At 70.7% G+C, this 227,790-nt stretch carries 209 protein-coding genes and 3 pseudogenes (2 of these 212 cut by a window edge); 130 read left to right on the top strand and 82 right to left on the bottom strand.

Annotated elements, in window-relative coordinates:
- Positions 1-355, top strand: partial view of a HelD family protein gene (locus OHA21_RS29665; protein WP_328460384.1) — the 3' portion only. The gene continues 1,964 nt to the left of window position 1, outside the view; only the last 355 of its 2,319 coding nucleotides appear in the window; its start codon lies off the left edge, out of view; the stop codon is at positions 353-355.
- Positions 356-376: 21 nt separating this feature from the next.
- Here the strand turns inward: OHA21_RS29665 and OHA21_RS29660 are convergent, their stop codons facing one another.
- Positions 377-1,075, bottom strand: a complete 699-nt coding sequence (locus OHA21_RS29660) for a hypothetical protein (RefSeq protein ID WP_328460382.1) — start codon at positions 1,073-1,075, stop codon at positions 377-379.
- Positions 1,076-1,141: 66 nt separating this feature from the next.
- On the opposite strand from OHA21_RS29660, the gene OHA21_RS29655 reads away from it, so the two are divergent.
- On the top strand, positions 1,142-1,987 hold the full coding sequence (locus OHA21_RS29655) for a GNAT family N-acetyltransferase (RefSeq protein WP_328460380.1): 846 nt from the start codon (positions 1,142-1,144) through the stop codon (positions 1,985-1,987).
- A gap of 47 nt (positions 1,988-2,034) precedes the next feature.
- Here the strand turns inward: OHA21_RS29655 and OHA21_RS29650 are convergent, their stop codons facing one another.
- Positions 2,035-2,964: a sigma-70 family RNA polymerase sigma factor gene (locus tag OHA21_RS29650; RefSeq protein WP_328460378.1), complete on the bottom strand. Its 930-nt coding sequence runs from the start codon at positions 2,962-2,964 to the stop codon at positions 2,035-2,037.
- Positions 2,965-3,166: 202 nt separating this feature from the next.
- Here OHA21_RS29650 and OHA21_RS29645 point away from each other — a divergent pair, with 202 nt between their 5' ends.
- On the top strand, positions 3,167-3,667 hold the full coding sequence (locus OHA21_RS29645) for a DUF456 domain-containing protein (RefSeq protein WP_328460376.1): 501 nt from the start codon (positions 3,167-3,169) through the stop codon (positions 3,665-3,667).
- Between the two features lie 30 nt (positions 3,668-3,697).
- Here OHA21_RS29645 and OHA21_RS29640 read toward each other — a convergent pair whose 3' ends face one another.
- Both OHA21_RS29640 and OHA21_RS29635 read right to left on the bottom strand, forming a co-directional pair.
- Positions 3,698-4,990, bottom strand: coding sequence for a D-alanyl-D-alanine carboxypeptidase family protein (locus OHA21_RS29640; RefSeq protein ID WP_442874912.1), 1,293 nt, complete (start codon positions 4,988-4,990; stop codon positions 3,698-3,700).
- Positions 4,987-5,418, bottom strand: coding sequence for a hypothetical protein (locus OHA21_RS29635; protein ID WP_328460374.1), 432 nt, complete (start codon positions 5,416-5,418; stop codon positions 4,987-4,989). Before OHA21_RS29635 ends, OHA21_RS29640 begins: the two co-directional genes overlap by 4 nt.
- A gap of 190 nt (positions 5,419-5,608) precedes the next feature.
- Here OHA21_RS29635 and OHA21_RS29630 point away from each other — a divergent pair, with 190 nt between their 5' ends.
- Positions 5,609-5,959: a histone-like nucleoid-structuring protein Lsr2 gene (locus OHA21_RS29630; protein ID WP_328460372.1), complete on the top strand. Its 351-nt coding sequence runs from the start codon at positions 5,609-5,611 to the stop codon at positions 5,957-5,959.
- Positions 5,960-6,095: 136 nt separating this feature from the next.
- Here OHA21_RS29630 and OHA21_RS29625 read toward each other — a convergent pair whose 3' ends face one another.
- The 4 genes from OHA21_RS29625 to OHA21_RS29610 form a co-directional block, all read right to left on the bottom strand.
- On the bottom strand, positions 6,096-6,974 hold the full coding sequence (locus tag OHA21_RS29625; RefSeq protein WP_328460370.1) for an LLM class flavin-dependent oxidoreductase: 879 nt from the start codon (positions 6,972-6,974) through the stop codon (positions 6,096-6,098).
- A 21-nt stretch (positions 6,975-6,995) separates the two neighbouring features.
- Entirely contained in the window at positions 6,996-7,454 is a 459-nt protein-coding gene (locus tag OHA21_RS29620) for a MarR family winged helix-turn-helix transcriptional regulator (protein WP_328460368.1), read from the bottom strand.
- A 56-nt stretch (positions 7,455-7,510) separates the two neighbouring features.
- Positions 7,511-8,653, bottom strand: coding sequence for a PP2C family protein-serine/threonine phosphatase (locus OHA21_RS29615; RefSeq protein WP_328460366.1), 1,143 nt, complete (start codon positions 8,651-8,653; stop codon positions 7,511-7,513).
- A gap of 97 nt (positions 8,654-8,750) precedes the next feature.
- The gene (locus OHA21_RS29610) at positions 8,751-9,149 is read right to left on the bottom strand and encodes an ATP-binding protein (protein ID WP_328460364.1); all 399 of its coding nucleotides are present in this window, start codon (positions 9,147-9,149) and stop codon (positions 8,751-8,753) included.
- Positions 9,150-9,281: 132 nt separating this feature from the next.
- On the opposite strand from OHA21_RS29610, the gene OHA21_RS29605 reads away from it, so the two are divergent.
- A complete protein-coding gene (locus OHA21_RS29605) occupies positions 9,282-11,096 on the top strand; it encodes a sigma-70 family RNA polymerase sigma factor (RefSeq protein ID WP_328460362.1) in 1,815 nt (604 codons plus the stop codon).
- 9 nt (positions 11,097-11,105) lie between these two features.
- The gene (gene fgd / locus OHA21_RS29600; RefSeq protein WP_328460360.1) at positions 11,106-12,104 is read left to right on the top strand and encodes a glucose-6-phosphate dehydrogenase (coenzyme-F420); all 999 of its coding nucleotides are present in this window, start codon (positions 11,106-11,108) and stop codon (positions 12,102-12,104) included.
- Positions 12,105-12,158: 54 nt separating this feature from the next.
- Here the strand turns inward: fgd and OHA21_RS29595 are convergent, their stop codons facing one another.
- Positions 12,159-13,232: a glycosyltransferase gene (locus OHA21_RS29595; protein WP_328460358.1), complete on the bottom strand. Its 1,074-nt coding sequence runs from the start codon at positions 13,230-13,232 to the stop codon at positions 12,159-12,161.
- A 227-nt stretch (positions 13,233-13,459) separates the two neighbouring features.
- On the opposite strand from OHA21_RS29595, the gene OHA21_RS29590 reads away from it, so the two are divergent.
- The 5 genes from OHA21_RS29590 (at position 13,460) to OHA21_RS29570 (ending at position 16,621) form a co-directional block, all read left to right on the top strand.
- Complete coding sequence (locus OHA21_RS29590; RefSeq protein ID WP_328460356.1) at positions 13,460-13,609, top strand: hypothetical protein; 150 nt, start codon at positions 13,460-13,462, stop codon at positions 13,607-13,609.
- Positions 13,606-14,262, top strand: a complete 657-nt coding sequence (locus tag OHA21_RS29585) for an HAD family hydrolase (protein WP_328460354.1) — start codon at positions 13,606-13,608, stop codon at positions 14,260-14,262. The genes OHA21_RS29590 and OHA21_RS29585 overlap by 4 nt, the downstream gene beginning before the upstream one ends.
- A 54-nt stretch (positions 14,263-14,316) precedes the next feature.
- Positions 14,317-15,972, top strand: coding sequence for a sodium:solute symporter family protein (locus tag OHA21_RS29580; protein ID WP_328460352.1), 1,656 nt, complete (start codon positions 14,317-14,319; stop codon positions 15,970-15,972).
- 11 nt (positions 15,973-15,983) lie between these two features.
- Positions 15,984-16,283 (top strand): hypothetical protein, encoded by a 300-nt coding sequence (locus OHA21_RS29575; protein WP_328460350.1) that lies wholly within the window; start codon positions 15,984-15,986, stop codon positions 16,281-16,283.
- An 86-nt stretch (positions 16,284-16,369) separates the two neighbouring features.
- Complete coding sequence (locus OHA21_RS29570) at positions 16,370-16,621, top strand: hypothetical protein (RefSeq protein ID WP_328460348.1); 252 nt, start codon at positions 16,370-16,372, stop codon at positions 16,619-16,621.
- Between the two features lie 3 nt (positions 16,622-16,624).
- Here the strand turns inward: OHA21_RS29570 and OHA21_RS29565 are convergent, their stop codons facing one another.
- On the bottom strand, positions 16,625-17,731 hold the full coding sequence (locus OHA21_RS29565) for a PQQ-dependent sugar dehydrogenase (RefSeq protein WP_328460346.1): 1,107 nt from the start codon (positions 17,729-17,731) through the stop codon (positions 16,625-16,627).
- A 139-nt stretch (positions 17,732-17,870) separates the two neighbouring features.
- Between OHA21_RS29565 and OHA21_RS29560 the strand changes: the two genes are divergently transcribed.
- The 3 genes from OHA21_RS29560 (at position 17,871) to OHA21_RS29550 (ending at position 21,896) form a co-directional block, all read left to right on the top strand.
- Entirely contained in the window at positions 17,871-19,370 is a 1,500-nt protein-coding gene (locus OHA21_RS29560; RefSeq protein ID WP_328460344.1) for an alpha/beta hydrolase, read from the top strand.
- Between the two features lie 77 nt (positions 19,371-19,447).
- Positions 19,448-21,241 (top strand): gamma-glutamyltransferase, encoded by a 1,794-nt coding sequence (gene ggt / locus OHA21_RS29555; RefSeq protein ID WP_328460342.1) that lies wholly within the window; start codon positions 19,448-19,450, stop codon positions 21,239-21,241.
- 70 nt (positions 21,242-21,311) lie between these two features.
- Positions 21,312-21,896, top strand: coding sequence for a hypothetical protein (locus OHA21_RS29550; RefSeq protein ID WP_328460341.1), 585 nt, complete (start codon positions 21,312-21,314; stop codon positions 21,894-21,896).
- 3 nt (positions 21,897-21,899) lie between these two features.
- Here OHA21_RS29550 and OHA21_RS29545 read toward each other — a convergent pair whose 3' ends face one another.
- The 5 genes from OHA21_RS29545 to OHA21_RS29525 all read right to left on the bottom strand — a co-directional run bounded on the left by OHA21_RS29545 (position 21,900) and on the right by OHA21_RS29525 (position 29,923).
- Entirely contained in the window at positions 21,900-24,161 is a 2,262-nt protein-coding gene (locus OHA21_RS29545; RefSeq protein WP_328460339.1) for a sensor histidine kinase, read from the bottom strand.
- Between the two features lie 444 nt (positions 24,162-24,605).
- The gene (trmB, locus tag OHA21_RS29540; RefSeq protein ID WP_328460337.1) at positions 24,606-25,280 is read right to left on the bottom strand and encodes a tRNA (guanosine(46)-N7)-methyltransferase TrmB; all 675 of its coding nucleotides are present in this window, start codon (positions 25,278-25,280) and stop codon (positions 24,606-24,608) included.
- A gap of 7 nt (positions 25,281-25,287) precedes the next feature.
- Positions 25,288-26,352, bottom strand: coding sequence for a TolB family protein (locus OHA21_RS29535; protein ID WP_328460335.1), 1,065 nt, complete (start codon positions 26,350-26,352; stop codon positions 25,288-25,290).
- A gap of 309 nt (positions 26,353-26,661) precedes the next feature.
- Entirely contained in the window at positions 26,662-27,585 is a 924-nt protein-coding gene (locus OHA21_RS29530) for a DMT family transporter (protein ID WP_328460333.1), read from the bottom strand.
- 1,723 nt (positions 27,586-29,308) lie between these two features.
- Positions 29,309-29,923: a hypothetical protein gene (locus tag OHA21_RS29525; RefSeq protein WP_328478607.1), complete on the bottom strand. Its 615-nt coding sequence runs from the start codon at positions 29,921-29,923 to the stop codon at positions 29,309-29,311.
- Between the two features lie 222 nt (positions 29,924-30,145).
- Here OHA21_RS29525 and OHA21_RS29520 point away from each other — a divergent pair, with 222 nt between their 5' ends.
- Complete coding sequence (locus tag OHA21_RS29520; protein ID WP_328460331.1) at positions 30,146-30,889, top strand: alpha/beta hydrolase; 744 nt, start codon at positions 30,146-30,148, stop codon at positions 30,887-30,889.
- Positions 30,890-30,895: 6 nt separating this feature from the next.
- Here the strand turns inward: OHA21_RS29520 and OHA21_RS29515 are convergent, their stop codons facing one another.
- The gene (locus OHA21_RS29515) at positions 30,896-31,798 is read right to left on the bottom strand and encodes a proteasome assembly chaperone family protein (RefSeq protein WP_328460329.1); all 903 of its coding nucleotides are present in this window, start codon (positions 31,796-31,798) and stop codon (positions 30,896-30,898) included.
- 148 nt (positions 31,799-31,946) lie between these two features.
- On the opposite strand from OHA21_RS29515, the gene OHA21_RS29510 reads away from it, so the two are divergent.
- The 5 genes from OHA21_RS29510 to OHA21_RS29490 are packed head-to-tail and all read left to right on the top strand — an operon-like array spanning position 31,947 to position 36,021.
- Entirely contained in the window at positions 31,947-32,621 is a 675-nt protein-coding gene (locus tag OHA21_RS29510) for an EcsC family protein (RefSeq protein ID WP_328460327.1), read from the top strand.
- Positions 32,622-32,652: 31 nt separating this feature from the next.
- Entirely contained in the window at positions 32,653-33,237 is a 585-nt protein-coding gene (locus OHA21_RS29505) for a fibronectin type III domain-containing protein (protein ID WP_328460325.1), read from the top strand.
- Positions 33,238-33,270: 33 nt separating this feature from the next.
- Positions 33,271-34,845, top strand: coding sequence for a Na+/H+ antiporter (locus tag OHA21_RS29500; RefSeq protein WP_328460323.1), 1,575 nt, complete (start codon positions 33,271-33,273; stop codon positions 34,843-34,845).
- Positions 34,842-35,105: a UBP-type zinc finger domain-containing protein gene (locus OHA21_RS29495; protein WP_328460321.1), complete on the top strand. Its 264-nt coding sequence runs from the start codon at positions 34,842-34,844 to the stop codon at positions 35,103-35,105. The genes OHA21_RS29500 and OHA21_RS29495 overlap by 4 nt, the downstream gene beginning before the upstream one ends.
- A 1-nt stretch (position 35,106) precedes the next feature.
- A complete protein-coding gene (locus tag OHA21_RS29490; protein WP_328460319.1) occupies positions 35,107-36,021 on the top strand; it encodes a ketopantoate reductase family protein in 915 nt (304 codons plus the stop codon).
- Between the two features lie 580 nt (positions 36,022-36,601).
- Here the strand turns inward: OHA21_RS29490 and OHA21_RS29485 are convergent.
- Both OHA21_RS29485 and OHA21_RS29480 read right to left on the bottom strand, forming a co-directional pair.
- A complete protein-coding gene (locus tag OHA21_RS29485; protein ID WP_328460317.1) occupies positions 36,602-37,876 on the bottom strand; it encodes a glycosyltransferase family 4 protein in 1,275 nt (424 codons plus the stop codon).
- A 64-nt stretch (positions 37,877-37,940) separates the two neighbouring features.
- Entirely contained in the window at positions 37,941-39,890 is a 1,950-nt protein-coding gene (locus OHA21_RS29480; protein WP_328460315.1) for an amylo-alpha-1,6-glucosidase, read from the bottom strand.
- A 204-nt stretch (positions 39,891-40,094) separates the two neighbouring features.
- On the opposite strand from OHA21_RS29480, the gene glgX reads away from it, so the two are divergent.
- The 8 genes from glgX (at position 40,095) to OHA21_RS29440 (ending at position 52,330) form a co-directional block, all read left to right on the top strand.
- Positions 40,095-42,206, top strand: a complete 2,112-nt coding sequence (glgX, locus tag OHA21_RS29475; protein WP_328478605.1) for a glycogen debranching protein GlgX — start codon at positions 40,095-40,097, stop codon at positions 42,204-42,206.
- Positions 42,206-44,473: a malto-oligosyltrehalose synthase gene (gene treY / locus OHA21_RS29470; protein ID WP_328460313.1), complete on the top strand. Its 2,268-nt coding sequence runs from the start codon at positions 42,206-42,208 to the stop codon at positions 44,471-44,473. Before glgX ends, treY begins: the two co-directional genes overlap by 1 nt.
- Positions 44,470-46,197, top strand: a complete 1,728-nt coding sequence (gene treZ / locus OHA21_RS29465) for a malto-oligosyltrehalose trehalohydrolase (RefSeq protein ID WP_328460311.1) — start codon at positions 44,470-44,472, stop codon at positions 46,195-46,197. The genes treY and treZ overlap by 4 nt, the downstream gene beginning before the upstream one ends.
- Positions 46,198-46,225: 28 nt before the next feature.
- The gene (yidD, locus tag OHA21_RS29460; protein ID WP_328460309.1) at positions 46,226-46,591 is read left to right on the top strand and encodes a membrane protein insertion efficiency factor YidD; all 366 of its coding nucleotides are present in this window, start codon (positions 46,226-46,228) and stop codon (positions 46,589-46,591) included.
- 47 nt (positions 46,592-46,638) lie between these two features.
- Positions 46,639-47,835, top strand: a complete 1,197-nt coding sequence (locus tag OHA21_RS29455) for a transporter substrate-binding domain-containing protein (protein ID WP_328460307.1) — start codon at positions 46,639-46,641, stop codon at positions 47,833-47,835.
- The gene (locus OHA21_RS29450) at positions 47,832-48,866 is read left to right on the top strand and encodes a hypothetical protein (protein ID WP_328460305.1); all 1,035 of its coding nucleotides are present in this window, start codon (positions 47,832-47,834) and stop codon (positions 48,864-48,866) included. Before OHA21_RS29455 ends, OHA21_RS29450 begins: the two co-directional genes overlap by 4 nt.
- Positions 48,867-48,947: 81 nt before the next feature.
- Positions 48,948-49,670: a PP2C family protein-serine/threonine phosphatase gene (locus tag OHA21_RS29445; RefSeq protein WP_328460303.1), complete on the top strand. Its 723-nt coding sequence runs from the start codon at positions 48,948-48,950 to the stop codon at positions 49,668-49,670.
- A gap of 194 nt (positions 49,671-49,864) precedes the next feature.
- Positions 49,865-52,330, top strand: a complete 2,466-nt coding sequence (locus tag OHA21_RS29440) for a putative bifunctional diguanylate cyclase/phosphodiesterase (RefSeq protein WP_328460301.1) — start codon at positions 49,865-49,867, stop codon at positions 52,328-52,330.
- A gap of 367 nt (positions 52,331-52,697) precedes the next feature.
- Here OHA21_RS29440 and hrpB read toward each other — a convergent pair whose 3' ends face one another.
- On the bottom strand, positions 52,698-55,211 hold the full coding sequence (gene hrpB, locus OHA21_RS29435; RefSeq protein WP_328478603.1) for an ATP-dependent helicase HrpB: 2,514 nt from the start codon (positions 55,209-55,211) through the stop codon (positions 52,698-52,700).
- A 211-nt stretch (positions 55,212-55,422) separates the two neighbouring features.
- Here hrpB and uraD point away from each other — a divergent pair, with 211 nt between their 5' ends.
- The 8 genes and pseudogenes from uraD to OHA21_RS29395 all read left to right on the top strand — a co-directional run bounded on the left by uraD (position 55,423) and on the right by OHA21_RS29395 (position 62,359).
- Positions 55,423-55,929: a 2-oxo-4-hydroxy-4-carboxy-5-ureidoimidazoline decarboxylase gene (gene uraD / locus OHA21_RS29430; RefSeq protein WP_328460299.1), complete on the top strand. Its 507-nt coding sequence runs from the start codon at positions 55,423-55,425 to the stop codon at positions 55,927-55,929.
- Entirely contained in the window at positions 55,919-56,281 is a 363-nt protein-coding gene (uraH, locus tag OHA21_RS29425) for a hydroxyisourate hydrolase (protein WP_328460297.1), read from the top strand. Before uraD ends, uraH begins: the two co-directional genes overlap by 11 nt.
- Positions 56,282-56,284: 3 nt before the next feature.
- Positions 56,285-57,145, top strand: coding sequence for a factor-independent urate hydroxylase (gene pucL / locus OHA21_RS29420; RefSeq protein ID WP_328460295.1), 861 nt, complete (start codon positions 56,285-56,287; stop codon positions 57,143-57,145).
- On the top strand, positions 57,142-58,485 hold the full coding sequence (locus OHA21_RS29415; protein WP_328460293.1) for an 8-oxoguanine deaminase: 1,344 nt from the start codon (positions 57,142-57,144) through the stop codon (positions 58,483-58,485). The genes pucL and OHA21_RS29415 overlap by 4 nt, the downstream gene beginning before the upstream one ends.
- A 117-nt stretch (positions 58,486-58,602) precedes the next feature.
- A pseudogene (gene aceB, locus OHA21_RS29410) lies at positions 58,603-60,153 on the top strand (malate synthase A); the annotation flags it as partial.
- Between the two features lie 17 nt (positions 60,154-60,170).
- Positions 60,171-61,307, top strand: a complete 1,137-nt coding sequence (locus OHA21_RS29405; RefSeq protein WP_328460291.1) for a DUF6986 family protein — start codon at positions 60,171-60,173, stop codon at positions 61,305-61,307.
- A gap of 49 nt (positions 61,308-61,356) precedes the next feature.
- Positions 61,357-62,016, top strand: a complete 660-nt coding sequence (locus OHA21_RS29400) for a hypothetical protein (RefSeq protein ID WP_328460288.1) — start codon at positions 61,357-61,359, stop codon at positions 62,014-62,016.
- A 55-nt stretch (positions 62,017-62,071) separates the two neighbouring features.
- Complete coding sequence (locus tag OHA21_RS29395; RefSeq protein WP_328460286.1) at positions 62,072-62,359, top strand: hypothetical protein; 288 nt, start codon at positions 62,072-62,074, stop codon at positions 62,357-62,359.
- 166 nt (positions 62,360-62,525) lie between these two features.
- Here the strand turns inward: OHA21_RS29395 and OHA21_RS29390 are convergent, their stop codons facing one another.
- On the bottom strand, positions 62,526-62,954 hold the full coding sequence (locus tag OHA21_RS29390) for a glutaredoxin domain-containing protein (protein ID WP_328460284.1): 429 nt from the start codon (positions 62,952-62,954) through the stop codon (positions 62,526-62,528).
- A gap of 159 nt (positions 62,955-63,113) precedes the next feature.
- Between OHA21_RS29390 and allB the strand changes: the two genes are divergently transcribed.
- From allB to OHA21_RS29365, 5 genes are read left to right on the top strand one after another with little or no spacing between them, the layout of a single operon-like run.
- A complete protein-coding gene (gene allB / locus OHA21_RS29385; protein WP_328460282.1) occupies positions 63,114-64,427 on the top strand; it encodes an allantoinase AllB in 1,314 nt (437 codons plus the stop codon).
- Complete coding sequence (gene alc, locus OHA21_RS29380; RefSeq protein ID WP_328460280.1) at positions 64,427-65,401, top strand: allantoicase; 975 nt, start codon at positions 64,427-64,429, stop codon at positions 65,399-65,401. The genes allB and alc overlap by 1 nt, the downstream gene beginning before the upstream one ends.
- The gene (locus OHA21_RS29375; protein ID WP_328460278.1) at positions 65,398-66,516 is read left to right on the top strand and encodes a phosphotransferase; all 1,119 of its coding nucleotides are present in this window, start codon (positions 65,398-65,400) and stop codon (positions 66,514-66,516) included. Before alc ends, OHA21_RS29375 begins: the two co-directional genes overlap by 4 nt.
- Before the next feature lie 21 nt (positions 66,517-66,537).
- Positions 66,538-67,647 carry a protein-L-isoaspartate O-methyltransferase family protein gene (locus tag OHA21_RS29370; protein WP_328460276.1) on the top strand — a complete coding sequence of 370 codons (1,110 nt, stop codon included), beginning with the start codon at positions 66,538-66,540 and terminating at the stop codon, positions 67,645-67,647.
- An 11-nt stretch (positions 67,648-67,658) separates the two neighbouring features.
- On the top strand, positions 67,659-68,300 hold the full coding sequence (locus tag OHA21_RS29365; RefSeq protein ID WP_328460274.1) for a GNAT family N-acetyltransferase: 642 nt from the start codon (positions 67,659-67,661) through the stop codon (positions 68,298-68,300).
- On the opposite strand, the gene OHA21_RS29360 is transcribed toward OHA21_RS29365, so the two are convergent.
- Complete coding sequence (locus OHA21_RS29360) at positions 68,249-69,832, bottom strand: phospholipase D family protein (RefSeq protein WP_328478601.1); 1,584 nt, start codon at positions 69,830-69,832, stop codon at positions 68,249-68,251. The two genes, OHA21_RS29365 and OHA21_RS29360, sit on opposite strands and share 52 nt — an antisense overlap.
- A gap of 99 nt (positions 69,833-69,931) precedes the next feature.
- Here OHA21_RS29360 and OHA21_RS29355 point away from each other — a divergent pair, with 99 nt between their 5' ends.
- A complete protein-coding gene (locus OHA21_RS29355; RefSeq protein WP_328460272.1) occupies positions 69,932-70,057 on the top strand; it encodes a hypothetical protein in 126 nt (41 codons plus the stop codon).
- A 304-nt stretch (positions 70,058-70,361) separates the two neighbouring features.
- Here OHA21_RS29355 and OHA21_RS29350 read toward each other — a convergent pair whose 3' ends face one another.
- The 11 genes from OHA21_RS29350 to OHA21_RS29300 form a co-directional block, all read right to left on the bottom strand.
- Positions 70,362-71,024, bottom strand: coding sequence for a class I SAM-dependent methyltransferase (locus OHA21_RS29350; protein WP_328460270.1), 663 nt, complete (start codon positions 71,022-71,024; stop codon positions 70,362-70,364).
- Positions 71,021-72,217 (bottom strand): aminopeptidase, encoded by a 1,197-nt coding sequence (locus tag OHA21_RS29345; protein WP_328460268.1) that lies wholly within the window; start codon positions 72,215-72,217, stop codon positions 71,021-71,023. Before OHA21_RS29345 ends, OHA21_RS29350 begins: the two co-directional genes overlap by 4 nt.
- A gap of 14 nt (positions 72,218-72,231) precedes the next feature.
- The gene (locus tag OHA21_RS29340; protein WP_328460266.1) at positions 72,232-73,179 is read right to left on the bottom strand and encodes a pirin family protein; all 948 of its coding nucleotides are present in this window, start codon (positions 73,177-73,179) and stop codon (positions 72,232-72,234) included.
- Positions 73,180-73,182: 3 nt separating this feature from the next.
- Positions 73,183-73,623 carry a MarR family winged helix-turn-helix transcriptional regulator gene (locus OHA21_RS29335; RefSeq protein WP_328460264.1) on the bottom strand — a complete coding sequence of 147 codons (441 nt, stop codon included), beginning with the start codon at positions 73,621-73,623 and terminating at the stop codon, positions 73,183-73,185.
- A 1,207-nt stretch (positions 73,624-74,830) separates the two neighbouring features.
- Positions 74,831-75,439, bottom strand: a complete 609-nt coding sequence (locus OHA21_RS29330; protein WP_328460262.1) for a Clp protease N-terminal domain-containing protein — start codon at positions 75,437-75,439, stop codon at positions 74,831-74,833.
- A 1-nt stretch (position 75,440) separates the two neighbouring features.
- Entirely contained in the window at positions 75,441-75,677 is a 237-nt protein-coding gene (locus tag OHA21_RS29325; RefSeq protein ID WP_328460260.1) for a helix-turn-helix domain-containing protein, read from the bottom strand.
- A gap of 100 nt (positions 75,678-75,777) precedes the next feature.
- Positions 75,778-75,987, bottom strand: coding sequence for a DUF3072 domain-containing protein (locus tag OHA21_RS29320; RefSeq protein WP_328460258.1), 210 nt, complete (start codon positions 75,985-75,987; stop codon positions 75,778-75,780).
- Between the two features lie 55 nt (positions 75,988-76,042).
- Positions 76,043-76,759 carry a VOC family protein gene (locus tag OHA21_RS29315; RefSeq protein ID WP_328460256.1) on the bottom strand — a complete coding sequence of 239 codons (717 nt, stop codon included), beginning with the start codon at positions 76,757-76,759 and terminating at the stop codon, positions 76,043-76,045.
- A gap of 144 nt (positions 76,760-76,903) precedes the next feature.
- The gene (locus OHA21_RS29310) at positions 76,904-78,136 is read right to left on the bottom strand and encodes a cation:proton antiporter (RefSeq protein WP_328460254.1); all 1,233 of its coding nucleotides are present in this window, start codon (positions 78,134-78,136) and stop codon (positions 76,904-76,906) included.
- A 4-nt stretch (positions 78,137-78,140) separates the two neighbouring features.
- Positions 78,141-78,806, bottom strand: coding sequence for an HAD family hydrolase (locus OHA21_RS29305; RefSeq protein ID WP_328460252.1), 666 nt, complete (start codon positions 78,804-78,806; stop codon positions 78,141-78,143).
- The gene (locus OHA21_RS29300) at positions 78,803-80,977 is read right to left on the bottom strand and encodes an ATP-binding SpoIIE family protein phosphatase (protein ID WP_328460250.1); all 2,175 of its coding nucleotides are present in this window, start codon (positions 80,975-80,977) and stop codon (positions 78,803-78,805) included. The genes OHA21_RS29305 and OHA21_RS29300 overlap by 4 nt, the downstream gene beginning before the upstream one ends.
- Before the next feature lie 459 nt (positions 80,978-81,436).
- On the opposite strand from OHA21_RS29300, the gene OHA21_RS29295 reads away from it, so the two are divergent.
- A complete protein-coding gene (locus OHA21_RS29295; protein WP_328460248.1) occupies positions 81,437-82,261 on the top strand; it encodes a cellulose binding domain-containing protein in 825 nt (274 codons plus the stop codon).
- A gap of 109 nt (positions 82,262-82,370) precedes the next feature.
- Positions 82,371-84,281 (top strand): mechanosensitive ion channel family protein, encoded by a 1,911-nt coding sequence (locus OHA21_RS29290; protein ID WP_328460246.1) that lies wholly within the window; start codon positions 82,371-82,373, stop codon positions 84,279-84,281.
- A gap of 182 nt (positions 84,282-84,463) precedes the next feature.
- On the opposite strand, the gene OHA21_RS29285 is transcribed toward OHA21_RS29290, so the two are convergent.
- Complete coding sequence (locus OHA21_RS29285) at positions 84,464-84,820, bottom strand: DUF6401 family natural product biosynthesis protein (protein WP_328460244.1); 357 nt, start codon at positions 84,818-84,820, stop codon at positions 84,464-84,466.
- A gap of 1,196 nt (positions 84,821-86,016) precedes the next feature.
- On the opposite strand from OHA21_RS29285, the gene OHA21_RS29280 reads away from it, so the two are divergent.
- On the top strand, positions 86,017-86,415 hold the full coding sequence (locus OHA21_RS29280; RefSeq protein ID WP_328478599.1) for a hypothetical protein: 399 nt from the start codon (positions 86,017-86,019) through the stop codon (positions 86,413-86,415).
- On the opposite strand, the gene OHA21_RS29275 is transcribed toward OHA21_RS29280, so the two are convergent.
- Positions 86,403-86,612, bottom strand: a complete 210-nt coding sequence (locus OHA21_RS29275; protein WP_328460242.1) for a hypothetical protein — start codon at positions 86,610-86,612, stop codon at positions 86,403-86,405. The genes OHA21_RS29280 and OHA21_RS29275 overlap by 13 nt on opposite strands.
- A gap of 121 nt (positions 86,613-86,733) precedes the next feature.
- Between OHA21_RS29275 and OHA21_RS29270 the strand changes: the two genes are divergently transcribed.
- The gene (locus OHA21_RS29270; protein WP_328460240.1) at positions 86,734-87,498 is read left to right on the top strand and encodes a hypothetical protein; all 765 of its coding nucleotides are present in this window, start codon (positions 86,734-86,736) and stop codon (positions 87,496-87,498) included.
- A gap of 509 nt (positions 87,499-88,007) precedes the next feature.
- On the opposite strand, the gene OHA21_RS29265 is transcribed toward OHA21_RS29270, so the two are convergent.
- Together OHA21_RS29265 and OHA21_RS29260 are read right to left on the bottom strand one after the other, a co-directional pair.
- Entirely contained in the window at positions 88,008-88,193 is a 186-nt protein-coding gene (locus tag OHA21_RS29265; RefSeq protein WP_328460238.1) for a hypothetical protein, read from the bottom strand.
- 71 nt (positions 88,194-88,264) lie between these two features.
- Positions 88,265-88,729 (bottom strand): SRPBCC family protein, encoded by a 465-nt coding sequence (locus OHA21_RS29260; protein ID WP_328460236.1) that lies wholly within the window; start codon positions 88,727-88,729, stop codon positions 88,265-88,267.
- Positions 88,730-88,818: 89 nt separating this feature from the next.
- Here OHA21_RS29260 and OHA21_RS29255 point away from each other — a divergent pair, with 89 nt between their 5' ends.
- Positions 88,819-90,399, top strand: coding sequence for a phytoene desaturase family protein (locus OHA21_RS29255; protein WP_328460234.1), 1,581 nt, complete (start codon positions 88,819-88,821; stop codon positions 90,397-90,399).
- Here OHA21_RS29255 and OHA21_RS29250 read toward each other — a convergent pair.
- On the bottom strand, positions 90,390-90,839 hold the full coding sequence (locus tag OHA21_RS29250) for an SRPBCC family protein (RefSeq protein WP_328460232.1): 450 nt from the start codon (positions 90,837-90,839) through the stop codon (positions 90,390-90,392). The two genes, OHA21_RS29255 and OHA21_RS29250, sit on opposite strands and share 10 nt — an antisense overlap.
- Before the next feature lie 90 nt (positions 90,840-90,929).
- On the opposite strand from OHA21_RS29250, the gene OHA21_RS29245 reads away from it, so the two are divergent.
- The 5 genes from OHA21_RS29245 (at position 90,930) to OHA21_RS29225 (ending at position 95,774) form a co-directional block, all read left to right on the top strand.
- Complete coding sequence (locus tag OHA21_RS29245; protein WP_328460230.1) at positions 90,930-92,123, top strand: glycosyltransferase; 1,194 nt, start codon at positions 90,930-90,932, stop codon at positions 92,121-92,123.
- Positions 92,124-92,217: 94 nt separating this feature from the next.
- On the top strand, positions 92,218-93,132 hold the full coding sequence (locus OHA21_RS29240) for an ABC transporter ATP-binding protein (protein ID WP_328460228.1): 915 nt from the start codon (positions 92,218-92,220) through the stop codon (positions 93,130-93,132).
- The gene (locus OHA21_RS29235; RefSeq protein ID WP_328460226.1) at positions 93,129-93,869 is read left to right on the top strand and encodes an ABC transporter permease; all 741 of its coding nucleotides are present in this window, start codon (positions 93,129-93,131) and stop codon (positions 93,867-93,869) included. The genes OHA21_RS29240 and OHA21_RS29235 overlap by 4 nt, the downstream gene beginning before the upstream one ends.
- 10 nt (positions 93,870-93,879) lie before the next feature.
- Positions 93,880-95,151, top strand: a complete 1,272-nt coding sequence (locus tag OHA21_RS29230; protein ID WP_328460224.1) for a sensor histidine kinase — start codon at positions 93,880-93,882, stop codon at positions 95,149-95,151.
- Positions 95,148-95,774 carry a response regulator transcription factor gene (locus tag OHA21_RS29225; RefSeq protein WP_328460222.1) on the top strand — a complete coding sequence of 209 codons (627 nt, stop codon included), beginning with the start codon at positions 95,148-95,150 and terminating at the stop codon, positions 95,772-95,774. Before OHA21_RS29230 ends, OHA21_RS29225 begins: the two co-directional genes overlap by 4 nt.
- Here OHA21_RS29225 and OHA21_RS29220 read toward each other — a convergent pair.
- Both OHA21_RS29220 and OHA21_RS29215 read right to left on the bottom strand, forming a co-directional pair.
- The gene (locus OHA21_RS29220; protein WP_328460220.1) at positions 95,761-96,165 is read right to left on the bottom strand and encodes a VOC family protein; all 405 of its coding nucleotides are present in this window, start codon (positions 96,163-96,165) and stop codon (positions 95,761-95,763) included. The two genes, OHA21_RS29225 and OHA21_RS29220, sit on opposite strands and share 14 nt — an antisense overlap.
- Positions 96,158-96,994 (bottom strand): AraC family transcriptional regulator, encoded by an 837-nt coding sequence (locus OHA21_RS29215; protein ID WP_328460218.1) that lies wholly within the window; start codon positions 96,992-96,994, stop codon positions 96,158-96,160. The genes OHA21_RS29220 and OHA21_RS29215 overlap by 8 nt, the downstream gene beginning before the upstream one ends.
- A gap of 38 nt (positions 96,995-97,032) precedes the next feature.
- On the opposite strand from OHA21_RS29215, the gene OHA21_RS29210 reads away from it, so the two are divergent.
- A complete protein-coding gene (locus OHA21_RS29210) occupies positions 97,033-98,151 on the top strand; it encodes an FAD-dependent monooxygenase (RefSeq protein ID WP_328460216.1) in 1,119 nt (372 codons plus the stop codon).
- A 28-nt stretch (positions 98,152-98,179) separates the two neighbouring features.
- On the opposite strand, the gene OHA21_RS29205 is transcribed toward OHA21_RS29210, so the two are convergent.
- Positions 98,180-98,683, bottom strand: a complete 504-nt coding sequence (locus tag OHA21_RS29205) for a hypothetical protein (protein WP_328460214.1) — start codon at positions 98,681-98,683, stop codon at positions 98,180-98,182.
- Between the two features lie 139 nt (positions 98,684-98,822).
- Here OHA21_RS29205 and OHA21_RS29200 point away from each other — a divergent pair, with 139 nt between their 5' ends.
- Entirely contained in the window at positions 98,823-99,518 is a 696-nt protein-coding gene (locus OHA21_RS29200) for a carboxypeptidase regulatory-like domain-containing protein (protein WP_328460212.1), read from the top strand.
- A 64-nt stretch (positions 99,519-99,582) separates the two neighbouring features.
- Here OHA21_RS29200 and OHA21_RS29195 read toward each other — a convergent pair whose 3' ends face one another.
- Complete coding sequence (locus OHA21_RS29195) at positions 99,583-100,638, bottom strand: class I SAM-dependent methyltransferase (RefSeq protein ID WP_328460210.1); 1,056 nt, start codon at positions 100,636-100,638, stop codon at positions 99,583-99,585.
- Positions 100,639-100,735: 97 nt separating this feature from the next.
- Here OHA21_RS29195 and OHA21_RS29190 point away from each other — a divergent pair, with 97 nt between their 5' ends.
- Positions 100,736-103,303, top strand: coding sequence for an ATP-binding protein (locus tag OHA21_RS29190; protein WP_328460209.1), 2,568 nt, complete (start codon positions 100,736-100,738; stop codon positions 103,301-103,303).
- A gap of 254 nt (positions 103,304-103,557) precedes the next feature.
- Entirely contained in the window at positions 103,558-104,232 is a 675-nt protein-coding gene (locus OHA21_RS29185) for an MBL fold metallo-hydrolase (RefSeq protein ID WP_328460207.1), read from the top strand.
- 462 nt (positions 104,233-104,694) lie between these two features.
- Here OHA21_RS29185 and OHA21_RS29180 read toward each other — a convergent pair whose 3' ends face one another.
- Genes OHA21_RS29180 through OHA21_RS29150 form a run of 7 tightly spaced genes read right to left on the bottom strand, consistent with a single transcriptional unit; the run spans position 104,695 to position 112,322 of the window.
- Positions 104,695-106,737, bottom strand: a complete 2,043-nt coding sequence (locus tag OHA21_RS29180) for a PQQ-dependent sugar dehydrogenase (protein ID WP_328460205.1) — start codon at positions 106,735-106,737, stop codon at positions 104,695-104,697.
- Positions 106,738-106,776: 39 nt separating this feature from the next.
- The gene (locus tag OHA21_RS29175; RefSeq protein ID WP_328460203.1) at positions 106,777-107,712 is read right to left on the bottom strand and encodes a LamG-like jellyroll fold domain-containing protein; all 936 of its coding nucleotides are present in this window, start codon (positions 107,710-107,712) and stop codon (positions 106,777-106,779) included.
- An 18-nt stretch (positions 107,713-107,730) separates the two neighbouring features.
- On the bottom strand, positions 107,731-108,459 hold the full coding sequence (locus tag OHA21_RS29170; RefSeq protein WP_328460201.1) for an ABC transporter ATP-binding protein: 729 nt from the start codon (positions 108,457-108,459) through the stop codon (positions 107,731-107,733).
- A 10-nt stretch (positions 108,460-108,469) separates the two neighbouring features.
- Complete coding sequence (locus OHA21_RS29165) at positions 108,470-109,198, bottom strand: ABC transporter ATP-binding protein (protein ID WP_328460199.1); 729 nt, start codon at positions 109,196-109,198, stop codon at positions 108,470-108,472.
- On the bottom strand, positions 109,195-110,229 hold the full coding sequence (locus OHA21_RS29160; RefSeq protein ID WP_328460197.1) for a branched-chain amino acid ABC transporter permease: 1,035 nt from the start codon (positions 110,227-110,229) through the stop codon (positions 109,195-109,197). Before OHA21_RS29160 ends, OHA21_RS29165 begins: the two co-directional genes overlap by 4 nt.
- Complete coding sequence (locus tag OHA21_RS29155; RefSeq protein WP_328460195.1) at positions 110,213-111,100, bottom strand: branched-chain amino acid ABC transporter permease; 888 nt, start codon at positions 111,098-111,100, stop codon at positions 110,213-110,215. Before OHA21_RS29155 ends, OHA21_RS29160 begins: the two co-directional genes overlap by 17 nt.
- A gap of 7 nt (positions 111,101-111,107) precedes the next feature.
- Positions 111,108-112,322: an amino acid ABC transporter substrate-binding protein gene (locus OHA21_RS29150; RefSeq protein ID WP_328460193.1), complete on the bottom strand. Its 1,215-nt coding sequence runs from the start codon at positions 112,320-112,322 to the stop codon at positions 111,108-111,110.
- 113 nt (positions 112,323-112,435) lie between these two features.
- On the opposite strand from OHA21_RS29150, the gene OHA21_RS29145 reads away from it, so the two are divergent.
- The 4 genes from OHA21_RS29145 to OHA21_RS29130 all read left to right on the top strand — a co-directional run bounded on the left by OHA21_RS29145 (position 112,436) and on the right by OHA21_RS29130 (position 117,007).
- The gene (locus OHA21_RS29145; RefSeq protein ID WP_328460191.1) at positions 112,436-113,470 is read left to right on the top strand and encodes a LacI family DNA-binding transcriptional regulator; all 1,035 of its coding nucleotides are present in this window, start codon (positions 112,436-112,438) and stop codon (positions 113,468-113,470) included.
- Between the two features lie 119 nt (positions 113,471-113,589).
- Complete coding sequence (locus tag OHA21_RS29140; protein ID WP_328460189.1) at positions 113,590-113,904, top strand: WXG100 family type VII secretion target; 315 nt, start codon at positions 113,590-113,592, stop codon at positions 113,902-113,904.
- Positions 113,901-116,369, top strand: a complete 2,469-nt coding sequence (locus OHA21_RS29135) for a hypothetical protein (protein ID WP_328460187.1) — start codon at positions 113,901-113,903, stop codon at positions 116,367-116,369. Before OHA21_RS29140 ends, OHA21_RS29135 begins: the two co-directional genes overlap by 4 nt.
- Positions 116,366-117,007 carry a hypothetical protein gene (locus OHA21_RS29130; RefSeq protein WP_328460185.1) on the top strand — a complete coding sequence of 214 codons (642 nt, stop codon included), beginning with the start codon at positions 116,366-116,368 and terminating at the stop codon, positions 117,005-117,007. The genes OHA21_RS29135 and OHA21_RS29130 overlap by 4 nt, the downstream gene beginning before the upstream one ends.
- Positions 117,008-117,568: 561 nt before the next feature.
- On the opposite strand, the gene OHA21_RS29125 is transcribed toward OHA21_RS29130, so the two are convergent.
- The gene (locus OHA21_RS29125; RefSeq protein ID WP_328460183.1) at positions 117,569-119,209 is read right to left on the bottom strand and encodes a RecQ family ATP-dependent DNA helicase; all 1,641 of its coding nucleotides are present in this window, start codon (positions 119,207-119,209) and stop codon (positions 117,569-117,571) included.
- Positions 119,206-120,156 carry a TIGR03557 family F420-dependent LLM class oxidoreductase gene (locus OHA21_RS29120; protein WP_328460181.1) on the bottom strand — a complete coding sequence of 317 codons (951 nt, stop codon included), beginning with the start codon at positions 120,154-120,156 and terminating at the stop codon, positions 119,206-119,208. Before OHA21_RS29120 ends, OHA21_RS29125 begins: the two co-directional genes overlap by 4 nt.
- Before the next feature lie 261 nt (positions 120,157-120,417).
- Between OHA21_RS29120 and OHA21_RS29115 the strand changes: the two genes are divergently transcribed.
- A complete protein-coding gene (locus OHA21_RS29115) occupies positions 120,418-121,995 on the top strand; it encodes a glycoside hydrolase family 3 protein (protein WP_328460179.1) in 1,578 nt (525 codons plus the stop codon).
- Position 121,996: 1 nt separating this feature from the next.
- On the opposite strand, the gene OHA21_RS29110 is transcribed toward OHA21_RS29115, so the two are convergent.
- Entirely contained in the window at positions 121,997-122,278 is a 282-nt protein-coding gene (locus tag OHA21_RS29110) for a GNAT family N-acetyltransferase (protein WP_328460177.1), read from the bottom strand.
- A 42-nt stretch (positions 122,279-122,320) separates the two neighbouring features.
- Between OHA21_RS29110 and OHA21_RS29105 the strand changes: the two genes are divergently transcribed.
- The 7 genes from OHA21_RS29105 (at position 122,321) to OHA21_RS29075 (ending at position 126,535) form a co-directional block, all read left to right on the top strand.
- The gene (locus OHA21_RS29105) at positions 122,321-122,650 is read left to right on the top strand and encodes a hypothetical protein (RefSeq protein ID WP_328460175.1); all 330 of its coding nucleotides are present in this window, start codon (positions 122,321-122,323) and stop codon (positions 122,648-122,650) included.
- Between the two features lie 40 nt (positions 122,651-122,690).
- Positions 122,691-123,515: a DUF1206 domain-containing protein gene (locus OHA21_RS29100; RefSeq protein ID WP_328460173.1), complete on the top strand. Its 825-nt coding sequence runs from the start codon at positions 122,691-122,693 to the stop codon at positions 123,513-123,515.
- A 122-nt stretch (positions 123,516-123,637) separates the two neighbouring features.
- Entirely contained in the window at positions 123,638-124,810 is a 1,173-nt protein-coding gene (locus OHA21_RS29095; RefSeq protein ID WP_442874911.1) for a mechanosensitive ion channel family protein, read from the top strand.
- An 89-nt stretch (positions 124,811-124,899) separates the two neighbouring features.
- Complete coding sequence (locus OHA21_RS29090; RefSeq protein ID WP_328460171.1) at positions 124,900-125,355, top strand: phage holin family protein; 456 nt, start codon at positions 124,900-124,902, stop codon at positions 125,353-125,355.
- Complete coding sequence (locus OHA21_RS29085; RefSeq protein WP_328460169.1) at positions 125,352-125,717, top strand: DUF3618 domain-containing protein; 366 nt, start codon at positions 125,352-125,354, stop codon at positions 125,715-125,717. Before OHA21_RS29090 ends, OHA21_RS29085 begins: the two co-directional genes overlap by 4 nt.
- On the top strand, positions 125,717-125,989 hold the full coding sequence (locus tag OHA21_RS29080) for a DUF4235 domain-containing protein (RefSeq protein ID WP_328460167.1): 273 nt from the start codon (positions 125,717-125,719) through the stop codon (positions 125,987-125,989). The genes OHA21_RS29085 and OHA21_RS29080 overlap by 1 nt, the downstream gene beginning before the upstream one ends.
- 342 nt (positions 125,990-126,331) lie before the next feature.
- Entirely contained in the window at positions 126,332-126,535 is a 204-nt protein-coding gene (locus tag OHA21_RS29075; protein WP_011905669.1) for a cold-shock protein, read from the top strand.
- 106 nt (positions 126,536-126,641) lie between these two features.
- Here OHA21_RS29075 and OHA21_RS29070 read toward each other — a convergent pair whose 3' ends face one another.
- Entirely contained in the window at positions 126,642-126,878 is a 237-nt protein-coding gene (locus OHA21_RS29070) for a hypothetical protein (RefSeq protein WP_328460165.1), read from the bottom strand.
- The gene (locus OHA21_RS29065; protein WP_328460163.1) at positions 126,872-127,849 is read right to left on the bottom strand and encodes an aldo/keto reductase; all 978 of its coding nucleotides are present in this window, start codon (positions 127,847-127,849) and stop codon (positions 126,872-126,874) included. Before OHA21_RS29065 ends, OHA21_RS29070 begins: the two co-directional genes overlap by 7 nt.
- A gap of 64 nt (positions 127,850-127,913) precedes the next feature.
- Here OHA21_RS29065 and OHA21_RS29060 point away from each other — a divergent pair, with 64 nt between their 5' ends.
- Both OHA21_RS29060 and OHA21_RS29055 read left to right on the top strand, forming a co-directional pair.
- On the top strand, positions 127,914-128,687 hold the full coding sequence (locus tag OHA21_RS29060; RefSeq protein ID WP_328460161.1) for a trans-aconitate 2-methyltransferase: 774 nt from the start codon (positions 127,914-127,916) through the stop codon (positions 128,685-128,687).
- A gap of 9 nt (positions 128,688-128,696) precedes the next feature.
- Positions 128,697-129,719, top strand: a complete 1,023-nt coding sequence (locus OHA21_RS29055; RefSeq protein WP_328460159.1) for an adenosine deaminase — start codon at positions 128,697-128,699, stop codon at positions 129,717-129,719.
- On the opposite strand, the gene OHA21_RS29050 is transcribed toward OHA21_RS29055, so the two are convergent.
- From OHA21_RS29050 to OHA21_RS29035, 4 genes are all read right to left on the bottom strand, one after another.
- Positions 129,710-129,856: a hypothetical protein gene (locus OHA21_RS29050; protein WP_328460157.1), complete on the bottom strand. Its 147-nt coding sequence runs from the start codon at positions 129,854-129,856 to the stop codon at positions 129,710-129,712. The genes OHA21_RS29055 and OHA21_RS29050 overlap by 10 nt on opposite strands.
- Positions 129,857-129,894: 38 nt before the next feature.
- Positions 129,895-132,048 (bottom strand): RICIN domain-containing protein, encoded by a 2,154-nt coding sequence (locus OHA21_RS29045; protein WP_328460155.1) that lies wholly within the window; start codon positions 132,046-132,048, stop codon positions 129,895-129,897.
- A gap of 461 nt (positions 132,049-132,509) precedes the next feature.
- A complete protein-coding gene (locus OHA21_RS29040) occupies positions 132,510-133,931 on the bottom strand; it encodes a HAMP domain-containing sensor histidine kinase (RefSeq protein ID WP_328460153.1) in 1,422 nt (473 codons plus the stop codon).
- 2 nt (positions 133,932-133,933) lie between these two features.
- Positions 133,934-134,623 carry a response regulator transcription factor gene (locus tag OHA21_RS29035; protein ID WP_328460151.1) on the bottom strand — a complete coding sequence of 230 codons (690 nt, stop codon included), beginning with the start codon at positions 134,621-134,623 and terminating at the stop codon, positions 133,934-133,936.
- Positions 134,624-134,719: 96 nt separating this feature from the next.
- On the opposite strand from OHA21_RS29035, the gene OHA21_RS29030 reads away from it, so the two are divergent.
- From OHA21_RS29030 to OHA21_RS29020, 3 genes are all read left to right on the top strand, one after another.
- Entirely contained in the window at positions 134,720-135,634 is a 915-nt protein-coding gene (locus OHA21_RS29030; RefSeq protein ID WP_328460149.1) for an ADP-ribosylglycohydrolase family protein, read from the top strand.
- 82 nt (positions 135,635-135,716) lie between these two features.
- Positions 135,717-137,714, top strand: a complete 1,998-nt coding sequence (thrS, locus tag OHA21_RS29025) for a threonine--tRNA ligase (RefSeq protein ID WP_328460147.1) — start codon at positions 135,717-135,719, stop codon at positions 137,712-137,714.
- A 106-nt stretch (positions 137,715-137,820) separates the two neighbouring features.
- Positions 137,821-138,273, top strand: a complete 453-nt coding sequence (locus tag OHA21_RS29020; RefSeq protein WP_328478595.1) for an HIT family protein — start codon at positions 137,821-137,823, stop codon at positions 138,271-138,273.
- Between the two features lie 26 nt (positions 138,274-138,299).
- On the opposite strand, the gene OHA21_RS29015 is transcribed toward OHA21_RS29020, so the two are convergent.
- The gene (locus OHA21_RS29015; RefSeq protein WP_328460145.1) at positions 138,300-140,462 is read right to left on the bottom strand and encodes an elongation factor G-like protein EF-G2; all 2,163 of its coding nucleotides are present in this window, start codon (positions 140,460-140,462) and stop codon (positions 138,300-138,302) included.
- A 216-nt stretch (positions 140,463-140,678) separates the two neighbouring features.
- Between OHA21_RS29015 and pgsA the strand changes: the two genes are divergently transcribed.
- The 4 genes from pgsA to OHA21_RS28995 are packed head-to-tail and all read left to right on the top strand — an operon-like array spanning position 140,679 to position 143,896.
- Positions 140,679-141,296 (top strand): phosphatidylinositol phosphate synthase, encoded by a 618-nt coding sequence (pgsA, locus tag OHA21_RS29010; protein WP_328460143.1) that lies wholly within the window; start codon positions 140,679-140,681, stop codon positions 141,294-141,296.
- Positions 141,293-142,159, top strand: a complete 867-nt coding sequence (locus OHA21_RS29005) for a phosphatidylinositol mannoside acyltransferase (RefSeq protein WP_328460141.1) — start codon at positions 141,293-141,295, stop codon at positions 142,157-142,159. The genes pgsA and OHA21_RS29005 overlap by 4 nt, the downstream gene beginning before the upstream one ends.
- Before the next feature lie 8 nt (positions 142,160-142,167).
- Positions 142,168-143,322, top strand: a complete 1,155-nt coding sequence (locus OHA21_RS29000; protein WP_328460139.1) for a glycosyltransferase family 4 protein — start codon at positions 142,168-142,170, stop codon at positions 143,320-143,322.
- A 25-nt stretch (positions 143,323-143,347) separates the two neighbouring features.
- The gene (locus OHA21_RS28995; RefSeq protein ID WP_328460137.1) at positions 143,348-143,896 is read left to right on the top strand and encodes a hypothetical protein; all 549 of its coding nucleotides are present in this window, start codon (positions 143,348-143,350) and stop codon (positions 143,894-143,896) included.
- A gap of 457 nt (positions 143,897-144,353) precedes the next feature.
- Here the strand turns inward: OHA21_RS28995 and pdxS are convergent, their stop codons facing one another.
- Together pdxS and fliQ are read right to left on the bottom strand one after the other, a co-directional pair.
- Positions 144,354-145,250: a pyridoxal 5'-phosphate synthase lyase subunit PdxS gene (pdxS, locus tag OHA21_RS28990; protein WP_328460135.1), complete on the bottom strand. Its 897-nt coding sequence runs from the start codon at positions 145,248-145,250 to the stop codon at positions 144,354-144,356.
- 205 nt (positions 145,251-145,455) lie between these two features.
- Positions 145,456-145,725 (bottom strand): flagellar biosynthesis protein FliQ, encoded by a 270-nt coding sequence (fliQ, locus tag OHA21_RS28985; RefSeq protein ID WP_328460133.1) that lies wholly within the window; start codon positions 145,723-145,725, stop codon positions 145,456-145,458.
- Positions 145,726-145,872: 147 nt separating this feature from the next.
- Here fliQ and pdxT point away from each other — a divergent pair, with 147 nt between their 5' ends.
- Both pdxT and OHA21_RS28975 read left to right on the top strand, forming a co-directional pair.
- Positions 145,873-146,478 (top strand): pyridoxal 5'-phosphate synthase glutaminase subunit PdxT, encoded by a 606-nt coding sequence (gene pdxT, locus OHA21_RS28980; protein ID WP_328460131.1) that lies wholly within the window; start codon positions 145,873-145,875, stop codon positions 146,476-146,478.
- Positions 146,479-146,493: 15 nt separating this feature from the next.
- Complete coding sequence (locus tag OHA21_RS28975; protein ID WP_328460129.1) at positions 146,494-147,246, top strand: YebC/PmpR family DNA-binding transcriptional regulator; 753 nt, start codon at positions 146,494-146,496, stop codon at positions 147,244-147,246.
- A 96-nt stretch (positions 147,247-147,342) separates the two neighbouring features.
- On the opposite strand, the gene OHA21_RS28970 is transcribed toward OHA21_RS28975, so the two are convergent.
- Positions 147,343-147,879: a hypothetical protein gene (locus tag OHA21_RS28970; RefSeq protein ID WP_328460127.1), complete on the bottom strand. Its 537-nt coding sequence runs from the start codon at positions 147,877-147,879 to the stop codon at positions 147,343-147,345.
- Between the two features lie 98 nt (positions 147,880-147,977).
- Between OHA21_RS28970 and ruvC the strand changes: the two genes are divergently transcribed.
- From ruvC to OHA21_RS28930, 8 genes are all read left to right on the top strand, one after another.
- Complete coding sequence (gene ruvC, locus OHA21_RS28965) at positions 147,978-148,505, top strand: crossover junction endodeoxyribonuclease RuvC (RefSeq protein ID WP_328478593.1); 528 nt, start codon at positions 147,978-147,980, stop codon at positions 148,503-148,505.
- Complete coding sequence (gene ruvA, locus OHA21_RS28960; protein ID WP_328460125.1) at positions 148,502-149,104, top strand: Holliday junction branch migration protein RuvA; 603 nt, start codon at positions 148,502-148,504, stop codon at positions 149,102-149,104. Before ruvC ends, ruvA begins: the two co-directional genes overlap by 4 nt.
- On the top strand, positions 149,101-150,147 hold the full coding sequence (gene ruvB / locus OHA21_RS28955) for a Holliday junction branch migration DNA helicase RuvB (protein ID WP_328460123.1): 1,047 nt from the start codon (positions 149,101-149,103) through the stop codon (positions 150,145-150,147). Before ruvA ends, ruvB begins: the two co-directional genes overlap by 4 nt.
- 146 nt (positions 150,148-150,293) lie before the next feature.
- Positions 150,294-150,674, top strand: a complete 381-nt coding sequence (yajC, locus tag OHA21_RS28950) for a preprotein translocase subunit YajC (RefSeq protein WP_328460121.1) — start codon at positions 150,294-150,296, stop codon at positions 150,672-150,674.
- Between the two features lie 159 nt (positions 150,675-150,833).
- A complete protein-coding gene (gene secD, locus OHA21_RS28945; RefSeq protein WP_328478591.1) occupies positions 150,834-152,726 on the top strand; it encodes a protein translocase subunit SecD in 1,893 nt (630 codons plus the stop codon).
- A gap of 1 nt (position 152,727) precedes the next feature.
- Positions 152,728-153,909, top strand: a complete 1,182-nt coding sequence (gene secF, locus OHA21_RS28940; RefSeq protein ID WP_328460119.1) for a protein translocase subunit SecF — start codon at positions 152,728-152,730, stop codon at positions 153,907-153,909.
- Positions 153,910-153,987: 78 nt separating this feature from the next.
- Positions 153,988-154,551: an adenine phosphoribosyltransferase gene (locus OHA21_RS28935; RefSeq protein ID WP_328460117.1), complete on the top strand. Its 564-nt coding sequence runs from the start codon at positions 153,988-153,990 to the stop codon at positions 154,549-154,551.
- A gap of 147 nt (positions 154,552-154,698) precedes the next feature.
- Entirely contained in the window at positions 154,699-157,155 is a 2,457-nt protein-coding gene (locus tag OHA21_RS28930; RefSeq protein WP_328460115.1) for a RelA/SpoT family protein, read from the top strand.
- A gap of 120 nt (positions 157,156-157,275) precedes the next feature.
- Here the strand turns inward: OHA21_RS28930 and OHA21_RS28925 are convergent, their stop codons facing one another.
- Together OHA21_RS28925 and OHA21_RS28920 are read right to left on the bottom strand one after the other, a co-directional pair.
- Positions 157,276-158,103, bottom strand: a complete 828-nt coding sequence (locus OHA21_RS28925; protein WP_328478589.1) for a peptidylprolyl isomerase — start codon at positions 158,101-158,103, stop codon at positions 157,276-157,278.
- A gap of 40 nt (positions 158,104-158,143) precedes the next feature.
- Positions 158,144-158,992 carry a peptidylprolyl isomerase gene (locus OHA21_RS28920; protein WP_328460113.1) on the bottom strand — a complete coding sequence of 283 codons (849 nt, stop codon included), beginning with the start codon at positions 158,990-158,992 and terminating at the stop codon, positions 158,144-158,146.
- 166 nt (positions 158,993-159,158) lie between these two features.
- Between OHA21_RS28920 and OHA21_RS28915 the strand changes: the two genes are divergently transcribed.
- From OHA21_RS28915 to OHA21_RS28905, 3 genes are read left to right on the top strand one after another with little or no spacing between them, the layout of a single operon-like run.
- Positions 159,159-159,854 (top strand): MBL fold metallo-hydrolase, encoded by a 696-nt coding sequence (locus tag OHA21_RS28915; protein ID WP_328460111.1) that lies wholly within the window; start codon positions 159,159-159,161, stop codon positions 159,852-159,854.
- A 16-nt stretch (positions 159,855-159,870) separates the two neighbouring features.
- Positions 159,871-161,181 (top strand): histidine--tRNA ligase, encoded by a 1,311-nt coding sequence (gene hisS / locus OHA21_RS28910; RefSeq protein WP_328460109.1) that lies wholly within the window; start codon positions 159,871-159,873, stop codon positions 161,179-161,181.
- A gap of 32 nt (positions 161,182-161,213) precedes the next feature.
- Positions 161,214-162,137, top strand: a complete 924-nt coding sequence (locus tag OHA21_RS28905; RefSeq protein ID WP_328460107.1) for an acyl-ACP desaturase — start codon at positions 161,214-161,216, stop codon at positions 162,135-162,137.
- 716 nt (positions 162,138-162,853) lie between these two features.
- Here OHA21_RS28905 and OHA21_RS28900 read toward each other — a convergent pair.
- Entirely contained in the window at positions 162,854-163,375 is a 522-nt protein-coding gene (locus tag OHA21_RS28900) for a PaaI family thioesterase (RefSeq protein WP_328460105.1), read from the bottom strand.
- A 56-nt stretch (positions 163,376-163,431) separates the two neighbouring features.
- Here OHA21_RS28900 and OHA21_RS28895 point away from each other — a divergent pair, with 56 nt between their 5' ends.
- The 7 genes from OHA21_RS28895 to OHA21_RS28865 all read left to right on the top strand — a co-directional run bounded on the left by OHA21_RS28895 (position 163,432) and on the right by OHA21_RS28865 (position 173,030).
- Complete coding sequence (locus OHA21_RS28895; protein ID WP_328460103.1) at positions 163,432-163,908, top strand: winged helix-turn-helix transcriptional regulator; 477 nt, start codon at positions 163,432-163,434, stop codon at positions 163,906-163,908.
- On the top strand, positions 163,905-165,482 hold the full coding sequence (locus OHA21_RS28890; RefSeq protein ID WP_328460101.1) for an MFS transporter: 1,578 nt from the start codon (positions 163,905-163,907) through the stop codon (positions 165,480-165,482). Before OHA21_RS28895 ends, OHA21_RS28890 begins: the two co-directional genes overlap by 4 nt.
- A gap of 56 nt (positions 165,483-165,538) precedes the next feature.
- Positions 165,539-166,312, top strand: a complete 774-nt coding sequence (locus tag OHA21_RS28885) for a cyanophycinase (RefSeq protein WP_328460099.1) — start codon at positions 165,539-165,541, stop codon at positions 166,310-166,312.
- Entirely contained in the window at positions 166,309-169,056 is a 2,748-nt protein-coding gene (cphA, locus tag OHA21_RS28880) for a cyanophycin synthetase (protein WP_328460097.1), read from the top strand. Before OHA21_RS28885 ends, cphA begins: the two co-directional genes overlap by 4 nt.
- Before the next feature lie 379 nt (positions 169,057-169,435).
- Positions 169,436-171,433, top strand: coding sequence for a serine/threonine-protein kinase (locus OHA21_RS28875; protein WP_328460095.1), 1,998 nt, complete (start codon positions 169,436-169,438; stop codon positions 171,431-171,433).
- 256 nt (positions 171,434-171,689) lie between these two features.
- Positions 171,690-171,941, top strand: coding sequence for a hypothetical protein (locus OHA21_RS28870; protein WP_328460093.1), 252 nt, complete (start codon positions 171,690-171,692; stop codon positions 171,939-171,941).
- Between the two features lie 186 nt (positions 171,942-172,127).
- The gene (locus tag OHA21_RS28865; protein WP_328460091.1) at positions 172,128-173,030 is read left to right on the top strand and encodes a sigma-70 family RNA polymerase sigma factor; all 903 of its coding nucleotides are present in this window, start codon (positions 172,128-172,130) and stop codon (positions 173,028-173,030) included.
- A 38-nt stretch (positions 173,031-173,068) separates the two neighbouring features.
- Here the strand turns inward: OHA21_RS28865 and OHA21_RS28860 are convergent, their stop codons facing one another.
- The 12 genes from OHA21_RS28860 to OHA21_RS28805 all read right to left on the bottom strand — a co-directional run bounded on the left by OHA21_RS28860 (position 173,069) and on the right by OHA21_RS28805 (position 186,243).
- Entirely contained in the window at positions 173,069-173,818 is a 750-nt protein-coding gene (locus tag OHA21_RS28860; protein WP_328460089.1) for an urease accessory protein UreD, read from the bottom strand.
- Entirely contained in the window at positions 173,818-174,531 is a 714-nt protein-coding gene (gene ureG, locus OHA21_RS28855; RefSeq protein ID WP_328460087.1) for an urease accessory protein UreG, read from the bottom strand. Before ureG ends, OHA21_RS28860 begins: the two co-directional genes overlap by 1 nt.
- On the bottom strand, positions 174,521-175,165 hold the full coding sequence (locus OHA21_RS28850) for an urease accessory protein UreF (RefSeq protein WP_328460085.1): 645 nt from the start codon (positions 175,163-175,165) through the stop codon (positions 174,521-174,523). Before OHA21_RS28850 ends, ureG begins: the two co-directional genes overlap by 11 nt.
- Positions 175,165-176,883, bottom strand: coding sequence for an urease subunit alpha (locus OHA21_RS28845; RefSeq protein WP_328460083.1), 1,719 nt, complete (start codon positions 176,881-176,883; stop codon positions 175,165-175,167). Before OHA21_RS28845 ends, OHA21_RS28850 begins: the two co-directional genes overlap by 1 nt.
- The gene (locus OHA21_RS28840) at positions 176,880-177,290 is read right to left on the bottom strand and encodes an urease subunit beta (protein ID WP_328460081.1); all 411 of its coding nucleotides are present in this window, start codon (positions 177,288-177,290) and stop codon (positions 176,880-176,882) included. Before OHA21_RS28840 ends, OHA21_RS28845 begins: the two co-directional genes overlap by 4 nt.
- Complete coding sequence (locus tag OHA21_RS28835) at positions 177,287-177,589, bottom strand: urease subunit gamma (RefSeq protein WP_328460079.1); 303 nt, start codon at positions 177,587-177,589, stop codon at positions 177,287-177,289. Before OHA21_RS28835 ends, OHA21_RS28840 begins: the two co-directional genes overlap by 4 nt.
- A gap of 80 nt (positions 177,590-177,669) precedes the next feature.
- The gene (locus tag OHA21_RS28830; RefSeq protein ID WP_328460077.1) at positions 177,670-178,242 is read right to left on the bottom strand and encodes a TetR family transcriptional regulator; all 573 of its coding nucleotides are present in this window, start codon (positions 178,240-178,242) and stop codon (positions 177,670-177,672) included.
- A 389-nt stretch (positions 178,243-178,631) separates the two neighbouring features.
- Positions 178,632-180,698 (bottom strand): acyltransferase family protein, encoded by a 2,067-nt coding sequence (locus tag OHA21_RS28825; protein ID WP_328460075.1) that lies wholly within the window; start codon positions 180,696-180,698, stop codon positions 178,632-178,634.
- Positions 180,699-180,918: 220 nt separating this feature from the next.
- Complete coding sequence (locus tag OHA21_RS28820; RefSeq protein ID WP_328460073.1) at positions 180,919-182,979, bottom strand: serine/threonine-protein kinase; 2,061 nt, start codon at positions 182,977-182,979, stop codon at positions 180,919-180,921.
- A 353-nt stretch (positions 182,980-183,332) separates the two neighbouring features.
- Complete coding sequence (locus OHA21_RS28815) at positions 183,333-183,713, bottom strand: RidA family protein (protein ID WP_328460071.1); 381 nt, start codon at positions 183,711-183,713, stop codon at positions 183,333-183,335.
- Entirely contained in the window at positions 183,713-184,927 is a 1,215-nt protein-coding gene (locus tag OHA21_RS28810) for an amidohydrolase/deacetylase family metallohydrolase (protein WP_328460069.1), read from the bottom strand. Before OHA21_RS28810 ends, OHA21_RS28815 begins: the two co-directional genes overlap by 1 nt.
- Positions 184,924-186,243, bottom strand: coding sequence for a helix-turn-helix domain-containing protein (locus tag OHA21_RS28805; RefSeq protein ID WP_328460067.1), 1,320 nt, complete (start codon positions 186,241-186,243; stop codon positions 184,924-184,926). Before OHA21_RS28805 ends, OHA21_RS28810 begins: the two co-directional genes overlap by 4 nt.
- A gap of 96 nt (positions 186,244-186,339) precedes the next feature.
- On the opposite strand from OHA21_RS28805, the gene OHA21_RS28800 reads away from it, so the two are divergent.
- A complete protein-coding gene (locus tag OHA21_RS28800; protein ID WP_328460065.1) occupies positions 186,340-187,968 on the top strand; it encodes a beta-N-acetylhexosaminidase in 1,629 nt (542 codons plus the stop codon).
- Positions 187,969-187,988: 20 nt separating this feature from the next.
- On the opposite strand, the gene OHA21_RS28795 is transcribed toward OHA21_RS28800, so the two are convergent.
- Positions 187,989-188,909: an aminoglycoside phosphotransferase family protein gene (locus OHA21_RS28795; protein ID WP_328460063.1), complete on the bottom strand. Its 921-nt coding sequence runs from the start codon at positions 188,907-188,909 to the stop codon at positions 187,989-187,991.
- 38 nt (positions 188,910-188,947) lie between these two features.
- Between OHA21_RS28795 and OHA21_RS28790 the strand changes: the two genes are divergently transcribed.
- From OHA21_RS28790 to OHA21_RS28700, 19 genes and pseudogenes are all read left to right on the top strand, one after another.
- Positions 188,948-190,138: an alanine racemase gene (locus OHA21_RS28790; protein ID WP_328460061.1), complete on the top strand. Its 1,191-nt coding sequence runs from the start codon at positions 188,948-188,950 to the stop codon at positions 190,136-190,138.
- A 65-nt stretch (positions 190,139-190,203) separates the two neighbouring features.
- The gene (locus OHA21_RS28785; RefSeq protein WP_328460059.1) at positions 190,204-190,548 is read left to right on the top strand and encodes a hypothetical protein; all 345 of its coding nucleotides are present in this window, start codon (positions 190,204-190,206) and stop codon (positions 190,546-190,548) included.
- Positions 190,549-191,832: 1,284 nt separating this feature from the next.
- The gene (locus OHA21_RS28780; RefSeq protein WP_328460057.1) at positions 191,833-192,327 is read left to right on the top strand and encodes a hypothetical protein; all 495 of its coding nucleotides are present in this window, start codon (positions 191,833-191,835) and stop codon (positions 192,325-192,327) included.
- Positions 192,328-192,420: 93 nt separating this feature from the next.
- On the top strand, positions 192,421-194,223 hold the full coding sequence (gene aspS, locus OHA21_RS28775) for an aspartate--tRNA ligase (protein ID WP_328460056.1): 1,803 nt from the start codon (positions 192,421-192,423) through the stop codon (positions 194,221-194,223).
- Between the two features lie 59 nt (positions 194,224-194,282).
- Positions 194,283-194,771: a GyrI-like domain-containing protein gene (locus OHA21_RS28770; RefSeq protein WP_328460054.1), complete on the top strand. Its 489-nt coding sequence runs from the start codon at positions 194,283-194,285 to the stop codon at positions 194,769-194,771.
- A gap of 346 nt (positions 194,772-195,117) precedes the next feature.
- Positions 195,118-195,693 (top strand): annotated as a pseudogene (locus OHA21_RS28765) (helix-turn-helix domain-containing protein); the annotation flags it as partial.
- A gap of 242 nt (positions 195,694-195,935) precedes the next feature.
- A complete protein-coding gene (locus OHA21_RS28760; protein ID WP_328460052.1) occupies positions 195,936-197,201 on the top strand; it encodes an MFS transporter in 1,266 nt (421 codons plus the stop codon).
- 17 nt (positions 197,202-197,218) lie between these two features.
- Entirely contained in the window at positions 197,219-197,437 is a 219-nt protein-coding gene (locus OHA21_RS28755; RefSeq protein WP_328460050.1) for a hypothetical protein, read from the top strand.
- Positions 197,438-197,535: 98 nt separating this feature from the next.
- Entirely contained in the window at positions 197,536-199,140 is a 1,605-nt protein-coding gene (locus tag OHA21_RS28750) for a replication-associated recombination protein A (protein ID WP_328460048.1), read from the top strand.
- 2,781 nt (positions 199,141-201,921) lie between these two features.
- Entirely contained in the window at positions 201,922-202,386 is a 465-nt protein-coding gene (locus OHA21_RS28745; protein WP_328460046.1) for a hypothetical protein, read from the top strand.
- A 504-nt stretch (positions 202,387-202,890) separates the two neighbouring features.
- A complete protein-coding gene (locus OHA21_RS28740; RefSeq protein WP_328460044.1) occupies positions 202,891-203,049 on the top strand; it encodes a hypothetical protein in 159 nt (52 codons plus the stop codon).
- Positions 203,050-203,135: 86 nt separating this feature from the next.
- Positions 203,136-203,900 (top strand): hypothetical protein, encoded by a 765-nt coding sequence (locus tag OHA21_RS28735; protein WP_328460042.1) that lies wholly within the window; start codon positions 203,136-203,138, stop codon positions 203,898-203,900.
- 79 nt (positions 203,901-203,979) lie between these two features.
- The gene (locus tag OHA21_RS28730) at positions 203,980-204,429 is read left to right on the top strand and encodes a DUF948 domain-containing protein (protein WP_328460040.1); all 450 of its coding nucleotides are present in this window, start codon (positions 203,980-203,982) and stop codon (positions 204,427-204,429) included.
- A 20-nt stretch (positions 204,430-204,449) separates the two neighbouring features.
- Positions 204,450-204,740, top strand: a complete 291-nt coding sequence (locus OHA21_RS28725; RefSeq protein WP_328460038.1) for a hypothetical protein — start codon at positions 204,450-204,452, stop codon at positions 204,738-204,740.
- Positions 204,737-207,418 (top strand): alanine--tRNA ligase, encoded by a 2,682-nt coding sequence (gene alaS, locus OHA21_RS28720; protein ID WP_328460036.1) that lies wholly within the window; start codon positions 204,737-204,739, stop codon positions 207,416-207,418. The genes OHA21_RS28725 and alaS overlap by 4 nt, the downstream gene beginning before the upstream one ends.
- A 131-nt stretch (positions 207,419-207,549) precedes the next feature.
- Positions 207,550-208,011: a Holliday junction resolvase RuvX gene (ruvX, locus tag OHA21_RS28715; RefSeq protein WP_328460034.1), complete on the top strand. Its 462-nt coding sequence runs from the start codon at positions 207,550-207,552 to the stop codon at positions 208,009-208,011.
- Positions 208,012-209,178 carry an endolytic transglycosylase MltG gene (gene mltG / locus OHA21_RS28710; protein ID WP_328460032.1) on the top strand — a complete coding sequence of 389 codons (1,167 nt, stop codon included), beginning with the start codon at positions 208,012-208,014 and terminating at the stop codon, positions 209,176-209,178. It abuts the gene before it with no gap.
- 267 nt (positions 209,179-209,445) lie between these two features.
- Positions 209,446-210,621 carry an endolytic transglycosylase MltG gene (gene mltG, locus OHA21_RS28705; protein ID WP_328460030.1) on the top strand — a complete coding sequence of 392 codons (1,176 nt, stop codon included), beginning with the start codon at positions 209,446-209,448 and terminating at the stop codon, positions 210,619-210,621.
- A 37-nt stretch (positions 210,622-210,658) separates the two neighbouring features.
- A complete protein-coding gene (locus OHA21_RS28700) occupies positions 210,659-211,540 on the top strand; it encodes a shikimate dehydrogenase (protein ID WP_328460028.1) in 882 nt (293 codons plus the stop codon).
- A 46-nt stretch (positions 211,541-211,586) separates the two neighbouring features.
- On the opposite strand, the gene OHA21_RS28695 is transcribed toward OHA21_RS28700, so the two are convergent.
- Entirely contained in the window at positions 211,587-212,081 is a 495-nt protein-coding gene (locus OHA21_RS28695) for a nuclear transport factor 2 family protein (RefSeq protein ID WP_328460026.1), read from the bottom strand.
- Between the two features lie 52 nt (positions 212,082-212,133).
- On the opposite strand from OHA21_RS28695, the gene OHA21_RS28690 reads away from it, so the two are divergent.
- From OHA21_RS28690 to OHA21_RS28675, 4 genes are all read left to right on the top strand, one after another.
- Entirely contained in the window at positions 212,134-212,643 is a 510-nt protein-coding gene (locus tag OHA21_RS28690) for a winged helix-turn-helix transcriptional regulator (RefSeq protein ID WP_328460024.1), read from the top strand.
- 48 nt (positions 212,644-212,691) lie between these two features.
- Positions 212,692-213,870 carry a chorismate synthase gene (gene aroC / locus OHA21_RS28685; protein WP_328460022.1) on the top strand — a complete coding sequence of 393 codons (1,179 nt, stop codon included), beginning with the start codon at positions 212,692-212,694 and terminating at the stop codon, positions 213,868-213,870.
- Positions 213,870-214,379 (top strand): shikimate kinase, encoded by a 510-nt coding sequence (locus tag OHA21_RS28680; RefSeq protein ID WP_328460020.1) that lies wholly within the window; start codon positions 213,870-213,872, stop codon positions 214,377-214,379. The genes aroC and OHA21_RS28680 overlap by 1 nt, the downstream gene beginning before the upstream one ends.
- Before the next feature lie 127 nt (positions 214,380-214,506).
- Positions 214,507-216,072 (top strand): GntP family permease, encoded by a 1,566-nt coding sequence (locus OHA21_RS28675; protein WP_328460018.1) that lies wholly within the window; start codon positions 214,507-214,509, stop codon positions 216,070-216,072.
- Positions 216,073-216,117: 45 nt separating this feature from the next.
- Here the strand turns inward: OHA21_RS28675 and OHA21_RS28670 are convergent, their stop codons facing one another.
- The 3 genes and pseudogenes from OHA21_RS28670 to OHA21_RS52815 all read right to left on the bottom strand — a co-directional run.
- Positions 216,118-216,246, bottom strand: coding sequence for a MetS family NSS transporter small subunit (locus OHA21_RS28670; RefSeq protein WP_328460016.1), 129 nt, complete (start codon positions 216,244-216,246; stop codon positions 216,118-216,120).
- Between the two features lies 1 nt (position 216,247).
- Complete coding sequence (locus OHA21_RS28665) at positions 216,248-216,964, bottom strand: hypothetical protein (protein ID WP_328478587.1); 717 nt, start codon at positions 216,962-216,964, stop codon at positions 216,248-216,250.
- Between the two features lie 66 nt (positions 216,965-217,030).
- Positions 217,031-217,592: pseudogene (locus OHA21_RS52815) on the bottom strand (hypothetical protein); the annotation flags it as partial.
- 107 nt (positions 217,593-217,699) lie between these two features.
- Between OHA21_RS52815 and aroB the strand changes: the two are divergent.
- From aroB to nusB, 4 genes are all read left to right on the top strand, one after another.
- Positions 217,700-218,773 carry a 3-dehydroquinate synthase gene (gene aroB / locus OHA21_RS28655; RefSeq protein ID WP_328478585.1) on the top strand — a complete coding sequence of 358 codons (1,074 nt, stop codon included), beginning with the start codon at positions 217,700-217,702 and terminating at the stop codon, positions 218,771-218,773.
- Positions 218,770-219,189, top strand: a complete 420-nt coding sequence (aroQ, locus tag OHA21_RS28650) for a type II 3-dehydroquinate dehydratase (RefSeq protein ID WP_328460012.1) — start codon at positions 218,770-218,772, stop codon at positions 219,187-219,189. Before aroB ends, aroQ begins: the two co-directional genes overlap by 4 nt.
- Positions 219,190-219,264: 75 nt before the next feature.
- Entirely contained in the window at positions 219,265-219,822 is a 558-nt protein-coding gene (efp, locus tag OHA21_RS28645; RefSeq protein ID WP_328460010.1) for an elongation factor P, read from the top strand.
- Complete coding sequence (gene nusB, locus OHA21_RS28640) at positions 219,822-220,256, top strand: transcription antitermination factor NusB (RefSeq protein WP_328460008.1); 435 nt, start codon at positions 219,822-219,824, stop codon at positions 220,254-220,256. Before efp ends, nusB begins: the two co-directional genes overlap by 1 nt.
- 571 nt (positions 220,257-220,827) lie before the next feature.
- On the opposite strand, the gene bldD is transcribed toward nusB, so the two are convergent.
- Positions 220,828-221,316: a transcriptional regulator BldD gene (gene bldD, locus OHA21_RS28635; RefSeq protein ID WP_014446326.1), complete on the bottom strand. Its 489-nt coding sequence runs from the start codon at positions 221,314-221,316 to the stop codon at positions 220,828-220,830.
- 313 nt (positions 221,317-221,629) lie between these two features.
- Here bldD and pyrR point away from each other — a divergent pair, with 313 nt between their 5' ends.
- The 5 genes in view from pyrR to carB are tightly spaced (at most 23 nt apart) and all read left to right on the top strand, a layout consistent with a single transcriptional unit that may run on beyond the window.
- Positions 221,630-222,190 (top strand): bifunctional pyr operon transcriptional regulator/uracil phosphoribosyltransferase PyrR, encoded by a 561-nt coding sequence (gene pyrR / locus OHA21_RS28630; protein ID WP_328460006.1) that lies wholly within the window; start codon positions 221,630-221,632, stop codon positions 222,188-222,190.
- On the top strand, positions 222,187-223,107 hold the full coding sequence (locus tag OHA21_RS28625) for an aspartate carbamoyltransferase catalytic subunit (protein ID WP_328460004.1): 921 nt from the start codon (positions 222,187-222,189) through the stop codon (positions 223,105-223,107). Before pyrR ends, OHA21_RS28625 begins: the two co-directional genes overlap by 4 nt.
- The gene (locus OHA21_RS28620) at positions 223,104-224,372 is read left to right on the top strand and encodes a dihydroorotase (RefSeq protein WP_328460002.1); all 1,269 of its coding nucleotides are present in this window, start codon (positions 223,104-223,106) and stop codon (positions 224,370-224,372) included. The genes OHA21_RS28625 and OHA21_RS28620 overlap by 4 nt, the downstream gene beginning before the upstream one ends.
- Positions 224,373-224,395: 23 nt before the next feature.
- On the top strand, positions 224,396-225,520 hold the full coding sequence (gene carA, locus OHA21_RS28615; RefSeq protein WP_328460000.1) for a glutamine-hydrolyzing carbamoyl-phosphate synthase small subunit: 1,125 nt from the start codon (positions 224,396-224,398) through the stop codon (positions 225,518-225,520).
- Between the two features lie 7 nt (positions 225,521-225,527).
- On the top strand, positions 225,528-227,790 hold the 5' portion of the coding sequence (gene carB / locus OHA21_RS28610; RefSeq protein WP_328459998.1) for a carbamoyl-phosphate synthase large subunit. It continues 1,061 nt past the right edge of the window; 2,263 of the gene's 3,324 nt are visible here — the first part of the coding sequence; it begins with the start codon at positions 225,528-225,530; its stop codon lies off the right edge, out of view.

Here is a 227,790-nt window from a genome sequence, read left to right as displayed (position 1 = left end):
GGCCGAGGAATTGATTGCGGATGTACGCAAGGAAGCCGCCCTGATCGAGGAGGGCCGGCTCGGTGTGCTGGTGCCGGAGCGGCTGGAGGAGTCACTCGGCGCCGAACTGGTGGCGGCGGTTCCCGGCGCGGCCGTGGGCGAGCAGCCCGACCTGCTCAACCACGTGGTGCTGATGACCGTCCGGCAGGCCAAGGGCCTGGAGTTCGACTCGGTCCTGGTGGTCGCCCCCGACGAGATCATCGCGGAGAGCCCGCGTGGCCTGTCCGACCTCTACGTCGCGGTCACCCGGGCCACCCGCAACCTCGGGGTCCTGCACACCGCCGACCTGCCGAAGGTGCTGTCCGCCCTGGCCTGAGCCGGATGCGCGCCACCCCGGTCACTCGTTGACCCAGTCGCCGGGGTGGCGCTGCCGGAAGTCGTCGAGCGCGTCCCCGGTGCGCGCCAGCACCGAGACCCAGGCGTCGTCCACGATGCGCACGATGACGTCGGCGCCGGCGTACCACTGGCCGTAGTCGTCGCCGATCCGGTATTGCGGGACGGCCGCCGGGGTGAGCCCCTCGACAAGTTGGTCCCGTTCGCTCGCGCTGTCCAGTTCGCGGCCGTCGGCCCGGTCGTCGCTCTCCGCGAGCTCGACGAAGATCATCTCGATCAGGCCGCTGGAGAGCCGGTCCACGAACGGCTCCCACTTCTCCGGCGCCTTCTCCGCCATGTCGAGCAGGATCAGCACCGGCGGGTCGTCGTCCGGCCCGGCCGGCACACCGTAGTGGGCGACACCCTGATGGTCGGCCCGGAACACCAGCATCTGGTTCTCCGCGTCGAACATCAGCTCGCCGGGCGCGAACAGGGTGCCGTACTGGCTGGTCAGGTCGGTGCGCCGGCCGAACAGCAGGTAGGCCTGGCGCAGCGCTCCCGGTATGCGGACGCCGAGCCGGTCCTCGGCGGCCTCGATCTCCGCGGCGGGCAGGCCGTCGTCCGGTCCCAGCGGGATGCGCCAGGCGGTGGTGAAGTCCCGGATGAACCGCCACGGGTCGAAGTCGTCCGCCCGGCTCAATGCGGTGGCTGCGTCGAAGGTCACGCCGTGACTCTAGGCGTTGGCCCGATCGAGCCCAGGCAGCCCGGTGGCCGCGGCTATCGTCGCGGTATGGGGGAATTTGCGGTCTCGACCGCGAGCGTGGACGACATGCGGCTGATCGCCCAGTGGGCGCGGGACGAGGACTGGCATCCGGGGGACGGGGACGAGAACGTCTTCTTCCCCACCGACCCGGGCGGCTTTCTCGTCGGGCGACTCGACGGGCAGCCGGTCAGCTCGATCGCGGCGGTCCGCTACGGGACCGGGCACGGGTTCATCGGGCTCTACCTGACCGTCCCGGAGTTCCGCGGCCGGGGCTACGGGTTCCGGACCTGGCAGGCCGGGATGGAGCGGCTCGCCGGGCGCAACATCGGGCTCGACGGTGTGGTCGCGCAGCAGGAGAACTACCGGAAGTCGGGGTTCCGGCCGGCCTGGACGACGACCCGTTTCGAGGGCGTGCTGGCCGGTGCGGAGACGGCCGCCGGCCTGCGGGTCGTGGAAGCGCGGGAGCTCCCGTTCACGCTGCTCACCGCGTACGATCGGCGGTTCTTCCCGGCCGGCCGCGATGCCTTCCTGGCGCTCTGGATCACCGGGTCCGGGCGGCACGGAGTGGCCGCGATCCGGGACGGCGCGGTGGTCGGTTTCGGGGTACGCCGGTCTGCCGGCGACGCCGACCGGATCGGCCCGCTGTTCGCCGACGACGCGGCGGCCGCCGAGGCGCTGCTGGCCGGGCTCAGCACCGAGTACGAGATGCCGGTCCTGATCGACGTGCCGGAGACCAGCCCGGACGCGGCGAAACTGCTCGAACGGCTCGGGCTGGCACCGATCTGGGACACCGCCCGGATGTACACGGCCGGCACGCCGGAGGAGGTCGACCTGTCCGGCGTCTTCGCCGTGACCAGCCTCGAGATGGGCTGACGCGAGCAGGGCCCGGACGGCTGTCCGGGCCCTGCTGGTCTGCTGCGTCAGGCAGCCGTGCTCGGCTGCTTGGCCGCGCCCCGGCCGATCGGGGTGTGGCCGTGCGCGTTCGTCATGGCGAGACGGCTGCGCATGTTGGTGTTGCTGGCGATGCTCGCGTAGTAGGTGGCACGCCGGCGCGCGGTGATGCTGTCCGGGTTCTCCGGCACCGGGGCCAGCTCCGGGTTGAGGTGGGTGTTCAGGCCGTCCTTGAGCAGCGAGAGCGCCTCGGCACGCAGCTGCGACACCCGCGACTCGGTGACGCCCAGGTCGGCGGCGATGTCCGCCATCGGGCGCTCGTGCAGGAAGTACTCGGTGACGACGGTCTGCAGGCGCTCCGGCAGCGAGCCGATCGCGTGGTGCAGGTAGCCGATCTGCTCACGGCGCAGCAGCATCTCCTCCGGGCCCGGGTCGCGCTCGGTGACCAGGTCGTCGGCGCTGCTCGTGGTAAAGCCCTGCAGCGAGAGCACGGTGGCACGCTGCACGTCGGTGTCGGTCTGGTGCAGGTCGGTCGTGGTGGTGCCGAGCGCCTGGGCCAGCTCCTCCGGCGTGGGCGTACGGCCCAGCGTGGTGGTGAGCTGCTGACGGGTCACGTCGGTGTTGCGGGCCTTGGACCGCACCGAGCGGGTCGCCCAGTCCAGCGCGCGCAGCTCGTCGAGGAGCGCGCCGCGGATCCGGGTGCCGGCGAAGCGGTGGAACGGGACGCCGCGGTTTGGGTCCCAGCCGCGGACCGCGGTGACCAGGGCGTGCAGGCCGGCGCTGGTCAGATCGTCGCGGTGGATGTGGTTCGGGATCCGGCTGAGCATGTCCCGCACCAGGTGGCCGACCAGCGGCATGTGCGTGCGGATCAGCTCCTCCTGCTCCGCGGCGGAGAGCACGGGCGTGGCGGTGGCGGTGTCGGCGGTGAGGTCGGCAGCGGTCGTCACGGTGCTGGTCATGTCGTTTCCCCCGGTTGTTGTCGGCGCCCGCTTGCGGTGGGCGTCGGCTGACAGGGAGAACTTTCCGGCGCGGAGGGTGCACGTTCCGGTCACGCACAGTTGCGTACCGGTTGCTTCCCGGCCCCGGTTACGGCGTTGGTGGTCCATCGGCGAGCGGCGGGGCCGGTTGAGGGTTCCGGCCCGGTGGTGCAGGGTGTGCCGCATGGATCTGACCGACACCGAAGGGCTGATCGCCCTGCTCGCCGGAGTGCTCATCGCGACCGGGGTGGTCGGCGTGATGCTGCCGGTGCTGCCCGGACTGCTGCTGACCTGGAGCGGGGTGCTGCTGTGGGCGCTGCTCGGCGGGGGCTCGGCCGGCGTACGGTGGCTGGTCCTGGTGATCGCCACGCTGATCGCCGGCGCCGGCATGGTGATCAAGTTCCTGTGGCCGGGCAAGCGGCTGAAGAGCACCGGCGTGCCGACGTCGGCGCTGATGGCCGGCGGAGTGCTCGGCCTGATCGGGTTCTTCGTGGTGCCCGTGGTCGGGCTGGTCCTGGGGTTCCTGCTCGGGATCTGGCTGGTCGAGCTGAACCGGGTGGGTCACGAACGGGCGTGGCCGTCGACCCGCGCCGCGTTCGCCGCGGTCGGGCTCTCGCTGCTGGTCGAGTTCGCGGCGGCGCTGGGCATCGCGGTGGCCTGGGTCTTCGGCCTGATCATCGCCTGATCAAGGCGCGCAGCCCGCGCCGGAAATGGATCAACGTGTGGTGCGGGCCAACCGGCGTTTGCGGCGCTGGGTGAGCAGCAGCAGGAGCGGCGCGGCGGTCAGCACGACCGCGACGGACAGCGCGGCCGCCACCGCGAGCCCGCGCGGCGCGGACGGCCGGGTGTTACCGGTCTGCGGCCCGCTCTGCGCCTCGGTGCGGTCCTCCTCGGCCGTGGTCGCCTTCGCCGAGGCGGCCGCCGCCACCTCTTCCGGCGTCACCAGCGTGCCGACCGACGTGCCCTGCGGCTGGGCGAAACCCCAGTCCAGCAGTTTGGCGCCCTGCTCCCAGCCGCGCAGCGGGCGGGCCTCCGCGCCGAGCAGGGTGACCACGAGCCGGCGGCCGTTGCGTTCGGCCGCGCCGACGTAGCTGTGCCGGGCCAGCGTGGTGAATCCGGTCTTGCCGCCGAGCGCGCCCGGGTAGTTGTAGATCAGCTTGTTCTCGTTCTGGAACTGGAAGCCGCCGACCTTGCGCTCCTTGGTCTTCTGCGCGGGCATCCGGGCGTTGCGGGTGAGCGCGTACTTGCGGAAGTCGGCGTTGTCGAAGCAGACCCGGGCGATCAGCGCCAGATCGTACGCACTGGTGAACTGGCCTCTGCCGTCCAAACCGGACGGCGTCACCGCGTGCGTCTGGTTGGCGCCGAGCGAGGCGGCCTTGGCGTTCATCGCGGCGACCGTCTTGGCGAGCCCGTCCTCGCCGCCGCCACCGGCCAGCCGGGCCAGCGCGTTCGCCGCGTCGTTGCCGGAGTTGAGCAGCAGGCCGAGCCAGAGCGTCGCGATCGAGTAGTTGCCGCCGAGGATCAGGCCGACCGCGGAACTGCCGGGCTCGATGTCCAGGTCCCCGCGGGTGACGGTGATCTTGCGGGCCGGGTCCAGCTGGTCGATGGCGGTGGCTGCCAGCAGCATCTTCTGCACGCTGGCCGGGGTCTGGTGGACGTGCGGCCCGCAGGCGCCCAGCACCTCGCCGGTGTCCAGGTCGGCGACCAGCCAGGTGGTGGCGGTGATCGCCGGCGGCCTCGGGCTGCCCGGCGCGGTGACCAGGCCGTGGGTGGCTAGCGCGTCGCCGCCGACCGCCATGTGCTCGGGGTTCTCCGCCGGGGGCACCGGGCGCGGCGGCCGGCTGGGCGCGGCGACCTTCGGTTTAGGACAGGGCACCTCGGCGGCCAGGACCGATGAGGCGGCCGGGACCGACGACGTGGCGGCCGGCGCGGGGGAGGCGGGCAGCGAGACCACGGGGACGGCGAACAGGGTTGCGGTCAGAGCCGCGAGGAGACGGCGCACGCTCACGGCCAGCGGGCCCCCGCCTCCAGCCGGCGGTCGAGCAGTTGCCCGAGTGGCATCGGCTCGCCGTCCCCACCACCCGCGCCCACGATCATCCGGGGCCGGCTGGGGGAGAGGTCGGCGCCGGCGAACCGGGCGCGCAGTGAGGCCGGGACGGTGAGGATGTAGTACTCCCCGTCCTCGCCGACGGCCACCGAACGGTCCGACTTCAGGTACCACCCGCGGACGGTGGTCTTGTAGGTGGAGCGGCCGTCGAGCGTACGAGCAGTCAGGGTGTGCGGCTCGAGCCCGCGCTCGGCGGCCCGGCGGACGAAGTCGTCGAGCAGGGCGGCGGCCCGGCGTGCCTCGGCGGCCCGGTCGGCCTCCAGCGCTGCGGCGCGGCCGGCCGCCGCCTGCTGTTGCTGCTCCCGCCAGGCGGCCTGCTCGTCCTGCATGGCGCCGACCCTAACGTGAACCCCGGGCCGGCGGCCAACCGGGCTTTGCCGCCAATCCCGCGCCAATTCCGGTGTCCCTATTCTGATAAGAGCCGGTGGAAACAATTGCCGGATCGCGTCGGGGAGTTGCGCAGCGCGGCGGTGGCGAGCCAGACTGGGCGCGGTTGATTAATTTTTCTCGGGAGTCGTTATGGCGCGGCAGGTAATCACCACCCTGATCGACGATCTGGACGGTAAGAAGGCGGATCGGACCGTTGAGTTCAGCCTCGACGGCGTCAGCTACACGATCGACCTTTCCGAGGCCAATGCCGGAAAGCTGCGTAAGGCTCTGGACCCGTACATCAACGCGGGCACCCGTCTGGGACGGACTGCCCCGGGGCGTATCGCGTCTCGTGGCGGCGCACCGGTCCGGACCGCGGGTTCGCGCGACGAGAACCGGCTGATCCGCGAGTGGGCGATCCGGAACGGGCACAAAATCTCCGAGCGGGGCCGCATTCCGCAGGAGGTCAGCAACGCCTACCGGGCGGCGCACGGTCGCTGAATCACCGTTGCTGCTGTGCCGGTGCCGCGCCACCGGCACAGCCGCCACCGGTTCAAGATCTCTGTGCGATACCGAGAGATAACTGTCGGTAAGAAATCCCTACCGTCCGAATTGGACGGGAAATGGTGCGATAAAACTAGCTCTGCAGCCGGGGCAGCTCTGCCGCCACCGCCTCGAGCACCTTCTCGTCGCCGGTGTACCAACTGGAGTTCCGCGGCCAGTGCGTGATGACGTCGGTGAAGCCCAGTTCCGCCGCCCGTCCGGTCGCGTCCACGAACGCATCCACGCTGGTCATCGAGTACAGCGGCGAAGTGTCCAGATTCAGATAACGGTCGACCGCGTCGAGAGGGCGTCCGGCGGCGGCCAGAACGGCGTCGAAACGGTCCTTCGTCTCGGCCACCGAACGCCACCACGCGTCCGCGCTGTCCACCTCGTGCGAACCGGTGGTGACCCAGCCGTCGCCGTACCGGGCGACCAGGCGCATCGCCCGCGGGCCGTTGGCGGCGACCACGAACGGCGGCCGCGGCTGCTGAATCGGGCCGGGGATGCTGCGGGCGTCCACCGCCGAGAACCACTCGCCGGACCAGGTGGTGGCCGGCGTACCCATGATCTTGTCGAACAGCTCGAGGAACTCGGCGAACCGGTCCACCCGCTGGCGTGGGGTGAGCTCCGGCCGGCCGAGCACCGCCGAGTCGAAGCCGATGCCGCCGGCGCCCAGCCCGAGGATCAGCCGGCCGGCCGAGATGTCGTCCAGCGCGAGCGCCTCGCGGGCGAAGTGCACCGGATGCCGGAAGTTCGGCGAGGCCACGTAGGTGCCGAGCCGGATTCGCGAGGTGACCATGGCGGCCGCGGTCAGCGTGGGCACCGCGTCGAACCACGGGCCGTCGACGAGGTCACGCCAGCCCAGATGGTCGTACGTCCAAGCGTGGTCGAAGCCGTACTCCTCGGCGAGCCGCCACCGGCGGCTCGACTCGGCCCAGCGCTGGTCGGGAAGGATCACGATGCCGATGCGCATCGCCGAAGCGTACCGGGCCGGTCAGGCGGTCCGGAGACCTTCCCGGGTGTCCGGGAAGCCGGCCGCGGTCCCGAACGCCTGCAGGGCCCGGACCAGTTCCTGCTGCGCCTCCGGCGGCATCCGGTCGAGCACCTCGGCGAGCGCCGCCCGCCGCCGGGCCCGCAGGTCGGCGAGCATCCGCCGGGCGGCCGGAGTGAGCAGCAGCCGCACCTCGCGGCGGTCACGGGGGTCGGCGACCCGGCGCAGCAGCCCGGTGGCCTCCAGCCGGTCGCAGAGCCGGCTGGCCGAGGAGGGCACCACGCCCAGCGTCTCGGCGAGGCGGCTCATGTTGGTGTGCCGGTTCGCGGCCACGATGGTGAGCACCCGCAGCTGCGCAGGGGGCACAGCGGGGTTCTGCGCCAGCCGCGCCTGCTCCAGGACGGCGACCAGCGACTCCACCGACGACTCGACGGTCGTGGCGACTTCGGTGGCACGTTCCATGCCGTTTCCCCGTAGTGAGAGTCGCGGACCCGTGAGCCTGTACCACTACCCCGGACTCAGCGCCGCCAATCCAGGCAGACCGTGACCGCGTCATCCTCCGGCTCGGCGCCGGCGTGATAGTCGCGCAGACTTCGCATCACGGTACCGACTGCTTCGGTCGCAGGTTGTAGCCGTGTCCGCCGAAGCGCGCTGAGCAGGGCAGATTCACCGAAGGTGCGACGGCCGGCGGGTGCCGCCTCGTGGACACCGTCGCTCACCACCAGCAGCCGGTCGCCCGGTTCCAGGTCGAACCGCTGGATCTCGTAGTGCGCCTCGCCGAACATGCCGAACGGCAGCTGCTGCTCCAGCGCGACCGGCGTGACCTCGCCGCCCCGGGCGATCAGGCAGCGCGGCGATCCGGCGTCGACCGCCGCCACCGCGCCGCCGACCAGGTCGATCTCGAGCAGCAGGGTGGAGGCGTGTGCGCCGCCGCTGTGCCGGGCGTGCACCGCGTCGGACGCGAGCTCGGCCTGCTCGACGATGTCGGCGCCGCACCGGCGGGCGTTGCGCATGGCGTTCACGGCGAGCGAGGTGAGCAGGGCCGCTTCCATGCCCTCGCCGTGGCCGTTGAGCACGGTGATGGTCAGCTTGTCGCCGTCGAGGGCCCAGTCGAAGTGGTCGCCGCGTACGTCGTACGCCGGCTCCAGTTGCCCGGCCACCAGGAACCGCTCGTCCGCGAGCGACCGTCCGGGCAGCATGTCCCACTGCAGCTCGGCGGCCATGGTGAGCCGGGCCCGCCGCTGGGCCCGCCGGTACCGGTCGGTGCTGGAGGCGGCCGCGCGCATCGCGGTGGCCAGCTCGTCGGCGTGGACCGCCAGTTCCTCGGTGAGCTCGGGTTCCGGGCGCGACGGCAACTCCAGGCGCAGCACGCCGACCCGTTCGCCCCAGCTGTTCAACGGCAGGTGCAGCCGGGTGGCGCCGGTGGCGGTGGCCTGGGTGTCCGGTCGCTGGCTGCCCAGGCAGCGCAGCACGGCCGGCTCGGTGGCCGGCCCCGGCTCGCCGAGCAGCGGGCAGAGTGAGGAGAGGGTCAGGTCGGGGACGAAGACTTCCACCCGGTCGGCCGCGTAGTGGCGGCGCAGGTGATCGGCGGCCACTTCGGGCAGCCGGTCGGGCGGCGCCGCCCGTAGCAGGGCGCCGAGTGGGACCGGGGTGTCGGACAACGTAACAACTCCTCTCCTCCGGTGGCAGGTATTTGTTATACGGCAAGCATTTTGGCGCCGGACAGGCCCATGGGCCGGTCCGGCGCGGGGCTGAACTTCAGGCGAACGACTTCTCGAAGTGGATGAGGCTTCCACTGCGCGGGCTCGACTGCATGCGTACGTTCTCGCCGAGCGCCTTGATCAGGAAGAGGCCGCGCCCCCGCTCGCTGTCCGCGGACGGTGACGTGGCGGTACTCGCACTCGGGTCGAAGCCGTCGCCCTCGTCGACCACGTCGATCGAGCAGCGGTCCTGACCCACATCGAGGTGCACCTCGAAGTTCTCTGCACCCGAGGCGTGCTTGACCACGTTGGCGCACGCCTCGGTAAGTGCGATCTCCAGATCGGCGCCGGCCTGCCGGTCCACCCGAAGGACCGACAGCGCGCAACGCAACAGCCGGCGGACGGCGGGGACGCTGTCCACCTCGCGGGGAAGGTTGAGCCGGACCGACATGCGCATGGCACTTCTGTGCCCGATCCACCGATCGGCTAATCGCCGCCCGGCGACAGCCTCCCCGATTCGTGTTATCCATGGTCGCCATGCCCGTCTCCCTTCCCAGGCGAGACGCGTATGCCCAGGAAAGGCGGAACCATGGCTCGACAGTCCGACACCGCGACGGTGATCGCCGCCCGCGCCGGCGACCCGGCCGCGGTGGACCGCCTGGTGGCCGACCACCTGCCGCTGGTCTACACGATCGTCGGCCGGGCCCTGGAAGGGCACGCCGACGTCGACGACGTGGTCCAGGAGGTGATGCTGCGGGTTCTGCGCAACCTGGGCGATCTGCGCGATCCCGAGTCGTTCCGGTCCTGGCTGGTCGCGATCACCGTGCGGCAGGTGCGGGAACGCTTCCGTGCCCGGCCGGCGGCGGTCCCGCTCGATCCGGAGCTGCGCGATCCGGGCGCCGACTTCACCGACCTGGCGATCACCCGCCTCGAGCTCTCCGGCCAGCGCCGGGAGACCGCCGAGGCGACCCGCTGGCTCGACGAGGAGTACCGCGAACTGCTCTCCCTCTGGTGGCTGGAGGCCTCCGGCGAACTCACCCGCGACGAGATCGTCGAGGCCACCGGGGTCGGCCGCCAGCACGCGGCGGTGCGGATCCAGCGGATGAAGGGGCAGCTCGAGACGGCGCGCGCGGTGGTTCGGGCACTGCACCGGACGCCCCGCTGTCCGGAGCTGATGCTCCTGCTTGACACGTGGGACGGACGGCCCGGCGCGCTCTGGCGCAAGCGCATCGCGCGGCACACCCGCGACTGCCGCGCCTGCGCGCCGGCCTGGGAGAACCTGGTCGCGGCCGAACGCCTGCTGGCGGGCATGGCACTGGTCCCGCTTCCGGCAACCCTTTCCGGTACGGCCAAAGCCGGCGCCGCCCCCACCGCAGTGACCGCGAAGGTCGCCGCGAAGGCGGGCGGTTCCCTGGCGCAGAAGGTGCTCGTCGGCGTGCTCGCCACCGGAGCCGTCGCGGGTGGCGGGGCGGCTGTCGTCGCGTACCGCGCCCCGGCGGAGCCGGTCAATGCTGCCGTCGTCGCCGCGCCGCAGGTCTCCCGCGCCTCGATCGCGCCCGCGCTCGCACCCACCCCGTCGTTGTCCCCGTCGGCCTCGCCCACCGTTTCTCCGGCCGCGAAGTCCCCGGCCGCGAAGCGGACGAGCGCGGCCCCCGCCGTCGTGGAGCGCTCGGCCAAGAAGGGCGCCGGGGTCTGGAAGTTCGCCGGGTCGAAGGGGGCGCTCAAGGACGTCGGCGCCTCCTGGTACTACAGCTGGGCGCCGAACGACGACGAGGTTCCCGGTCCGGCCGGTGTCGAGTTCGTGCCGATGATCTGGGGCAAGGCGAACGTGACCGACGCCACCCTGAAGCAGGCCAAGGCCGAAGGTGACGGCGTGCTGCTCGGCTTCAACGAGCCGGACCTGGCCGAGCAGTCGAACATGAGCGTCGAGGACGCCCTGTCCGCCTGGCCGCGCCTGGAATCGACCGGGATGAAGCTGGTCAGCCCGGCTGTCGCGTTCGGCGGGGACACGCCGGGCGGCTGGCTGGACCGCTTCATGACCGGGGCGTCGGAGAAGGGCCTGCGGGTCGACGCGATCGCCCTGCACTGGTACGGCTCCGACTTCAGCGCCGCCGCGGTGAACCAGTTCCTCGGCTACGTCGACGCCGTCCACAAGCGGTACGGCAAGCCGATCTGGGTCACCGAGTTCGGCCTGATCAATTTCGGTGGTGCGCCGAAGTACCCGAGCGACGCGCAGAAGGTCCGGTTCATCGAGGGCGCCACGGCCGGCCTGGAGAAGCGCTCGTTCGTCCAGCGGTACGCCTGGTTCGGGCTGCCGGCCGTCGGCGACAGCGTGGACTTCGGGCTCTACCGGGACGGCAGGACCCCGACCGAGGCGGGGAAGGCCTATCGCGCAGCGGGCTAGGCTGACTTCATGATTCGGTTCGGGTACAAGGCGTCGGCGGAACAGTTCGCGCCGGCTGAACTGCTCAGGTACGGCGTCCTCGCGGAGGAGCTGGGCTTCGACTCGGTGTTCGTCAGCGACCACCTGCAGCCGTGGCGGCACGACGGTGGCCATGCTCCGGCGGCGCTGCCGTGGCTGGGGGCGCTCGCCGCGCGTACCGAGAAGGTGTTGATCGGCACCAGCGTGCTGACCCCGACCTTCCGTTACCACCCGGCCGTGGTCGCCCAGGCCTTCGCCACTCTCGGCTGCCTCGCGCCGGGCCGCGCCGTCCTCGGCGTCGGCTCCGGCGAGTCGCTCAACGAGGTGCTGCTCGGCACGCAGTGGCCGGACGGCAAGGAGCGGTTCGCCCGCCTCAAGGAGGCGGTCCTGCTGATCAAGAAGCTCTGGGCCGAGGACCGGGTCAGCTACGAGGGCCAGTTCTACAAGACCGAGAACGCCACGATCTATGACAAGCCGGAGACTCCGGTGCCGATCTACATCGGCGCGTCCGGGCCGGCCGCGACCCGGCTTGCCGGGCGGATCGCCGACGGGTTCATCACGACCAGCGGCAAGGGGCACTCGCTCTACACCGACACGCTGCTCCCGGCGGTCACCGAGGGCGCGGAGAAGGCCGGCCGCAAGATCGACGACCTGGATCTGCTGATCGAGGTCAAGGTCTCCTTCGACGCGGACCTCGAGCAGGCGCGCAACGACACGCAGTACTGGGGTGCGCTGGCGCTGTCGCCGGAGGAGAAGACCGGCGTCGAGGACCCGGTCGAGATGCAGCGCCTCGCCGACGCCCTGCCGGTCGAGCGGACCGCCACCCGGTGGATCGTCTCGTCCGACCCGGCGGAGCACGCGGCGAAGGTCGTGGAGTACCTGGACATGGGCTTCAAGCACCTGGTGTTCCACGCGCCGGGGCCGGACCAGGAGCGCTTCCTGCGCCTGTACGCCGGCGAGATCCTGCCGCGGCTGCGCTCGCGCGGCTGACCGGCTGCGTCCGCGCGGCTTCGCTCGCTCGGCTTCGCTCGCTCGGCTGAGGGGTCAGACCGAGCGCAGGTGGCCGCTGCGGGGGCCGGCCGGGCCGGTGGCCTCGCCGTTGATCACGCGCAGGTTGGGCCGGCCCTGCGGGCGGGGGCGTACCGCTTCCCCGGCGGTGACCTCGACCCGGTTGTCGCGCCACCGCCGCCGGGCGAACGGCTCACCGTCCGGCCGGCGGGCCGTCACCGACCCGGCGAAGCGGCGGTCGGCGCTGAAGTCGGCGCGCCGCTCGCCGTGCCGCCGGTCGCCGCGCCTGCGGTCGATCGGGTCGGGGCGGCGCGGGTTCGGCGCGGGCCAGCTGCGGGCCGGGTCCTTCTCCGGAACGGCCGGCGAGGTGCGCGGCGCGTTGATCAGCGGGTCCGGCGAGCCGGTGAGGACGACGATGCTCTCCTCGGTGGTGGCGGCGGCGCGGCCGGTCCGGCCGGTGCGGCGCTCTTCGGCGTACTCGGCGACCAGGGCACGGACGGCCGGCACCAGGGGCGTGGCGGCCCGGGTGTACGCGCTGACCGGCAACTCGGCGACGTGCAGGCCGGCCGTGGTGGTCCGGACCGTGAGCAGCGGCTCGATCTCGGGACCGTCGCCGGGCGCCGGATCGGTGCCGGCCACCCGGGGCAGACCCAGCCGGCCGGCGGTGTCCCGCCAGAACGCCCGGTAACCGAAGCCCGGGTCGGTGGGACGGCTGCCGAAGAGCACGCTCATCACCCAGAGCAGCAGCAGATCGGCGCAGCGGGCGAACGGGCCGGGTCGCGGTCCGGCGGGCACACCGGGAGCGGTGAGATAGCGGGAGCCGTGCACCACATCGGCGCCGGCCCGCAGCGCAGCCACGAACCGGGGTACGTCAGCCGGGTCGCACGAGCCGTCGCCGGTCAGCGTGACGACCACGTCACCGGTGGCCTCGGCGACCCCGCACGCCAGCGCGTTGCCCAGACCGGTACGGGTCTGCCGGATCACCCGCGCAGCCCGGGGAAGGGCGCGGTTCGTGTCCTCGCCGGGGCCGACCACGACGACGACCTCGTGCACCGGCGGCAGGGCGGAGAGCAGCAGGGGCAGGGTGCCGGCCGTGCCCGCCGGGATCACGACGCTCACTGTGGGTGACGTCGGGCGGTCACCGGGCCGACTCGGTGAAACTGGCATCAGGAGTGACTCCACGGCTCGACGTCGGTGCGTTGTCAAGCTACCGGCCTGCACCCCTGCGGCAACCGGCCGGACGGTTGATGGTGATCATCTCAGCGGTCCGAACCGGGTCGTCATGATCGGTTGCGGTGGCCATGCGCTCACTGTGCGTACGCGGTAGGGTGATCGATGTGAAACTCGGTCTGCACCTCTCGAAATTCGCCTGGCCCGATGGGGCGCCGCGGCTCGGGCCCACCCTTGCCGGGATCGCGTCGGCCGCGGACGACGCCGGGCTCGACCGGTTCCGCGACGAGATCGTGCCCGCCCTGGAGGAGCTGTGAGCCGGATCAAGGCGGTCGTCTTCGACCTGGACGGGGTCATCATCGACACCGAGGAGGTCTGGGAGGAGGTCCGCCGGGGGTACGTCGCCGAGCACGGCCGCGAGTTCCTGCCGGACAGCCAGGACCGGATGATGGGGATGAGCACCGGGGAGTGGTCGGCGCATCTGGCTGACGAGGTGGGCGTTCCGCGTACGGCGCAGCAGGTCGCCGCCGACGTGCTGGGCCGGATGGCCGAGCGGTACCGGGAGGCGTTGCCGCTGATCCCGGGCTCGGTCGAGGTGGTCCGCGCGCTCGGCGCCCACTACCGGCTGGCGCTGGCCAGTTCGTCGGCGCGGATCCTGATCGACCAGGTGCTCGAGACCGCCGGGCTGACCGGCGAGTTCGAGGTGACCCTGTCCACCGAGGAGGTGCCGCGCGGCAAGCCGGCGCCGGACGTCTACCTCACCGCGGTGGACCGGCTCGGGCTCACCCCCGCCGACTGCGCGGCGATCGAGGACTCCAGCAACGGTCTGCGCTCGGCCGGCGCCGCCGGGCTGACCGTGATCGCCGTCCCGCACGGGGTCTACCCGGCCGCGCCGGACGCGCTGGCCCAGGCGAAACTCGTGGTCAGCGCCATCACGGAGGTGACTCCGGAGGCCATCGAGAAGCTCTAGTGTGAAAGATCTTCGATACGGGTATTCGCGGGCCGACTTCTCGGAGGTGGGCCCGTGGATGGACTCCGGCTCGACGTCAGCTTCGTCGACTACCTGATCCTCACCATCTATTTCGTCACGGTGCTGGGCGTCGGATTCGCCGCCCGGCGGGCGATCAAAAGCAGTTCCGACTTCTTCCTCTCCGGGCGCTCGATGCCCGCCTGGGTCACCGGTCTGGCCTTCATCTCGGCCAACCTGGGCGCCCTGGAGATCATCGGGATGTCCGCGAACGGCGCCCAGTACGGCATGATGACGGTCCACTACTTCTGGATCGGCGCCGTACCGGCGATGGTCTTTCTCGGCATCGTGATGATGCCGTTCTACTACGGCTCCAAGGTGCGCAGCGTCCCGGAGTTCCTGCGACTACGGTTCAACCGGCCCACCCACCTGTTCAACGCGGTCAGCTTCGCGGTGGCCCAGGTGCTGATCGCCGGCGTCAACCTGTACGCCCTGGCTCTGATCCTGCAGGCGCTGCTCGGCTGGCCGCTCTGGTCGTCGATCGTGGTCGGCGCGGTGATCGTGCTGGCGTACATCACGCTCGGTGGTCTGTCCTCGGCGATCTACAACGAGGTGCTGCAGTTCTTCGTGATCGTGGCCGGCCTGCTGCCGATCACCATCATCGGCCTGATCAAGGTCGGCGGCGTCGATGGCCTGTTCGAGAAGGTGCGCCAGTCCCCGCTCGGTGAAGCCGGCCTGCACACCTGGGCGGACACCGGTGGCACCGACAACCCGCTCGGCGCGAGCTGGATCGGCATCGTCTTCGGCCTCGGCTTCGTCCTCTCGTTCGGCTACTGGACGACGAACTTCGCCGAGGTGCAGCGGGCCCTGAGCGCCAAGGACATGAACGCGGCCCGGCGTACGTCGATCATCGGCGCCTTCCCGAAGCTGCTGGTCCCGGCGATCACCATCATCCCCGGCCTGATCGCCCTGGTGACCATCCAGGGGCTGGGCGCCGAGGAGGGCGACCTGATCTACAACAACGCCGTTCCGCTGCTGATGCGTGACCTGCTGCCGAACGGCGTGCTGGGCGTGGCGGTGACCGGTCTGGTGGCGTCCTTCATGGCCGGCATGGCGGCGAACGTGAGCGGCTTCAACACCGTCTTCACGTACGACATCTGGCAGACCTACATCCGACGGCACCGCAGCGACGGCTACTACCTGCGGGTGGGCCGGATCGCCACGATCGCCGGTATCGTCGTCGGCATCGGCACGGCGTTCATCGCGGCCGGTTTCGACAACATCATGAACTACATCCAGGCCCTGTTCTCGCTCTTCAACGCGCCGCTGTTCGCCACGTTCATCGTCGGCATGTTCTGGAAGCGGATGTCCGCGTGGGCCGGCTTCTGGTCGCTGCTGCTCGGCTTCCTCGCCTCGCTGACGCTCTACATCCTGCACCTGACCGAGACGCTGCACTTCAACTCGGACCTCGAGGAGAGCTTCTGGGGTGCGGGTCTCGCCTTCGTGACCGCGGTGGTGGTCGCGCTGATCGTCACGCCCTTCACCCCGGGCAAGTCGGACGACGAACTCCGCGGCCTGGTCTACGGCCTGGGCGGCCCGACCACCTCCGGCGAGGTGATCGTCGCCTCGGAGAAGGTCTGGTGGCGCAACCCGGTCCTGCTCGGCTTCATCGCCCTGGCGCTGGCCGTCCTGCTGTACATCCCCGTCTGGTGAGGAGAGGCCCGATGACTGACAAGAATGAGGAGAAGGTGGCCACCGCCGCCCGGCTCTTCGACGTCCGCAGTGTGATCGGTGGCCTGTTCATCCTCTACGGCGTGATCGTCACGCTGATCGGGATCTTCGACAGCCCGGCCGACATCGAGAAGGCGCAGGGCGTACGGATCAATCTGTGGATGGGCCTGGCGATGCTCGCGCTGGGCGCGTTCATGCTGCTCTGGCTCAAGCTCAACCCGCCGGCCCCGCCGCGCGATCCGGACGTGGAGGACGAGTTGCCGCCGGACGAGCGGGCGGCCCGCGAGTCCTGATGGCCGGGACGGTGCCGACCGGGTGCCGTTCCGTTGCACGCCCGCGAATCGTCAAGAGCACCACCCCGGCAACCGATAACCCGGGCATGGAACCCCTTGCCTCAGTCAGCAGCCTCGCCAGCTATGGCGGCCGCCGCGCCGCCGGCTGGCAGGTCCAACTACGAGTCGACTACGTCGTCAACCGGGTCATGGAGACCCACCGCGGTCAGTCCGAGGACATCGTGAAACAGGCCATCCAGGACCAGCTCCGCGTTTACGGGGTGGTGCCCAACAAACGACAGGTGGCGCAGTACGCCAGCGCCATCTCGTCGTTGCCCCAGCTGCCACCCCGCGGCTGATCGTCATCGCACCGGGAAACGCAGGATCCGGTCGTCACCATCGCGCGCGTCGCCGCGGCCGTCGGTGTTCGACGTGGTCAACCACAACGAACCGTCCGGCGCCACGGCGACCGTGCGCAGCCTCCCGTACTCACCGCTGAACTTCGCCTCGGTGCTTCCCCCGCCGAGCGGCACCCTCCACAGCCGTTCACCGCGCAGCGCGGCGACGTACAACGTGTCACCGGAGACGGCGGCCCCGCTCGGGGACGCCTCGTCGGTCGTCCACTGCACGATCGGGTTGACGTACCGGTCGTCGTCGCCGCGGCCCTCCACCTCGGGCCAGCCGTAGTTCTTGCCCTTCTCGATGACGTTCACCTCGTCCCAGGTGTTCTGGCCGAACTCGACGCCGTACATCCGGCCCTGCGCGTCCCAGGCCAGGCCCTGCACGTTGCGGTGGCCCAGGCTCCAGACCGGTGAGCCCGCCCACGGGTTGCCCGGCGCAGGCTCGCCGTCCGGCGTGAGCCGCAGGATCTTGCCGCTCGGGTCCGCGCGGTCCTGTGAGCGCGGCTCGTCGCCGGCGTCGCCGGTCCCGACGTAGAGCATCCGGTCCGGGCCGAACGCGATCCGCCCGCCGTTGTGCCGTGAGCCCTTCTCGATGCCGTCGAAGATCACTTCCGGCTCGCCGCCGCTCAGCTTGAACCGGACGATCCGGTTGTCGCCGGATGCGGTGAAGTAGGCGTACACCAGATCTGTCTCGGCGTGATCGGCCGCGACCGCCAGGCCCAGCAGGCCACCCTCGCCGCCGGCGTCCACACCGGCCACCCGGTACACCTCGCGCGGCTCGGCGCCCGGCTTGACCTGCAGGATCCGGCCGGTGTCGCGTTCCGCCGCCAGTGCGCTGCCGTCCGGCAGGAAGGCCAGGCCCCAGGGCACGTCCAGCCCGGACGCCACGGTCTGCGGATCGGTGAGGTCGGGCGTGCCGGTGGGCGCGGGGGCGCTCGCCGCTACTGACGCCGGTGCGGAGACGGTCGGCACCGGTTCCACGGTGGGCGGGGTCGCCGTGCCGTCGGAGGAGCAAGCGGTGAGGACGGCGACGCCGGTCGCCGCGAGAACCAGGCGGGCTGCGTTCATGACTCCAAAGGTGCCACGCCGCACCCTCCCGGGCCTTCTTCGTCTGCGTTAAATGTCGCTGTTTGCCGGATTCGGCGCAGTGATCCGGCCCAAGATGAGGGCCGCGCGGTGCGGTGGCCGCGCAGGGCGGAGTCGGGTTTTGCGAGCTTTGGCACGGCCGGTCACGGTCGCGATCCTCACCCTCACCACCCTTTTCGGGTACGCGCCACAGCCGGCCGGGGCCGAGCCGGGGATGGGCGTGCCGCCGCGCACCCGGTACGGCGGCACCGCGACCATCGCCTGGGAGCCCTGCGTCGAGGACGAGCAGGTGCAGTGCGGGACGATGCGCGTGCCGGCCGACTGGACCCGGCCGTACGGGCCGCAGATCGAGGTGGCCCTGGCCCGCCGCCCGGCCGCCGACCCGGCCCGCCGGCTCGGCGTCCTGATGGTCAACCCCGGCGGTCCGGGCGCCTCCGCGGTGAACATGGCCCTGGACACCGAGTTCTTCACCGCCGAGGTCACCGACCGGTTCGACATCGTCGGCCTCGACCCGCGCGGGGTGGGCCGCAGCTCACCGGTCCTCTGCGACCAGAAGCTGGTCGACACCAAGCCGTCGCCGTTGCCGGCCACCGAGGCCGAGTTCGGCCGGATCGCCGTCTTCAACCAGCGGCTGGCCGCCGACTGCGCGGCACGGTCCGGCCCGGCGTTCCACCACGCGGACACGGCCAGCGTGGTCCACGACATGGAGGCGCTGCGCGTAGCCCTCGGCGAACAGAAAATCAACTTCTACGGCGCCTCGTACGGCACGATGCTCGGCCAGCTCTACGGCGAGCTCTACCCCGCGCGGCTGCGCGGCCTGGTCCTGGACAGCGTGATGGACCACAGCGCCGGCGTCGACGCCTTCCTGACCCAGTCGGCCGAGGCCGCCCAGAACGCCTTCGAGCAGTTCGTCGCCTGGTGTGCGCGGGACGACAAGTGCGCGCTGCGGGGCCGCGACATCAAGGCGATCTGGGCCGCGCTGATGAAACGGGCCGAGGCCGGAACCCTGGCCGATCCGTACGACCCGCCGGCCCGCCTGCGCGTCTGGGACCTGATCTCGGCGGCGTTCAGCGCCTTCTACGACCCGCAGTGGTACTCCTTCGCGCACTACCTGAAGGAGGCGTACGAGCCGGCGCCGGCCGGGCCACGGGTGGGCAGCACACCGGTCGACCTCACCCCGCACAGCTTTCCGGCGGTGGTCTGTCAGGACTGGTCGCTGCCGATGGGTGGGTATGCCGGCTATCGGGCACGGTTGCGGGGGCTCGCCGTACGGGCACCGCAGATGCTCGCCTCCCCGCTGGCCCTGACCGCCGCGGCCGGCTGCCTGGGCTGGCCCACCCCGCCGGTCAACCCGCAGCGCCCGATCGCGAAGGCAGCCGGGCCGGTGCTGCTGGTCAACTCCCGGCACGACCCGGCCACCGCGTACGTCTGGGCCCGCCAGGTCGCCCAGCAACTGGGGCCGTCCGCCCGGCTGCTCACCTACCAGGGGTGGGGGCACGTCACCTACGACCACAGCGAGTGCGTGAGCGGGGCGGTGGATCGTTATCTGACCGACCTGAGCCTGCCCGCGGCCGGGGCGACCTGCCCGGCGATCGAGCCGGAACCGTACGGCGTCGGCTGAGCACCAGCGGTTGTGCCAGCCCTTCAACACGGGTAGGCAGGGAATTGACAACCGACACTGTCCGACCTGGAGGGCCGATGCGGTTCCTGCCCGCACTGACAGCGCTGTCACTGACCACCCTGGGGGTCGTGGCCGCGTCCCCACCCGCCACCGCGGGCGGGAACACGGCCCTCGGGCCGACCGCCACCGGATACGGCGGCGCGGTCGCCACCGTCGACGCCAACGCCACCGCCGTCGGCCTGGACGTGCTGCGGCGCGGTGGCAACGCGGTGGACGCCGCCATCGCGGCCGCCGCCACGCTCGGCGTCACCGAGCCGTTCTCGGCCGGGATCGGGGGCGGCGGCTTCTTCGTCTACTACGACGCCAAGCGCCGTGCGATCTCCACCATCGACGGGCGGGAGACCGCGCCGGCGTCGGCGACCGAGCGACTCTTCATCGATCCGGCCGACGGGTTGCCGTACGACTTCAACGAGGCCCGGGTCAGCGGGCTGTCGGTCGGCGCGCCCGGCACGCTCGCCACCTGGGAGTCCGCCGCCCGCAAGTGGGGCACCCGGTCGCTGGGCAGCCTGCTCCAGCCGGCCGCCCGGGTCGCCGAGCAGGGATTCGTCGTCGACGCGACGTTCAACCAGCAGATCGCCGCCATCGCGCCCGCGTTCGGCCAGTTCAGCTCGACCAGCGAGCTCTACCTGCCCGGCGGTGCTCCGCCCGCGGTCGGCACGATCCAGCGGAACCCGGACCTGGCCGCCACCTACCGGCTGATCGCGCGCAAGGGCACCGACGTCTTCTACCGCGGGGCGATCGGAGCGGACCTGATCGAGACCGTGCAGAACCCGCCGATCGCCGACGATCCGATCGGCGAGTGGGCGTACCCGATTCGGCCCGGCGCCCTGACCCGCGCCGACCTGGCCGGTTACCGGCTGCGCTACCCGGACCCGGTGCGTTCCGACTACCGCGGGCTGACGGTCTACGGCATGAACACGCCATCCAGCGGCGGCACCGCGGTCGGTGAGGCCCTCAACATCATCGAGAAGGGGCTGCCCACCTCGGCCGGGACCACCGAGAAGCTGCACTACTACCTCGAGGCGTCGGCCCTCGCCTTCGCCGACCGCAACCGCTACGTCGGCGCGGACACCCCGCAGCGGACCATCAAGCGACTGCTCTCCGATCGCTGGGCGAAGCAGCGGGCCTGTCAGATCGACCCGGGCAAGGCGCTCACCAAGCCGGTCCAGCCCGGTGACATCAACGCCACCGGCTGCACGCCGGCCGCCGTCGGCGGACCGACCGAGCAGGGGCAGAGCACGACCAACCTCACCGTCGCCGACAAGTGGGGCAACATCGTCGAGTACACCTTCACCATCGAGGCGACCGGTGGGAACGCGATGGTCGTACCGGGCCGTGGTTTCGTTCTCAACAACGAGCTGACCGACTTCAACTTCGCGCCGACCCAGGGCGACGCGCCCGACCCCAACCTGCCCGGCCCGAACAAGCGGCCGCGCAGTTCGATGTCGCCGACCATCGTGCTCAAGGACGGCAAGCCGTTCCTGGCGCTCGGCTCGCCGGGTGGCGCGACCATCATCACCACCGTGCTCCAGATGCTGGTCAACCGGGTCGACCTGGGCATGACGCTGCCGGAGGCGATGGCCGCGCCGCGGGCCTCGCAGCGCAACACCGCCGGCATCCAGGCCGAGCCGGCGTTCCGCGCCCAGTATGGGCCGGCGCTCACCGCGCTGGGCCACACCTTCGGTCCGGACGTGGCCGAGCTGGGGGCGGCCACCGCGATCGAATTCACCCGTGGCGGCGGCTTCATCGCCTCCTCCGAACCGGTCCGCCGCGGCGGCGGGGCGGCCGGGGTGGTTCGTCCGGCCCGCTGATCCTGTCGGACCCTCTTGCTAGCGTGTGCCCCCGTATCGATGTGTGCGGGGGCACACGGGGGAGGCGCTGATGCACGGATTCGAGGATTCCGACGGCATGTTTGCGCTGGCCTCCCGGCGCGTGATCCGTTTCGGCGTGGTGTTCGTGGTGGCCGTCGCCGTGGCGAACGCGCTGGGTCTGGCCGCTCTGTCCGCGGCCCGCACCGGCATCAATCAGAACGAGGTGGCCGCGTCGGCCTATTACGCGGTCGGCAGTTCCTTCCTCGGCCTGATCGGGCTGGTCTGCGTCTTCGGCCTCGTCGTCTGCACGATCGTCTGGATCATCAGTGCCCACCGGGTGACGCGCGCCGGGCCGGGTCTGGCCGGTTACAGCGGCGTCGTGCTCAGCCTCGCCCTGATCGTCCTCGCCTACCTGGCGCCGCAGTGGGCCTCGACGACCAACGGCGCGGTGCTCGCCGACACGGCGCTGCGCATCGGCGGCACGCTGGTGCTGATCGCCGGTGTGCTGATCACCCGGGCCCGCATCCACCGCGAGACCGGCCGCCCGACCGTCGCCGACCCACCTTCGCTGATCACCCAGGACGACTGGAACGGGACGTGGGACCCACTCGTGCAGCGGGAGATCGAGCGACGCCGCCGTGGGTCCGGCCCGTAACGATCAGCCGACGTCGAGCGGAAGCCGGATGAGCACGGTCGTCCCCGCATCCCCGCCGGTCAGCTCGATGCTGCCGTGATGGCGCTCCACCACCGCACGGCTCAGCGTCAAGCCCAGCCCGGAGCCTGGCAAGACCCGGTCATGGCCGCGGGCGGTCCGGTAAAGGCCGGTGAACATCTGCTCCCGCTCGATCCGCGGCACGTCAGCCGCGGCGTCCGAGACCGCCAGCTCGGCGGCGCGCCCGGTGCTGCGCAGCGTCACCTCGACGTGCCCGCCGTCCGGGCTGTACCGGACCGCGGTGCCGAGCAGGTTCTCCACGATGTGGCGCAGCCGGTCCCGGTCGCCGGGGACGATCAGCTCACCCGGCAGGTCGGCGTCGATCACCACGGGCGCGCCGTCGATCGCGACCCGGGTGCGGTCCACCACGTCGCGGACCACTGCGGCAAGATCCATCGGGGTACGGCGTACGTCCGCGTGCCCCGCGTCCAGCGCGGACAACTCGAGCAGCTCGTTGATGATGTCCCGCAGTTGCGTGGTGTTCCGCTCGATCACCTGGATCAGCCGCGGCCCGTCCCGGACCAGGGTCGCCTCGTCCGCCTCGCGCAGCAACTCGGTGTAGGCGCTGATCGACGTGAGCGGGGTGCGCAGCTCGTGCCCGATCAGCGCCAGGTACTCGTTCTTGCTCCGGGTCAGCTGCCGCTGCAGATCCTCCACCCGGCGCCGCTCCACGAACTGCCCGAGGTGCGCGGCGATCCCGGACATCAGCGCGACCAGCTCGTCCTCCGGATCCTCGACCGCGTCGGCGAACACGGTCAGCACCCCGATCGGGCCGGACCCGTCGTGCACCGGGATGGCCAGCGCGGTGTGCAGCCGCTCCGCCGCCATCGTCGGCGAGATCAGGCTCTGCGGGCGGCCCACGTCCCGGATCCAGAGCGGCTTGTCCACCTGCCAGGCCCGACCGGCGAGGCCCTGGCCGTACGGCAAGCTCTCCGGAACCACGATCCCGGTCGGCCAGCCCGGGGCGCTCCACCGCGCGGCCGGCCGGATCGTCCCGCCGTCGACCATCCACAACTCGGCGTGCACCCAGTCCAGGGTCGCCACCACGGCTTCCAGCACGCGCGGCCCGGCCGCCTCGATGCTCGGCGCCCCGGCCAGCGCGGTCGTCACGGCCAGCTCGCAGCTGCGGAACCGTTCGGCCCGCCGCTGCCGGGTGACGTCCTGCACGGCCTGCACCGCGCCGACCACCCGGCCGTCCAGCCCGTGGATCGGCTGGGCATCCATCAGGAAATGCCGGGTACGCCGGCTGCGGCCCTCCAGCGCCACCGGCTCGTCCCGGATCCGTTCGCCGCGCAGCGCCCGGTTCAACCCCAGATCGTCGCGGGTCAGCGGGGCGCCGGTCGGGTCGGTCAGCCCGGACGCCAGGTCGGTGCCGTCACCCCAGAGCCGCCGCATCCGCTCGTTGACGAACACGATCCGCCCGGTGGCGTCGCAGGCGGTCACCCCGTCGTGCAGGCTGTCCAGCACGGCGTCCAGGAACCGGTGCTGCTGCTCGAGCTCGTAGCGCGCCAGCTGCTCCCCGATCAGCAGCGTCGCCACCTCGGCAGCCTCGGCCACCGCGGTGATCTGATCCGGCGACCACTCCCGGGGCCGGTGGTCGTAGGCGCAGCACACCCCGAGCACCATCCCGAACCGGTCATGCACCGGATACCCCAGGTAGGCGCCACCGTCGGCGGCAAGCACCCCGTCCGGTACGCGCTCGTCGTTGCTCGCATCGTTGATGATCACCGCGACGCCGGTCCGGACCACCATGCCGCCGAGCGAGTTCTCCAGCCCGGTCTCGGCCACCACCTCCCAGTCGGCGGAGATCCCCCAACTGCCGTAGAGGCGCAGCCGGCTGCCCTCGACGAACTGGATGCAGGCGCTGGGCACCTGCGCGGCCCGGGCCACCAGCGCCGCCAGCTGGTCGGCGGAGCCGCTGGTCAGCACGCCGCGGTGCAACGTCGGGCCGGCCGCGGTGGCTTCAGCGAGCACTTCCCGGAAGATCCCGGCCCGGCGCGGCGTGTGTGCGCCGTCGGCCGGGCTGACCCGGGAGCCTCCAGCAGCTGCTCCGGCCGCCGTCGCAGCGGCCCCGGCGGCCTCGGCAGCGGCTGTCGCTGCGGTCGCGGTCATGGCGGCGGCCGCACTCATCGCCGCTGCCGCGCTGCTGGCGGCTGCGAGGTCGGTGGCCGCGGCATCAGGGGCGGCCGAAGCGCCGGTAGCAGCCACGTTCGGAGGGGGCGTAGCTCGCGCCTGATTCGCGGCGGACGCCGGTTTCGGCTGGTTCGTGGCGGCCGTCGGCGGAATGAAATGTCCGTCGACGGCCGTCCCCCCGTAAAGGTCGGCCGGGCGTGCGAATGCCGCGGCTTCCGCCGCAGGGATCCTTCCGGACCGCCCGGCGCCGTCGCCGGAGTCATCTCGCCGCATGGCCGACCTCCACTCCTCAGGGTAGTGGCGCGAAAGCCCTAAAAGCGGCAAATTGCCAGACCATCACCGCAGACGGAGCCGAGCCGCCAGCAACAAACGCACCCCAGCCGCCGACCGCCTCAAGCTGGGCCGGCGGCTGGCAGCGAACCCGGCCGCCGGCCACGTCGGGCCGTGCCGGCCGCTGCCGGCGTGCCCGGCTGGCGGCCGCGGGAACCGCGCTGGGCAGAGCGCGTAGGCGTACCCCGCTCAAACTCGCGCGTAGCGCAGATCTTTGATCGGCCGGCCTGCTGCCGTGCCGCGCCGCTCGAACTTGGTCTCCGGCCGGGCGTGCGGGGTCGCCGGCAGGCGGCGCAGGTGCGGATCAGCGTCGAGCGTCTCCGCCATCGCGTCCGCGTAGTGCGGCCAGTCGGTGGCGCAATGCAGCACGCCGCCCGGGCGCAGACGGTCGCGGAGCAGGGCCACGTTCGCCGGCTGGATCAGGCGGCGCTTGTGATGCCGGGCCTTCGGCCACGGGTCCGGGAAGAACACGTGCACCGCGTCCAGCGCTCCCGGCGCGATCCGATGCACGAGCTGGAGGGCGTCTCCGTGCGCTACGCGCACATTCGTCAGGCTTTGTTCGCCGGCGAGCGCGAGCAGGTTGCCGATGCCCGGCGTGTGCACTTCGACGCCGAGGAAGTCGCGGTCCGGCTCGGCAGCGGCCATCGAGGCCGTTGCGTCCCCCATTCCGAAACCGATTTCCAGTACGACCGGAGCCGCGCGCCCGAACAACTCGGTGAGATCCAGTGGACTCCGGTCACCATCAGTGATCATCAGGCCGAACCGTGGCCAGAGCGCCTCGTGCGCGTCGAAGTGACGGGCGCTCATCCGCCCGCGTCGCGGATGGAAGGTACGGATCGGGCGTGCCGCGGAAGTCTCACTCATCGCGGCCCTACGATACGGCGGGCTGCACGCTCGGCTGCGAACCGGACCGGAACGGGACCCGGACCCCGTTCGCCAGGCCGACCACGGTCACCCACGAGCCGCCCGCGTTCTGGCTGGTCACGACGGCGCGGGAGGCGTCCAGGTAGTCGAGTTCACGGTCCAGAGAGGTGCCCACCGTGCGCTTGGCCCCGGTCACCGTGTCGTACTCCACCAGGTGCACCGGCAGGTTCTCGGCCGCCGTCTCACCCTCCTGGTACGCGGTGAACGCCAACTTCGCCCCGTCCGCCCGCCAGCTCGGGATCACCGCGAAACCGCTGTTCTGGACGCCGCCACCCCCGTACGCGGCAACCGTCTTCTCCGCGCCCGACGTGATCGTCCCGATGCTCAGGCAGGCGTCATAAACGGACTCGCAGTCACCCCCACGGAACGCCACCCGCGTCCCGTCCGGTGACCAGGCCACGGCGTCGTCCGTACGCAGCCGTTCCGTCAACTGTGCGGAAGCGGTCCGGGCCCCCGCCACCTTCTCGGCCGGCATTGCCTTTTCGGCCGGCATCGCCTTCTCGGCCGGCATCGCCTTCTCGGCCGGCATCGCCGCGCGCCGGCACTCTCGCGGAAACAGCACCTCGACCTTGCCCTTTCCGGTTGCCGCGATCCGGTACACGCCCGGCCCGCCGGTGCAGGACAGCGAACCGAACGCGATCCACTTCCCGTCCGGCGACCAGGACGGACCGCCGGCCGGCCGGGTGCTGAGCCGTCGCTGACCGGTGCCGTCCGCCTTCATGATCCAGAGCTGGCCGCTCTTGAGGAAGGCGATCTGCCGCCCGTCCGGCGACCAGCGCGGACGGGCGTGCCCGCCGCCGGTGGTCAGCCGCTTCTCGCCGGCGCCCTTGCTGACGTGGACGTCGCCGCCACGCACGTACGCCACCAGGCTCGGCAGCTCAACCGAGGCTGCTCGCGCTTCGACCGTGGCTGCTTGCGCTTCGACCGTGGCCGCTTGCGCTACTGCCGGCTGCAGGAACGCACCACCACCCAGCGCCGCCGCCAGCGTCACCAATCCCGCGATCTTCTTCATGGCCGAACGCCCCCCGAGGTCCTGCCGTCGCCTTCCACCAGGAGAAATCGTCGCAACCGGCTTGCACCTAAGAACTTCCCCCACCGATACCAACGAGCTCGGCCCCCAGACGCCGCGGATCTACCGACGAGGCAGCGCCGGCCTCACTCGTGCGCCGGCGCTGCCTGACGGGCGTTGACGCAGCGCCGGCGCACAGCCGGATGATCAAAGCCCACAACAGGGCCTCAGCCGCATTGCCCTCCGACGCGAAATCAGGCTGCGGCTGCCCCGCCTGCAGCCGCAGCCGGCATTGCGAATATGACCCACTCGCTAGCCCGAAATGCGCCCTTCATCAGCACTCAGATAGAGCGAAGCCACAGCCCCGAGCAGCAGCAACCCACCAACGATCGTCGTCCCCGCGAGCGGCTCGCCGATCAACACCACGGCCAGCAGCGCCGCAACGAGCGGTTCCAGCAGAGTGACCACAACAGCAACGCTGCCCGAGGTACGCCGCAAACCCGAATAGAACAGCGCATAGGCCAACGCCGTGGTGATCGCCCCCGCATAGATCAACAGCGCAACCGGCGCCGCCTCCGGCGAGAAGGCGAGGCCTTCCACCACTGCAATCGGCGCCAGCACAATCGCACCGATCACGCACGACAGCGTCGTCAAAACCAACGGGGGTACGCCCTGAGCAGTGTGCCTGCCAACCGCAGCCGACGCGGCGTAGACGATGCCGGACGCAACAGCCGCGACCAGGCCCAGCCCGGCGGTAGCCGAACCCAGTTCGACCGTCGCCCCGGCGATCAGAACAAGGCCGACGATCGCCGCGACCGATGCCCCGAGAGTCGCGGCCCCAGGCCGCTGCCGGGTACGCACCGTTTCCCAAGCACTCAACAGCACCGGCGCGAGGCCGAGGCTCACCACAGTCGCCACGCTGACCCCGCCCAGCCGAACCGCGACGAAGTACAACGCCTGATAGGTGGCCAGCCCAACGCCGGCCGCCGCCGTAGCTACCGGCGCCGCCCGAAACGCGGCCACAATCCGCCGCCGATGCGGAATACCGATAACGAGAAGAACCACAGCCGCAATAGCAAGCCGATAAAAACCAATGGCAAGGGCACCCAGCCCGGTACGCCCAGCAACAACCTGGACGACGACACCGGTGGTACCCCACAGCACCCCGGCTGCAGAAAGTTGCAGAAGGCTCAGCCTTTTTCCAGCCGAGACAGTCGACACAAAGAAAATGGACACGCGCGCTCCGAAGAAGTGAGTCGTTTCAGACCGGCCGCGGAGCGCAGCCCATACTCACCGCCCGAGCAATGCCCGACCGGCACAAAAGCGCGCTCCGCTCAGGAGCGCGGCGGCGGCAGTACGCCAGGGAACGGACTCACCGCAGCAGATTAGCGACCAAGCCTTCAAGACCACCCCCACAAATCCCGAACTGTGGCCCACGCAACCCCACCCCCGAACGAGCCCAACCGACACACCCCCGCCACCCCCAACCCGACCCGATCGGACTTGCCCCGAGCTGCACCACCACGAAGAGATCGCCCTGATCTGGGCCGCCTCGACCGGGTCGGCCTCGATCGCGGCCACGCTGAGCAGCCGAGCCGAACGTGACCGAGCCGAACGTGACCGAGCCGAACGTGACTGAGTCGGACCGAGCGGAACGTGGCCGAGCCGGACCGGGCCGAACGGGGCCGAGCCGAATCGAGCGGAACGGGGCCGAGCCGGACCGCGCCGAACGGGGTGGAGCTGAGCTGGGGCCGGTCCAGAGCCGAGCCGAGCTGAGCCGAGTTAAGCCGAGGCGAAGGGCCGAGCACGGCTCCCGAACCAAGTGAGTCAGAGCGGCCGAGGCTGGCCAGGGACTGGCCTGAACTAATCCGCTCGCCGTAATCACGGACTCCCGCACCGTCGTGTTTCGGGTTGAGGGTGCGTTGTCGGTCAGCTGGGCTGGTCCGGCTGTCGCTCAGTGTCGTGATTTCCGGGTTGAGGGTGCGCTGTTGGTCAGCCGGTTGGTCCGGCTGCCGTTCAGCGTTGTGATTTCAGGGTTGAGGGTGCCCTGGCTGTCAGCCGGGTCGTCCGGCTGTCGCTCAGCGTCGTGTTCTTCGGATTGAAGGTGCGTTGGCCGTCAGCTGGTGCGGGTCGGCTGTTGTTCAACGTTGCGAGGTTGGTCAAGCCGGCGTGGGTGGTCGCGCGACAGCGGAAGCAGCCCTGGGGATGGGAGGGGCAACCGTGCAAGATCGCGGCACGGGAAGGGCTGGCGGCCGGGGAGCAAGCCTAGACGCAACGGGCCTGAGACACGGCGTTCCCCGACGTGGAATCACGTCGGGGAACGCACGTGGGCCCGGGCGGGGAGGATCCCTGGAGCCGGAAGGTGGTCAGAGTCGTAAGCCGTTGTCACGCGTCAGGATCGCCGTTGGGCATCGCCGGCGGGCGCGTGGCCAGGTCCGGATGGACTGACCTGCGTGGCGCTACAGAAGCCGATCACCGTGCAGCGGGGCGATCACCGCGCACCCAGCCGACCGATCACCGCACACCCAGCCGATCAACGCGCAGCTGGGCGATCACCGCACACACAGCCGATCAACGCGCAGCTGGGCGATCACCGCACACACAGCCGATCAACGCGCAGCTGGGCGATCACCGCACACACAGCCGATCAACGCGCAGCTGGGCGATCACCGCACACCCAGCCGATCAACGCGCAGCTGGGCGATCACCGTGCAGCCGGCCGATCGCTGCAAGCCCAGCTGACAATCGGGCAACTGGCCGATCGCCGCGCAGGCGGGCGATCATTGCTCAGTCGGCGATCACCGTGTAGCTGGCCGATTGCCGCGAGATCGGCGGGTCAGCGCAAGGTTGGCTGATCGCCGGTCGAGCGGGCCGATCGCTGTGGGGCGATCGGCTCCGGCTCGACGGGTGTGGGGTCAGTGGTGAGGGCTAGGCCGGGAGGGCGGCCGGCGGTGGGTGGTCAGGCGGCTGGGGTGGCGGTGGCGGCCCACATCGCGGTGAAGGCGGCGGCCTCGCCGGAGAGCCAGCTTTCGATGTCGGCGGGGCGGGCGGCTGGGTCGATGCGGTGGGTGACGCCGCGGCGCAGGTCGACGAGGACGGGCTCGGCGTTGGGGAGGATCTGGTCCATGTGGCGGGCCATCAGGTGCAGCATCGCGGTGGTGGCCTCGGCGCTAGGCGGGTCCTCGTCGAAGTGCAGGCGGACGGCTTCGCGGCGGCCGTCCTCGTAGCGCAGGCCGAAGTGGGGGTTGATCTTCACGGCCAGCGGGCCGACGGTGGCGATGGCGTCGCGGGTCTGGGCGAGGCTGACCTGCTCCGGGTCGCCGAGTGAGGACAGGTAGGTGCCGGCGCCGGTGCGAAGCGTTTCGTACAGCGGCTTCCACCGCTCCTTCACCAGGTTGGTCACGCCGGCGAGGTAGCTGCCGCCGGTGCGGAACGCGATGTCGGCCTTCAGCGCCTTCACCAGCTGGCCGTGCGGGTTGAAGCCGCTGCGGCGCTCCCGCTGGCGGCGCAGGCCGCCGACGAAGGTGGCCTTGGCGGGGCCGGTGCGAGACACGTACCGGGTGAAGCCGAGCATCGTCGCATACGGCGGGATCACGGGCACGGGGGTGGTCGAGATCGTGGACAGGGTGGACGTGGTCACGTCGGTCTCCTCACTCGCGCCGCGGACACAGCTGCGCTCGGAAGCGCCTGAAGATCCGCAGCTCAGGGCCCCTCTTTCGTACATACATTCTAATCGACAGGTACGACATTCCCAACTGGACGAAGGCGGCGGCCGTCGATGGCGGAGACTGTCGGAATGGCCTTGATCCGCTGCGACTTCAACTCCAAGGCACTCGAGCTGAGCACCTCCATGACGGTGCTGCTGCCCGACGGCGTGAGCGAACCGCCACCGGTGCTCTACCTCCTGCACGGGCTGACCGACGACCACACGGCGTGGACCAGGTACACGTCGGTGGAGCGATACGCGGCCGAGCGCGGGCTGGCGGTCGTGATGCCGCAGGTGCACCGCAGCTTCTACGCCAACGAGGCGTACGGGATGCGGTTCTGGGACTTTCTCTCCGCGGAGCTGCCGGAGACGGTCGGCCGGCTCTTCCGGGTGTCGGCGCGGCGCGAGGACACCTTCGTCGCGGGACTGTCGATGGGCGGCTACGGCGCGATCAAGTGGGCGCTGCGGGAGCCGGAGCGGTTCGCCGCCGCCGCTACGTTGTCCGGGGCGCTCGATCTCGCGTACATCCAGGAACACGACCTGCGACCGCACATGCGTGCCCTGGTTGCGCGGGTCTTCGCGGACCGGCACGTGGCCGGCGGCGACGAGGATCTGATGCATCTGGTCCGCGTGGCGGACCGTGCCTCGGCGCCGCAGCTGAGGTTGCGCTGCGGCACCGAGGATCACCTGCTGGCGCAGAACCGCCGTTTCGTGCAGGCGTGCGCGACGGCCGGCGTCGAGCTGGACGCGGAGTTCGGACCGGGCGGGCACGCCTGGGACTACTGGGACGAGCAGCTCCCGGCCGTGCTCGACTGGTTACCGATCAAGCGCTGAGAGCTTCTACTCGTCCCTGCTCTGCTCGGCGAGGAAGCGCTCGAGCTCGGCGCCGAGCTCCTCAGCGGTGGGCAGCGGCCCGTCCGTCTCGGCCAGCAGGTTGCCCTGGCGCCCGCGCAGGAACGCGTCGTACTGCGCCTCCAGCGAGGTGACCAGGCGCCCGGCCTGCTCGTCGTCGGCGATCTGCTTGTCGACCTCCTCGCGGACCAGCGCGGCGGCCTCCCGCAGCCCGCCGGTCGGCAGGGCCAGGCCGGTGCTCGCGGAGACCGAGTCGAGCAGCAGTTCGGCGGCGGCCGGGTAGCCGGTCTGGGCGAGATAGTGGGGTACGTGAGCCGCGTACCCGAGGGCGTCGTGGCCGGACTGCCCGAGCCGGAACTCGAGGAGGTTGCCGACGCTGGCCGGCACCTGCACGCGCTGCAGCCACGACTCGTGATCACCGAGGAGCCGCTTGTCGGTGGCGTGCGCGGTGACCCCGACCGGGCGGGTGTGCGGCACGGCCATCGGGATGGCGTTGAGGCCGACAGTGACCCGTACGCCGAGCTGGTCGATCAGTGCGGTGATCGCGGCGATGAACCGTTCCCACTGCAGATCCGGCTCCGGGCCGGCGAGCAGCAGGAACTGGTTGCCGAGTTGGTCACGCACCAGGTGCAGGGCCAGCCGAGGGTCCTCGTAGCTCTCGAAATGGTCGGCCACGAAGATCATCGGAGGGCGGCGGGACCGGTAGTCCAGGAGCTGATCCAGGTCGAAGGTGGCGATGACCTCGCTCTCCAGATGCTCCAGCAGGTGTTCCCGGGCGAGCTGGATCGCGCTGCCCGCGTCCACGAAACCGGTGAGCGCCTGGATGAGCACCGGGCCGTCCAGGTCCGGCAGATCACCGGACACCTCGTAGAGCCCGTGTGGATCAAGCACGCTGCGGACCTCCTTGAGAGCAGAGCGGGTTCTTGTGCCAACAGTGAACCCGCGACGTTCATTCCACCAACCGCGATGATCACCTATGTGCGCGCACCCGCCACAATGAGGTGCAGATCGGCTTCTTCGCCCCCCTCGGAGTGAGTCTGTGACGCAGCCCACCACCACACCCATCGCCATCGAGACCACCACCCCACCCGGCACCCTCTGGTCCCGGATGAAGTCCGACCCGCAGTACGCCCCCGAGCACCTGGCCCTGGAAGCGGTCCGCCGCCTCGGCCCGGAAGCCGCCCGCTGGGCCGAGCGGACGCGCGCCGAACGACCCGGGCTGAGCCCCGACGAACTGGCCGTCCTGGCCGTGAAGCACTTCACCACGCTGGCCCGGGTCTCCGGTGCGGTCTCCGGCGCGGCCGGCCTGCCCGGCGCGGTGCTCGACGTCGGCATCCTGGCCTGGACCCAGGCGCGGATGGTCCTGCACGTCGCCGCGGCGTACGGCGTCGACCCGACCGCCCCGGAACGGGCCACCGAGCTGCTGGTGCTGCAGCGGGTCCACAAGTACGGCGAGACCGCGCGGATCGCGCTCGGGGTCGCCGCCGGACGGGAGCGGGCGAGCCGGCTCTTCACCGGCGCTAGCGGTCGGCCGCTGACGCGCGTACTGATCACCATGGGTGTCCGGCTTGCCCAGATGGCCGGCGTGCGCGCCGCGCGCCGTGTCTTCGCCAAGATGGTGCCCGGCGCCGGCATGATCCTCGGCACCTGGGTCAACTCGGCGGCCACCAAGGAGCTGGCCCGGCGGGCCAGGATCCAGTACCGGAAGGGCTAAGCAACGCGGGCGGCGGTCCGATCTCCCTGACGTGCTGGGATATCGCAAGAGGTCGGCCGTCGCCCTGTCCGTCATCGCGCTGCCGCTGCTGCTCGCCGGTTGTGCCTCCGCGGCCGAGAAGGCCGAGGAGGCGGCGAGCGGTGGCCCCGAGTGGATCCTCGTGGAGGAGGGCAAGGCCACACCTTCGCCCACGGTCAAGTACGGCACCGCCTCGCCGACCCCGTCGGAGACGCTGCCCACACTGCCGGCCACCAGTTCGCCGACCAGCCGGCCCAGTGCCGGCTGCACGCCGGTGCAGAAGATCGGCGGCATCAACGGCCTGGGCGTCGAGCCGGGCAGCACCAGCGCCGTGGTGACCTGGTACCACCCGGGTGGCGGCAACATCGTCGACTACCGGGTGACCGCGATCAGCCAGGACCTGCGGTCCGGCGCGCAGAGCGAGGTCGGCTGGACCCAGGTGGCCCCGGCCACGTGCGGCGACGTGACGGCCACGGTCACCGGGCTGGAGCCGGGGACGGACTACGTCTTCTCGGTCGACGCGGTCATGAGCCGGGCGGGGCTGGACGGCATCACCACGCGTACTGTGGCTCGCTCGCAGGTGGTGAGCACCACCTGATGCATCGATCCGGGAGTCTTTAAGCTTCCCGGCATGGAAAGCATTATCGACACGGTCGTCCTGGTGGCGATCTCCGTCGTGGGCGCGGCGCTGGCCCGGCGACTGGGCTTCGTGGCACCGCTGGTGCTGTTGGTCGCCGGTCTGGGACTGTCGTACGTGCCGGGCTTTCCGGAGGCGCACCTCGAGCCGGAGCTCGTACTGATCGGGATTCTGCCCCCGCTGCTGTATGTGGCGGCGCTGCAGACCTCGGTGCCCGCGTTCCGCCTCGCTCTGCGGCCCATCCTGCTGCTCGCGGTGGGACTCGTGGTGCTGACGGCGTTCGTGGTCGGGTACCTCGTACACCTGCTGTTGCCTGCTGTGCCGCTGGCTGCGTGCGTCGCGCTGGGTGCGATCGTCGCGCCACCGGACGCGGTCTCCGCGACCGCGATCGCCCGCCGGGTCGGGCTGCCGCGCCGGGTCGTCACCATCCTGGAGGGCGAGAGTCTGCTCAACGACGCGACCGCGCTGGTGATGGTGCGGGTCGCGGCCGGTGCGCTGGCCGGCGCCGCGGTCGGGTTCGCCGAGATCGCCGGTGAGGTGGCGCTGAAGGCCGGCGGCGGCGTGCTGATCGGCCTGGCCTTTGCCGTGGTCGCGGCCTGGCTGCACCGCAAGATCGAGGATCCGCTGCTGGACGACGCGGTGGCGCTGCTCACCCCGTTCATCGTGGTGATCGTCGCCGAGGAGCTGCACACGTCCAGCGTCGTAGCCGTGGTGATCGCCGGCCTCTACCTGGGACACCGCATCCCTTACCTGCTCTCCGCCTCCTCGCGGCTGCAGACGGACGCGGTCTGGCGGCTGGTCACCTTCCTGCTGGAAGGCGTCGTCTTCCTGCTGGTCGGTCTCCAGTTGCGCAGCGTGGTGAACAGCATCGAGACCGACTGGGTCACCACGATGCAGGTGACCGCGGTGGTCTTCGGGGCGCTGATCGTGACGCGGTTCCTGTGGATGTACCCGGCCACCTACCTGGCCCGGCTCATCCCGCGGATCCGCAACCGCGAGGCCCGGCCGCCGGTGACCGTGCCGACGATCATCGCCTGGGCCGGGATGCGCGGCGTGGTCACCCTGGCGGCTGCGCAGACCCTGCCGCCGCCTGGGGTGGACGGCGTGCCCGACTATCCGCGTGAGCTGTTCGTCTTCGTCGCATTCGCGGTCATCGTGCTGACCTTGCTGCTGCAGGGCACCACGCTGCCCGCGCTGGCCCGCGGCCTGAAGGTGCGCGAGGACAGCAGCGCCGAGGACGCCCTGGCCGAGGCCGGGGTGCAACACTCGGCGAGCCGGGCCGCTCTGGAAGCCCTGGACGAGCACGCCGACGGCGCGCCCGCCTCGGTGGTGGAGCGGCTGCGCGGACTGGTCGAGAGCCGGTCCAACAACGCCTGGGAACGGCTCGGCAGCCAGGAGCGGGAAACACCGTCGGCGGCGTACGGTCGGTTGCGTCGCGAGATGATCAAAGCCGAGCGGCACGTCTTCAAGATCGCCCGGAACGAGGGGCGAATCCCCGAGGAAGTGCTGGTCCGCGCACAGCGCGAGCTCGACCTGGAAGAGTCCCAGCTGCAACGGAGTGACGATTGACCTGCCAGCACCTGAAGGAGTCGGTCGACCCGACGCCGATGACGACGTACGCCGAGGGCTGCCCGCAATGTGTGGCCGCCGGCTTCCACAACTGGGTGCACCTGCGCCTCTGCATGGGCTGCGGTCTGGTCGCCTGCTGTGACTCGTCGCCGCGCCGGCACATGTCCGCGCACCACGCCGACGAGGGGCATCCGGTGATGCGCTCCTTCGAACCGGGGGAGACCTGGCGCTGGTGCTACGACGACGAACAGCTGGGCTGAGATGCGGATCCTGGTCGTCGGGGCCGGCGCAACCGGCGGATACTTCGGCGGGCGGCTGCTGCAGGCCGGGCGGGACGTGACCTTCCTGGTCCGGCCGGCCCGCGCGGCCCTGCTTGCTGAGCGTGGTCTGCGGATCAAGGGTGAGGCCGTTCTGCAGCCGTCGACCGCGGTGAGCGGCACCTACGACCTGGTTCTGCTGGCGGTCAAGAGTTACTCGCTGGAGTCGGCGCTTGCCGATGTGGCTCCGGCGGTCGGTCCGCGCAGCGTGGTCATTCCCCTGCTCAACGGCATGCGGCACGTCGATGCGATGGTCGGGGCGTTCGGTGCGGAGCGGGCCTGGGGTGGCGTCTGCATGATTCATGCAACGTTGGACGACGCTGGGGACGTCATACAGATGACCGGGTTGCACCGGATCGCCTACGGGCCGCTCGACGGCGGTCCGGATGATCGTCTCGAGGGGGTGACTGCGGCGCTGACCGGCGCGGGTTTCGATTCGCGGCCGTCGACGGCGATTGTTCAGGAGATGTGGGAGAAGTGGGTTCTGCTGGCCACGTTGGGGTCGGCTACCACTCTGCTGCGGGCTTCGATGGGTGCGATCAATGCGGCACCAGGGGGCGCGGCCTTTGGGCAGGCGCTTGCTGCTGAAGCGGTCGCGGTGGCTACGGCGGCTGGTCACGCTCCGCGTGCCAAGGCTCTGGCGATGCTGGAGGGCGCGATCTCTACGACTGAGCCGACTACGTCATCCATGTACCGCGATCTTGTCCAGGGGCTTCCGGTGGAGGCTGACGCCATTGTCGGCGACATGGTCGCGGAGGCGGCCAAGCACGGGGTTGCGGTGCCGCTGCTCTCCGCGGCCTATACCGGTCTCGCGATTTACAGCGATTCTCGGTACGGGCATGGGGTCCCGCCGAACTAGCCCTGCTCTGCCTGTTCGGCGCGGGCGGCTGCCGGGTCCGGGTCTCAGCGCGGGTGCCGGGCTTATGTGGGTGGTTGCGCTCAAAGCGAGGAGCGCGTCCGGCTGGCGGTCAGGCACGTAGTCGGGGGCCTCGGTGTCTCCGTGTCGGCTGGGCGTGTCCGGCTGGCGGTCAGGCAGGTTATCCGGGGCTCATTCCATGCCTCAGTGTCGGCTGGGCGTGTCCGGCTGGCGGTCAGGCAGGTTATCCGGGGCTTATTCCATGTCTCAGTGTCGGCTGGGCGTGTCCGGCTGGCGGTCAGGCAGGTTATCCGGGCTCATTCCATGCCTCAGCGCCAGCTGAGCCTTTCCGGCCGGCGGTCAGGCACGTGATCGTGGCTGGTTCGGTGTTGCAGGGCCGTTTGAGCTGAGTCGCCGCGCTGACGGTGGGGCTGTTCGGAGGGCTTCGAGGAAGCGGCGCTGGGTTGGCTGGTGTGGGTGGCTGACGGTGAGGGCTGCTTCCGGGGCCGGCGGGGCCGGCGGGGCCGGGGGCGGCGGGGGCGGCGGGGGCGGCGGGGTCGGCGGGGCCGGGGGCGGCGCTGGGTCAGCCGGTGTGGGTGGCTGACGGGGAGGGTTGTTTTGAGGGCTGCGAAGCAGCCCTCAGCGGGGTTCGGGCGAGGAGGTGTTCGGCTTCGCGGGAGACGCGGCGGGCGTCGCAGGCTCGGGCGCGTTCGTAGACCGCGACGGTTTGTGCGGCGATTGCCGGCCAGTTGAAGTCGGCGCGGACACGGTCGAGCGCGCGGAGGGCGAGGGCCCGGGCGTAGTCGCGGTCGGCGAGCACCTCAGCGGTTGCGGCGGCCAGGGCGGCGGGCGAGCCGGAGGGGAACTTCACGCCGGTCACGCCATGGTCGACGATCTCGGCGAGGCCGCCGGTGTCGGCGACGGCGACGGGGGTGCCGGCCGCGGCTGCCTCCAGCGCGACCATGCCGAACGGTTCGTAGATGCTGGGTACGACGTAGCAGTCCGAGGCGCCCATCAGCGCGGTCAGTTCGTGCCCGCCGAGGAATCCGGCGAAGGTCACGCCGGGCGTGGCGAGGGCTTCGAGATCTTCCCGGTACGGGCCGTCGCCCGCGATCACCACCCGCAGGCCGGGATGCTGTTCCCGCAGGATGGGCACCGCGGCCAGCAGGTGCTGCACGCCCTTCTCGTAGACCAGCCGGCCGGCGTAGCTGACCAGCGGCCCGTCCCCGGCGTATCGGGCTCGGGCGGCGGCGACCGCGCGGGGCCGGGCCCGCCAGCGCAGCGCGTCGACCCCGTTGAAGACCACGTCGGTGCGCCCGGCCGGCACCCCGAACAGCCGGCCCACCTCGAGCCTCATGTACGCCGAGCAGACGATGGTGCGGACCGCCTCACCGGCCAGCCAGCGTTCGATGTCGTCGATGGTGCGGTTGTGCGCGTCCGGCAGCCAGCCCTGGTGCCGGCCGGACTCGGTGGCGTGGATCGTGGCGACCAGCGGCACGTCCAGGTGGTCGCGCACGGTCATGGCGGCGTGGGCGACGAGCCAGTCGTGGGCGTGGACGACGTCGTACCGGCCGGTGCGGGCGGCGCGCAGGGCGGCCCGGGTGAGGGTGTGGTTGAACGCCACCGCCCAGGCCAGCAGGTTCCCGCCGGACGTGTCGAAGCCGGGTGGGTCGTCGGGGGCGCGGATCACGCGTACCCCTTCGGTGTATTCCTCGAGCAGCGCGCCCGGCACGTGCCGCGTCACCACGGTGACCTCGTGCCCGGCCGCGACCAGGGTGGTGGCGAGCGCGTGCACGTGCCGGCCGAGACCGCCGACCAGCAGCGGCGGGTACTCCCACGACAGCATCAGGATGCGCATCAGGCTGGGCCCTCACTTGCGAGGCGGCAGGTCGGTGCGGCTGGGCACCGGTCGGTGCGGTCGGTCATGACGAGTACCTTCGTTTCACTCGCAGGACTTCGGCGACTGCCCGGGCGGAGAACGGGGAGCCGGTGGCGCGGTGCGGGGCGTCGCCGTCCGCGGTCTCGCTGACCGAGCCGACGCCCCACTCGGACAGGTGTGCTTCCAGGCCGGTGAGCAGGCCGTCGGCCGGGCGGCCGGTGGCGGCGCAGGCGTCGGCGTACGGGCCGATCAGCCACGGCCAGACGGTGCCCTGGTGGTACGCCATGTCCCGGTCGTCCCGCCCACCGCGGTGCCGGCCCTGGTAGCCGTACTCGTTCGGGGCGAGGGTGCGCAGGCCCAGCGGGGTGAGCAGCGCCTCGGCGAGGGTGTGGACCGCGGCGTCGCTGTGTCCCCGCATCGGCGCGTGCGGCAGCGACCAGCCGAGCAGCTGGTTCGGCCGCAGCGACGGGTCGTCGTGGTGCGCCCCGGCGCCGAGCGGGTAGGTGCTGGCCGGCCCTTCGACCACGTCGTACAGCCAGCCTTCCGGGGCCGGGAAGCGGGCCAGGAACGCATCGCGGGCGCGGGCGTGCCGGGCGCGGGGCTCGGTGTCGTCCCGGCCGGCTTCGGCGAGCAGGTCGCACATCGCGGCGAGCGCGTTCACCCAGAGCGCGTTGATCTCCACGGGTTTGCCGATCCGCGGGGTGACCGGGCCGTCCTCGGTGAAGCCGCTCATCCAGGTGCCGGCGTCGTGGCCGGGCGGCGGTTCGAGGCGCAGCAGCTCGTCGGCCGGGTCCACGCTGAGCGGGCCGGTTCCGCTGAGGCGGCGGCGCAGCAGGCGGCCGAGCGGCATCGCCAGTCTGGCGGCCAGGTCGCTGTCACCGGTACGCGTGACGTGCCGGTCGACCGCGTGCACCAGCCAGAGCGGCGCATCGAGGGAGTCGTGGCGCTGCCACGGTTCGGTCGGCTCGGCCGCGGCCCGGGCAGCCGTCCGGGTCCGGGCGATCAGCAGCTCCCGGCCCTCCTCGGCGCGGCCGGTGTCCAGGAACAGCCCCTCGTACGCGGTCATCGTGTCGCCCAGGTAGCTGCCGAACCACGGGTAGCCGGCGACCACGTCCGGACCGTCGGGGGCGTGGATCACGAACTTGTCCGCGGCGAGAACGAGCGTTTCCGCGTACCCCTCAGCTTTTGCGGCAGTGACCAGGCGGTGTGCGCGCTCGCGCTGCTCGGCGATGACCACCGCCGCGGCCGGCGGCCGTTCGCCCAGCTCACCGGCCCATGCCGAGATCTCCATCGCCTCGCCCGGGCCGACCTGGCGGGAGAATGTCCCGGCGTGCCAGAGGTCCTCGGTCGCCGGCAGGCCACGTTCGGCCTCGAGACGGGCGCGCACGCCCAGGTGCCAGACTCCGGCCGGCTGCCAGCCCGGACCGGCCAGCCGGTACGCGCCGGCGACCACCACGCCGTCGGCGACCGGCTCGGCGCCGAGCGGACCGTCGGCGTGCCGCACGCCGTGCGCGTCACGCCACGTGCACATCGCGGCGACCGCAAGACCGACCGGCCCGGGCGCGCTCACCACCCGGTGCACGACGGCGAGCGAAGGATGTCCGTGCCGCAGGGCCAGTTCCCGCTCGATCACCACGTCGCCGATGCGCCAGCGCCACCGGGGCAGGCCGTCGCGGAGAGTGAACGTCTCCAGGTGGCGGTGCCCGGCCGGATCGAGGACGCCGGACTCCCACTCGTGGGTGAAGAGCGCGACCTTGGCGCCAGAGGCGAGCGTCACAGTCAGATCGAGCGCGGCGAGTGCGACATGACGCACCGAATGCTGATCGGTGACGGTCAGCAGCGCGTGATAGCGGCGAGTCCGAAGTCCGCTGACCGTTCCCGTCGCGTATCCGCCGAGGCCGTCGGTGACCAGCCATTCCCGGCCTCCACCGGCGTCCTCGTGAATTGAGCCGCAAATCTGCGGCCCGAACGTGATCTGATCAGTTTGCGGCACGGTGCCTCAATGCTCAATTTGCGACACATCAAACCCCCGGACGGGGAGATATCAGCGGCTAACCGGACAGTCGGGCCGACGTCAGCAGTCAGGTCCGAGAGAATGACCGCTGACGCGGCCGCGCAGGGTTAGCCGGTCCCTCTGATGGGCATACCGTCGCCGCCGGCCGCGATCGCAGTGACGGCCGAGGGGTGGGAGCACGACATGCAGGTCTGGCCTGGTCACCGGTACCCGTTGGGTGCCACGTACGACGGGACGGGCACGAACTTCGCGATCTTCTCCGAGGTGGCCGAGGCGGTCGAGCTCTGCCTGTTCGACCCCTCCGGCAACGAGCGGAAGGTGCAGCTCCACGAGCAGGACGCGTTCGTCTGGCACGCGTACCTGCCGGGGGTGGAGCCGGGCCAGCGGTACGGCTACCGCGTCTACGGCCCGTACGAGCCGCACCGGGGACTGCGGTGCAACCCGCACAAGCTGCTGCTCGACCCATACGCGCGGGCGGTCGACTCGGACATCGACTGGCACCCCTCGCTGTACGCCTACGACTTCGCGAACCCGGACCAGATGTCGGATCTGGACTCGGCGCCGTACATGCCCAAGGGCGTCGTGGTGAACCCGTACTTCGACTGGGGCAACGACCGCCGCCCGGACATCCCGTACCACCACTCGGTGATCTACGAGACCCACGTGAAGGGCCTCACCCAGCGGCACCCGGAGATTCCGCGGGACATGCGCGGCACCTACTCGGCGATCGGGCACCCGGCGATCATCGAGCACCTGAAGAGCCTCGGCGTGACCGCGGTCGAGCTGATGCCGGTGCACCAGTTCGTCCACGACAACCGCCTGCACGACCTGCGGCTGCGCAACTACTGGGGTTACAACACGCTGGGCTTCTTCGCGCCGTACCACGGGTATTCGGCGATGGGCTCGCTGGGCCAGCAGACCCAGGAGTTCCGCGGCATGGTGAAGGCGCTGCACGCGGCCGGGATGGAGGTCATCCTCGATGTGGTCTACAACCACACCGCGGAGGGCAATCATCTGGGGCCGACACTCAGCCTGAAGGGCATCGACAACCGGACCTACTACCGGCTCGTCGACGATCAACCGCAGTTCTACATGGACTACACGGGTACGGGTAACAGCCTCAACGTGCGCAGCCCGCAGAGCCTCCAGCTGATCATGGACTCGCTGCGCTACTGGGTGACCGAGATGCACGTCGACGGCTTCCGCTTCGACCTCGCCTCGACCCTGGCCCGCGAGTTCTACGACGTGGACCGGCTCTCCACGTTCTTCGAGGTGGTCCAGCAGGACCCGGTGGTCGGCCAGGTCAAGCTGATCGCCGAGCCGTGGGACGTCGGCCCCGGCGGCTATCAGGTCGGCAACTTCCCGCCGAACTGGACCGAGTGGAACGGCAAGTACCGCGACACCGTCCGGGACTTCTGGCGGGGCGAGCCGGCCACCCTGGCCGAGTTCGCGTCCCGGATCACCGGCTCGGCCGACCTCTACCAGGACGACGGCCGCAAGCCGTTCCACTCGATCAACTTCGTCACGGCGCACGACGGGTTCACGCTCAACGACCTGGTGTCGTACAACGACAAGCACAACGAGGCGAACGGCGAGGAGAACCGGGACGGCGAGGGCCACAACCGGTCCTGGAACTGCGGCATCGAGGGCCCGGCCACCGACGAGAAGGTGCTGGCGCTGCGGGCCCGGCAACGGCGCAACTTCCTGGCCACGCTGATGCTCAGCCAGGGCGTGCCGATGATCTCGCACGGCGACGAGATGGGCCGCACCCAGCAGGGCAACAACAACGCGTACTGCCAGGACAACGAGCTCAGCTGGATCGACTGGGAGAACGCCGACGAGCAGCTGCTCGACTTCGCCCGCAAGCTGACCGCGTTCCGGCACCGGCACCAGGTCTTCCAGCGCCGCCGCTTCTTCACCGGGCTGCCGGTGACCGCCCGCGGCGGCGGGGACCCGCTGCCCGACCTGGAGTGGTTCACCCCGGACGGCCGGCAGATGGCCGGTGACGACTGGGGCAACGACTTCGGCCGGGCGGTCGCGCTCTTCGTCAACGGCGAGGGCATCCGGGAGCGCGGCCAGTACGGCCAGCGCCACGTGGACAGCTCGTTCCTGCTCTTCTTCAACGCGCACGACGCGCCGCTCGAATTCACCACGCCTCCCGCTGAATACGGGGAGAAGTGGGAAAGAGTCATCGAAACCGCAGATCCGTCCCCGGATCGCCCGTCCGTCGTGGAGGCCGGACACAAGATCTGGGTGCCGGACCGGTCCCTCATCGTGCTGGACAGGACGGTGTGATGCACCCCAGCAGTACCTATCGAGTCCAGATCCGTCCCGAGTTTCCGCTGCAGGCCACCGCAGAGATAGCCGATTATCTGGCTGATCTCGGGGTGAGCCACCTCTACTCCGCGCCGCTGCTCACCGCGGCGCCAGGGTCCGAACACGGCTACGACGTGGTGGATCATTCGCAGGTGAACCCGGCGCTGGGCGGGTCCGAGGGACTGCGCTCGCTGAGCCGGGCACTGCAGGCCGCGGATCTGGGGCTGGTGGTCGACATCGTCCCGAACCACGCCGGGGTGGCGGTGCCGGACGCGAACCCGGCGTGGTGGGACGTCCTGAAAAACGGCCAGAAATCAGAGAAATCGGCTTGGTTCGACATCGACTGGTCGCGCGGCCGGCTGTTGCTGCCGGTGCTCGCCGACGACCCGGACGCCCTGGACGAGCTGCGGGTCGAGGACGGCGAACTCCGCTACTACGACAAGCGTTTCCCGATCGCCGACGGAACCGGCGAGGGCACCGCGCGGGAGATCCACGACCGGCAGCACTACGAGCTGGTCAACTGGACCCGCGGCGACAAGGAGCTGAACTACCGCCGGTTCTTCGCGATCGTCGACCTGGCCGGTCTGCGGGTCGAGGACCCCGAGGTCTTCGACGCCACCCACGCCGAGATCCTGCGCTGGTACCGCGAGGGCATCGCACAGGGCATCCGGGTCGATCACCCGGACGGGCTGCGCGACCCCGGCGGCTACTTCGCCCGGCTCCGCGAGGCCGCCCCGGACGCCTGGCTGGTGGTGGAGAAGATCCTCGAGCCGGGCGAGCGGCTGCCGGCCTGGCCGGTCGCCGGCACCACCGGTTACGACGCGATGGCCCAGGTCAACGGCGTCTTCGTGGACTCCGGCACGGAAGCCTTCTTCGACACCCTCGACCACCACCTGACCGGCGGCGTCACCTCCTGGCAGGACCTGGTCCACGAGTGCAAGTACGCGGCGGCGACCGAGCTGCTCGCCGCCGAACTCGCCCGCCTGGCCCGGCTGGTGCCGGAGATCGAGGACGCGCCCCGCGCGCTCGCCGAGCTGGCCGCCTGCTTCCCGGTCTACCGCTCCTACCTGCCGTTCGGCTCCCGTCATCTGGCCGCGGCCCGCGCCGAGGCCGGGCGCCGCCGTCCGCAACTGATCAGCGCGCTGGACCAGCTCACCGCCCGGCTGCGCCTGCCCGGCGACGAGCTGGCGATCCGGTTCCAGCAGTTCACCGGTGCGGTGATGGCCAAGGGCGTGGAGGACACCGCGTTCTACCGCTGGACCCGGTTCGTCGCCCGCAACGAGGTCGGCAACGACCCGGCGAAGTTCGGCGTCACCACGGACGAGTTCCACGAGACGGCCGAGGAGCGCCAGCTCGACTGGCCGGAATCGATGACCTCGCTGGCCACCCACGACACCAAACGCGGCGAGGACCTGCGGGCCCGGCTCGCGGTGCTCTCCGAGGTGCCGGGCGACTGGACCGAGGTGGTGCGCCGGTGGGTCCGGTTCGCTCCACTCCCGGATCCGGCTCTGGCCCATCTGATCTGGCAGGTCGCGGTGGGCGCGTGGCCGATCTCCCGGAAGCGACTGCAGGCGTACGCGGTGAAGGCCGCCCGTGAAGCCGGGAGCGGTACGACGTGGCAGCGCCCGGACGAGTCGTTCGAGACGGCGCTGAAGCAGATGGTCGACAAGATCTACGACGACCCGGCCCTGCATCGTGAGGTGTCCGATTTCGCCGCCTCGATCACCCCGCCCGGCTGGTCGAACTCGCTCGGCCAGAAGCTGGTGCAGCTCACCATGCCCGGCGTACCCGACGTCTACCAGGGCACCGAACTGTGGGACCACTCGCTGGTCGACCCGGACAACCGCCGCCCGGTCGACTTCGCCGCCCGCCGCGAGCTGCTGGGCCGGCTCGACGACGGCTGGCTGCCGCCGGTGGACGAGAGCGGGGCGGCGAAGTTGCTGGTGACCAGCCGGGTGCTGCGCCTGCGCCGGCAACGGCCGGAACTGTTCAGCGGATACCGCCCGGTCTTCGCCGACGGGCGGGTCGGTGAGCACGTGCTCGCCTTCGACCGCGGCGGCGTGGTGGCGGTCGCCACCCGGCTGCCGGTGGGATTGTCACGCCACGGCGGCTGGCACGACACCACGCTGTCACTGGACGGACATAGTTGGACGGAAGTGTTCACGAATACCAGCTACGGTGGCAATCGTCTGTCGGTGGCCGAGCTGCTGCACACCTATCCCGTCGCTCTCCTGGTGAAAGAATGACGATCTTCGAGGTATGGGCGCCGGAGAAGCCGGTGAAGCTGCGTCTGGGTGACCGTGACTACGAGATGGAGTCCGGTGCGAACGGCTGGTGGCGTCTCGACGTCCCCTCCGACCCGGGCGCCGACTACGGTTTCCTCCTTCCGGACCGGGACGATCCGTTGCCCGACCCGCGGTCGCCCTGGCAGCCGCAGGGTGTGCACGGCCCCAGCCGGGTCTACGACCACTCCGCTTTCAACTGGACCGATCAGGCCTGGACCGGCCGGCAGTTGCCCGGCTCGGTGCTGTACGAGTTGCACATCGGCACCTTCACGCCGGAGGGCACCTTCGACGCCGCGATCGAGAAGCTGGACCACCTGGTCGACCTCGGCGTCGACCTGGTCGAGCTGCTGCCGGTCAACGCGTTCAACGGCACCTACAACTGGGGTTACGACGGGGTCTGCTGGTTCGCCCCGCACGAGGCGTACGGCGGGCCCGACGGGCTGAAGCGGTTCGTCGACGCCGCCCACCACAAGGGCCTCGGCGTGGTGCTCGACGTGGTCTACAACCACTTCGGCCCCTCCGGCGCGTATGCGCCGATGTTCGCGCCCTACCTGAGCACCGGCAGCAACACCTGGGGCAGCTCGCTCAACCTGGACGGGCCGGATTCCGAGGGCGTCCGCCGCTACATCGTCGACAGCGTGCTGATGTGGCTGCGCGACTACCACGTCGACGGCCTGCGGCTGGACGCCGTGCACGCGCTGCACGACGAGGGCGCGGTGCACCTGCTGGAGCAGATGGCGGTCGAGGTCGAGTCGCTCTCCACCCACCTGCGGCGGCCGCTCTCGCTGATCGCCGAGTCCGACCTCAACGATCCCCGTCTGATCACCCCGCGCGAGGCCGGGGGATACGGCCTGCACGCGCAGTGGGACGACGACATCCACCACGCCCTGCACGCCACCCTCACCGGCGAGCGGCAGGGCTACTACGGGGACTTCGGGTCGCTGGACTGCCTACGGACCGTGCTGGAAGGCGCCTTCTTCCACGCCGGCACCTGGTCCAGCTTCCGTGGCCGGCGGCACGGCCGCCCGGTGGACCGGCAGCGCGTGCCCGGGCACCGCTTCGTCGCCTTCCTGCAGAACCATGACCAGATCGGCAACCGGGCGATCGGTGACCGGCTCACCGCCACCCTCTCGCCCGGTCTGCTCAAGGTCGCCGCGACCCTGCTGCTCACCTCGCCGTTCACGCCGATGCTGTTCATGGGGGAGGAGTGGGCGGCGACCAGCCCCTGGCAGTACTTCACCAGCCACCCCGAACCGGACCTCGCCTCCGCCGTGCAGAACGGGCGGCGGCGCGAGTTCGCCCGGCACGGTTGGGCCGAGGGCGACGTGCCCGACCCGCAGGACCCGGCCACGTTCGAGCGGTCCAAGCTCGACTGGTCCGAGCTGGCCAAGCCGGACCACTCCGCGATGTTGGAGTTCTACCGGCAGTTGATCGCGTTGCGCCGCAGCGTTCCGGACCTGGCCGACCCGTGGCTCGCCGAGGTCGAGGTCTGGCACGGCGACCAGCACGTGGTGATCCGCCGCGGTTCGCACGTGGTCGCGGCGAACCTGGCCGGGACACCGCAGACGGTCAGCATCCGGGCGCTGCCCCGGTCGGTGCTGCTCGCCACCGCGCCCGGCGTGGTCGTGGAACGGGATCGGCTGGTGCTGCCGCCGGAGACGGCTGCGGTGGTATCGGTCCGCTGACTTTCCGCGGTCGGCCATCATGTGATCCATGAGCGTCTGGAAGCGGAAACGGAAGCGGAAGAAGAAACGGGACTGGTGCGACGTACCGGCCTGTGACTGCGACATCCCGGGATGCGACTGTTTCTCACTGAGCATGATGCTCCGGTTCACGGCGATGCTGGCGCGTACCCCCGGAAGTGGCCGGGCCGAACGGGCCGTGACCGGGGCGATCCGGGGCTACCGCCGGGTCTCCCCGCACCTGCCCACGCGCTGTCGCTACACGCCGACCTGCAGCGCGTACGCGCTGGACGCGATCGAGCGGCACGGGCTGCGGACCGGGCTGCGGCTGGCCGCGGCCCGGATCGCCCGATGCCGCCCGGGTGTCCCGTTCGGTACCGGGGATCCCGTTCCCTGACGACCTGGTGCACCATGACTCCCTGAGGCGACGGACAGAGGGAGCCGATGGGCGACAGGGACACGGGAGACGACGAGGTGGTCTGGCCCGCGCAGGGACCGCCGGACCCGTCGCGCCCACCCACGGACGAGCGCAGCCGGCGCTGGCCGCGGCAGTGGAACGGTGAACTCGGCTGGCTGCGCCGCCGCCCGCCGGAACCCGAGCCGGTCACGGTCGAGGAGATCGCCTCCCGCGACATCGCCGAGCAGGACGCGATCGAGGAGGTCATCTCCGAGATCGAGCACCGGACGATCCTCGACGGGGAGTACCGGTACAAGGCCTGGCGGCTCGCCGGGCTGGGGGCGCTGCTGGTGCTCACCCTCGCGGTGACGCTGGGCCGGGTGCTGGTGGGCGGGCCGCCGTCCGTCGCTGAGCTGCGCGCCCAGGCCGGGGTGGACGAGTGGACCGAGCTGGCCGTCGGTGTGAAGGACGACCAGTACGGGGTGGCCTACTACGACGCCGCCTCGAAGAGCTGGTCCGGTTTCGACATCGACATCGCGTACATGATCGCTGAGGATCTCGGGTTCCGCCGCGACGACGTGCGCTTCTACGGCCTGGAGAGCGAGGACCGGGCCCGGATGCAGGCCACCGACCCGGCCACCGGCCAGCGGGTGCCGGTGCAACTGGTGATAGCCAGTTACAGCGTCACCGCGGAACGCGAGGCCGCCGGCGTCCGGTTCTCCACGCCGTACCTCTACACCGAGCAGTCGGTGGTGACGGTGAAGGACGAGCCGATCTCCGCCCTCGAGGACCTGGCCTTCCAACGGGTCTGCACGCTCTCCACCTCGACCAGCAGTTCGGCGCTGGACCGGGCGGACGCCATAGTGATCCGCAAGAACCGGGTCCGGGAGTGCTTCGCCGAGCTGGACAAGGGCACCGTCGACGCGGTGAGCACCGACGCCGCGATCCTGGCCGGGTACAAGTACAAGTTCCCGGACAAGTACCACCACTGGGACCTGGGCCTGGAGAAGACCGAGCGGTGGGGCGTCAACGTCGGGGAGAACCCGGCGCTGAAGACGCTCGTCGACCTCACCCTCTACCAGTCCTACACCGATCCCGAGGACGCACGGTGGGAGGAGGCGTGGCTGGACAACTTCCAGGTGGAGATCGACGCCAACGACGAGACCCCGATAGCGGTCGCTCAACAGCCCCGCGCCGAGCGGCCCGCCGTGCGTCAGTTGCCTTGGGAGACTCTGCTGGGATGAGCGAGATCCACACCGGCGCCGTGAGCAAGGAACGGGTGCTGCCCCGGCAGAGTTACCGGGCGGAACTCAACTGGCTGCTCGCCGTACTCCCCGGTTTTCCGCTGTTGCTCCTCGTCCTTCGACTCTGGTACCTGAGCCGCCAGGACCTGCCGACCATGCTGCTGCTGGTCCAGTACATCAATCCGCTCGGCATGATCGGCGCACTGTTCATCACGCTGAGCTGGACCATCCCGGCGATGATCCTGGTGGTCCGGGTGCTCGGCGGCATCCTGCTGGTCAGCGTCCCGGACCGGACCGCGACCTCGTTCCTGGCGGTGGCAGCGCTGCGGATGCCCGGCTGGGTCGTGGCGATCGCGGCCGGGATCGCCGCGTTCACCTGGCAGCTGCGCATGCTGCCGCTGCTCATGATGCTGGTGGTGGCGATCCTCGGGCTGACCGCGGTGCAGAGCGTCCAGGGCGAGAAGTGGCTGATGCGGTGGATCACGATCGGCGTGCCGGTGCTCACCGGGCTGCTGATCTGGATCTTCGTGTGGCCGGGCGTGGTGGCGGCCGTCGAGGCGGGCGAGTACAGCACGGCGGCGCTTTTAGCCGTACCCCCGCTCATCGGTCCTTTTCTCACCGGCCCGGTGCCAGAACGCTGGGCCCGGATCGCCACCCACTGGCCGGCGGTAGCCGCGGCCTTCGCTCTGCCGTTCGTGGTGGGTGTGGTCTTCCTGCGCGCGCCCGTGCTGCCGAACAGTGCCATCGAGGTGGCCGCGGAAGGCGAATCGGTCGAGGTGATCCGCGGCCAGCTCATCGCGGTCGACGACACGTCCACGACCATGCTGGAACCGACCGGCGAAGTCACCTTCGTCCCCAACGGCGAGGTCCGCTCCAAGACCCTCTGCCCGGAGCCGGTACGCCCTCCGGACAGCGCCGTGGCGGTCCGCGGATGGCCGGTCGAAGCGTCGGCACTCCAGTGGATCGCGCCGACACGGAAGGTCACCGAGATCGATCCGAGGTGCCTCGGCCGTCCAGTCGACCGGGATTGAGTGTATTTTGTCCAACGACATGGACGACGCGCCGCCTCCCACGTGCAGACAGCCGAGCATCGACCTGGCAGGCTGCACGCCATGACCTTGCACCTCCGGTGGGCGGGCGTCACCGATCAGGGACACGTCCGGAGCAACAACGAGGACTGTCACTACGCCGGTGACCGGCTCATCGTCGTCGCGGACGGCATGGGCGGGATGGCAGCCGGCGACCTGGCCAGCCGGGTCGCCATCGAAGCCATGGTCTCGCTCGACGTCCCGATCGACACCGAGCACCAGATGGACGCGCTGCACAAGGCGCTCGAAGTGGCCAACGGGCGGATCGCCGAGTGCGTCGCGGCCGACCCCTCGCTGGCCGGCATGGGCACCACGCTGACCGCGGTGCTCTTCAACGGCGAGCGGGCAGCGATGGCACACGTCGGGGACTCCCGGGCGTACCTGCTGCGCGACGGGCGGCTCAACCAGCTCACCAAGGACGACACGTACGTCCAGATGCTGATCGACCAGGGCCTGCTCAAGCCGGAAGAGGCGGCCGGCCACCCACGCCGGGCGGTCGTCACCCGGGTCCTGCAGGGCGAGCCGGTCAGCCCGGCGTACGTGATCGTCGAACCGGTGCTCAACGACCGCTGGCTGCTGTGCAGCGACGGCCTCACCGGTGTGGTCCCCGACCCGGTGCTCGAGCAGGAGATGCGCAGCATCCCGGACCCGAAGGCCTGCGCGGAACGCCTGGTCGACCTGGCTCTGCGCGGCGGCGGCCCGGACAACGTCACCGTGATCATCGCCGACGTGACCGCCGGAGACTGAAGCAGGTAGGTTACTCCGGCCGCGACCATCGTGGCTCGGAACAACTGGTGGTGATCACGACGGTGCGGTTGCTCGGCACCTTGGCGCTCGTCCTGGTGGTGGTCGCCCTCGGCGAACTCGCGCCCGGCGCCTCGCGCCTCTACAGCGACGCGGTGCAACTGGTCGCCGGGCTGCTCGCCGCGGGCGTATGCTTCGTGGCCGCACGGCACCGGGCCGGCGTCCGGCGGTACTGGCGGTTCCTCGCCGCCGCCGGCCTGCTCGTCTGGTCGCTGACCCGGCTCGGCCTGGTGGTCCAGGCACTGGCCGGCCACGAGCGGAGCCTGCCCGGTCCGCTCACCGACATCGGTTTCCTCGTGCTGCCCGCGTGCATGCTGTTCGGCCTGCTCGCCGCGACACACACCCGTCCGCGGCCGGTGCCCACCTCACCGCGGCGCGACCAGGTGGCCCTGGTCCTCGACAGCGTGCTCATCACCGGCTCGGTGCTGGCGCTGATCTGGTCGGTGATTCCCGGCGACCCGGTGCCCGACAGTCTGGAAACGGGCCTGCTCGCGTACCCGATCGCCGACCTGGTGCTGCTCACCATGGTCGGCCTGCTGCTCACCACCCGGCCCGACTCGCCGGCCGGGCGGCGCCCGCTCCGGCTGATCGGCGCGGCCCTGCTCGCGTTCGGCACCGCCGACACGGTCCGGCTGCTGAGCACCGGGCCGGTCTGGCTGGAGACCGCGGGATACCTGCTCGGACCGGTGTTCGTCGCGGTGGCGGCACTCAGCCCGAACCGGGCCAACCCGGACCGGCCGGTCACGGCGCTTCTCGAACGGGACTGGTTCCACCTGCTCATCCCGTACGGTCCGGTGCTGGTGGCCGGGGTGGTGCTGGCGGCGCGTACGGTCGCCGGGGATCCGTTGACGCCGTTCCAGGCGTACCTCGGCTGGCTCGGCCTGGCCCTGGTCGTCACCCGCCAGATGCTGACGATCATGGACAACACCGTGCTGCTGGACCGGGTCGCCGAGACGCAGCAGCGGTTGCACCACCAGGCGTACCACGACTCCCTCACCGGCCTGCCCAACCGCGCGCTGTTCCGGGAGCGGCTGGTGCTCGCGGTGGAGGCGCACGAGAGCCGGCAGGCGCCGGTCGCCGTGCTCTTCGCCGACCTGGACGACTTCAAGCTGATCAACGACACCTTCGGGCACGCCATGGGCGACCGGGTGCTGCACGCCGTGGGTGAGCGGATGCGCGCCTGCGTGCGTTCCACCGACCTGGTGGCCCGGCTCGGCGGCGACGAATTCGCCGTGGTCCTGGACCAGGGCGGCGAGCCGGCGCCGCTGCCGCGGCCGCCTGCCGGCCGGTTGCGCACGGTCATCAGGCAGCGTCTCGGTGGGCGTCGCTATGTGTTGTCCGCGGCGGGGGTACGGGTGAGCCCCGCTGCTGACTGGACTCCACGCCGGGCCGCTGACTCCGCCTTCGCCGCCTCACCCGCCTCGCCTTCCTCCGCCGCCTCCGCTTCGCCTGCCGCTGCTGCCTCCGCCTCGCCTGCTGCTGCGGCCTCCGCTTCGCCTGCTGCTGCGGCCTCTGTCTCGTCTGCCTCTGCTGGCTCCGCTTCGCCTGCTGCTGCGGCCGCTGCTGGCTCTGATGGTTCGTCTGTAGCCGGCTCGTCTGCTGCTGCCGAGGCCGAGGCGATCGGGCAGCGTGTTCTGGCCGCGCTCCGCGAGCCGTATGTGATCGACGGCCGCTCGGTCGGCGTCGGCGTCAGCATCGGCCTGGTCACCGCCGAACCGGGCGACCAGCTCTCCGCCGACATCCTGCTGCGCCGCGCCGATGCCGCCATGTACGCGGTGAAACGCCACGGCAAGGGCGCACTCGTCCGGTATAGCGGCCCCCGCGACACCGTCCCGAACGCCGACCTGCCCCAACTGCTGGCCGGTGCTCTCGCCGAGGGCGGCAGCCCGGCCGCCGCCGGTTTCGAGGTGCACTACCAGCCGATCGTGCGGCTCACCGACAGCGCGACGGTCGCCGTCGAGGCGCTCGCCCGCTGGACCGACCCGGTGGCCGGCCGGGTCCACCCTGACGTCTTCGTCACCATGGCCGAACGCACCGGCCTGGTCGCCGCGATCGACGACTTCGTACTGGACCGCGCCTGCGCCGACGCCGCCGCCCTGGCCGAGCGTTTCGGCCGCCCGATCGACCTGCACGTCAACGTCTCCGCCGGGCGGCTCGGCCAGGAGGGCCTCGAGGAAGCGGTGACGGCGGCCCTGGAACGGCACGGCGTACCGGCGGGCCGGCTGATCATCGAGATCACCGAAACGCTGCGGATCCCCGACCTGCCACGCGCGGCCGCCGTCGTCGCCCGGTTGCGGGACCTCGGCGTACGCGTCGCCCTGGACGACTTCGGCAGCGGCTACAACGCCCTGGCGCAGCTGCACTCCATCCCGGTCGACATCGTCAAGCTCGACTCCACGCTGACCGACATGAGCGGCGAACCGAACCGGGCCGGCGCACTCTGCCGCTCGGTGCTGGCGATCTGCGCCGAACTCGGCATCACCGTGGTGGCCGAAGGCCTGGAGACACCGGAACGCTCGCAGGCGCTGGCCGGGCTGGGCTGCCCTCTCGGCCAGGGCTACCTGTTCGGCGCCCCAGTACCACTCAGCAGACTGAACAGCTGATCAGCACCCTGCCGGAGCCCAGTTCCCGCCGCCGTCGTTCCTGTCCGACGACGTCGGCGCAGCGCGGTTGATCGGGAGCGCCCTGGGTCACCCGATCCACCACGTCTCCCGATCCACCACGTCTCCCGATCCACCACGCTCCCGCACGTCATCCGCTGCGAAGTGCCCGTGATTCTCGGATGCCACCACACCCGCTGCGGGTGTGACTACATCCGGAGCGGGTGTGAACGCTTACGGGAAGGGGTCCCTCGAATGACGCCTCCCCAGCCCGTCCCCGGACCTGCGCGGTCTCCGATCCACCCACCGCGGTGCGGTTCCGATGCCCTGCCGGCCGCGCCGGCGAGACCCCGGCACCGAAGTCTCCAGGTCATCTGGAGCGTGGGTTAGCCCGCCGAGTGGGTACCGCGGTGGTCGGGTCCTCCGGCCAGGGGTGGCGCGGATACCGCCCGCGCATCTCGGCCCGCACCTGCGGATAGCCCTGCACCCAGAAGGAGGCCAGGTCCCGGGTGACCGCAACCGGCCGCCCGGCTGGGGAGAGCAGGTGCAGCAGGACCGGCACCCGCCCGTCGGCCAGGCGGGGCGCCACCCGCCAACCGAACGCCTCCTGCACCTTGACCGCGAGCACCGGCGCCGCCGGATCGGTGTAGTCGACGCGGATCTGCGACCCGCTCGGCACCGGCAGCCGCTCGGGAGCGATCTCGTCCAGCCGGCCCGCCACCGACCACGGCAGCAGCCGGCGCAGCCCGGCGGCGACATCGAGTTTTGCCAGGTCAGCGCGGCGGCGGGCGGAACCGAGGTCGAGCCAGTCCGGCAGGGTCTCCAGGAGGGCAGCGTCGGAGACGTCCGGCCAGGGCTCGCCGAGCGCGGCATGGGCGAAGGCCAGCCGGTTGCGCAGCTCCTCGGCGTTGCGGGTCCAGGTGAGCAGGCCTAGGCCGGACTCCCGCACGCCGGTGACCAGGGCGTCCCGGATCAGGGCCGGATCGGGGTCGGCGAGCCGGACCGAGGCCAGCGTGATCGCGCCGAGCCGTCGCACCTGCCGGGCCACCACGTCACCGTCGGTCCAGCCGATCTCGGTGGCATCGGTGAGCAGCGTGGCAGCGACCTCGAGGGCGGTGGGCTCGTCGAGCGGCGCGGCGCTGCGGATCCGCGCGGTCCGCGAGCCGGCCGTGCGATCGGCCCCGGCCACCGCCAGCCACGGCACACCGGCGAGCGGGCTGCCGTCCGGCAGCGCTGCAGCGGTCCCACCGGCCATGAGATAGGCCCGCCCGCCCGGCTCCCGAACCCGTGCCACGCGCTCGGGAAAGGCCAGCCCGACCACCAGCCCAGCCGCAAGGTCATCCGGCAGCCGAGCCGCCTTGCCGGTTGGGCCTGTCTCGCCGGTCGGTCCTGCTGCGTCGGTGTCTGGTTGCCGGCCGCGGTCCACTGCGGCGAGGAGCCGGCGGACCTCAGCACGCCAGGCCTGGTCGTTGTCGCTGCGGGCGCGGCGCCAGGCGGCTGTCACGTCGCCCGCGGCGGAACGGTCGTCGTCCAGGACCGCGACGATCTCGGCAGCCCGGCGTGGCCCGATGACGGCCGCGCCGTCCAGCAGGGCGCGGGCCAGGCGTGGGTGCAGGCCGGCGCCGGCCAGGGCCCGGCCGCGTGGCGTGACCCGGCCGTCCGCGTCGACGGCGCCGAGATCGTGCAGCGTCGCGGTGGCGGCCCGCAGCGCCCCGGCCGGTGGTGGGTCGGGGAGGGCGAGCCCACTGCCGTCCGGATGGCCCCACAACGCCAGGTCCAGCACGAAGCCGGTGAGGTCGGCAGCCGCGATCTCCGGCTCGGGCTGCGCGGGCAGCCGGTCGTGCAGCGCGGGTGACCAGCAGCGATAGACCCGGCCGGGCGCTTCCCGCCCGGCCCGTCCGGCGCGCTGCTCAGCAGAGGACCGGGAGACCGGCACGGTGGCCAGGGCGCCGAGACCACGGGCATGGTCCATCCGCGGCACCCGGCTGAGGCCCGCGTCGACCACCGCGCGCACTCCGGGCACGGTCAGGCTGCTCTCGGCGACCGCCGTCGCCAGCACCACCCGGCGCCGCGGCCCGGCGCGCAGGGCCGCGTCCTGGGTCGCGCCGGACTGCCGGCCGTGCAGGGTGAGCACCTCGGCGTCCACCCCGCCCAGCCGCCGGGCGACAGTGTCGATCTCCCGGGCGCCGGGCAGGAAGACCAGCACGTCGCCGTCGTCCTCGGCGAGCGCCCGGCGGGTGGTGGCCGCGACGTGGTCGAGCAGCCGCGGATCGACCCGCAGACCGAGCGGGGGAGCGATCGGTCCGGACGGTGGTGCCCAGATCACCTCCACCGGATGGGTGCGGGCGTGGGCGGTGAGCACCGGCGCCCCGCCCAGGACGGCGGCCAGCCGATCCGAGTCGGCGGTGGCCGAGGTGGCGAGCAACCGCAGCTCCGGCCGGAGCGCGGCGCGGACCTCGACCAGGAACGCCAGCGCCAGATCGGAGTCGAGATGCCGCTCGTGGCACTCGTCGAGCACGACCGTGGTGGTGCCGGCCAGCTCAGGATCGCTCTGCAGACGGCGGACCAGCAGGCCGGTGGTCACCACCTCGACCACGGTCTCCCGGGACACCTGCCGGTCGCCACGAACCGCATAGCCCACCCGGGCGCCGACCTTCTCGCCGAGCAGGGCGGCCATCCGGCGGGCCGCGGCCCGTGCGGCGACCCGGCGCGGCTCGGCGACGATCACGCGCCCGCCCGGCTCGGCGAGCGCCAGTGGGACCAGCGTCGTCTTGCCGGTGCCCGGCGGCGCCACCAGCACGGCCGCTCCCGCCTCGGCCAGCGTGCCGGCCACCTCGGGCAGCACAGGACGGACCGGAAGGTCGGGCAACGCGTCGGCAGGGATCAGCACGGGCCCAGTCTGGCCCATGCGTACGACAACTCCGCGCGTTGTCCACAGCCCCGCCGAACCGCATCGCCGTTGTCCACAGCCTGAGCGACCGGCGATGTTTCGGGCCGGGATTCGTGGCAGGGTGGCCGTGTTAATTCTTCGGTCCGCCGCTGCATCCGACGGACCGATCCTGCTTGACTGATCAAGATCGTGAAGGAGGTGACGAGTGAGCGCTGTGGAGACCTTCAACGGGCTGCCCGCCGAGCGCCTGGAGAAGGACCTGCTCGCCTGCCTGGCCGCGCCGTCCTGGGGCGCCGAGATCATCGCCAAGCGGCCGTATCCGGACCGGGCCGGGCTGCTCGCCGCGGCCGATGCCGCCGCGAGCGCGCTGAGCTGGCCGGATGTGCTGGGCGCCCTGTCCGCGCACCCGCGGATCGGCGAGCGGGCCGCCGGGGATTCGAAGGAGGCGTCCTGGTCCCGGACCGAGCAGTCAGCCGCGGCGCAGACCGCTGACGACGTCACCAGGGCCGCCCTGATCGAGGCCAACCGGGCGTACGAGGCTCGGTTCGACCACGTCTTCCTGATCTTCGCGAGCGGCCGGAGCCAGCCGGAGATCCTGGCCGCGGCACGCGAGCGTCTCGGCAACGGCGAGGAGACCGAGCGGGCGATCGTCCGGGACGAGCTGCGCAAGATCGCGCGGCTCCGGCTGGAGCGGGTGCTTGATGCCCTCTGATGACGGCACCGCGGCCGAGGTCCACGCCCGGATCTCGACACACATCCTGGACACCGTGACCGGCGATCCGGCCCGCGACGTCTACGTGCGGCTGGAGCGGCGCGACTCGGACGGCTGGCGCACCGTCGACGAGGGGCGCACCGACGACGACGGCCGCCTGCGCTACCGGGTGCCGATGCACGACTGGCAGGCCGGCGGCTACCGCCTCTTCTTCTACGTGGAGCCCTACCTGGGCGGTGACTGCTTCTTCCCGGAGATCACGGTCGCCTTCCACGTGCACGACCCGGACCGGCATTATCACGTGCCGCTGCTGCTCAGCCGGTACGGCTACACCACCTACCGAGGGAGCTGAGCCGTGGCGATCGTGCTCGGACCGAACCGTTACGGCAAGGCGGAGACCCGGCTGGTCCGGGTGTCCCGCGACGGTGACACGCACGCTCTGGTGGATCTCAACGTCAGCGTCGCCCTCTCCGGTGACCTGGCCGCGACCCACCTGACCGGCGACAACTCCGGTGTCCTGCCGACCGACACGATGAAGAACACGGTCTACGCGTTCGCCAAGGAGCACGGTGTCGGTGAGCCGGAGGCGTTCGCGCTGCTCCTGGGCCGGCACTTCGTCGCGACCCAGGAGCAGGTGCACACCGCGAAGATCTCGATCGAGTCGTTCGCGTGGGACCGGCTCGGCCCGCACTCGTTCCAGAAACGCGGCGACCACACGAGGACGACCGTGGTGACGGTGACCGCGGATGCCGTTCAGGTGGTCTCCGGCGTCACCGGGCTGGTGCTGCTGAACTCGACGGATTCCGAGTTCCACGGCTTCGTCGAGGACAGGTTCACGACGTTGCCGCCGGCCACCGACCGGATCCTGGCCACCGCGGTCGACGCGCGCTGGCGGCACCTCGGCGACGACACCGATTGGGGCAAGTCGTTCACGGGAGCGCTGGACGCGCTGGTGAGGGCGTTCGTCGGCACCTACAGCTATTCGCTGCAGCAGACCCTGTACGCGATGGGAAACGAGGTCCTGACCGCCCGCCCGGAGATTGCCGAGGTGCGGCTGGCCCTGCCGAACAAGCATCACTACCTGGTCGATCTCTCCCGGTTCGACCTGGCCAACGACAACGAGGTGTTCATCGCCGGCGACCGGCCGTACGGGTTGATCGAAGGCACCGTGACCCGCGATGACGCGCCCCCGGCCCTGGCGGAGTGGTGGCTGTGATCATCATCGAGAACGCTGCGATCGCCACGGTCGACGGCGAGGGCACGGAGTACACCGATGGCCATGTCGTGGTCGGCGACGACGGCCGGATCGCCGCTGTCGGCACCGGAAGATCCGATGTTCCCGGGCAGAGATTCGACGGGTCGGGCTGCCTGGTCACTCCGGGACTGGTGAACACCCATCACCACCTTTATCAGTGGGCCACCCGCGGCCTCGCCCTCGACGAGACCCTGTTCGGCTGGCTGACCACGCTCTACCCGATCTGGGGCCGGCTCGACGCGGAGATCGTCGGCGCGGCGGCCGGCGCCGGCCTGGGCTGGCTGGCGCTGTCCGGGTGCACCACGTCGATGGATCACCACTACGTCTTCCCCCGGGACGGCGGCGACGTGCTGGCGGCCGAGATCGAGGCGGCCCGCCGGATCGGGCTGCGGTTCCACCCGACCCGTGGCTCGATGGACCTGAGCCGCAAGGACGGTGGCCTCCCACCGGACCACGTCGTCGAGGAAACTGACGAGGCGCTGGCGGCCACCGAGGCGGCGATCGACCGCTGGCACGATCCGTCGCCGGACGCGATGTTGCAGATCGCGGTGGCGCCCTGTTCGCCGTTCTCGGTCACCACCCGGCTCATGGAGGAGGCCGCTGTCCTGGCCCGTCGCAAGGGCGTCCGGTTGCACACCCACCTCGCCGAGACCGACGACGAGGAGGAGTTCTGCCGCAAGCAGTTCGGCTGCACGCCGGTGGAGTATGCGGAGCGCGTCGGCTGGCTGGGCGACGACGTCTGGCTGGCGCACGGTGTGCACCTGGACGACTCGGCGATCGCGCGGCTCGGCGCGACCGGCACCGGCGTCGCGCACTGTCCGAGCTCGAACGCGCGGCTCGGGGCCGGGGTCGCCCGGGTGCGGGAATTGCTCGATCACGGCGTACCCGTCGGTCTCGGTGTCGATGGGTCGGCCTCGCAGGAGGTCTCGCATCTCGGTGCTGAGCTGCGGCAGGCGCTCTACACCGCGCGCTTGCGCGGTGGCCCGAAGGCGATGGACGCCCGTGCGGCGCTGCGGCTCGGCACCATCGGTGGGGCCCGCTGCCTGGGGCGGCAGGACGATCTCGGCTCGCTCGAGGTGGGCAAGCTGGCCGACCTGGTGCTGTGGCGGCTGGACGGGCTCGGTCACGACGGCATCGACGACAAGGTCGCCGCTCTGGTCTTCGGCCCACCGGCCCGGGTCGAGCTGGCGCTGGTCGGCGGCCGGCCGGTGGTCGAGCGCGGCGAGCTGGTGCATGCCGACGCCGACGTGCTCACCGCGGAGGCCCGGCGGGCACACCGGCGCCTCATGCAGGCGACGTAGAACAGAGACATAGATAGAGAAGAAAGCCACAGTCTCCAGGTGGTAGACCGGAGGCAGAGACCATGAATAATGCTCGATTACGGTACGGGGGAGTAACCACACCGAGAGGAACCGTCAACGATGACCGAGATCCTGTCCGACGAGGCGGTGGCGTTCGTCGCCGACCTGAACCGGCGATTCCGGGCGCGCCGTAACGAGCTGCTCGAGGCTCGCGCTGCCCGCCGCGCGGAGATCGCCGCGGGGGCCGGCCTCGGCTTCCTCGCCGAGACCGCGGACATCCGCGCCGCCGAGTGGTCCGCCCCGCCGGCCCCTGCCGACCTGCAGGACCGCCGCGTCGAGATCACCGGCCCGACCGAGCGGAAGATGACGATCAACGCGCTCAACTCCGGCGCCAAGGTGTGGTTGGCCGACCTGGAGGACGCGAACACCCCGCACTGGTCGAACGTGGTCGACGGCCAGCAGAACCTCTACGACGCGATCCGGCGGACCATCTCGCTGGAGACTCCGGCCAAGAAGTACGAGCTCAAGGGCGGGCCGTACCCGACTATTGTGATGCGCCCGCGCGGCTGGCACCTGGACGAGCGGCACCTGCCGGTGGACGGCGAGCCGGCTGTCGGCGCGCTGGTCGATTTCGGTCTCTACTTCTTCCACAACGCCGCCGAGTTGCTGGAGCGGGGGAGCGGTCCGTACTTCTACCTGCCCAAGATGGAGTCCCACAAAGAGGCTGAGCTGTGGAACGACGTCTTCACGTACGCGCAGGAGCAGCGAGGCATCCCGGTCGGCACCATCCGGGCCACGGTGCTGATCGAGACCATCCCGGCCGCGTTCGAGATGGAGGAGATTCTGTACGCGTTGCGCCCGCACATCTCCGGACTCAACGCCGGCCGCTGGGACTACCTGTTCAGCATCATCAAGTACTTCCGCGACAACCCGAACATGATCCTTCCCGACCGGGCCGCGGTGACGATGACGGCGCCGTTCATGCGGGCGTACACCGAGTTGCTCGTCTCCACCTGCCACCGGCGGGGCGCGTTCGCGATGGGCGGCATGGCCGCGTTCATCCCGAGCCGGCGCGACGAAGAAGTCAACAAGGTCGCGCTCACCAAGGTCCGTGAGGACAAGGAGCGCGAGGCCGGCGACGGCTTCGACGGCTCCTGGGTGGCGCACCCCGACCTGGTCCCGGTCTGCAAGGAGATCTTCGACCGGGTGCTCGGCGACAAGCCGAACCAGCTCGGCAAGTTGCGTCCCGACGTCGCCGTCGACGCCGCGGACCTGCTCAACGTGGCCGGCACCGGCGGCGGCGTCACCCGGGCCGGTCTGCACAACAACGTCAACGTGGCCCTTCAGTACCTGGAGGCCTGGCTGCGCGGCAACGGTGCGGTGGCGATTCACAACCTGATGGAGGACGCGGCCACCGCCGAGATCTCCCGTTCGCAGGTCTGGCAGTGGATCCACAACGGCGTGAAGCTCGAGGACGGCACCCCGATCACCGCCGAGTTGGTCGGCCGGATCGAGGACGAGGAACTCGCCAAGATCCGCGAGACGGTCGGTGACGAGGCGTGGACCGCTGGGCGCTACGACGACGCCCGCAAGCTGTTCGAGCGGGTCGCCCTCGCCGACGACTTCGCCGACTTCCTGACCAGTGCCGCTTACGACTCCATCGACTGATCTCCGGAGACCTGAGAATGCGCCTGTCCGATCATGACTACACCGAGATCGACGGGCGCCTCGCTGCCCACGACGCGTTCCTCCGGGCCCGTTACCCGGGGGAGCGCGCCGGGCGGCAACCCGTGCACACCGTCTACGTGCCCGCCGACCGGCTCGACGGCTTTCGGGACTGGGGCGCGACCGCCCTGCAGGCGATGGACGAGCACGATTTCCCCTGGCCGGACCCGTCGGTGCGGGCCAAGCTGGAGCGTGAGCCGATCGAGGACCTGCGGGTCGACTTCGAGGACGGCTACGGCGTGCGCGACGACGACCAGGAGGACGCGGCGGTCGAGAAGGCGGCCGCGATCCTGGCCGCCGGCCCGAAACCGCCGTTCCTCGGCATCCGGATCAAATCCCTCGAAGCCGCCACCCGCCGCCGCTCGCTGCGCACCCTGGATCTCTTCCTCGAGACCTACCAGGACCTCTTCACCATCACTCTGCCCAAGGTCAGCGGTACCGATCAGGTCGCCACGATGGTCACCCTCTGCGAGAAACTCGAGCATGCGTACGGGTTGAGCGCCGGAACCCTGACCTTCGAGATCCAGATCGAGCTGCCGTCCGCGGTGCTGGCCGCCGACGGGACCGCCACCGTTGCCCGGCTCATCACGGCAGTCGATGGCCGGTGCACGGGGTTGCACTACGGCACCTACGACTACAGCGCGGCCGCCGGGGTGGCCGCGGCCTACCAGTCGATGGAGCATCCGGTGGCCGACTACGCCAAGGCCGTGATGCAGGCCGCTGCCGCACAGACGGGTGTGCGCCTCTCCGACGGCTCCACGAACATCCTCCCGGTGGGCTCCTCGGAACAGGTCCGTGCCGCCTGGGAGCTGCACCACCGGCTGGTCCGCCGCTCCCTGGAACGCGGCTTCTACCAGGGCTGGGATCTGCACCCCGCACAGCTGCCCAGCCGGTACGCCGCCACCTACGAATTCTTCCGCGACGGCCGGGACGCCGCCGTCGAGCGACTGCACCGCTACCTGGACCGGCAGGACAGCGGCATCGCCGACGAGCCGGCCACCGCCCGCGCGCTCGCCGGCTACCTGCTCCGCGGTCTCGACTGCGGCGCCCTGACCGACGCCGGGTTCACCCGCGAGCAGCTCACCGCATTGGCCTGAAGCACGACACGGGGCAGCGGAGAGCGCATCGATGCGGCACCATGCCGCGGTGGGCTACAACACCTTCTTCACCGGACAGGTGAGCGTTGATCCGCCGCTCAACGCGTACGAAATCGAGTATCTTGACCGGTTCTCCCGGGTCCGGCATTCGCACCGGGCGACCGGGCTCTACGTGGTCGACGGCGCCGACGAGTCCGACGTGGTTAACGACAGCGAGCCGCAGCCCGGTCTGCCCGGCTACTGGTGCCAGTGGGTGCCGGACCCGGCCGGGAAGACTCTGGCCTGGGACGAGGAGGAGAAGTTCTACTACGCCGAGCTGTGGATGGCGTATGTGATCGACACCTTCCTGAAACCGGGCGCCACGGTCGCGGCTGAGCTCGCCGAACCGGTGCCCGGCCGGGTGTACCCGGAGGCGTTCCGGCATTTCACCTTCGACCACGTGGTGAACGGGGTGATCGACGCCGAGGGTGACGAGGAGGACGACGTCTGGCGGATCGAGGTCCGTGACAATGCCGTCCACGTGGTCCGGTTGGTGACCCGGCCGGACTACTACACGTTCGACGAGTTGCCGCCGCAGGAATGGGGGACTGACGTGTGGGACCGGTTCGCGGCGGCGACCCGGCACAACTACGCCTATGTCATCCGCGACGGTGCGGCGCAGGAAATCGGGCCGGCCGCCGAATCCGGCTTTGATCCGATCGAACCTTAGGCGTCCCCCGCGGGTACTACCTGGCGGGCGCGCGACCGGTCATGGAGGCAACGTAGTGCGGTACATCTCGTTCACGCCGTGGAAGCGGGGCGCCGCGGCGCTCGAACACAGCTGGCAGCGGCCGTCCTGGCACTGCCGGGCCTGTGGCGCCGCCTGGCCGTGCGCTCCGGCGCAGGCCAGCCTGACCGGCAACGACGCCGACCGGGTTTCGCTGGCCATGTACATGTGGGGCAACCTCGATCTGGCCATGCTCGATCTGCCCCGGCGCACGCCGGCGGAACTCTTCGACCGCTTCGTCGGCTGGACCCACCGGCACCACCACACAGCCCGCGCCAGCGAATAGAGCCGCGGCAGCCCGCCGCGGCGGTCGGCAGCGTGCGGCGGTCGGCAGCGTGCGGCGGTCGGCAGCGTGCGGCGGTCGGCAGCGCGCGGCGGTCGGCAGAAAAGGGTGGGCAGAAAGGGCGGCAGCCGCAGCGGCGGCAGGCGCTGCGGCTGCGGTGAGGAAGGGCTCAGGTCTGGGCGGGCGCGATCTGGTCGCGGACCCAGCTCGGGTCCGGGTTGACGTAGGCCTGCCCGCCCAGCACCACAGTAGGCACCGTCTCGTCACCGCCGGTGATTTCTCGGACTGCGGCGGCGCCCTCCGGGTCGTGCCAGATGTCGACCCAGTGCAGGCGGGCGGCGTCCGGGCCGAGGCGCGCCCGCATGCGGATGCAGAAGGGGCAGCCGGGCCGCCAGTAGATCACCGGGCGGCCGTCCGCGCGGGCCTCGGCGGCGCTCGTGGAACGTGGAAAGACCTGCGGTGACACTGCCACGGCCAGGCCCAGGAAGATGAGCAGCACGAAAGCCGCCGCACCGGGTGAACCGTCGCCGACCTTGACCGAGGCGATGAGCACACCGCAGGCGGCCGTCAACGCCGCCAGCCTCCACCGTCGCACCATGGAGCGGGAGGCTACTCCGTTACTCGCGGTAGCGATATCCCCGACCGGGCGGATGAGCATCCGGTGAAACAAACCACGGATAGGGTCGGCCCATGGTTGATCTGGTGGGGCGGGCCCGCGGTGCGGTGACGCCCGTGGGTGGGCGGTCGGCGGCGGCCCATGGTTGATCTGGTGGTGCGGTCCCGGCGTGCGATCACGCCGGAGGGTGAGCGGGCGGCCGCGGTCGCTGTCGAGGGCGGACGGATCGTCGCGGTCCACGGCTACGACGCCCGGATCGAGGCTGCCGAAGTGGTGGATCTCGGCGACACCGCGCTGCTGCCCGGCCTGGTGGACACGCACGTGCACGTCAACGAGCCGGGGCGCACCGAGTGGGAGGGTTTCGCCACCGCGACCCGGGCGGCGGCGGCCGGCGGGGTCACCGCGATCGTCGACATGCCGCTGAACAGCCTGCCGCCCACGGTGAACACCGACGCGCTGGCGATCAAGCAGAAGGCCGCCGCCGGCCAGTGCCATGTGGACGTCGGGTTCTGGGGCGGCGCGATCCCCGGCAACGCGGGCGAGCTGCCCGACCTGCACGGCGCCGGGGTCTACGGCTTCAAGGCGTTCCTCGCCGACTCGGGGGTGCCGGAGTTCCCGCCGGTCGACGCGGCACAGTTGGCCGAGGCGATGCAGGCGGTGGACGCCTTGTTCGTGGTGCACGCCGAGGATCCGTACCACCTGCACGCGGCGGCGAGCTCGGCCGCGTACGCCGACTTTCTGGCCTCGAGACCGGCTGACGCCGAGCATGCCGCGGTGGCCACCGCGATCGCGGTCGCCCGCGATGCGGGCCGGCGGGTGCACATCCTGCATCTCTCCGCGGCTTCCGCGCTGCCGTTGATCGCTCAGGCAAGAGCCGATGGCGTACGCGTGACCGCCGAAACCTGCCCCCACTATCTGACCCTGGACGCGGCTGCGATCCCGGACGGCGCCACCGAGTTCAAGTGCTGTCCGCCGATCCGGGACGCCGCCAACGCCGACCTGCTCTGGGCCGCCCTGGCCGACGGCCTGATCACCTGTGTCGTCAGCGACCACTCGCCCTGCACGCCCGACCTGAAGCGCCAGGAGACCGGTGATTTCGCGGCGGCCTGGGGCGGGATCGCCTCGGTGCAGCTCGGCCTCCCGGTGATCTGGACCGCCGCCGCGGAACGCGGACACACCCTCGCCGACGTGGTCGACTGGATGGCACGCCGCCCCGCCGACCTGGTGGGGCTGCGGCAGAAGGGGCGGATCGCGGTGGGCGCCGACGCCGACCTGGTGGCCTTCGAGCCGGATGAGGAGTTCACGGTCGATCCGCACACTTTGCATCACCGCAATCCGGTCACCCCGTACGCGGGAAAGGTGTTGCGGGGTGTGGTCGGCACCACCTGGCTGCGCGGGCAGAAAGTGACCGGCGCTGAGGCTCGCGGCAGGTTCCTGATCCGAGGGGAGAACTGATGGAGGACTTCACCACGCTGCCCGACCTGGCGTCGCGGGCGTTCGGCGGTGGCGTCGTCTCGGCCAACGACGAGTTCTTCGCCGCCGCGGATCACCTGGTCCTGCCGGATCCGCCGGGGCATGCGCCGAAGACTTTCGACCACAAGGGACAGGTCTACGACGGCTGGGAGACGCGCCGCCGCCGGGCGGCCGGGCACGACTTCGCGATCGTGCGGCTCGGCGCGGCCGGCGTGATCCACGGCGTGGATATCGACACAGCGTTCTTCACCGGCAACTACCCTCCGTACGCATCTGCGGAGGCCGTCGCGGTCCCCGGCTACCCGGGGCCGGACGAACTGGCCGCCGCCGAGTGGGCCGAGATCGTGCCGCGCTCGTCGCTGAAGGGCGACAGCAGGAACCTGTTCCCGGTCGCCGACCGCCGCCGCTGGACCCACGTGCGGCTGCGGATCTTCCCGGACGGCGGGGTGGCCCGGCTGCGGGTCCACGGCGAGGTGGTCCCCGACCCGGCGCTGCTGCCGAAGGTCTTCGACGTGGCCGCGGCGGAATACGGCGCCACCGTCGTCGACTGCAGCAACATGTTCTACGGCAACCCGCAGCGGATGCTGATGCCCGGCCGGGCCCGCAACATGGGCGACGGCTGGGAGACCTCCCGGCGGCGCGACGACGGCAACGACTGGGTGCTGGTGCAGCTCGCCGCCCCGGCCCGGCTGCGCTTCGCCGACCTGGACACCAGCCACTTCAAGGGCAACGCGCCCGGCTGGGCCGCGCTCACCGGGATCACCGCCGAGGGCGACCAGGTCGAGCTGCTGCCGAGGACCGCGTTGCGCCCGGACACCCCGCACCGGTTCCGGCTGCGCAAAGGCCCGGAGGTGACCCACGCCCGGCTGGACGTCTTCCCGGACGGCGGGATGGCCCGGCTGCGTCTGCTGGGCCGTGCCGACCGCGATCATCTATGGGCGAGAATGCGACGGTGACTCGTACCGTCTCGCTGGTCCTGGTCGATCCTTCGGGCACGCTGCTCGGGGCCCTGCCGCCGTTCCCGGTCGCCACACCCTGGTGGCAGGAGGTCGCGGAGTTCGGTTATCCCGTGCTCCGCCTGCTGCACGCCGACCGGGAGCATCCGCCCGGCGGGCACGTCACCTACCTCGCCGAGGCCTCGGAACGGCCGGCCGGGCTGCTGCCGGTCGACGTGGACCTGGCGCCGCATCCGAAGCGGGCGCCCTACGCCGAGATCGGCGGGCCGGCCGCGTCGGTGGCGTGGGCGGCCGGCGCGCTCGACCGGATCGGGCTGACCGGGACCGTCGCCCGTCAGCAGCGCACCTGGAACCTGTCGGCGATCTGGCGGTTCGACCTGCCGGACGGGACGCCGGCGGCCTGGCTCAAGCAGGTCCCGGCGTTCTTCCGGCACGAGCCCGTGGTGCTCGGCCTGGTCGACGCGGTGTCGCCGGGCCTGGTCCCGTACGTGCTGGCGGCCGGCGACGAGGGCCGGATGCTGCTGGCGCACGTGCCGGGCGAGGACCGCTACGAGGCCGGTCCGGAGCTGTGCGCCGAGGTGGCGGCGGCGTTCCACCCGGTGCAGGAGCATTTCGCCGGGCGGGTAGGGGAACTGCTCGCGGCCGGGGTGCCGGACCACCGGCTGAACCCGGAACGGTTCGCGGCGGTGGCGGCTCCGTACCTCGACGACATTCCCGGGCTCGCCGAACTGATCGACGGGCTGCCGGCGCGGTTCGCCGAGGTGGCGGCGTGCGGCCTGCCGGACACGCTGATCCACGGGGATCTGCATCCGGGCAACGTGCGGACCGACGGCGCCGAATCCCTGGTGATCGTGGACTGGGGCGACTCGGGCGTCGGCAACCCGGCCTTCGACATCCTGCGGCTCGGGGGCGATCTGCGGGCCTGGGCGGACCGGTGGCGGGCATCCGCGCCGGGCAGCGATCCGCAACGGGCGGTCGACCTGCTGCGACCGGTGGCGGCGCTGCGCGGGGCGGTCGCCTACGCCGGGTTCGTCGCGAACATTGAGCCGGCCGAATGGCCGTACCACGCCGGTGACGTGCCGGCCAACCTCGCCGCAGCGGTGAAGGCGGCCTGAAAGGGGCCTACCGTGGCAGGCATGGACCATGCCCGCCGGCACTACCTCGACCAGATCCGCCGCGACGGCGTCACCCTGGCGCCGGCCGTGGCCAAGGCGTTCGGCGCGGTGCCCCGCGAGGTCTTCGTCCCGGACGGCTTCTACACCGGCGACGGCAGGCGGGTGCTCCCGGCCGACCCGGAGTTCCTGCCCACCGTCTACAGCAACGACGTGCTGGTCACCAAGCTGACCGGCGACGTGCCGGTCAGCTCGTCCAGCCAGCCGTCGCTCATGGCGCTCATGATCGACGCGCTCGGCGTGCAGCCCGGCATGCGGGTCCTCGAGATCGGCGCCGGCACCGGCTACAACGCGGCGTTGCTGGCCACCATGGGGGCGGTGGTCACCACAGTGGACGTGCAGCCGGACGTCGCGGACCGGGCCCGGTCCGCGCTGGCCCGGGCCGGCATCGGCGGGGTACGGGTGGAGACCGCCGACGGCTACACGGCGGGCCCCGACGGCCGGTACGACCGGATCATCGTGACCGTGGGCGTGGCCGGGGTCTCCCCGCACTGGCTGGACCGGCTGGCGCCGGGCGGCGTGATCGTCGTACCGGTCGAGCATGCCGGCACCCACCCGGTCCTGGCCGTCCGCAACGGTGCCGAGGACGAGGTGACCGGCGCGGTGGTCTGCCCAGCGGGTTTCATGAGCGCCGCCGGCCCGCTCACCGCCCAGCACACCGGCAGCCACCCGCAGCCGACGGTCTTCGCCGGTGACCTGGACGAGACCGCCGAACAGCGGTGGGATCCCGCCCTGGACGCGCTCGCCTACCGGGACCTCTGGTACGCGGCCGGCGCCTGGCACCACCGGGTCACCCGGGCCGGGGTGCCCCGCCGGGAGCAGACCTGTTTCGCCCTGGTCGACGACAGCGGCGCCGCGGGGGCGGCCGTGCTGCCGGACGGCAGGGTCCTCGCATCCGGCCCCGCAGCCGAGCAGTACACCGCTGTCGCGGTGGCCCTCGCCGAACGCTGGTGGGCACTGGGACGGCCGCCGATGCGGGCGTGGCGGGTGGGGCTGGCTCCCGGCGGAGACCCGGCGGCGCCGATCCGGGTGCCGCGTACCTGGACGCTCACGCGCCGGCCCGATCCCGCCTAAGCTCGCATGTCATGGACATCTCGGTGGTTCCGGCGAACGAGGCGTCCTGGGCGGATCTGCAGACGGTCTTCGGCACCCGTGGCGAGCCGGCCCGCTGCCAGTGCCAATGGTTCAAGATCACGGCGGCCGAGTGGCGGTCCGTGCCGGTCGGGGAGCGGGCCCGCCGGCTGCACGAGCAGACCGGCTGCGACGACCCGGCGGCGGAGTCGAGCAGCGGCCTGGTGGCGTACTTCGAGGGGGAGCCGGCCGGCTGGTGCGCGGTCGAGTCCCGCACGGTGTACCCCCGGCTGGGCTCGGCTCGGGTGCCGTGGGCGGGGCGCGACGAGAGGCGGACCGATCCGGATGTCTGGGCTGTGACCTGCTTCGTCACCCGGACCGGATATCGCCGTCGCGGCGTCAGCCGGGCTCTCGCCGCGGCCGCCGTGCCGTTCGCGCGTGACCGCGGGGCCCGGGCGCTGGAGGGCTATCCGATCGTCACCGTCGCCGGCCGGGAGTACACCTGGGGCGAGCTCTACGTCGGCAGCTACCAGATCTTCGTCGACGCCGGTTTCGCCGAGGTCAGCCGGCCGACGCCGCGGCGCGCGGTGATGCGGGTCGAGCTTCACCAGGAGGCGGCCCGGCGATCCCGCCAGGGCCGGCCGTCCGGGTCGTAGACCAGCCGGTACGCGGGAGTCGCCCACCACCGCTGATACCAGGGCAGCCGGCTCGTCTCGTGCGGGATCAACCGGCCCGGCGGCCGCGGACCCTGCCGGCCCCCGTCCCGCCACTCCCGCAACCGGTCGGCGGCTTCGGTCATCGCCTCGATCGCGGACGCCGGATCCAGCAGGTCGGCGTCGTCGTCCTCGGCCCGGTCCAGGTGCTCGCGCATCAGCGAGAGCCGCAGCTCGCGGGCGAACTGCCGGGCGCCGTCGCCGAGCCCCGCCGGATCGGCGGGCTCCCGCTCGTCCCGGGTGCCGTCGAGCACCGCGCAGGACAGCTCGCTGTCGTGCGTCCACGAACGACGGTTGAAGTTGTCGCTGCCGACACTGCACCAGACGTCGTCGATCACGCAGACCTTGGCGTGCACGTAGATCGGCGTGCCCGCGTGATTCTCCAGGTCGAAGACGTGCACCCGGTCGGCCGCGGCCTTCTTGCAGAGCTCGATCGCCTGCTCCCGGCCGACCTGGTTGGGCGGCAGCGCGAACGCGCCGTCCACGTCCGGGTGCCGGGGGACCACGGCGACCAGGTGCAGGTCCGGGTTGTCACGCATCGCCTCGGCGAACAGCTGCGCGACCTCCTTGGACCACAGGTACTGGTCCTCCAGGTAGACGAGCCGCCGGGCCCGCTTGATCGCCTTGGTGTAGCCGCGGGCCACCGACCTTTCGCCGAGCTTGGCGAACCCGTACGCCGGGCGCATCGCCGGATATGTCCGCAGCACCTGCACGGTCATCGAGCCGCACTCCGGCGGGTCCGAGGGCTGCGGCGGCAACCGGTCGGCCCGCATGTCCTCGTGCCGCAGCATGTCCGTGGCCGTGGAGATCGGGCCGTGCTGGTCGAGCGGCGCCGGATCGTTCCACCGCTCCCGGAACGAGGTGTCCAGCGCGCCGACCACCGGACCGCGCAACGCCAGCTGGACGTCGTGCCAGGGCGGATGCGGCCCGTACGCCTTCGCCATCCGCACCGCCTGCCGGTCCCCGTGGTGCTCCGCGTCGTCGCGCCGGCTGTGACACAGGTCGATCCCGCCCGCGAACGCGATGTCCCGCTCCGGATGCTCCGGATGCCGCAGCACGACCAGCTTCTGATGGTGCGAGCCGCCCCGCCGCACCCGCTGATCGAGCAGCACCTCACCGCCGCCGGCCTCGATGTCGTCGCTCAGCGTGCGGTTCTCCTCCTCGCTGTAGGCGAGTTTGTCCAGATGGGACCGCCACAGCAGCCCCTTGACCACGACACCGCGCTTGGCTGCCGCCGCGAACAGCTCGGCGATCGTCGGCCCGCCGTCGTGCATCTGCTCGTCCGGGTCACCCCGCCAGTCGGTGAAGAAGAGATGATCACCGGCCGCCAGCGCTTCCACCTCGGATAACAACCGATCGAAGTACATTTGCCCGTGAATAAGTGGCTCGACCGTGTTTCCGGTGTTCCATGTGGGTATGGAGGTGTCCGGGTTGCCGCGTTCGGCAGCGGTGAGAAGCCATTCCTGCGGCGGCACAGCAACCCCTTCGAGGTCGACGACGCCCTCACCGTAAGCCTCCCGCACGCCGCCCGCACCCCGGAGCGGTACCCCCGATCCCGCGGAGGAGTGGATCCCATGAGCAGCGAGCCGCTGGCCACCACAACCGTGCCCGAGACCGCCGATTCCGCCGAGAAGGGCCTGCTCATCGCGGTCCTGCTTCTGGTCCTGCTGGGCACCACAGCGATGCTGCTGATGTCCTGATCCGCCGGGGAGACCAGGCATTTCACTCACGCTCTTTCGGGGGTACGGGTGTGACTGTTCCCAAAATCACTCCCGTCCCCGCTCTACGACGCGATCACCAGCCCACTCACGGCCTTCACCGCGCCCGCCGGGCTTGAGCAGATGGTCCCGGCGGGCGCCCCTTTTGCCCTCCGCCCGGCGATGCCGCTCGCTGCGGGCATCGTGAAAGCCCGGGTTGTGCATAAGCCCGGCGGCCGCCGGGCGGCCCTGCGTTGTGCCCGGTCGCGTCGTAGCGCAGGGAGGTGTGGATTCTCGGGGGCGGCGCTTACTCGTACCGGAAAGCGTTTATCGACAGCACTGTGGGCACCGGCGTGCCTCCCTCGGTGAAGCGGGTGAAGCTCAGCCCTGCGTCGAGGAAAGCGTGCAGGAGGGCCGGCAGCGGCCAGTGGCTGGCGCCGACCTTGTCGCGTACGCCCTGGGTGGTCCAGGACGCCCTGGTCCAGTGGCCGTCCAGATAGCCGGGGCGGATGATCACCGCGGACGGGTCGGTGCGGTCGGCGAAGCCGCCGCAGAACGCCGGGTGGACGCCGATGTGGACAAATGGGGCACCCGGGCGCAGTGCCCGGGCGATCTCGCGCAAGACCGAGGGATAGCCGGGCATGTCGGTGTGGACCATCACGGCGACGGCGGCGTCCAGACCGGCGTCGCGGATCGGCAGGCGGGTGGCATCGGCCCGGGCCACCGGCAGGCGGGTCGCGGCGTAGCCGAGCATGTTGGCGGAGAGGTCGACGCCGAGCGGGGTCCAGCCGAGTTCGCGCAGCTGGGTGGCGTGGACGCCGGTGCCGCAGCCGATCTCCAGACAGCGGCCGCGGCCCTCGCCGAGCAGGTCGGCGAGGGCCTGGCGGATGCCGAGCGGATCGCCCGGGGTGCTCGCCGGGAGGAACTCCCGCTCGTACCAGTCGGCGATCTCGTCGTAGGCCGCCCTCACAGCACCCACTCGTCGTCGCGGATGAGGTCGACCGTTCCCTTCGGGCCGGTCCCGGTCACGGTGATGCCGTCGCCGCCGATCACCACGTCGGTGTGCACGCTCGACATGTTCAGGCCGAGGCCGGCGCGCTGCTCGTCGGTCATGGCGACACCGCCGGGCACGGCGAACGGGAAGCTCTGCCCCCACGCCACATGGCAGCCGGCGTTCTCGTCGAAGAGCGTGTTGTGGAAGACGATGCCGGCCCGCGCGATCCGGCTGTCCCGGTCCACCAGGGACACCTCGCCCAGGTAGCGGGCGCCCGGGTCGGTCTCCAGTTGCGCCTCCACGATGTCCGCGCCGGAGTCGGCGGTGACCTCGACGATCCGGCCTCCGGCGAACCGGGCCCGCAGTCCGGTGACCAGCGCGCCGTTCAGAGCCAGCGGCTTCGTCAACCGGATCACCCCGTCGGCGCGACGGCGGTCCGGGCTGGTGCAGACCTCCTCGGTCGGGATGTTCGGCAGGTAGGCGAAACCGTCCGCGTCGACCATCCCGCCGCCGGTCCAGTGGCAGCCGGGGATCAGGCCGACGGTCAGGTCGGTGCCGTCTCCGACGTACCGGATCTCGGTCAGTTCCAGGGCGTCGAGCTCGGCGCCGCGCGCGGCCAGCGTCTCGGCCCGCTGCTGCCAGGCGAGGGCCGGGTCCGGCTCGTCCAGGCGCATCGCGGTCGCCACCGCCTCCCACAGCCGGTCCACGTCCGGCTCGCCGAAGACCTGGGTGGCCCAACCCGGGTTGGGTGCGCCCACCACGGTCCAGCGCAGCTTGCCGAGAACCGCCTCGCGGCGGGCCCGGGCCTCCTCGAGCGGGAAGGCGGCGGCCTTCGCCGGGTCGGCGCCGTCGAACACGTGCGGATCCGGGTCGCCGTGCAGGCTGATCCAGGCGGCGCCCTGCTCGCTCCACTCCTTGATCCGCTGGAGGGCCCACGGGCGGCTGCGGCGCAACGTCTCCAGGTCGGCGTGATCGACCGCCGAGCGGTGCATCGGCCCGTCGCGCCAGATCGGCTCGACCCAGGCGGCGCCCGCCGCGTACGCCGCCTCGACCACCGCCCGGGCGATCTCCAGATGTGCGATGTCGGTGTTCAGGATGACGCCCTGGCCGGGCTGAAGGTCGACCCCCGCCCGGACCACGACTTCCGCGAAACGCTGAATCCGGTCCATGCCGGTCAGCCTAGTTAGTCCGTGTGCGGCACGCGGGTCGCCGGAACGACACCGAGCCGGCCCTTCTGGAAGTCCTCGAAGGCCTGCTTCAGCTCGTCGCGGGTGTTCATCACGAACGGGCCGTAGTGCGCGATCGGCTCCCGGATCGGCTTGCCACCCATGATGAACAGGTCCAGCTCGGTCTTCGCCTCGACCCGGATCGCGTCGCCCGGACCGTGCGTGGCGAGCTGTCCCATGTGGATCGGCCGCAGATCGGTGCCGACCCAGCCCTCGCCGGACAGCGTGTAGACCAGCGCGTTGTAATCCGGCTGCCACGGCAGGTCGAGCCGTGCGCCGGGCTGCAGCGTGACGTGCGCCAGGTTGATCGGGGTGAAGGTGGAACCGGGGCCGCTCTGCCCGGCGATCTCACCGGCGATCACACGGATCAGGGCGCCACCGTCCGGGGTGGTCAGCAGCGCCGCCGACTTACCCCGGATGTCTTGATATTTCGGGTCGAGCATCTTCGCGGCGCGCGGCAGATTCACCCAGAGCTGCAGGCCGTGGAAGAGGCCGCCGCTCATCACCAGATGCTCCGGCGGAGTCTCGATGTGCAGGATGCCGGAACCGGCGGTCATCCACTGGGTGTCGCTGTTCGTGATCGAACCGCCGCCACCCAGCGAGTCCTGGTGGTCCATGATGCCGTCGATCATGTAGGTCACGGTCTCGAAGCCGCGGTGCGGGTGCCACGGCGTGCCCTTCGGCTCGCCCGGCGCGTAGTCGACCTCACCCATCTGGTCCAGGTGGATGAACGGGTCCAGCTCGGTCAGCGGCACCCCGGCGAAGGCCCGGCGGACCGGGAAACCCTCACCCTCATATCCCTGCGGGGCGGTGGTCAGCCGGCGGACCGGCCGGAAGTCGGTCATCGCGTCGAGCCGGGGCAGGCGGGGCAGGACGAGGACGTCGTCGACGGTGATGGCGGGCATGGTTCACACCTTCCTGATCTTGGCGAAGACGCGGCCGATCACGGCCAGTTCCTCGTCGTCCAAATGGTCGATGAAGCTCTCGCGGACGGTCGCCAGATGGGCCGGCGCGGCAGAACGCAGCGTCTCCAGGCCCTCCTCGGTGAGCACGGCCTCCTGGCCGCGGCCGTCGTCGGGACAGCTCTCCTTGCGGACCAGGCCACGCTTGACCATGGAGCTGATCTGGTACGTGATCCGGCTCGGCGAGAGCACCAGACGATTGGCCAGCTCGCCCATCCTGATCCGGCGGCCCGGCGCCTCGGCGAGCGCGACCAGAACGTGGTAGTCGTTCATGCTCAGCCCGGTCGCGGCCCGCAGCTCGTCCTCGAGGCGGGTGTGCAGGGCCCACGAGCTCTCGAGGAACGTGCGCCAGTGCAGCAGCTGGGTCTCGCTGAGCGGTTCGGCCATGGGTAGACCGTACTCCTTCAAATCTGAAACTTCAAATCTGAAGAACACCGCCGGCTCGTGCGTCACCGACCACCCAACGGCGCCGGCCGCGCCCAGCCACCCGCTCAATGCCGCCGGGTCTCGCTGCCAGCTCGGCGCCTGCCGGGTTGAGCTGCCACCTCAGCGCTGCCGGGCTTGAGCTGCCAGCTTGGTGCTGCCGGGCTTGGGCTGCCGGGGTTGAGCTGCCAGCTTGGTGCTGCCGGGCTTGGGCTGCCGCGGTTGAGCCGCCAGCTTGGTGCTGCCGGACTTGAGCTGCCGGGGGGTTGAGCTGCCAGCTTGGTGCCGCCAGGGTTGAGCTGCCAGCTTGGTGCTGCCGGGGGTTGAGCTGCCAGCTCGGCGCCGCCCCGGTCGAGCTGCTAGCTCAACGCCGCCCGGGTTGGACTGCCAGCTCGGCGCCGCCCCGGTCGAGCCGCCGGCGGGGCACTAACCGAGCGACCCGCAAGTGCCGGACACGCCAGCCGGACCGGCGGCGATACCCACCGAGCGGCGCCCAGGTCCTTAAGCCCAGCCCGGCCCCGAATTCATGCTTGTTGATCACGCCGGCTGGGTGTGAGGGCTGCTTCCTGGCCGTTGAAACAGCCCTCACACCCAGCCGAATGATCGAAGAGGCCCTGAAACGGGCCCCGGCTGTGCCTTATGGCTATCACCGTCCCCGAACCGCCGCGCTCGGCGTCGACCAGCTTGATCATGTCGAGCTGACTCTGAGCGTTGCCTCCGGGCCTGCGAAGCAGCGTTGGTGGTCGGCTGGTGGTTCGTGGCTGACGGTGAGTGTTGCTTCCGGGCCTGCGAAGCAGCGTTGGTGGTCGGCTGGTGGTTCGTGGCTGACGGTGAGTGTTGCTTCCGGGGCTGCGAAGCAGCGTTGGTGGTCAGCTGGTGGTTCGTGGCTGACGGTGGGGGTTGCTTCGGTGGCTGCGAAGCAGCGTTGGTGGTCAGCTGGTCGTTCGTGGCTGACGGTGAGTGCTGCTTCCGCGGCTGCGAAGCAGCGCTGGGTGTCAGCCGGGCGGGCGCTGGGTGAGTGGCGCTGGGGCCGGGGCGGGGCGCCGAGCGCTGGTGACCGGCTGCTTAAGCCCGGCGGCCGCGGTAGGGCCGTGAGTGGGCTGGTGGCCGCGCCGTAGCGGGGGACGGCGAAAATTCGGCGGAGCGGCGCCGCGCGTACCCCGCAGAGGTTTCAGGCCGCGTGGCTGTTGAGTGAGCGAGTCAGCTGCTCGCGCACCGCATCGAAGTCGACTGCTTTTTCGGCGAGGATGAGGGCTGCCAGGCCCGCGCCTTCGCGCAGGAGGCCGAGCATGATGTGTTCCGGCGCGATGTAGTTGTGCTTGAGGCGGATGGCTTCGCGCAGGGAGAGCTCGAGGACCTTCTTGTTGCGGGGGGAGAACGGGATGTGGCTGGTGCCGGTCTGGAAGCGGCCGAAGATGCCGCGTTTCTTGGGGGCGGGGCGGGGCAGGCGCAGGGCGCCGGCTCCGAAGTTCTCCTCGATGGCGGCGCGGACGGCGTCCAGGTCGATGCCGATGGCCTTGAGTGCGGCCGCGTCCTCGGCGTCGCGGTCGGCGATGGTGGTGGCCTCGCTGTGGTCGCCGACGTGCTCGATGATCGCCTGCCGGACCGAGGTTTGATCGACGCCGCGGTTGCTCAGGGCGTCGCGGATCGCGCCGTTGTCGCCGGCGAGCAGGGAGAGCAGGGTGTGTTCGGTGCCGATGGTCTCGTGTCCCAGCTCGCGGGCCTGCTGCTGGGCGCCGACGACGACGGCGCGGGCTTCCTTGGTGAATCGCTCGAACATGTCAGCCCTCCCGTGGGTCCTGCATCGGCATCAGTTTCGCGTGTTTCTTGTGCACGCCCTGGCGGGTCACCTCGAGTGCGTCGGCGATCTCCTGCCAGGACCAGCCTTTGTCGCGCGCGTTGGCGACCTGGAGGTGCTCCAGGCCCTCCAGGAGGCGGCGCAGCGCCACGACCGCGCGCAGGCCGACCCGGGGGTCGGTGCTGCCGGCGGCCGCGGCCAGATCGGTCGCTTCGGTCATGGCTGTCAACTTACGTTGACGAAGGGCGCCTCGTCAACCGAAGTTGACACAGAGGGCAAAAGAAAGGACCGGCCCGATCGGGCCGGTCCCGCGGATCGACTCAGCGTCCCCTGCCGGTCTTCTCCTGCAACTCGTCGATCTTGCGGGAGGCATCCGCCTTCGTGAGGTCCTCGGGGACCTCCTCGTGCGCCTCGGAGGCGAGCGTGCGCAGGTACGACTCCTGTGCGCCGGTCGCCGGTTCCTCGCCCGTGGTCCAGTCGGCGGGGTCCTTGATCGTGTTGCCGGTATCGGCGCTCGTCTGGTCGGCCATGACGCCGTCCTTCCGGTCGATTGTCTCGAACGCCTGTGCCATTACCCGCTGAAGGTCACTCCCATGCAGGGAGATTTCCCAGCGAGACGGTCAGCTCGACCGGGTGGTGCACCGGCGCCGCGACGGTGAAGCGAGCACCGTACGGGTCGGCGAGCTCGGCGAACGCGGTGAGCCCCGCCTCGGCCGGCTCGCTGACGACGGTGCCGCCGATACGCTCGCAGTGCGCGGCCGACTGCTCGATGTCGTCCACCTGGAACGCCGCCCGCCACCAGGCGCCGCGGTAACCGGCCGCCAGCCCGGCGATCGCGTCGTGCCCCTGGTTGAGCCATTCGCCGGTGCCGAACTCGTGCCGCAGCAGCCAGCCGAACGCCGAACCGTAGAAACGGGCCGCCGCGTTCGCGTCGTCAGTGATCAGTTCCGGCCAGGACATGGTGCCCGGCTCGCCACCGGCCTGTGCGCCGGCGAAGTCGTAGCCCTGCCACAGACCGATGATCGCGCCGGACGGGTCCGCCACGATCGCGCGGCGCCCGCCATGCGCCTCGGCCGGGTGGCTCAGGCAGTGCCCGCCGGAGAGAGCGACCTGCTCGAGGGTCTCCTCCAGATCGGGAGTGCTGAGATGGGTGAGCCAGCCGTCCGGCCGGTCGAGCCGGCTGCGGGTGAGGCCGGCCACGGCACGCCCCCCGAGCTTGAACCGATCACCCGCCGACTCCCAGCCGAACAACTCTCCGTAGAACTCCGCCGCGCGTGCGGGGTCCGCACTCGCGAGTTCCACCCAGCATGGTGTCAAGGGTGCATAGCCTCTGATCCGCATGAGCCGCTCCGTTGTGGACATCCCCAGTTGCTTGAGCACTCTACGGCACTGAATACGCTTCGTCACCACCGCACGGTTCATTGTCCGGTTTAGAGCAGAAAAGTATTACCTAGCGTGAGTGACTGAGTGATCCAGGTGACGCATGACCGGAGTTGCGGCGATTCCGTGGAGCACGACCGAGACGACGACCACGAATCCGGCGGTCGCCCAGAGGAGGTCGGCGGACGCGAAATCGGCGTGTGTCATTGCATACGCAAGGTAATAAAACGAGCCGATGCCACGGATCCCGAACACCGCGATCACCCAGTGTTCCGCGGTCGTCCCCGGGGCGCCTCGCAGGGAGGCGAAAGCGGCCAGCGGCCGGACCAGGAAGATCAGGAACAGGCCGGCCAGAGCAGCCTGCCAGGTGAGCGGCGCCAGCAGGCCGCTGACCACGGCGCCGCCGAGGAGCAGCAGCAACAGTACGGTGAGCAGGCGCTCGGTCTGCTCGGCGAAATCGTGCAGCACCTGGTGGTACTCGTGGGAGCGTTCGGCAGCCCGGATCGCCCGCGCCGCCACGAACACGGCCAGGAAACCGTAGCCGCCGATCACCTCCACGAGGCCGTACGCGAGGAAGGTCGCAGCCAGCGCCAGGAAGCCCTCGGAATGCCGGGCGAGTCGTAGCGCGTCCCGCTTCGCCCGGAAGAAGAGCTTACCGAGCAGGTGCCCGATCACTATGCCGCCGACCAGCCCGACCGCGCCCTTGTAGAGGACGTCCTTGAGGACCCATTCGCCGAACCAGGATCCGCCGATGGCCATCGCGATCGCGGCGTAGACGAACGGGAAGGCCAGGCCGTCATTGAGACCGGCCTCGGAGGTGAGGGCGAACCGTACCTCGTCCTCCGAGTCCTCCTCGTCGGTCGGCTCGCCCACCTGCACGTCCGAGGCGAGCACCGGGTCGGTCGGCGCCATCGCGGCGCCGAGCAGCAGGGCGGACGCCGGCACCAGGCCCACCCACCACCAGCCGAGGAATGCCATCGCGGCGATGGTCACCGGCATCGCGATGATCAGCAGGCGGCCGGTCGAGGCCCAGCGGCGTACGCCGAACGGGCGGTCGATCTTCAGGCCGGCGCCCATCAGCGCGACGATCACGCCGACCTCGGTGAGGTGCTCGGTGAGCTTGGCGTGGGCCAGCGGATCCGCCTCGGGCAGGTTCAGGGGCAGGCCGAAGACCAGCATGCCCAGGCCGAGGAAGGCGATCGGCATGGAGAGCGGGCGGCGTTCCACCAGGCGCGGGAGGATACCGGCGAGCAGGGCGCCCACCCCGATCAGGGCGAACACCACATCGGACAGTTGCATGCTCTTACTTCAGGTCAGCGATGGCGGTGGACTCCAGGTCCTCGAGCAGGGCGGCCGGGTTCGCGTACGTCGCGATCGCGCCCGCCTCCCGCAGCTCTGCGGCGCTGGTGCCACCGCAGGTCAGGCCGATGCAGGGGATGCCGAGCTTGCCGGCGGCCTGCACGTCCCAGACGGCGTCACCGACGTAGACGGCGTGTTCCGGGTCGACGTCCGACTGGTCCAGGGCGGCCTGGAGGATGTCCGGGGCCGGCTTGCTCTCCTCGGCGTCGGCGGACGAGGTGGCGGCGGTGATCACGTCGTCGGCGCCGAGGACCCGGCGGAGCTGGTTCAACTCGGGCTCCCGGGCTGAGGAGGCGAGCACCACGGCCAGGTCTCTGGCGGCGACCGCACGAACCAGATCGGCGGCGCCCGGCAGCGGCCGCAACCGCTCCCACCAGGCTCCGTAGAGCACGTCGTGCGCGGTGGTCATCTCCTCGTCCGCGTCGTGGTCACGGTCCGCGCCGAGCAGATGGTCGAGCAGCTTGTCGGAGCCCATGCCGATGCCGCGGTGGATCTCCGCCATCGGTACGTCGTGGTCGTGCTGCCGCAGCGACTCCCACCAGGAGACGGCGTGCAGATATGTGGTGTCGATCAAGGTGCCGTCGACGTCGAACAGAACTCCGGGCCTCATGCCCTCGCATTACCCGGAAGCAGCATCTCGAACCAGACTGTTGATCCACGAACCGTCGGGTCGGTGCCCCACGAATCGCTGAGCTCCTCGATCAGGCCGAGCCCGCGGCCCCGGCTGGCGAGCGTGTCGGTCTGCGCCCGGATCACGCTGCCCCGCGTACCGGTGTCGGCCACCGAGACCAGCAGCCGCTCGGCGTTCAGATCGATGTGCACCTGGGCCGGGGTGCCGGCGTGCAGCAGCGCGTTGGTGGTGAGCTCGCTGGTGCAGAGGATGGCCGCGCCGATCACCGGCTCCGGCACCGACCACTCCCGCAGCCGGGTCGTCATCCACTGCCGGACCCGGCTCGGGCCGGTCGGCTCGGCGGCCACCTGCATGGTCGCCGACCGGCTCATCGCCAGCGCGTGCTCCACCGCGAGCACCGCCACGTCGTCGTCGGTGGTGCCCTCGACCGCGGCCGTGGCCAGCGAACACATGTTGCGCGGGTCGCCGCTGGCCGAACCCGCCGCGGCGGCGACCAGGGCGTCCAGCCCCTCGTTGAGCGGCCGGCCGCGGCGCTCCACCACGCCGTCGCTGAACATCAGTATGGTGTCGCCCGGCTCCAGCATCAGCGAACCGGTCTGCCAGCGGCCGCCCAGCCCGAGCGGGGCGCCGGGTGGCACCTTCACCAGCTCGGCGGTGGCCCGCTCGCCGCCCTGCCCGGCACGGCGCAGCACCGGCGGCGGGTGACCCGCGCTGGCCAGGGTGATCGAGCCGTCGGCGGGGTCGAGCACGCCGTACACGACGGTTACGAAGATCTCCTCGTTCCGGGACTCCGCGCCGAGCGAACCGACCAGCCGGTCCAGCCCGGCCAGCACGCTCGGTGGGGCCGGATCGGTCAGCGCGAGGGCCCGCAGCGCGGCCCGCACCTGGCCCATCACCGCCGCCGCCCGCACGTCGTGCCCGGCCACGTCGCCCAGGACCATCGCGAGCCGGCCGTCCAGCAGGTGGAACGCGTCGTAGAAGTCGCCGCCGGCCGCATTGCCGTCCACGCCGACGTCATAGCGTGCGGCGATGCGGAACGTGTCCAGTTCCGGGAGGTGCTCGGGCAACATGCTCCGTTGCAGCAACTGCGCCGTACCGTGCTGGGCCTCGAAACGCCGCGCCCGCTCCGCTGCCTGGGCCACCAGCTCGGCCGCGGCTTTCAGCAGCGCACGCTCCGCGGGCAGCCAGGCATGCGCGTGACGGAAGCCCATGGTCAGCGCGCCGCGCAGGGACGGCGTCCGCAGTGGCAGCGCGGCCAGGGCCCGGACCCGCCGCTCATGCCGGTCGGTGGCCACCGCACGCAGCGGCTCACCGTCGTTCACAAACGTCGCGCGGCCGGTCTCGGCCGCAGCCACCAGCGGCGCCGCCGGATCGGCGCCGACGCGCCGCCAGACCGGCGGCAGCCGTTCGTCCGCCTCGTCCAGCATTTCGCCGCGAATCCGGCGGACATAGCGGTAGGCACTGCCGTCATCCACCGCGAGCACGCAATGATCAAGATCAAAAGAGGCCATTGCGTACGTGAGGACGACGCGCGTGACGTCGTCGATGGTGAGCGCGCCGGCCAGTCGAGCGGTCAGCTCGCCGAGGCTCTGCAGGCGGTGGATCACCTGCGTGGTCTCGGCGGCGACGATCAGCACGCCGGCGATCGCACCCCGCGAGTCGCGGATCGCCGAGTGACCCTGCGTGTAGAACGCGGGCTCGGTGCCGCCCGGCGTGACCGGAACCTGGCTCTCCGGCTCCAGCACCGCGCGGCCGGTGCGGTAGACCTGCGCGACCACGTCACCCATCCCGGGCTGATGCCAGGCCTCGCCGAACGCCTCCTCGGCGGGCGAACCCAGCGCGGTCGGGTGCAGGGCGTGCAGAACCTCGGCGTAGGCGTCGTTGTAGAGCACCACGAAGTCGTCGCCGCAGGCCAGCATCATCGGCACCGGGGAGGCGAGCATCAGCTCGACGGCTGCCCGGAACGCCGGGTCCCACCGGACCATCGGGCCGAGCGAAGTGCGGGACCAGTCGAACGCATGCACCAGCGCCGCGCAGCCCTTGCCGGTGTGCTCTGCGCCGACCGCCTGCACGGGCAATGCCGAGATCGCAGGCGAGGACAACCCGCCCGGACTGATCCCGCCCGAGCTGATCCCTCCCGAGCCGACCATGCGGAAAGCCTATCCCGAGTGGTCCGTTTGTACGATGCCCCACCGGCCGTCCGTCCGGTTATTGACTGTCTCTCAAGCCTGCCAGGCAGATGTGTCGTGACTGTTTCACGCGGGAGGTGACACAGCGTGGCAGGTCGGCGGCGTTCTGAGCTTGGTCTACATGATCGGGATTCGGCTAAGGTCGCCGCCGTGACCGATCGACCGCGCCGTGTGATGCGCCACAACGCGGAGCATTCTGAATTGTCGGAGTTCGCTCCCTCCGAGCCGGGGTGGTTCGATGATCAGCCGTCGGCTGGGTCGCCCTCCTCGTTCGGACCTTCCTCAGGCGTGACCGTCGACTGGTCCTCGTCCCCTTCCTCTCCTCCTCCTTCGTCTGCTGCCGTTGCCTCGTCTCCTCCTTCGTCTCCTGCCGTTGCCTCGTCTCCATCCTCGGACGTGCCTGCTGAGCCTTCGGCGGACATGACGGCTGAGCGGTATGCGGCTCTCGCGGACTGGGCCGATTCTGCGGAGACGGTCACGATGTCGGCGGTCACCGAGGCGCGGTTCGAGCGGCCCTGGCCGGCGCCCGGCGCCGAGTCCGGGCGGCTTCCGGTGTCCCACGTCGCGCCTGGCAGCGCCACCCGCGTCCGCCGGATCCGGGCCGCGGCCGTGACCGTTGCGGCGCTGGCCCTGCTGGTCGGTGGCGTGGCGTTCGTCCGGGGCGGCGACGACGAGCCCGAGACCCCGGTCGCGGTCAGCACCGCGCCGGTCGGCGCCGAGGCCTCAGCGACCGACTCGCCGGCAGCGGACTCGGAGGATCCGGTTCCCGCCAGCAGCGCCCCGACCTCGGCTTCTCCTTCGGCCAGCCGCTCACCGTCCGCCTCGGCTTCCGCGAGCAGTTCACCGTCGCTGCCCAGCATCGATCTCGGTGCCGTGGTCCGCGAGCCGACGCGGTCACTGAGTCCCGAATCAAGCGGGCCGGCCGCCGACCCGGCTGCGTACACCGCGTTCTACGGCTTTCGGTCGGACGCCGCCTCCGGTTACAGCGGCACAGTTCAGGTGGTCAACTCCGGCGGCAGCGCCGGCGCCGACTGGTCCGTCTCCCTCACCGTGCCGGGCGGGGAGGAGGTCACCCTGTCCGGCGGCGACGTGCGGATGTCGCAATCCGGGAGCAGGGTCACGTTCCGGCCGGCCGGTGGAGCTGAACTCGCCGCCGGTGAGTCGGTGACCATCAGTTTCACCATCGACGGCGTGCCCGAGGAACTGCCGACCGGCTGCGCGATCAACGGAACCGCTTGCGCCTGAGTCGTCCCCGCCGACTCGGGGGCCGCGGAGATTGTCGGAGGCACGTGGTACTCCTGAGTCCTATCGTTCGTTGAGGTGGCCGAGTGGCGTGCCGGACGAGGGAGGGCGGATGAGCCAGGACGGGCTGAGCCGAGGGCTGAGCGACCTGTGGCGATCGGTGGTGCTGTTCCTGCCGTACGCGTTGGCGTTCCTGGCGATCCTGATCGTCGGCTACCTGCTGGCCCGGCTGGCCCGCACGGTGACCGGCAAGGCGCTGCGCCGGGTCAACTTCGACCGGGCGATCCAGCGGGGTCCGGCCGGGCGGCTGTTCCGGGGCAAGGCGCCGAGCGCCACCGACGTCTGCGCCCGGCTCGCGTTCTTCGTGGTGCTGCTGATCGCCGTACAGATCGCTTTCGGTCTCTGGGGTCCCAACCCAGTCAGCGACCTGCTCAACTCCCTGATCGCCTGGCTGCCACAGGTGTTCGTCGGCATCGTCGTGGTGGTGGTCGCCGCCGCCGTCGCCGGCGCCGCCCACGATCTCATCGTGGCCGCGCTCGGCGACCTGGGCTACGCGCGGGTGCTCGCCAAAGCCGTCGCCGCGGTGATCGTCACTCTCGGTGTGATCGCCGGGCTCGACCAGATCGGCATCGCTACTTCGGTGACCCGGCCGCTGCTCATCACGATCCTGGCCACCGTCGCCGGCGTGATCATCGTCGGTGTCGGCGGCGGCTTGATCCGGCCCATGCAAGGGCGCTGGGAAGGCTGGCTGGACCGGGCGGCGACCGAGTCCGCTGCGATCCGCCAGCAGGCCCGGGTCTATGCGGAGGACCGCGCGCGGCAGGCCGCCGAGGAGGAGGCGCGCCGGGAGGAGGAGGCCCGCCGGGCCGAGGAGGCACGTCTAGCCGAGGAAGCGCGGCTCGCTGAGGAGGCCCGTCGCGCCGAGGAGGCTCGGCAGGCCGCGGAAGCTCGCCGTGCTGAGGAGGCGCGGCAGGCGGAGGAGGCGCGCCGGGCTGAAGAGGAACGTCGCGCTGAGGACGCTCGCCGTGCTGAGGAGGCCGCGCGCGCCGAGGAGGCACGTCTCGCGGAGGAACGCCGGGCTGCGGAGGAACGCCGCGCCGACGCCGAGAAGTGGGCCCGGGCAGCCCGGATGGCCGCGGAGGAGCGTCGTGCCCACGAGCGGGATGCCGACGAGACCCAGGTCATCGCCGCACCGGCCGGCGATCTGAGCAACCCTGTTCCCGGTTTCGGCCCGGAAGCTCCAGGTCTCACCTCCCCGGTGTCACCGGCCTCTTCTCCGTCACCTTCGGCGACCTCCTCGGGCCCGTCTGTTCCTTCGTCGGCCTCCCCGGATTCACCTGCTCCCTCGGGCACACCTGCTTCCTCCGCGGTCGCCTCCGGTTCGTCTGCCTCCTCGGCGGCTTCCCCGGGTTCGTCTGCCCCCTCGGCGGCCTCTCCGGGATCGTCTGCCCCCTCGGCGGCCCGCCCGGAATCGTCTGCCCCATCGGCTGCCTTTCCGGACTCTTCTGCCGACGAGGTGACGACCGTGATTCGGCGCGACGACACACCGGAATCGGCGGACGACTCGACCAAGACAGTGATTTTCGGGCGCAACGGTGATGACACGGCCGACACGACGGCAGCCAACAGGGATTCGGCGGAGACGGTGACCTTCGGCCGTGGCGATGACGACACAGTCGACACGACCGCGCGCGGTGGCGGTTCGACAGACACGGTGGTTTTTGGCCGGGGAGCCGGCGACACAGCGCCGACCGGTGATGGTGCGACCGAGACGGTGATCTTCCGTAGCGCTGAGGACAACGCGGACGACACCACGGTGGTCACTTCTGGTTCGGACGTGCGCGAGTCGAGCCTCGTCCGGATCCCCGGCACGGAGCGTTCCGTGGTGATCGAGCCGGCTGACGACGGGGAGCGTACGCAGGTGGTGCCCCTGCCCGTGGCCGAGGGAACGCAGACCGCCGACGACGAAGCTCCCACCGAGCCCGGCCGGAACCGTCCCAGCAGCGGCCCGGCCGGGAAGTAGCCCCGGGAAATGACGTGGGGCCGGCACCGGGACATCCCGGCACCGGCCCATACAGCCGACTGCGAGATGTTCGGTGCCGGCCCCATACGGCCGGTTTCGGGTGCTGGATGGCCGGGTTCGCGGCCGTGACGGTCAGGTGGGAGCGGTTCCCCGGACGGCGGAGGCCGGGGCGGTGCTCAGAGTCAGCGGGGCGCCGGCAGGCTGCGCGACAGCATGCAGACGGCGAGCAGGCGGCGCAGGACCCAGTCGTTCTCGGTCCAGTCGATCGGGCCCTCGGGTGCGGCCCAGCCGTGCTGGAAGGCGGCGTCGCGGACACCCTCGGCGTACGCGGCCAGCAGGATCGCGGTCAGCGGCCGGCTGTCGGCCTCGAGGCTGTCCCGCACGCCGGCGGCGTGCTGGTCGATCACGGACATCAGGCCGGGGTTCTCCTGCGCGGCGGCGATACCACTGACACCGACTGCGGCGGTCAGGTCGGCGAGCGAGGCGTGGGCGGAGCGCTGAGCAGCGCGGGCGGCGGCGTTGCTGAACAGGCCATTCATGAGAAGAAACGTTATGGACCGTCGGGTGTCCAACGGTTCTCCGAACCGTTGCAGGCCGGTTGAACTCGTCCCCACCGGGAACCTGCGAAATCACTTCATCGAGCCGGCCGCCCAAGCCCGATCAAGCTCGGCACAGCCGGACCCGACACCGGCCCGGCGGCGCCCGGTCCACCCTCGGCCGCGACGGCGGCTGGTGTCCGCCGGTTCGGCGGCGGCACTGGGTCGCGCAGTCTGGTTGCGGCGGTAGCTGGTGTCGACCGGTTCGGCGGTGACCCTGGGCGGGCAGGTTGGTTCCGGCGATCGCCGGTGCTGCCGGTTTCGCGGCGGGGTTCAGCGGAATCTCGGCCATGCCGTGAACCGGTGTCGTCCGGTATCTGTCGGTCGCCGCATTTAGGCGTGCCGCCCGGCTCGATGTCGGTCTCGGCCCGGTTCGGGCTCGGCGAAGCCCAGCGCCGGCCTGGCTAGGGCTCAGCCAGGCCGGTGCCGACTTGGTTGGGGTTCAGTCTGGTCCGGTAGCGGCCTGGTGGAGCTCAGCCTGATCCGGTGCCAGCCTGGCTGGAGCTTGGCCTGGGCCGGCGCCGGCCTGGTTCGGGCTTGGCCTCGTCCGGCGCCGGCCTGGTAGGGGCTCGGCCTCGTCAAGCGCCGGGCGGGTTCGCTTTTGGTCGGGCCTTTCCCTTGATCTAGGGCGTTGGCTGGGCGGCGGGCGCGGGTGAGATGGCGACGAACGGGGATATGAAGTGGCGATTAGGGGAACGGGCGGGCACATGGATGAGCGGGGAAGCAGCGAAGGGGGAGACGGGGTGGCGAAGCCTGGTACCGCCGGCGATGCGGATCGGCGGAAGGCGGATGGCCAACGGCCGGATGGGGGCGAGGCGCAGCAGACCCTGGATGACCCGGGCGGCGAGCTTCAACGGCCGGATTCGCCAGAGCGGCCGGCGTCAGAGCCCTGGTCGGCGGACAAGTCTGGAGGGAAGCAGCAGTCGCCGACCGGGTCGAAGGCGGAGCAGCGGCCGGCGGACGGGCCCGCGGGGCAGCGGCAGCCGGGAGCGGAGCAGCGGCCGGCGGACGGGTCCGCTGGGGAGCGGCAATCGGGAGCGGAGCGGCGGCCGGCGGATGGGTCCGCGGGGGAAGGGCGACCGGAGGGGGACCAGCGGCCGGGGGATGGGCCGGACGGGGAGCATCAGCGGCCGGATGGGCTGGATGACCTCACTGTGCAAGCGCTGGGGAAGCTCAGTGAGGCACTGGAGACGGTGGAGAGGGTGCGGGGGCATCTGTATTCGATGCACCAGCTGACCGGGACCGCCGACTTCATGCTGGATGAGGCCGTCTCGCTCTTTATGCAGGCTGGGCACACTGAGGTCGCCGACCGCATCCAGCGGGAGCTGATCGGGCGCAACGTCATCCCGGGGCACTGGACGTTCCAGATCGTTGAGGCCTACGACGACGGGTACTACGCCGAGTTTCGCAGCCTCGAGCGGGACGCCCGGGATCAGCTCGCGCAGGGGCGGCGCCACCTTTACGAAGCGGAGCTGAAGGAGCGCCGGCGCACCCATGGGCGGCCGGGGCATGAGGCGCTGCCCGATTACTCCGGGTAGTCGACGGTGGCGGGGCGGCGGCGCTGGGTGTCGTCCGCGATGATCACCGTGGCTACGACGAGGGCTACCACGATGGCGAAGAACCAGGAAGCGTCGTCGACCAGCCGCGCGGCCAAGGGGGCCTGGAAGGCGGCTAGCAGGAAGCCCAGCCACGCGAAGCGGCGCTGACGTTCGGAGAGGAAACCGGCAGATCGCACTCGGACAGTCTGGCGCGATCAGGACGGATCGCCGTCACCCGTTCGGCCGATTCTTCGTTGTCCGATGGTGCCCCCCGCCTTGCGTCGCCGCCGCTCAAGCGTGTTCGTCACGGTTTTGATCGTGCTGGTCGGGACGGTGGTTGCGGTTGCCTGCTCGGCCTCCGAGCCGCGGCTGCCGCAGCCGGCGCCGGAGGCGCCGGACCGGGTGGTGGCCGGGCCGCTGGGCGACCGGAACCGGGCGTCGTTCACTCTGGGTGATGCAGCGAGCCGGGTACGTGTTCAGCTCGCGACCCTCCCCGGCCTGTTGTACCGGATCAGCACCGCCCCCGATTCGGGTGTCGCGCCGGTGGTGCGGCGGCAGGGCGGGCGGGTCGTGGTCCGGCTGCGGGAGACCGGCTGGGACGGCCCGAACGAGGTGCGGGTCGTGCTGAACCGCGACGTCCGATGGGGCATTCGCCTCCCGGCGGGTGCGGGGGAACAGCAGCTGCATCTGCGTAACGGCCGGATCAGCCGGGTCGATCTGGGCGCGTCCGGGCTGGCCGAGTTGTGGCTGCCGGATCCGGTCGGCACGGTGCCGGTGCGGTTCCTCGGTGGTACCGGCACTGCCCTGCTGACCGCGGAGACGGCTGCACCGTTCCGGATCCGGTTCGACGAGGGCGCCGGGTCGGTGCGCACCCCGTGGTCGGCGAACAACGGCACCGCCGCGGGTACCGTTCTCCGGGAACGGGGTTTCGCCCGCGCTCCCGACCGCTATCTGATCCGTGCCGAACGGGGACTCGGCCGGCTGATCCTGCGCCGCCCCGGCGGCAAACACGGGACGCGCGACGGCGGGCGCCCGGCATGGGCTGGGAACGCAGTCGGCCAGCACCCCGACCCGGCAGCTTGATCAAGTCCAGCTGGCGCTGAGGGTCGTCTCCGGGCAGCTGAAACAGCACTGAGAGCCAGCCGAGTGTGGCGGGCTGACCGGCAATGCTGCCTGCGAGGCGCTGAGGCAGCGCTGGCGGTCAGCCGGGGTTTGTCGCGGGCGCTGAGGCAGCGCTGGTGGTCAGCCAAGGGTGGTGGGCTGACGGGCAGGGTTGTCTGCGGGGCGCTGAGGCAGCGCTGGTGGTCAGCCGGGGTCGTCGCGGGCGCTGAGGCAGCGCTGGTGGTCAGCCACGGGTGGTGGGCTGACGGGCAGGGTTGTCTGCGGGGCGCTGAGGCAGCGCTGGCGGTCAGCCGGGGTTTTGCGGGGCGTTGAGGCAGCGCTGGCGGTCAGCCGGGGTTCGCGGGGCGCTGGTCGGGTTGGGGTGAGCTGGAGTGGTGGGTGAGCCCGGCGGCCGGGTCGCGGCCCGCACCACGTGCCTGGCGGGCCGTCGAACCGGCGGGACTTTTCGTCACTCGTACCAATAATTGGTTTTAATGTGGGCCGGTCCGGCCTGTGGTGCTCGGCCGCGCATCGGCCGCGGCCGGCTCCTGGCCGGTGTCGTTGTCGCTGGGGTCGTTCTGGCCGTCGATGTCCGAAGTAGCCATCGCCTTGGTGAGTTCCGAGAGGGGAAGCTTCTCCTCGTCGCGCCAGACGCCGTCGTGCTCACGATCAGTCATGGGTGATCGGGTACCCGGACCCGGGCATGCGAAACGGCCGCCCGGAGGCGGCCGTTCGCTGGGGTGCCCGATCAGTTGCCGGGCCGGTCCACCTGGCCGCGCCAGGCGCCGGTCTCGATGCCGCCGCGGCTCTCGATGAACTCCTTGAACCGGTGCAGGTCGCCCTTCACCCGGCGGTCCAGGATGCCGAGCTTGTCGCCGGCGGTTTCGACGATGCCCTGCGGGTCGAAGTCCATCTGGACGGTGACCCGGGTGTGGTCGTCGTCGAGCCGGTGGAAGGTCACCACGCCGGCCTGCTTCTCGCCGCCGGTCGCGTGCCAGGCCACCCGCTCGTCGGGCAGCTGTTCGGTGATCTCGGCGTCGAACTCGCGCTTCACACCGGCGATCTCGGTCTTCCAGTGCGTGTGGGTGTCGTCGATCTGGCTGATCTCCTGGACACCCTCCATGAACCGGGGGAACTCCTCGAACTGGGTCCACTGGTTGTATGCGGTGCGTACCGGGACGTTGACATCAACGAACTCGGTGACGGTACTCACGAGGTTCTCCCTTCACGTCCTTGATCTGCATGGAAGTGGTGCCCCCAGGTAGGGCGAGTAAACAGCGATTCCGTGGGTAGCGTTCGGCTGTGGAGACTGTGGATGCGATCGTGGTCGGTGCCGGGCACAACGGATTGGTGGCGGCGAATCTGCTGGCCGATGCGGGGTGGTCGGTGCGGGTGCTGGAGGCCACGCCGCAGCCCGGCGGCGCGGTCCGTTCCGGCTTCGTGACCGCCCCGGGCTACCTGTCCGACCTGTTCAGCTCCTTCTATCCGCTCGGGTACGCCTCACCGGTGATGAAGGCGCTGCAGCTCGGCGAGCAGGGTCTGCGCTGGACGCACGCCCCGGACGTGTTCACCCACCTGCTCCCGGACGGCCGGGCCGCCACCGTCAACCGGGATCTGGCGAAGACGATGGAGTCGATGGAGCAGTTCGCGGCCGGTGACGGCGAGCGCTGGCGGCAGGCGTACCAGGACTGGCGCGACGTCTCCGGCCCGATGCTGGACACACTGTTCACCCCGTTCCCGCCGGTCCGCGCCGGTCTCGGCCTGGCCCGCCAGCTGCGCGTCTCCGGTGCGCTGCGGCTGGCCCGGCGCCTGGTTCTGTCGGTACGCGAGATCGGCGCCGAACTCTTCGAGGGCGAGGGCGCGAAACTGGCCCTGGCCGGCTGTGCCCTGCACACCGACCTGTCGCCGGAGGAGGCGGGCGGCGGCGTGTACGGCTGGCTGCTCGCCATGCTCGGTCAGGAGTTCGGCTGGCCGGTCCCGGTCGGCGGCGCTCAGGAGATCACGTCGGCGCTGGTGAAGCGATTCCCCGGGGAGATCGTCTACAACGCGCCGGTCAGCCGGGTCCTGGTGGCCCGCGGGCAGGCGATGGGGGTGCGGACCGCTGACGGCCGGGACTGGCGGGCCCGGCGTGCGGTGATCGCCGACGTGCCCGCCCCGGCGCTGTTCCTGGACATGGTCGGCGAACGCTGGCTGCCGTCGAGGTTCGTGGAGGATCTGGCGCATTTCCGCTGGGACGGCGCGACCGTCAAGGTCGACTGGGCGGTGCGGACCCGGATGCCGTGGCGGAATCCGGCCGCGGCCGGGGCCGGCACGGTGCATCTCGGCGCGGATCTGAACGGGCTGACCCGCTATTCGGCCCGGCTCGCCACCGACGAGCTGCCCGACCACCCGTTCCTGCTGCTCGGGCAGATGACCACGGCCGATCCGACGCATTCGCCGGAGGGGACCGAGTCGGTGTGGGCGTACACCCACCTGCCGCACCGCCGGTCCTGGAAGGCGGAGGAGATCGACGAGCACGTGCAGCGGATGGAGGCCGTCGTCGAGGAGCACGCGCCCGGATTCCGCAGCCAGGTGGAGGCCCGCAACGTGTTCTCCCCGGCCGACCTGGAGCGGGAGAACCCGTCACTGGTCGGCGGGGCGCTCGGCGGCGGTACGGCAGCGGCGTACCAGCAGCTGTTCCTGCGCCCGGTCCCCGGCCTGGGCCGCCCGGACACCCCGGTCGACCGGCTCTTCCTGGGCAGCGCGTCGGCGCACCCGGGTGGTGGCGTGCACGGGGCGCCGGGCGCCAACGCAGCGCGGGCGGCGATCGCCCGGGACCGCGCGCTGACCGGCGGGCTGTACCGGGCGGTGATCAGCGGCGCGCACCGTGCGATCTACCGCTGAGTCTCGCGGTCCCGCTCGACGATGTCGGCCAGGCGGCGCAGAGTCTCCACGTTGCGCTGGTGCAGGACCAGGTCGTTGAGCTTGTTCCTGGCCCAGCGCAGCGGACCCTCCTCGAAATCCTCCTCGATGATCACCCGGGTGGCGGACTCGCCGGCCGGTTCGAGGAGGATGTCGACCACCGCGGCGCCCAGCGGCCACAGGCCGGCGTTGAGCTTCAGTCGCCGGCCGGGCTCGCAGATGAGCACCGTCGACGAGTCGTGCAGCGACAGCGGCCACGGGCCGGCCTTGTGGTGCAGCTTCGACCCGGGTTGCGGCCAGGACGGCTCCACATCACGGATATGGACGGTGCCCACGACCCAGTCGCTGTAGGTCCAGCCGTCGGCCAGGACCTCGAAGACTCGATCGGGTGGGGCCTGAACGGTACGCGTAACTCTCGCCACGACCGGCACATACCCTGCGGACGCATGTTTACGCCAGGGGCCTACCGGCAACTGGCACCGCGTATTCGTATCCCGGCTGGAGGAGACCCCGTGCGAATTGCGATGATCTCCGAGCAGGCCAGCCCGCTCGGCTCCGGCGATCAGCACGCCCACGTCGCCGAGCTCTCCGAGGCGTTGGTCGAGCTCGGGCACGACGTTCGCGTCTACACCCGGCGTGACGACCCGGATGCCGCCGAGGTGGTGCTCACCCCGAGCGGCGTGCGCGTGGTCCACGTCGCCGCCGGACCGGCCCAGCCGGTCCCGGAAGACCTTCTGCTGCCCCACATGGGCGAGTTCGCGCGGGTGCTCAGCGAGCAGTGGCGCGACAGCGACTGGGCCCCGGAGGTCGCGCACGCCCACTTCTGGACCAGCGGCCTCGCCGCGGTCACCGCGGCACGCCAGATCGGCATCCCGGTGGTGCAGTCCTTCCATGAGCTGGGCGCGGTGGAGCCGCACGGGAAGAATCCGCAGGGCCCGTCCCGGTCCGGCTACGAGCGCGCGCTCGGCCGCGCGGTGGACCGGGTCGTCGCACAGACCCAGGACGAGGTACGCGGACTCGTGCGCATCGGTGTCCCCCGGGCGCGGCTGTCGGTCGTCCCGTCCGGCGTGAACAGCGACCGGTTCACCCCGGAGGGCCCGTCCGTGCCGCGGGACCCGGAACGCCCCCGCATCCTGTCCGTCGGCAAGCTGGTCGAGCGCAAAGGGTTCGGCGACGTCATCCAGGCGATGCGCTACGTCCCGGGCGCCGAGATGATCGTGGTCGGTGGGCCGTCGCCGGAGCAGCTGCCCGGCGACCCGGGTGCGAAGGCGCTGCGGGCGATGGCCGAGCAGTTCCAGGTGGCGGACCGGTTCAAGCTGGTCGGCGCCGTGCCGCGCAACGACATGCCGAGCTGGTACCGGTCCGCTGATCTGCTCGTCGGCAACCCGTGGGAGGAGCACTCCGCGCTCGAGGCGATGGCGTGCGGCGTACCGATCATCGGCACTGCGGAGGGCGCGCTCACCGAGACGGTCGTGGACGGCCTGACCGGGGATCTCGTCCCGGCGCGCGACCCGCGTGCCATGGGCGGCGCGCTGCGCCGGCTGGTGAACGACAAGGTGCGCCGGTTCACCTACGCCACCGCGGCGCTGGACCGGGCCCGGCAGGCGTACTCCTGGAAGCGGGTGGCCGCTCAGGTCGGCTCGATCTACTCCAGCCTGCGGCGTACGAGCAGCAGCGTCGAGGCGAGCACGGAGGCGGTGGCCTAGACACCGGTGGAGCCGGGCATCCACCGATCGGTGGATCGCCGGGATCTCTCGCTGGTCGATTCGGGCACCGGGGTGCATCCGTGACGCTGGATGCATGCCAGTCATCGAAGTCAAGAACCTCAGCAAGAGGTACGGCGAGACGGTCGCCGTCCGGGACGTCTCCTTCACGGTCGAGGCCGGCGAGATCTTCGGGATCCTCGGGCCGAACGGGGCCGGTAAGACCACCACGGTCGAGTGCATCTCGGGGCTGCGTACGCCGGACTCCGGCACGATCACCGTGCTGGGCCGTGAGCCGCGCGACCGGGCCCTGCGCGCGGAGGTCGGCGTGCAGCTGCAGGAGAGCGAGCTGCAGGAGAAGCTGACCGTCCGCGAGGTGCTGGAGCTGTACAGCGCCTTCTACCCGAACCCGGCGGACTGGCGGGAGCTCGCCGCCGACCTGGGTCTCGACGAGAAACTGAAGACCTACTTCGGCAAGCTCTCCGGCGGCCAGAAGCAGCGGCTGTCGATCGCGCTGGCCCTCATCGGCAACCCCAAGGTCGCGATCCTCGACGAGCTGACCACCGGCCTCGACCCGCAGGCCCGCCGGGACACCTGGGAACTGATCTCCGGGGTCCGGGACCGGGGCGTCACCCTGCTGCTGGTCACCCACTTCATGGAGGAGGCCGAGCGGCTCTGCGACCGGATCGCGGTGATCGACCGCGGCGAGGTGGTCGCTCTGAACACCCCGGCCGGCCTGGTCGAGCAGACCGCCACCGCGGACCAGACGATCCGGTTCCGCCCGTCCGCCCCGATCGAGGACGCGCTGCTCACCGCGCTGCCCGAGGTGACCCGGATCAACCGGCACGGCGACCGGATCGAGGTCGTCGGCACCGGCAACCTGCTGCACGCGGTCACCTCGGTGCTCGCCTCCAACGGGATCGTCGCCGTCGAGCTGCGCCTGGAGCAGGCCACCCTCGACGACGCCTTCGTCCGTCTGACCGGCCGCACCGCAGAGGAGACCCCGCGATGAACGTCTTCGGCAAGCTCGTCGTCACCGAGTTCCGCACCGCGTTGCGCGAACCCGCCTACTTCTTCTTCGCGGGCCTCTTCCCGCTCATCCTCATCCTGATCCTCGGTGCGGTCCCGGCGTTCCGGGAGCCGGATCCGGCGCTGGGCGGCCTGCGGGTGGTCGACGTCTACGCCGGCATCGTGATCGCCCTGAGCATCGCCATGATCGGTCTGCAGGGCATGCCCACCGTGCTCGCCAACTATCGCGAGAAGGGCATCCTCCGCCGGCTCGCCACCACCCCGGTCAGCCCGATCGCCCTGCTCGGCGCCCAGCTGGTGTTCTCCGCCATCCTGGTGGTCTGCTCGTCGGTCCTGGTGTTCGTCGTGGCCGGGATCGTGTGGGGCGTCCCGCTGCCGGAGTCGCCGCTCGCGTTCCTGCTCGCCGTGCTGCTGGCGGTCATCGGCGTCTTCGCGGTGGGCCTGCTGATCGCGGCGGTCGCGCCGAGCGGCAAGGCGGCGAACGCGATCGGCCTGATCCTGTTCTTCCCGCTGATGTTCCTCGCCGGCCTGTACGCACCGCGCGAGGTGCTGCCGGACGTGGTGCAGCGGATCGCCGACTTCACCCCGCTGGCCGCCGGTGAGCGGCTCATGCACGAGGCGATGACGGGTCACTGGCCGAACCTGCTGTCGATTACGGTGCTCGTGGGATACCTGGCGATTTTCGGGATCGCCGCGGCGAAACTCTTCCGCTGGGAGTAAGGGGCGCGACATGGAGAGCGCTGAGGTGCAGGAGGGTTCCGCCGAGGTCCGGCAGTGGTGGCTCACCTGGTTGACGTACGGGACATTGGCCGGCTCCCTGCTGCTGGCCCTGGCGACCCGCGGGGTGGGCCTGCCGGACCGGCCCCTCGCGCTGATCCTGGGACTCACCGCGGCGACCGCCGCCTGGCTGTTCTGGTGGATCACCCTGCATCCGGCCTGGGGGCAGCGCCGCGGCCACATGCTGGTCTTCCTGATCGGGCAGATCGTCCTCAGCGCGTTCCTGGTCTGGTGCAGCCCGTTCTACGGCGTCTTCACCTGGACCGGCTACCTCTTCGTCGCCTATGCCCTGGTCGGTTACTGGCGGCTCGCCGGTGCGGTCCCGGTGGCCTGCATCGCGGCCGGCTCACAACTCGGCGGCTTCCAGAACATCGCCGGTGACAACGGATGGCTCATCTACCTCGTCGTTCTCGGCTGCAACCTGCTCATCGTGATGATCATGCTCAGCGTGGAGACCAAGTCCGAGGAGCACTCCGCCCGGCGGGCCCGGATGCTCGACGAGCTGGCCGAGGCGAACGCGAAGCTGGAGAGGGCGCTCAAGGAGAACGCCGGCCTGCACGCCCAGCTCATGGTCCAGGCCCGGGAGGCCGGAGTGCTCGACGAGCGGCAGCGGATGGCCGGCGAGATCCACGACGTGCTGGCCCAGGGTTTCACCGGCATCGTCACCCAGCTGGAGGCGGCCGAGGCGGCCGCCGACCGGCCGGCCGACCACCGCCGGCATCTGGAGACCGCCCGCCGGCTGGCCCGGGAAGGGCTGGCCGAGGCGCGGCGCTCGGTGCAGGCGCTGCGGCCGCAGCACCTGGACGGTGCGGCCCTGCCGGAGGCGCTCGGCGAGGTGGTGCAGGGTTGGTCCGAGCTGACCGGCGTACGCGCCGACCTGGTCACCACCGGAAGTCCCCGGCGGCTGCTCCCGGAGATCGAGACGACCCTGCTGCGGGCCGCCCAGGAGGGCCTGGCGAACGTGGCCAAGCACGCCGGCGCCGAGCGGGTCGGGCTCACCCTCTCCTACATGGAGGATGTGATCACCCTGGACGTCCGCGACGACGGCGCCGGCTTCGATCCGGCCGAGCCGCGCGAGACGGACGAGAACGGCGGGTTCGGGCTGCGGGCGATGCGGGAACGGCTGGCCCGCATCGCCGGGACCCTCGAAGTGGAATCGGAGCCGGGCGGCGGGACCGCGATCTCCGCGTGCGTGCCGGCCATCGGGATCGGGAGCGCTGCATGATCAAGCTGGTGATCGTCGACGACCATCCGGTGGTCCGGGACGGGTTGCGCGGCATGTTCGCCGGCGACGACCGGTTCACCGTGATCGGCGAGGCCGGTGACGGCCGGGAGGCGCTGGCCGTGACCGCCGCGACCGGGCCGGACGTGGTGCTGATGGACCTGCGGATGCCGGTGATGGACGGGGTCACCACGATCCGCGAGCTCAAGTCGCGCGGCTCGGCGGCCCGGGTGCTGGTGCTCACCACGTACGACACGGACAGCGACGTGCTTCCGGCGATCAAGGCGGGGGCGACCGGATACCTGCTCAAGGACACCCCGCGCGAGGATCTGTTCCGCGCGGTGCTGGCCGCCCACCGGGGCGAGTCGGTGCTCTCCCCGGCGGTCGCCGGCCGGCTGATGGGCGAGCTGCGCTCACCCGCCAAGGAGCCGCTCAGCCAGCGCGAACTCGAGGTGCTCACGCTGATCTCGCGCGGCTGCACCAACCGGGAGACCGCCGGGCGGCTCTTCATCAGCGAGGCCACGGTCAAGACACACCTGCTGCACGCGTACGCGAAACTCGGTGTCCGCGACCGCGCCTCGGCCGTGGCCGCCGCCTTCGAGCAGGGCCTGCTCAGGCGCGACTAGCCCCGCGGTACGTGCCGAAGCTCCACAGGTTGCCCTCGGGGTCGCGGGCCGTGAAGTCGCGGGAGCCGTAGTCGGTGTCGAACGGCTTGCGGGTGATCTCCGCGCCGGCGGCCACCGCCCGGGCGTACAGCGCGTCGATGTCGTCGGCGACCACGTAACCGCCGAACGTGCCGGGTTTCAGCGGCCACCGGTCGTCCCCGGCCTCGCGGACCGTGCCCAGCATGATGCCGCCGCCGAGCGGCCAGGCCAGCTCGGCGTGGTCGACCCGGTCACCGTCGCCGTGCACCACCGTCTCGGTGAACCCGAACGCGTCCACCAGGAAGCGGATCAGAGCCCGGGCGTCGTTCGCTGCCAGCGTGGGCCACACCTGTGGCGAAGGAATGTCAGTCATGGCTCTCATCCTCGGCGGGCCACAACGGCAGCGCTTGGACGAAACCGAACTCGTCGGCCAGCCACTGCGACGGCGGGCACCCGGCGAACGCGTGGAAGTCGCGGACCAGGTGGGACTGGTCCGCGTACCCGTGTGCGGCGGCCACGTCGGCCAGCCGCCGGTCCGGGCGCAACGATCGGCGGGCCCGGTCGAAGCGGGCCACCCGGGCCGTCTCCTTCGGGCGCAGGCCCAGCTCGGCGCGAAAACGGTCGGTCAGGTACTTCCCGCTCCAGCCCACCTCGGCGGCCAGGTCGGCGATCGGCACACTGCCGTGCAGGAGGCGGCGGAACGCGTACCTCACCTGGTCGGGACCGTGACCGTCGCGCAGCAGGGCGCCCAGCATGGTGTCCAGGACCGCGAAGCGGGCCGGCCAGTCCGAAGCCGCGCACAGCCGCTCCCGCACCTCGCCGACGAAACGCTCGCCGAGCACGGCCGTCGCGTCCACGTCGAGCCCGGCCAGCTCGCCGGCGGGCAGGCCGAGCAGCGCGCGGCAGCCCACCGGATGCACCGCGACCTGCACCCCGGACTGGCTGCCGTCGTGGGTGATCAGGGCCGGGCCCAGGTGCAGGCCGCCGACCAGCGAGTCGTACCGCTGCGGACGCTGGCGTGGGTCCGGGTGCGCGGCCACCACCAGCGGATCGTCCATCGTGAAGATCAACGTCAGGTACGGCGAGGGCAGGCCACGATGCCGGGCCGGCGCCAGGCCGTGCTGGCGGTAACCGGAGTACAGCGCCGCGTACGGCCGCAGCGCGGGCGCCGGGCGGGCCTGCGCGTACTCGTCGACTGCCATGTATTCGATTGTCCCGCGACGATGCGAAGATCGGGGGCATGTCGCGTGCGGTGGTGATCGGGGCCGGGATCGGTGGGCTGGCAGCCGGGGTGGCGCTGCAGCGCCGCGGCTGGGACGTGACCGTGCTGGAACGCGCGCCGAAACTCGAACCGGTCGGCGCCGGGCTCGCGGTCGCGCCGAACGCGCTGCGCGCCCTGGACACGCTGGGTCTGGGCGCGCGGCTGCGGGAACTCTCCGCGTTGCAGGGCGCCGCCGGCATCCAGCGGCCGGACGGTGGCTGGATCACCCGGACCGATGCGGACCGGGCCGCCGCACGTTACGGCGAGCCGGTGATCGTGGTCCACCGGGCCACGCTGGTGGAGGTGCTGACCGAGGGCCTCGCGCCGGGCACGCTGGGTCTCGGCCGGCCGGCCGAGGACGTCGATCCGGCGACCGGGCAGGTGGTCACCGCGGACGGTCCGCTGACGGCCGATCTGGTGGTCGCGGCCGACGGACTGCGTTCATCGGTACGCGCAAAGCTGTTCCCGGACCACCCGGGGCCGGTCTACACCGGGGTGACGAGCTGGCGGATCGTCGTGGACCATCCCGGTGGAACGCTGGTGCCCGCGGAGACCTGGGGCGCCGGCAAGGTCTTCGGGGTGGCGACGCTCGGTGACGGGCGGGTCTATGCGTACGCCACGGCGCCGGCCCCCGCGGACGACCGGGCGGACGACGAGCTGGCCGAGATGCTGCGGCACTTCGGGGACTGGCACGAGCCGATCCCGTCACTGATCAGATCGGCGAGCTCGGTCACGCGTACCGATATCCGTTGCCTGGACGAGCCGCTGCCGGCGTTCCATTCCGGGCGGGTGGCGCTGCTCGGCGACGCGGCGCACGCCATGACGCCGAACCTGGGACAGGGCGCCTGCCAGGCCGTCGAGGATGCGGTGGTGCTGGCCCGGTACGCCGAGGATCTCGCCCGGTACACGGCGGAGCGCTTGGGGCGTACGTCGTCGGTCATGCAGGCTTCCCGGCGGATCGGCCGGATGGCCGGGCTGAACCACCCGGTCGCCGAATGGGTGCGCAACACCGGCATGTCGCTGGCCGGAAAGCTCGGCCCCGACCTGGTCCTGCGCCAGATGGACCCGGTGCTGAGCTGGCGGCCGCCGGCGGGGTGAGGCAGACGCCCCACCCCCCGCGGTTGTTTCAGACCGTGAGCGCTTTCGCGAGGTCGTCTCGGAACGACCGCTCGTCCTCGGTGACCGTCTCGGCGCCGATGCCGAGCACACCACCGGTCGAGGCCGCGCCGACCACTGCGTCGACGATCTCCAGCAGCCAGTGCCGGTAGGTCTCGGCGTCAGCCAGCGACGCCTTCGCAGCCAGCAGCGTCGCCGCCTCACCGGCTCGGACCAGCACGTCCGCCGCATACCCGGCCGGGTCGCTCGGCTCGATCACCGGCGGCTCCTCGCCGGCCTCCGGGTCACCGGCCTCGGCAACCGCCGCGCCGGCCACCGCGGAGACCAGCGTGCTGGCCGACGCGCGGGCGTCCGAGATGCGGTCCAGCCCGGCCGCACTCTCCGCCCGGGTCTTACGGGCGCTGTCAGGCGTGGCGGCGCTCGCCGCGGTGAGCACCGACTGCGGGAGACCGGTGAGCAGCCCCCACTCCGGGTCGGTGAAGCCCAGCTGGGCGTAGAGCGGTTCGTCCGTCACTCGCGGATCCTTTCCGATCGGATGGCCGAGAGCATTCTTACCCCACGCCCGCGACCTGATCACCTCAAACCCGCTGTACATCGTTGATCTTGACTGTTTGAATGCGGATCCCGTTCGATGTGGACATCGAGGAGGTCCCATGATCCTTACTTCTGGGCGGCGTGCGCTGACCAGTGCGGCCACCACCCTGGCGCTGGTGCTTGCCGGCCTCTCCCTGAGCGCCGGCCCGGCCCAGGCATCGCCCGCACGGCACGCCCTTCCGCAGGCGACCATCACCTTCCCGGCCGGGTCGGAGGCGACGTCGGGCAGCACGCTCGCGGTCACCTTCGAGGCCGGCGGCGACCGGCGGGTCACCGCGTTCCGCTACGGCTGGGCCAACCCGGAGCTGGACCGTTCGGTCGACGCCGGCACCCACGGCGGACCGGCCACCATCAGCCTCGACGTCGGCACCATCACCGGGCAGCGCCCGCTGTACGTGGCCGCCGTCGACCGGCGCGGCAAGGTGGGCCCGTTGAACCAGGCGACGATCACGGTGACGCCGTCGCCACGCCTCGACGGCTGGGTGTTCAGCCCACGATGGCTGCCGGTGGAAGGGCTCACTGTCACGCTCGAGCCTGGCGGTCTTCGGACGACCACCGACGCCGACGGCTACTACGAATTCACCGGTTTCCCGCCGGGCCTCTACACGGTGTCGGCGACGCTGGATGGAGAGTGCCCGTCAACTGCCAGCCAAACGCTTCCGCTCGACCAGCAAGGATTGACCTTCGAGCTGTACCTGGTCCGGATCGACGACACGTGCGTCCCCGAGGAAGACATGCCTCCAGCCGGTCTGTGACGCGACCGGAGGGACGATGCCTGCCGCTGAAAGCCGTCCGGCTCTCAGCGGCACCGATCGGGGGTCAGGGGCGCGCCTCGTAGACGATGTTGAACGGGTTCTCGGCGACCCGGCGGAAGCGGGTGAAGCCCGCGTCCGTGACCAGGCGGCGGATCGGTTCCTCGCCGGCCTGGGCGCCCAGGGAGTAGCCGCCCTCCTGGGAGAGCGCGTTCGGCACGCACAGGAACGTGGAGAACGAGTAGTAAGCGCGGCCGATCGGGTTCAGGTTGTCGCTGAGGGAGGCGCCGGCCGCCGGCTCGACGATCATCCAGGTGCCGTCCGGGGCCAGCTGGGAGCGGACCCGGCGGGCGGCGCCCAGCGGGTCGCCCATGTCGTGCAGCGCGTCGAACGTGGTGACCAGGTCGTACGGCCCGCCGCCGAAGGTCTGCGCCCCGGCCTGCTCGAACTGCACCCGTCCGGCCAGCCCGGCCTCGGACACCTGCTTGCGGGCCCGGTCCAGCGACTCGGCGTGATAGTCCGAGCCGGTGAAGTTCGACGCCGGGTACGCCTGCGCCATCAGCACCGTCGACGCCCCGTGCCCGCACCCCAGGTCGGCGACCCGCGCTCCAGCCCGCAGCTTCTCTTCGACCGCGTCGAGGGCGGGCAGCCACTCGGCGATCAGGTGGGCGCTGTATCCGGGCCGGAAGAACCGCTCGCACCCGGTGAACACGCTCCCGTCGTGCTCGTGCCAGCCGATCCCGTCCCCGGTACGGAATGCCTCGGTGATCTGCGGCTCGGCACGCAGCGCGCCCAGCGCCAGCTCGAACGCGCCCGGCGCGAAGATCGGACCGTTCGGGTCGGTCAGCGCGAACGCCTGCTCCTCGGTGAGCGAGTACCGCCCGCTCGCCGCGTCGTACTCGATGTAGCCGCCGGCCGCCTGGCCGCGCAGCCACTCTTCGACGTAGCGCGGTGCGGTGCCGGTACGCCCGGCCACCTCGTCCGGCAGGGCGGGGCCTTCGGCGAGGGCCCGGTACAGGCCCAGCCGGTCGCCGATCACGACGCCCCCGGCCGAGATCGTGGCGGCCACGTCGCCGACGAACTTGTGCACGAATTCCATCAGTTTCGCTTCGTTGACTGTCATGCGTTTCTTTCTACGGAACCCGGGACCTGCGGAAATCCGTGTCGGGTACCTAGCTCGAGAAGCGGATCTACCTAACCCGGTACCTAAACTCGGCGGCATGCCCCGGGCCCTTCTGGAACGCGATCACGAATTGACCGAGCTCGGTGCCGCCGCCCGGCGGGCGCTGGACGGTCACGGCTCCGTCATGCTCGTCACCGGTGAGGCCGGGATCGGCAAGTCCACCGTGGTCGAGGCGGTCCGGTCGGTGCTCCCGGCGGAGGGTCGCCTGCTGGTCGGCTACTGCGACGACCTGGCCACCCCGCGGGTGCTCGGCCCGCTGCGCGACCTGATCGGCAAGGTCGGCACCGCGCTGACCGAGGCGCTCGCCTCCGGGGACCGGTCGGCGGTGTTCGAGGCGTTCCGCGCCGAGCTGGACTGGCCGGGTCATCCCACCGTGCTGGTGGTCGAGGACCTGCACTGGGCCGACGAGGCCACCCTCGACGTTCTGCGTTTCCTGGTGCGGCGGATCGCGGCGCTGCCCGCGGTGCTGGTGGCGACGTACCGGGACGACGAGATCGGCGCCGACCATCCGGTGCGCGGGCTGCTCGGGGTGACCGGCGCGCCGATGCACCGGCTGCCGCTGGCCCGGCTCTCGCACACCGCGGTGCGCAGCCTGGTCGGTGACGCGGACGCCGACCGGGTCTTCACGATCACGTCGGGGAATCCGTTCTTCGTCACGGAGCTGCTGGGCGCCGGCGAAGCCGACGGGGTTCCGGCGACCGTGACCGAGGCGGTGTACGCACGACTGCAGTCCCTCCCGCCCGACTGCCGGGACGCCCTGGCCCGGCTCGCGGTGGTGCCGTCCACCGTGGAGCGCTGGCTGGTCGAGGCGGTCGTGCCCGGTGGTCTGGACACGCTGGTCCCCGCCGAGGAGCGCGGCATGCTCTCGGTGACCCCGGCCCGGGTGGGTTTCCGGCACGAGTTGATGCGGCGTGCCGTAGAGGCCTCGCTGACCGCGTCCGGCCGGATCACCGCCAACCGGGCGGTGCTCACCGCTCTGCTGGAGCGCGGCGGCGCCGACCTGTCCCGGCTGGTGCACCACGCCGACGAGGCCGGTGACGCCGACATGATCGTGCGTCATGCGCCGGCCGCGGCAGCCGAGGCGGCCGCTGCCGGGTCGCATCGGGAGGCCGTCGCGCACTACCGGCTGGTGCTGGAGCACCGGTCGGCGTTCGCTCCGGCCGAACGGGCCGGCCTGCTGGAGGCGTACGCCGAGGAGTCCTACATGCTCGGCATGGCCGAACCGGCCGTGACCGCCCAGCGTGAGGCGGTGTCCCTGCGCCGCGGCCTGCCGGACCGGGCCGCCCTCGGTCTCGCCCTGCGCCGGCTCAGCCGCCTCTACTGGTACTGGAACGATCGCCCCGCCGCGGAGGCGACCGCGGTCGAGGCGGTCGACGTGCTGGAGGGCGCGGGCGACGACGCTGCGCTCGCCTTCGGTCTGAGTAATCAGTCGCAGCTCTACGCGCTGGGCGGGCAGAACGCGGCCGCGGTGACGGTGGGGGAGCGGGCGATCGAGCTGGCCCGGAAGGAGAAGGTTCCCGGGATCCTGTCGCACGCGCTGAACAACGTCGGATTCGCGGTCTGGGACTCCGACGACGTACGGGGCCGGAAGCTGCTGGAGGAGAGCCTGGCCGTCGCGATCGCCGCCGGTGAGGCCGACCACGCCTGCCGGGCCTACGCCAACATCGGCTGGTACCTGATCTACAACTGGCAGCTGGACGAGGCGAGCCGGCTGCTGGACGAGGGCCGCGCCTACGCCGAGCGGACCGAGTTGATCGGCTTCCTGACCTACCTGCACATCACCAGCGCGATGCCGTGCCTGCTGCGCGGCGAGTGGGACGAGGCGGAACGGCACGCACGCTGGGAGTCCGGGGCGCCGGCGATGATGCGTACCCCGGCTCTGGTCGTGCTCGGTCTCAGCCGCGTCCGCCGCGGGCTTCCCGGCGGCGAGGAGCTGATCGCGGAGGCCTGGGAGATCGCCCAGAGCATCGGCGAGGCGCAGCGGATCGGTCCGGCGGGCGCGGCGATGGCCGAGGCGGCCTGGTTGCGCGGTGACACCGCGGCCGCCGACCGGCTGACGCCGGTCTTCCGCAGGGCGATGGCGGCGGAGGGCGGGCACCGGCTGGGTGCCTTCGCCTACTGGTTGCATCGGTTGGGCGCCGAGGTTCCCCTTTCCCATCCGTACGAGTTGGCAGCGCACGACCACCCGCAAGAAGCGGCCGCGTTCTGGGGCCGGGCGGGCTGCCGTTACGACCAGGCGGTGGCGCTGAGCCACAGCACCGACGAGGAAGACCTGCTCACCGCGGTCCGCTTGCTCGACGCCCTGGGCGCCGGCCCGCTCGCCCGGCGGGTCCGCTCCCGGCTCCGGTCGAACGGGGTGACCCGCATCCCCCGCGGCCCGCAGCCCGCCACCCGGGAGAACGCGGCCGGCCTGACCGGCCGCCAGACCGAGGTGCTGCGCCTGCTGGCCGACGGCCTGAGCAACCCGGAGATCGCCGCAAGGCTGGTGCTGTCCACCCGCACGGTGGACGCCCACGTCGCCGCGATCTTCACCAAGCTCGCCGCCCGCTCCCGCCGCGACGCCGTCTCTCGGGCCCGCGAGCTGGGCCTGATCCCCGCGAGCTGACCGCCTGTAACGGTGCGGGCGGCCAGCACGGCGGCCCACACCCACCCTGCCCCGCCGGCCAACTGGCTGCCTATCGCGGTGCTACCGGCCGTGCCCCGCCGGGCAACTGGCTGCCTATCGCGGTGCTGCCAGCCCTGCCCCGCCGGCCAACTGGCCGCCTATCGCGGTGCTACCGGCCCTGCCCCGCCGGGCAACTGGCTGCCTATCGCGGTGCTACCGGCCCTGCCCCGCCGGCCAACTGACAGAATCACCGCGTGCGGGAAGTGGTCGACGGGGTCTTCGAGCTCCGCCTCGGATATGTCAATGTGCACGTGGTCGTCACCGATGACGGGCTGGTCCTGGTCGACACCGGCCTGCCGGGCCGGACGCCGCTGATCGAGCGGGCGCTGCAGGGGATCCGCCGGTCGCTCGGCGAGGTGACCACGATCCTGCTCACCCACCACCACCCGGATCACGTCGGTAGCGTCGCTGAGCTGCGCAAACGCACCGGCGCGCGGACGATCGCGCACGCCGCCGACGCGCCGCTGATCACTGGTGCGATTCCGTCGGCCGCGCCGGCCGGCCTGATCGGCAAGCTGGCCGCCCGCCTGATGGGCACGGTCGAACCGACGAAACTCGACCAGTTGGTCACCGCCGACGGCTCCGAGCCGATCCCGGGCTTCACCGCCTTGCACACACCCGGCCACACCCGCGGCCACCTGTCGTTCCTGCTGGACCGCGACGGCGGCGTGCTGTTCGCCGGCGACGCCGCAGGCAGCCGGCGCGGCCGCGTGGCCAGCCCACCCCGGGTCGTCACCGCGGACCCGGTACAGGCCGGCCACAGCCTCGCGCGGCTGGCCGAGTTGGAGTTCGAGCACGCGGTCTTCGGCCACGGCCGCGCCGTCTCCGGCATGGCCGTCGAAGCCTTCCGCAAGGCCGTAGCCGGCTGACCGCCAGCGCTGCCTCCGCGGCTTTGATGGGACCTTGACGGTCAGCCGAGCAAGCCTGGCTGACCGTCAGTGCTGCATCCGGCGTTGCGATGGGTCCTTGGCGGTCAGCCGGGCAACTTGGCTGACCGTCAGTGCTGCATCCGGCGTTGTGATGGGGCCTTGGCGGTCAGCCGGGCAACTTGGCTGACCGTCAGTGCTGCATCCGGCGTTGTGATGGGTCCTTGGCGGTCAGCCGGGCAAGCCTGGCTGACCGTCAGTGCTGCATCCGGCGTTGTGATGGGTCCTTGGCGGTCAGCCGGGCAAGCCTGGCTGACCGTCAGTGCTGCATCCGGCGTTGTGATGGGGCCTTGGCGGTCAGCCGAGCAAGCCTGGCTGACCGTCAGTGCTCCTTCCGGGGCGGGGAGGGGACCTTGGCGGTCAGCCGAGGGAACCGGCTGACCGCCAGGGCTGTGATGGGCGCGGTCAGCCGGCGGGGGTGCCGGTGACCATGAAGTTGCGAGCCCGCCCGATGTTGTCGAACGAGCCGAAACCGACCCGGCCCGAGGTGAACGTCCGGTCCACCGCCGTCATCACCGGGTCACGGTTGCCGTCCACGTAGACCGCGATCTCCCCGGAAGCGGGCAGATGCTTGACGCGGACCGCATGCCAAGCGGCGTCGGTGATAGCCGGGTTGGCGCCGCGCGACCGCCCGTTCCACTGGTAGTCGATCCGCTCCCGGTCAGCGTTGTTCACCTTGAAAATGCCATTGTGCGGATAAATGGTGTTATCGCTGGAGAGGTGGGCGTAGTAGAACTGCGTCGGCGACTGATACCCGAACACGATGATGATGTCCCGATTGGACACCTCGACCGGCGTGTCCAGCCGTACCGAAGCGTTGACCTCCACGCTGGAGAAGGCCGGCCCCTTGGTCAGCACCGCGTACTCGAACGGCCGCCGCGGCGGCCCCGGGTCCGTGCCGGCCTCGGCAAGGATGATCTCGCGCCCGGTGAACTGCCACTTCGCCGGCGTGACCGGCGCCCAGTTGGCCGCGACAGCCGTGCCCGACACCCGGGTGTGCCCGACCGAGCCGGCCGCGAACGTGTCGACGCCGGTCACCTTCCACACCTTGCCGTTCGCCTTGGCCAAGATGTAGAGCTCACCCCGGTTGTCGGTGCCGAAGCGCAGGTCGACCCGTTCCGGGTTGCCGGGCGCGCCCGGCGAGGAGAGCTGCTGCATCCGGACCGACTGCCCGGTGGCGTCGAACAGGTGCAGCCGGTGGATGGTCGCCGGCGGGCCACCACGGCGCATCTCGCTGACCTCGGTGTAGAAGACGTATCCGGCGACCAGGTCGCCGAAGACGTACTTGCCGCGCAGCGCCGGGATCGCGGTGCCGCGGTAGACGAAGCCGCCCGCCACCGCCACGCCGACGTCGTCGGTGCAGTTCCAGCCCGGCGCCGGGTTGTGGTCGTAGACGGCGACCGGGTAGTCGTAGCCGTATTGCGCGTCGTCGGCGGGCAGCGGGTAGAGGCGGTCGCAGACGTTGGTGGCGGCCCGGTCGAAGAGCAGGTAGCCCTCGCGCTCGCTCCAGCCCGCGTTGTCGCCCTTGCGCACCTCGTAGATCGCTTCGGTCGACTTCTCGCCGATGTGACCGAGATACATCCGCCCGGTCTGCCGGTCCCAGCTGAACCGGTGCGGGTCACGGAAGCCGTACGCCCAGATCTCACCCAGCGCGCCGGCCTGCCCCACGAACGGGTTGTCGGCCGGGACGCCGTACTTGCCGTTGGCCGAGTTGCGGCCGGCCGGGTCGATCCGGATCAACTTGCCGTGCAGCAGCCCGAGGTTCTGCGGGTCGGTGGTCCGTACGCCGATGCCACCGTCACCGACGGCGAGGTAGAGCTTGCCGTACTCCGCGGTGCCGCGACGAGCGGTCGGGTTGAAGTTGATCTCCTGAATGCCGTGGATCTGCCCGGCGAAACCGACCCGCAGGATCTCCCGCCGGGTGCCGGCGAAGGTGTCCGCGGCCGGGTCGGTCGCCGTCCACTCGTTGACCACGCCGTGGAACAACGTCGTCCCGGACTGCTGGAAGTCCGGCACCACCGTCGTCAGGGAGGCCTGCTCGGTGTGGATCGTGTAGAACTGGCCGTTCCGCTTGAAGTCGGGGTGGAAGGTCACGTAACCGAAGCCCTGGCCGAGCCCGCGCCCGGAGAAGAACTGCGGGGCGAACGTGGCGGCGACGTCCAGATAGACGTGCGGCACCCCGTTCTCGACCAGATACAGGTTGCCGTTCAGATCGGGCACCGCGCGACGGCCGGAACCGTCCGGCAGTTCCATGATCGTGTTGATCCGGGCGTGCCGCATGAGGCGCGGGTCGGTCGGCGCCGGGGTCGGGTTGGACTGCGGGAACGACGCGTATTCCTCGAGCACCAGCCCCAGCCGGGACATGACCGGCTCGACCGGCACCGGATCGGCGATCGGGTCGGCGAGAGCGGCATGCGCCCGACCAGGCGAACCGACCAAAGTGGACACTAATAATAGGACGACAAAAGCGACGAAGCGACGCATGAATTACCCCCGGGTCTTCATGTGGCGATACTGAAGTGCGATCTCCCGGGCCGACAGCGAGCGGTCCAGGAACATGAGCGCGTCCATCCGGCAGTCGCACGGGTTGCGCTCGACGGTGTTCTGCGGGAAGCTTCCGCCGATCTTGATGCCACGCGGGTCGGTGGCGGTGGTGACGTGCGGACCGGGTCCGGCGACCTGCCACGGGTCACCCGTGACCGTGTAGAAGCCCTCCACCGGCGCCCCGTTGCGGTACAGCGCCATGGTCCCCGCGTTGAAATCGAACGTGGCGGCGAGGTGCACCCACTGGTCCTTGGGCAGCAGGGTCTGCCAGTCGACGCTGGCCGCGAACGTCTGCGAGGCGCCCCCGTCCAGCCGCCGGCCGAGCGCGACCAGACGCAGGGTGCCCTGCACGTCGATCAGTTCGAGCAGGGCGCGGACCGCGTGCCCGTCGGAGTCGCCGGTCAGGATGCCGGCCAGGCCGATCGCGTTGAACCGGTCGTCCGGCGCCGGCGTGACGGTGTTGAGTGCCGGGCCGTCCATCGAGCGTTTGAACCACCCGGCGACGGTGGTGCCGCTGACGGCGTTGAAGGCGCGCAGCGTACGCACGCCGGTGGGTGAATAGATGCCGGCTTTCCAATCGTCGTTGCCGGCAGCGGTGGGATCGATCTGGCGGGTTTGCAGTGCCCGCCGGGCGCGTGGGTAGGCGGAGTCCAAGACCCGCTGAGCCGCGCCACCGTTGATCAGTTCGATCTCCGTGGAGGACCGGCCCTGGTCCCGTTCGAGGGCCGGATCGTCGGGCATCGGGTGATCGAAGTCGTAGAAGGCGATGAGGTCGGAGCGCAGTGCTGGGTGTACGTCACGTGGACCGGGATCGTCCGCGTTGACCGGTGTTCCGATGGCGAGGATCAGTACCGCAGAGACAGCGAGCGCGAGTCTCATGGGCGACCTTTCAGAGCATCAGATCTTCGGTTGTACGGGTGGTTCGGCGGGACGGCCGCCGAGATAGAGCTCCCCGAGCTGCGGATCGGCCAGTAGCTGCCGGGCGGGCCCGGAGATGTGTACGCGCCCGAGGTCGAGCACGCACCCGAGGTCGGCGGTCTCCAGCGCACGCCGCGCGTTCTGCTCCACGAGCAGCACCGCGGTCCCGGCCTCACGCATCCGCACGACCTGTTCGAACACTGTGCTGGTCGCTTTCGGGTCCAGACCCATCGACGGCTCGTCCAGCAGGACGACCTTCGGGTCCACCATCAGCGACCGGGCGAACTCCACCTGTTTCTGCTGCCCGCCGGAGAGCAGTCCGGCGAGCGATCCCCAGCGGTCGGCCACCACCGGGAAGACCTCTTTCACGAACGCCACGCGTTCGGAAATACGAGCTTTGTCCCGTAGCGTATAGGCGCCGAGCAGCACGTTCTCCTCGACGGTCATCTCGCGGAACACACTGTGCCCCTGCAACACGAGCGACACCCCGGCGGCCAGCATCGCCTGCGGCCCGCGCCCGGTGACGTCCGAATCCCCGACCAGCACCTTCCCCTCGCGGGGCCGAAGCAGCCCACCGGCCACCTTCAGCACCGTCGACTTGCCGGCGCCGTTCGGCCCGACCAGACAGACGATCTTCCCGGCCGGCACCTCGACACTGAATCCGCGCAGCACCGGCGCCGCCCGCCCGTAGCCCGCGACGATGTCCACGAGTGAAAGCTCAGACGCCAAGGTATGCCCCCAGGACGCGCTCGTCGGTGCGGATCTCGGACGGCGGACCCTCGGCGATCGGCGCACCCCGGTCGAAGACCACGATGTGGTCGCTGATGCTCATCACCAGGTCCATGTTGTGTTCGACGATCACGAAGGTCCGGCCCTCCGCGTTCAGCTCACGGATCAGCGTCCCGATCCGGTCCAGCAGCGCCGGGTTGACGCCACCGGCCGGTTCGTCGAGCAGCACCGTCTCCGGCTCGGCCATCAGCACCCCGGCCAGCTCGAGCAGTTTCTGCTGTCCCCAGGACATGTCGCGGGCCTCCGAGCCGGCCAGATGCTCGATGCCGAGCCGGGTCAGCCAGCCCATCGCCCGCTCGATCTCGGCACGGCCCCGCGCGCCGCGCAGGCCACCGATCAAACCCTTGGGGGGTACGGCGGACAGCACGTTCTCCAATGCGGTCATCCGCGGGAACGTCCGGCACAGTTGGAAAGTGCGCCCGATCCCGGCCCGCGCGATCCGGTGCGGAGCCTTCCCGGTGAGGTCCCGCCCCTGGTAGGTGACCGTCCCGCTGTCCGGTTTGATCATGCCGGTGACGCAGTTGAAGTAGGTGGTCTTGCCGGACCCGTTCGGCCCGATCAGCGCGTTCACCCTGCCCTGCTGGAAGGTGACGCTCGCACCGTCCAGCGCGGTCACCCCGCCGAACGCCTTGCGCAGCTCGGCCGTCGCGAGAGTCATCGGGAGCCTCCGGTGTTCTGCAGCCGCTGTTCGCGCAGTTCGGCGGCGCTGACCTCGCGGATCGACGTGCTCCTCGACCGGTCGAACCGCTTGATCAGGTCGCCGATCGCGGGCAGCACGCCGTCCGGCATGAAGAGCACGACCAGGGCCAGCAGCAGTCCGGTGGCGACCAGGTGCAGTGGGGTGTCGCCGTACTCGACCTTGAAGTACTCCAGTGCGGTGCCCACGATGATCGCCCCGGTCACCGGCCCGAACAGCTGCCGCACCCCGCCGAGCAGGGCCATCAGCACCAGGTAGGAGCCGGTCAGGATGGAGAACTGGAAGACCGGGTCGAGGTCGCCGAACCACAGCGCGTAGAGCCCGCCGGCCAGCGCGGTGAAGACCGCGGAGACCACGAAAACGATCAACTTGTACGCGTACGTCGCGGTCCCCAGGGCTTCGGCCTTGTCCTCGTCCTCGCGGATCGACTTGAGGCCCAGCCCGAACCGGGACCGGTCGATCAGCCACCAGGCCAGCAGCGCGAGCGCGAGCAGACCGGCGAACAGGAAGTAGAAGATCCGGTGATGCTCCGGGCGGGTCACCGAGAACGGCCGCGGCACGACCAGCCCTCTGGACCCGCCGGTCACCGAGGCCCAACTCTGGAAGACCAGCAGCATGATCAGCACCAGCGCGATCGAGACGATCACGAAGGACGCGCCGCGGACCCGGAGCGCGGCCAGGCCGATCGGCACCGCCAGCAGCCCGACGAACAGGCCGCCCAGCAACAGTGCGAGGAATGACGGCACTCCGGCCTTGGCCGCCAGCAACCCGGTGGCATAGGCGCCGAGCCCGGCCAGCGCCCCGTGCCCGAGCGAGATGTAACCGGTGAACCCGCCCACGAAGTTCCACGAGGTGGCGAGCACCGCGTAGTAGACCACCAGGACGCCCGCCGACAGGATGTACGGATTCGGCGCGATGCTCGGGAAGGCCAGGACAGCGACCGCCAGCAGGGCGACGACGGCCAGTTTCAGAACCTTAGAAGCGCTGGGCAAGGCGACCTCCGAAGAATCCCTGTGGCCGGATCGCGAGGGTCGCGAAGAGCGCCACGTAGAACACGGTCTGCGCCCACGTGGTGCCCATCGGGATCTGGAGCAGGCTCTGCGCCATCCCGAGCACCAGTGCCGCGATCGCCGCCCCCGGCACGCTGCCCAGCCCGCCGACGACGATGATCGCCATCAGCGGGCCGATCCAGTGCCAGTGCAGGGACGGGTAGATCGTGGTGTCCAGCGACAGCGCGGTGCCGCCGACCGCCGCGGTGGCCAGGCCGATGCCGAAGCCGAACCCGGCCACCCGGTCGGTGTCGATGCCGAGCAGCCGGGCCGCGTCCCGGTGCTGGATGGTCGCGCGCAGCGCCCAGCCGAACCGGGTGCGCTTCATCAACACGTACAGCGTGCCGAGCGCCACCACGGCCAGACCGAACGCGATCAGCTTGACCACCGCGACCCGGGCGCCGAGCACCTCGATGCTGGCGGAGCCGTAACCGAGCTGGATGCGCCGCTGCGTGCCGGTGAACGCGTAGCCGAGCAGACCCTCGATGAGCAGGGCGATGGCGAACGTCAGCAGCACCGACATCATGGTCAGGGTGGCCGGCCGCAGGCGGGTGAGCAGGAGCCGCTGCAACCCGACACCGGCCGCGAAGAAGAGCGGGACGGTGCCGAGCATGGTGAGCAGCGGATCCAGCCCGGCCCGCTCGTGCAGCCACCAGGCCAGGTAGGCCGCGAGGATGAGGAACGCCGAGTGGGCGATCATCACCACCCGCATGATGCCGAAGTAGAGGGTGAGACCCGAGGCGAGCAGGGCGTACAGACCGCCGAGCAGGATCCCCAGGAGCACACTCTGGAACAGCAGCGCACCGGATGGCATCAGCGACTCACCAGGCCGGCTTCGGGAAGACGAACTCGGCTTCCTTGACGTCGGTGGGCAGCACGATCTTGATGTCGCCACCCACCCACTGCTGGATCATGTGGGCGCCCTTGGGCTTGCCCGTCTCGTCCCAGGACAGCGGTCCGACGACGGTCTCGACCGTGTTCGTGCGTACCCAATCCACCAATTTCTTCTGGCAGTCGCCCTGCTCGGCGCAACCCACCGCGGTGACCGCGGCCGCCACCACCTGGCCGGTGGTGTAGCCGTTGGCCTGGTCCTCCTCCGGCGCCTTGCCGAACTGCGCGGTGAACTTCTCGACGAACTCCTTGTTGCTCGGATACTGCGCGTCCTGGCTGTAACCGGTGGGGGAGAGGATCCCCTCGGTCTTGTTGCCGACCGCCTTCGCGAACTCCGGGTTCGTCGGCGCGGTCGAGAACGCGGCCAGTTTCGGCTGGTAGCCGAGCTGCTGGAGGGCGACGATGAGGTTCACCCCGTCCTGGTACTGCGAGCCGCCGACCAGGACGTCAGCCTTGCTGTCGGCGACCTTCGCCGCGATGCCGCTGAAGTCGGTGGTGTTGGGCGGATAGACCTCGTTCACCACGGTCCTGACGCCGCCGGCCTCCAGCTTTTCCTTCAATCCGTACGCCGTACCCTGCGCGAAGGGATCGTCCATGGCCGCGTAGGCGGCGGTCTTGGGCCGCTGGTCGGCCGGCATCGCCAGGATGTACTCGGCGAGGTGGTTGTAGTGGTCGTTGGCGACCGCCGGAGCGGCGTAGAACAGATTCTTGAAGCCTTGCTCGAAGACCTCCTTGGCGGCGCCGGCCGGCTCGACGAAGAGCATCCCGTACTCCTCGGCGACCCGGGCGGAGGGCACCACCAGGCGGGTGGAGAACGGGCCGAAGACCAGGTCGACCTGTTCCTTGCCGATCAACTGCTCGTAGTCGGCGACGACCCGGTCCGCGTTGGACTGGTCGTCCAGGATCTTGAGCTCGATCTGGCGGCCGAGCAGGCCACCGCTGTCGTTGACGACCTTCGCCCAGGCCTCGTAGCCCTGCTGGACACCCTTGCCGGGCTCGGAGAAATCGCCGGTCAACGGCAGCGAGACGCCGATCACGATCGGCTCGTCGGAGTTGCTTGCGGTGTCGCCTCCATCGCCGCCCGAGGAGCAGGCGCCGAGGGTCAGAATCATGGCCGCGGCCAGGGTTTTCAGAGTTTTCGACATCCTCGGACGCTCCCTTGCACCGAGTTGCTCACCGGAGTGCGTAAGCGCTTCCGTAAGCGCTTACGTACTCTATGCTGTGGTATTGATCACCAGCAATAGCTTGGGAGTCATCGATGCCGAAACCGGGCCCCGGGCTACGCCTCATCGACGTTGCCCAACGAGCCGGCGTCTCGCTGGCCACCGCGTCCCGCGCGCTCGCCGGCCGCGACGGGGTCAGTGAGGAGGTGGCCAACCGGGTCCGCGAGGTGTCCCGCGAACTCGGGTACGTGGCCAACCCGTTCGCCCGGACCCTGGCCGGCGGCGCCAGCTCCACCGTCGGCCTGATCGTGCACCAGGTCGACGACCCGTACTTCTCGGAGATCGCCGGCGGCGTCATCAAACTGGCCGACGAGCAGAACCTGCTGGTGCAGATCTGCCACTCCGGCCGCGACCCGGAACACGAGCTCCGGCAGATCCGCAACCTGATCGCCCAGCGCGTCGGCATCATCCTGGTCACCGGCTCGGGCTACGACGACCCGCGGGCCGAGGCGGAGGCGCGCGAGGTGCTCGCCGCCTACCAGCACGGCGGCGGCCGGGTCGCGGTGATCGGCCGGCACGCGCTGGGCACCGACGCGGTCCTGCCCGACAACGAGGCCGGCAGCCGTGCCCTTGCCGCCCACCTGCTCTCGTTGGGCCACCGCCGGATCGCGGTGGTCGCCGGGACACCCGCGCTGAACACGGTCATCGACCGCACGGCCGGGGTGGCCGCTGCGTTGCGGGAGCACGGCCTGTCACTGTCCGACATGCCGGTCGTGCACACCGATTTCGTACGCGAGGGCGGCCGGGTGGCGACCGAGCGGATCCTGCGCGACCACCCGGACGTCACCGCGATCATCGCCCTGAACGACGCGATGGCGATGGGGGTGCTGGCCACCCTGCGCGAGAAGGGCATCCCGGTCCCGTCCCGGATGTCCGTGGTCGGCTTCGACGACGTCTCGGTCGCGGCCGACCTGGCCCCCAGCCTGACCACCATCCGCCTCCCGATGACCGACATGGGCCGGATGGCGCTGGAACTGGCCCTCAAGCCGAAGGCCGCCCGCCCGCGCCGCCGCCCCACCGGCCATCAGCTGGTGGTCCGCAACTCCACGGGACCGGCCCCACAGCTCTGACCCCCCAGGATGTCGGTTAGCGGACTGAAGAATGTGGACCGGTGCGCCGAACCGGGACATCCGCGTCGGCGTACTTTCCGGTAGAGACGCGGATCGCGTGCGCCGAAGGAGGGGCATCGATGCAACCTGACCTGCTGAAGGTTGACGTTGCAGCCCTGCGTGTCATGGGCCGGGATGTCACCGGGGCCGCCGCGATGTTGCGGTCGACGGTGCAGGCCGCCGGGCCGGGCCTCGCTCCCCCTGCTGAGCCCCGCTCTGCGGCAGGCACGGCGGCGGACACGGCGCAGAAGGCGTGGGCGGCGGACCTGGATCGGCTGACCGCCCAGGTGGACCAGCTCGGCCGGAAGATGACGGACGCCGCCGACAGCTACCAGGAGGCCGACCAGGCCGGTGCGGACGAGTTGCGGCGCAGCGCATCGGGGATGCCCCGATGAGTGCGATGACGTTGCAGGATCTGCTGTCGTTCGACGTCGGCCCCTGGCATGCGGCCGTAGACCGGTGGCGGCAACTCGGGCAGGGCGTCGACAAGGCCACGGACCTGCTGATCCAAGGCACCCGGGACCTCGCTCACGCCTGGCCCGACGGGGCGGGCTCGGTGGCTACCGGCGAAGAGGCGACCACACTGCGTGCCGCGGTGGACAACACCTACAACCGGGTGACGCGGATGCGCGAGGTCATGGACCAGCATGCGTACGCGATGACCGCGCTGCGGCAGCAGGCCGAGAACGTGCTCGCCGCCGCCCGGCAGGCCGGCTACACCGTCGACACGGCGGCCATGACGATCACCGCGCCCGCGTCGGCGTACCTGGGCGGCAATCTGGATCGGACCGGCCGGGAGACCGGCACGCTGCTCAACGATCTGCGTTCGGTGGTGGAATACGCGCGGGCCCAGGACGACGCGACGGCCGCGAGCATCAACGAGAACGTGCCGTCCGGACAGGCAGGTTTCGGGACCGCCACACCGGCCGCGATCGCCAGAGCCACCGAACTGGCGCGCAAGCTCAAGGATCCGGCATATCAGCCTACGGCTGCGGAACTCGACGAGCTCCGGGACCTGATCAAGCTGCACGGCCGGGACAGGGCGTTCGCGTACGACGTCCTGAACGCTCTCGGGCCGAAAGGCCTGCTGGAGCTCAACGGCACGCTGGCCACTTACCAGCCCGACTACCCCGGCAGGGACACCGACAGTGCGCTGTTCAGCAACTACACCGCCGAGATGGTGGGGGATCTGCAGAACGGCCTCGGCGTCATGCTGGACACCGCTACCGAACCGACCGGCACCAGGGGTGGCCTGCGCGGGGAGGACTACGTGCCCGGTGCGTACGAGCTGTCCAGCCAGTGGGTCACCGGTCTGATGGCCGCCGGGCGCAGCAGGATGGACGTCGGCGATCCCTCCAACCCGGGGCTGTACATGGCGGACGTGTACGGATACCAGCTGCTCAGCCCGCTGCTGCACAACGGCAGCCTCGATCCCGCGTTCGTGGCCACCGTCGGCGGGGACATCATCGACTTCGAGATGGAACAGGGCAGGAGCAGCGCCCTGTGGACCGAGTCGCGCGGCGAGAACGTGCGCCTGGACTGGACCCAGAACCACGACGACAACAACGCGCCGGCCGGGTACGACCCGATGAGTGCCCTGATGGACGGCCTGTCCCGCAACGGTGAAGGCGCCCTGGGTGTGTTCACCGGCGTCACCGAATACACCGCCGGCGGCCCCGAGGGTGGTCGGTTGCCCCGCGTGGACTACCTGCTCACCGACCGCAACTGGGACCCGGACGTGTCCGGCGGTCCCGCCTGGGCGGCCGAGGTGATGGGCCGCACCGAGGGCGACCGGAACAGCGTCCTCGAAGATTTCGGCACCGCACTGGAGCGAGCCACCACCGATCAGCGCGGCCCGGAGGCGACACGCCTGGTCGAGTCGATCGTCCTGGAGACCAACGTCGACGAGGAGGTCACTCAGAAGTTCGACGAGTGGAACAGTGCCAAGAACTCCACCGACGAGGACGTTGCCGAGGCCGCGAAGAAGGGATTCGCCGACATCGACGTGATCAAACCGGAGATGCGCGGCTCGATGGCGAACATCATGGGGTCGTACATCATCGACGTGAATCAGAACCTCGCCGCCGGACAGCCGGTGGGAAGCGAGTCCTTCAAGGTCGGCGACCCTACCCATCTCACCCGGTTCCTCGCCGACATCGGCAAGGATCCGGGCGCGCATAGCACCATCGCCGTGGCCGAGGCCGGGTACGCCGCCGGCATGCACGACCACATCCTGTCCGGTCGGCAGAACCCGGCCGACGACCTGCGCGGCAACCTGGATGCGATCCAGGTCGTCTCGCACAACTACGGCAATGTGATGGGCGCGGTCGACTTCGGGGCCGAACAGGCGGACCACACGACCAGCCGGGAACTGGACGAGAAGCAGAACCACAGCGTCGAGAACCGCTACCGGATCATCGGCCCTCTGGTCGAAGGTTTCGTGGGGGCGGCGACCTCGCCGATCCCAGGCGGCCCCGACCTGGCCAACGCGGTCGTCGGCGACGTGCTCGACGATCTCGAAAAGGGCGCCAAGATCGATAGCACTGGCCGGGTCACTTACGACGTCGCTTCCGTCCTGGGTGCCGGCCGCACCACCGCAGTCGACCTCGTCGAGACGTCCCTCTACAACAGCGGCAAACTCGAAGGACTGCCCGAAATCCTCAGCCAGGGTGGTCAGCCCAGGCCCATGGACCAGTGGAGTGGTACAGAGCTGCGGCGATGGATCGACTTCAAAGGCGGGGAGGGCATGAGCACGGTGGGTAGAGCCGCCACCGGCGCGGCGGAGTCCTATCAGAACGGCTACGAATGGGCGGCGGACACCTTGAACGGAAACCCGCCGAAGGGCGGTGAGTCCAGGTGAAGCTACGTGCTGCGGCGGTCATCGTCGTGATGGTGGGCCTAGTGACGGTGGGCTGTACCGGTCCCGATGAGCCTTCCAACGTGCCGGGCGGCGATGTCCAGCCGTCGATGACCTTCGAGGAGGCCTACCGGGAACTGCCGATGGACGGGACCAAGGATCTGCCGATCACCTGGGACCTGTCGCAGGTCTCGGACTCCGACGAGGTCTTCGCGGCCAGGCGGAGTCTCGTGTTCCGCTACTGGTTAGGGAGTGCGACCGACCGGACGACGGTCATTCCGATCGGACGGCATCTCTATACCGAAAGGCAGTACCGGGAGGTACTGGCCTGGTTCGGCCCCGAGACAAGTGCCGAAAATCCGTTCATAGGTCCCCTCTGGGTCAAGACCATGGGCGTCGAAAAGACCGGATCCAGCCAAGCCACGGTGACATTCTGCACGGATCACGGCCACTGGCGCCGCGCCAAACACAGCGCTCGGGTCCGCATAGATCGAGCGACCATCGAGTCCTACGTGATGGAGTACGTCCAGACCGGCGACGGCGAACGTCGTTGGCTCGCCGATCAGCACATCGATCTTGAGAGTGACCCCGAGGTTAAGTACGGCGCGGAGTGCGACAAGTGGGCACAACACCAGCCCTGACCAGCGGAAGACCCCGAGAGCGAAGGACCACTCGCCGAGATGAGTGCGACTGCCGGCCGGGAGCCGTTGCGGCTCTACAGGCGCCGGCGATGGGCGTTCGATCAGCTTCGCGGGGAGAGCGCTCTGATCCCCGGGCTGGCTGCCCGACCGGCGGTTCGAGCGGGAAGTGGCCGAGCTGCGGCAGCGGGCGATCGAGCATGGCGCCACCGTCAAACCGGCGAGGTCGCGACGGCCGCGGCCAGCCGTCGGGTGGGTCCTCGTCGGCGATCCCGGGCAGGACCAGCAGCAGCCACGTGCCGACCAGAACTCGGTCGCCCTGAGCCAGTCAGACAAACCGGCGGCCACCATCAGGACGTAGACGAACGCAAAGAGCAGGGCGAACTTGCCGACCAGTCGCTGAAGCGTCAGCTTTGCTTCTCAACGCCGCTGTTCATGTCACCCCTCGACACTCCCCGGTGGTGAAGCCCGGCACAGGAATGAACGCCTGTCGATGCCAGCCGGTTCAGGCGCCGGCCGTCACACAGCCGACAGGGCCGGAGGCGAGGTGGTGTCAGTCTGCTCCTACTGCGCCCGGTCCAGAAGCTTCTGCTGGACCACTACCGGGACGGAGAGGGTTTTGTAGCCGACGGTGTCGAAGAGGACTGTCATCCGCTCCTCCTCGTAGTTCATCACCATGCCGGCGCCCCACTCGGCGTGTTCCACCCGGCTGTGTACGGGGAACGGGCCTTCGGCCTCGGCCTCGTCGATGGCCTGGGCGGTGCCGTCGGCGCAGTTGTCGCAGTGGCCGCACGGGCGTTTCAGGTCCTCGCCGAAGTAGGCCAGCAGCGTTTCGGTGCGACACTGCCGGCTCTGCGCGAACCCGCGCATCATGTCGGTGCGGGAGCGGACGACCTGCTGCTGTCGCTCGTACTCCGCGACTGCTGCCTCGGCCGCTGCGGCCGGGAGTGGCGCGCGGGGCGGGACCGACAGCTTGTTTCCGGCGCCGGTGCGGACCGCGCCGACCTGTTCCAGCAGGCCCAGGTACTGGCCGAGCTTGCGCGGCCCCAGCCCGGTCTCCTTCTGCAGCGCGGTCTTGGTCTGCGGTCCCTTGTGGAGGGCGCCCGCCAGGGTGCTCAGCTCTTCGACGTCGGGCGTGCCGCCGCTGAAGAAGCGCTGGATCGCCTCGTCCTCGGAGCGCCACAGCAGGACCGTGCGGCCTGGTTCGCCGTCGCGGCCGGCGCGGCCGATCTCCTGGAAATAGCTGTCCGGGGAGTCGGGCAGGGCGACGTGCGCGACCCAGCGGATGTTGGGTTTGTCGATGCCCATGCCGAACGCCGAGGTCGCCACCATGATGTCGACCTTGTCGTCGATGAACTCCTCGTGCCGCTGCTCGCGCAGGCCGGACGCCATGCCGCCGTGGTAGTACGCGGCCGGGTAGCCGGCCTGAGTGAGCCGCTCGGCGAGTTCCTCCGCGGCCCGGCGGGTGGCGACGTAGATGATGCCGGGGCGTTCGCCCTCGTCGAGCAGCGCGGTGAGGCGGCGCCAGCGGTAGTCCTCGTCGGGGCAGTACGCCACCTCGAGGAACAGGTTGCGCCGGTCCAGCCCGGACACGTGGATCTCGGGCTTGTGCAGCCGCAGCCGGGCGATGATGTCCTCGCGGACCGGCGGCGAGGCGGTGGCGGTCAGCGCCAGGATCGGCGGCCGGCCGATCTGCTTGATCATCTCGCCGAGGGCCAGGTAGTCCGGGCGGAAGTCGTGACCCCACGCGGAGATGCAGTGCGCCTCGTCGACGGCGACCAGGCCGGGCTTGAGCGCGCGCACCTCGGCGAGCCGCTCCGGGTCACTGAGCTGCTCGGGCGTGATGAAGAGGAACTCGGCCTGCCCGGACCGGATCGCTTCGATCGCCTCGCGCTGTTCCTTCGGCGTCTCCGCGGAGCTGACCCGGACCGCGCGCACGCGAGAGTCGCCGCGCTCGTTGAGGGCGGCGATCTGGTCCTGCTGCAGCGCGAGCAGCGGTGAGATCACCACGGTCGGGCCGGGCAGCAGGACGGCCGGGATCTGGTAGATCGCCGACTTGCCGGCACCGGTCGGGAGCACCACCAGGGCGTCCTTGCGGCGCAGTACGGCGCGCATCGGCTTGAACTGGCCGGGGCGCAGCGAGGGCCATCCGAAGTGGTTGCGCGCGACGCGGCGCAGGCGGGGGCCGTAGATGGGCAGCTTCATCCGAGCTTCGGCAGGATCTCGGTGGCGTACAGGTCGAACAGGCCCTGCGAGTGCGGCCCGGTGTTGCCGACGTAGATCTCGTCGAATCCGGCGTCGGCGTATTTGCGGATCATGTCGAGGTGGGCCTGCGGGTCGTTGCCGCAGACGAACGCGTCGTCCATCATCTCCGCGGTCACCAGCTGCGAGGCCTGCTCGAAGTGCTTCGGCGAGGGCAGCACCTGGGAGAGCTCACCGGGCACGCCGGCGTTCGGCCATTTCTCGTACGCAAGTCGTCGTCCCTCCTCCGCGGTGGCGGCGAACGCGGCCTTGAACGCGCCCTGTGCCGGCTTGCCGGCGCCGCCGGCCTCCCGGAAGGCGGTGACCAGATCGCCGTCCGGCATCACACTGACATAGCCGTCGCCGATCCGTCCGGCCAGGCCGGTCGCCTTGGGGCCGAAGCCGGAGATGTGAATCTCGACCGGCTTGTCGGGAAGCGTGTAGATCCGGGCGTTCTCCACGGTGTAGTGCTTGCCGTGGTGCGAGTAGTTCTCCCCGGTCCAGAGCCCGCGCATGATCTCGACCGCCTCCTCGAGCATCTCGAGGCGGACCTCCTCCTCCGGCCAGGCGTCGCCGAAGATGTGCTCGTTGAGGGCCTCGCCGGTGCCGATGCCGAGCCGGAACCGCCCGCCGGTCAGCACCGCGCTGGTTGCCGCGGCCTGCGCGATGACGGCCGGATGGATGCGTACGGTCGGACAGGTCACCGCTGTGGTGATCCCCAGACCGGTCGCCTGGCTCAGCGCGCCGATCATCGACCAGACGAACGCGCTCTGCCCCTGGGCGTCGACCCACGGGTGGTAGTGGTCGGAGATCCAAAGACCGGAGAACCCGGCCCGCTCCGCACCTTTGGCCTGCTCGATCAGTTCGGCCGGCGAGTACTCCTCGCTCGACAGGAAGTATCCGATGCGCATGCGCGCCCCGTTACCCCTATTTGCCGCCGAACATGCGACGGATCGCCCAGAGCAGGAACAGGACGGCCAGGGCCACCCCGAGCAGGCGTACGGCGTGCACCTCGGACCAGTCGACCTCCATCGGTGGATCGTATCGGGCTTTAGACAGAGTTAATAGAAAGGTTTGTTGACTAAAGCTCGGAACGGGTGTGACCATAGGTCCCCGGACGGGGGAGAACGTTCACATCGACGTTCATGGATCTATCGGAGGTACGGGGGCTCATGTCCAATCACGGCGATCTGCCGGAACTCGCCGCTGCGGTTCTGCAGCCGGGGTTCGTCGGCACCTCCGCACCGGACTGGGTTCGCCGGTGGCTCGGGGAGGGACTCGGGGGCGTCGCCCTCTTCGCCCGCAATGTCGAGACGGCGGCCCAGGTGGCCGCGCTGACCGCACAGCTGCGCGCCGAGAATCCCGACGTGATCGTGGCCATCGACGAGGAGGCCGGTGACGTCACCCGGTTCGAGTCGCGGCTCGGCAGTTCCCGCCCGGGCAACCTGGCGCTCGGTGCGATCGACGACCCGGAGCTGACCGAGGCGGTCGCCCGTGATCTCGGCCGGGAGCTGGCCGACGCCGGCATCACCCTGGACTACGCACCGGACGCGGACGTCAACAACAACCCCGGCAATCCGGTCATCGGGGTACGCGCATTCGGCGCCGAACCCCAACTGGTCGCCCGGCACACCGCCGCCTTCATCCGCGGGCTGCAGGAGTCCGGCGTGGCCGGCTGCGCCAAGCACTTCCCCGGTCACGGTGACACCGCCGTCGACTCACACCACGACGTGCCGCTCATCGCGAAGAGCATCGCCGAGCTGGAGGCCTGTGAGCTGGTCCCGTTCCGGGCCGCCATCGCCGCCGGCGCTCAGGTCGTGATGACCGGCCACCTACTCATCCCGGCGTACGATGCGGAACTTCCGGCCACGCTGAGCCGGCCGATCCTGACCGGGCTGCTCCGCGAGCAGCTGGGCTTCGAGGGCCTGATCGTCACCGACGGCATCGAGATGCAGGGCGTACGCCGCCGCTACGGCCTGGCCGGCGCCACGGTCCGGGCCTTGGCCGCCGGGGTCGACGCGATCTGCGTCGGCGGTGACCACGCCGACGAGGAGACCGCGTCCCGGCTGCGCGACGCGATCGTGGATGCCGTCCGCAGCGGTGAGCTCGCCGAGGAGCGGCTGCGGGACGCGGTCGCCCGGGTCCGCCGGCTCGCCGCCTGGACCACCGCGCGGCAGACCGAGACCGGGGCCCGCGCCATCGCTGACGCCGCGGCCGGGAACGAGGTGGCCGTCCTCGGCTCCCGCGGCTCGGCGGTCGGTTTCGCCGCCGCGCGCAAGGCGATCAAGGTGACCGTCGCGGACGACCGTCGCACCCTGCCGGTCACCGGGGTGCCGCACGTGGTCGAGTTCGCCCCGCCGCGCAACATCGCGATCGGCAGCGAGACGCCCTGGGGACTCGGTGCGCCGCTGGCCGACCTGCTGCCCGGCACCACGTCGCGCCGGTTGACCGCCGACGACCTGGCCGGTCTGGCCGACCCGGCCGAGCCGGTGCTGGCCGGCGCCGCCGAGCGGCCGGTCGTGCTGGTGGTCCGGGACGTGCACCGGCACCCGTGGATCGCCGAGACGCTGACCCGCGTGCTGGAGCTGCGGCCGGACGCGATCGTGGTGGAGATGGGCATCCCGGAGACCGTGCTGGGTGGCGTGCACATTGCGACATACGGCGCGACCCGGGCGCTCGGACGGGCCGCGGCCGAGATCATCGCCGGGGTGGACGTCCCGGAGCCGGCGGCCCAGCCGGTGGCTGCCTGAATCACTTCACGAGGTCGGCGTACTCCGGGTGCTCGTTGATGTAGCGGGCGAAGAACGGGCACGACGGGATCACCCGGTCGCCGCGCTCCCGGAGCTGGTCCAGGGTCTGCCGGGCCAGCTCCGACGCCAGGCCGCGGCCCTGCATCTCCGGGGCCGTCTCGGTGTGCAGGATCATGACCGCGCCGTCGCGCACATGGTAGGTCGCGAGCGCGCCGACCTCGCCCTCCACGAGCAGCTCGAACCGGTGCCGGGCGGGGTTGTCCTGGACCACGTAGTCACTCATTCGACCAGCTTAGATTTGCCGTCTTCGCGTACCGTTGGGTGGGTGTTGATCTCCAAGCCCCGCCGCCGTGTCGTCGCCGCCTTCGCCTCCGCCGCCTTCGGCCTCGCGCTCCTCACCGGGTGCAGTGAGGACGTGAGCTGCGGACTCGACCAGTGCACGGTCTCCATCGCCCGGGAGACCAACGCCAGCGTGAACGTGCTCGGTGTGGAGGCGAAATTCGTCAGCGCCGACGAGAACACCGTGACCCTGGACGTGGCCGGCGAGCAGATCCAGCTCACCAAGGGCCAGCAGGCGGTCGACGTGGGCGGACTGCAGGTCCAGCTGGAGAGCGTGACGGCGGACCAGATTCAGATAGAGGTGTCGCGTCCGTAACCGAAGTTTGGCGGACGGCGCGTTCGGTCACATTGGGGCCATGTCATCCGCAGCTTCGAACGTCAAGTACACCGCATCTCGTGCCGCCGAGAGCAAGCCCCTGGAGTACCTGGCCCGGGGCGGGTTCATCGGATACGGCATCATCCACCTGCTCTTCGCCTGGATCGCGTGGCAGGTCGCCTTCGCCGGCTCCAAGCAGGACACCGACCAGTCGGGTGCTCTGCAGACCCTGGCCCGTCAGTCCTACGGCAAGACGCTGCTGATCGTGATCGCCATCGGCCTGGCCGCCATGGCGATCTGGCAGGCGTTCGAGGCGGCCATCGGCGAGAGCGGTCCGCGCGACCGCACCGCGATGGCCGAGCGTGTCCTCTCCGGCGCCCGCGCGGTGCTCTACGCCTACCTGGCCTGGACCGCGGTCAAGGTCGTGCAGGGCGCCGACGCGTCGATGGGTGACAGCAACGCCAGCGCGACCGCCGGTCTGATGGACTCCCCGGGCGGCCGCTGGCTGGTCGGCCTGATCGGGCTCACCGTGCTCGGCATCGGTATCGGCATGGCCTACTACGGCTGGAAGCGCAAGTTCGTCAAGCACCTGAACACCCAGCAGATGACCGCCTCGACCCGTGAGCCGATCATCAAGATGGGGGTGGCCGGCTACACCTCCAAGGGGATCGCGTACGCGATCGCCGGCCTGCTCGTGGTGACCGCCGCCGTGAACTACGACCCGGAGAAGGCCCGTGGTCTGGACGCCGCGCTCAAGACGCTGGCCTCCTACTCCTGGGGTGTCTGGCTGCTCGCGCTGATCGGTCTCGGTATCGCGGCCTTCGGTGTCTACTGCATCGCGCAGGCGAAGTACCGCAAGATCTGAAGCGACACGCCCGGTAGCGGCGGATGTGAGGTATCTCCGACATCCGCCGCTACTGGCGTTCACGGACCCCGGACGGGCAAGCTGAGTCGCTGGCACAAGTCCGTTCGTGGAGAGGAAGGTCCGTGTCCAGCGTTATGACCGCCCTGCTCGCCGTCCTGATCGCGGCCGGCGCGGCGATCGTCCTCGTCGAGATCGCACATCGGGTGATGGTCCGGCTCGGGAGAAAGTCACCGCTCGCCGCCGACCTGGCGACGAAGGTCCACCGTCCGTTCCTGACTGCGGTCACCCTGCTCTCCGTACAGCAGGCGATCCGGGTCTTCGGCGGCGAGTTCCCGTACCGCGGCGGCGTGATGCACACGCTCGTCCTGCTCTGCATCGCCGCCTTCGCCTGGCTGGTCGGCGCGATGCTGCTGGTGATGGAGGACGTGGCGCTCGCCCGCTGGCGTACCGATGTGCCGGACAACCGCAAGCACCGGCGGATCAAGACCCAGGTGGTGATGCTGCGCCGGGTCACCGTCGCCGCCATCGTGGTGCTGGCCGTCGGCGTCATGCTCATGACGTTCCCGGACATCCGGGCGCTCGGCGCCAGCCTGCTCGCCTCGGCCGGACTGATCAGCGTGGTCGCGGCACTGGCCGCGCAGAGCACGCTCGGCAACGTTTTCGCCGGGATCCAGCTCGCTTTCAGCGATGCGATCCGGGTGGACGACGTGGTCGTGGTCGAGAACGAATGGGGCCGGATCGAGGAGATCACCCTGACCGTGGTCGTGGTGCAGATCTGGGACGACCGGCGGCTCATTCTGCCGACGTCGTACTTCACCACGAAACCGTTCCAGAACTGGACGCGTACCGGGTCGGCGGTGCTCGGCACCGCCGAGATCGACGTGGACTGGTCCACCCCGGTCGAGCCGCTGCGCGCCGAGTTGCAGCGGGTCTGTGAGAGCACCGATCTGTGGGACGGCCGGGTCTGCGTGCTGCAGGTGACCGGCGCGATCGACGGGAACCTGCGGCTGCGGGCACTGATGAGCGCCGCCGACGCGGGCGCCCTCTGGGATCTGCGCTGCCTGGTACGGGAACGGCTCGTCGCCTGGATCTGGGAACATCAGCGCGCCTCGGTGCCGCGGTTGCGCGCCGAGGTCGAGTCGGCGCCCACGCGGACGGGCAAGGACCGCCCGATCCACCGGGCCGATCTGGGCGCCTCTTCGGACGCGGCCAGGGTGTTCAGCGGCGGCGACGACGGCGACGGGCGCGGGGTGGCCTTCGGCGGACCGGACGGATCCCTGACAACACGTCCGTGACCGGCGATACGGCGCCGCTTGCCCCGGACAGCGAGGATTGAGCCGGTCGTGATCAGGGCATACCCCGATCACACGGAAAGGGGGACACGATGGCCGATGTCTTGAACGGTGCTCCCGTCGCCTTGAGCACCACTCCCGCCAAGCCGCTCTCCGAGCAGTCCACGGCGGAGCTGGTGCAGCGCGCGAGCGAACAACTCAGTCGTCTCGTGCGCGACGAGCTGACGCTCGCCAAGGCGGAGCTCGCCGAGAAGGGCAAGCACGCCGGTATCGGCGCCGGCTTGTTCGGTGGCGCGGGCGTGCTCGCCGGGTACGGCGTAGGCGCTCTCATCGCCACACTGGTCATCGTGCTGGATCTCTTCCTGGACCTCTGGCTGGCGGCCCTCATCGTCACCGTCGTGCTCTTCGCGGTGGCCGGGGTGCTCGCCCTGCTGGGCCGGAGCCAGCTGCGCCGGGCGACCCCGCCCGAGCCGCAGGCGGCGATCCAGAACCTGAAGGCCGATGTCGACGAGGTGAAGCAGGCGGTCAAGGAGCGTAGCCGGGCATGAGTGACAAGAATGGTTCCGCGGCGAAGCCGGATCTGGCGGTGCTGCGGGAGGAGATAAAGCAGACCCGCGCCGATCTCGGTGAGACGGTGCAGGCGCTGGCTGCCCGGGCGGACGTCAAGGCGCGCGCCAGGGAGCAGGTCGAGCAGACCAAGGAGCGGGTGCTGACGCAGGCGGCCGCGGTGACCGGCCGGGTGCGCGAGGCGGCTTTCGGTGCCACCGAGAAGGTCCGGGAGACCTCGCCGGGCGAGCTGGCCCACGAGGCCGGCACACGGGTGCGAGCGAATCCGTTTCCCGCTGTGCTGGTGTTCGCCGGTGTCGCGGCAGTGGTCGGTGTCATCCTGATCGTCCGAGGGAGGCGTTGATGGCGGGCAAGTTGAGCAAGCTGGCATTGAAGCCGGTGAACGTCGGACTGGGTCTGGCCGCCGGTGCGGTGGCCGGCTTCCTGTTCAAGGAGGCGTGGAAGGTGGTCTCCGGTGACGACGACGCACCGGACGCCGGCGACCCGGATCGCGGCTGGACCGAGATCCTGGCGGCGGCCGCGTTGCAGGGCGCCATCTTCGCTGTGGTGAAGGCGGCGGTCCACCGTGGCAGCGCGATCGGGACCCAGAAACTGACCGGGACGTGGCCCGACTAGATCATCTTCCGTATCGACAGGAGTCTTGCCGGTTCCCCCGCTTCGTCACCACGAAGTGGGGGGCCTTTTCCATATCGGCCACCCATTATTGGATTCTTACGAGGGGCAGCTTTACGGCCCGTTTTTCGGGTACAGTGTGGCCAGTTTTTGCGTACGTGGTTCGCTGCTTCCGCTTGACCGCGGGACATCGGCCCTTCCCGGGAGGGTCGGGACGTGTCACGAGGTCGGGGGGAGGAGACGTCCTCTGAAAGGGCCGCCTCGCGGCGCCGCTGCTCGAAAACGGTCATCGGCCCCGCGCTGCCGCGGTTGGGCGGGCCGGCATTTTCAGAAGGAGAGTTCAGCATGGCGCAAGGAACCGTGAAGTGGTTCAACGCAGACAAGGGCTTCGGCTTCATCACCGTCGACGGCGGGGGTGCTGACGTGTTCGTCCACTTCTCGGCCATCCAGACGAGCGGCTACCGCACTCTGGAAGAGAACCAGCGGGTGGAGTTCGAGATCGCCCAGGGCCAGAAGGGCCCGCAGGCGGAGCAGGTTCGCCCGCTCTGAGACCAAACCGCCGGTCGTGAGACCGGCACGCCGGCCGCCTGGCGGAGGCCGGCCCGACCATTTGGCCCCGCATCCTCATCGAGGTTGCGGGGCCATTTGCGTCTGGTCAGCCCTGCGGGTAACCGGCCGACCGGCGGCGCATCCCGATGACCACCAGCACCAGGCCGGCCACGAACAGCCCGCCACCGGCGATCGCCCAGATCGGCTCACCGCTCATCAGGCTGTCGGTGAGGAAATCCAGACCCTGAAGCGTCCACACCGCACCGAGCACCATCCCCAGCAGGCCGAGAGACATCGTCAGCCAGCCCCGCAATCGCGGCGTCTCGGCTTCATTGTTCACCATTTGTCGTGCACCTGGGGGCGAATCAACTCATCGTAGACCGCGGAGATCGTTTCCCGGGTTTCCGGTGCGAGCGGTGACAGATCGGCGGCTGCCGCGTTGGCCCGGGCCTGCTCCGGATTACGGGCGCCGGGGATCACCACGGTGACCGCGGGCTGATCGATGATCCAGCGGAGCGCGAACTGCGCCATCGTGGCGCCCTCCGGAACCAGCGGGCGCAGCCGGCGGACCGCCTCGAGACCGGTCCGGAAGTCCACCCCGGAGAACGTCTCGCCGACGTCGAACGCCTCGCCGTGCCGGTTGTAGTTGCGGTGGTCGTCCGCGGCGAACGTGGTGTTCTCGTCGTACCGCCCGGAGAGCAGGCCGCTGGCGAGCGGGACCCGGGCGATGATGCCGACCCCGGCCTCGGCAGCGGCCGGCAGGACCCGCTCGAGCGGCTTGAGCCGGAACGCGTTCAGGATGATCTGGACGCTGGCCACGCCGGGCCGGGCGATCGCGGTGAGCGCCTCGTCGACGCGTTCGACACTCACGCCGTACGCCGCGATCCGCTTCTCCTGCACGAGGGTGTCGAGCGAGTCGAAGACCTCGTCGGAGGAGTAGACCGGGGTGGGCGGGCAGTGCAGCTGCACCAGGTCGAGCGTCTCGACGCCGAGGTTGGCGCGGGAACGGTCGGTCCAGGCGCGGAAGTTGTCCAGGTGGTAGTTCGCCGGCTCCTGCGGCAGCCGGCGGCCCATCTTGGTGAAGACGGTGAGGCCGGGACGGTCCTTCACGAAGGAGCCGATGATCTGCTCGCTGCGGCCGTCGCCGTACACATCAGCGGTGTCGATGAAGGTCACGCCGGCGTCGACGGCGGCCTGCAGGGTCGCGTGCGCGTCCGCCTCGCTGACCTCGCCCCAGTCGGCGCCGAGCTGCCAGGCACCGAGACCGACCACGCCGACCTCGCGGCCCAGCTTCCGAAAGCTTCGTTTTTCCACGTCGTGACCCTACCGCTCGACTGATAGGTTGAAACAGAACGGACGTACGGTTTGAGGGGGAGTCATGTGGGATCCCGCTGTGTACCGCCGGTTCGGCGCTGAGCGTTCCCGGCCGTTCTTCGACCTCGTCCGGCAGATCGGCGCCGAGCATCCGCGTGCCGTCGTCGACCTCGGCTGCGGCCCCGGCGAGCTGACCCGGACGCTCGCCGAGCGCTGGCCGCGGGCCCGGATCACCGGCATCGACTCGTCACCCGAGATGATCGGGAAGGCCGCGGCCGATCCCGGGCCGGTCGACTTCCGGCTCGGCGACATCGCCGGGTGGCAGCCGGAGCCCGACGTCGACGTGGTGGTCACCAACGCCGCGCTGCAGTGGGTGCCCGGCCACCGGGAGATGCTGGTTCGCTGGGTGACCGAGTTGCCGTCCGGCGCCTGGATCGGGATGCAGGTGCCCGGCAACTTCGACAGTCCCGGCCACCGGGCGGTGCGTGAGCTGGGTGCCGCCCCGCGCTACGCCGAGCGGTTGGACGGCCTGCTGCGCGCCGACCCGGTGGACGACGCGGCGGGATACGCGGAGTTGCTGACCGGAGCCGGGGCCGCCGTGGACGCCTGGGAGACGACCTATCTGCACCTGCTGCCCGCCTCTCCCGCCGGCGAGGATCACCCCGTGCTGCGCTGGATGGAGGGGACCGCGTTGCGCCCGGTGCGTGCGGCGCTGGACGAGGAGGACTGGGTGGCCTTCCGTGCGGAGCTGGCGATCCGAATCGCCGAGACGCATCCCGAACGGCACGGCGTCGTGGCTTTTCCGTTCCGCCGTATCTTCGTGGTGGCTTCTAAATAGGGGGAACTGTTGACTGACCTGACCGGCTTCATCGCCGGACTGCCCAAGGCCGAGCTGCACGTGCACCACGTGGGCTCGGCCTCCCCGCGGATCGTGGCCGAGCTGGCCGCCCGGCACGAGGGCAGTTCGCCGGTGCCGGCCGACCCGGCGCTGCTCGCCGACTACTTCGAGTTCCGGGACTTCGCGCACTTCATCGAGGTCTACCTGAGCGTGGTGGACCTGATCCGCGATCCGGAGGACGTCCGGCTGCTGACGTACGAGATCGGCCGGGAGCTGTCCCGCCAGCAGGTGCGGTACGCCGAGCTGACCGTCACGCCGTACTCGAGTGTGCGGCGGGGCATCCCGGCGCCGGCGTTCTGCGAGGCGATCGAGGACGCCCGGACCGGCGCGGCCCGCGACTTCGGCGTGGACCTGCGGTGGTGCTTCGACATCCCGGGGGAGGCCGGCCTGCAGGCGGCCGAGGAGACCCTGCGGATCGCTCTGGACGAGCGGCCCGACGGCTTGATCAGCTTTGGTCTCGGCGGTCCGGAGATCGGGGTGCCGCGGCCGCAGTTCAAGCCGTACTTCGACAAGGCGCGGGCGGCCGGGCTGCACAGCGTCCCGCACGCCGGTGAGACCACCGGACCGGAGACGATCTGGGACGCGATCCGGGAACTGGGCGCCGAGCGGATCGGGCACGGCATCGCCGCCGCACAGGACGAGCGGCTCATGGCGTACCTGGCGGAGCAGCAGATCCCGCTGGAGGTGTGCCCCACCTCCAACCTGCGCACCCGGGCCGTCGCCACGCTGGCCGAGCATCCGATCGCGACACTGGTCGCGGCCGGCGTGCCGGTCAGCGTGAACTCGGACGACCCGCCGATGTTCGGCACCACGCTGGAGGCCGAGTACGCGGCCGCAGCCGGCCTGCTCGACCTGGACCCGGCCGGCGTGGCCGAACTGGCCCGGGCCGCGGTCCGGCACAGCTTCCTGCCGGAGGCCGGCCGGGCCGCGCTGATCGCCGAGATCGACGCCTACACCGTCAGTTACGGGTAGAGCGGTTCCTGCCAGCAGGCCACCATGGTGACGGTGCCGATGGTCAGGATCGTCAGCCAGCGCACCAGCCGCCGTCGGTTGAACCGGGCCGGATCATCGTCCGGCTCGGTCTTCGGCCTGCTCAGTAGCTTCGGCATCCGCCTCTCCTGTCGATCCTCGGCACTATGGGTCCGGGCTAGTCGGGAACCGCCGTCCAGCTCTGGTGACGCTGCCCGGTGTCGGTCTGGAGCACCAGCACCCGGTGCGAGCCGAAGCGCTGAGAGCCCACTCCGACCACCAGGTTCCCGGTGGTGCTGCGCAGGGTGAATCCGTAGTCGGAGGCCTGCAGCTTCCAGCGGGCCCCGCTCGTGGCGTAACAGTCGCCCTGCACCAGCGGCGAGCCGGCGGCCGGAGTGCCACCGAGCGCCACGGCGCAGCGGTTGCTGGCCCGGGAGACCAGCGAGTAGCTGTCGTTCTCGGCCGGCACCAGCTGCCACTGCTGCTGGGTGCCGCCGTCCTCGCCGCCGAGCGTCACCGGGGTGCCGTCGTCCGGCCGGGCCGCGTACAGGTCGGCGGCGCCGCCGGTCAGGGCGTTGGTCAGGACGAACCACGAGTTCTGCACCGGGCGGGCCGCGGGCGCGGTGACCGCGGTGCCCTTGGCGAGGTAGCCCAGCTTCTTGTTGCGGATCGCCACCGTGTACCTGGCGTCCGGCTTCAAGCCGATCAACCGGGCCCGGGTCGCCTTGGTGGTGGCGACCGGCTTGCCGTCGACCGACACCTCATACCGGGCGTCGTCGTCGGCGCTGCTCCAGGTGAGCCGGACCGAGCTGCTGGTCGGCTCCCGGATCTCCAGCACCGCCTGGACACCGTTGTCGGCGGTCTCCTGCGGGCCGGCCGGCGCCTCACCCGGGTCCTGGTCGCCGGTGCCCGGCACCGGCTTCTTCGCCTGCCCGGGCGGAGTCGGCCGCGGCTTGCCGACCGGGTTGGCCACCTCCTCGACCGGCGGCAGGTCCGGATCGGGGGTAGCGCTGGCGCCCGGCTCGGGGACCTCCGGGGCGGGGCTCTCCGACGGGCTGGGATCCGGCGCCGGCGGAGCGCTCGGCTCCGCCGCGCTCGGGCTGGGGGACGGGTCGACGGGCTTGGGGTCCGGGGTGGCGGGAGCGGTCGGCGTGGGGGGAGCCGGCGTGCTGGTGTCCGGCCGGGTGGCGCCCGGGGCGTCCGGGATGTCGTCGCCGCCGTCGCTGCGCAGCAGGAAGTCGCTGAGCGCCACGTTCCAGTGCCGGTCCAGGTAGCTGCCGGGCTTCGGGTTGGTGCTGAAGTAGTCGTCGTGCCCGCAGTCCAGCCGGATCTTGTGGTTCTTCGGGCACACGTTGCGGACCGGCTTGCCCGAGCGGTCGGGGCCGCAGAGCAGGTCGGACTCGTCGACGCAGCTGCCCGCGCCGGTGGCGTTCGGCGAGTCGGAGAGGACCGCGCCGAGCGAGTGGGTCAGCTCGTGCGCCGCCACCGCGGAACTCCAGCAGCCGGAGTCGACGCGGGCGTAGGACGGGCCGCCGTTGTTGCGGTTGGTACGGCCGCCCCGGGTGTCGGCGACGTAGGTCGAGATGCCGCAGTAGACGTTCGTGTCGGAGAACATCAGGTACTTGCGGTCGGTCCGGTTGTAGCCGAGCGAGCGCAGCGACTCGATGGTCTTGAGGAACGAGCCGAGCGAGCCGTCCGGCAGCTGCACCTCGGCGACGTCGACCCGGCAGTCGGGAGTGGTCACGTACCGGATGTGCCGGGAGCCACCGGTCTCGCCGGCGCTGGCGTCGTAGATCGCGTCGACCCCGGCCGCCCAGGTGCGGAACGAGTTGAGGAACTTCGCGTACCGGCTGTCGGTGGCCGAGTCGTGCAGGTAGAGCAGCTGCACCCGCTTGCCGCTGCGGCCGTCACCGGAGCAGGCCACGTCGTCCGGGCCGAGGATGAAGTCGGCCTGGCCGGGGGCGGCGTCCGGGATCAGGGCCGGCGCGTCGGCGGTCAGCGCGCTGCCGCCCTCGTCCCGGGCGATCTCGGCGTCCGCCGGCACGGCCCCGGTCTCCCGGCGGACCGCGGTGAACTGGCTGGTACCCCCGGTGACCGGGGCGACGTCACGGCGTACCGCGAGGCCGGCCGGCGGGCGTTCCGGCCCGTGCGTGCACGTCTCGTCGTAGAGCAGGTAGGAACCGGCGCAGAGCGAGTCGGCGGCGGCGAGTTTCAGACCGGTGTAGACCAGGCCCTGCTCGGGCGCGTCGGCCGGGAGCCCGGCGCGAGAGAGGCGGTCCGCGTCACCGTCGGAACCGGCACCGATGACGCTGGGGCCGACCACCCCGCCCACACCGAGCAGTGCCAGCCCGAGTGCTACCGGAAGGAGCCGGGAGGTTGCGGAGCGTGTTCGTCCGTTGCCCTCGCTCGGAGCGCGCCGTCGCCCCTTGGGCGACCCGCGGAACGCTGGCCGGCGATGCGCGGACACTGCGTCTCCTCGTCGAGCTGGGTGACGGTGGGAGGGGCCCATGGGGTGGCCACCTCCCACCGCGTGGCGGCTCCTCGGTTCGCGGCGATGGGGACGCGCTGCGGGTTGCGAGCCGGGAAGCCGGATGGGATCGGAGGGAAGACTGCCAGCCTTGGCGCGCCAGGGGAACGCCCTTAATAGAGATATAAGCAAGCGCTGTTCCGTCCGGGGGACACGGTCTCTGTTCTGGAAGCTCAATGAACCTTTTTCAGCCTGGCGTCGGGCCAGAATGATCCGGGTCGTAGGTCTCCGCCGGGCCGTATGGCCCTGGCCACGCTGAAAAAGGTTCATTCACGCCCCGGTTGTTGCCCACGGCGTCGTCCGGGGTCTCGCTCACGGGTCAGTCGACCGCGTCCGACCAGGCCGAACCGGCTCGGTGCCTTCGGCGTGGCGTCCGCGTCGGCGAGGAGCATAACCACGCTCGCGCCGCCCATCGCAGCCCGGTCCAGGCTCACCGAACCGCCGGTCGCCTGGGCCACCCGCCGGGCGATGTCCAGACCCAGCCCGGTGGAGCCCTGGTTGCTCTGGCCGCGCCGCAGCGCCCGTTCCGGGTCGGGGATGCCCGGCCCGGCGTCGTCCACGCGCAGCGCCACCCAGCCGTCCCGGCGGGAGAGCCCGACCTCGAACGCGGTGCCCTGCGGGGTGTACCGGAAGACGTTGCCGAGCACCGCGTCCAGCGCGGCGGCCAGCTCGGCCCGGGCCACCGGCACCGGGATGCGCAGGTGCGCGCCGACCACCCGGTACTGACGGTCCTGGTCGCCGGCGAGGGCGGACCAGAACATCATCCGTTCCCGGACCACCTCGCTGGCGTCGCAGAGCCCGTCCTCAGGCGCGGCGACCTGCGCGGCGACCGCCTGCCGGGTGGTGTTGATCAGGGCGTTGACCTCGTCCTCGAGGGTGCCGATGGCCTGCCGGATGCGCCGGATGCCGCGCCGGCGGTCCACCTCGTCGGCGCTGAGGTCGAGGATCTGGGTGTCGTCCGGATCCAGCGCCTCGGCGTCCAGCCGCAGCGCGGTCAGCGGGGTACGCAACCGGTGCGACAGGTCGGCGACCAGTTCCCGCTCGTCGGTGCGGGAGGTGACCAGCCGGTCCGCCATCCGGTTGAAGGCGTAGCCGGCCTCAGCCAGCTCGCGCGGGCCGGATGGATGGATGCGCACACCCAGGTCACCGTCGCCGACCGCGAGAGCGGCGTCCACCAGGTTGCGGGCCGAGTCGACCGCGCCCCGGGCCAGCCGGTCCACCACGAAGACCGCGCCGCCGACCAGGACCACGGCCAGGCCGAGCAGCAGCCACCAGTCGCGGGCGGTGTTCTCGTTCAGGACCGAGTCCGGGACGAAGGCCTCCACCACCAGGGTCTTGCCACCGACGGTGACCGGCTGTAGGCGTACCACGCCGCCGTCGACGTCCTCGACGGTCGGCTCGGGCAGCGGCGCGGCGCGGTCGATGAGCGCCGCGTCGGCCCGGCCGCCCGCGCTGGGCGCGATGCCGGGGGTGTGCACGACCGGGTTGCCGCCGGCCGCCGCGACCGCGGCGGCCACGCCCTTCTCCCCGGTCCCGGCGGCGATGGCGCCGGCCACGGTCGCGGTACGCCGGGCCGCCTCAGCGAGTGCGGTGTCCCGGTGGTCGTCGCGCAGCCCCCAGCCGAGCGGGACGAGGAAGACGAGCGCGGCGACCGCGGTGGTGGCGGCGGTGGTGTACGCCAGCCGCAACCTCAGTCCGGCGCCACCAACCGGAATCCGACCCCCCGCACGGTGCGCAGGTAGCGGGGCTTCGCCGCGGACTCGCCCAACTTCCGGCGAAGCCAGTACAAATGAACGTCGATGGTCTGGTCCTCGCCGACCGACGGCTGTCGCCATACCTCCTCCAACAGCTCACGACGGGACACCACTCGGCCCGGACGGGCGGCGAGATAGGCCAGCAGATCGAATTCCTTACGGGTCAGCGCCAGCGACTCACCCGCGAGGGTGGCGCTGCGCTCGCCGATGTCCACCCGCAGCTCGCCGACCTCGTGCACGGCCGGCTGCGCGGCCCGGCTGGCCCGGCCCACCCGGCGCAGCACGGTGGCGATCCGGGCGTCCAGATGGGCGCCGGTGAACGGCTTGACCATGTAGTCGTCGGCGCCGGCGCGCAGCAGGCGCACGACGGTCTGCTCGTCGTCACGGGCGGTGGCGATGATGATCGGCACATCGGTGATGCCGCGCAGCATGCGCAGCGCGTCGGAACCGTCCAGATCGGGCAGCCCGAGATCCAGCACGACCAGGTCGGGCGTCTCCGCGGCGACGCGCCGCAGAGCCTCCAGAGCCGTGCCGACGGCGTGCACGGCGTGCCCCCGGTCGGCTAGCGATCGGAGCATGGCGCCGCGCACGACATGATCGTCTTCGACGAGCAACACCGTGGCCATGCGAAGACCGTAGCGTCCCTGGCAACCGAAACCTAAAGGGTGATCCAGCGAGAAGCTTTGATGACGCTGAGTGATGAATTACGATCCGAAGCGCTGATGTCATTCACCCTCTTCCCCGGTACGCGACTCGCGTTGGCTCTGGAGAGCCTGGCCGGCCTCAGTGTCGGTGACGCCCTCGGAGCCCAGTACTTCGTGCCCGCCAACAAGCCGTCCGACCTGCTCGAGGCCCGGGTGCCCGAGGCGCCCTGGGAGTGGACCGACGACACCGAGCAGGCGTGTTGCCTGGTGGCGACGCTGGCCGAGGGCGACTTCGACCGGGACGGGTTCGCCGAGATGCTGGGCCGGGTGTTCGACCCGGGCCGCGGGTACGGCCCGGGCGCGGTGGTCATGCTGCGCGAGATCCAGCAGGGTCTGCCCTGGCCGATCGCGGCCGCGGCCGCCTTCGACGGCCAGGGCTCCTGCGGCAACGGCGCGGCGATGCGGGCGGCGCCGCTGGGCGCCTGGCACGCCGATTCACTCGCCCATGCAGCCACCCAGGGGGTACGCGCAGCCGAGGTCACCCATGCCCACCCGGAGGGGATCGCCGGTGGGGTGGCCGTCTCGGTGGCCGCCGCCGTCGCTGCCGCCGCCCGGCTGCACGGACACAAGCCGGAACCGGAACAGCTGCTGCGGGCCGTCGCCACGCACACCCCGACGAGCGTGGTCCGCGACGGGGTGGTCGAGGCCGCCGGGATCTCGGGGGTGGACGAGGCGGCATACCGGCTCGGCAACGGCAGCCGGGCGACGGCGCAGGACACCGTGCCGTTCGCCCTCTGGGTGGCGGCTCACTATCTGCACGATTACCCGGCCGCGGTGGCGGCGTGCGTGATCTCCGGCGGGGACGTGGACACCACGGCCGCCATCGCCGGTGGGGTGGTGGCCGCGCACACCGGGCTGGACGGCATCCCGCCGGCCTGGCTCTCGGCCCGCGAGCCGCTGCCGTCGTGGCTGGCGGCAGCGGGCGGGGAGTGACCTCGCGCGCCGGGCGGAGATGGTCGAAAGCCGACGGATAGCATCGGGAACCGGACCTTCCCTTTTCTGAATGGAGAACACCGTGTCTGCGACCCGTACACCCGCTGTGGCCGACCCGCTAGTCGTCCCGGCCGGGACTACGGCGGCCGACGCGGTGGCCGCCGCCGGGCTGCCGGCGCACGGGCCGAAGGCGGTCGTCGTGGTCCGTGAGGCGGACGGCCGGCTGCGCGACCTGAACTGGGCGCCGGAGGCCGACACCGAGGTGACCCCGGTCGCGATCGACGAGCCGGACGGGCTCGACGTGCTGCGCCACTCGACCGCGCACGTGCTGGCCCAGGCCGTGCAGGACGTCTTCCCCGAGGCGAAGCTGGGCATCGGCCCGCCGATCCGGGACGGTTTCTACTACGACTTCGACGTGGAGAAGCCGTTCCAGCCGGAGGACCTGACCAAGCTCGAGAAGCGGATGCAGGAGATCGTCAAGGCCGGCCAGACCTTCCGCCGCCGGGAGTACGCCTCCCTCGACGAGGCCAAGGCCGAGCTGAAGAGCGAGCCCTTCAAGCTCGAGCTGGTCGACATCAAGGGTGACGTGGACGAGGAGGCCGCGGCCGTCGGGGCCGGCGAGCTGACCCACTACGACAACCTCGGCAAGGACGGCGAGCGGGTCTGGGGCGACCTGTGCCGCGGCCCGCACCTGCCGTCGACCCGGCTCATCCCGGCGTTCAAGCTGATGCGCTCGGCCGCCGCGTACTGGCGCGGGTCGGAGAAGAACCCGCAGCTGCAGCGGATCTACGGCACCGCGTGGCCGTCCCGGGACGAGCTCAAGGCGTACCTCAACCGTCTCGCTGAAGCCGAGCGCCGTGACCACCGCAAGCTGGGCACCGAGCTGGACCTGTTCTCCTTCCCCGATGAAATCGGGTCGGGTCTGGTGGTCTTCCACCCGAAGGGTGGGGTGATCAAGCGCGAGATGGAGGACTACGTCCGCGCGCGGCACATCGAGGAGGGCTTCCAGTACGTCGGCTCGCCGCACATCACCAAGGAAGGCCTGTTCCACACCTCGGGTCACCTGCCGTATTACAAGGACACGATGTTCCCGCCGATGGAGCTCGAGGGGGCGAACTACTACCTCAAGGCGATGAACTGCCCGATGCACAACCTGATCTTCAGGTCGCGCGGGCGGTCCTACCGTGAGCTGCCGATGCGCCTGTTCGAGTTCGGCACGGTGTACCGCTACGAGAAGTCCGGCGTGGTGCACGGCCTGACCCGGGTGCGCGGTCTGACCCAGGACGACTCGCACTCCTACGTCACCGCCGAGCAGGCGCCCGGCGAGATCAAGCACCTGCTGAACTTCGTGCGCTCGCTGCTGGACGATTTCGGTCTGGACGACTACTACCTGGAGCTGTCCACCCGGGACCCGCAGAGCGACAAGTTCATCGGCTCGGACGAGCAGTGGGCCGCGGCGACCAAGGTGCTCGAGGACGTGGCCACCGAGTCCGGCCTGGAACTGGTGCTCGACCCGGGTGGCGCGGCCTTCTACGGCCCGAAGATCAGCGTGCAGGCGAAGGACGCGATCGGGCGTACCTGGCAGATGTCGACCATCCAGTACGACTTCAACCAGCCCGCCCGGTTCGGGCTGGAGTACCAGGCCGCCGACGGTTCCCGCCAGGAGCCGGTCATGATTCACTCGGCGAAGTTCGGCTCGATCGAGCGGTTCTTCGGTGTGCTGGTCGAGCACTACGCCGGCGCGTTCCCGGCCTGGCTGGCGCCGGTGCAGGTGGTCGGCATCCCGATCCGCGACGACCACGCTTCGTATCTGGAAGAGTTCGTGGCTCGTCTGCGCAAGGAGGGCATCCGGGCCGAGGTGGATCATTCCACCGACCGCATGCAGAAGAAGATCCGTACGGCGCAGCAGCAGAAGATCCCGTTCATGGCGATCGCCGGCGACGACGACGTGAACGGCGGCACCGTGTCGTTCCGCTACCGCGACGGCTCGCAGCGCAACGGCGTCTCGATCGACGAGGCCGTCGCGCACGTCGTCGAGGTGGTCCGCTCCCGCGTCAACACCGGGCCGTCCGCGGCCTGAGTTCTGCACCCGCCGCTCGTCCGCGCATAGGATTCGGTGCGTGGACGAGCAGCGGGCGGAGACCGGCGAACCGGACGGCCTGGAGCGGCTCTGGACGCCGCACCGGATGACCTACATCTCCGGCGCCGACCGGCCCGCCGGCTGCCCGTTCTGCGTGGCGCCCGGCCTGCCCGAGGCGGACAGCCTGGTCGTGGCGCGGGGCACCCTGGTCTACGCGGTGCTGAACCTGTATCCGTACAACCCCGGGCACGTGCTGATCTGCCCGTATCGGCACGTCGCCGACTACACCGAGCTCACCGAGGACGAGACGGTCGAGGTGGCGGCGTTCACGCGTACGGCGATGCGGGTGATCCGCTCCACCAGCAGTCCGCACGGCTTCAACATCGGGATGAACCAGGGCGCGATCGCCGGCGCGGGCATCGCCGCCCACCTGCACCAGCACGTGGTGCCCCGGTGGGGCGGCGACGCCAACTTCATGCCGGTGATCGGCCGGACCAAGGTGGTGCCGCAGGTGCTCACCGATACCCGCGACCTGTTCACCAAGGCATGGCCTTTCTGAAGGCATGGCACCTCTGAAGGCATGGCCTACCTGGACGCCGCGTGCTCCTTGCGGACCGCGTCGGCCAGGTGGGCGGGCATCGGCTCGTGCCGCAGATACCGGCGGGTGAACGTGCCGGTGCCGGAGGTCAGTGCGCGCAGCTCCACGGCGTACCGGACCAGTTCGGTGGCGGGCACCTCGGCCCGCACCGTGCTGGCCTCGCCCGCCGCGCCGGACTCGCTGCCCTGGGGCCGTCCGCGCCGGCCGGACAGGTCACTCATCACCGCACCGACGTAGGACTCGGGTACCCGTACCTCGATCTCGTCGACCGGCTCCAGCAGCGTGATCTGGCCGCTCTCGGCCGCGGCGCGCAGCGCCAGCGAGCCGGCCGTCTGGAAGGCCGCGTCGGAGGAGTCCACGCTGTGCGCCTTGCCGTCGTAGAGCGTGACCTTCAGGTCGACCACCGGGTAGCCGGCGGCCAGACCGCGTTCCAGCTGGGCGCGGACGCCCTTCTCCACCGACGGGATGTAGTTGTGCGGCACCGCGCCGCCGACCACCTTGTCGACGAACTGGAAACCCTCGCCGCGCGGCAGCGGCTCCACGCGGATGTCGCAGACCGCGTACTGCCCGTGGCCGCCGGACTGCTTGACGTGCCGGCCGTGACCCTGCGCCGCGGCGCCGAAGGTCTCCCGCAGCGCCACCTTGACCGGCTCGGTGTCCAGCTCGACGCCGCCGGAGCGGAGCCGGTCCAGCACCACGTCGGCGTGGGACTCGCCCATCGTCCAGAGCACCAACTGGTGGGTCTCCGGGTTGCGCTCCAGGCGCAGCGTGGGGTCGCCGGCGACCAGCCGGGCCAGGTTCTTCGCCAGGTTGTCCTCGTCGGAGCGGGTCTTGGCCACCACCGCGATCGGCAGCAGCGGCTCGGGCATCGTCCACGGCGCCATCAGCAGCGGGTTGTCCTTGCTGGAGAGCGTGTCGCCGGTCTCCGCGCTGCCGGACTTGGTGATCGCGCAGAGGTCGCCGGCGATCGCCTGCGGGACCTCGCGCAGCTGCGCGCCGAGCGGGGAGTAGACGTGCGCCACCCGCTCGTCGGCGTCGTGGTCGGGGTGGCCGCGCTCGGCCAGGCCGTGCCCGGAGACGTGCAGCGTCTGGTCCGGCCGCAGGGTGCCGGAGAAGACCCGGACCAGCGAGACCCGGCCGACGTGCCGGTCGATCGTGGTGCGCACCACCTCGGCGACCAACGGTCCGTCCGGGTCGCAGGTCAGCGGCGGGCGCGGTGAGCCGTCCACCCCGGTGACCACCGGCAGTTCATGTTCCAGCGGCGTCGGCGCGGCGCCGACCAGGCCGTCGAGCAGCGCGTCCAGACCGACGCCGGTGCCCGCACAGACCGGGATGACCGGGTAGAAGTTGCCCCGCGCGACCGCCTTCTCCAGGTCCGGTACGAGCGCCTCGGTGCTGATCAGCTCCCCGCCGAGATACCGGTCCATCAGGGTCTCGTCCTCGCTCTCGGCGATGATCCCCTCGATGAGTGTGTTCCGGTCGTCGGCGATCGGGTTCAGATGCTCCGGCTCGGCCTCGCCCGCCCGCGGCGGGTAGCCCTGCGAATAGTCCAGCACTCGCAGCGTGACCAGCCCGAGCAGGCCGGCGATCGACTGACCGTCGTCGCCGAGCATCGGCTGGTAGATGGGAAGCACGTTCTCGCCGAACGCCTCCTGGCAGTCCTGCAGGGTCTCCTCGTAATCGGCGCGCGGATGGTCGAGCCGGGTGATCGCCACCGCCCGCGGCATGCCGACCGCGGCGCACTCGTCCCACAGCGCGGTGGTGGAGTCGTCCACCCCGTCCACCGCGGAGACGACGAAGAGCGCGGCGTCCGCCGCGCGCAGGCCGGCCCGAAGCTCCCCGACGAAGTCGGCGTAGCCGGGGGTGTCCAACAAATTGATCTTGACGTCGCCGTGCATGAGCGGTGCGCAGGCCAGCGCGACCGAGCGCTGCTGGCGGACCGCCGCCGGATCGTGATCGGTGACCGTGGTGCCGTCGGCGACCGTGCCCGCCCGCGGGATCGTGCCCGTGGCGGCGAGCAGCGCCTCGACCAGGGTCGTCTTCCCGGAACCCGAGTGCCCCACCAGCACCACGTTGCGTACTCTGCCGGGGTCTGTCACCACCGGCGCGGACGCGCCGGCATTTCCCTTCTCCGAAGTCTTCTGCGCCATGCCGAGCGCTCCCGTCGTTTCCCGTTCGTTACGCCGCTGTTCTGCAAATCCCACACCCGGGCATGTATCCGCCGCAAGGACCCTCATCCCCGCTTTTCTTCGGTTTTCCGCCGCGCGGCAGGCACTGCTCCGAACTGTGCCGGATGGTGACGATACGGCCAACCAGTGGCCTGGGCCGTACCACCGCTGGTCGCACGCCGTTATGGTGAGACGGCCATGGCAAAGATCGTTCAAACTACGGCCCGTGCCGTCGTCGCGTACGGCGTCAACCCGGTCGCACGCTTCCTGCTCCGCATCGGGGTCACACCCAACGCGGTAACCGTCGCCGGCACCGTCGGGGTGCTGATCGGCTCCTACTTCGGTGCCCTCGGCCACCTCTTCTGGGGCACGGTGATCGTAACCGCCTGCGCGCTCACCGATGCCCTGGACGGCACAATGGCCCGCATGCGGGGTGGTAACGGGAAATTCGGGGCACTCCTCGACTCGTCCATGGACCGCCTCGCCGACGGCGCCGTGTTCGGGGCGGTCACCTACTACCTGGCCACCGAGGGCATCTGGTGGGGCGTCGTCGCCGCCCTGATCAGCCTGGTCGCCGGACAGGTCGTCTCGTACGTGAAGGCCCGCGCGCAGAGCCTCGGGCTCAACGCCGACGTCGGGATCGCCGAGCGGCTCGAGCGGCTGCTCATCGTCGGTGTCGGCGGCCTGCTCGGCGCGGCCGGCCTGGACTGGGGCCTGCCCGCGGCGCTCTGCGTGCTCGCCGCGCTGTCGCTGTTCACCGTCTTCCAGCGGCTGGTCAGCGCGGCCCGCTCGGACGTCAAGGAACCGGCGGCGTGAAGGACCGGCTGATCGAGCTCGGTTACGCGGCCGGCTGGCGGGTGATCCGCGCGCTGCCGCTGCCGGTCGCCCGCAAGCTCTTCACCACGGTCGCCGACCGGGCGTGGAAAGCCAACGGCCCGGGCACCCAGCGGCTGCGGCGCAACCTGCAGCAGGTGGCCGGCCCGGACATGCCGGACACCCTGGTCCGCGACGGGCTGCGCTCCTACGCGCGCTACTGGATGGAGGCGTTCCGCCTGCCGTCGCAGACCCGCGAGCAGTTCCTGGACGGGTTCTTCATGCTGCCGGAGAGCTACCAGCAGTTGAAGAAGGCGGTCGCCGACGGTCACGGGGTGGTGCTGGCGCTGCCGCACGTGGCGAACTGGGACGTCGCCGGGGCGTGGGTGGTCTCGCACGACTGGCCGATGATCACCGTCGCCGAGCGGCTCAAGCCCGAGGCGGTGTTCGAGCAGTTCCTGGCGTACCGGGAAAAGCTCGGCATGAAGGTGTTGCCCCTCACCGGTGGCGAACGCGCACCGCTCGACGTGCTGAGCGAGCACCTGAACAAGGGCTGGGTGGTGCCGCTGCTCGCCGATCGGGACCTGTCCCGGGCCGGGGTCGAGGTGGAGTTCTTCGGCGGGCGTACCCGGATGCCGGCCGGACCGGCCATCCTGGCGATCCGCACCGGCGCGCCGATCTTCGCGGTCGACCTGTGGTTCGACGAGAAGCGCACGATGGCGAAGATGCGGCCGATCACCCCGCCCACCGAGGGCCCGCTCGACGAGCGTGTCAGACAGACCACCCAGCAGCTCGCCGACGCGTTCGCGGCCGGCATCGCCGACCACCCGCAGGACTGGCACATGCTCCAGAAGCTCTGGCTCTAGGAGGATTCGTGCGGATCGGGATCGTCTCGCCCTACTCGTTCGACGTCCCGGGCGGTGTGCAGAACCACATCATGGACCTGGCGGAGGCGCTGATCGGTCTCGGTCACGAGGTGAGCGTCCTGGCGCCCGCCGACGACGACGCCGAACTGCCGCCCTACGTGGTGCCGGCGGGGCGGGCCGTCCCGCTGCCGTACAACGGCTCGGTCGCCCGGATCACCTTCGGCCCGATCTCCACGGCCCGGGTGCGGCGCTGGCTGGCCAAGGGGCAGTTCGACGTGCTGCACGTGCACGAGCCGATCTCGCCCAGCCTCTCCTTCCTGGCCGTCCTCTCCGCTCGCGGCCCGGTCGTCGCCACCTTCCACACCGCGATGACCCGCTCCCGGTTCCTGTCCGCCGCGCAGCCGTTCGTCCAGCCGGTGGTCGAGAAGATCACCGCGCGGATCGCGGTCAGCGAACTGGCCCGCAAGGTCCACGTCGAACACCTCGGCGGCGGCGCGGTGGAGATCCCCAACGGGGTCGCGGTCGCCAAGTTCGCCTCGGCTGCGCCTTTGCCGGGATGGCCCGGCGAGGGCGGTGCGCTGGGCTTCCTCGGCCGGTTCACCGAGCCTCGCAAGGGCTTCCCCCTGCTGCGTACGGCGTACGTGTCACTCGCTCGGCAACGACCCGGGCTCCGCCTGCTCGTGGCCGGCCCGGGCGACCGCGACGAGCTGTACGACGACATCCCGCCCGAGTTGCACGACCGGGTGGAGTTCCTGGGCCTGGTCTCCGAGGCGGACAAGGCCCGGATGCTGCGCAGCGTCGACGTCTACGTGGCGCCGAACACCGGTGGCGAGAGCTTCGGCATGATCCTCACCGAGGCGATGGCGGCCGGCGCCGCGATCGCCGCCAGCGACCTGGACGCGTTCCGCCGGGTGCTGGACGGCGGGCGGGCCGGCGCCCTCTTCCCCACCGGTGACCAGGTGGCGCTCACCACACTGCTCGGCGATCTGCTCGATGATCCACACCGTCGGGCGGATCTGGCGTCGTGCGCTCGTACCGTCGTCGCGACGTTCGATTGGCCCAGCGTGGCCAACCGGGTGCTGGAGGTCTACGCCACCGCGATCGAGGCCACCGACGGGCGCGTTCTCGACGACGAGTGGGCCGACCACGGTCAGGGCACGTAACTGCTCGACACATTCCGGCACTACGATGCCCCGCATGTGGTGGGTGGTGGGAGTCGTCGTGCTGGCCGCGATCTTCTCGGCGTACCTCGGCTGGACCGCTCAGCGAGTGGAGCGCCTGCATCTGCGGGCGGCAGCGGCCGAGCGCGCCCTGGACGCGCATCTGATGCGCCGCGCGGCCGCGGCCGCCGTCGTCGCCGAACAGGGTGACTCGGTCGAGCTCTACGCCGCCGCCCGGCTGGCGCTCGACGCCGAACCCGGCGACCGCGAGACCGCGGAGAACGACCTCACCCGCCAGCTCCAGAACGTCGACCTCAACCCGGCCGACGGCGCCGCCCGCACGCTGATCGCCACCAGCCGCCGGGTCGTGCTGGCCCGCCAGGTACACACCGACTCGGTACGCGACGCCCTCAGCGCCCGCCGCCGCCCGCTGGTGCGGGTGCTCGGCCTGACCCGGCGCCACCCTCGCCCGGAGTACTTCGACATCGTCGAACCTGTCCTCCCCGACCTCCCACCCGTGGTCGTCCCCACCCCCACCCACCCGCCCGAAGGCATCCTCCCCACCGCCCCGGTCTAACCACCCAGCCCCACCCGCAGCCCTCAGTCGCGCCACCCCGGCCCCGGGTCGCGCCCACCCCCAGCCCTCAGTCGCGCTCACCCCCAGCCCCGGTCGCTCACCCGCCAGCCCCCGGTCGCTCCCACCCCGGCCCCCGGTCGCGCTCACCTCCAGCCTTCGGTCGCCCCCGCGGAAGCAGCCCTGGCAGCGGCCGCCCAGCCCTCCCCCAGCTCTCCATCCGGCTGGCGCTCAGTGTCGTTTCGCGCTTGCGGAAGCAGCCCTGACAGCCAGCCGGCCAGCCGATTCCCCGCCGCCGCGTACCGCGCCGATCTTGGGCGGTTTGCCACGCTCGGCGGTGGCCGCGCGCTCATGGCGACCGTTCGGCGGGGCGGGGCGGGGTCGTGCGTGCCCCGGAAGGGCTGGAGGCGCCGCATGTGGGAAGGGCCCCGCTGGGAGGCGGGGCCCTGGGATGCCGGCGTTACCAGCCGCGCTCGGAGAGGCGGTGGGGGACCGGCTCGTCCTCGACGTTGATGCCGACCATGGCCTCGCCCAGGCCGCGGGAGACCTTGGCGATCACGTCGGGGTCGTCGTGGAACGTGGTGGCCTTGACGATCGCGGCGGCGCGCTGGGCCGGGTTGCCGGACTTGAAGATGCCGGAGCCGACGAACACGCCCTCGGCGCCGAGCTGCATCATCATGGCGGCGTCGGCGGGGGTGGCGATACCGCCGGCGGTGAACAGCACCACCGGCAGCTTGCCGGCCTCTGCTACCTCCTTGACCAGCTCGTACGGGGCCTGCAGCTCCTTGGCGGCGACGTACAGCTCGTCCTCGGGCAGGGTCTGCAGCCGGCGGATCTCGGCGCGGATCTTGCGCATGTGGGTGGTGGCGTTCGAGACGTCGCCGGTGCCGGCCTCGCCCTTGGAGCGGATCATCGCCGCGCCCTCGGTGATCCGGCGCAGTGCCTCGCCCAGGTTGGTGGCGCCGCAGACGAACGGCACGGTGAACTGCCACTTGTCGATGTGGTTGGCGTAGTCGGCGGGCGTCAGCACCTCGGACTCGTCCACGTAGTCGACGCCGAGCGACTGCAGCACCTGGGCCTCGACGAAGTGGCCGATGCGGGCCTTGGCCATCACCGGGATGGAGACCGCGTTGATGATCCCGTCGATCATGTCGGGGTCGGACATCCGGGACACACCGCCCTGCGCGCGGATGTCGGCCGGCACCCGCTCCAGGGCCATGACCGCGACGGCGCCGGCGTCCTCGGCGATCTTCGCCTGCTCGGCGTTGACCACGTCCATGATCACGCCGCCCTTGAGCATCTCCGCCATGCCGCGCTTGACGCGGGCGGTCCCGATGGCGGGCTGGTTCTCAGACATGGGGTTTCGGCTCCTCGTGCGGGGTTGTCGGTAAACGGGATCCTACGAAGCTGCAACGGCCCTTCCGATAGCCAATCGACCTGCCGGTGGCCTGCTTTACCCGGACACGAAACCGGACGCGAGCCGGACGCGAAACCAGACACGAACCGGACGCGAAACCAGACACGAAAAAGGCCGCCCCGAGGGACGGCCTTCTTGGTACGGGTCAGCCCAGCAGGGCCGGCAGCTTCTCGAACAACTGCTCCGTGTACGTCATCATCTCCCGCAGCATCCAGTTGCCGCAGAGCAGCAGCGCCGCACCGATCGCCACCGCCTTCGGCACGAAGGAGAGCGTCGCCTCCTGGATCTGGGTCACCGACTGGAACAGCGAGATCGCGAATCCGACCGCCAGGGCGGTCAGCAGCACCGGCGCCGACATCTTCGCCGCAACGCTCATGGCCTGCAGTCCGAGCTCCACCACCATCGTGTCCGTCATGCCCATCAGTTCGGGCCGTTCCGGGGCCCCCGGAGTGCAGACCGGTCGCCGCTCGGTTGCCGTTGGGTTCGCGCCGCCGGACTTCTCAAGTGGCCCCCGCGGCTGCCGCGCAACAGGCGGGAAGACCGCGTGCCTAGAGTGGGTGACGTGAACATCGGAGTGCTGGCCCTGCAGGGCGACGTGCGCGAACACCTGGCTGCCCTGGCCGAGTCGGATGTGCTGGCGAGGCCGATCCGCCGGCCCGAGGAACTCGCCGACGTCGAGGCTCTGGTGATCCCGGGCGGCGAGTCGACCGCGATCAGCAACCTGGCGGTCACCTTCGGCCTGCTCGACCCGATCCGCAAGCGGATCGCCGACGGCATGCCGGTGTACGGCTCCTGCGCCGGCATGATCATGCTGGCCACGACCGTGCTGGACGGGCGGCCGGACCAGGAGTCGTTCCAGGGCATCGAGATGACGGTGCGGCGCAACGCGTTCGGCCGGCAGGTCGATTCGTTCGAGGCCGCTGTCGAGATCGAGGACATCGAGGGCGAGCCGTTCCACGCCGTCTTCATCCGGGCGCCGTGGGTCGAGGAGGTCGGTCCCGACGTGCGGGTGCTGGGCCGCGTCACCGACGGTGCCGCCGCCGGTAGGATTGTCGCCGTTCGGCAGGGCAACCTGCTTGCCACGGCTTTCCACCCGGAGCTAACCGGTGACCTTCGCGTCCATCGGTACTTCGTCGAGATGGTCCGCCAGGCCGCACCCGCACGGTAGACACGGAGGTTACGCATGTCCGGCCACTCCAAATGGGCGACGACCAAGCACAAGAAGGCCGTCATCGACGCCAAGCGCGGCAAGATGTTCGCGAAGCTGATCAAGAACATCGAGGTCGCGGCCCGGACCGGCGGTGGTGACCCCTCCGGCAACCCCACGCTCTACGACGCCATTCAGAAGGCGAAGAAGTCGTCGGTTCCGAACGACAACATCGATCGCGCGGTCAAGCGCGGCTCCGGCCTGGAGGCCGGCGGCGCCGACTGGCAGACGATCATGTACGAGGGTTACGGCCCGAACGGTGTCGCCATCCTGATCGAGTGCCTCACCGACAACCGGAACCGCGCGGCCACCGAGGTGCGGACCCGGCTGACCCGTAACGGCGGCACGTTCGCCGACGCCGGCAGCGTGTCGTACCTGTTCAACCGCAAGGGCGTGATCATCGTCCCGAAGGGTGAGCTGAGCGAGGACGACGTCATGCTCGCCGTGCTCGACGACGGCGCCGAGGAGATCAACGATCTGGGTGACTCGTTCGAGGTGGTCAGCGAGCCGACCGACCTGGTCGCGGTCCGCACCGCCCTGCAGAACGCCGGCATCGACTACGACTCGGCGGAGTCCTCGCTGGTGCCGACCATGAACGTGCCGCTCGACGAAGAGGCGGCCCGCAAGGTGTTCAAGCTGATCGACGTCCTCGAGGACTGCGACGACGTGCAGAACATCTACTCCAACGCTGACATCTCCGACGAGGTCATGGCGGCGATCGACGCCTGACCGGCGCGACCGGGAGGGTTGGCGGCCAGGGTCGCCAACCCCCGGGCGGCGGCGCTGCCGAGCCCAGGCGCCGGCGCTGCCCAGCCAGGAGAAGTCCTAGGCGCCGACGCTGCCCAGCCAGGAGAAGTACTGCAGCAGGCCGCCGATCAGCAGGACGCCGGCCAGCACCCGCAGCCCCACCAGCCGCCACTGGCTGCGCCGCCACGCGTGCACCCACGCGATCTCCGCGTCGGCCAGGGCGTCCAGGGAAGCTCTGGCCGTACCGGGAAGGACTGCGGCCTTGCGCAGTGCGATGCTGCCGCCCGAGGTGACCAGCGGGACCACCGCGGTCTGCGGCCGCAACACGCGCACCTCGACCTCGTAGACCTGATCCTCGCGCCACTGCTTCGTGCGGGCGAGAAGGCGCCGCCGCAGGTAGGCGCCGGCCGCGTCGGACCGGGTGAGCCGGCCCCACCAGCGCAGCCGGCGCCAGTGCCCGGCCACGTCGGTGAGCAGGTTCAGGTAGATCTCGTCGGCGCTCGGATCGCCGCCGACCAGGCGTGCGGCCTCGCCGCGCAGCTCGCGCTGGCGGACCGCGACGAAGGCGACGTACTCCGGTGGCGGCTCGTCGTCCATCGGTGGGATGAGGTGCATGGCTACCTCCCGGACCCCATCGTCGAGGCGTGTCGGCGGCGGGCGCAAGTGGTGGCCGTATTAGGGTGTCGAACACACGTACGCGAGGGGAGGCCGTGGTGCGCGTGCTCGGCATCGACCCGGGGCTGACCCGGTGCGGCGTGGGCGTCGTCGACGGGATGCCGGGACGGCCGGGCAAGCTGGTCGCGTACTACGTGGTCCGCAGCGAGCCGGACGAGGACATCGCACACCGCCTGCTGCATCTGGACCGTTCGCTGAGCGAGCTGGTCGCCCTGCACAAGCCGGAGAGCGTGGCCGTGGAGCGGGTGTTCTCGCAGCACAACACGCAGACCGTGATGGGCACGGCGCAGGCCAGCGCGGTCGCGATCCTGGCCGGCTCGCGGGCCGGGCTGCCGGTGCAGACGTACACCCCGAGTGAGGTCAAGGCGGCCGTGACCGGGTCGGGCACCGCCGACAAGGCGCAGGTCACCGCCATGGTCACCCGGCTGCTGAGCCTGGACGCGCCGCCGAAACCGGCCGACGCGGCGGACGCCCTCGCCATCGCCATCTGCCACATTTGGCGCGGGGGCACCCGCGCGAAGATCCAGGCCGCGGCGCTCGCGGCCGCCCGCAGGAGCAGTCGATGATCGCCAGTGTGCGCGGTGTGGTCACCGCGATCCTTCCGGACAGTGCCGTGGTCGAGGTCGGCGGCGTCGGCATGCGGCTGTTCTGCGCGCCGAACACCCTGGCCGGGCTGCGCACCGGCGCCGAGGCCCGGCTCGCCACCACGCTGATCGTGCGGGAGGACTCGCTCACCCTCTACGGTTTCGCCGACGACGACGAACGGCAGCTCTTCGAGCTGCTCCTGACGGCCAACGGGGTGGGCCCGAGGATCGCGCAGGCAGTGCTCGCGGTTCACCACCCCGATGCGGTACGCCGTGCGATCGGCGGCGGTGACCTGGCTGCCCTGACGAAGGTGCCCGGGATCGGCAAGCGCGGCGCCGAGAAGATGATCGTCGAGCTCAAGGACAAGATCGGGCCGGTCGCGATCGGTCCGGGTGGCACCGGCGGGGTGCTCAACGGCGCCTGGCAGGAGCAGGTCCGGCAGGGCGTGCTGGCGCTCGGCTGGAGCGCCGCGCAGGCCGATCAGGCGGTCGCCGCGATCGGCGAGACGATCGACGGTGAGGCGCCCCCGGTTCCGGTGCTGCTGCGCCAGGCGATCCGGCTGCTGGGCAAGACCCGATGAGCGAGGAATTGGTCTCGCCGTTCGCCGGTGACGAGGAGCTGGACGCCGAGGCCAGTGTCCGCCCCCGCCGGCTGGCCGACTTCATCGCTCAGCACCGGGTCCGTGACCAGCTGGAACTGCTGCTCAAGGCGTCTCTGGGCCGGGGCACCCCGCCCGATCACATCCTGCTCTCCGGCCCGCCCGGCCTGGGCAAGACGACGCTGGCCAACATCGTCGCGGCGGAGCTCGGCACCGGGATCCGGACCACCAGCGGCCCGGTGATCGAGCGGTCCGGGGATCTGGCCGCGATCCTGACCGGCCTGGGTCCGGGTGACGTGCTGTTCATCGACGAGATCCACCGCATCGCGAAGCCGGCCGAGGAGCTGCTCTACAGCGCGATGGAGGACTTCCGGGTCGACGTGGTGGTCGGCAAGGGCCCGGGCGCCACCGCGATCCCGCTGGACGTGGAGCCGTTCACGCTGGTCGGCGCCACCACCCGGGCCGGTCTGCTGTCCGGGCCGATGCGGGACCGGTTCGGGTTCGTCGCCCACCTGGACTTCTACTCCCCGGCGGACCTGGACGCGCTGCTGCACCGCTCGGCGCGGATCCTGGGGGTGCCGATCACCCCGGAGGGCGCGGCGGAGATCGCCGGCCGCTCCCGCGGCACGCCGCGGATCGCCAACCGGTTGTTGCGCCGGGTGCGTGACTTCGCCGAGGTACGCGCGGACGGTGTGGTCACCGAGGAGGTGGCCCGGGCCGCGCTGCAGGTGTACGACGTCGATGCGCTCGGCCTGGACCGGCTGGACCGGGCCGTGCTGCGGGCCCTGATCGAGTCGTTCAAGGGCGGCCCGGTCGGTCTGTCGACGCTGGCCGTGGCCGTGGGGGAGCAGTCCGACACGGTCGAGGAGGTGTGCGAGCCGTTCCTGGTCCGGGCAGGTCTGCTGGCGCGGACACCCCGGGGCCGGGTCGCCACCGAGGCGGGTTGGGCGCATTTGGGCAAAACGCCGCCGACGGACGGCCGACCGGGCGTTTTCCAGGGTGACCTGTTCGCCCGAGACGCGTGAATATCGCTCGTGATGCGAACGTGACGTGTGCCGCATTCGTTATCTCAAGGTTGACCGATTAGACTCGCCGCCGTTCCAACCGGAATCTGCATATCGCCCCGGCGCCCGCCCATCGTCGCGCCGGCGGCTTACGGAAGGCTTTCTTCGTGGTCCAGGCAGCTGAACAAGCGAGCGGCGGCAATTTCTCCTTCCTGCTGATCCTCGTCCTGCTCTTCGGCTTCATGTATTTCGTCATGATTCGCCCCCAGCAGAAGCGGCGCCGCGAGGCCCAGGAGATGCAGAACACGCTCGGACCGGGCGACGAAATCGTCACGATCGGCGGTTTGCACGGCACTGTTGTAGTGGCCGAGGCCGATGTCGTGGTCCTTGAGGTCGCGCCCGACGTCCAGGTGCGGTTCGCCCGCCCGGCGATCGCCCGCGTGATCAGCAAGGCCACCGATGTCGTTCCGGAGCCCGACGAGGTCGAGCCGGTCGTTGAGGAGCCGGAGAGCCCGGTCGTCGAGAACCGCGTGAACAAGCAGGACTGAACCGAATCGCCCCCCGGACCGGCCCGCGGCATCACGGCGGGTCGGTCTGTCAGGCCGCCGTACGACCGTCGACGGTGGCTACGGAGAATGCGCCGCGCGGCCGCGCGGCCGGAACGCACAGGGAGACCTAACGCCGTGGCACGACCACCACAGGGACAGATGCATCCTGGACGGCAACTCGCCGTGCTCGGTCTGGTCTTCGTCGTCCTGTATCTTGCCGTCTTCTTCGCCGGCGGGGCCAAGGGCAGCTTCACCGACCGTCTGGAGCCGAAGCTGGGCCTCGACCTGGTCGGTGGCACGCAGGCCACGTACATCGCCTCCCAGCAGGGCGGGGTGCCGACCCAGGAGGCGATGAAGACCGCGCAGGAGATCATCGAGAGCCGGGTCAACGCTCTCGGTGTGTCCGAGGCCGAGGTCGTGATCCAGGGCAACAACACCATCGTCGTCTCGCTCGCCGGTGAGGCCGAGGACCAGCTCAAGGACCTGTCGCAGGCCGCGAACATGCGGTTCCGGCTGCTCACCGGCGTGACCGGGGACGTCGCCGCGACCGCGGTGAACCCGCCGGCTCCGACGCCGAGCGCCAGCGGCGCGGCTCCGTCCGCGTCCGCGCCGGCGGCGGCCCCGTCGGCCAGCGGCGCGGCCCCCGCGGCCACCGCGAAGCCGTCCGCCTCCACCGGCGGCCAGGGTGGTGGCGCCCCGGCGCCGAGCGGCGAGCCGTCGCCCGCCGCGTCCGCGCCGGCCGCTGCCCCGTCGGAGCCCGCTGCGGCTCCGGCTCCGCTGAGCGCGGACAACAAGAAGCTGCTCGCCGACGTCGAGAAGAAGATCGGCGCGAAGGCCTGGACCGCGGCCGAGAAGCTGACCGCCCCGGTGGACCTGTCCACCGACACGAAGGCCGGGCTGCCGTTCAAGGAGTTCTCCACGCTCAGCGGCGCCGAGGTCAACGTGCTGCCGGCGAAGATGCAGTACAACGTTCCGACGATCAGCTGTGACCAGCTCAACCAGCGGCCCAACGGCGCGATCGACGACCCGAACGCCGAGGTCGTGGCGTGCTACTCGGGCGCCAAGGTGCTGTTGGACAAGGCCGAGGTGATCGGTGACGACATCGCCGACGCGACCCCGCAGCTGGACCAGACCACCGGCCAGTGGGTCGTCTCGCTGGACTTCAAGAGCGCCGGCCAGAGCAAGTGGACCGAGCTCACCCGCAAGGCGTTCAACGCGACCAGCGCCGACCCCTGCTACACGGCGGCGACCCAGATCGGCGCGAGCCAGCACTGCGCCGTCGCGGTGGTCCTGGACAAGGAGGTCATCTCCGCGCCGGAGATCCAGGGCGTGCTGAGCGGCCAGTCGCAGATCACCGGTGACTTCAACGCGGCCACCGCCAAGGAGCTCGCCGACAAGCTGAAGTTCGGCGCGATCCCGGTCAACTTCGAGGCCGGCCCGATGGAGACGGTCTCCGCCACCCTCGGTATCCAGCAGCTCGAGGCGGGTCTGCTCGCCGCCGCGATCGGTCTCGCGCTGGTGGCGATCTACTCGTTCTTCTACTACCGCCTGCTCGGCACGGTGATCTTCCTGAGCCTGGGGCTCTCCGCGCTGCTCACCTTCGGCGCGCTGGTGTTCCTCGGCCGGACGATGGGCTTCACTCTGACCCTGGCCGGTATCGCCGGTTTCATCGTGTCGCTCGGTGTCGCCGCCGACTCGTTCGTCATCTACTTCGAGAGGTTGAAGGACGAGATCCACGAGGGCCGGACGCCACGCTCCGCGGTGCCACGAGCCTGGCAGCGGGCCCGGCGGACGATCATCTCGGCCAACATGATCACCATTCTCTGTGCGGTGGTGCTGTACGTCGTCTCGATCGGCGCGGTGCAGGGCTTCGCGTTCGCGATGGGCCTCTCGGTGGTGCTCGACCTGCTGGTGGTCTTCCTCTTCCGTCACCCGATCATGACGATGTTCGCCAACACCAAGGCGTTCATGTCGCCGCGGGTCAGCGGCCTGGGCCGTGTCCTGCGCACCCAGTCCGAGGAGCCCACCTCCTCGCGCGTGAAGGAGGCCTGACATGGCCCGTCCCGGTCTTGCCACCCGCCTGTACCAGGGCGAGGCGAACCTCAACATCGTCGGTCGCCGCAAGCTCTGGTTCACCATCGCGGCCGCGCTGATCGCGGTCTCGATCGGCAGCTTCATCATCCGTGGCTTCGAGCTCGGCATCGAGTTCGCCGGTGGCACCTCGTTCACCGTGCCGGTCGCCACCGCTGAGGGGGACCTGACCCAGGAGGAGGCCGAGCAGGCCGTCGAGCGGGCCGTCACCTCGGTGGACCCGGAGGCCGAGGTCCACGCGGCGCAGCAGGTCGGCACCGGCGACAGCGCCAGCTACAAGGTGCGCGCCTCGGCGCTCACCGCGGCGGAGGCCGAGGAGGCCAAGGCCGCGCTGGTCCAGGATCTCGGGGTCAGCGCCGACGACGTGAGTGACAACCAGGTCTCGTCGGCCTGGGGTGACGCGGTCACCGAGAAGGCCATCCTCGGTCTGGTGATCTTCCTGGTGCTGGTGGTCGCCTACCTGATCGTCCGGTTCGAGTGGCGGATGGCGGTGGCGGCGCTCGCCTCGCTGATGTTCGACCTGTTGATGACGGCCGGTGTGTATTCGCTGGTCGGTTTCGAGGTCACCCCGTCCACGGTGATCGGCTTCCTGACGATCCTGGGTTACTCGCTGTACGACGTGGTCGTCGTCTTCGACAAGGTCCAGGAGAACACCCGCGGCATCACGGCGGGCAGTACCCGTACCTATGCCGAGGCGACCAACCTGGCGGTCAACCAGACCCTGATGCGGTCGCTGAACACCGGTCTGGTGGCGCTGCTGCCGGTCGGTGGTCTGCTCTTCATCGGCGCCGGCTTCCTCGGGGCGGGCACGCTGAAGGACCTCGGCCTGGTGCTCTTCGTCGGCATGGGCTTCGGCGTGATCTCCTCGATCGTGTTCGCCGCGCCGGTGCTGAGCGCGCTGAAGGACCAGGAGCCGAAGATCAAGGCGCACAACGCCCGGGTGCTGGCCCGGCGGGCGCAGCGCTCCGGCGACGTGGCCCCGCGTGCCGAGCGCACCCGCCCGGCCAACGCGACCGAGTCCGACGAGGTCGGGGTCCTGGCCGGCAGCAGCACGCCGCGCCCGGGCGCCCGGCCGACGGCCAAGCGCAACACCTCGAACCGGGGTGGCGGGGCCGGCAACCGGCCCAGCGGCAAGCGGCGCTGACGTAGCACGAACGGCCCGCCACCCTCGGTGGCGGGCCGTTTGCATGCCCGGGGTCGGCCCGGCACTAGGCTGTCCGCCGTGACTACCGAGAACAACACGGTGACCGGGGACAGCGGACCGGAACTGGCCGCCCTGGTCGCGAGCGGCACGGTCGATGTGCCGGATTTCCCGAAGCCGGGGATCCTCTTCAAGGACCTGATGCCGCTCTTCGGTGACGGCCCGACCTTCCGGAAGGTCGTCGACGGGATCGTCGCGCACCACGGGGCGGACTCGTTCGACGTGGTGGCCGGCGTGGAGGCCCGCGGGTTCGTGGTGGCCGCCGCGATCGCGTACGCCACCGGGGTCGGGGTGGTCCCGGTGCGCAAGGCCGGCAAGCTGCCGCGTCCCGCCTTCTCCGCCTCGTACGACCTCGAGTACGGCCAGGCCACCCTGGAGGTGCACGAGGGCGCGTTCGTAGCCGGGCAGCGGGTCCTGGTGGTCGACGACGTGCTCGCCACCGGCGGCACCGCGGCGGCGACGCTGGACCTGGTCGAGAAGGCCGGCGGTACGGTTTCCGGGTTCACGGTCCTGATGGAGCTGGGCTTCCTGAACGCCCGGGACCGGCTGCGACCTCGCAGTGTGCACGCGCTGCTGACCGTTTGATCCAGCTTCGATGTTCTTCGCCCGGTCAGGCCTGCTTATTAGGAGGTTCGGCCGGGACATTCGGTGAGGCGGTGCGGGTACGATGGGCGTTCCAAGGAACCGATCCCTGGTGCGAATCACCAATCCGGCGAAGGCGTGAGGAGGCCGGTGGCCAGCGACGTCGCCCCTCGGGCGGAGGGCACGGTGCAACCGACCCAGAACTCGCGGACCGGCTCGGGCGAGGCGACGCCCGGCGAACAGGTCCGCTCCGACGAGCAGGCCGGCCCGCGGCCGGCGGTGCCCGTCGGCGACATCGAGACGACCCAGCCGCTCTCGCCCGCGGATGAGCCCAGCAGCTTCGGCCTGGCCAGCGCCCCGACCGGGCGCCGGGTCCGGGCCCGGCTCGCCCGGTTCAACGCGCCCTGGCAGAGCACGCAGGTCAGTGAGGTCCTCGAGCCGCTGATCGCGACGCACCGGGCCAGTCACCCCAAGGCGGATGCCCGCGCCCTGCAGAAGGCGTTCGACGTCGCCGCCCGCTGGCACTCCGGGCAGTATCGCAAGTCCGGCGATCCGTACATCACGCATCCGCTCGCGGTGGCCACGATCCTGGCCAACCTCGGGATGGACACCACCACGCTGGTGGCGGCGCTGCTGCACGACACGATCGAGGACACCGACTACTCGCTGGAGAACATGCGCAACGACTTCGGCGCCGAGGTGGCGCTGCTGGTCGACGGCGTGACAAAGCTCGACCGGGTGAAACTGGGCGATGCGGCGAAGGCCGAGACGATCCGCAAGATGGTCGTGGCGATGGCCAAGGACCCGCGGGTGCTTGTGATCAAGCTGGCCGACCGGCTGCACAACATGCGTACGCTGACCTTCCTCCCGCGTGCCAAGCAGGAGCAGAAGGCCAAGGAGACGCTGGAGATCCTGGCGCCGCTGGCCCATCGCCTCGGTATGAACACGATCAAGTGGGAGCTGGAGGATCTGGCCTTCGGCACCCTCTTCCCCAAGCGGTTCGAGGAGATCAACCGCCTGATCGGGGAGCACCAGCCGCAGCGTGAGGCGCTGCTGCGCCAGGTGACCAACCGGGTCCAGCTGGACCTCAAGTCGGCGAAGATCAAGGCCGAGGTGACCGGCCGCCCCAAGCACCTGTACTCGATCTATCAGAAGATGATCGTGCGGGGCCGGGACTTCAACGACATCTACGACCTGGTCGGCGTCCGCATCCTGGTCGACACGGTCCGCGACTGTTACGCCGCGCTGGGCGTCATCCACGCGAACTGGCAGCCGGTGCCGGGCCGGTTCAAGGACTACATCGCGATGCCGAAATTCAACATGTACCAGTCGTTGCACACGACGGTCATCGGCCCCACCGGCAAGCCGGTCGAGATGCAGATCCGGACGTTCGCGATGCACCGGACCGCCGAGTTCGGCATCGCCGCGCACTGGAAGTACAAGGAGCAGAAGGGCGCGACGATCGTCGGCCCGCCGGCGCACATCGACGAGATGACCTGGCTGCGGCAGCTGCTCGACTGGCAGCGCGAGGCGAGCGACCCGTCCGAGTTCCTGGACGCGTTGCGGTTCGACCTCTCCAGCCAGGAGGTCTACGTCTTCACGCCGAAGGGCGACGTGATCCCGCTGCCCACCGGCTCCACCCCGGTCGACTTCGCGTACGCGGTGCACACCGAGGTCGGGCACAAGTGCATCGGCGCGCGGGTCAACGGCAAGCTGGTGCCGCTGGAGTCGACGCTCTCCAACGGCGACGTGATCGAGATCTTCACGTCCAAGTCGGCGACGGCCGGTCCGACGCAGGACTGGCTCGGCTTCGTGAAGAGCCCGCGCGCCCGTACGAAGATCCGGCAGTTCTTCAACAAGGAGCGCCGCGAGGAGGCGATCGAGGAGGGCAAGGACGCGATCGTCAAGGCGATGCGCAAGCAGGGCCTGCCGCTGCAGCGCATGCTGACCGGGGAGAACCTCACCACGATCGCGCGTGACCTGCACCTGGCCGACGTGGCCTCGCTGTACGCGGCGGTGGGGGAGAACGCGGTCTCCGCCCAGTCGGTGGTGGCCAAGCTCGTCGCCGGCTTCGGTGGCGAGGAGGGCGCGGTCGAGGACATCGCCGAGACCGCCGTCGCGACCCGGCCGCCGCGCAACCGCAGCACCGCGCAGGACCCGGGCGTGGTGGTGAAGGGCGTCTCGGACGTCTGGGTGAAACTGGCCCGCTGCTGCACGCCGGTGCCGGGCGACGCCGTCTTCGGGTTCGTCACCCGCTCCGGCGGGGTGAGCGTGCACCGGGAGGACTGCGCCAACGCCCAGGACCTGCGCGAGCAGAACGAGCGGGTGGTCGAGGTCAGCTGGAAGCCGACGTCGGCGTCCACGTTCCTGGTGGCGATCCAGGTGGAGGCGCTCGACCGGCACAAGCTGCTGGCCGACGTGACCCGGGTGCTCTCCGAGGAGCGGGTGAACATCCTGTCCGCGACGGTCACCACGACCCGCGACCGGGTGGCGGTCAGCCGGTTCACGTTCGAGATGGCCGACCCGAAGCACCTCGGTCACCTCGTCGCCGCGGTCCGGAAGGTCGACGGTGTCTTCGACGCCTACCGGGTGACCTCGGGCGCCTGACCACCGCATCAGCCCGGAGGCCGCGCTGCGGCCCCGGGCCGGTGGGTGGCCGCGGCTCTGTCGTACCAATGCAGGAAAAAGGGCGACCCCTGCCGGGGCCGCCCTTTTCTGCTACCTGGATCAGGAGACCGTCATGGTCTTGATCGTGAGTTCCTTCTTGGGGTGGCCGCCGCCGGCGGACTGCGCGAAGGCGCCGTCGTCGCCGGCCTTGACCACGTCCTTCACGATGTCGAGGCCCTTGGTGATGGTGCCGAGCAGCGTGTAGGACGGGTTGAGCTGGGTGTCCTCGGAGACGATGAAGAACTGGCTGCCGGTGCTGCCGGGCTGGCCGGTGTTGGCCATCGCGATGGAGCCGGCGGGGTACGGCTTCGCGGTGTCGGTCGGCAGGTTCTCCTCGGCCATGGTGTAGCTCGGGCCGCCCTGGCCGTCGGTCTCGCGCCAGCCCTTGCCGGTGGCGAACGGGTCACCGCACTGCAGGATCTTGAACGACGCCTCGTTGACCAGCCGGTGGCACTTGGAGTTGTCGAGGAAGTTCTTCGACGCCAGGTGCTTGTAGCTCGCGCCGGTGCAGGGCGCCTTGGTGAGGTCGATGGTCGCCTCGATCGGGCCCAGGCTGGTGTCGAGGGTCAGCGTGCTGGTGCCCACGTTCGGCACGTTCGCCGGCGGGAGGCCGACGTCCTTGACCTTGCCGCCGCTCGCCTCGTCGGATGGGGTCCAGGTGCAGGCGACGGTGCCGGCCTGGGCGGTGGGGCTGCCCGCCTTGTCCTCGTCCTTGTTCAGCACGTTGACGATCCAGACGGCCGCGCCGGCGATCACGACAACGCCGAGCGCCGAGCCGATGATCGCCTGCTGGCGACGGCGCTTCTTGGCGGCCGTCGCGCGCTCGGCCATCTCCTTCTCGAGCCGGGCACGCGCTGCCGCGCGCTGCCGGTCCTTGATCGACGACACGGTGTTCTCCCTGCTGCTGCTGGTCTCTGCCATCACGAACTCACGACTCGGTGCTGGCCGACGGGGCCGCGGAGGCAGCGGCCGCACCGACGGTCAGACTCTGGATAGTGATCTTCTCCTTGGGCTTCACCTTGTCGCCGGTGGCGTTCTCCACCGTGGCGATCTTGGAGATCTTGGTCAGCGTGTCCAGACCGCTGGTCACCTGGCCGATGATCGGGTAGATCGGCTCGGCCGGGCTGAAGTCCTTGAAGAAGAGGAGGAACTGGCTGCTGTTGCTGCCGGGTGGGTTGCCGACCAGCGCCACCGTGCCCTTGGGGTAGGTCACCGGCGCGCTCGGAGCAGCGGAGGCGCTCGGGGCGGGCGCCGGAACGTTCTCGTCATAGAAGCTGTACGTCGGGCCGCCGTTGCCGGTGCCGCTCGGGTCACCGCAGCGCAGCGCGCCGTCGGCGGTGATCTCGTGGCACTCGGTGTTGTCGAAGAACGACTTGCCGGCCAGGAACGAGAAGCTCGCGGCCGCACACGGGGCGCTGGCCACGTCGAGGCTCGCGACGATCGGCGCACCCTTGTCGGTGGTGACCGTCATCGTCTCCGTGCCGGTCTCCGGCAGGTCCTTGGTGGGCGGGGTGCCGACCTCCTTGAGGTCGGTGTTGGCCGTCGCGTTCTGCGGGGTCCAGAGGCAGACGTCACCGGCGGTGGTCTCGGTGGAGTCGTCGCTGTCGAAGGCGCCGCCGATCCAGGCGCCACCGGCGACGACCAGCACCAGCGCGAGGCCGGTGCCGACACCGGCCCAGATCCGGCGGCGGCGGCGCTCTCGCTCGGCCCGGCGGGCCAGTTGCCGGTCATATTTCGCGCGCGCGAGCTTGCGCTGCCGGTCCTTGCTGGGAGCCACCGAAAGCTGTCCTTCCCTTACCCGGATCAGAGAGGATCTTGTGCCTGTCAAGGGGTGCGGCACGCCTCACGCCCGCAAGAGTGTACGGGTACCTCCTGAGAAAGTGGTGTGCGGAGGTCCGGCTAGGCTCGTTACGATTCGGACCCATCTCGGAGAGGTCGTCACTGTGCTCGTCACCGGCTTTCCGGCCGAGGCCTTCGGCACCAACTGCTATGTGGTGGCCGCCGGTCCGGGCGAGCAGTGCCTGATCGTCGATCCGGGCATCGGCGTGCTCGACCAGCTGGACGAGGTGCTGGCCCAACACCGCTTGTCTCCGGCCGCGGTGCTGCTCACGCACGGGCACCTGGACCACACCTTCTCGGTGGCGCCGGTCTGCGGCGCGCGCGGCATCACGGCATATGTGCACCCTGCCGACCTGGAGATGCTCGCCGACCCGTCGAAGGGTCTGAGTGCCGACCTCAACCAGATCTTCGGCGGCCGCCTGGAGTATTCGGAACCCGACGACGTGGCCGAGCTGACCGACGGCGCCGTGCTCTCGCTCGCGGGCCTCGAGGTGACTGTCGATCACGCTCCCGGCCATACCGGCGGGTCGGTGCTGTTCCGCCTGCCCGGCACGCCCTCGTTCGAAGCCGAGGAGATCTGCTTCTCCGGGGACGTGCTCTTCGCGGGATCCATCGGGCGCACCGACCTGCCGGGTGGCAGCACCCCGACGATGATGACCAGCCTGCGGGACAAGATCCTGCCGCTGGCCGACGACACCGTCGTGCTGCCCGGCCACGGACCGGCCACCACCATCGGCCGTGAGCGCGCGTCCAACCCGTACCTGCGGGAGCTGACCGCCGCGCCCGGCCGCGGCTTCTGATCTTCCTGGAGAAATTGTGCCTATTTCCGGTTTTCCTGAGTGGCTGCCGCCGCAGCGCATGATCGAGCAGTTCGTGCTCGACAAGATCCGCTCCACGTTCGAGCTCTACGGTTTCGCCCCGCTGGAGACGCGTGCGGTCGAGCCGGTGGAAACGCTGCTCTCCAAGGGCGAGACTTCCAAGGAGGTGTACCTTCTGCGCCGCCTGCAGGAGGACGACCTCTCCAAGAAAGAGGATCAGCTCGGCCTGCACTTCGATCTGACCGTCCCGTTCGCACGGTTCGTCGTGGAGAACCACGGGAAGCTGCAGTTCCCCTTCCGCCGCTACCAGATCCAGAAGGTGTGGCGCGGTGAGCGGCCGCAGGAGGGCCGCTACCGCGAGTTCCTGCAGGCCGACATCGACGTGGTGAACCGGGACACCCTGCCGTTCCACTTCGACACCGAGATGCCGCTGGTGATCGGCGACGTGTTCAAGTCGCTGCCGATTCCACCGGCGGTCATCCAGGTCAACAACCGCAAGGTCTGCGAGGGCTTCTACCGCGGCCTGGGCCTTTCCGACACGGCACAGGTGCTGCGTACGGTCGACAAGCTGGACAAGATCGGCCCGGACAAGGTGGCTGCTCTTCTGGCGGAAACCGTGGGCGCCTCGGATGTGCAAGCGGCGGCCTGTCTGAAGTTGGCCGAAATTTCGGGATCCGACGGTTCTTTTGTGGACCGCGTCCGAGCGCTCGGTGTGACCGATCCGCTGCTCGACGAGGGCTTGGAGGAGTTGCTGCAGGTCGTCGAGACGGCGGGGGAGCACGCACCCGGGCTCGTGCGGGCCGAGCTGAAGATCGCCCGCGGGCTGGACTACTACACCGGCACGGTCTACGAGACCCAGCTGCGGGGGTACGAGCGGTTCGGCTCGGTCTGCTCCGGCGGCCGCTACGAGAACCTGGCCTCGGTCGGCAACACCCGCTTCCCGGGCGTCGGCATCTCGATCGGTGTCTCCCGGCTGCTCGGCATCCTCTTCGGGCAGAACGCGCTGGGCGTCTCCCGTTCGGTGCCGACCTGTGTGGTCGTCGCGGTGCCCAGCGAGGAGCAGCGGGCCGACTGCGAGCGGATCGCCACCGCGCTGCGCCGGCGGGGCATCCCGACCGAGGTGGCGCCGACCGCGGCCAAGTTCGGCAAGCAGATCCAGTTCGCCGACCGGCGCGGGATTCCGTACGTGTGGTTCCCGGGCGAGCCGGACACCGTGAAGGACATCCGCTCCGGTGAGCAGGTCGAGGCGGTCGCCGCTTCCTGGCAGCCGCCGGCCGCCGACCTGCACCCGGTTGTCACAGCAGGCTGACATCGCACTGGTCCAGCGGATACCTTGACCAGGTGCCGCTGGACCAGACCGCAATTCTGCTCGAGCTCGAACCGGTGGTGGCGAGCAACCTCGACCGGCATCTCGCCCTGGCCAAGGAGTGGTTCCCGCACGAGTACGTGCCGTGGAGCGAAGGGCGCACGTTCGACGGTCTCCTCGGCGGTGAGCCCTGGCGACCGGACGATTCGGATTTGCCGGATGTGGCGCGTACCGCGCTGATCGTCAATCTGCTCACCGAGGACAATCTGCCGTCGTACCACCATGAGATCGCCACGCTCTTCGGCCGGGACGGGGCCTGGGGGACCTGGGTGCACCGGTGGACGGCCGAGGAAGGCCGGCACGGGATCGCCATCCGCGACTACCTGACCGTGACGCGCGCCGTGGACCCGGTCGCTCTGGAGCGGGCCCGGATGGTGCACATGGAGTCCGGTTACGCCAACGACCACCCCGACGAGGTGCTGCACTCGGTGGCGTACGTGGCGTTTCAAGAACTCGCCACCCGCATCTCGCACCGCAACACCGGCCGGGCCACCGGCGATCCCGTCGCCGAACAGCTGCTCGCCCGGGTCGCCGCCGACGAGAACCTGCACATGGTGTTCTACCGCAACCTGCTCGCCGCGGCTTTCGACCTCGCGCCCGATCAGGCGATGCGGGCGGTCACCGACGTCACCGCCGGCTTCAAGATGCCCGGCGCCAACATCGAGGGCTTCGGGCGCAAGGCGCTGTCCATCGCCCTGGCCGGCATCTACGACCTGCGGCAGCACCGCGACGAGGTGCTCGCGCCGGTGCTGCGCCACTGGAACGTGTGGGATCGCACGGATGTGGGCGCCGAGGGGGAGAAGGCGCGCGAGGAGCTGGCCGCGCAGATGCGCGACCTGGAGAATCAGGCCGCACGCTTCGAGGAGAAGCGCGAGGCACGCAAGCAGCGCGGCCGCTGACGCTCGCTGCCCGCCCGCTGCTCGTTGCCTACCGCTGTCGCCTGTCGCCTGTCGCCTGTCGGCTGCTCGCTGGCTGTCGCCTGTCGGCTGCTCGCTGGCTGTCGCCTGTCGCCTGCCGGCCGCTCGCTGGCTGTCGCCTGCCGGCTGCCCGCTGGTTGTCGCTCACCCGTGCCTGCTCGCTGCCTGCTCGCCAATCCCTTGCGCGATCTTGTGAACTTGCGCGGGAACGGTGCGCCGCCGAGCGTGGCCCATCACCCAAGATCGCCGCGGGCGGGGTAGCGGGGATCTCGGCTGCCCGGCTGGCTCTCACGGTTGCTTCCGCGCGCAGGAAACGACGCTGAGCGTCAGCCGGGCGGGACTGGCTGGCTCTCACGGCTGCTTCCGCGCTCGGGAAGCGACGCTGAGCGTCAGCTGGGCGGGACTGGCTGGCTCTCACGGTTGCTTCCGCGCTCGGGAAGCGACGCTGAGCGTCAGCTGGGCGGGACTGGCTGGCTCTCACGGTTGCTTCCGCGCTCGGGAAGCGACGCTGAGCGTCAGCCGGGCGGGACTGGCTGGCTCTCACGGTTGCTTCCGCGCTCGGGAAGCGACGCTGAGCGTCAGCTGGGCGGGACTGGCTGGCTCTCGCGGCTGCTTCCGCGAGCGCGAAGCAGGGAAGTGAGCGCGAAGGAGGAAGGGGAGCGCGAAGGAAGTAGTAACGGAGGAAAGGCGGGAGGAGGTCAGGCGGTGGGCAGCTCGAAGAGCAGGCAGCTCGAGGTGGCGTGGGCGATCAGCCGGCCGGCGGCGTCGGTGAGGCGGGCCTCGGCCAGGGCGGTGCGCCGGCCGCGCTGCAGGACGGTGCCGGTGCAGGTCAGGCGGCCGGAGTCGACGGTGACGGCGCGCAGGAACTTCACGTTGAGGTCCATGCTGGTGTAGCCGACGCCTGCCGGCAGGGTGCTGTGCACGGAGCAGGCGGCGGCGGTGTCGAGCAGGGTGGAGATCACGCCGCCGTGCACGGTGCCGAGCGGGTTGTAGTGGAACTCCTGCGGCTCCAGCTCGAGGGTGACGCTGCCCTCCTCGGCGCGCATGCCGGCCGCGTCGATCAGGTGCATGATCGGCGGCGGGGGGAGCTCACCGGCCGACATCGCCTGGAGCATCTCGAGGCCGCTGCGCCGGCCGAGCAGCGCGGCGTGCTCGGTCGGGTCGCTCCAGCTGAAGGTGCGGGTGCGGGCCGAAGCGGGAGCATCCTGAGTCTGCGTCATGGACTCAGGCTGGCATTCGCTTGCTGCGTCTGTCAACGAGACCTAGCCTCGTCGGCATGGTCGCAAATGTCACAGCCCTCGACTGGTCCGTCGACAACTGCACGATCAGCCGGGCGATGGCGATCCTCGGCGAGAAGTGGACGATCGTGGTGCTGCGCGAGGTCTTCAGCGGGCTGCGGCGCTTCGACGACATGCGGGTGCGCACCGGCATCCCGCGCCAGGTGCTGACCAACCGGCTCGCCCTGCTGGTCGAGCACGGGGTGCTGCGGCGAGCGCCGTACCGGGAGCCCGGCGCCCGGGTGCGCCATGAGTACCGGCTGACCGAGAAGGGCTTCGACCTCTACCCGGTGCTGATCGCGGTCGCCGAGTGGGGCAACCGCTACCTGGCCGATCCGGAGGGGCCGCCGATCCAGTACGCCCACCGCGACTGCGGCGCCGAGGTGCGCGTCGAGATGCGCTGTGCGGAGGGGCACACGATCACCGACAAGCGTGCCGTGGTGCCGCGGCCGGGACCGGGTACCCGGCGGAGGTGACCGACAACGACCCGTGGGCGCCCCTGCGGCAGCCCGTCTTCCGGATGCTCTGGCTGGCCGTGCTCGCCAGCAACGTCGGCACCTGGATGCAGACCGTCGGCGCGCAATGGCTGGTGGTGCACGAGCCCGGCGCGGCGACCTGGGTCAGTCTGGTGCAGGCGGTCACCATGCTGCCGGTGCTGCTCTTCGCCCTGCCGTCCGGGGCGCTGGCGGACACGCTGGACCGGCGGCGGATGCTGCTCGGCGTACAGATCGGGCTCTTCGGGGTGGGCGCGGTGCTGGCCGCGCTCACCGCGCTGGACCGGATGCCGCCTCCGCTGCTGTTGATCTTCACGTTCCTGCTCGGGGTCGGGCAGGCGCTGACGCTGCCGTCGTGGCAGGCGCTGATTCCCGAGGTGGTGCCGCACGACCAGCTGCCGGCCGCGTCCGCGCTCGGCGCGATCAACACCAACCTGGCCCGGTCCGCCGGGCCCGCGGTCGGCGGCCTGCTGGTGGCGCATCTCGGCCCGGCCGCGGTCTTCGCGCTGAACGCCCTCTCCTTCGCGGTGTTCGCGCTGGTGCTGCTCCTCTGGCGGCGCCCGGCCCGGACGCTCTCCGGGCACCCGGAGCATTTCGGCTCGGCGCTGCGGGCCGGCGGGCGCTACGTGCGCTACTCGCCGTCGATCCGGCGGATCCTGGGCCGTGTCGTGCTGTTCGTGCTTCCCGGCAGCGCGATCTGGGGCCTGCTGCCGCTGATCGCCCGCGAGGAACTCGGGATGGGCGCGAGCGGCTACGGCGTGCTGCTGGCAGCGCTGGGCGTGGGCGCGATCGTGGGCGCGCTGCTGATGCCGCGGGTACGCGTGCGGTTCCGCACCAACCAGATGATCGCCGGGACCGGGCTGATCTACGGCGCCGCGCTGGCGGTCATCGCGCTCGTGCCGGACCGGGTCGCCGTCACGGTGGCGCTGGTCGGCGCGGGTCTGGCCTGGATGATGCTGGTGTCGCGGATGAACGCGGCACTGCAGCTGCTGCTGCCGAACTGGGTGCGTGCCCGCGCGCTCGCCATCTACCAGCTCTGCTTCGCCGGTGGGCAGGCGGTCGGCGCGCTGCTGTGGGGCCAGGTCGCCGAGGCCTTCGGCCTCACCGAGACGTTCGGCGTGGCCGCGGCGGTGATGGTCGCCGGCACCTTGAGCGTACGGATCCTGCCCGTGCACACCCACGAGGAGCGCGACCCCGCCCCGGCCGTCTTCTGGGCCGAACCGCACCTCATGATCGAACCGCACCTGGACGACGGCCCGGTGCTGGTCTCGGCGACCTGGCGGGTGCCCGAGGCGAACACCGAGACTTTCGCCGCCGGGATGCACGAGCTGCGCTGGTCGCGGCAGCGTACCGGGGCCACGCAGTGGGGGCTGTTCCGCGACGGCGCGGACCCGGCGATCTTCGTCGAGGTCTACCTGGTGCCGACCTGGGCCGAGCATCTGCGCCAGCACGAGGGCCGGCTGACCGGCGAGGACGAGCGGGCCGAGGAGCGGCTGATCGCGCTGGCCGAGGGGCCGCCGGAAGTCAAGCACCTCCTGTCACACAACACCGATTAGCCAGATGTTTCGTATTTGTTCCGAATATCCTCAGCAGTAGTCACTGAGGAGGAGCGGTGGATGGCCGGCTTCTGATCATGGGTGGGGCCGCCGGGCCGGCCCTGCTCCAACGGTTCGTCGAGCTGGCCGGTTCCGCGGCCGCCCGGATCGTGGTGATCGCGACGGCCAGCGAGACGCCGGAGACCGCCGAGGCCGCGTACATCGAGAAGTTCCTCGCCCTCGGCGCCGGCGAGGTACGACCCCTGCGTCTCTCCTCCCGCAGCGAGGCGAACGCGCCCGGCGTCGAGCCGGTGCTGCGCCCGGCCACCGGGGTCTTCTTCACCGGCGGCGACCAGGAGCGGATCACCCGGGTGATCGGTGGCACGACCGCCGACTCGCTGCTACAGGCGCTGGTCGGCGACGGCTCGGTGGTGCTCGCCGGGACCAGCGCGGGCGCGGCCATGATGTCCGGCACCATGATCACCGGAGGTGACGGCCCCGGCGGGGTTTCGACCGGCCCGGGCCTGGAATTCCTGCCCGGGGTCCTGATCGACCAGCACTTCGCCGAACGCGGCCGGCTGAACCGTCTGCTCGGCGCGGTCGCCCGCTACCCGCACGAGCTCGGCGTGGGCATCGACGAGGACACCGCGATATTGACCGACGGCGACCGGTTCGAGGTGCTCGGCAACGGCGCGGTCACGGTCGTCGACGCCGGGTGCGCCACCGACATCCGGGTTCCGCCGACCGGGCCGATCGCCCTGGCCGGGGCACGAATCCACGTGCTGCCGGCCGGCTACACCTTCCATCTCATGGGCCGTCAACCGGCCGCAGAACGGGGACGAGCCGCATGAAGATCGAAACGCTGCGCCGCCTGCGCGGCCCCAACGTCTATCTGTCCCGTCCGGCGATGGTCGCCCGGCTGCGGCTGGCGGAGCTGACCGGGCAGGAGACCTGCGACGTCACCGGCTTCACCGAGCGGCTGCTGCGGGCGCTGCCCGGGCTCGCCGAGCACCACTGTGCGGCCGGGGCGCCCGGGGGGTTCGTCAGCCGGCTCCGCAACGGCACCTACTTCGGGCACGTCACCGAGCACGTCTGCATCGAACTCTCCCAGCTGATCGGGCGGGACGTGAGCTTCGGCCGGACCGTCGCGGCCGGTGAGCCCGGCGTGTACGACGTGATCGTCGAGTGCCCGGTGGACGAGTCGCCGGAGTCGCGGGTGCCGCACGAGCTCCTGGACGCCGCGATCCGCCTGGTCCTGGAGGTGTACGAGGGCAACCCCGGCCCGACCGCGTCCGCCATGGCCGAGCGCCTGCGCGACCTGGCGGCACTCGCCGAGCGGGAGGCGACCGGGCCCAGCACCCGGTCGATCATCGCCGCCGCACGCCGCCGCGGCATCCCGGTGGAACGTTTCGACGACCTCAGCCTGGTCCGGCTCGGGTGGGGCGTACGCCGCCGGCTGGCCTGGGCCGCGATGACCGACCGGACCAGCGGCGTCGGCGTCGACATCGCCGGCGACAAACAGGTCACCCGCCGCCTGCTCAGCGAGGCGGGCGTCCCGGTCCCGCCGGGCGGCGCGGCGTCCGGCCCGGCCGAGGCGGTACGCCTGCTGGCCGCGCTCGGGTCCCCGGTGGTGGTGAAACCCCGGCACGGTCACCACGGCCGCAACGTCGCGCTGAACCTCACCACCCCCGCCGAGGTGGAACGGGCCTGCACGCAGGCGGGCAACGACGTGGTCGTCGAGCGGCAACTCGGCGGCCGCGACTACCGGGTCCTGGTGGTCGCCGGCGAGGTGGTGGCGGCCGCCGAGCGGATCGCCGCGCACGTGATCGGCGACGGCCGGGCCACGATCCGGGAGCTGGTCGACCGCACCAACGCGGACCCGCGCCGCGGCGCCGGCCACTCCCGGATGCTCACCCGGATCGAGCTGGACGAACAGTTGCTCGCCGGCCGGGGACTCACCCCGGACGACGTGCCGGCCGACGGCGCGACCGTGTGGCTGCGCGACAACGCCAACCTTTCCACCGGCGGCACCAGCCGGGACGTCACCGACCAGGTCCATCCGGACGTGACCCTGCTGTGCCAGCGGGTCGCCGCGCTGGTCGGGCTGGACATCGCCGGGATCGACCTGCGGCTGCCGGACATCGCGGCGCCGGTGCCGCCGGCCGGTGACCCGGACGAGGTCGCCGCCGGGGTGATCGAGGTGAACGCCGTACCGGGGTTGCGGATGCACCTGGCCCCGGTGCACGGCCGGGCCCGGGACGTGGGCGACGCGATCGTGCGGGCGATGTTCCCCAGCGGCTCGGACGGGCGGATCCCGACCGTGGCGGTGACCGGGACCAACGGCAAGACCACCGTCACCCGGCTCACCGCCCACCTGCTCGGCGGCAGCGGCACCCGGGTCGGCGTGGCCAGCACCGACGGCGTCAGCATCGACGGCCGGACGATCCACGTCTCGGACGCGACCGGGCCGCGGTCGGCGCAGATGGTGCTCGGCGACCCGCAGGTGGAGGCGGCGGTCCTGGAGACCGCGCGCGGCGGGCTGCTGCGGCGCGGGCTCGGCTACGACTGGTCGGACGTGGGCGTGATCACCAACATCACGGCGGATCACCTCGGCCAGGACGGGCTGGACTCGATCGAGGACCTGGCGCACGTCAAGGCGGTGGTGGCGGAACGGGTCCGGGACGGCGGCACGCTGGTCCTGAACGCCGACGACCCGTGGGTGCGCAGTCTGGCCGACCGGCCGCGGGTGCGCGCGGACCGCAAACGCCTCGTCTGGTTCGGCCTGGACGCCGGCAACCCGGTGATCACCGACCATCTGGCCCGTGGGTCCACGGCGTACGTGCTGCATGACGGCTGGCTGGTGCAGGCGACCGGCGCGCGGCGCACCCCGCTGGTGCGGCTGGCCGAGGTGCCCGGCGCGTACGGGGGAGCGGCATTGCACGTGGCGGCGAACACCCTGGCCGCCATCGCTGCCGCCCGGGCTCTCGGCGCCCGCCCGGAGACACTGGTGGACCGGCTCGCCGAATTCGACCCGAGCGCCGAGAACCCGGGTCGCGGGACGCTGTTCCGTCACGGTGAGGTCTCAATTTTTCTGGACTATGCCCACAATCCAGCAGCTCTCGCCGCTACGCTCCGTACTCTTCACCGGCTCTGGGGTGCCGAACGCTGCGTAGCGGCGGTCACCCTGCCCGGAGACCGCCGGGACGACCTGCTGGCCGCTTCCGCCCAGGTGCTCGCCGACGGGGTGACCCGCGCCGTCCTCTACGACGACTGCGACCTGCGGGGCCGCGCGCCGGGCGAGGTCTCCGCCCTCGTCGAGCGCGAGATGCGGGCGCGCCGTTCGGAGATGAGCGCGGTCCGCGCGGACGGCTACCGCGACGCAGTCACCCGCGCGCTGCGGCTGGCCGGTCCCGGTGACGTGCTGCTGGTGATCTACGAGAACTGGGCGCCGATGCGGGCGCTGCTCGCCGAACTGGACGCGGTCCCGGCCGGCGGGGTGCCGGTGACGGCGGGGCGGATGCTGCCGCATTCGCCCGCTTCAGGGGCAGTTGCGGCGGTCCGGCGGAGCCTCACCGTCTCCCGAACGCGTGGCTGATCCCACTGACAGATCTTGGACACAGTCGATCTCTCTGCGTAGCGAGATGTTGACCGTTCGTGAATTGATCGTTCGTCAGGTTGAAGGTGCAAGTTCCGACGAATCGGGCCTTGTTGTGGCGCTACGTGTGCGCGTAGTGCCGGTCAACCCGCCTCAGGAGCGTGACCTGGCCTACCCAACCCGGTTACAAAACCGAACTGACCGTAACTAGTGCCTGGTAGATCCTGCTATCCCGGGTCGAACTGGTGACCGATAGGGACTAACATCCTCGCCGTCGATGGGGGATGCTCGGGGTCCGGTGGTGGGCCCGACTCGCCCGGCGTCGGGCGGCATGGCGGTGCGGTCCGGCGTTTTCCTCGAAGCGCGCATGTGGGGGCACATGAGCACGACGGACCTGCCCGGTTCGGGGCTGCTCGCCGGTCGCTACCGACTGGTCGAGCGTCTCGGCGCCGGCGGGATGTCAGTGGTATGGCGAGGGTTCGACGAAGTGCTGGGGCGTCAGGTCGCCGTCAAGGTCCTGCCGCCCTCGACGAGCGCCGATCCCTCGTTCCGACGCAGACTGCGTGCGGAGGCACAGGCCGCGGCGCGGCTCACGCACCCGCACATCACGAATGTGTACGACTACGGCGAGGCGACCACGGTCGACGGCGAGCCGGTGCCGTATGTCGTGATGGAGCTGGTGGACGGCGAGTCGCTGGCGGCTGTCCTGGCCCGGGTCCGGCTGCTGCCGTGGCCTACCGCGGTGCGGATCAGCGCCGAGGTCGCGGCCGCGCTGGCGGCTGCCCACGCGCGGGGCATCGTGCACCGCGACGTGACCCCGGCCAACGTCATGCTCACCGCGAGCGGCGCCAAGGTGGTCGACTTCGGCATCTCCGCGCTGATCGGGGAGAACGACACCGACGACGACGGCAGCCTGCTGGGCACCCCGGCCTACCTGGCGCCCGAGCGCCTGGAGGGCGGTCAGGTCAGCCCGGCCACCGACGTCTACGCGGTGGGCCTGCTGATCTACCGGATGCTGATCGGCCAGCTGCCGTGGGACGTGGGCACCACGACCGCGCTGCTGCGCGCCCACCAGTACACCGAGCCCGAGCCGATGCCGCCCGTCGACGGGCTGCCACCCCAGGTGGACGCATTGATCGGCCGCTGCCTGGAGAAGCGCCCGGCCGACCGGCCGTCCAGCGCCGAGATGGCACATGTGCTGGCCGGTGTCTCGGCCCAGGCCCCGCTGATCACCTCCGGGTTCGACGCGAACTGGGAGGACGGCGAGGACACCTTCATCCTCCCCTCGGGGTACCCGTACACCGGCTTCGCCGAACTCGGCACGGTGAACAAGGACGCCGTGACCGACCCGGACGCGGTGCATCCCGTGGTCGCAGGAGCCGTCACAGAGCCCGGAGCGCCGCCGGCCGAGCCGCCGGTGCCCGACCCGGCTCCGGTGCGCTCAGCGAGCTCACAGCCGCCGTTGCGGCCCGGTGCCGGTGGGCCGCCGGCCGGGTCGCCGCCCGGCCGTCCGCCGGCCACCAGCCGGACCCAGGTGCGGGTCCGGCGCGTCGTGGTGGTCGCCGGCACGGTCGCCCTGCTCAGCGCGCTCACCTGGGGGTGGACCGCGATCGGGCAGCCGCGCGACAACAAGGCTGTCGGCGCGACCACCGAGCCGCAGCCCAGCGTCATCCCGGCCGCCGGCCAGTGCGTGGTCAGTTACGCGGTCTGGTCCGACGACAAGGGCAAGTTCAAGGCTCAGGTGACCCTGGCGAACCGGGCGGACAAGCCGGTCGACGACTGGAACCTGTGGTTCCTGCTCCCCGGCGACCAGGTCGTCTCCGGCAACAACAAGGTCGACCTGGACCAGCAGGACCAGGCCGTCACGGTGCACTCGGCCGGCCCGCTGGCGTCGCAGCGCACCGCGACCATGCAGATCACCGGCCGCTACGTGGAGAGCAACGCGGCGCCGATGGTCTTCAAGCTCAACGGCGAGACCTGCGAGACGTACGTGTCCAGCGAGCCGGGTGAGCCGTCCCGGCCGGTCGAGCACCTGTCCGACGGCAACGTCCGGCTCGGCGACGTGAACACCACGCCGCCCCCGGGCGTCTCGATCGGGCCCAGCGGCAACGTGGTGATCAGGCCGACCGCCTCGCCGAGCCGCGGCACGAGCACCAAGCCCTCGGTGAAGCCGAACCCCGGTACGAGCAACAGTCCTTCGACCTCGGCGAGCCCCGATGATCCCGGCCCGTCGATCTCGGTCGAGCCGAACCCGCCGGACGAGTCGGAGTCGCCGGACCCGGATCCGAGTCCCAGCAAGTCGCCGCCGCCGGTGGACCCGGGGGCGTCGCTGGACAACAACGACTGCGACCCGGCGGACTGCACGGACGGAGAGTGACGCGACGCGGCGATCGAGTGGGCACCGGTGAAAACCTCAGGCCGAACACCCGATCGCCGCGTTACGGTGAAGTCGATACCGACAGGCGCTTCTGCTCCGATCCGCACGAGGGCGACGACGTCTCGATTGCGGCACTTTCGCACGGCGTGGCTGCCGGCCGGCATGCGACCCGCGGGGATGATGGGCGATGACCACCCACCCGGCGCGGGGGTTTCAGCCGGAGTTTTAGCAGGTCGTCGACATCGGGGAGTTCGACATGATCAGCACAGTCAGGGATCTGGCTGCCGAGGCACTGTTCGTCTCGTGCCTTCAGCCGTCCGAGTGCCCCAACCGGGAGACCGTCGAGCAGGCGATCACCACGATGATCCTCCGTCACGGCAGTGACGGCTGCGCGGCCGGCGTCGCCACCGAGTTCGGTGACCACCCGGACGTCGCGGTGCAGCGGATGGCGTGGGTGCACACCGAACTGACCGAGGTCCTCGCGCCTCGGATGCCGGTCCTGCACTGACCGCACGGCCCGGCCTTCGTGGCCGGGCCGGCGCGGGGTCCGCGCTGGTCCACATGGGCCTGAGGCTTTTCGTGAAAAAACTCCACAAAAGCAACCGAGTTCGGGCTCCGCTGCACCTTACGGCGGCCACTGTTCTTCTCGTCAGCCGGTTTTCACCAGCCGGTTCGTACGAGCGAGGAGGACTACGTGACCACCACGACCGAACTCCCCGCCACCATCGGCACCGCCCACGACGTGCCCTCGGGGCGCGACATCGAGGACCTGATCCGCGAAAACATGCCGATGGTTGGCCATCTGGTCCGGGAACTGCTCAACCGGGTACCCGGCCATGTCCACGCAGATGACCTCTCGTCAGCCGGGTTCGCGGCCCTGCTCGGCGCGGCCCGCTCCTTCGACGTGACCCGTGGCATCCCGTTCCATCGTTTCGCCGCGGTCCGGATCCGCGGCGCTCTGCTGGACGAGCTCCGCGGCCAGGACTGGGCCAGCCGGTCCGTGCGGGCACGTGCCCGGCGCGCGGCCACTGCCCGCCAGGAGCTGACCGCCGCGCTCGGCCGGACACCGAGCGATGCCGAGGTGGCCGAGGTGCTCGGGATCGGGGTGTCCGAGCTGGCCAGCGTCGAGGACGACGTGCAGAAGGCCTCCCTGCTCAGCCTGCAGGGCTTCCCCACCGGGGCGGCCGAGGAGATGGTGCCGGAACTGTCCGAAGGACCGGAGGATCTGCTGCTCAAGCGGGAACGGCTCGGCTATCTGCATCAGGCCATCCAGGCGTTGCCGGAACGGTTGCGCCAGGTCGTGCAGGAGTCCTTCCTGCAGGAACAGCCGCTGAGCGAGGTGGCGGCCCGGCTCGGCGTCACCGAGTCCCGGATCTCACAGCTGCGCACGGAGGCGTTGCGCCTGCTGCGAGAGGGCCTGAACAGCTCGCTGGCGCCGGAACTCCTGACGGTGGCGGCGGGCGGACCCCGTACCCGGAAGGGCTGCCTGCAACGGCGCCGTTCCGAGTACTTCGCCAAAGTGGCGCAACAGGGCAGCCTTCACACCCGGCTGGCACTCACCGACAGTCACGGCGTACCCATCGCGGTCGCGGCCTGAGCACACGGAGACCTGGATGAGGGCGGCTGCGGCCGCCCTCATCGCCTGCCCGGCAGGTGCCCGGCACAGAACGGGTCCAGCACCGCGCTCACCTGCCGGCTGTCCGCGCCCACCACGGTGACCAGCACTCCCGGCCCGGCCAGCGGCATCACCGCGGCGTCCGGCGCCGGGACCGATGCGCTTGCGGACACGCCCGGCCCGGCCGCGACCACCGTCCCGACGGCCCGGCCGCCGCCCAGCACCGCGGCGCCCGACCATCCCGGCGCGCGGGGCCCGACGGCGAGCTCGTGGCGATAGAGGGTCGAGCCGGCATACCGGATCGTCGTGTCGGCGACGACGTCCCCGGACGGCTCCGCATGCCGTCCGCAGACCAGATCGTCCCGCCAGAGCAGGATGCCGCCCTCGTCGACGTCGACCCGGGTGACCGCCACGTGGTCACACCCGGCCGCGGCGATCAGCGGTTCGGGCTGGTAGCGCAGCGTCGCCCCGGCCGCCACCCGCGCGGTGACCGTCAACCGGGACGCTGGAAGCCCGGCCCGTCCGGGCAGCGCCAGCGACGCCGCGACGCTGCGGATCTCCAGCCAGGCGCCGGCCGCCACCTCGATGTCCAGATCGAGCTCGTCACCACGCAGCGGGCCAGCGCCCCCGCTGACCAGATGCACGGTCATCCGGCCGGCGTCCCGCGGCCCGGTCCGGCGCAGCAACAGCGGCGACTCGCCCTTCAGCACGGCGAGGCGCGTGCCACCGCGCCCGTCCGCCTCCGCGACGATCGACGCCGACGCCCGCATCAGCGTCCGGCGGGAGCGACGCGTGCCGCGACCAGGCCGCGGATCCAGTCGGCGACCGGGGTGGCGGCCTTGTCCTCGGCCAGCGACAGGAAGACCGTCGGCAGGTCGCCGCGCCGGGCAGCGGCGTCGCGCTCCATCACTGACAGGTCGGCGCCGACCAGCGGAGCGAGGTCCGTCTTGTTGATCACGAGCAGGTCGGCCGTGGTGACGCCGGGGCCGCCCTTGCGGGGCACCTTGTCGCCGCCGGCCACGTCGACCACGAAGATCTGCTGGTCGATCAGGCCCTTGCTGAACGTCGCGGTCAGGTTGTCGCCACCGCTCTCGACCAGTACGAGGTCGAGCGGCCCGAGTTCGATCTCGAGGTCCTCGACCGCGTCCAGGTTCGCCGAGATGTCGTCCCGGATGGCCGTGTGCGGGCAGCACCCGGTCTCGACCGCCCGGATCCGCTCGGCCGGCAGCACCCCGTTGCGGAGCAGGAAGTCGGCGTCCTCGGTGGTGTAGATGTCGTTGGTCACCACCGCGAGCCGCAGTTCCTCGCCGAGCGCCCGGCACAGCGCCGCGACCAGCGCCGTCTTGCCGGAGCCGACCGGGCCGCCGATACCGATGCGCAGGGCCCGGGCGCCACTGTGCAGCGGCGCGTGCGGATCCACCCCCGGTTCGGGGTGGGTGTGGGGGACCTCATCGGGGCCATGTTCGTGCAGTTCAGGATGCAAAGAGACGCACCTCCCAGGTGGCGTGGTGCTCGGCGCCGATGTCGAGCAGGGGAGCTCCCGCGGCCGGCAGTTCGTCGACCGGGTCCGCACACCGGGCCGCGGCGACTTCCGCGACCCGGTCACAGTCAGGGGCTAGTCGCGCCAGGAGCGCGTGCACCGCGTACGGATCAAGTCCGAGGAGCCGGACCGCCGCACTGGCCGGACCGGTGATGCTGCCGTGCGCCGCAGCGACCGCGGCCTGAACGGGCGCCAGCCCGGCTGCCGCCGCCAGCGCACCCAGCGCAACCGGCTGATGCGGGTCCCGGCCCACCGCCGCGACCGGCCACATCGCGCGCCCGGCCCGCAACAGCGCCCGTCCCTGAGCCCGGGACGCCTTCCGCAGAGCCGGCGACGGCGTCCGCGCGTCGAGACCCGCGTCCAGCGCGGACCAGCGGGACACATCGGAGCAGGCCGCAGCCGCGAAGGCCGCCGACACCAGCCCTCCGGTGGCGAGCTTGCCGCGCAGGAAGCCGTCCAGCCCGCTGATCTCCTTGACCCGGCCGCCGGCGATCTGCGCCTCCAGCCCACCGGAGTGCGCGTGGCCTCCGGACGGCAGCCGCCCGTCGGCGAGCAACAGCAGGGTCGCCAGACTCATCAGAACAGGAAGTACCGCTGGGCCATGGGCAGTTCCGAGACCGGGTCGGGTTCGACGACCTCGCCGTCGATCCGGACCTCGAAGGTGTCGGCCTTGACCTCGATCCGCGGCATCGCGTCGTTGAGCGGCATGTCGGCCTTGCCCACCGAGCGGGTGTCGCCGACCGGCACCAGCGCCCGCTTGACCTCGATCCGGTCGCTGAGCAGCGCATCGATCGCGGCCGGAGCCACGAAGGCCACGGAGGTCTGCGACGGCACAACGCCGTACGAGCCGAACATCGGCCGGGGCAGCATCGGCTGCGGCGTCGGGATCGAGGCGTTCGCGTCACCCATCTGCGCGTACGCGATCATGCCGCCCTTGATGACGAGCGCCGGGCGTACCCCGAAGAAGGCCGGGTCCCACAGCACCAGGTCGGCCAGCTTGCCCGGCTCGATGCTGCCGACCTGGGCGGCCATGCCGTGCGCGACCGCCGGGCAGATCGTGTATTTCGCGACGTAGCGCTTGGCACGGTTGTTGTCCGCGGCGCCGTCCCCGGGTGCCGCGCCGCGGCGCGCCTTCATCACGTGGGCGGTCTGCCAGGTACGCGTGACCACCTCACCCACCCGCCCCATGGCCTGCGAGTCCGACCCGATCATCGAGATCGCGCCCAGGTCGTGCAGCACATCCTCGGCGGCCATCGTGGACGGCCGGATCCGGCTCTCGGCGAACGCCAGGTCCTCGGGCACCGCCGAGTTCAGGTGGTGGCAGACCATCAGCATGTCGAGGTGTTCGCTGAGGGTGTTGCGGGTGTACGGCCGGGTCGGGTTGGTCGACGACGGCAGGATGTTCGGGTGGGACGCGACGGTGATGATGTCCGGCGCGTGGCCGCCGCCCGCTCCCTCGGTGTGGTACGCGTGGATCGAACGCCCGGCGATCGCCCGCAGGGTCTCCTCGACGAACCCCGCCTCGTTCAGCGTGTCCGTGTGGATCGCCACCTGCACACCGGACGCGTCCGCCACACTCAGGCAGGCGTCGATCGCGGCCGGGGTCGTACCCCAGTCCTCGTGCAGCTTGAAACCGCCGGCGCCGCCGCGCAGCTGCTCCCACATCGACTCGGCGGACATCGTGTTGCCCTTGCCGAGCAGGAGCACGTTGATCGGCCAGGTGTCGAGGGACTCGAGCATCCGGGCCAGGTGCCAGGCGTTCGGGGTGACCGTGGTGGCCTTGGTGCCCTCGGCCGGCCCGGTGCCGCCGCCGATGATCGTGGTGATGCCGGAGGCGAGCGCGGTGTCCAGGATGGTCGGGCTGATCAGGTGCACGTGGCTGTCGATCGCGCCGGCCGTGAGGATCTTGCCGTTGCCCGCGATGATCTCGGTGCTCGCGCCGATCACCAGCTCCGGGTGCACGCCGTCCATGGTGTCCGGGTTGCCGGCCTTGCCGATCGCCACGATCCGGCCGTCGCGGACGCCGACGTCGGCTTTGACGATGCCCCAGTGGTCGAGGACGATCACGCCGGTGATCACGGTGTCCGGGGTGCCCTCGGCGCGGGTGGCGCGGGACTGGCCCATCGACTCGCGGATCACCTTGCCGCCGCCGAAGACGACCTCGTCGCCGGGCTGTGGTCCGGCGCTGCGGTCCTCCTCGATCTCGATCAGCAGGTTGGTGTCGGCGAGCCGGACCCGGTCGCCGGCGGTCGGGCCGTAGAGCGCGGCGTAGCGACCGCGGTCGAGGAAGGTCAACGCGGGCTCCCGTTGTGCGTGCCTTCGCCGGTGTCCTCGTCGAGGGAGCCGGCCGGCTCGATGTCGGTGGGGTCGGGCTCGGACGCCGGCGGCAGCTTGTCCAGCGTGCCGCCGGCCAGGCCGCGCAGGCCCGGCACGATGCGGTTGCCGGCGAGCGCCACCAGGACGACATCGCGGGGGATGCCCGGCTCGAAACGCACGGAGGTCCCGGCCGGCACGGCCAGCCGGTGTCCCCAGGCGGCGTCGCGGTCGAACTCGAGGGCCGCGTTCGACTCGGCGAAGTGGAAGTGCGAGCCGACCTGCACGGGCCGGTCGCCGGTGTTGCGTACGGTCAGGGCGATCGTCGGTCGACCCGGGTTGATCTCGATGTCGCCGTCGCCGGGGATGATCTCGCCGGGGATCGTCATGAGATCGGCCCGTGCACGGTGACCAGCTTGGTGCCGTCCGGGAAGGTGGCCTCGACCTGCACCTCGGCCAGCATCTCGGGCACTCCCTCGAGGACGTCCTCGCGGGTCAGCACCCGGCGGCCGCTGTCCATCAGCTCGGCGACGGTGTTCCCGTCGCGTGCCCCTTCGAGCAGGAACGCCGTGATGATCGCCATGGCTTCCGGGTAATTGAGCCGTAGACCCCGCTCGCGCCGGCGCCGGGCGACGTCCGCCGCGACGTGGATGAGCAGGCGTTCCTGCTCGTGCTGGCTGAGGAACAAAGAGACCTCCTGATCGCGCAGCGGAATGCTCGCAGGTGGAAGTTTCGGACGTGTTACCCGGCACTTGGATCAAATCACGTTCAAAGCACGCGCGCGGCCACGCCGTCGATCAGCAACTCCACCGCCAGCGCGAACCCGGTGTCGTCGGCCTCACCGTCGCCGACGAGCCGGCGCATCGCCCCGTTCACCTCGGTGTGCAGGAGGCCGCCGACCAGCACGGCGAGGACCGCGCCGGTGCGCTCCACCTCGGATTCGGGAAGTCCGGCGCTGCGCAGCACGGTGCACAGGGTCCGCCACATCGGGCCGCCGCGCTGGATGACGTCGTCGGTCGCGAAGGCGTACCGGATCAGGTTGCGGTGGGCCAGGCTGAGTTCGCGGAACTCGTACGCCAACCGCCGCAACTGCTCCTGCCATGTGCCGTCGCCCACCTCGATGTGCTCGGCGCCCTGCGTGATCAGCTGGGTCAATCCGTCGAGCAGCGCCGCCTTGTTCGCCACGTGGTGGTAGATCGACATCGGGTTGACGCCCAGGTCGGCGGCGAGTTTGCGCATGCTGAGCGACTCGACGCCGTCGGCATCGACGATCCGCAACGCGGCACGCAGAATCCCGTCCCTCGTCAACCGCTGATCAACCGACTTTGCGCCCTCAGCCATACGCCGTATGGTAGCGCCATACACCGTATGGCTGAGGTGGTTCGCCGTGACCGCCGCGATTCCCGCACCGCGCGGGCCACCGATCGTGGGCAACGGCGGCGGCGCCCGGGTGGCCCCCCGGCGGTTCGGGGTGAGTTGCTGGCGCTCCACCGGAGCGGACCGGGGCCACGGGGGAGCAGGCCGAGGGTTGGTTGCGTTCGCTGGAGTCGTCCGGCCGGTATCAGCAAGACGTCTTCGCCTGATTCGGCGGGCCCGGTTGCCGACCGGGCCGGCTTCTTGGCGGGCCGGCTTCTTGGCGGGCCGGCTTCTTGGCGGGCCGGCTTCTTGGCGGGCCGGCCTTTTTGCGGGCCGGCCTTTTTTGCGGGCCCGGTTTCGGCCGGGCCCCCGGGTCAGCGTGGGAACTCGCGGCGCAGTAGCGGGGTCATCGCGTTCGCCACGGCGGTGGTGAGGTGGCTGTTGTCCTTCCACACCAGGGTGTTGCCGATGACCGGCGGGCAGATCTCGGCGGTGCAGAACCAGGATCGGGTGTCGATCACCGTGGCGCCCCGGGCGCGGGCGGCTTCGGCGACCATCACGCGGCGGGCCGGTTCCAGGAAGGCCTCGGCTGCGGGGCGGGCGCAACGGTTCACCCGGTTCGGGTTCGTGACGAGGCATTCCGGGGCGGATCCGGACGGCCACGGGGTGTCCTCGATGAAGACGATTTTGGCGCCGGTTGTGCGTACCCGATCAAAGGTCTTGATCCAAGCCCTGGTCCAGAGTTGATCGCGGTCCGGGCCCTTGTCGAGCCGGACGTTCGCCTCGTTGATCATGCCGCCGCTGTCGCCGCTGCTCGAGGAGATCACCACGAACTTCGGGCGGGTCCGCTCGATCTCCCGGAAAACCTTCTCCCGCCAGTCGAAACACTCGTGGTAGGGGTGCTTGAGCGTGACGCTGAAGACCAGAACGGTCGCCGCCTGGCAGGCGCTCTTGGTGCGGCTGGCCAGCCGCAGCCCGCGCTCGGTGGCGATCTTGTGGACGGGCGGGAACCAGTGCGCGGCGTGCGAATCGCCGAAGAGGAACATGGTTTCGGTGGCGTTCGGGTCGCCGTAGAGGCAGGGACTCTGCACCTCGCGCTCCGACCAGTCGCGGTGGCAGCCGTCGGGGTAGATGACGGGCTTGTTCTGCCGCGCACGCAGCACGTTCGGGCGTAGGTTCGCCGGCAGCCTGGTGAGGCGGGCCGAATCGGCTACGAGTTGGCGTACCCGGATTCCTGGATCGGGGGCCTCGGTGATCGACTGCACGGTGTTGGCAGCTGGGGCGCCGGCCGGCAGCGGTGGCAGGTATCCGCTTGCCGCCAAGGCCAGTGCGGCGGTCGCGGCGGAGAGGCTGAGACCCAGGCCCAGGCCCTGCCAGGAGGGCATCCTGAGCCGGCGGACGGGGTTCTCCACCAGGTGATATGAGGTTGCCGCGAGCGCCATCGAGCCGGTGACGAGGATCAGGTTCAGCTCGAGGGTGGGCTCCAGGCCGAGCGCTGCCGGGCCGATCATCAACATCGGCCAATGCCAGAGATAGAGACTGTACGAGTACCGTCCGACCAGCTGGAATGGCTTCGTTCGGAGCAGGACCGAGGCGCCTCCGCAGGGGGTTGCACAGCCGGCCGCGATGATCGCTGCGGCTCCTAGTACCGGCAGCGTTGCGGCTGTGCCGGGGAATGGGGTGTGCTCGTCGTAGATGAGTGCGGCGGTCAGGATTGCGGCCAAGCCGGCCCAGCTCAGTGCTGCGGCGAGCTTTTCTTGCAGGCCGGCCCTTCCTCCTGGACTCGGCTTCTTTCCTAGGCCGGCCAGTTGGGGCGCGCCGATCGCTACGAGCGCGCCGACTGCCAGTTCCCAGGCCCGGGTGTGTGCGCCGAAGTATGCCCAGGGGGCTGAAGTCTGTGTCTGGGTGATGCTCAAGCAGAGGGAGCCGGCGGTGATCACCAAAAGCGCGCCCACCAGCGTTTTTCTTGTCCCTGCGCCTTTGTTGCCGCGCCCCAATACCAAGATCAATATCAGCAACGGCCAGATCAGGTAGAACTGCTCTTCGACCGCGAGCGACCAGAAATGCTGAAGCGGCGACGGGGCGGCATCGGCGTTCAGATAGTCGACGCCCTCGTGGGCCAGCCGCCAGTTGATCCCGTAGAAGGTGGCGTACAGCGCGTCCACCCTGATCGACTCGAACCGGGTGGCCGGCAGCCAGAACCAGGCGCCGGCCACGGTCGCGACCAGCACCAGAGCCGAAGCCGGCAGCAGCCGAAGCGCCCGCCGTGCGTAGAAGCCGGCCAGCGACACCGTGCCGCTGCGTCCCACCTCGTTCAGCAGCAGAGTCGTGATCAGGAAGCCGGAGATGACAAAGAAGACATCCACCCCGACATAGCCACCGGCCAGCCCGGTGAGACCGGCATGCGACAACACGACGAGCGCCACCGCGACCGCGCGCATGCCCTCGATGTCGGGCCGAAACCCGAGGTGCGCCCTCCCTGTCCTAGCCGGAACTGCCGAGCGCCGGGGTGGCGACTTCTCAAGAACGGGGTCATAGGTGACCGACATGTCCTGCCTTCGGGATGCTGACCGATCTTCTCCGCCGTCCGCTTTCCGGACGAACCAGGAAAATCAACGATCGGTACGCATCCTCCGCGCAGGCCCTTCTATCGGAAATCAATCACTGAGTCCCCGCAGACGCCGGCGGCGTCTCCGGTGCTGTGGTGGTCTCCGTCTCCCCAGTCGGTGCAGTAGTCTCCGGCTCCTCCTCAGGCTGAGTAGCCGTAGGCTCATTGGCAGGCCCACTACTCCGCGGCGCCCGAGACTCCGTAGCAGTCCCCTCTTCGTCCTCGCCCTCGGAGTCATCCCTGGTCACGGCGTTGTCGTCCCTCTTGTTCTCCTTCGTCTTCGCAGGCTTGGGAGATAGCGCAGGCTTGTTGACGGCCGGTTCCGAAACGACCGGCGCAACCTTCTCAGCAGGCCCGAACGGATCGATGAGCGCGATCGTCGTGCCAAGCCCGGCAAGCGCCAGAAGAAGAACGCCGAGGGTGACAATCAGCAGCCGCCTCCGCGAATTGTCACGAGAACCTGTAACCGGTTTGTCACCCCATTCCCCCGTTCCGGCGACCCCAGGCCCGTCAGCAGCCCTCAGTAGCGCGGTGCTGTCATTGCCGGCTTCGCCACCAGCCGCACCCGCAAAGGCGGCACCTGCGAATCCCACCGACCCTGCGGCCGCTGCAGAACCCACAGCCCCCACCGGCCTGGGCTCGGTGGCTTCCAAAGGCCCGGCGGTCCCCACCGGCGCAACTCCCGCGGCAAACGCAGTCGGAGCCTTCTCGGAGCCCTCACGTCCCACCATGGCCCCGTGCCCCGCGGTTGCTGTGCCGGGTCCCGCATTCGCCACGCCGTTCACGGCAGCGCCGTGCCCCGACCCCGGACCGCCATTCGCCGTCGGGCCGGGAGGATCCGTTCCCTCGCGTCCCGCATCCCCGGCGTCGTGCACGACGCCATCATTCGCGCCGGTCCCGCCGGTCCCGCCGGTCCCGCCGGGGACGTCGGTGCGGCCTGCCGCGGATTGATCCGATGTCAGCCGCGGGGTATGAGCAGGCGTGGTTCCTGGGGTGGCGGTGCCCTGCGCGGCGGCCATGCCTGCGCCGTTTCCCGCGATCGCGCCGATGCCGGCAGCGGCAGCCGCAGCGGCGCTGGGACCGTCGTCCGTGCCGTTGGACGGCGTGAGATCGACCTTTGTGGCCGGATAGCCTTCCGAAGCAACGCCACTCCGTGAGGCGTCGAGCCGTGAGGCGTTTGCAACGCCAGTCCCTGAGGCGTCGGGCCGTGCGGCGTTTGCAACGCCAGTCCCTGAGGCGTCGAGCCGTGAGGCGTTGTGCGGCGCCGGCGTTCCGGACTTGGCGGCTTGGGCAGCACTCAGCGTTGCGGCGGCGGTGTCCGCGGCCGAGGCCATGGCAACGGCAGACGGGAATCGCTCGGCTGGATCCTTCGCCATCGCGGTCGCCACGAGTTCCCGGACCGAGTCGGGGACACTCGCGGGCAACGGCGGCGGCTCCTGCTCAAGATGCTGAAGCGCGACAGCCAGCGGATTGTCCCCAAGGAACGGCGGCCGCCCAGCGAGACAGTGATAGGCGACGGCGCCCAGGGCATACAGGTCGGCCGCCGGTCCGGTCGCGCGCTTCGACACCTGCTCGGGCGCGATGTAGAGCGCGGTACCGACCACCTCCCGGGCACCGGTCAGCGTGACCGAATGCGCCGATCGCGCAACCCCGAAGTCAACGAGAACGACGTTGCCGTCGGGCTCAATGATCAGATTGCCGGGCTTGACGTCGCGGTGCACGATCCCTGCGGCATGCGCGGCGGCCAGCGCACGCGCGGCCTGCGCGACGATCGACATCGTCTCGTCGGCGGTCAGCGGTCCTCGTTCGGCGATCCAGTGGTTCAGCGGCATGCCGTCCACTCGGGCCATGACCAGATAGGCGCCTTCATCCGTCTCGCCGAAGTCGTAGACCGGCGCCACCCCGCCATGCCGCAACGAAGCCATCGCCCGCGCCTCATGCTGGAACCGGCTCCGGAACCCCGCATCACCCGCATAGCCGGCAAGCAGCGTCTTCACCGCGACCGGCCGTCCAAGGACAGTGTCGGTAGCCCGCCACACTTCGCCCATGCCGCCCGCGGCGATCCGATCGTCCAACCGGTACCGGTCTCCGAGCATCTCTCCGGGAAAGGGCATGGCTCTTCCCGTACCCAATTACGTCTGTCGCTATCCTCCGTCCCCCGGGACCCACCCACATCCCGCTTGCGCTGCCACGACACCTCTACCTACACAGCGGGACGTCATCAACGCCGCGGCTTGGGCACCCGCAGCGTGGACAAGCCCTGGGCCGCTTGAACCGCGCCCCCGTCCGCGCAGCCGGTGCTTCCCCGCGCCCGTCCGCGCAGCCGGTGCTTCCCGCGTAACCGCTGCGTAGTCCGGCCACGCTGAGCGCGCGAACCGGCCGGCGGCCCAAGGCACTGCCCTACTTGGCCGTCGCCGTAGCCGGGCGGAGCGCAGCGTCCTCTGCCGCGCTCCGCAACAGAAGGCCGTCAGGCGCCGGTGTACAGGATCGCGTCGATCTCGATGTCGAAGCCGACGAGCGGAACCGGCAGGGTGGTGCGGACCGGCCGGTGGTCGCCCTTGATGTACTGCTGATAGATCTCGTTCATCTCCGCGAAGTCGTCGAAGTTGCGCAGGTAAACGCCGACCCGGACGGCCTGATCGAGGCTGGAGCCGGCTGCCTCCGCAACCGCAGCGAGGTTGCGGAACGCCGCATGCGCCTGCTCCGCGAAGCTGCCGGTCACCCAGGTGCCGTCCGGCAACGCGGGGACGGCACCAGCCAGGTAGATGGTGTCGCCGGCGACTACGGCATGTGAGTAGGGGCCACCGGCCGGCGCCGCCTTGTCGGTGATCACAGCGCGCTTGGGCATCAGGAACTCCTCGGGTTCGTTCTCGGGAACTGTTCGGCCAGCCCGTCCACGTCCACCAGAGGCGTGGCGAGCAGGTCACGGATGTGGTGTTCACGGCGGGCCAGAGCCGCGTGCTGCGCCTGGGTGAGAGGAATCCAGGGCGCAGGGGGAGCGGGTAGTCGGGGGGTCAGAAGGCGGCCGCCCACGTAGGTGGCCTCGTTGACGAGCCGCACCGGCGACGTGCGGACCTGCCGATGTGCATCGGTCACCGCGAACTCCTCCGCGCGCACCTCGAAGATCGCGAAATCTGCGGGGCCGCCGACCCTGAGTGTCCCGCCGGGTAGGCCGAGCACCCGGGCTGGGTTCTCGGTGACGGCGGCGATGACGTCCGCCAGCGGCACGCCGACCGCCAGGAGTTTCGCCATCGTGGTCGGCAGGTCGAACACCGGCCCGTGCAGGGAGCGGGCGTGCAGGTCGGTCGAGATCGTGTTCGGCCGTAGACCGGCATCCAGCTGTGCTTCCAGCACGTCGAAGGCGAATCCGCCGGAGCCGTGTCCCAGATCGAGAAGCACGCCGCGCTCCGCGGCCGCGCGGACCGCCGGGCCGAGCGGTGCGGCTATACCGCTGGCGCAGTGCGTCACGATGTCACCGGGCCGTAGCAGGTCGAGGACCTCGTCGAGGGCCGGCGGCGCGGTTCCGATGTGAACCATGACAGGAACGCCGCAGGTGGTCGCGGCAGCCAGACCACGTCGTAGTGGCTCGACGCCGTTGACGCCGACGGCCTCGGCGTCGATCCGGACCTTGATACCGCGGATCAGGTCGCGGTGTGCCTGGATCGTGTCGATCGCCAGGGCGGTGTCGCAGTTGGCTAGGTCGCGGTTCTCACCCGTGCGGCCGGCAAGTCCGATGGCGGAGATGTTGAGCAGGGCCGGCACCCGTACCGCGGCCTCCGCAGCGACCCGGCGCAGCCCGGCCAGGGTGTAGGCACCGGCGGAGCCGGCATCCACCCAGGTGGTGACTCCCGAATACCAGGCGATCGGGTCGGGGTCGATGGCCCAGTAGCCGGGCCCGACATGGGTGTGCAGGTCGATCAGCCCCGGCGTGAGGAGCCGTCCGGAGACGTCGACGACGTGTCGCGCGTCTCGGGGCAGATCCGCACCGACGGCGACGATGACACCGTCGCGGACGGCCAGGTCACCCTGGGCGGCGCCGGTCAGCAGCAGGTCATATGTCATCGCTCTGCACCTCCGGTGGCGGTCAGGGCTGAAGTGATCGCCAGCCGGTAGAGGCGTGTCGGGCGCCCCTTGTGGTAGGGCTGGGTGCTGCCGTCCGGGAAAGCCAGCCCCGCTTCAGTCAGTTTGCGGATCAGGCGCCGCCCGCTCGGGTCGGTGATGCCCAGCGCGTTCGCCAGCTCGCCGGGAGAGGTTGGACGGCCGGCCAGCGACCGTTCCAGGGCGGCCAGCCGGGAGAGGGTGGTGGGGCTGAGCCCGGCCCGGCCGGCCAGTGATTCCAAGCCGCCGTGCTGCCGGTAGGAAAAAGTGAGAGCGGGGCCCGAGCGTCCCATCGGCCCGACCATCAGCCCGTCGTCAGTGATCAAATATGCCGCCGGGGTGCCGTCCCGCTCGGCTCGATCGGCAGCCTGCTCGGCCAGGGCGATGCTGCGTTGCACGGACGGGCCGATACCGAAGCCGGCCACTGCTGCCTCCGGTCCCGGGTCGTCCGTGCCGTCGTCGATCGCCGTCTTGGTGCTGGTGTGCCAGGGCATCGGGGCCGTGACCCAGTGCTGGGTGAGCGTCTCGAACACTGCCGCCGGTGCGAACGCGACGACGCCGCGTGGACCGTGCTCCTCGACCCAGGCGTCGGCCAGCTCTGGTAGATCGAGCAGCGCTCGGCGCAACACAGAAGGCGAACCCGATCTGGGGGTCCGGAAGACTGCGGCAGCGAACCGCTGCTCATCGGCGAGCCGGTGCCGCACCCGCAAAGCCAGCTCGTGCATGTCGGCGCGGATCGTGGCGGGAGTGGCCAGGGCGTGCAGGACAGCGGCCTGCCCGTCCAGTGCGGCGGCCACGCCTGTCCGGACAGTGATCACGTAGCGGGCGTCTGTCTGTGCCAGGTGCCTGCGATGGAAATCGGCCACCTCAGCGATCGGCTGCTCAGGAGAGAACGGCAGCGTGGCGATTGCCGAACGATCCAGCTCGAGCGCTGTCGCCACCTCGTCGACCGTCTCATCGGCGAAGGTGTCGATGCTGACCGGTGTGGCGGGCCAGCCGTTCCCCCGAGCGCGAGCCCAGGCGAGAGCCAGATCCAATGCTGCGGACCGGGTGACGGTGATGGGCAACCTGGCCGGGATCAGGTCGCGGGCACGGGCGAACGGAACCAGTCCGAGCAGCAGTCCGTCGAGGTCGCTTGCGGTCAGGAGGTCGCCGACCCGGTCGCGGATCTGGTCCTCGCGCTCGTAGACAGCCCAGACGAAGGAGACATCGGTGAGAGTGCGCGCTGCCTCGGAGAATCGCTCCCGATGCCCGGCGTGAATGACCAGTCCGATCCGCATCTCGCCTCCTTCGATGTCGATGTTGTCGAACTCTGGTGGTTCGTATGTGGTTCGTTGTAGCGTCCCTCTTAGCGCCCGTCAGGTCAAGGAGGTTCCATGAACGAACTACTTACGAGCCTCATTCCCCGACCTGGCGCAATCACGGACGGACTCGGCACCTTCCGGTTCGAAGAGGGGACTTCGCTCGATGCAGGGCCGGGCCTGGCAGGTGTGGCCGGATGGCTGCGAGCAACTCTGGGTGGGGCGACCGGGTGGGGGCTGTCGCCCGGCAGCGGTGGCATCCGGCTCCGGATCTCGCCGGGCCTGCCCGGCGAGGGGTATGAGTTGGACGTCGCTCCGACCGGGATCACGGTTGCCGGCGGCTCGGCGGCGGGTGTTTTCTACGGCGCCCAGACCTTGCGGCAGTTGTTGCCACCGGCCACGCTGCGCCGGGCGCGGATCGACGGCGGCCCATGGCGCCTCCCCGCCGTGCGGATCGTGGACGCACCCCGGTTCGCCTGGCGGGGTGTGCTGCTCGACGTGGCCCGGCACTTCATGCCGGTCGCTGACGTGCTGCGCTTCATCGATCTCGCCGCCTTCCACAAACTCAACGTGCTGCACCTGCATCTGACCGATGACCAGGGCTGGCGGCTCGAGGTGCCGGGACGGCCACGGCTCACCTCCGTGGGCTCCTGGCGGCCGTCGACGATGCTGGGCTCCCGTTCTCACGAGATTTATGACGGGCGGCCGCATGGCGGCATCTACACCGACGACGATCTTCGCGAGATCGTGGCCTATGCGGCCGATCGGCACATGATCGTGGTGCCCGAGGTCGACATGCCCGGGCACATGCAGGCCGCGATCGCTGCGTACCCCGAGCTCGGCCACGGCTATTCGGGACCGGTCCGCTCCGCCTGGGGCATCTCGTCGCACGTGCTCAATGTCGGCCCCGCCGCCATGGAGTTCTGCCGGGCCGTGCTCGACCACCTCTGCGACATCTTTCCGAGCGAGCTGATCGGGATCGGCGGTGACGAGTGCCCGACCGTTGAGTGGCAGGACAGCCCGGTCGCCAGAGAGCGGATCCGGGCCGAGAATCTCGCCGGACCGCACGAGCTGCAACCTTGGTTCACCGCGCAGCTCGCCGAGCATCTGGCCGCCCGCGGTCGCCGGCTGTTCGGCTGGGACGAGATCCTGGCTGGTGGGGCGCCACCGGGTGCCGTCGTCGCGGCCTGGCGTGGTGTCGAGCCGACCAGGTACGCGGCCCGGGCCGGGCATGACGTGGTCGCGTGCCCTGACATCGCTACCTACCTGGACTATCGGCAGTCCGATAATGGGGACGAGCCGACACCGGTCGGCACCCGGCTGACGCTCGCTGACGTCTATGCCTTCGATCCCGTGCCGGAGGGGCTCACCGAGGCCGAGGTGGGGCACATTCTGGGCGGGCAGGCGAATGTGTGGACTGAGCATCTGGAGTCCGCCCGGCGGGTGGACTACCAGGTCTTTCCCCGGCTGTGCGCATTCGCTGAGGCGGTGTGGGGTCCACCCGCCCGCGACTTCGATGAGTTTTCGGCCCGGCTACTGGCGCACCTTGCCCGGCTTGATGCGCTCGGCGTCAACTACCGGCCGATGACCGGGCCTCGGCCCTGGGACGCGCGTCCGGACGCGCCGGGGAATCCGCGTACGCTCGCCGAGCGGCTGGCGGAGTTGCATGAGATGACAGCCGACCTGCGCGGACCGATCGCATGAGGTCGGCGTGGGCGACGGGATCAGGGCAGCAGGGGCAAGAGTCGCTGCGCCACCCGCAGCGAGCGCATGTTCTTCGTACCGTCTCCCTCGAAGGTCCACACTTCGGAGAGCACCGCTTGCACGAATCCCCAGGCGATGACTCGTTCGACCGGCATGTCGAGTCCGTCGGCGAGTTGCTCGATCCGGGCCGGGAGGAGATCGAGCACGGTGTCGTCCGTGCCTGTCGGGTCGGGGTTGTAAAGGAGCGCGCCGACTTCGTACCCGGGATCGCCGATGACGCCGTGCGGATCGATCGCCAGCCACGGTTCCCGGTCAGCGGTGAGCACGTTGTCGTGATGCAGATCGCCGTGCAGCACCACGCGTTCGGTCGCGGTCTCGCAGAGCTCGGCGAAGAGGCGGCCGGCCCGTTCGACCAGGTGCCGTGGCACCGGGCCGTCGCCGGGGTAGCGGCGCAGATGCTCGTCGAACGATGCGACTCTGCGGGACAGTTCGGGCAGCGGCACGCCGGGTTCGGCCGGTCGGTGCAACTGGCGGATCACCTCGATGATCGCGGCCGTCGCGGCTTCGTCCCGATCCGGGACCAGGGCACGAGCCTGCACTCCGGGCCGCGCCTCTTCCAGCAGCAGTGCGCCGCGGGTGTCGTCACGGGCGAGCACCTTGACGGCGCCGCGCCCGGCGAAGAATTCCAGGGCGGCCGCCTCGTCGGCCAGGTGACCAGCTTCCGGTACCCCCAGTTTGAGGACCGCCGTTGTTCCGTCGGCCCGGCGCACCCGGGTCACCCAGTTCATGCTCAACGGGAACGGTTCCTCAGCCTTCAGTTCCCACCTCAGCAGTACCTGCTCCGCGATCCGGGGCAGGCCGGCCAGCCACCGGCGCCCGTCCGGCCCCCAACAGTCCTCAACGGTTCGGGCGAACGTGGCGGGCAGCGCTATGTCGACCATGACCCGCAGTCTCGCAACTGCCGACAAGGAGGCCAACCGTGACGATCGACTGGCGGAGCAAAGGATTCTGGTCGCCGGACGAGTCCCGCAGCCCGGAGCAGGTCGCGGCGGATCGTCCGAGCATCTTCGGCGGCGGTTTCACCTGGCCGTTGCTCGTGGTCCGGCGATCCGCGGTGGAGGCGAACATCGCCACGATGGCCGCGTTCTGCAGCCGGCACGGTTTGGACTTCGCGCCGCACGCGAAGACGACGATGGCGCCGGTCCTCCTCAAGGCACAACTCGGTGCCGGGGCATGGGGCATGACCGTGGCGAGCCCGAATCAGGCGCTCGTCTTGCGGCGCCTCGGTATCGAGCGGGTCCTGATCGCCAACGAGGTGCTCGATCCGACGGCTCTTCGCTGGCTCGCTGCCGAGACCACTGCAGGTTGGGAGGTCTACATCCAGGTCGATTCGGTCGCCGGGGTAGCGGCGGCCGGCGCTGCCGGCGGCCTGGTACGGGTCCTCGTCGAGTTGGGGCATGCCGACGGGCGTACCGGGGTGCGGAGTCTGGACGAGTTGGAAGCGGTGGCGCGCGCGGCTGCCGTGTCACCCGGCGTCGAGCTTGCCGGGCTGACCGGTTATGAGGGGCAACTGCACGATCAGCACGAGGTGGACGCGTTCCTGGACAGCCTGGTCGAAGGTTTCGAGCGGCTGGCGAAAGCTGGTCTGCTGCCCGAGCGGCCGATCGTCTCGGCCGGTGGCAGCGCGTGGTTCGATCGGGTCGCCGACCGGCTCGGCGGGCTCGGCGCACGCGCCCAGGTGATCCTGCGCAGTGGGGCGTCGGTCACTCACGATGACGGCTTCTACCGGGAACGGACCCCGTTCGTCCGAGTACCCGACGAGGGGCCGCTCACGGCGGCGCTGGAGATCTGGGCCCAAGTGCTGTCGGCTCCTGAGCCCGGGATGGCGATCGTCGGTATGGGTAAGCGCGACGCGCCGTTCGACGAGGGACTCCCGGTTCCGCTGGGAGTCCGGTCCCCGGCGGGAGTCGGACGAGCAGCGGACGGTCTGCACGTGAGCAAGCTGAACGACCATCACACCTACCTCGTGACCGAGGGCGCCGACATCGAGCCGGGCGACCTGATTCGGTTCGGGATCTCGCACCCATGCACGGCGTTCGACAAATGGCGGGACATTCCGATGGTCGACGAGGAGCGGCGGGTGGTGGATGTGCTGCATACGTACTTCTGACTGCACGCCGCATCGATACGGGAAACGGGGATGACGGCGAAGATATCGATCAGCAGACTTTCTCCGTGACCGAAACCTTGACGCTGTGGCGACCGACCGGCCCGAATGAGCTCGAACTGGTTCTTGCCACCGGCTGGCGCCGATGGCCGCCGCGGCTTCCCGACCAGCCGATCTTCTATCCGGTCCTGAACGAGGAGTACGCGAACATGATCGCCCGGGATTGGAACGTGCCGGCCTCCGGTGTGGGGTATGTGACCCGCTTCCAGATCGACGCGGAGTTCGCCGCGCGGTACCCGATCCGGCAGGCAGGCGGCGACACGATCCTCGAACTCTGGGTGCCCGCCGAGGAACTCGAGGAGTTCAACGATCACATCGTCGGTGAGATCGAAGTCGTCCGGGAGTTCCGATGAACCCGGTGTTCGCGCAGCGCGACTACCGGGCTCGCTTCGACGGGCGCCGATCGGCGCTTGGTAGGGGAACGCGTCCCGGTCGGATCGCGAGCGTCTGCCGGGGAGGTGAGAGCCGGGCGGGAACGTGAGCGTTCAGCCAGGAAAGCGCGCCACGGACCCCGGGAATGGGAGGTGGCGATCACGGTGTCGCCTTGCCGGGGGATGGCTGACGGAGATCGCTGATGTTTATGGTGATTAGACGCCCATCAAGCGTTTCCTCCTTCTGTGCCGCCGGAGTCCGCCATGCCCGTTTTCCGAGCAGCGAACGAACCGACCGCCCACCATCCCGCCGACAATGCGCCCGGCTATCCAGCCAATCACGCCGGCTATCCGGGAAACGCGGCCACCCATCCGCAAACGGCCCGTCATCCAGGAAATTCGGCCGCCCACGCCAACCCTGCCCATCACCCGGGGAATGTTCCTCACCAAGGCGGTGGCTATCCGGGTGGCGTTCCTCCGCAGCGGCCGGCCAGCCCGGCGGGGCCGTGGGTGATGCCGGCTGCGCCTTCCGCCGAGCAACCCATCCCGGAAGGACCCACTGAGCCGTTGCGGGCGCCGGAGGGCCGGGCACCCGAAGGCCGAGCGCCGGGAGCTGCGAAAGCAGGACGTGAAGGCTCAGAAGGCCGTTCCGCGCCAGAAGGTTGGGTGGCAGCAAGCGGCTGGAACGCAGGTGGTGTCGCGCTGGAAAGTCAAGGCCCGGCGCCCGAGGCGGGGGTGGCAGGTGGGTTACCTGCAGGTGGTGCAGCGCCGGCGAGCCGTGTGGCAGCGAATGGAGTTCCGGAAGGCTGGGGTGCGGGAGGTGCGGGGCCGAGCGCTCAGGCGGGAGGTGGAGTACCGCAACCTTGGGTTGCAAGCGGTGCGGCGCCGCAAGATCGTGAGGCACCGGGCGGTTGGGCCGCAAGCAGTGAGGCTCCGGCAGATCGTGTGGCAGTAGGCGAAGCGCCGAAGGGTTGGGAAGCAGGCGGTGCGGCGCCGGGCGGCCGGGTCGCGGGTGACGGGACGCCAGAGGGCTGGGGAATAGGCGGTGCGGCGCCGGAAGGCGGAGGAGCGGATGACGGAACCTCGGAGGGCCGGGCTGCGACCGATGGGGCGCCAGAAAGCCGGCCGGCAGCGGATGGCTCCGCGTCGGGTGGCAAGGGTCGGAAGCCCAAGCGACGGTTCGGTGTCGCGATAGCCGTACTGATCAGTCTTCTTGCGCTGGCCGCTTCGATCGGGGCCGGACTGCTTTCCTGGCGGACGTTCGAGATGGCCCGGGCCGGGCAGGATCGCACACCGCAACAAGCAGCGCCCAGCGGGCCGGCGGACCAGGCGGCGAGCCGGCCGGCGAACAAGCCGGCGGAGCCGGAGGAATACCCGGTCACCTACGCAAAGGAGCCCCTGCGCGTGCAAATAGGCTGCTCAGCGCTCCTCTTCCTGGACCTCGACGAACCGCGCGCCGATGTGGACGAGAAACTGGCCGACCTTCGGTATGACAGCCGGTGCGGCGATGAGCCGCCCCGCCTGAGCCTCGCGGCGGGGGCGGTCGGCGGCAGCCAGGCCGGCAGTTCCGACATCGACGCGGCCGGCTGTATGCGGGCCATCCGGACGGCGCCGCTCGGGCCGGGCGCTGAGGTGGAGGTCAAGAAAGGTGCGGCGCTCTGCGTTCTGACGCCGGCCGAACTCGTACTTGTGGAGATCATCGACGTCGGCGGCACCGGCACCGCCGGCCTGCGTGCCACATCGTGGCAGGTTCCTGGATGACCGGTCCGCGGTGACCGGCCCGTGGCGCGCGGCGCGGGGCGTGCCTGACAGAATGTCGGGTGCGCCCCGTGAACTCTGTTAGGAGACCTTTCCGTGATCCGTACCCATGACGCCGGCATCCTGCGCGCGAGCGACGCCGGCACAACGGTGACGCTCGCCGGGTGGGTCGCCCGCCGGCGCGACCACGGCGGTGTCATCTTCGTCGACCTGCGGGACGCCTCCGGCGTGGTGCAGGTCGTGTTCCGCGAGGAGGACGCGCACGCGCTGCGCAACGAGTTCTGTGTGAAGGTCGTCGGCGAGGTCAACGCCCGCCCGGCCGGCAACGAGAACCCGGACCTGGCCACCGGCGAGATCGAGGTGGTCGCCAGCGAGCTGATCGTGCTCTCCGAGGCGGCCCCGCTGCCGCTGCCGGTCGACGACACGATCACCGCCTCCGACGACCTGCGCCTGAAGTACCGCTACCTCGACCTGCGCCGCAGCGGCCCGGCGAAGGCGCTGCGCCTGCGCAGCCGCGCCAACCAGATCGCCCGCGAGGTGCTGCACGCCCGCGACTTCAACGAGATCGAGACGCCGACCCTGACCCGGTCGACGCCCGAGGGCGCCCGCGACTTCCTGGTCCCGGTCCGCCTGCAGCCCGGTACGTGGTACGCGCTGCCCCAGTCCCCCCAGCTTTTCAAGCAGCTGCTGATGGTCGCCGGCATGGAGCGGTACTACCAGATCGCCCGCTGCTACCGCGACGAGGACTTCCGCGCCGACCGCCAGCCCGAGTTCACCCAGCTCGACATCGAGATGTCCTTCGTCACCCAGGACGACATCATCGAGCTCGGCGAGGAGATCGTCAGCAAGCTCTGGAGCGAGCTCGCCGGCCACGAGATCCCGCTGCCGATCCCGCGGATCACCTGGACCGACGCGATGAACCGCTACGGCTCCGACAAGCCCGACCTGCGCTACGGCGTCGAGCTCGTCGAGCTGACGGAGTACCTGCGCGGCACAGCGTTCCGCGTCTTCGCCGGCGCGATCGACGCGGGCGGCTACGTCGGCGCGGTCGTGATGCCGGGTGGCGCCTCCCAGACCCGCAAGGAGCTGGACGGCTGGCAGGACTGGGCCAAGGCGCGCGGCGCCCGCGGTCTGGCCTACGTGGTCCTCGACGCGGAGACCGGCGAGCCGAAGGGCCCGGTCGCGAAGAACCTGTCCGCTGAGCACCTCTCCGGCCTGGCCGACGTGGTCGGCGCCAAGCCGGGCGACGCGGTCTTCTTCGCGGCCAGCACCGAGAAGCGGGAGGCGCAGGAGCTGCTCGGCGCGGCCCGCATCGAGATCGCCAAGCGCGCCAAGCTGATCGACGAGGCTGCCTGGGCGTTCTGCTGGGTCGTCGACGCCCCGATGTTCGAGAAGACGGACGAGGGCGGCTGGACCGCGGTCCACCACCCGTTCACCTCGCCGAACGAGGAATGGGAGCCCCGCTTCGAGGAGGCGCCCGACCAGGCGCTGGCGTACGCGTACGACATCGTCTGCAACGGCAACGAAATCGGTGGCGGATCGGTCCGTATCCACCGCGCCGACGTGCAGAGCCGGGTTTTCGACCTGCTCGGCATCACGCCGGAGGAGGCGCAGGACAAGTTCGGCTTCCTGCTCGAGGCGTTCAAGTACGGCCCGCCGCCGCACGCCGGCATCGCCCTCGGCTGGGACCGTACCTGCATGCTGCTGTCCGGCAACGAGTCGATCCGTGAGGTCATCGCGTTCCCGAAGACCCGCGGCGGCTACGACCCGCTGACCACCGCGCCCACCCCGATCACCGGGCAGCAGCGACTGGAGGCCGGCATCGACGCCAAGCCGAAGGCAGCCGCCGGAACGCCGGGCACCGACGGCCAGGCCGCGCCGGTCCAGCACTCGAACTGATCAAACACGGGATCGGTGGCCGGGATGCGCCCGGCCACCGTTCCTGTGAGACTGGCGTGGTGGAGCCCACCGTCGTCCAGCGTGCCGAACAGACGTACCTCGGTCGCCGCGAAACGATCACCATGACCGAGTTCGCCCGCGTCGCCGACCACCTGCCCACCATGTTCGCCGGCCTGGCCGAACGCGGCGTGCCGCTGGCCGGCGCGCCGTTCTTCCGCTACAAGGTCATCGACATGGCCGCCGAAATGGTGGTCGAGGCCGGCATCCCGATCGCCGGCCCGGTCGACGTCGAAGCGCCCGACTTCATCGACGTGCTGCCCGCCGGCCGCTACGCCACGGTGACCCATATCGGTCATCCCGATGAGCTGATGGGCGTCACCGCCCGGCTGCTGGACTGGGCCCAGGACCACGGCCTGAGCTGGGACGTCACCCAAACCCCCACGGGCGAGGTGTGGGGCTGCCGGCTCGAGATGCTGATGACCAACCCGGCCGAGCAGCCCGACATGCACAAATGGGAAACAGTCCTGCTTTTCAAACTGGCAGATTGAGGGGTACGCGCCCGGCCGCTCCCCGAAATCCACGCCGTCCCCGCTCTCCCGGGGCGACCACCTGCAACACCGGGCCGCAGCGCCGGCGCCGGGCTTAAGCACGCCCCGATGCCGGCTCGCACCCCCGGCTGGCGCCGAGGGCTGCCTGGCGGCCGTTGGAACAGCCGTGAGAGCCAGCCGTGCGAGGTTGGCTGGCGCTGAGGGTTGCCTGGCGGCCGTTGAAACAGCCCTGAGAGCCAGCCGTGCGAGATCACCACGGAGCCGCGCGCGTCGTTCACGAGCTATTGGTGCTCGCGCTCTTGCACAAGGTCTATGCAAAGGAAGTGTGCATAGATATTGTGGATGCATGGCGGAGGAAATCAATGCGGTGCACCTGACCGGTCGGCAGATTCAGGTGCTGGCCCATCCGCTGCGCGTTCGATTGCTGGGCCGGTTGCGTTCGGAGGGGCCGGCGACGGCGACCGGGCTCGCCGATGTGCTCGGTACCAATACCGGCGCGACCAGCTACCACCTGCGGCAACTCGCCGAGGCCGGGCTGGTTGTCGAGGAGGAACGACCTGGCAGTGGGCGGCAGCGCTGGTGGCGTGCCGCGCATGAGATGTCTAGCTGGCGGCGCAGCTACTACCTGGACGATCCGGATGCCACCGCGGCTGCCGAGTGGCTGGAGGCTTTCCAGGTCAACCGGTTCGTGGAGCTGGCCGAGCGGTGGCGGCGCCGGCTGCCTGAGGAGCCGGCCGAGTGGCGGGACACCGGCGGGATCTCCGACTACCTGCTGGAGATGGATGCCGAGCAGGTCCAGGCAGTGCTGGAGGAGATCGAGACGGTGGTCGAGCGGCACGTCCGGGCTGCGCAGGCCGACCCGCGACCGGGTGCCCGCCAGTTGGCGCTCTACCTGGCCGCACTGCCCGCGCCAAGCGGCGAAGGCGGCAAGAGCCGCGAAGGTGGCAGCGGCCGCGAAGGCGGCAAGGGCGGCGAGCGTAGCCCAGGCCGCGAAGGCGGCGAGGGCCGAAGCAAGGGCCGCGAAGGCGGCGAGCGCGGCAGCGGAGGCGGCAGCAGCGGCGGAAGCCAAAGCGGCGCAAGCGGAAGCGGCGGAACAGAAAGCGGCGGAAGCGGCGAGGGCGGCGGCCGAGGAAGAGCGAGGGGCGAGCAAGGGGAGGGTGACCGATGACCGTCGAGCAGGCACGATTCCGGTATCTGTTGCTGCTGGGTCTGCGCTGGTTCCCGGTCGGCCTGATGATTCCGGTGATGATGCTGCTTCCGCTGGAGCGGGGGCTCACCATCGCGCAGGTCGGTGCGGTGGCCGCCATTCAAGGCATCACCGTGCTGTTTCTTGAGCTGCCCACCGGTGGGCTCTCCGACGCGGTCGGCCGGCGGCCGGTGCTGCTGATCGCGGGCGTGGTCAACCTGGTTTCGCTCGGGATCTGGACGGTCGCTGACTCGGTGGGGCTGTTCGCTGTGGTCTACCTGCTGCAGGGCGTCTACCGGGCGCTGGACTCGGGGCCGTTGGAGGCCTGGTACGTCGATCACGCCCTGGCCGCCGACCCCAAGGCCGACATCGAAGGTGGCCTGAGCCGCAGCGGGGTCGTGCTCGGACTGTCCATCGCGGGAGCCGCCCTGGTCAGCGGGGGACTGGTCTGGCTCGGACCGGTCGGACCGGTGAGCGCTTTGACCGTACCCGTGATGGTTGCCCTGGTCCTGAGCCTGATCGCGACCGTGGCGGTGGCGCTGCTGATGCGTGAGGAGCGCCCGGCTCGCGGACTTGTGGCTCTTGCCGCATCGGTGAAGGGCGTGCCGGCGGCGATCGGCGGTGCGCTGAGCCTGGTACGCCGGTCGCGCGTGGTGTTCGCCCTGATCATGGTGGAGCTGTTCTGGAGCTTCGGCATGGTGACGTTCGAGAAGCTGATGCCGGTCCGGCTCAGCGAGGTGATGTCCGATTCTGATGCGGCCGGCGCGCTGCTCGGCCCGGTGAACTCGGTGGCGTGGGCGGCCTCGGCGGCCGGCGCGGCGCTGGTGCCGCTGCTGGCCCGGCGGCTCGGGCCGGGCTGGACCGGTTTCACGCTGAAGATCGTGCAGGCCCTGACGATTGCCGGGATGGGCCTGCTCGCCGGGCCGGTGGGGGTGATCGGCGCGTTCCTGCTCTGCTACGCGGTGCATGGCGCGGCCAACCCGGTGCACGCCGGGCTGCTGCACCGGCAGGCCGAGGGTGAGTACCGGGCCAGTCTGCTGTCGCTGAACTCCATGGTCGGCCAGCCGGGCTTCGCCGTCGGCGCGATCGTGCTGACCTTCGTGGCGGCACAGGCCGGAACCCCGGCCGCGATCGTGACCGGCGCAATCGTGCTGGGCGCAGCGGCGCCCCTCTATCTGGTAAAGCCGAAAGTGGAGTTTCGGGAGCACTCCCAATCGGGTATCAGCGGGTCACTGGCTCTCTGATCCCCCCGGAGGAACCGATGCTTGCCATCGCCGCAGCTGTCGTTTTCGGTATCTGGCTTCTGGCCGACCTGCTGGACACCCAATTCGGTGCCCCTGACCTGTTCAACTTCCCGACCATGGCTTCGCTCGGCCTGCTGCTCCTCTCGCTGTACCTGGCCGGTGTCGGCAGCGGCCCGCGCGCCGGCAGCGGCAGCTCCGGCCGCCGGTTCTACGGCCGTCGCCCCGGCCGCGGCTGACCCTCTGTGTGACCCGCCTGTCCTCTGCGTGAGGGCAGGCGGGAGCGCTTCCAAGCGCGTTTCGGATCATCCCCGATCGGCCGGTACTGTCGATTGCGATGGACACGGACGGGCTCTTCTCACTCGCGCCGCCGGACGTGCGGTCCCCGGCATCGACCAGCGCTGAAGCCGCCGGTTTCGCCGCGCCCGCCGCCGACGCCCCGCTGCCCGTCCGGATGCGTCCCGCGAGCATCGACGAGCTGGTCGGTCAGGAGCATCTGCTCGCCCCGGGCGCGCCGCTGCGCCAGCTGGTCACCGGGTCGAGTCCGATGTCGGTCATCCTCTGGGGCCCGCCGGGCACCGGGAAGACCACGATCGCGCACCTGGTCGCGCACGCCACCGACCGCAAGTTCGTCGCGATGTCCGCGCTCACCGCGGGTGTCAAGGACGTGCGGGCGGTGATCGACACCGCGCGCCGCGAGCGCCGCTACGGCGGGCCGCCCACCGTCCTGTTCATCGACGAGGTGCACCGCTTCAGCAAGACCCAGCAGGACTCCCTGCTCGCCGCGGTCGAGGACCGGACCGTCACGCTGCTCGCGGCGACCACCGAGAACCCTTACTTCTCGGTCATCTCACCCCTGCTCTCCCGCTGCGTGCTGCTCACCCTCCAGGCACTCGACGCCGACGACGTCCGCGGCCTGATCCGGCGCGCGATCACCGATCAGCGCGGCCTGGGCGGCGCGGTCACGCTTTCCGACCAAGCAGAAGATCATTTGGTACGCCTGGCGTCAGGCGACGTCCGCAAAGCCCTCACCGCGCTGGAGGCGGCCGCCGGTACCGCCCTCGCGCAGGGCGCCAAGGAGATCGACCTCGCCACCGCGGAGCGCGCGGTCGACGTGGCAGCCGTCCGCTACGACCGGGACGGCGACGCGCACTACGACGTGACCAGCGCGTTCATCAAGAGCATGCGCGGCAGCGACCCGGACGCGGCGCTGCACTACCTGGCCCGGATGCTGGTCGCCGGCGAGGACCCGCGGTTCATCGCCCGGCGCATCGTGATCTTCGCGAGCGAGGACGTCGGCATGGCCGACCCGCAGGCGCTGCTGGTGGCGGCCGCCGCGGCCGAGGCCGTCCAGTTGATCGGTATGCCCGAGGCGCAGCTCAACCTGGCCCAGGCCGTGGTGCACATGGCCACCGCCCCCAAGTCGAACAGCGTGACCACCGCCCTCGGCGCCGCGATGGCGGACGTGCGGGCCGGGCGCGGCGGTCCGGTCCCGCCGCATCTGCGCGACGCCCACTATTCGGGCTCACGTGGCCTGGGTCACGGTCGCGGCTACCGCTACCCGCACGACGATCCGCGGGGTGTGGTCCGCCAGCAGTACGTCCCGGACGATCTGGTCGGAACGGACTACTATCGGCCGACCGATCACGGTGCTGAGCGGGCCGTCGGTGAGCGCGTGCCGCGCCTGCGCCGGATCGTCCGTGGCCTCGGACCCGTAACTCCAGGCGTGACCAGGTCGGTTACCGCTTCGGCGGGTACGCCGGACCACGCGGCGGGTGGTGCTCGGGCCGAGGATGCGTCACAGTCTTCGACGGGCTCCGCTTCGGAACTGATCACTGATGGTCCCGGAGCCGTGACGGACGGTGTTACCCCGGCCGTGGTCGAGGGTGACGAGAAACGGACAGACGACAGCGGCGCGAGCGCCGGGGAGGAACAGCCGTGACAGCGCGGGGTGCCGATCGGCCCGACGACACCGGCAAGAAGGGTCGTCGCTTCGGCCGTGGCCGGCCCGAGCAGCCGGCCGTCCCCGAGGAGATCCCGCGCGAGGAGACCGGGTGGCTGGACGACCTTCGTACGGCTAAGGAAGAGCGGTCGGCGATCGGGCCCGGCGCGGCCCCGGGTGAGGCGCGGACCAGCAAGTCGGGGCGTAGGGCGCCTGGTCCGGACGACAATCCGGACGATGATGCTTTCGGCGGGATGCCGGGTTGGCAGGACGGGTCGGGGGAGCACGCGACCGGGGCTTGGCAGAGCCCGCCGGGGCAGCCGGCTGGTCCTGACGCTCGCCCCGGTCCTGACACTCGCCCCGGTCCTGGTGCCGGGCCTGGTCCTGGTGCCGGCCCTGGCCTTGGTTCTGGTCCTGTTCGGCAGGGTCCGGCTGGGCGTGGTCCTGGGTCGGCGCCGGTTTCGCCGGGGAGTCGGTCCGGGGTGATTCCTGGGGCTGGTCCTGGTGTTGGGCAGCCTGGTCCTGGTCATGGTGCTGGTCGGCCTGGTGCTGGTCCGGGTGGACCTGGTTCGGCTGGTCCGGGTGGACCTGGTTCGGCTGGTCCGGGCGGGCCTGGTTCGGCTGGTCCGGGCGGGCCTGGTTCGGCTGGGCCTGGTTCGGCTGGGCCTGGTTTGCTGGGGCCGCCGGTTCATCCTGGTCAGCCGCCGGCTCAGGGCGGGCCTTCGGTTCCGGTCTCGCCGGGGCAGGCAGGACCTGGACGGTTCGGTCCGGGGCAGCGGTCGGTTCCGGTCACGCCTGGCTCGGCTCCGCCTGGGCGCCGGCCGGCCGACGCCGGGCCGATCCCGCCGGAGCAGCAGGCCGGTGCGGGGCAGCGGTCCGGTCCGATGCCGGGGCAGGTTCCCGGACAGCCGCCGGCCGGGCAGATGCCGCGTGGTGGCGGTGCTCTCGGGCCCGGTCAGCCGGGCGGCCAGATGCCGCGTGGTGGCGCTGCGATTCCCGGCCAGCCGGGCGCGCAGATGCCGCGCGGCGCTTCGGACCTTGGACCGGGCCAGCCGGGACAGGTGCCGCCCGGGCAGATGCCGCGCGGCGCTGCCGGGCCGGGCCAGCCTGCGGGACCGATGTCCAGGGGCGCTGCCGGTCCTGTTTCCGGTCAGCCTGCGGGGCCGGTGCCGCGTGGTGCGGCAGGGCCTGTTTCCGGTCAGCCAGCAGGGCCGGTGCCGCGTGGTGCGGCAGGGCCTGTTTCCGGTCAGCCAGCAGGGCCGATGCCGCGTGGTGCGGCGGGTCCGGTTCCCGGTCAGCCTGCGGGGCCGATGCCCAGGAGCGCTGCGGCTCCGGTTTCCGGCCAGCCGGGCGGGCAGATTCCGCCGGGTGCGCGCCGGGGTGGGCCGCCTCCGCCGTCTGCTCGCGCGGCCGCTCCCGCTGAGACGGGTCACGGACGGCGACAGCTCGATGCTGACGGTGGTGGGCCGGGATTCGGGGGACAGACTCCGCCCGGGATGCCGCCTGCCGGTGGCGGGCCAGTTCCGCTTTCGGGGAACGCGCCTGAGATCCCGGGAGCGCGTCCGGCGCCCCCGGCATCCGGTGGCGCCGTGCCTCCCGCTTCTCGTGGTGCCGTGCCCCCTGCTTCTCGTGGTGCCGTGCCTCCCGCTTCCCGTGGCGCGGTGCCCCCCGCTTCCCAGGGTGGCCCGCCTCCTGCTTCGCGTGGTGCCGCGCCCAGCGTGCGGCCGACTTCGCCGGGCGTGCGGCCGATGTCGCCGGCTGGGCCGGCTCGGGATCGGTTCCGCCCGGTGGATCAGGCCGGGCCTGCCGCGCCCACGTCTCCCGGCCGGTCCGGGCCGGATCCGGTCCACCAGTCCGGTCCGATTCCGGGCGGGTACGAGCAGGCACACCAGTCCGGGGCCATTCCGAGCGGCTTCGATCTGATTCCGCAGGGTTCTGCCGGGATGGACGCCGCGCAGCGGTCCGGGGCGATCCCGGGTGTCCCGCCGGTTGCTGCCGACGACCGTGCCGGCCGCTCCCGTGGCCGCCGGGCCCGGGCCGAGCAGAACGACCCCGTCGGCGAGACGACCGGCCGGCACGGCCGCGCCGGACATGCGGCGCCCGACGGCGCTCCCGGACACCAGCCCGGGCATGCCGCCCGGCCGGTTCCGGGTGAGCGCACCGGGCGTCACGGCACCCCGGACGACGCACGCGCCGACACGGGAACGCGCGGCTTCCGCCCCGAACCCGACACCGGCGCCCACGGCTTCCGCCCCGATTCCGGCAGCGGCGCTCATGGCTTCCGCCCTGACGCCGATACCGGCGCTCATGGCTTCCGGCCCGACTCGGACACGGGTGCCCACGGCTTCCGGCCGGACGGGGACACCGGCGCCCACGCACGTGATCGTCTTGGCGGGGATACGGGCGCTCATGGGCGTAACCGTCCTGGCAGCGAGACGGGCGCCCACGGGCTGGACCGGGCCGGGACGGACAGCGGGGCGCATGGGGTCGTTCGGCCTGGTGGGGAGCCTCGGGGCCGGCGGCGGGCGGCTGAGACCGATGTGCCGGAGGCCGGTGGGGCCCAGGGCGGGCCGGATCAGCAGGGCGGGCCGGCCGGTGTTCCTGGACCGCGACGGATCGGGCCCGGTGACGGGCGGCCGGTTCGGGCTGCGGCTGCGGTTGTTCCGCCGGTGGTTCCGGGTCGACAGGGCGCGCGTACTCCTGCAGTGCCTGGGCGTGCCGGGGCGATGGCTGACAGCACTTCCGGTGTGATCCAGCGGCCCGGTACCGGCCGGGTGCCGCGTGGCGCCGGTGTTCCGCCGCAGGCCGGCCAGGAACGTGGCGTTGCGGTGCCCGGACAGCCAGGCCCGGGTCGGCGGCCGGTTCGGCCGGAAGGCCAGCCTGCGGAGCCGTTCGCGGATGCCGGACCGCAGGGCGAAGGCCGGCCGGACGGCTTCGGGCAACCGCCGCGCGGTGGTGGCGAGGCGGGCCAGCGGCGCGAGGCAGGCGTGGCCCGTGCGGGTGCCGCAGTGCCGGGACGGGCCGGGGCCGGTCCGGATGCTGACCAGACGATGGGCGGCGCTGGACCAGGTCGCGGGCAGGCTGATCGTGGGCAGGCCGGTCGCGGGCAGGCTGATCGTGGGCAGGCTGGTCGCGGGCAGGCTGGTCGCGGACAGGCGGGTCGCGGCCAGGCTGGTTCGGGGCGCCCGGTATCCGGTGCGCCGGGACGCGCCATGGACGGCCCGGGCGAAGGCCCGTCATCGGTGATTCGTGGAGGCGCGGCGGTTCCGGGTCAAGCTGGTCCGGGTCGCGGCCGGCCGGGACCGGAGACGATGGGCCCGGATGGGCCCGGACGTGCGGCCTCCGGCCCGGTGAGGGCCGGCGCTGCGGTGCCTGGTCCGAACGGACCGATGCCCGGCATGGGTCCGCAGGATGGTCCGGACGGCGGCCTTGGCGCTGGTCGGGATCGTGGTGTGGGGCGTTCGGCGACCGGGGCGGTGCGGGCCGGTGCTGCGGCGCCTGGTCCGGATGGGCCGATGCCGGGTATGGGGCCGCAGGGCGGGCCCGACAGCGGCCCGGTTCGTGGTCGTGGCGCCGGGCGTGTGACGGCTGGTCCCGACGGTGGGCCGGTGCAGGGCATGGGAGCAGGCCCCGCCGGACGTGCGGCTGCAGGCCCCGACGGCGGGCCCGGGCAGGGCATGGGAGCAGGCCCCGCCGGACGTGCGGCTGCGAGCCCCGACGGCGGGCCAGGGCAGGGCAGGAGCGGCGGCCGTGCCTCGATCGACGGCCCCGGTCAAGGGCCGGGCGCTGGACGTGCGGTGGTTGATGGGCCGGGTGCTGGGCGGGCGTCGGTTGATGGGCCGGGTGCTGGGCGGGCGGCCGTTGATGGGTCCGGGGCTGGGCGCGCGGCGGTGGTTTCGGATGGGCTGACCTCCGGGGTGATCGGTGCGGCCGCCGCGCCGGGGCGGGCTTCGGTTCCGGAAGGCGGGCCGTCGCGGGCGATCGGTGCTGGGCGGGTGGCTCCGGTTTTGCCGGCCGGGGGGCTGGGGAGTGACGAGCCGGGCGCCGAGTTGGGCGAGGGCGGTGCTCCGGGCGTACCCCGAGGGGTTGATGACCGCGGGCTGCGCGGTGCCGGCGCCGAACTGCGGCAGCGGATGCGTACCGAGCGGCAGTTGCGGCAGATCACGCTGATGTCGCTGGCCGCGCTGGTGCTGCTGGTGTTCCCGGCGTTCTTCGGGATCCGGGCGATGACCAGCGACCCCGTCTTCTCGTCGCTGGATGATCTCGAGGTGCCGTCCTGGGCCGCCACGAAGGTGGAGGATCAGGGGTACGGCAGCCTCTGGTGTTTCCTGGACTGCCGGTTCCGGGAGCGGATCGCCGAGTCGGATCAGCCGTTCAAGGAGACGTCGGCTGCCTACAGCGCCGCGCTGACCAAGGCCGGCTGGACGCAGTGGAAGGTCGCCGAGTGCCCGGACACGCCGGTCAACCCGGAGGAGAGCGCCTACAGCTGTTGGCGGCGTGACGAGTTCACTCTGGATCTCTCGGTGGGTCTGCCGGGCTGTGCGGTCACCGCTGATGCGATTCCGCCGGCCGGCACCGAGGAGGCCACCGCGGGTGCGGTGAAGGAGTGCGTCGGCTCGACCGTGAACATCAAGGTGCAGAACACGATCTCCGACCAGCGGGGTAAGACGGACCAGGCGCCCGGGCCGCTCGGGGTCACTCCTGACCCCACGTTGGCGCCGGACTCGCCCCTCTTGGGGCCGACACCCCAGGCGTCGTGACGCGCGTGGTGGTCACGGACGGTAGGGTCTGCTAGTTGTCCCGCCGAACCCGTGACCACCCGAAGAGGAGACGCGCTACATGGACGCCGGAGAAATCGCAGGTCTGATCGCGGCGGGCGCCTTCCTGATGCTCGTGCTCGTGCTCGCCGTGCCGATCCTGAAGCTGGGGCGCACCGTGGACGCCGCCACCCGGGCGATCAACGACACGGTGGACCGCACCGGCCCGTTGCTCAGCAACGCGAACGTCACGATCGAGAACGTGAACACCGCTCTGGGCCAGGTTCAGGTCTCTTTGGACGGCGTGAACGTGCAGCTCGCCAAGGTCGACACGATGACCGAGCACGCCCAGAACATCACGGCCAACGTCGCGAACCTGGTCACCGTCGTCTCGGCCGCCGCGGCGAACCCGCTGGTCAAGGTCGCCTCGTTCGGGTACGGCCTGCGCAAGGCCGCCGCCGCCCGCCGCCACGCCGAGGACGAGCGTGAGGTCCGTACCGCTCTCAAGCAGCGCCGCAAGGCCGGTCGCTGAGCCGCAAGGGGAGATCCGTCATGAAACGCCTGCTCTGGCTCGGTGTCGGCCTGGCCGTCGGCGCCATCGTCGTCCGCAAGCTCAACCAGAAGGCCAACGAGTTCACCCCGACGGGGATAGCGACCTCGCTGTCGGAATCCGCTGGCGGGCTCGTCGAATCGCTGCGTAGCTTCGTTGATGACGTCCGCGACGGCATGGCCGAGCGGGAGCAGCAGATCCACGAGGCGTTCGCCGCGGGGGAGCTGTACGAGGACAAGTTCGCCGATCTCCGTGAGGATGCGGGGCCCGGCTCGCAGGAGGGAATTCGATGAAGACGGCGGAAGTCAAGCGGCGCTTCCTGGCGCATTTCGAGGCGAACGGGCACACGGTGGTCCCGAGTGCCCCGCTGCCGGCCATCGACGACCCGAACCTGCTGTTCATCAACGCCGGCATGGTGCAGTTCGTGCCGTTCTTCCTGGGCCAGCAGGCCCCGCCGTACCAGCGGGCGGCGAGTGTGCAGAAGTGCATCCGTACGCCGGACATCGACGAGGTCGGCAAGACCAGCCGGCACGGCACGTTCTTCCAGATGAACGGCAACTTCTCGTTCGGCGACTACTTCAAGGCGGGTGCGATCCCGCTGGCGTGGGAGTTGTCGACGAAGCCGGTCGAGCAGGGTGGTTTCGGGCTGGACCCGGAGAAGATCTGGGCGACCGTCTATCTGGACGACGACGAGGCCATCGAGATCTGGAAGCAGACCGGGCTGCCGGCCGAGCGGATCGTGCGCCGCGGCAAGAAGGACAACTTCTGGTCGATGGGCATCCCCGGCCCGGCGGGCCCGTGTTCGGAGCTCTACTACGACCGCGGCCCGGAGTACGGGCAGCAGGGCGGTCCGGAGGTCGACGAGGACCGGTACCTGGAGTTCTGGAACCTGGTCTTCATGCAGCACGAGATCACCGACGTGAAGTCCAAGGAGGAGTTCCGGATCGTCGGTGACCTGCCGAAGCAGAACATCGACACCGGCATGGGTCTGGAGCGGATCGCGTCGATCCTGCAGGGCGTCGACAATCTGTACGAGATCGACGAGGTCCGGCCGATCCTGGCCCGGGCCGCGGAGATGACCGGCAAGCAGTACGGCGTGCACTCCGGGCATGCGGCGAACCAGTCGCACCCGGACGACGTACGCCTGCGGGTGATCGCCGACCACGTGCGGACCGCCCTGATGCTGATCGGCGACGGCGTGGTGCCTTCGAATGAGGGCCGGGGTTACGTGCTGCGCCGGATCATGCGCCGCGCGATCCGGGCGATCCGCCTGCTCGGCTGGCAGGAGCCGGCGCTGCCGATCCTGCTGCCGATCGCGCGCGACTGCATGTCGCCGTCCTACCCCGAGCTGGAGAAGGAGTTCGGCCGGATCTCCACGTACGCGTACGCGGAGGAGGACGCGTTCCTGTCCACGCTGCGCGCGGGCACCACGATCCTGGACACCGCGATCAGCGAGACCAAGTCGTCCGGTGGCAAGCAGCTCGCCGGTGACAAGGCGTTCCAGCTGCACGACACCTACGGGTTCCCGATCGACCTGACCCTGGAGATCGCGCAGGAGCAGGGCCTGCAGGTCGACCAGGACGGTTTCCGCCGGCTGATGGCGGACCAGCGGGCCCGGGCGAAGGCGGACGCGGCGGCGCGCAAGACGGGTCACGCGGACCTGAGCGCCTATCGCAGCGCGCTGGACGCGGGCGGACCGGTCGAGTTCACCGGCTATCAGGAAGTCTCGCGCGAGTCGCGGGTCCGGGCGCTGATCGGCTCCGCCGGGAGCGTCGAGGTGGCGGGCGAGGGTGACTTCGTCGAGCTGGTGCTCGACACCACCCCGTTCTACGCCGAGGGTGGTGGCCAGCAGTCCGACACCGGTCTGATCAACGTGGGCGGCGGCCGGGTCGAGGTCGTCGACGTGCAGCAGCCGATCCCGGGTCTGATCGTGCACAAGGCGCGGGTCGTCCGCGGTGAGGTGCGGACCGGCGAGACCGGCTTCGCGGAGATCGACATCGACCGGCGCAAGGCGATCTCCCGTTCGCACACCGCGACCCACCTGGTGCATCAGACGATGCGTAACTTCCTCGGCGAGTCGGCGACCCAGGCGGGTTCGCTGAATGCGCCGGGCCGGCTGCGGTTCGACTTCCACACGCCGGGCGCGGTCAACCCGTCGGTGCTGTTCGACGTCGAGCAGCAGATCAACGAGGTGCTGCTGCGTGACCTCGAGGTGCACGCGTTCATCACCTCGCAGGACGAGGCGCGCCGGCTGGGCGCGATGGCGCTGTTCGGCGAGAAGTACGGCGACGAGGTCCGGGTCGTCGAGGTCGGCGACTACGCGCGTGAGCTCTGCGGTGGTACCCACGTGGCCCGCTCGGGTCAGCTCGGCCTGGTGAAGATCCTCAACGAGGCGTCGATCGGTTCCGGCGTCCGCCGGGTCGAGGCGCTGGTGGGTCTGGACGCGTTCGGCTTCCTGGCGAAGGAGCACCTGCTGGTGTCCCGGCTCGCCGAGCTGTTCCGGGTGCCCGGCGACCAGGTCGCCGACCGGGTCGAGCAGACCGTGACGGCGCTGCGCGACGCGGAGAAGGAGCTGGAGAAGCTGCGGGCGCAGATGGTGCTCGGCGGCGCGGGCGCGCTCGCGGATCAGGCGAAGGATCTGCGCGGGGTGGCGTACGTGGGGACCGAGGCGCCGGAGGGCGCGGCGGGCAACGACGTGCGTACGCTCGCGCAGGAGATCCGCGGCAAGATCGACCCGGCCCGCCCGGCGGTGGTCGCGGTGGTCTCCCGTGCCAACGGCAAGGCGTCGCTGATCGTGGCGCTCAACGCCGCGGCGAAGAGCCGGGGCCTGTCCGCGGCGGACCTGGTCAAGGGCGCGCTGTCCGGCCGGGGCGGTGGCAACGCCGACCTGGCGCAGGGCGGCGGCGTGCCGGCGGCCGAGGCGCCGCGTCTGCTGGCCGCGGTCGAGCAGGCGGTCGGGGACGCCGCCTGACGGTTGAGCTACGCATCGGGCCCGCTACGTTGAGTAGCGGGCTCGATGTATTTGAGCAGGCAGTGATGATTCGTGAGTCCGATTCGACTACTCTTCGCGTCGGATCTTGAAGTGGGTAGGAGGCGCGTGGCGTGACGGAGCCATTCACTCGAGGGGTGCGCCTCGGTGTGGACGTGGGACAGGTGCGGGTCGGGGTCGCGAAATGCGACCCGGACGGCATTCTGGCCAGTCCGGTGGCGACCGTGCCACGCGATCGGGAGACCGGTCCGGACGGCACCCCGAAGGACATGGCCGAGCTGGCCCGGCTGGCCGCCGAGTTCGAGGCGGTCGAGATCGTGGTCGGGCTTCCGGTGGATCTCAGCGGGCGCGAGGGGGTGGCGGCCGGCCACATCCGGGCGTACGTGCAGCGCCTCACCGAGGTGCTCGCGCCGCTGCCGGTCGTGCTCTCCGACGAGCGCATGTCCACCGTGGTCGCCACCCGCCGGTTGTCCGAACGTGGCGTGCGGGGAAAGCGCCAACGTGCCGTCGTCGACCAGGCAGCCGCCGTCGAGATCCTGCAGGGCTGGCTGAATGCGCGGCGAAGGCGGGAGTAGTTGAGCGACGAGGTTGGTTTCGCGTTCGAGGGCGTGGACCGCGCCCGATGGCGACATCGCCGGCCCGAGGGGCCCGCGCGGGGAATCGTCGCGGTCCTGACGGTGCTGGCGATCGTCGGGGTGCTCGGCGGCGGCCTCTGGTACGGCGGGACCAAGCTCTTCTCCGCGGCGGATTACGCCGGTCCGGGTGACGGTGAGGTCGTCGTCGAGGTCAAGGACGGTGACACCGCGACCGATATCGCCGGCTCCCTGGTGCAGGCCGGCGTGGTGAAGAGCGCCGCTGCCTTCGTCGACGCCGCTGAGGACAATTCCGACAGTAAGAATATTCAAGTCGGATCGTACATCCTGCGTAAGCAGATGAAGGCCGCCGATGCGCTGCTCATGCTGCTGGATCTGAAGAACCGCAACATCAGCAAGGTCACGCTCCCCGAGGGCATCACCCACCTCCAGGCCTACGACCGGCTCGCCGAGGCGACCGGCATTCCGGTCGCCGAGTTCAAGAAGGCCGGCAAGGACCCGCAGAAGCTCGGCGTGCCGGCGCTCTGGTTCAAGCGCACCGACGGCAAGAAGGTCGACAAGGCGAACATCGAGGGCTTCCTGTACCCGGCGACGTACGAGTTCGCCAGGGATGCCACCGCGACCGATGTGCTCAAAGTGATCGTCAAGAACTTCAACGCCGAGATGGCCGAGCTCAAGTTCGCCGCGACGGTCACCGCCGAACTCAACATCTCGCCGTACGAAGCCCTGGTGGCGGCCTCGATCGCGCAGGTCGAGGCGCTGCTGGCCAAGGACATGGCACCGGTGGCGCGGGTGCTCTACAACCGCGCCTATACCGGCAATTTCCCCTGCGGGTGCCTGCAGTTGGACAGTACGGTCAACTACTGGCTGCGGATCAACGGCAAGGAGGCGAAGTCCTCCGAAAAACTGCTCACCACGGAAATGCACGATCCGGACAATCCATATCGTTACAACGCCAAAGGGATGACGATCGGTCCGATCAGCAATCCTGGCGAAGTGGCGCTCAAGGGCGCGATGAGCCCGCCGAAGAGCAAGTTCTACTTCTTCGTCACGGTTGATCAGAAGGGCGCCATGGCGTACGGCGAGACCTATGCCGACCATGAGCGGAACATTCAGGAAGCGTGCAAGAACGGCATTCCGATCTGCTGACGCGTTTCGTACGTATCCCGGATGCGTTGAGCAGAATGCGCAGCGACACAGAGTCACCGGTGAATGATCACACGGTGCCAGGGGTGGGCGACGGGCCATTGATGTGGGTATGGTGCGCGTCAGTGCCGGGTCTCGGCTCGGCGAACGGGGAGGGCGGCGGCCGGTGGTCACTGCCTGTAGGGGTGGAGTGACGACGGCGGCCGTCGGTGCGGTGACCGCGATGAAGATCCTGCGGAGCCGGCTGGACGGGCAGCGGAGGCAGACGACATGATCGACGAGCTGGACGTGGCGTTCGACGAGGACGCCGAGCGCGGCAACGTGCGACGCCACCGGGCGAAGAAGGGCGGTGGCCGCTCGGCGGTCGCGTTCGCGCTGACCTTCGTGATGCTGGCCGTCCTGGGCGGCGGGGTCTACTTCGGCTACACCAAGGTCCGTGGCTTCTTCGTCGCCGCCGACTACGACGGTCCCGGCACCGAGGCGGTCCAGGTCACCGTGGCGAAGAACGCGTCGCTGACCGAGATCGGCAACGAGCTGGTCAAGACCGACGTCGTGAAGAGCACGAAGGCCTTCACCGAGGCGGCCGAGGAAGAGCCACGCAGCAAGAACATCCAGTCCGGGACGTACAACCTGCGCAAGCAGATGACGGCCAAGGACGCGGTGACCCTGCTGCTCGACCCGAAGGCACGGGTCAGCAAGGGCGCGACGATCCCCGAGGGCAAGACCGCCAACCAGGTGTACGACATCCTGGCGAAGGCGACCGGGCTGCCGGTGGCCGACTTCAAGGCGGCGGCCAAGGATCCGGAGGCGCTCGGCGTACCGGACTGGTGGTTCAACCGCGGTGACGGTCAGAAGGTCACCAAGTCGATCGAGGGCTTCCTCTTCCCGGACACCTACGAGTTCGATCCGAAGGGGACCGCGGCGGACCACCTCAAGCTGATGGTCGAGCACTTCCTCACCGTCACGCAGGGGATCGAGTTCGCGGAGAAGGCGCAGAGCGACCGCAAGATCAGTCCGTACGAGGTGCTGACGGTGGCGTCGCTGTCGCAGGCCGAGGCGGGTAACGCCGACGACCTCGGCAAGGTGGCCCGGGTCGCGTACAACCGGCTCTACGGCGAGGACTTCCACTGCAAGTGCCTGGAGTTCGACGTCGGGATCAACTACTACTACCAGCTCACCGGCAAGGCGACGAAGCCGTCGAGCAAGATGACCGCCGCTGAGCTGCGGGACCCGAAGAACCCGTACCGGCTGCACGGCAAGGACGGTCTTCCGCCCACCCCGATCAACAACCCGGGCGAGGCCGCGCTCAAGGGCGCGCTGGATCCGCCGAAGGGCGACTGGGTGTTCTTCGTGGCGATCGACAAGCAGGGTCACTCGGCCTTCACCAAGGACTACAACGAGCACCTCAAGAACATCGAGAAGGCGAAGGCGAACGGCGTACTGTGACGGCGGGCCGGCTGCGCGCGCCCCGTAGAGTGGGCGCGTGCAGAGCCAAGACGAGACCCCGTCCAGTGGCCGCAAGGCTGCGGTGTGCGGTAAGCCGATAGCCCACTCGCTCTCCCCGGTGATCCACAATGCCGGGTTCGCCGCGAGCGGGCTCACCGGCTGGACGTACGAGGCGATCGAGTGCGCCGAGTCCGAGCTGCCCGACGTGGTGGCCGGCCTGGGCCCGGAGTGGGCCGGCCTGTCGCTCACCATGCCGCTCAAGGAAGCCGCGCTGCGGCTCGCCGACGTCGCGACGCCGGTGGCGATCGCGGCCGGTGTGGCGAACACTCTGGTACGCCAACCCGACGGTGCCTGGCACGCCGACAACACCGACATCGGTGGCATGGTCCGCGTGCTGCGGGAGGCCGGGATCGGCCTGAGCCGTGGCCGGCACGCGGTCAAGGAGGCGCCCCCGCGGATCACCGTGCTCGGTGGCGGTGGCACCGCGCGGGCCGCCCTGGCCGCCGCTGCCGAGCTGGGCGCCGAGACGGTCACCGTGGTCACCCGCCGCCCCGAGGCCCGTGCCGAGCTGGAGCCGGTCGCGGTCGCGCTCGGCGTCGCGCTGGAGAGCATGCCCTGGACCGACGCGCTCGGTGCCTTCGAGGTCGACGCGGTCGTCTCCACGGTGCCGAAAGGCGCCGCCGACGACCTCGCCGACCAGGTGAAATGGCGGCCCGGCAGCGTCTTCTTCGACGCCCTCTACAGCCCGTGGCCGACGCCGCTGGCCGCCACCGCCATCGCGCAGGACGTGCCGGTCCTCTCCGGGCTGGATCTGCTGCTGGCCCAGGCGCTGAGCCAGTTCGAGCAGTTCACCGGGATCACGCCGGCGCCCGAGGAGGCCATGCGGGCCGCCCTGGACGAGGCCGTCCGAGCACGCTGACCCAGCGGCGGCCGGGTCAACGCGGCGCGGGCACGAGGCGGCGGGGTCAGCGTGGTGCGGCGCGGGGCATGAAGCGGCGCTCGCCGGTGTCGGCCATCGAGTGCAGCATGCCGGCGGTCAGCGGGATGACCCGGGCCAGGCCGGGCTGCCCGTTGCGGCGGGCGAGCTCCGGGCCGAGCCGGCTCATCAGTCTGGTGAGCGCGGGCAGCGGCCGGACGTAGAGCGTGATCTCGCTGATCAGCCCGTCGGGGGTCAGGCGCAGGCGCTGTGCCTCGTGAATGCGCGTACCCCCGATGGTGCCCTCGTAGAAGAGCGCGACCGTCGTGCCCTGCGCGACCTGGTCGGTGTAGGTGATCGAGTCGATGGCGCCGAGCGCCACCTCGAGCAGTTGCCCCAGCTGGGCCCGGCCGCGGAACTCGAACTGCTCGGTGATCGGCGAGATGAGCCGGACGTCCTCGGTCAGGGCCGCCACCGCTGCCGCCGCGTCGCGTGCCTCGCCGGCCGCCCGCCATTGATCGACTGCCGCATATGTGAGCGTCATGCCCCGAGACTTCCCGAGTGAGTTCAATAAAGCAACTCTCTAGGATGGGTGGATGCGGCAGACCAGCTTCTCCGGCATGCAGTGCTCCCTCGCCCAGACCCTCGAGGTGATCGGCGACTGGTGGTCACCGCTCGTGCTGCGCGACCTCTACCTCGGCGTGGACCGGTTCGACGACCTCGTCCGCGATCTCGGCATCTCCCGCAACCTGCTGACCGCCCGGCTCGAGTCGCTGGTCGCCGGCGGGGTGGTGCGGCGCGAGCGCTACCAGGAGCGCCCGGCGCGGGACCGCTACCTGCTCACCGAGGCCGGCCAGGAGCTGGTCCCGGTGCTGCTGGCGCTCACCGCCTGGGGCGACCGGTGGGCCACCCCGGAGGGCGGGCCGCCCCTGTTGCTGCGGCACCGCGACTGCGGGCAGCCCTGCACGCCGCGGGTGGACTGCTCGGCGTGCGGGGAACCGCTGCGGGCCGACGACGTGGTGGTGCGGCCCGGGCCGGGCGGCCGGGTCGCGCCCGGCACCATGGTGATCAGCGAGCGGCTGGCAGGTGTCCGGAAGGCGGGATGAGGCCGACCGCATGCCGCCCGGTGTGCGCGCCGTGCCAGACTGTCACCCGTGTTGCGCTGGCTTACCGCAGGTGAATCGCACGGACCGGCGCTCGTCGCGCTGCTGGAGGGTGTTCCCGCCGGGGTGGAGGTGACGAGCGCGGACATCATGCGCGATCTCGTGCGCCGCCGCCTGGGCTACGGGCGCGGCGCCCGGATGAAGTTCGAGCAGGACGAGCTCGAGATCATCGGTGGCATCCGGCACGGGGTGACGCAGGGCAGCCCAGTCGCGCTCCGGGTGGGCAACAGCGAGTGGCCCAAGTGGGAGACGGTGATGGCCGCCGACCCGGTGGCCCCGGAGGTGCTGGCCGCCCAGGCCCGCAACGAGGCGCTCACCCGCCCGCGTCCCGGTCACGCCGACCTGGCCGGCATGCAGAAGTACGGGCACACCGACGCCCGCCCGATCCTGGAGCGCGCCAGCGCCCGGGAGACCGCGGCCCGGGTCGCCATCGGCGTGGTCGCCAAGCAGCTGATCAAGCAGACGCTCGGCATCGACATCGTCTCGCACGTGATCGAGCTGGGCTCGGTCGCCGCGAAGCCGGGCGTGCTGCCGACGCCGGAGGACTTCGACCGGATCGACGCCGACCCGCTGCGCTGCCTCGACCCGGAGGCCAGCGAGCGGATGGTCGCCGAGGTCGACGCCGCGAAGAAGGACGCTGACACGCTCGGCGGCATCGTCGAGGTCCTGGCCTACAACGTGCCGCCCGGTCTCGGTTCGCACGTGCAGTGGGACCGCAAGCTGGACGCCCGGCTCGCCACCGCACTCATGTCGATCCAGTCGGTCAAGGGTGTGGAGATCGGTGACGGCTTCACCCAGGCCCGCTCCCGCGGTTCGGTGGCGCACGACGAGATCGTCCCCACGCCGGACGGCGTCAAGCGGGTCACCGACCGGGCCGGCGGCCTGGAGGGTGGCATCACCAACGGCGAGCCGCTGCGGGTCCGCGCCGCGCTCAAGCCGATCTCCTCGCTGAACCGGGCGCTGCAGACCGTCGACATCGTCACCGGCGAGCCGGCCACCGCGATCAACCAGCGCTCCGACGTCTGCGCGGTCCCGGCCGGCGCCGTGGTCGCCGAGGCGATGGTCGCGCTGGTCCTGGCCGAGGCCGCCACCGAGAAGTTCGGCGGTGACTCGGTCGCCGAGATCCGCCGCAACCTGGCGTCCTACCTCGACGCGCTGGTCATCCGCTGATGGCTCCCGTCGCGGTCGTCGTCGGCGTGATGGGCGCCGGCAAGACCACGATCGGCGCCGCGGTGGCCGAGGCCCTGGGCGTGCCGTTCGCGGACACCGACACGATCATCGAGCAGCGGGCCGGCAAGCCGATCCCGGAGATCTTCGTCGACGACGGCGAGGCGGCCTTCCGCCTGCTGGAGCGCGATGTGGTCGCCTCGTCGCTGCGCGACTTCGGCGGGATCCTGGCTCTGGGCGGCGGCGCGATTCTCGACGACGGTACGCGCAAACTGCTCGCCGACCACACCGTGATCTACCTGTCCGTCGAGCTGACCGACGCGATCAAACGGGTCGGGCTGGGCGCGGGCCGCCCGCTGCTCGCGATCAACCCGCGGGCGACGCTGAAATACCTGCTGGAGCAGCGGCGGCCGCTCTACCTGGAAGTGGCCACGCACACGATCGCCACCGACGGCCGTGAGCCGGACGAGATCGCGGCCGAGGTTTCCGGGTTGCTCCGCACCACCGGGTGATTGACGCTACAGGCCCTGGGGTATAGCGCCGCCAGGCAGCCGACGGCTTCTCCCGTCCTGCGTCGAGGACGGCGATGTGCCTGTCATGGAAGCTGCGCCGCCCTCGACAGAGGACCGAGGAGGCTTCGTGAGCCCATCACCACTCGCCGCGGAGGCCGTCGAACCCGCATATTCGGCCGGGCCGCTCCTACTGATCGCAGCACTCGGCGTGCTGCTGCTGTTATTCCTCATCATCAAGCTCAAGCTGCACGCGTTCGTCGCGCTGATCCTGGTCAGCCTGATCGTCGCGTTGGCCACCCAGGTGCCGCTGGAAGACATCGTCTCGACGTTGACCTCAGGTTTCGGCTCCACGCTGGCCAGCGTCGCGCTCCTGGTCGGCCTCGGGGCGATGCTGGGCCGGCTGATGGAGTTCAGCGGCGGCGCGCAGGTGCTCGCGGACAGCCTGATCCGCCGGTTCGGCGAGAAACGTGCCCCGCTGGCACTGGGCACGGCGGCGCTGCTCTTCGGCTTCCCGATCTTCTTCGACGCCGGGTTCGTGGTCTTCCTGCCCATCGTGTTCACGGTCGCCCGGCGACTCGGTGGCTCGGTCCTGCTGTACGGACTGCCGGTGGCGGGTGCGTTCGCGGTCATGCACGCCTTCGTCCCGCCGCACCCCGGCCCGGTCGCCGCTGCCGAACTGATCGGGGCGGACATCGGCCTGACGCTGGTCTTCGGCCTGATCATCGGCCTGCCGACCTGGGTCCTCGGTGGTTACCTCTTCGGCACCTGGGCCGGCCGCCGGTACAACATCCCGGTCCGTGACGTCTTCGAGTCCGGCGACGAGGCGGGGACGGAGCCGGCCCGCACCACGTCGGCCGGCGCCATCCCGGACGCGGAGGTCGACGAGGCGCAGAAGCAGCCCAGCACCGGCGGGGCCGCCGTCGCGGGCACCGCTCCGGGTATCGCCGCGCCGTCCGGCGGCGACCGCCAGGAGGCCGAGACGGCTACCCGCCGGCCGCTCGGCCCGCCGTCCTTCGGGACGGTGATCGGCATTCTGCTGCTGCCGCTCGTTCTGATCTTCCTGAACACCGGCCTCAGCACGCTGGCGACGGCGGGCACGCTGAACGAGGACTCCACGCTGGTCGGGGCCGCGAAGGTGATCGGATCCACCCCGGTCGCGCTGCTCATCACCGTACTGGTGGCCATGTGGGTGCTGGGCCGGCGCCGCGGCGCCTCGGCGGAGAAGGTGGAGTCGACGGTCAACAGCGCGCTCGGCCCGGTCTGCGCGGTCATCCTGATCACCGGCGCCGGCGGCATGTTCGGTGGCGTGCTGCGCGCCAGCGGCATCGGCGAGGCGCTGGCCGGTGTGTTGGAGGACACCGGCATGCCGGTGATCGTGGCCGCCTTCGTCATCTCGGTGCTGCTGCGTGTCGCCCAGGGCTCCGCGACGGTCGCCCTGACCGCCACCGCCGGCCTGATCGCCCCGGTCGTGGAGGCCACCAACGGTCTCTCCGGTCCGGACCACGCGCTGATCGTCATCGCGATCGCCGCCGGCGCGACCGTGCTCTCGCACGTGAACGACTCGGGTTTCTGGCTCGTCAGCCGGTTCTTCGGGATGGACGAGAAGACCACGCTGAAGACCTGGACCGTGATGGAGACCCTGCTCGGCGTCATCGGCTTCACGCTGGCCCTGGTGCTCAGCCTGATCCTGTAGGCCCGGTGCGGCCGGCCCTGCGTGTCGCGCAGGGCCGGCCTCGTCTCACCGGGACTCGTCCACGTCCGGTGTGGCCAGGCCCGACTTGCGCACGTAGTTGGCGACGGCGAGGGCGAGTGTTCCCCACAGCCCGACAGCTCCGATCAGGAGCATGATGATCGCACCGGTGCTCATGTCAGTCTCCGATCCTCTCCGGTAGCGGCTCGTCGCGGCGGAGCCGTTGCAACACGAAGGCCAGCACCAGGGTGAGCCCGACGGTTCCCCAGCCGAGGACCAGGAGCCCGCTCAACGGATAGTCCTCGTACCTGGTGGTGATCTCGCGGTAGACGTTGACCACCGCGATGATCGACAACAGCACCGGCGTGATCACGGTCAGGGAGATTGTCCACCACCAGCCGACCCGCAGGTAGGAGTCGCGGTTGACGTGCGCCTGCAGCGGGCCGATCTGCCGCGCGATCCAGGCGATCAGGATCACCTCGGCCAGTCCGGCGAAGATCAGGGCGAAGTTGTTCACGAACCGGTCCACCACGTCCAGGTAGTACAACCCGCCGCGGGTCACGTACAGCATGCTGATCAGGGCGGCGATGCCGCACATCCAGTTGACCGCAGCGGTCCGCGAGATCCGGAACTTCTCCCGGACACCGGCGACCGCGCACTCCATGATGGAGACCGCGGACGTCACGCCGGCGAACAGCAGCGAGCCGAAGAAGACCACCCCGAAGAGTGAGTTGAGTGCCGGCATCTCGTTGATGATCTGCGGGAACGCGATGAAGGCGAGGCCGACGCCGCTGGTCACCACCTCGGTCACGCCGGTGCCCTGCTGCGTGGCGAGGAAGCCGAGCACCGAGAACACCCCGAGCGCGGCGAGGAACTCGAACCCGGAGTTCGACATGCCCACGCGCGCCCGGCAGGGTGAGCCCGCGGATCACGATGAACAGGACCATCAGGATGAGCGTCGGCATCATGATCTTCGCCGCCAGTTCGATGCCGCGGCGCACGCCCCGGCGCATGATCAGGTACGTCATCGCCCAGGCGATGGCGACGCAGATCAGGACCTTCCACTGGATGCCGCCGACCGCCCAGAAGCTGTCCGCGACACCCAGGAACGAGCCGAGGAAGAAGCCCTCCGGATCGTCGCCCCACCGGGTGCCGAACGAGTAGTAGAAGTAGCCGAGCACCCAGCCGATGATCACGATGTAGTAGGTGATGATGGCGAGCGAGATGCCGATCTGGAACCAGCCGAGCCATTCCGCGTTACGGCGCACCCGGCGGAAGACGAACGGTGCCGCATGGCGGTACTTGTGGCCGAGCGCGTACTCGAGGATCAGCAACGGCACCACGGCTGTGGCGATCGCGATGAAGTACGGGATGAGGAACGCGCCACCGCCGTTCTCGTACACCACGTACGGGTGAGCCGGGAGCCCCACTGCTCCCGCGGCTCGGTCAGGTCGTATTCGCTGGCTGCCATGCTCCCACCTTCGGCGTTGAGGATCGGAGGATGTCGCTGCGTCCGCACTCATCATTGGGCATCGGCGCCGATCTCGGTAAGTTCGCGCGGTCCGGCCCTCGGTTCCGGGTGGTGGAACGCTCGTGGGCCGGGATCTGCCGGGCGGTCCGCGCGGATAGGGTGACGACCGTGGTGACGCGGATTCCGGTGGCGGGTGACCGTCCGTATGACGTGATCGTGGGGCGCGGCCTCGAGGGCGAGCTGCCCGCTCTGATCGAGGGGGCGGCCCGGGTGGCGGTTCTGCACCCACCGACGCTGCGCGAGCGGGCGGAGGCGGTCGCCAAGGCGGCCGGCGTCGCGACGGTCGTGCCGATCGAGGTGCCGGACGCCGAAGCCGGCAAGTCGATCGACGTCGCGGCGCGGTGCTGGGACGAGTTGGGGGCCGCGGGCTTCACGCGTACCGATGTGGTTGTCGGGGTCGGTGGCGGCGCGACCACGGACCTGGCCGGCTATGTCGCGGCGGCCTGGTTGCGCGGGGTGCGCTGGGTTCCGGTGTCCACTTCGGTGGCCGGCATGGTCGACGCCGCGGTCGGCGGCAAGACCGCGGTCAACATCGCGGCCGGCAAGAACCTGGTCGGCGCGTTCCACCCGCCGGCCGGCGTGCTCTGCGACCTGGACGCCCTCGACACCCTGCCCGCCGAGGACATCGCGGCCGGCCTGGCCGAGGTGGCCAAGGGCGGCTTCATCGCCGACCCGCGGATCCTGGACCTGATCGAGGCCGACCCGGCCGCGGCGGCGGACCCGCGCAGCGACGTGCTGCGGGAGCTGGTCGAGCGCAAGATCAAGGTCAAGGCGCACGTGGTCGGGGTGGACCTCAAGGAGTCCGGGCTGCGGGAGATCCTCAACTACGGGCACACGCTGGGGCACGCGATCGAGCGCCGGGAGAAGTACACCTGGAAGCACGGGCACGCGATCTCGGTCGGGCTGGTCTTCGCCGCCGAGCTGGGCCGGCTGAGCGGGCGCCTGGACGACGCGACCGCCGACCGGCACCGCAGCGTCCTGGAGTCGCTGGGGCTGCCCACGGCGTACCCGGAAGAGGCCTGGCCGGACCTGCTGCCCGCGATGCGCGTCGACAAGAAGGCCCGGGCTGCCACCCTGCGGTTCGTGGTCCTGGACGGCCTGGCGAAGCCGGGCATCCTGGCCGGGCCGGACGAGGACCTGCTGGAGCGGGCGTACGCGGCGGTGGCCCGATGATCTACGTGCTGAACGGTCCCAACCTGGGCCGGCTCGGGCTGCGCGAGCCCGGCATCTACGGCTCGGCCACCTACAAGGACCTGGTCGAGATGTGCCAGACCGTCGCCGACGATTTGGGGATCACCGTCGAGGTCCGGCAGACCAACGCCGAGCACCAGATGCTGGAGTGGCTCTACCAGGCCGCCGACGAGGGCGCCGACGTGGTGATCAACCCGGGCGCCTGGAGCCACTACAACTATGCCGTCCGCGACGCCTGCGCCATGCTGCGCGGCAAGCTGGTCGAGGTGCACATCTCCAACATCCACACGCGCGAGGAGTTCCGGCACCACTCGGTGATCTCGGCGGTCGCGACCGGAGTGATCGCCGGTCTCGGCTTCGACGGGTATCGCCTGGCTCTGGAGCACATCACACGGTAGGCCCGATTCGCTCCGGGCCGGTTCACGCCGGTAGAGTGGTTCGGTCACCGATACGTATCAAGATCAAGGTAGGACATGGCTTCCACCAACGACCTGAAGAACGGCCTGGTTCTCAACCTCGACGGGGAGCTGTGGTCCGTCGTTGAGTTCCAGCACGTCAAGCCGGGTAAGGGCCCCGCGTTCGTGCGTACCACGCTCAAGCACGTGCTGTCCGGCAAGGTCGTCGACAAGACCTTCAACGCGGGGACCAAGGTCGAGACCGCGACCGTCGACAAGCGGACGATGCAGTACCTGTACCAGGACGGCGAGGACTTCGTCTTCATGGACCTGGACACCTTCGACCAGATCCACGTGTCCGGTGGCACCGTCGGCGAGAACGCCAACTACCTGCTCCCCGAGGCCGAGGCCACGGTCGCCACGCACGAGGGCGTGCCGCTCTACATCGAGCTGCCGACCAGCGTGTTCCTCGAGGTCACCTACACCGAGCCGGGCCTGCAGGGCGACCGCTCGACCGGCGGCACCAAGCCGGCCACCGTCGAGACCGGCGCGACCGTCAACGTCCCGCTCTTCATCACCACCGGCGAGAAGATCAAGGTCGACACCCGCGACGGCCGCTACCTCGGCCGCAGCTGATGGCCGAAGGCCCCAAAAAGGATCGGCTCGCGCGCCGCAAGGCCCGCAAGCGAGCGCTCGACGTCCTCTTCGAGGCCGATCTGCGTGACGCGCCGCCGAGCCAGGTGCTCGTCACCTACCTGGACCGGATCGCCAAGCCGCACCCCGACCACATCGGGTACGCGGTCACCCTCATCGAGGGCGTCGCGAAAAACCTGGACCGCATCGACGAGCTGATCGCCAGCTACGCCGAGGGCTGGACGATCGACCGCATGCCCGCCGTCGACCGCAACCTGGCCCGCATCGCGGTCTACGAGCTGCTCTACGAGCCCGAGATCGACGACCCGGTCGCGATCACCGAGGCGGTCGAGCTGGCCAAGGAGATGTCGACGGACGACAGCCCGCGCTTCCTCAACGGCCTGCTGGACCGCATCGCGGCCTTCGCCACCCGCTGAGCGCATCGCCCCTCCGGGACGCGCCATCGTTCCTCCGGGGCACGCTGGGTGCCTTCCGAACGGCCCGGACTTCGGTTCGGGCCGTTTCGCTTTTCCGGTACGCCTGACGGGCTGATCAAAAGCTACGCCTGCACTGCACTACGAGCGCGATCGAGCTGCCGCTCGAGGCCCCAGCGCGGCCGCCGGGAAACGGCAGGTGGCACGCAGAGCGACGAGATCCACCACCGCTCTGGGTGATCAACAGTGTGCTGGGGCGTCGCCGGCAGAGGCCGGGTGTGCCGGCTGCCCGGCCGACGGCGATCACACGGCGTTGCTTGAAGGGGCATGGCATTCGATCCGCGCTCCGTCCCGCCGCCGCTGTGGCACGTTTCAACCGGTCAGCGGAGAGTACGGGCGCGCGATGCCGAAGGTTCAGCGCTCCCGGGCGGCGGATTCGCTTAGCGGAGCTTCCTGCCGCCGGAGACGCGAAAGCCCGCGTCGAGGGGCGACGCGGGCTTCAACGGGGGGCGTTACGTGGTGGTGCGGGCGGTGCATCCGGCTCGGGCCGGTTTCAGAACGCTCCAGCCGGCTTTCAGCTGGCGAAGAACGCGCGCGGGTCGGCCACCAGGACGCCCTGCTCGGTCAGGCGCTCGATGAGGCCGGACGGCGAGATGTCGTAGACGATGGCGAGCGCGCGCAGGTCGTCGGCGCGGATGGAGAGGACGCGGCCGTTGTAGTCGCCGCGCTGCTGCTGGATCGCTCGGGCGTACCGCGCCACGTAGGCGAGGTCCTCGCCGGTGGTGTCGTACAGCTTCTCGAGGTCCAGGACGATCTTGTTGGTCGCCTCGAGCCGGATGCCGCTGCCGTCGGGCAGAAGCTCGGACACGGGCACACGGTAGAAGTCGGCCAGTTCGGCAAGGCGCGACACGGTGACCGCACGGTCGCCGCGCTCGTACGAGCCCACGACGACTGCCTTCCAGCGGCCGTTGGACTTCTCTTCGACACCCTGCAGGGACAGGCCCTGCTGCTGGCGGATGGAGCGCAGGCGAGCGCCCAGCGACTTCGCGTACTCAGACGGCATATGGACACTCCCGGTACTGTGCTGGCCCACGAGGGAACTTTTCCCCGCGGATCGCTACGCTGCGTGACGGTACGGAGTTTGCGACCGCCGGTCAAGTGTTGGTTACCGATGAGTCGCGCGGGCCGCACTGAAGTAACCGGCTGTATCCCCAGTTACAGGATTTGTCCGGCTTGCTCCAGTCAGGCACGTCACCATAATCAACGCTGCGTCCACTGGTAACGTAGCGTCAGCCATCGGGCAGGCCTTTTCCGGGGTCAGCCCGTACCGACGTCCTTTAACGACCCGTCCCGTGAGGCGGGGAAGGAGGTCCGCCGTGGCGCAGCCACGTGCCGACGCACCCAGCAAGATCATCTTGGCCGATGCCGACCTGCACCGGGTCGTCGACCGCATCGCCCACCAGATTCTCGAGAAGACCTCGGGCGCCACCGGCACCGTGCTGCTGGGCATCCCGACCCGGGGCGTTCCGCTCGCACACCGGCTCGCCGCCCGGATTCACGCCTTCGAGGGCGTCGAGGTGCCGGTCGGTTCTCTCGACATCACGCTCTACCGCGACGACCTGCGCCTCAAGGCCACCCGCGCGCTCGGTAGGACCGAGTTGCCGCCCGGTGGGATAGACGGTCTGCGGGTCATCCTCGTCGACGACGTCCTCTTCTCCGGCCGCTCGGTGCGCGCCGCCCTGGACGCCCTGCAGGACCTCGGCCGGCCCAGCTCGGTGCAGCTCGCGGTCCTGGTCGACCGCGGTCACCGCCAGCTGCCGATCCGTGCCGACTACGTGGGCAAGAACATCCCGACCGCGCTCAGCGAGAGCGTCAAGGTCGCGCTCACCGAGGTCGACGGCGCCGACGAGGTCAAGCTGATCGGGGGTCTGACGTGATCAAGCATCTGCGCTCCGCCGCCGACCTGGACGCGGCCACGGCCACGCTGATCCTGGACACCGCCGCCGAGATGGCGTCGCTCTCCGGCCGCGAGGTCAAGAAGCTGCCCGCGCTGCGCGGCCGCACCGTGGTCAACCTCTTCTACGAGGACTCCACCCGCACCCGGATCTCCTTCGAGGCGGCGGCCAAGCGGCTCTCCGCCGACGTGATCAACTTCTCGGCGAAGGGTTCCAGCGTCTCCAAGGGCGAGAGCCTGAAGGACACCGCGCTCACCCTGCAGGCGATGGGCGCCGACGCCGTGGTGATCCGGCACTCGGCGAGCGGGGCCCCGCACCGGCTCGCCAACTGGGTCGACGGGTCGGTGGTCAACGCCGGTGACGGCACGCATGAGCATCCGACGCAGGCGCTGCTCGACGCGTACACGATGCGTTCTCGCCTCGGCCGTCTCGACGGCCTGAAGGTCGCCATCGTGGGTGACGTGCTGCACAGCCGGGTGGCGCGGTCCAACGTCCTGCTGCTGACCACGCTCGGCGCGCAGGTCACCCTGGTCGGCCCGCCCACCCTGATCCCGCTGGACGTGGCCGCCGCGCTGTCGGAGAAGACCCAGGTCTCCTACGACCTGGACGCGGTCGTTCCGGACAGCGACGTGGTGATGATGCTGCGGGTGCAGACCGAGCGGATGCAGGACTCGTACTTCCCGTCGGCCCGCGAGTACAGCCGTCGCTACGGGCTCGACGTCGCCCGCATGAGGAAGCTCCCGGAGCACGCGATCGTCATGCACCCGGGCCCGATGAACCGGGGTATGGAGATCGCGCCCGAGGTGGCCGACTCGCCCCGCTCCACGATCGTCGAACAGGTCGCCAACGGCGTCAGCGTCCGGATGGCCGTCCTCTACCTGCTGCTGGGAGGCAAGTGATGGCGTACCTGCTCAAGGGCGTCTCGATCCTCGGTGCGTCGCCGATCGATCTCTTCATCAAAGATGGCGTTATTTCCGACAAATCGGGCGATGAGGCTGAAGTTATCGACGCGACGGGTCTCGTCGCGCTGCCCGGCCTCGTGGACGTGCACACCCACCTGCGCGAACCGGGCCGCGAGGACGCCGAGACGGTCGAGACCGGATCCCGGGCCGCCGCGCTCGGTGGATACACCGCGGTCTGCGCGATGGCGAACACCTCGCCGGTCGCCGACACCGCGGGCGTGGTCGAGCAGGTCTGGCGCCTGGGCCGGGAGGCCGGGCTGGTGGACGTACAGCCGATCGGCGCCGTCACGGTCGGCCTGGCCGGTAAGCAGATGGCCGAGCTGGGCGCGATGGCCAGCTCCGCCGCCAACGTGCGGATCTTCTCCGACGACGGCTTCTGCGTCGCCGACCCGAAGCTGATGCGCCGGGCCCTGGAGTACGTGAAGGCGTTCGACGGCGTCATCGCTCAGCACGCCGAGGAGCCGCGCCTGACCGAGGGCGCGCAGATGCACGAGGGCGAGGTCAGCACCCGGCTCGGCCTGACCGGCTGGCCCGCGGTCGCCGAGGAGGCGATCATCGCCCGCGACGTGCTGCTGGCCGAGCACGTCGGCAGCCGCCTGCACGTCTGCCACGTCTCCACCGCCGGGTCGGTCGAGGTGCTGCGCCAGGCCAAGGCGCGCGGCGTGCAGGTCACCGCCGAGGTCACCCCGCATCACCTCCTGCTCACCGACGAGCTCGCGGCCGGCTACGACCCGGTCTTCAAGGTCAACCCCCCGTTGCGTACGCGCAGCGACGTCGAAGCCCTGCGCCAGGCGCTCCTGGACGGGATCATCGACGTGGTCGCCACGGATCACGCGCCGCACGCCGTGCAGGACAAGGAGTGCGAGTGGTCGTACGCGCGGCCCGGCATGCTCGGCCTGGAGACCGCGCTGCCGATCGTGCTCAGCGTCTTCGGCGAGAAGTGGGATCTGATCGCCGACCGGATGTCGATCGCGCCGGCCCGGATCGCCGGGCTGGACGGGCACGGCGGTGACCTGACCAGGGTCGGCACGCCGGCCAACCTCACGCTGGTGGATCCGAAGGCGCGCTGGGTCGTCGACCCGGGTGGCCTGGCGAGCCGCAGCCGCAACACGCCGTACGCGGGCCACACGCTGCCGGGTCGCATCGTCGCGACCTTCCTGCGGGGCGAAGCGACGGTTCTGGACGGGAAGGCAGTCAAGTGACTCTCTCTAACGATTTTTCGGGATTGCGGCGGAGCCGCCTTGACGGCCCAGCGATCCTCGTCCTGGAGGACGGGCGTACGTTCCACGGTTCCGCGTACGGCGCGGTGGGGGAGACCTTCGGCGAGGCGGTGTTCACCACCGGCATGACGGGCTACCAGGAGACGCTGACCGACCCGTCGTTCCACAAGCAGGTCGTGGTGCAGACCGCGCCGCAGATCGGCAACACCGGCGTCAACGACGAGGACGACGAGTCGGACCGGATCTGGGTCGCCGGCTACGTGGTCCGCGACCCGGCCCGCCGCCCGTCGAACTGGCGCTCCACCGGAGACCTGGGCGACCGGCTCAAGGCCGAGGGCGTCATCGGGATCAGCGGCGTCGACACCCGCGCCCTGACCCGCCACCTGCGTTCCCGCGGGGCGATGCGCGTCGGGATCTCCTCGGTGGAACTCGACCCGGAGGCGCTGCGGCAGCGGGTGCTGGCCCAGCCGCAGATGCTCGGCGCCGACCTCTCCGCGCAGGTCACCACCCCCGAGCTCTACACCGTCAAGGCCGAGGGCGAACACCGCTACACGGTCGCCGCGCTGGACCTGGGCATCAAGCGCAACGTGGCCCGCCGGCTCGCCGCCCGCGGCGTCACCACCCACATCTTCCCGGCCTCCTCGTCGATCGAGGACCTACTCGCGGTCAGCCCGGACGCGGTCTTCTTCTCGCCCGGCCCGGGCGACCCGGCGACCGCCGACGGCCCGGTCGGCCTGGCCCGCGAGGTGATGCGCCGCGAGGTGCCGCTGTTCGGCATCTGCTTCGGCAGCCAGATCCTGGGCCGCGCGCTCGGCTTCGGCACCTACAAGCTGGGGTACGGCCACCGCGGCATCAACCAGCCGGTGCTCGACAAGACCACCGGCAAGGTCGAGGTGACCAGCCACAACCACGGGTTCGCCGTCGACGCCCCGCTGAACCAGGTGATCGACACCGACTTCGGCGGTGTCGAGGTCTCGCACGTCTGCCTCAACGACGACGTGGTCGAGGGCCTGCGGGGCATCGACGTCCCCGCCTTCACCGTCCAGTACCACCCCGAGGCCGCCGCCGGCCCGCACGACGCCGACTACCTCTTCGATCGGTTCGTCGAGCTCGTCGAGAAGAAGGGCTGACCACCCCATGCCGAAACGTGAAGATCTCAAGCATGTGATGGTGATCGGGTCCGGCCCGATCGTCATCGGCCAGGCCTGCGAGTTCGACTACTCCGGCACCCAGGCCTGCCGGGTGCTGCGCGCCGAGGGCATCCGCGTCTCGCTGGTCAACTCCAACCCGGCCACGATCATGACCGACCCGGAGTTCGCCGACGCCACCTACGTCGAGCCGATCACCCCGGAGTTCGTCGAGCTGGTCATCGCCAAGGAGCGCCCGGACGCGATCCTGCCGACCCTGGGCGGCCAGACCGCGCTGAACACCGCGATCGCCCTGCACGAGAGCGGCGTGCTCGACAAGTACGGCGTCGAGCTGATCGGCGCCAACGTCGAGGCCATCCGCAAGGGTGAGGACCGCCAGCTCTTCAAGGACATCGTGGCCCAGGCCGGCGGCGAGACGCCGCGCTCGCGGGTCTGTCACTCGATGGACGAGGTACGCGAGACCGTCGCCGAGATCGGCCTGCCGGTCGTCATCCGCCCGTCGTTCACCATGGGCGGCCTGGGCTCCGGCATGGCGCACACCGCCGACGACCTGGAGCGGATCGCCGGCGCCGGCCTGGCCGCCTCCCCGGTGCACGAGGTGCTCATCGAGGAGAGCGTGCTCGGCTGGAAGGAGTACGAGCTCGAGCTGATGCGCGACAAGCACGACAACGTCGTGGTCGTCTGCTCGATCGAGAACGTCGACCCGATGGGCGTGCACACCGGTGACAGCGTCACCGTGGCCCCGGCCATGACGCTCACCGACCGCGAGTACCAGAAGCTGCGTGACCTGGGCATCGCCGTGCTGCGCGAGGTCGGCGTGGACACCGGCGGCTGCAACATCCAGTTCGCGATCAACCCGGACGACGGCCGGATGATCGTGATCGAGATGAACCCGCGGGTCTCCCGCTCGTCGGCGCTGGCCTCGAAGGCCACCGGCTTCCCGATCGCCAAGATCGCCGCGAAGCTGGCCATCGGCTACACGCTGGACGAGATCCCGAACGACATCACGCTGAAGACCCCGGCCGCCTTCGAGCCGGCCCTGGACTACGTGGTCGTGAAGATCCCGCGGTTCGCGTTCGAGAAGTTCCCGGGCGCGGACAAGGAGCTCACCACCACGATGAAGTCGGTCGGCGAGGCGATGAGCCTGGGCCGCAACTTCGCCGAGGCGCTGAACAAGGCGATGCGCTCGATGGAGACTTCGGCCGCGGGTTTCTGGACCCGTGCTGACGAGTCAGACGATCTGCAGGAAACCCTCGAGGCTCTGCGGACGCCGCACGACGGCCGGCTCTACACCGTCGAGCGGGCGCTGCGCCTGGGCGCCTCGGTCGAGCAGGTGCACGAGGCGAGCGGCCGGATCGACCCGTGGTTCCTGGACGAGATCAAGGCCCTGGTGGACCTGCGCGCCGAGATCCTGGCCGCGCCGACCCTCGACGAGGAGCTGCTGCGCCGGGCCAAGCGGTCCGGGCTCTCCGACAAGCAGCTCGCGGCGCTGCGCCCCGAGCTGGCCGGTGAGGACGGGGTCCGAGCGCTGCGGCACCGGCTCGGGCTGCGCCCGGTCTACAAGACTGTGGACACCTGCGCCGCCGAGTTCGAGGCGAACACGCCGTACCACTACTCGTCGTACGACGAGGAGACCGAGGTGGCGCCGAGCGACCGGCCCAAGGTGCTGATCCTCGGCTCCGGCCCGAACCGGATCGGCCAGGGCATCGAGTTCGACTACTCCTGCGTGCACGCTGTGCAGGCGTTGCGGAACGTCGACTTCGAGACCGTCATGGTCAACTGCAACCCGGAGACGGTCTCCACCGACTACGACACCGCGGACCGGCTCTACTTCGAGCCGCTCACCTTCGAGGACGTCCTCGAGGTGTTCCACGCCGAGGACAGCTCCGGCAAGGCGGCCGGTGGCCCCGGTGTGGTCGGCGTGATCGTTCAGCTCGGCGGCCAGACCCCGCTCGGCCTGGCGAACCGCCTCAAGGCCGCCGGTGTGCCGATCGTCGGCACCACGCCCGAGTCGATCGACCTGGCCGAGGACCGCGGCCTGTTCGGCACGCTGCTGGCCGAGAACGGCCTGCGCTCGCCCGACCACGGCACCGCGACCAGCTTCCCCGAGGCCAAGGCGATCGCCGACGGCATCGGCTACCCGGTGCTGGTCCGCCCGTCGTACGTGCTCGGCGGCCGCGGCATGGAGATCGTCTACGACGAGCCGACGCTGCAGGGCTACATCGAGCGGGCCACCGAGATCTCGCCGGACC

It is taken from the genome of Actinoplanes sp. NBC_00393 (genome assembly GCF_036053395.1).
Lineage (GTDB): Bacteria > Actinomycetota > Actinomycetes > Mycobacteriales > Micromonosporaceae > Actinoplanes.
This window is presented reverse-complemented; position numbering and strand designations above follow the sequence as displayed.

What these genes read in the sequence shown, in the direction of transcription:
- OHA21_RS28805 (WP_328460067.1), bottom strand. Translation starts at nt 186,243, where the DNA reads ATGCGGATCGGACTGGTCATTCACGCCGGGCATCGGGAGCGATTCTCC.
- OHA21_RS28995 (WP_328460137.1), top strand. Translation starts at nt 143,348, where the DNA reads ATGCCCCGCATGTGGTGGGTGGTGGGAGTCGTCGTGCTGGCCGCGATC.
- OHA21_RS29030 (WP_328460149.1), top strand. Translation starts at nt 134,720, where the DNA reads ATGTCATTCACCCTCTTCCCCGGTACGCGACTCGCGTTGGCTCTGGAG.
- OHA21_RS29230 (WP_328460224.1), top strand. Translation starts at nt 93,880, where the DNA reads ATGGAGAGCGCTGAGGTGCAGGAGGGTTCCGCCGAGGTCCGGCAGTGG.
- OHA21_RS29370 (WP_328460276.1), top strand. Translation starts at nt 66,538, where the DNA reads ATGGACCATGCCCGCCGGCACTACCTCGACCAGATCCGCCGCGACGGC.
- OHA21_RS28900 (WP_328460105.1), bottom strand. Translation starts at nt 163,375, where the DNA reads ATGACGCAGACTCAGGATGCTCCCGCTTCGGCCCGCACCCGCACCTTC.
- pdxS (WP_328460135.1), bottom strand. Translation starts at nt 145,250, where the DNA reads ATGTCTGAGAACCAGCCCGCCATCGGGACCGCCCGCGTCAAGCGCGGC.
- OHA21_RS29175 (WP_328460203.1), bottom strand. Translation starts at nt 107,712, where the DNA reads ATGAGACTCGCGCTCGCTGTCTCTGCGGTACTGATCCTCGCCATCGGA.
- OHA21_RS29330 (WP_328460262.1), bottom strand. Translation starts at nt 75,439, where the DNA reads ATGTTCGAGCGATTCACCAAGGAAGCCCGCGCCGTCGTCGTCGGCGCC.
- OHA21_RS29605 (WP_328460362.1), top strand. Translation starts at nt 9,282, where the DNA reads ATGGCTCGACAGTCCGACACCGCGACGGTGATCGCCGCCCGCGCCGGC.
- OHA21_RS29150 (WP_328460193.1), bottom strand. Translation starts at nt 112,322, where the DNA reads ATGTCGAAAACTCTGAAAACCCTGGCCGCGGCCATGATTCTGACCCTC.
- treZ (WP_328460311.1), top strand. Translation starts at nt 44,470, where the DNA reads ATGACGATCTTCGAGGTATGGGCGCCGGAGAAGCCGGTGAAGCTGCGT.
- OHA21_RS29125 (WP_328460183.1), bottom strand. Translation starts at nt 119,209, where the DNA reads ATGAAGCTGCCCATCTACGGCCCCCGCCTGCGCCGCGTCGCGCGCAAC.
- OHA21_RS29285 (WP_328460244.1), bottom strand. Translation starts at nt 84,820, where the DNA reads ATGAATGGCCTGTTCAGCAACGCCGCCGCCCGCGCTGCTCAGCGCTCC.
- OHA21_RS29155 (WP_328460195.1), bottom strand. Translation starts at nt 111,100, where the DNA reads ATGCCATCCGGTGCGCTGCTGTTCCAGAGTGTGCTCCTGGGGATCCTG.
- OHA21_RS29115 (WP_328460179.1), top strand. Translation starts at nt 120,418, where the DNA reads ATGTCCAATCACGGCGATCTGCCGGAACTCGCCGCTGCGGTTCTGCAG.
- OHA21_RS29240 (WP_328460228.1), top strand. Translation starts at nt 92,218, where the DNA reads ATGCCAGTCATCGAAGTCAAGAACCTCAGCAAGAGGTACGGCGAGACG.
- OHA21_RS29390 (WP_328460284.1), bottom strand. Translation starts at nt 62,954, where the DNA reads ATGGTGCGACGGTGGAGGCTGGCGGCGTTGACGGCCGCCTGCGGTGTG.
- OHA21_RS28690 (WP_328460024.1), top strand. Translation starts at nt 212,134, where the DNA reads ATGCGGCAGACCAGCTTCTCCGGCATGCAGTGCTCCCTCGCCCAGACC.
- OHA21_RS29325 (WP_328460260.1), bottom strand. Translation starts at nt 75,677, where the DNA reads ATGACCGAAGCGACCGATCTGGCCGCGGCCGCCGGCAGCACCGACCCC.
- OHA21_RS29060 (WP_328460161.1), top strand. Translation starts at nt 127,914, where the DNA reads ATGTGGGATCCCGCTGTGTACCGCCGGTTCGGCGCTGAGCGTTCCCGG.
- ggt (WP_328460342.1), top strand. Translation starts at nt 19,448, where the DNA reads ATGCGGTTCCTGCCCGCACTGACAGCGCTGTCACTGACCACCCTGGGG.
- OHA21_RS28800 (WP_328460065.1), top strand. Translation starts at nt 186,340, where the DNA reads ATGAACGAACTACTTACGAGCCTCATTCCCCGACCTGGCGCAATCACG.
- OHA21_RS29100 (WP_328460173.1), top strand. Translation starts at nt 122,691, where the DNA reads ATGTCATCCGCAGCTTCGAACGTCAAGTACACCGCATCTCGTGCCGCC.
- ruvA (WP_328460125.1), top strand. Translation starts at nt 148,502, where the DNA reads ATGATCGCCAGTGTGCGCGGTGTGGTCACCGCGATCCTTCCGGACAGT.
- OHA21_RS29635 (WP_328460374.1), bottom strand. Translation starts at nt 5,418, where the DNA reads ATGCAGGACGAGCAGGCCGCCTGGCGGGAGCAGCAACAGCAGGCGGCG.
- OHA21_RS29120 (WP_328460181.1), bottom strand. Translation starts at nt 120,156, where the DNA reads ATGCGCATCGGATACTTCCTGTCGAGCGAGGAGTACTCGCCGGCCGAA.
- OHA21_RS29110 (WP_328460177.1), bottom strand. Translation starts at nt 122,278, where the DNA reads ATGAGTGACTACGTGGTCCAGGACAACCCCGCCCGGCACCGGTTCGAG.
- aroQ (WP_328460012.1), top strand. Translation starts at nt 218,770, where the DNA reads ATGATCTACGTGCTGAACGGTCCCAACCTGGGCCGGCTCGGGCTGCGC.
- OHA21_RS28665 (WP_328478587.1), bottom strand. Translation starts at nt 216,964, where the DNA reads ATGTCGAACTCCGGGTTCGAGTTCCTCGCCGCGCTCGGGGTGTTCTCG.
- fgd (WP_328460360.1), top strand. Translation starts at nt 11,106, where the DNA reads ATGATTCGGTTCGGGTACAAGGCGTCGGCGGAACAGTTCGCGCCGGCT.
- OHA21_RS29570 (WP_328460348.1), top strand. Translation starts at nt 16,370, where the DNA reads ATGGAACCCCTTGCCTCAGTCAGCAGCCTCGCCAGCTATGGCGGCCGC.
- OHA21_RS28850 (WP_328460085.1), bottom strand. Translation starts at nt 175,165, where the DNA reads ATGAGTCTGGCGACCCTGCTGTTGCTCGCCGACGGGCGGCTGCCGTCC.
- OHA21_RS29300 (WP_328460250.1), bottom strand. Translation starts at nt 80,977, where the DNA reads ATGGTCGGCTCGGGAGGGATCAGCTCGGGCGGGATCAGTCCGGGCGGG.
- OHA21_RS29535 (WP_328460335.1), bottom strand. Translation starts at nt 26,352, where the DNA reads ATGAAGAAGATCGCGGGATTGGTGACGCTGGCGGCGGCGCTGGGTGGT.
- OHA21_RS29645 (WP_328460376.1), top strand. Translation starts at nt 3,167, where the DNA reads ATGGATCTGACCGACACCGAAGGGCTGATCGCCCTGCTCGCCGGAGTG.
- OHA21_RS29210 (WP_328460216.1), top strand. Translation starts at nt 97,033, where the DNA reads ATGTCGCGTGCGGTGGTGATCGGGGCCGGGATCGGTGGGCTGGCAGCC.
- OHA21_RS29295 (WP_328460248.1), top strand. Translation starts at nt 81,437, where the DNA reads ATGACGGCTGAGCGGTATGCGGCTCTCGCGGACTGGGCCGATTCTGCG.
- secF (WP_328460119.1), top strand. Translation starts at nt 152,728, where the DNA reads ATGGCCCGTCCCGGTCTTGCCACCCGCCTGTACCAGGGCGAGGCGAAC.
- OHA21_RS29335 (WP_328460264.1), bottom strand. Translation starts at nt 73,623, where the DNA reads ATGGCCGAACCGCTCAGCGAGACCCAGCTGCTGCACTGGCGCACGTTC.
- alc (WP_328460280.1), top strand. Translation starts at nt 64,427, where the DNA reads ATGGAGGACTTCACCACGCTGCCCGACCTGGCGTCGCGGGCGTTCGGC.
- yidD (WP_328460309.1), top strand. Translation starts at nt 46,226, where the DNA reads ATGAGCGTCTGGAAGCGGAAACGGAAGCGGAAGAAGAAACGGGACTGG.
- OHA21_RS28760 (WP_328460052.1), top strand. Translation starts at nt 195,936, where the DNA reads ATGACCGTCGAGCAGGCACGATTCCGGTATCTGTTGCTGCTGGGTCTG.
- OHA21_RS29525 (WP_328478607.1), bottom strand. Translation starts at nt 29,923, where the DNA reads ATGCTCGGCTTCACCCGGTACGTGTCTCGCACCGGCCCCGCCAAGGCC.
- OHA21_RS28815 (WP_328460071.1), bottom strand. Translation starts at nt 183,713, where the DNA reads ATGCCCAAGCGCGCTGTGATCACCGACAAGGCGGCGCCGGCCGGTGGC.
- OHA21_RS29135 (WP_328460187.1), top strand. Translation starts at nt 113,901, where the DNA reads ATGAGTGCGATGACGTTGCAGGATCTGCTGTCGTTCGACGTCGGCCCC.
- trmB (WP_328460337.1), bottom strand. Translation starts at nt 25,280, where the DNA reads ATGAGTGAGACTTCCGCGGCACGCCCGATCCGTACCTTCCATCCGCGA.
- OHA21_RS29625 (WP_328460370.1), bottom strand. Translation starts at nt 6,974, where the DNA reads ATGCGCATCGGCATCGTGATCCTTCCCGACCAGCGCTGGGCCGAGTCG.
- OHA21_RS28970 (WP_328460127.1), bottom strand. Translation starts at nt 147,879, where the DNA reads ATGCACCTCATCCCACCGATGGACGACGAGCCGCCACCGGAGTACGTC.
- allB (WP_328460282.1), top strand. Translation starts at nt 63,114, where the DNA reads ATGGTTGATCTGGTGGTGCGGTCCCGGCGTGCGATCACGCCGGAGGGT.
- OHA21_RS29265 (WP_328460238.1), bottom strand. Translation starts at nt 88,193, where the DNA reads ATGACTGATCGTGAGCACGACGGCGTCTGGCGCGACGAGGAGAAGCTT.
- secD (WP_328478591.1), top strand. Translation starts at nt 150,834, where the DNA reads ATGCATCCTGGACGGCAACTCGCCGTGCTCGGTCTGGTCTTCGTCGTC.
- OHA21_RS29145 (WP_328460191.1), top strand. Translation starts at nt 112,436, where the DNA reads ATGCCGAAACCGGGCCCCGGGCTACGCCTCATCGACGTTGCCCAACGA.
- OHA21_RS29345 (WP_328460268.1), bottom strand. Translation starts at nt 72,217, where the DNA reads ATGGACCGGATTCAGCGTTTCGCGGAAGTCGTGGTCCGGGCGGGGGTC.
- OHA21_RS29455 (WP_328460307.1), top strand. Translation starts at nt 46,639, where the DNA reads ATGGGCGACAGGGACACGGGAGACGACGAGGTGGTCTGGCCCGCGCAG.
- OHA21_RS28750 (WP_328460048.1), top strand. Translation starts at nt 197,536, where the DNA reads ATGGACACGGACGGGCTCTTCTCACTCGCGCCGCCGGACGTGCGGTCC.
- pgsA (WP_328460143.1), top strand. Translation starts at nt 140,679, where the DNA reads ATGGCAAAGATCGTTCAAACTACGGCCCGTGCCGTCGTCGCGTACGGC.
- OHA21_RS28695 (WP_328460026.1), bottom strand. Translation starts at nt 212,081, where the DNA reads ATGACGCTCACATATGCGGCAGTCGATCAATGGCGGGCGGCCGGCGAG.
- nusB (WP_328460008.1), top strand. Translation starts at nt 219,822, where the DNA reads ATGGCCGAAGGCCCCAAAAAGGATCGGCTCGCGCGCCGCAAGGCCCGC.
- OHA21_RS29620 (WP_328460368.1), bottom strand. Translation starts at nt 7,454, where the DNA reads ATGGAACGTGCCACCGAAGTCGCCACGACCGTCGAGTCGTCGGTGGAG.
- OHA21_RS29365 (WP_328460274.1), top strand. Translation starts at nt 67,659, where the DNA reads ATGGACATCTCGGTGGTTCCGGCGAACGAGGCGTCCTGGGCGGATCTG.
- OHA21_RS29340 (WP_328460266.1), bottom strand. Translation starts at nt 73,179, where the DNA reads ATGCCCGCCATCACCGTCGACGACGTCCTCGTCCTGCCCCGCCTGCCC.
- OHA21_RS29630 (WP_328460372.1), top strand. Translation starts at nt 5,609, where the DNA reads ATGGCGCGGCAGGTAATCACCACCCTGATCGACGATCTGGACGGTAAG.
- OHA21_RS29445 (WP_328460303.1), top strand. Translation starts at nt 48,948, where the DNA reads ATGACCTTGCACCTCCGGTGGGCGGGCGTCACCGATCAGGGACACGTC.
- OHA21_RS29085 (WP_328460169.1), top strand. Translation starts at nt 125,352, where the DNA reads ATGAGTGACAAGAATGGTTCCGCGGCGAAGCCGGATCTGGCGGTGCTG.
- OHA21_RS28825 (WP_328460075.1), bottom strand. Translation starts at nt 180,698, where the DNA reads ATGCGCGCGGTCGCGGTGGCGCTCGTCGTGTTGTCGCATGCCGGTCTC.
- OHA21_RS28670 (WP_328460016.1), bottom strand. Translation starts at nt 216,246, where the DNA reads ATGAGCACCGGTGCGATCATCATGCTCCTGATCGGAGCTGTCGGGCTG.
- fliQ (WP_328460133.1), bottom strand. Translation starts at nt 145,725, where the DNA reads ATGACGGACACGATGGTGGTGGAGCTCGGACTGCAGGCCATGAGCGTT.
- OHA21_RS29070 (WP_328460165.1), bottom strand. Translation starts at nt 126,878, where the DNA reads ATGGTGAACAATGAAGCCGAGACGCCGCGATTGCGGGGCTGGCTGACG.
- OHA21_RS29050 (WP_328460157.1), bottom strand. Translation starts at nt 129,856, where the DNA reads ATGCCGAAGCTACTGAGCAGGCCGAAGACCGAGCCGGACGATGATCCG.
- OHA21_RS29500 (WP_328460323.1), top strand. Translation starts at nt 33,271, where the DNA reads ATGGAAAGCATTATCGACACGGTCGTCCTGGTGGCGATCTCCGTCGTG.
- OHA21_RS29165 (WP_328460199.1), bottom strand. Translation starts at nt 109,198, where the DNA reads ATGACTCTCGCGACGGCCGAGCTGCGCAAGGCGTTCGGCGGGGTGACC.
- alaS (WP_328460036.1), top strand. Translation starts at nt 204,737, where the DNA reads ATGAAGACGGCGGAAGTCAAGCGGCGCTTCCTGGCGCATTTCGAGGCG.
- uraH (WP_328460297.1), top strand. Translation starts at nt 55,919, where the DNA reads ATGCCCTCTGATGACGGCACCGCGGCCGAGGTCCACGCCCGGATCTCG.
- OHA21_RS28820 (WP_328460073.1), bottom strand. Translation starts at nt 182,979, where the DNA reads ATGCCCTTTCCCGGAGAGATGCTCGGAGACCGGTACCGGTTGGACGAT.
- OHA21_RS29320 (WP_328460258.1), bottom strand. Translation starts at nt 75,987, where the DNA reads ATGGCCGACCAGACGAGCGCCGATACCGGCAACACGATCAAGGACCCC.
- OHA21_RS29565 (WP_328460346.1), bottom strand. Translation starts at nt 17,731, where the DNA reads ATGAACGCAGCCCGCCTGGTTCTCGCGGCGACCGGCGTCGCCGTCCTC.
- OHA21_RS29310 (WP_328460254.1), bottom strand. Translation starts at nt 78,136, where the DNA reads ATGCAACTGTCCGATGTGGTGTTCGCCCTGATCGGGGTGGGCGCCCTG.
- OHA21_RS28860 (WP_328460089.1), bottom strand. Translation starts at nt 173,818, where the DNA reads ATGCGGGCGTCGGCGTCGATCGTCGCGGAGGCGGACGGGCGCGGTGGC.
- OHA21_RS29080 (WP_328460167.1), top strand. Translation starts at nt 125,717, where the DNA reads ATGGCGGGCAAGTTGAGCAAGCTGGCATTGAAGCCGGTGAACGTCGGA.
- OHA21_RS29290 (WP_328460246.1), top strand. Translation starts at nt 82,371, where the DNA reads ATGAGCCAGGACGGGCTGAGCCGAGGGCTGAGCGACCTGTGGCGATCG.
- mltG (WP_328460030.1), top strand. Translation starts at nt 209,446, where the DNA reads ATGATCGACGAGCTGGACGTGGCGTTCGACGAGGACGCCGAGCGCGGC.
- OHA21_RS28870 (WP_328460093.1), top strand. Translation starts at nt 171,690, where the DNA reads ATGATCAGCACAGTCAGGGATCTGGCTGCCGAGGCACTGTTCGTCTCG.
- bldD (WP_014446326.1), bottom strand. Translation starts at nt 221,316, where the DNA reads ATGCCGTCTGAGTACGCGAAGTCGCTGGGCGCTCGCCTGCGCTCCATC.
- OHA21_RS29235 (WP_328460226.1), top strand. Translation starts at nt 93,129, where the DNA reads ATGAACGTCTTCGGCAAGCTCGTCGTCACCGAGTTCCGCACCGCGTTG.
- OHA21_RS28680 (WP_328460020.1), top strand. Translation starts at nt 213,870, where the DNA reads ATGGCTCCCGTCGCGGTCGTCGTCGGCGTGATGGGCGCCGGCAAGACC.
- OHA21_RS28725 (WP_328460038.1), top strand. Translation starts at nt 204,450, where the DNA reads ATGAAACGCCTGCTCTGGCTCGGTGTCGGCCTGGCCGTCGGCGCCATC.
- OHA21_RS28830 (WP_328460077.1), bottom strand. Translation starts at nt 178,242, where the DNA reads ATGGCTGAGGGCGCAAAGTCGGTTGATCAGCGGTTGACGAGGGACGGG.
- efp (WP_328460010.1), top strand. Translation starts at nt 219,265, where the DNA reads ATGGCTTCCACCAACGACCTGAAGAACGGCCTGGTTCTCAACCTCGAC.
- OHA21_RS29225 (WP_328460222.1), top strand. Translation starts at nt 95,148, where the DNA reads ATGATCAAGCTGGTGATCGTCGACGACCATCCGGTGGTCCGGGACGGG.
- OHA21_RS28875 (WP_328460095.1), top strand. Translation starts at nt 169,436, where the DNA reads ATGAGCACGACGGACCTGCCCGGTTCGGGGCTGCTCGCCGGTCGCTAC.
- OHA21_RS29405 (WP_328460291.1), top strand. Translation starts at nt 60,171, where the DNA reads ATGCGCCTGTCCGATCATGACTACACCGAGATCGACGGGCGCCTCGCT.
- OHA21_RS29490 (WP_328460319.1), top strand. Translation starts at nt 35,107, where the DNA reads ATGCGGATCCTGGTCGTCGGGGCCGGCGCAACCGGCGGATACTTCGGC.
- OHA21_RS29650 (WP_328460378.1), bottom strand. Translation starts at nt 2,964, where the DNA reads ATGACCAGCACCGTGACGACCGCTGCCGACCTCACCGCCGACACCGCC.
- treY (WP_328460313.1), top strand. Translation starts at nt 42,206, where the DNA reads ATGCACCCCAGCAGTACCTATCGAGTCCAGATCCGTCCCGAGTTTCCG.
- OHA21_RS29195 (WP_328460210.1), bottom strand. Translation starts at nt 100,638, where the DNA reads ATGACAGTCAACGAAGCGAAACTGATGGAATTCGTGCACAAGTTCGTC.
- OHA21_RS29610 (WP_328460364.1), bottom strand. Translation starts at nt 9,149, where the DNA reads ATGCGCATGTCGGTCCGGCTCAACCTTCCCCGCGAGGTGGACAGCGTC.
- OHA21_RS29550 (WP_328460341.1), top strand. Translation starts at nt 21,312, where the DNA reads ATGCACGGATTCGAGGATTCCGACGGCATGTTTGCGCTGGCCTCCCGG.
- OHA21_RS28795 (WP_328460063.1), bottom strand. Translation starts at nt 188,909, where the DNA reads ATGGTCGACATAGCGCTGCCCGCCACGTTCGCCCGAACCGTTGAGGAC.
- OHA21_RS28975 (WP_328460129.1), top strand. Translation starts at nt 146,494, where the DNA reads ATGTCCGGCCACTCCAAATGGGCGACGACCAAGCACAAGAAGGCCGTC.
- OHA21_RS29575 (WP_328460350.1), top strand. Translation starts at nt 15,984, where the DNA reads ATGACTGACAAGAATGAGGAGAAGGTGGCCACCGCCGCCCGGCTCTTC.
- OHA21_RS29075 (WP_011905669.1), top strand. Translation starts at nt 126,332, where the DNA reads ATGGCGCAAGGAACCGTGAAGTGGTTCAACGCAGACAAGGGCTTCGGC.
- OHA21_RS28730 (WP_328460040.1), top strand. Translation starts at nt 203,980, where the DNA reads ATGGACGCCGGAGAAATCGCAGGTCTGATCGCGGCGGGCGCCTTCCTG.
- OHA21_RS28840 (WP_328460081.1), bottom strand. Translation starts at nt 177,290, where the DNA reads ATGACGATCCCCGGCGAGATCATCCCCGGCGACGGCGACATCGAGATC.
- OHA21_RS29200 (WP_328460212.1), top strand. Translation starts at nt 98,823, where the DNA reads ATGATCCTTACTTCTGGGCGGCGTGCGCTGACCAGTGCGGCCACCACC.
- OHA21_RS29140 (WP_328460189.1), top strand. Translation starts at nt 113,590, where the DNA reads ATGCAACCTGACCTGCTGAAGGTTGACGTTGCAGCCCTGCGTGTCATG.
- glgX (WP_328478605.1), top strand. Translation starts at nt 40,095, where the DNA reads ATGCAGGTCTGGCCTGGTCACCGGTACCCGTTGGGTGCCACGTACGAC.
- OHA21_RS29035 (WP_328460151.1), bottom strand. Translation starts at nt 134,623, where the DNA reads ATGGCCACGGTGTTGCTCGTCGAAGACGATCATGTCGTGCGCGGCGCC.
- OHA21_RS29305 (WP_328460252.1), bottom strand. Translation starts at nt 78,806, where the DNA reads ATGAGGCCCGGAGTTCTGTTCGACGTCGACGGCACCTTGATCGACACC.
- OHA21_RS29215 (WP_328460218.1), bottom strand. Translation starts at nt 96,994, where the DNA reads ATGGCAGTCGACGAGTACGCGCAGGCCCGCCCGGCGCCCGCGCTGCGG.
- OHA21_RS29090 (WP_328460171.1), top strand. Translation starts at nt 124,900, where the DNA reads ATGGCCGATGTCTTGAACGGTGCTCCCGTCGCCTTGAGCACCACTCCC.
- OHA21_RS29485 (WP_328460317.1), bottom strand. Translation starts at nt 37,876, where the DNA reads ATGCGCATCCTGATGCTGTCGTGGGAGTACCCGCCGCTGCTGGTCGGC.
- OHA21_RS28780 (WP_328460057.1), top strand. Translation starts at nt 191,833, where the DNA reads ATGGCCCGGGCCGGGCAGGATCGCACACCGCAACAAGCAGCGCCCAGC.
- ruvB (WP_328460123.1), top strand. Translation starts at nt 149,101, where the DNA reads ATGAGCGAGGAATTGGTCTCGCCGTTCGCCGGTGACGAGGAGCTGGAC.
- OHA21_RS29190 (WP_328460209.1), top strand. Translation starts at nt 100,736, where the DNA reads ATGCCCCGGGCCCTTCTGGAACGCGATCACGAATTGACCGAGCTCGGT.
- OHA21_RS28895 (WP_328460103.1), top strand. Translation starts at nt 163,432, where the DNA reads ATGGTCGCAAATGTCACAGCCCTCGACTGGTCCGTCGACAACTGCACG.
- OHA21_RS29015 (WP_328460145.1), bottom strand. Translation starts at nt 140,462, where the DNA reads ATGGCGCAGAAGACTTCGGAGAAGGGAAATGCCGGCGCGTCCGCGCCG.
- OHA21_RS29220 (WP_328460220.1), bottom strand. Translation starts at nt 96,165, where the DNA reads ATGACTGACATTCCTTCGCCACAGGTGTGGCCCACGCTGGCAGCGAAC.
- OHA21_RS28755 (WP_328460050.1), top strand. Translation starts at nt 197,219, where the DNA reads ATGCTTGCCATCGCCGCAGCTGTCGTTTTCGGTATCTGGCTTCTGGCC.
- OHA21_RS29355 (WP_328460272.1), top strand. Translation starts at nt 69,932, where the DNA reads ATGAGCAGCGAGCCGCTGGCCACCACAACCGTGCCCGAGACCGCCGAT.
- OHA21_RS29020 (WP_328478595.1), top strand. Translation starts at nt 137,821, where the DNA reads ATGACCTACATCTCCGGCGCCGACCGGCCCGCCGGCTGCCCGTTCTGC.
- OHA21_RS29520 (WP_328460331.1), top strand. Translation starts at nt 30,146, where the DNA reads ATGGCCTTGATCCGCTGCGACTTCAACTCCAAGGCACTCGAGCTGAGC.
- OHA21_RS29450 (WP_328460305.1), top strand. Translation starts at nt 47,832, where the DNA reads ATGAGCGAGATCCACACCGGCGCCGTGAGCAAGGAACGGGTGCTGCCC.
- OHA21_RS28810 (WP_328460069.1), bottom strand. Translation starts at nt 184,927, where the DNA reads ATGACATATGACCTGCTGCTGACCGGCGCCGCCCAGGGTGACCTGGCC.
- cphA (WP_328460097.1), top strand. Translation starts at nt 166,309, where the DNA reads ATGAAGATCGAAACGCTGCGCCGCCTGCGCGGCCCCAACGTCTATCTG.
- OHA21_RS29655 (WP_328460380.1), top strand. Translation starts at nt 1,142, where the DNA reads ATGGGGGAATTTGCGGTCTCGACCGCGAGCGTGGACGACATGCGGCTG.